The following is a 230,686-nucleotide window of genomic DNA, read 5'->3' as shown; positions in this document are numbered from 1 at the left end:
AGCTCAATTCCTTTCAAATGTGCTGGCCGAACTCGTAAGGTCGCTCTTGGTTCACCACATATTTCCGAACTCTCCAAAAGTTCAATGTCTGCTCCCATAGCTTTCAAGGCATCAATAATTCCGGTTCGAGTTGGGTTTATTCCGACTTCCGGAAGAAGGAGCTCACCCTTTTCAGCCAAACTTCCTAAAACAAGAAAAAAAGCTGCGGAGGATATATCTCCCGGAACGGAAACCTCCTGGCCCGTTAATCTTCCGCCGCCCTGAAGTTTCACCAGGTTACCGGCACTGTGAACTTCAACTCCAAAGCCCTTGAGCATTCGTTCGGTATGATCCCGTGATCGAGAGGGCTCTTGAACACTTGTCTCTCCCTTTGCTCTTAAGCCTGCTAAAAGCAGAGCAGATTTGACCTGGGCCGAAGCAACCTCCGTCTGAAATGACTTCCCCTGCAGTTGACCGCCTTGCATCGTTATTGGTGCCAAATTGCCGTCGCTTCGTCCCAAAATACGAGCGCCCATTTGCTTTAGAGGCTCTGTAACACGCCGCATAGGACGTGAGCGCAGAGAATCGTCACCAGTCAAGGTAATAGAAAAGGGACTCCCTGCCAACACGCCCAACATGAGCCTGAACGTCGTCCCAGAATTACCCGCATCTAAAATAGTTGTTGGTTCTCGCCACTCGTCCATACCCTGACCATGAAGCCAAACTTCAGTTCCCTGTCTTTCCCAAGCTACACCTAGTTCTCTTAAACATCTTAGGGTGCTTAAACAATCTTGACCCAGTAAGAAATTTGTAACATGAGTTTCCCCCAAGGCCATTCCGCCTAAAAGCGCTGCCCGATGAGAGATGGATTTATCTCCGGGGACTCGAATTTCTCCCTTAACACCGGTGATCGGCTTAACAAAAACGCCTCCCATTGGAATTCCCCTTTCCATGTATCTATATCATAGAAATAATATTTCATTGACGTTAAGAATTATAATTATACCTATTTATCCAATCATAAGACTCCTACTTCAAGGAGAGTGGTTCCCCTACCTTACTTCGGGGGGTAGTGTCCATCCCTTCAGCGGGATAGAATTTGTTATGGGCTAAGCGCTTTCAGCGAAGGTGTCCACAGGACACTTTCGTCACCGAATCCCCGAGGTTCAGCTTTAGCTGAACGAGTTCACTTGAATCAAAGAGCTGATCGAATCGTATGGGCAACCCGAAAGACGTCAGCTATTTTCTCCCCATCTCCTTGCTCCAGATATTCCCGGAATTCTTTAAGCCTCTTTTCCCAAAGGGTTAGACCCTCAAGAATCGTCTCGGAATTTCTAACCATGATTTCCTTCCACATCTCAGGGGAGCTGTCTGCTACACGTGTCATATCCCGAAAACTTCGTCCTGCTAAAGATAACAGCGATTCACCGTCAAGGGAAGCATCTTTAGCCGCTAAAGACAGTGTAACTGCTAAAATATGAGGAATATGACTCACCATAGCAACTTCACGGTCGTGATCCAAAGGTTGTCTGAATTCTACCCTAGCCCCAAATTCCTGAACAAGTTGAACCATTTTGTCCACAACGATTGCCGGGCAATCTGCTGAAGGAGTCAAAACGTAAGGATAGCCGCGGAAAAGATCTTGATTGGCCGCTTCAAACCCGGACTGTTCAGAGCCCGTCATAGGGTGACCACCGACATAATAAACGTCAGATCCCCTTAAACCTTCTTGATATTTTTGACAAACCTCAGACTTAATACTCCCCACATCTGTGACAATAGCTCCTTGAGGAAGTTTTAGGGCGAAGTGATTAAAGCCTCTAACTAATTCTTTAAGCGGAAGGGCTAAAACAACAAGATCAACATCCAGATGCTCCGGTACTTCTGCCCAGCCTTCTTGGATCCAGCCTCGTCGAATCGCTTCAATAATACTTGACGTTTCAGGATCAACGGCAACGACCTGCCAGCCGAGCTGGTGTAACGCACCGGCCCAGGAACCGCCGATTAGTCCTAAACCAAAGATGCAGGCCTTCGGAATCCGAAGGCCTGACCATCCTGGTGTCAACATGACTGCGGCAGGATTCAACACAAGCTCACATCCCCTAGGGAACGGCCAAGGGCTTTGCTTAATCCGATGAGATCATCCATCATCAGTTTAAACGTTTCCGGGGTTAACGACTGCTTCCCATCAGATACTGCCTTCTCCGGCTGAGGGTGAACTTCAACAATCAGTCCATCAGCTCCGGCGGCCAAGGCTGCTTTTGCCATCGGATGAACCAATTGCCAGCGCCCCGTTCCATGGCTGGGGTCAACGATAACCGGTAAGTGAGATAGAGAATGCAATGCCGGGACCATCGTCAAATCAAGAGTATTACGAGTATACGTTTCAAAGGTGCGAATTCCGCGCTCACAGAACATGACTTGGTAATTGCCGCCATCCATAATATACTCTGCCGCCATCATCCACTCTTCTAGGGTAGCTGAAGGGCCTCGTTTCAAAAGAACAGGTTTTCCGCATTTGGCAACTTCTTTAAGCAGGTTGAAATTTTGCATATTCCGGGCACCAATTTGCAGAATATCGGAGTAATGGGCGATCAGAGAAACGTCTCGGGCATCGATAACCTCCGTCACGACCAGAAGTCCTGTTTCTTCCCGGGCATCTGCTAAATAGCGCAGCCCTTCTTCTTCCAGCCCCTGGAAGGAGTAAGGAGATGTTCGCGGCTTGAACGCTCCACCGCGCAAAAAGGTCGCCCCAGCTGCGCGAACAGCATGAGCCGTTTCTATGATCTGCTCTCTGCTTTCAACAGCACAGGGTCCAGCCATCATATGAACTTGACGGCCACCAATTTCATGGTCACCAATGCGGATAATACTATCTGTGGGATGAAACTCGCGGCTGACCAATTTATAGGGCGCTAAAATAGGCACTACTTTCTCGACCCAAGGCAAAGCTTCTAAGTCAAGGGCCTTAAGTCGAGTGCGATCTCCAACCGCACCCATTATTGTCTTCTCGACTCCTTCAGAAAGATGGATTTTAAAGCCCTCTTCCGTCAATCTTGTGGATACTTCTTCGACCTGCTCAGGTGTGGCACCTTTTTTCAAAACAATAATCATTTCAGACCTACCCCTTTCAACCATACTACTCTTTTACTTGGTTTATTCACTTGCTACCATCCTGCTTAACCATTGTTTTCAACCTAAATGTTCGCAATCTCTCGGAAACGTTCTTATCCAACCTCCTCTAACACAGGCAGCTGCCAAGCTGCTGCACTTATGCTTAAAAAATATATCGCATAGCGGCATGGGAGGCTGATGATAGTTACAAAAAAACACCCCAAATAAAGAGGGTGCTTTTACTCCAATTATAACTGCGCCCATCCTACTATCCTACGATCCTTTATTTGTCCTCTAAGGATTCCCCATTAAAAAAATGCCATCCTACTTAAGCTTTGCCTAACAAAGCCAATTCATTCACCGCTAGGGTAATAAATTGAAATTATCTTACCACAAAAGGGGCTGTCCCTACAACCCCTTAAGAAAAATCAGATTATTCAATCGTTTCCAAAAGATCCTTGCGTAAACTTGCAGCTTCTCTGAGAAAAATATGCCGAATTTCCTTTTGCGTACAGGATGTATTGACATGAAGCAAGACCCGAATGCAGCGGGACAGAGAACCAGGCACTGGTATTTCGGTGGCACAAAGTAAAGGAACTAGCTGCCAGCCGATCTCCCTGGCGCTGGATGCGGGAAAATCTGCATTTAAGTCTGACGTCACGGTAAAAATTGCACTAACCAGATCTTCCGTGCTCAACTTATTTTCTTTAAGAATCATCTGCAAGAGTTCCTTTGTTGCCTCTCGAATCTCTCCTGCATCGTTGTTCATAACGGTGGTTGCACCACGTATTCCACGTACCATATCTGTTCCTCCTTTAATCCTTGGGAGCAACGCGATGCCCCAGCCCTACAGCTACTTCGTCTAAATGAAGAAGCCCGATGCCAAAGAAGACAGCAACACTCAAATGGTCGTCTTGACGTGCAATTCCGATTTTGCCACCAATATTTAAACCCATAGCTTTATTCATAATTTGGCTTAAGGCCTCACGTGTGGCACCTGCTACGGCACCTTCGTCTCCATGAGTTTCGTGAATAGCCCCTTCGCGTTTAGCCGCAACGATAGCTCGTTCTACAATCTTACGTACTGAATTAATATACTCGCCGCCATAATCAACAGCAGCAGTTTTAACACCCTGTCTCTGATAGTGTTCCTTGAGGTGAGTTTCCTCGTCTCTGCTCTCTGTCATGGCCATTTTTAAAGCGGCAAGGGCGATTTTCTTACTTTGTGCCATCATTCCGTCCTTCCTTTCCTAACATGTCCTCAATAACTCCTACCATTCTGCCCTCCTTCTCTTCAAGGCAAGTTCCATCGTCTAATGATTGCATTATAGTCCACCGGTTCAGGATTTGCAATATTATGGGCTAACCTGGAAGGTCTGAACAGAACCTGGTAAGACAATCACTTGCGTCTGGTGCGGCTCTTTTAATCCGCCATCGTTCTTGATAATCTGAACTCGTATTATCTGGGATAAGCCCGTGCCATCCAGCTGAATTTGGCCCCTTTGAGCAAGCACCTTCTGTTCTCCCTTCATCAGAGTTGCTATTTCTTTGCCATTTTGCAAGACGCGGATGGGTGCTGCTGGGATTGACGTTAAGGTTAATTGCCATAATTTTGTTGACTCATTGGCAGCAAGAGAAGGTAAATCCAAAGGAGGAGACTCTACTTTCGAGGCAACAGATATGTAGAATTGCAGGGGATCACGAGCAACACTTAACTGCATAACAACAAGCATTACGGAGGCTAAGACCATGACCCGGATGATTCGCCGTTCTCCATTTTGAACACTGCTCCAAAGCTGTTCCATCATTGAAACTTTTCTACGCACAAACACCACCTCAGAAAAAGTTTATGCGTCAAGTATCTTTATCAGACCAGAGAACAGACTTCCTCACCAGCGGCACGTCCGGCGCGAAAACCCATGGCGAAAGCAGCCTGCAAATTATAACCGCCGGTTATTCCATCAACATCCACCACTTCTCCTGCCCAGTACAGTCCCTCGATTCGTTTGGAGGCCATGGTTTTAGGATTAATTTCTTTAACATCGACCCCTCCGGCCGTGACAATTGCGGTCTCAAGAGAGAGCGTATCGGTTACGGTGAGAGTCAGCTCTTGCAGTAAAGCAAGCAACGTTTTTCGTTCTTCACGATTGATTTGATGGACAACTCGTTCAGGATTAATTCCGCTTAACTTAATTATCACCGGGATCAAGCTTTGGGGCAGAAGGTCTTCAAGTGCATTTTTAAATTGTTTATTGCTATACTTTTGAAAATCTCTTTGCAGGCGCAGATCAAGTTGTTCCCTGGTCAAAGCCGGTTTTAAATTAATCCGCAGCTGAACAGTCTCTCCCTTACGTCTTTCTTCGCCTGCTTGCCGGCTTAAGGTTAGGATAATGGGGCCGGATACTCCGAAATGAGTGAAGAGCATTTCCCCAAACTCTGTAACTTTTTTCTTTCCGCCGATCCACAAAGAAGCTTCAACATTCCTTAGAGACAGCCCTTGCAATTCCTTGACCCAGGTCTCAGCCGTTTTGAGTGGGACTAAAGCCGGTCGCGGGGTAATCACATGATGCCCCAGCTTACGGGCAAAGCGAAAGCCATCACCTGTTGATCCCGTTGCCGGATAGGAAGCTCCTCCTGTACAGACAAGCACAGCCTGGGCTAAAAACCGCTTTTGACCCGTTCCTTGGACACCGATAACACGGTTATTCTCAATCAGAATATCCTCGATGGTAATCCCGGTAAGAATTGTAACTCCCATTTCAGTCAAATACGCAGCAAAAGCCTTGTTGACACTTTCTGCATCATCAGAAACCGGAAAAACACGCCCTCCGCGTTCAACTTTAGTCTCAACTCCATAGTGAGCAAGAAAATGCCGTACGGCTACATTATCGAAGTCCCGGAGAATTCCATGCAAAAACCGCCCATTGCCCGGATAGTTACGAATAAAATCCGAGACATTTTCTTCATTGGTAATATTACAGCGCCCTTTACCCGAAATGGCAATTTTTCTGCCCAAGCGTTCTTTTTTCTCAAGCAAAAGAACCTTTGCGCCGCTTTTCGCGGCTTGCCCGGCTGCCATCATGCCGGCAGCGCCTCCGCCAATGACAATTACCTGATAGTCCTTCATCCTAATTTCCTTTCATCTCATCGTGTGACTCCCACTTCAAGTGGGAGCCTCACAATGTTCAGCTTTAGCTGAACAAGTTCACTTATCTTTAGATTATCTGTATCTCTTGATCCGTTTATTTAGTTTAACATATACTCTAATAAGTACGTTTTTCTTTCCTGACTTAATAAAAGGTCTGAGTTTTGCCCTTAAAACCTGACTGTGCTAAAATTATCCCTACTTAAACTATTTACATAAAAGGTCTTCTTTATAAACAATTCAGGAAAACCTTTTGCACTTCACTGAGCAGGCCCTAAAAATTGAACAAAACTAAATATTTTAGGAGGAATGTTTCATGAGTCTTGACAACCGCACCGCTATTTTAGCCCGAATTTCTGCTTCAGTTGCCTGTAATGCCCTTGCTTCTCTTCGTGTAGCGATTATGGAAGCTTTGGAAATGGGTATCAATAAGGCAGACATTACCGAGGCAATAAACTTAGCCTTAGAAATTCAGCAGCAACCCATTAACCATGTAACTCATCTTGCCGAACAGCTTTTGCGCGAACCCCTGAAAAAGTCCCACGAACACGATGCCCATTGCGATTGCGGATGCGGCGGTCATCATGTGTAAGCAGGAACACAAGGTATGGTAAGCTTTTATCAAGCGATTCAATCCATTCATACTCCGCTGATTGATTATTTCTTTATTCTGCTTAGCTTTTTAGGCAGTGAGCCAAGTTATATTTTTCTAATGACCGTCATTTATTGGAATATTGATAAGCGTTTTGGTTTTAGACTGGCTACCTTATTCTTGACGTCTATGGCTTTGAACGGATTTTTCAAGGATATATTTAATGCCCCTCGTCCCATTGGGCAACCCGGTATTCGCTCTCTCTATCTTTCTTCGGCAGCAGGCAGTTCTTTTCCAAGCGGTCACAGCCAAGGAGCGGCAACCTTTTACCCCTATGTTTGGAATCGTTGGCGATCCCGTAAGATCTGGCTGGGAATTAGTGTTTTTATGATCCTCGGTATTGGTTTTTCCCGCCTTTATCTCGGCGTGCACTGGCCTCAAGATGTCTTAGGGGGCTATTTGCTGGGGGGGATGGTCGTTTTCGGGTTTCAAAAGATCGATGAGCGCTTGTTAAAACTTCAAATGTCCCTTGGTTTAAAACTCTTCCTTTCCTTCTTAGTCCCCTTGTTATTTCTCTTGCTGTATCATACCCAGCAGGGACTGCAAATGATTGGTTTTGTTACCGGTTTCACCTGCGGACATTTTTTAGAGGATGTTTATCTCGACTACCGTGAACGTACCCTCCTGGTCCCCTCAATCTTCAAAACTCTCCTTGGCCTTTGTGTTTTAGGACTCTGGGTCTGGCTCTGGCATTGGCTTACCCGCATTTATCCTTGGATCTATCTTCCCGTCCTTTCCGTCGGCGGCTTATGGACGTCCTTTGGGGCTCCCTGTCTCTTTCGCTATTTTAAATGGGAAACCCCTTTAAAGGAAGAAAGAACTTCGTCCCTTGGGATCACTCGTTGAACAGACCAGACATAACTCCGTATTGTCAAAAATACGTTTTCCACACTGTTTGCAATACAAAGGACTGCCTTCATGAATCAGTACCTTACCCGTTAAAAACCGATAATTTAGCATTTTACTAGAATAAGACAAAGCCTCAATGCGGCAGACATCCAGACAACGATTACAATGGACGCATTTCTGAGGCTCAAGGATAAGCCGCTGGGATAATATTTTATCTTCCAGAGGCGACTCCTTGGCCGCTGGGTCAGGATCCCATTCCTCTGTTTTTTGGAGAGCACCCTGGGGACAAATCGAGGCGCAAACCCCGCAATTCGTGCACAACCTGGAAACTGACAAAACTCTAAAAGGTATCTTTTCATCTTCGTCTTTTTCCAGAGCTTGCAGCAAACCCTGTCGGCTCTTAGGAATTAGATAGGTCTGATCGGCCGTTAAGTTCGGCAACCAATGTTCAACCTGTTTCATGCTTTTTTGGCGCCAATTATCCAAGGAAAGGCTCCGTTTAAACGATTTAGGAGCTTCTATACCCTTAGAGTCTCTGCCATCGTCCGGTCGTACTTGGATATGAACCGGAGGATGATCCGGCCAGGACGAATGCACTTGCTTAAAGGCTTGAACGCTGACAGTACAGGCAGAACGATCCTCGCAAGCTGAACATACTCCTGTAACCAGAGTTACAGGTTTTTTCTTCGCCCAAAGAATTAAGGTCACCCAGCCATCTATATCAAACATACCTAAACAAGGAATCTCAAAACCTCCGGGAAGAGCCTTTGGACAATTCAAACGGATTTCATTGGTCTCTTCAAGATATTCGTAGAGCTTATCAATCTGAGTATCAACAAAACCATCACTTGGACAAACGGCCATACAGGCCCCACATTCGGAACATTTCTGGGCATCAAGCTGGCGGTATTCAGAAATAGCCTGGTAGGGGCATACCTCAATACATAATCGGCAGGTATTCGTATAAGCTTTTTTAGTATTAAGACAATTTCCGTTGTGATAAACTACTTGGCAAGTCATATTCAGGCCTCACTGTTCTATACTTTTTCATTCCAAGCAACGGTCTGTTCTAAAACGCTTTGAAGTAAAAGAGGCGGGAAACACATCGTCTAGTGTTTCCGCCTCTTTTATTTGTACTTACGAAGCAAATCCTTTGCCAATTCATTCTCCACACCAACTAAGTGATCCAGCATCAATTTTTGGGCTTGTTCAATATCGTGCAATCGTATCGCTTCGTAAATGGCAAAATGTTCGTCATACAATCTCTGGGGCTTATTTTTATCAGATGCAAGTATATCACGACTGGTTTTCAAAGTTATGCGCATGGTATCTGAAATCGTGTTCATAAGACGAATCAAGATCTTATTGTGGGTAGCTTTAGCGATGGAATAATGAAAATGGTGATCGGCTTCTTCTCCGGTTCGTTCTAATTGAAGATCAGTTCGCATAAGTTCCAGATATTTGTGCATCTCGGCGATCTCATCCTCTTCTGCTCTCTCCGCTGCTAATCCGGCAGCTTGCACCTCAAGAACCTTCCGAGCCTCATAGAGTTCTAAATCAGAATCTTTTTCAATGAACAGCATCCAGGCTAAAGGAGCTACTACCGAATCAACGTTAACCTGTCTGATATACATTCCTTCTCCGGAACGAACCTCGATAAGGCCCATTAGTTCCAGGGCACTTACAGCTTCACGGATGGAGGATCGACTAACTTTAAATCGTTCAACCAACTCACGTTCTGATGGTAAACGGTCTCCGGGTTTCAGATGGCCATCGATGACAAGTTGACTGATTTGATCTACAATCTGTTCATAAATTTTTTGGGTCTTTATGGGTTTTAAAATCACCCTATTCACTCCTTGTTAACACGTTCTCCTCCAATAGCTAGCAATTCACAATTCTACATGAATATTCTATCATACTTTTTAGTTTAGCATGAGTATAGGGGAAAATCCAATATTTTCTATAATAAAAGAGGAAACACTAGTTGATTAGTGTTTCCATTTAGTTTATCGTCCTCAAAATAACATCCTATAGATTTGGTTTGAGGTTAGAATTACTTCGATCCTTTTTTACCGGCACGATAGGATTCCGCCAGAATTTGAATCGTATGCATAACTTGTTCCTGAATACCCGCATTTTCGACACCGCTCTGCAGCTGTAAGCGACAAGCAGGGCAACCGGTAGCTACAGTATTCGTTTGAGTTTGAGAAATATCGGCAATTTTTCGATCCGAAATCTTAACGGAAAGATCCGGGTGAACCAAACTAAACGATCCAGCCATACCGCAGCAACGGCCAGGCTCTTTCATTTCAATCAATTCCACTCCAGGGATACTTTTGAGAATCTCTCGAGGTTCTTTATTAATACCTTGTCCACGATTTAAATGGCAAGGATCATGATAAGTCACCTTACGGTCAACGCGACCCAAGCCTTCTTTCTTAAAGGGTACTTTGTGGATCAGGAACTCCGAAATGTCATAGGATTTTTCCGACCACTTCTTGGCCAGACTGCTGAATTCCGGGTCATTCTCCAAAAGCTCCATAAAGACATGTTTCCAAGCTGTTCCTCCTGAAGAACAAGCAACAACTAAAGCATCTGCGCCCAATCGTTCAAACGCTCGTAAGTTTCGTCGTGCAAGTGCACGGGCTGACACAGTGTCTCCATTTACTGATGCTGGTATCCCACAACAACCTTGTCCTCTAGGAATAACAACTTCAATATCATTTTCTGCCAAAACTTCAACGACAGCTTTACCGATATCCGTGTAAAAATAGTTGATCATACATCCTGTAAAGAAGGCAACCCTCATTTTGGGATTTTTAACCTTGACAACTTCAGGCAGCTCAGATCGTAAAGGACGTTTAGCAAGCATCGGGAATACTTTTTCTGTTCCTATGCCAATGTCAAAACGCATCCGAGCAAGGCGATCACTTTTGTGAGGTAAATGCTTCAAAGCGACCCCTTGAAAAACGCTGCCTGTTTTCATGCCAAAATCAAAAAGGCGCTGCATCTTCAGGGCTGTAAAGGCGATCTTTTTAACAGGATGCAGACCCTTTTTACGAACCGCTTCTGCTCTAGCCGCTAAAATAATTTTATCAAAACGAACTCCACATGGACAATTTTGGTTACAAGCCATGCACGTGGTACAAAGAGAAAAACGCTCAGCCATGCCTTCAGTCATTTCTGCCTCGCCTGAGAGAATAAATTCTGCCAGGCTTATTTTCCCTCGTGCAACTCCAACTTCTTGGCGCGTTTCCTTATAAATTGGGCAAACGGCCTGACAGTTGCCACATTTCATACATTTATGGAGTTCCTCGTTAATCGAATCCAAAGAATCATATACGGACACGATTAATCCCTCCTTACAATTTTGCCAGGGTTCAACATATAGTTGGGATCCAAGGCTTCTTTGATCGCCTTCAAGGCTTCTACTCCCGCTTCACCAAATTCCAAACTTAAGAAGTCCATTTTGGCAACTCCGATTCCATGCTCTCCCGAAAGGGTACCACCCAGAGCAATAGCCCCATGGAAAATTTCGTCGACGGCGAGATGAACCCGCTTCATTTCGTCCTCATCACGTACATCCGTTAAAATCGTTGGGTGCAGGTTTCCATCTCCTGCGTGCCCAAAGGTTGCTATTTGAAGGTTATACTTTTCAGCAACTTTACGGACTATTTTAAGCATTTCAGGAATCTTACTCCGCGGAACAGTAGCGTCCTCAAGAACGGTCGTCGGGCGTTTCTGTGCCAAAGCAGGAAGGGCACTGCGGCGTGCAAGCCAGAGAAGATCACGTTCCTGATCGTTTTTAGCCACTTTAACTTCGACGGCGCCTTCTTCTTTTAATATACGCTCCACTAATACGGACTCACGTTCCACAACTTCTTTGTAACCATCCACCTCACATAAGAGTACTGCTTCAGCATTCAGAGGGAGTCCGGCATGAACGAAATGCTCTACAGTTTGAATGGTCACATTATCCATGATTTCCAGGGTCGCTGGAATGACCTTATTACGAATAATTGCCGCTATGGCATTGCCAGCCTTATCAAGGTTATCAAAAACACCTAAAACACTTTTTCTCGTCTCAGGAGCCGGGATCAATTTGACGATCATTTCTGTAATAATTCCCAAAGTTCCCTCAGCACCTGTGAAAAGAGCCACTAAATCATAGCCCGTAACATTCTTGACAGTTTTTCCGCCCCAGCGAATGACCTTGCCATTGGCCAGAACAATCGTTAACCCCATTATATAATGCTTAGTAACACCATATTTCAGACCTCGTAATCCTCCGGAACATTCAGACACTGACCCGCCCATAGTAGCTGTAGTGACGGTTCCTGGATCAGGGGGATAAATCAGGCCATGTTTGGCTGCTTCGTCATTTAAGGTCTGAATAATAACACCCGGTTGAACAGTAGCAGTTAAATTATCCTGATCAAATTCAAGAATCTTATTCAGGTTGAGCATTGAAAGAACAATGCCCCCCTGGATGGGAACAGTTCCCCCACTAAGATTGGTTCCTGACCCCCGGGGGTAAATCGGGACTTGATGACGCTGGGCAATTTTCACGACCTCTGCGACCTGTTCGGTAGATATGGGCGAAACTACAACATCCGGCTTTTGATGTTTCAAAGCCGCAGTTGCATCGTAGGCATAGGTCAGTAAATCTTCCTGTTCTGTAAGAACATTTTCACGACCGAGCACTTGTATAAGTTCTTCCACAACTTCACGAGCTAACATTATTTTGTTTCCCCCTTTTTAATGTCTGATTGTCAGACCACACAAAAGCAAAATAAAAAACAATCTTCATATCTTTGATATATATAATAATAATCTAACTGTATTGAAATTTCAATATGAGAATTTTAGATAAATGAATTGACAAATTTATATAATTAACAATTTACTTGCCAACTTACTTTACGCTGGCATGAAAAAGTGGGAAAGGGTTAAACTACCCCTTCCCACGTTCCATTTTAAATGATTAACCCTTAGTGTAAGATCGGCATCATACCAGGCACGAAGTAGGCCTGAATATAAGTCATACACATGATAAGAACCAACATAAACAAGGAATGCTTAATTGTGAAGCGGAAGAGATCTGACTCTCGGCCAACTAAGTCTGTAGCTGCAGCAGCAACAGCGATGGATTGAGGAGAGATCATTTTTCCTACGACACCACCAGAGCTGTTGGCAGCAACGGTGAGGATAGGGTTGATTCCCACTTGAGTAGCGGTAACACGCTGCAATTGTCCGAAGAGAGCATTTGCCGATGTATCGGATCCAGTTAAGAATACGCCGAGCCATCCTAAGATAGGAGCGAAGAATGGGAACGCGTGTCCAGTAAGGGAGAAGAATAAGCCAAGGGTGTAAGAAAGTCCGGAATAGTTAGCTATATAAGCGAATCCAAGTACTGAACCAATGGTGATAATCGGATAGATGAGACTCTTTACAGTAGATCCAGCAACCTTACCGGCTCGAGCAGGGCTGATTTTGAGAATAATCATAGTGATGATAGAAGCGAATAGAATGACTGTTCCAGTTGCTAGGAAGAAATCCCACTTATAATTAGCGGCATAAATGGTAGGCTTATTAACAATTGGTGCAGCTTTATAAACTAAGCCATCGAGACCAGGCCAATGAGGAATCATGATAAACCATTTAAGCTGTTTGGTAACATAATCTTTGAAAGGATTAGAACCCCAGATTCCTACCATAACTGTAAGAACGATGAATGGAGACCAAGCCTTTAAAACCTGACCACCGGTATATTTTTGATGTTGCTCGATCTTGACGTTCTTTTCGTTCGGGAAGCGCCAAATATTCTTGGGTTTCCAGAATTTCAGCAAGATAGCCGTACAAATCAGAGAGAAGATCGAGGCAATAATATCAGGAAGCAAAGCTCCGAGATAGTTTGAGGACCACCATTGCGCAACGGCAAAGGTAATACCGGAAACGGCAATTCCGGGGAGAACTTCTTTAGCGCCTTTCCAACCGGCCATTAAAATGATCAGATACAAGGGAACAAACACGGAGAGAAATGGTAATTGACGTCCGATTGCGGCTGCAATAATATCTTGATTAATTCCCGAAGAAGCAGCAGCAGCAACAATTGGAGAACCGATTCCTCCGAAAGCTACCGGTGCAGTATTAGCAACTAAGCAAATACCTGCAGCATAAAGTGGTTCAAAACCTAATCCCACCAAGATGGAAGCGGTAATAGCTACTGGAGTACCAAATCCTGCAGCCCCCTCGAGGAAGGCACCAAAGGAAAATGCAATCAGAAGGGCTTGAAGTCGACGGTCATCAGATAAAGAGGCAATTGAACTTTTAATAATATCAAACTGACCTGCTTCAACTGTCAAGTTATATAGAAAAACTGCGGCTACAATAATCCAGGCGATCGGGAACCATCCATTGATTACTCCGAGTATACTTGCTGAAATAGCAAGGCCAACTGGCATTTTGTAAACGAGAATAACATCAATAATCGTAAATAAGAGCGTAGTAGTACCTGCAATATGCCCTTTCATTCGTTTAATAGCAAGAGCCCAAAACAGATAAAAAATAGGCAGAGAAACAGCAAGCGCGGTTAATGGAATGCTATTTCCAAGGGCAGCGTAATTCTGTGTCCATGGCATTTGTTTAATTCCACCTTTCATTTAATTATGTCTAGAGCGTTTCCAATTTAGAATTAACTTATACTACGTTCACCCTCCTTCTCTTCTAAGATTATAGGAAATGGCTGATTGTTTGACTGTCAGACCATTAACCTGCTTAATATACTACCTCTAAAGAATGAAAATTTCAATATGCTATTAAATTCTTTGTTTCACTTATTATCAAACTTTAATAATTTTGGGGCCCAATTCCGAATTTTTAGAACAAAAAATAAAAGCAAAGAGTGATTCGAATCTTACTTTAGAAAAATATTCTATTTTTAGTAGATTTAATTATATTGTTTAATTTACAGAGCTGTATGTGAATATTAAACTAGATTTAGTTATATTTATTCAAAACTATTTCAATATTCAAAACTCTGTTTCACAAACAATATGTAGATTAGAAAAAATGTACTGTCTCTCACCTCCCCTTAAGAATAATATAATATTGAAAAAATTACAATATGTTAGGATCTTTGTGAATAAATTATTTAGTAAGTTATTTAATTATTTTTAATTTTTCATATTGTTGCAAAATTTTATAATTTAAATTAATACGTTAAATCTAATGATCTCTAGCGCAAGTACTTTTGTTCTATAGCCTTAAGTTCCTGTTGAAAAGATTGACTTAAACGGAATAACAATCGCTCCATGTCCAGGCGATGTAATGAAATACTTTCCGGACTCAGAAATTCAATCTTACGGAATTCCGGTTTAATTAATAGTGGCAATAAATCATCGAGATTTTCCACCCTAAGAGTAAGAATAATAGGCGCCAATGCCGACTCTTGGGTTCTTCGTCCCGAACCTTCTGTAACTGTGTAGACATCTAGACTCAAATCAACATCCTCTATCATAATTCCCTGAAGTGGGACATTTCGCAAAACAGCAACCTGCTGTTCCCTCGTTGCTTCAGCTACTTGTTCTTTACTTTTACTTCCGAAAAAGAAACGTCCGCTGTGTGCTTCTCCACGAAAATCCAAACGAATCCTCACCCGGACATGTTCCGTTAAAAGTTCCTCTCCGATCCGTATTTTCATCTCTGATCTCTCCGTTCTATATAAACCTACAATTTTTTTATTGTTTAAGCAAAATATTCTCCATAGGGATTATTTTCTCCTGCCTAATTTGCTATATGCTCACACTTTGTGGACATACTAACCTTATTATAAGGAAAAGGAAATGCTGTCAAAGGAGATTAGAATATGCGAAAAACTGTGGTTGCAATATTTAAAGGCCCACAACAGACAAAAGAAGCAATTGAAGAGATCCAAGGAGAATCCTTAGCCAATAGTAAAATTTCTGTTGTTGTTCTCAGCGATTATCTGCATCAAGGGGAATTCAAAGAAGAAATTGCTAATGAGCTGGCCTACTATCCGAGCGAAATTAATCTTGACAAATTTAACGCTTGGCTTGTTCAAGCTCCCCCTTTTAACGTTCCCAATCTTGGCGAGGTGGCAGCAGCCGGACCTATAGCCAACCTGTTGATGCATCAACCCCAGGGACGTGGATTGACAGAAGCCCTCTTAGTCTATGGTATTTCTGCGGAACGGGCTCGTCATTATGAGCACGAAGTCAGAACCGGACATTGGCTTGTCCTTATTACAACCAATCATGAAAAACAAAATTCAGTCGCCAATGCGTTAGGAGCTTTTGGAGGAAAAGACATCGAAAAATGGAATACTTCCATAGATCATCCTCTTTATCCTATTGGTTAAGACAGTCCAACTAATAAGCGAAGCTTTTTTACTTCCTCAATGGTTAAAGATCGATAGTTTCCTGCTGAAAAACGTTGTCCATCTAAGGTTAAAGGCCCATAAGCTATGCGCTCTAATTGAACAACGGGATAACCGACAAATTTAAACATTCTCCGCACCTGCCTGTTTTTCCCTTCATGAATCGTCACTTCCAGGACTTCAAGCAAATGTTGTTTATGACCGCTCCTGCTGATAACTTTAGCCGGAGCGGTTTTGCCATCTTCAAGTTCAACCCCTTTTCTTAGCTGTTCCAGAGCTTCCAGTTCTACCGGGCCTTTAACCCAAACCCTATAAGTTTTATTCACCCCGTAGGAAGGATGCATTAAGCGATGGGCTAGTTCTCCATCGTTTGTCATAATCAGCAAACCCGATGTATCATAATCTAACCGACCCACCGGATACACTCTAACTGGGACATTTTTCATTAAATCTACAACAGTTGGTCTTCCCCGAGGATCTTGAGCGCTCGAAATTACTCCTACCGGTTTATTCAGCAAATAATAATGCAGTTCCTCAGCCTTTTTAACGGGAACTCCATCCACAATAATCTCATCTTCGGCACGGACCTTAGTTCCTAATACAGATACCGTAGAACCATTGACTTTCACTCGTCCTTCTTGAATTAATTTTTCAACTTGGCGGCGGGAGGCGACTCCAGCTTGAGCCAACACTTTCTGCAGCCGTTCGCCGGATTCCGGGCTTTTTTCATGTTTGTATTTAACCTCCATGAAACTTCTCATTCCTTTTCGCTATTATCCTCTTTATGGTCTTTTATCCGGTTTTTAGGTCCCTTACTTCTATAAGTAGGGGTGGGTCCTTCGTTTCAGCTTTAGCTGAACGAGTTCACTTAGCCTTTCTAATTTTAGGTTGTTTGAGAGCAAAAACCCCCGGTCCGATTTCAGGGTAAGTTTCTTCAACCTTTTCCCAGAAAAGTTCGTGTTGTTGGGTTTTCGGAAGTCGAATAAAATAATCCCCCGGAAATTGCGAGAGCACTCTGTCCGGAGATTTCTCATATCCCATATCTAACACTTCAGAAAGCCGAAAGCCCACACGATGGGCATAATAAAATGTCATAGGTACCGGATCGCTTAAAACCAGAACACTAGAAGAAGGTGTATGATCCTTTATCCACTCTGCCTGGGTCAAGTATTCCGGATCCCATTGATATTTAGGTTTTAAATATGAATAAGATCCTCGGTTGAGTACTATTAGGAGCAGGAGAACAAGAACGAGTTGGAACCTTTTACATCCTTCTAAAGCGTAAGCACCTAATAAAGCAGCCAGAGGCATAATTGGAACCAGATAATAATCCAAGGGAATACGAACACAGACAATGCCTAGATAAAGCAAGGCAATGATTACCCATGTTAAAAGGGCTATTCGTCCATAAAATCGCTTAAAAAAGAGTCTTAATAAGCCCATTCCCGACAGAAAAATGGCGCTATTTGTTATACCATCATGTAAATTTTTCAGAAGTGGTTTCCAATTCAAATGTTTAGAGCCTGCAACTTGACTGGTTATAATTCCTGATACAAATTGGCTTGAGGAGCTGACATTCATATGTACCCATAAATAATATACCATTGGGAAACCCAGTGCAATCAAGCAATAGCTGATGAATTCCCTCCGATACGCTTGTCTCCAAGGGTAAAAGCCAAACAGCAGAGCAACAGGAAACAACATTAACTGCGGCAGCTTAGCTAATATTGCCCCTGCCATCATAACTCCAATCATCCAGACATCGTTTTTCTCAGGCGATTTTCTCCAGCGAATAATAAGAGCCAAAGCCCAAATACTTAAAGCTTGAGCCATTGGCTCAGGCATTACCACCCTTCCGTAATAAATCGACAGAGGCAATAAGGTATAAATCGCTGCCGCCAAATAACCTGCCCTCTCGGAAATCAAATGTTTCCCTAAATCATATAATCCGTAAATTGCCAGCAATGATAAAGCTATAGCCCAAAGCCGCCCCCAGATATCTGCCCAGCCCAATAATTTCCATGTCCATGCCAATAAATAGGGAAACAAGGGAAATTCCAATTCAACGTTTTGAGGTACTACACCGTCATAATTCAGCTGAGGTATCAGGACTTTGGGGAAATCTGTCAGATGGCTAAGCATATGAACCGCGATACTGGCCGTATCAGCCTGCCGCCATCCTTGATTATCCAGTAAGGGGTTTGTAATCCCCTTGAGGCGAAGGAGTAAAGCAATCCCTAGAATGAATCCCAACAAACACCATCTTACTCTTCGACCCATTCGACAAGACTCCACCTTTGTCGTTTTATCTGGTATATTAACTGGACATAGCCCCAAATCGTAGCCCAAATTTTCATTTTGCTTGCACCTTGTTTTAATTCGTAATGAAGTTTTAGCGGAACTTCTGTCACACGATCTGCAAAGGGAGCTATTTTCAAGAGCAATTCTACCATTCCGGAAAAATTGCGGCTCTGAATAATGTTCGGCCCGTATTGCCTTGTCCCTGCGGCCAATAAAGAAAGCCGATAAGCACGATAACCACAGGAATAATCATGGACACCTCTAATTGGCAGGAAAAAATTCATGACTTTTCCCGCTCCCCAAGAAAGTAATTTTCTCAGCCAAGAAAGACCATATTGTTCTCCGCCCTCAACAAATCTTGAAGCAATGGCCAAATCTGCACCTGAGCGAATCGCCTCCAATAGCAAGGGAATGCGATCAGCTGGTTGTGTGTTATCAGCATCCATAGTTACGACCATATCAGGAAATTCATCCGGAACACTTGTCATGGATGGCTTATGCGTTGCATTATAGTTTAAAACGTATTGAAATCCACTGTTTAAGGCTGCTCCTAGGCCTTGATTTTGAACATGGTTAACTTGGTGCACCGTTGAATAAATTTGAGTGTACCTCGTAATAATCTCAGGTGTCGTGTCAGTACTTCCATCATTAACTACGATAATTAAATGAGGAATATGAGCACAGGTCTGTTCAATATTGTCGAGCAGCACCGGAAGAGAACCGGCTTCGTTATAGGCTGGTAAAAGAATGTAAAGCATACTAACAAATTCCTCCTTTCGGATATTGTTAGTATGCGCAGAAATAATTCATTAAAACGTTTTTGTCACAATCCAGATCGAAGCAATTAAGCCTATAAAATCGGCCAATAATCCTAATTTAAGAGCATAGCGATACTTTCGAATACCTACCGATCCAAAATAGATTGTTAAAACAAAAAATGTTGTGTCTGTACTTCCTTGAAGGGTAGACGCTAAACGTCCTATATATGAATCAGGACCGTATTGGTTTATCAGTTGAGTCGCCACTCCAAGGGCCCCAGATCCGCTTAACGGACGCATTATCGCTAAAGGAATAATTGCCGCCACGTTTGAGTCCAATCCAAAATAAGCAAATATCGGCTGCAGCCAATGGGCTAGGATGTTCAAAGCTCCTGAATCAACAAAGATTCGAATTGATACTAACATGCCAATTAAAAACGGAAGTATTCGAACACCGGTATTGAACCCCTCCTCAGCTCCTGCCACAAAGGATTCATAAACAGGTACTTTACGCAAAAAGGCAATCACCGGGATAAACAAAAGAAGCAGCGGAATCGCCCAACGTGAAATTTCAGCAATTGCCTTCATTTTGTTGTCCTCCTACGGAGAAGATAATCCGCAATAATAGCCGAAGTCATAGCACATCCCGTTGCAATAATAGTTGTTCCGATAATTTCTGTTGGATTAGCCGAATTGGCTTTCAGCCTTACCCCAATAATTGTTGCTGGTATTAGAGTTATACACGAGGTGTTCAGGGCGAGAAATGTTATCATCGCAGGACTTGCCGTTTCCGGCGTAGGATTTTCCTTTTGCAGTTCTTGCATAGCTTTTAGTCCAAAAGGAGTCGCTGCATTTCCTAATCCCAAAATGTTGGCACTTAAATTCATAATTATGGCTCCAAGGGCCGGACTACCCGGTTTTAGGGTTGGGAATAAGAGACGAACGACGGGCCCAAAAAGACGGGCTATTCCCTTTACAATTCCCGCTTCCTCGGCTAAACGCATCAATCCCAACCATAAACTCATTACTCCGATAAGTTCAATGGCCACCTCGACCCCTAATTCGGCCGCTTTCATCGCCGAAACCGTGACAATTTCTATCTGCCCATTAATTGCTGAAATCAAAATGCCGATGACTAACATGATCAGCCAGATGAGGTTAACCATAGCCCACCCCCCTTAAAAAATCTATGAAAAAGGCGGACAAAAAAGAACGAGATCTTCTCGTTCTTTTATTGAATAGTACCTTATGTATTTTGGGCGGCTAGAACTTATTCTCTGGCCAGTATAATTTCATCAGAGGGTTTCCTTTTTTTGTGAAGCATTCCTGACAATTTGTCTAAAAGATCTGGCACTGTATCTAAGATACGATCAATAACGACATTACTATCGACTGGCAGCAGGCGAATGGTTCCATTGCCAACGACTAAGAAACCTACGGGTTGTACAGATACCCCGGCACCTGCACCGCCTCCAAAAGGAAGTTGGTTGGCTGAATCCCCTGTATTATTTCCGTTCTCTTTCTGCTGATCGGGCGGGGAAAATTCGCTGCCCCCTGCTGCAAAACCACAAGCTACCCGTGATATTGGAATAATAACGGATCCATCATGGGTTTCTACCGGGTCACCAATAATGGTATTAACGTCAACAATTTGCTGGATACTTTCCATGGCTGTTTTCATCAATAATTCTATAGGATGATTACCCATGCTACTACCCCCTTCTAGCCCGCTTGAAACTACGCACAGCATTAAATCCAACAAAAATAATATGACCGATTCTTAATTGGAATATGCATTGAATATCACATAAAAATCCTTCTTTTTTAAATTGTGGAACGACCACAAGTTCAGGATTCTTAACCTCTACGATAACTTGTTTGTAGAGACGGGCGAGGGCAAATCCAAACAGGCTCCAAAAAGCTCCTGCAGCCATCGCTGTTTGTACCGCATCCTTGTAACCAATCTCAATTCGCCATTTTATCGTTTTGCAATGGATTCCGCCATAAAACTTGTTCTTTAACCAAACTAATTGATGAACATAATTTCTCAGCTTAGGCCAAAGCCGATAGATCCAGCCTCCGCGGAAATATCGGAAACGTACGCTTGATTTTGCTTTTCGCCTGCCGCCCTTTCCTTCAGCCACTTGATCTATTTCTAATTCCGGACCTTTTTCCCATTCTAATTGGAGTGTTGGAATTTGATATTGAGTATGCCAAATTCCATGTAATGCTCGAAAATCAATTTCCAGATGATCTTTTTCCTCTACTCGCCGATAGCGAAAATCAACCTCTGCTTTTATCGCTAAACTTAAAAGAAAAAGAATCGTTAACGCGAGTAAAAAGGCTAAAACTCGCACAGTAACCCCTCCGAACCAAACACTATCGTCTAAATAATTCTCTAATTAACTAAGATGTCCGAAGGAAGGTTATATTATGCTAAAGATTCCTTCTTGTAACAATTATTTCCTACAAGAGCTCTAAAAATTCCAAAGGATGGCTAATTAAACGTTGAGCACCGTTTTGAATTAATTCCTCTCTCCCTCGATAGCCCCAAAGAGCTCCCACCCCGTACATCTTGGCAGCAGCTGCCGTTTGCATATCAACACCTGAATCTCCCAGATAAATAATCTCGGTCTGTGGAATAGCTAAATTCTTACTGATGTATAAAGCGCCTGTGGGGTCAGGTTTCCTAGGAATATCTTCTCTAGGTCCCAAAACAACTTCAAACTTCCAACCCGCAAGAAGAGCCGCTACAACTTTCCGAGTCAGTTCATCTACCTTATTAGACAAAACGCAAAGCTTAAGTTTACGTTTTGTCAGCTCATCAAGCAGCTCAGGGATACCCTCATAAGGTCTCGTTTTTTCAAGACATCGCTTACGATATTCCCTCATCATCAAATCAAAACATTCTGTAATGAAGGTTTCTTCTCTGGATTCTTCAGGTAAAGCTCGACTAACCAGGTTTCTGATACCATTTCCTATAAAATATTTATAGGCTTCCAGGTCATGCGCTTTCAAGTCTAAGGTTTTCAAAACCAGGTTCATTGAGTCAGCAATATCCTCAAGGGAGTTAACCAACGTCCCATCAAGATCAAAAATAACAGCTTTGTAAGTCATGATAGAATTATCCTCCTGCTTTAAAAATTCAAGTAGGTGTATGCTAAGGTTAAGTCAACGGAACGGAACAACAAAAAACTTGATTCTCCGGGTATAATCAGACTCTACAGGCATAGATAAAATCGTATATATAATCCGCCAGAACTGATTCTGAGGATTGGCATAATATCGTTATTCTCTTAGGGACTGAACACTAGGCATTGAACCGAGAACTAAAATGCGGGAAGTGTAATCAATTAACGGCCAAATGATTGTAGAGATGTTTTGGTCAAATGGTCCCCCATCTTTCTAACTGAAATTCATGAAATAAAGAAGAGAGTCCTTTCCAGGAGACTCTCCCTTATCATGAATCTTTCTAATTACTTAGCTAAGGTTCCAAACCGCTGCAAGGGCCAATATCTTAAAACTGCTTTTCCTTCGACCTCCTTGGCAGGCAAAGCTCCCCAATAATGGCTGTCGAGACTATGATTGCGATTATCGCCAAGTAAAAAATAAGCATCTTTGGGAACAACCACAGGACCGTAATTATAATTAGGAGCTTCCATTTCAAAGGGTTCTGTCAGAGGTTGATCATTAATATAGACCTTCCCGTTCGTAATTTGAACTTTGTCTCCAGGTAATCCAATAACTCTCTTGATCCAATAGTCCCCACTGGAATCCAAATTCTTTGGAGGGTTAAAAACAATGATATCATCCCTTTGTATTCCTGTAAATTTATAGAACAACTTGTCTACAATGACTCTATCCTGTTCATGAATAGTAGGCATCATTGACGGCGACGGTATCGTTGCCGCTTCCACCACATTACTTCGTAAACCCCACGATAATATAAAGGCAAAGATCAGAATTTCTGCAATTTCCATTATTACTTTAATTAAACTTTGCTTTTTCGCCAAAAAAGACCCTCCTTTAAGTTCTCCAAATTTAATTCGCTGCCTTTTAGAATTTCCCTCTTTTTAATGTTCTAGTTCTATTTTAATAGTCTTATTCTAAGCCATATCATTGTCTCCCTTCTCATATAGTCTCTTTCTTAAATTGCATTAACCCTTCAAGATATGGGAAAAAATAATAAGGGGGTGATTGTATGATATGTAATGTTGGAAAAACCGAGCAAATTGTTAGAATTATCATAGGAACAATTATTGTGCTTTTAGGTCTGGCCTTCAAAAGCTGGTGGGGGCTTATCGGACTCCTGGGGATAGCAACGGGATTACTGAGATATTGTCCGGTAAGTAATATTCTAGGAATTTCAACCTGCGAAGTTCGAGATGAGAAATAGTTTTATAATATAAGGCTACCCTTAAACAATAAATTCTGTTATACTTTCATTAACTGAATTTGATCCTTCGGGGCAGGGTGAGATTCCCTACCGGCGGTGACGATTGCCTGTGCAATTCAGCCCGCGACTCGATGCAGCCTTAACGATGCATCGACTGACTTGGTGAAATTCCAAGGCCGACGGTAAAGTCCGGACGAGAGAAGGTAAAGACTAGGTTTAGCCAAGCTGCTATCCTGGTCCCTCGTATATGCCTCGTGAAAGGAATTGTTTCTCGGGGTATTTTTCATGCACAATTTTCTTTTTGTGACATGTGAAGGTTCAATTCAAATACATGTTATAAGATATGGAGGGTTTGGATTTAATGCAAAAAAAGCAATCATCTCCTTGGGCAATTTGGTGGATCGCCCTTGGAGCGGCCATGTGGGGACTTGACGGTGTCTTTATTGTTACATTGCTCCACTATGTGACATCCTCTCAAATTGTCTGGATGGAACATATATTATTGTTTCTCTTTGCTGCTCCAGTGCTTATCTGGAAACGTCAGGAGCTGCGGCAATTAAAGCTCGCTGACTGGTTAGCCGTCATATTCATCGGCTGGGGCGGATCCGCCGTAGCTTCGATCCTGTTTACTGCCGGATTTACTTATGGCAATCCAAATGTTGTTCTCATCCTGCAAAAACTACAGCCGATTTTTGCCGTCCTCCTTGCCGCCTGGGTCCTTAAGGAACAACTGCGGAAAAACTATTGGAAATTATTTATCGCTGCACTCATTGGTGCCTACTTACTCACCTTTGGTCTGCACATTCCAACTACCGCCGCAAACACCTCACAGCTTATCGGGTCCTTATTTGCCATCGGCGCCGCTGCACTTTGGGGAGGATCTACGGTGATGGGCAAACATCTCGTTGGCAAATTGTCGTTTACCACGTTAACGGCACTTCGATTCGCTGTTGCTCTGCCTTTGTTGACAGTCATTATCTTAGTACAACATCCAAACTGGCTTATCATTGGCAAAGCCCTTAGTCTGGCACCTGTTTGGGCAAACCTCTTGTTTCAAACGCTCGTACCAAGCCTTGTAAGTTTGCTCCTTTACTACCGGGGGTTAGACGGCGTGAAGGCTTCTCATGCTACCATCGCAGAACTTGCCTTTCCTGCAACCGGCTTGCTTCTTAACTGGCTGATTTTACATCAGACTATTGATCTGGGGCAATGGGTTGGTTTTGCAATAGTCTGGATAGCCGTACTTCAGTTATCTCGGATGAACCACGAACCGGAAGCAATAGGGCTAAACCTTGAATCATCTGCTCAGCAAGCAGATCTAGCAAGCAAATAAGAGTTGGGATAATATAGGAACTAAGCCTTGACAATTACAGAGTCATTTCTATAATTACTAGAGTTTTTCAAAGTGAACTCGTTCAGCTAAAGCTGAACATCGGGGCTTCAGATACAAAAATGTCCAGTGAACATTTTTGCCGAGCCGCCTTTCCCAATAGGAATACTTAGAGGCGAAGGAGGACTCTACCCCACCTGAAGTTAACGAAGGACCCACCCCTACTTATAGAAGTGGGGGGCTTAAAAAATTGGATAAAATAAATGATTACTGAGGTAAGTGGTTAACACTTACCTCAGTTTTTGTCATACAGATCTATTACTTTGAAGAAATCCAACTACTAAATCTGATGTTTAAATTTCAGTTACATATGTTTGCCAATATTATGAAGATATTTTGAATTATCTTTAATATTTTAAGTAACTTTTCAAATTATCTCTTTTACTTCCTCTGTCATTCTTCCGTTTTCATTGACCATTAAATTTTTTACTTTTTATAACAACATTCCCGCTGAAAAGCTAAGTATTAGGAAGAATATGGTCTTTAAACCAACAACCTTTACTTTTCATATGAGTTTTTAGATGCTAAGATTTAAGCCATAACTTGTCCGTGAACATTGCGCACGTAAAACTTAACAAGTGATAAAATTCATTAGGAGGTAACAAATGCAGCAGAATTATACATTTAATAAATGGAGTCAAAAACTTAAACTTTTAGCAGCCAGTACATTTATTCTTACAAACCTGGTAACCTTCGCACCGACAGTCCAGGCTGCAACTCTCCTGAAATTAGGCTCTACTGGTGATAATGTCGTAACCTTGCAAAAAGAATTAGTTAATTTAGGATATACTGTCGGCCCAATCGACGGAATTTTTGGTTCCAAAACATTTTCAGCTGTGGAGAATTTTCAACAAGCTGATCATCTCCAAGTTGATGGAATCGTTGGTCCGCTGACTCAGAGCGCCTTAGATAAGGACCAATCTACCCAATCCATCCAAGCTTCCCAAGCTTCCCAAGCCTCTGCCACAAACTCTCCTACAATTGATGGGATCATTGCCAAAGCCAACAGTCTGCTTGGAATACCTTATTTATGGGGCGGCACTACTCCTAATGGTTTTGACTGTTCCGGTTTTACTCAATATGTTTTCGCTTCTCAAGGTATAGATCTGCCTCGTACCAGCCAGGATCAGGCAAAAGTCGGGACTTCAGAATCCTATGGAGACCTGAAACCTGGTGATTTAGTCTTTTTCTCCACAGCTGGAAACGGAACCATTGACCATGTAGGTATTTATCTCGGTAACTCACAATTCATTAGTGCTACAACTCACAAAGGTGTGGCCATTTACCCACTAACTTCATCCTATTGGCTAAACGCCTATAAAGGGGCTCAAAGGGTTTTATAATTTAACACAGAACAAAGTGAACTCGTTAAGCTAAAGCTGAACATCGGGGATTCGATGACGAAAGTGTCCTGTGGACACTTTCGCCGGAAGCGCCTAGCCCGTAACAAATTCTATCGCACTGAAGGGATAGACTCTCCCCCCAACGAAGCAAGAACGAGAACCACTCCCACTTGTAAAAGTGGGAGTCTTAAGAATGGATAATATTCAAAAATGACCGGGTATCCGGTCATTTCAATTTATAATGATAATCCAGATCGGATGCCGCCCTTTAAAGGATGATGATCGCTCAGTTTGGCCCTATGGGTTCTTGAAACTCCAGGAAGCCGGGCGAAGGAGCGAGTATGGCAACAGGGTGCTGTTATCACCTTTAGCGGCATTTATTTGTCCTTGAGTAAGAAAAATACTCCTACTTAGATTAGCTCCTCTAATGTCTGTGTCACGAAAATCAGCACCGATAAAATCTGTATCGCTGAGATCGGCTCCTCTCAGGTCAGCAGCAATAAGATATGCTCCCCTCAGATTGGCCCCTCTGAGATCAAACTTCCTTAAATCTTTACCAATAAGATCGGCTCCCCGTGAAAATGTCTTTCGCCGACCTGCATGAACTTTTTGCTCCAGGCAGGCATCAGCGCGTACAAGTTCGCTGACTTTTAAGAGCAGTACATTGACATCATTTCGAAGGGCAGCCACGTCAAGTTCCAGGACCAAATCTGGTCTTTGATCAGTCAAGGTTTCTATCCTCTCAAGCATGGCGCTGATTGCGCCGTGAATAGGAGAGGCCGCCTTCAAGATCAGCGCTCCAGTTAAATACCAGAGTAATTCATGAAGCTGCCGCATAATTAGAAACACCTCAAACATTTGCTCTGCCGATTCCGGATCTTTCTGCCAATCCTTGCGGACATAGCTGATCTGGGAAACCTTTTGACCTGCTCCAAAACAGTCAAAAGCAAGACATCCTTTTAAGCCAAGTTCCCGGAGATTTTTATGAACATGACAGAGAAAATCAGATTGCAGGTTAAGGCAGGGCTGACCTGCCTTTTTGTCTATTGGAAAACCTTCTGAAGCCGAAAAATAGAGTGCGACACAGCACAAACCAAAACAATTTTCACAGTCGGCCCGCAGTTGAGAAAGAATTCTATCTGACCATGAGGATGGATAGTCCCGATTGACAAATAACTCGTTCATTGTGTATACCTCGTGCTTACCTGAGATTTATGTCGATAACTTGCCCATAAAAACAGCCCTTCAAAACGGGCTGATTGGACGTTACCGCTGAGTGAACGTTACTTTTGACATTTTGGGCAATAGACCGTTGTGCGGCCGGCTAAACGCAAGCGTTGTAAAGTTTCACCACAAATACGGCAAGGGTCCCCCCCTCTGCCATAAACCTGGAGAGCCTGTTCAAACAGCCCCTTTTCTCCATTAGCATCTCTGTAATCTCTAAAAGAAGTCCCTCGGGCATCAATTCCTGCCTGTAAGACATCCCTAATGGCTTGATGCAGGTGCTTAATCTCCTCTTCTGAAAGAGTATCCGCTTGACGCTGAGGAGATATACCCGCTCGAAAAAGAGATTCATCCGCATAGATGTTCCCTAACCCGGCAAGGACATGCTGATCCAGCAAAGCGGCCTTAATGGCAACTCTTTTCCTGGCTAAACAATCTTTCAGAACATTGTGCGTAAACTCAGGTTCCAAGGGTTCCGGGCCAAGCTTACTTAGTGAAGACTCTTTGACACATAGTAAAGTAGGAATAGCTTGTATTCTGCCAAATTTCCGGACATCCGAAAAATGCACCTCACCATGCTCCAAAGTAAGGACTACATGGGTATGCTTTTCCGGCTCTCTATGTTCCGGATAATAATTAAGCCGCCCTGTCATGCGCATATGGGCGATTAAGGTCATCTCCTCATCCAAGCGGATGAGGAGATATTTTCCCCGCCGATCAAGACCTGTTATGCGGCGTCCCAGGACTAGTTCTTTAAAACTTTTATCCTTCCAGCCACAAACAGCGGAGGGCCAAATAAGGGATATGTCTTTTATTCTTAAATCCTTAATGTGTGCTGCTAAAGTTCGTCGAATGGTTTCGACTTCTGGTAATTCCGGCATAACTACTCCTTATTATCATTAGGCTGATATGGCTTCATATCGTACCAATTTGGTCCGACTTTGCAATCGACTGTCATGGGAACTGATAAAGGAAAAGCATTTTCCATGGTTTCTTTTAAAATCAGAGCTACCTTCTTTAAATCCTCCGGAGCAACTTGGAGCAGCAATTCGTCATGGACTTGCAGGAGAACAGCAGCTCGATAGGGTTTTATCCCTTCTGCGACTTGAATCATTGCCAACTTCATAATATCTGCCGCAGTTCCCTGAACCGGTGTATTCATTGCAATCCGTTCTCCTAGCTGCCTTTGAGCCCTGTTAGCATGATATAATTCAGGAATCCGGCGCAGACGATTAAATAAAGTACGGACTTGTCCATCTTGTTTAGCTTGAGCGACTACGCTTTCCAAATAGTATTTTACGCCGCTATACCGTTTAAAATATTGTTCAATATAAAACTTAGACTCTTTGCGGGGAATTCCCAAATCCCTGGACAAACCGAACTCGGTTAAGCCGTAGACAAGCCCAAAATTGACGGCCTTGGCACTTCTGCGCATATCAGAGGTAACTGCTTCCAAGGAAACCCCAAAAACTTCGGCAGCGGTTCTGGTATGAACATCTTGTCCTAAGGCAAAAGACTCGCAGAGGAGGGGATCTTGAGAATAGTGGGCTAAAATACGCAGTTCAATCTGAGAATAATCTGCGGAAAGAAGGAGATAACCCGGTTCAGTTGCGTGGAAGACTTTTCTTAACTGCCGCCCTTGTTCCAAGCGAATCGGGATGTTTTGCAAATTAGGCTCCGTACTGGACAGCCGTCCCGTTGCTGTAACGGTCTGCTGAAAGGTCGTATGAATTCTGCCTTCTTTCTCTTGGGCAAGTAAGCCATTAACATAGGTTGACATAAGTTTATTTAGCTGACGATAATCTAAAATTTTCCCGATAATCGGATGGGCTGAACGAAGCTCTTCCAACGTCTCAGCATCTGTAGAATATCCCGTTTTAGTCTTTTTAGCAGCAACTAATCCGAGTTTTTCAAACAATATCGTCCCCAACTGTTTGGGAGAATTAATGTTAAAGGACGTTTCTGCTAAATCATAGATGTCTTGTTCTAATTGTTTTAAGGTAATGCTGATTCCCTCACCGAAATGTTCCAATTGCTGAATATCAATGCCAATCCCCTGTCGCTCCATTTGAGCCAGGACCAGACTTAAAGGCTCTTCAATCGTATGCAGCAAATCTTCCAAGCCCAAAGTTTCAAGGTCTTTTTGATATTTCGGAGTAACTTGGGCCAGAGCTGCAGCCTCCTCAGCAATACTTTCAAAAGCGTCTATCATAGGAACATATTCTTTGACTAAATCCAGAGGAGCAAACTTCGTGCGGGACGACTGAATCAAGTAAGATGCTAAGCCAAGGTCAAAGGACACTCCCTTTAAGCACTTGTTCTCGTTCCCAAGCAATAAGTCCACCGTTTTCGAATCAGCCAAAATCTTTGGTACTTGTTCATTTGCCAACAACTCAAGCCATGCCTCAGAAACCTTTGAGGATACGTCTTCCCGAGACAGTTTAAAGGTCTCCTCTGAAACAGCAGCTCCCCACTCAAGCCAGTGTCCCCCTTGCAGCCCGGTCTTCTCATAACGGCAAGTCAACGTGAGGGCAGTTTTTGAGTTTTGCCATTCCTCTATCTGAGTTAACCAACCTTCTTCAGAAAGCTCACGGACCGGCCAGGTTGCTAGGGACATTTCTGCAGTATCCTGCCTTGCCTCTTCATCCTTGGAGTGACGCTCCTGCCATATGCGTGCGACATTTCTTAGATCATATTTATTTAAAGCGGGAAGAACTTTATTCGCTTGAGGCCAACGATAAATAAAGTCCTCCAAGGAAAATTCCAGAGGAATCTCCGTTAACATCGTTGCTAAAGTTTTACTTAATCTTGCTTGGTCTGCATATTCCTTTAAACTGCTTTGCAGTTTTTTCCCAGAGACCTTCTCAGCATTCGCTAAAACGCCCTCGACTGTTTCATATTCCCAAAGCAACTTTAGGGCAGTTTTCTCCCCAACGCCCGGAACACCGGGAATATTATCGGAAGTGTCTCCCATCAAGCCTTTTAAATCGATAATTTGGTGGGGACGCAGCTGATAACGCTCCCACAAAGCATGCTCATCGTAGCATTCTACCTCGCTGATTCCCTTCTTCGTTAAGTAAATATGGGTCTTAGGCGAGATCAATTGTAAAGCATCTCTATCACCGGTGTAGACCTGAATCTGCATCCCCTGCGCTTCAGCTTGCTTTGTCACGGCCGCGATGAGATCATCTGCTTCGTAGCCTGCAAGTTCCAGCATCGGCACGTCCAGCTCGGCAAGAATTTCTTTGAGATAGTCGAATTGCGGACGCAAACCTTCAGGAGTTGCTTTTCTCTGGGCTTTATATCCTGCATACTGCTCTATACGTACTGTTGCCTTAGTTTTATCGAAAGCCACCACCCAGTAGTCCGGATGTTGTTCTTGTTCTAAACGAAATAACATCGTCAAAAAACCCTGCAGCACATTGGTTGGGCGTCCATCGGATGTTGTTAGCAAAGGTAAAGCATAAAAAGCGCGATTCGCTAAGCTGTTTCCGTCTAATATCAGCATTTTCGGCATCGTGAAAACCCCTTTCTCTTCGCACTTTACTATATCATACCCACTTGTTTCTAACAAACACAACTGCTCTTCCAAAGGCTATTAGCTTTTTGTTGTTATTTTTTAATGTTGTTTTTTTTATTTGCTGTTGTTTTGCTCTGGGATCAGATGGAGTGCTACAATAAAAGTTAACATTAGTTAACCAATACTTCTTTCTCTCTTTCTTTGAGAAACCAATACCATCCGCTGCAATCTTTCAAAGCCAAGGCCAATCTAAAATTCAACAACGAAAGGGAACCTAGCGTGAAGTATAAGAATATATATCTTTTGTTCAGTGTGCTTATTACTTTTGTCCTCCTCCTCTTTAGTACCCTCAAAGGAATATTTATAGGTTTTCCCCTGATTCTATGTTTTCTCAACTTTGCCGGCATCGCTCATCAAAGAGGATATCCCCTGCGAGAGATTATGGGGATGTCTTACCGGGGCGGTAAAAAATCTCTCCTTGTTTTACGTATTCTTATTCTTGTAGGTGCTATTACCTCCCTCTGGATAGCCTCCGGAACGACTCCGGCCATTCTTTATTATGGAATGCTCTGGATGAATCCCCACTTATTCATTATGTACGCTTTTCTGATCAGTTCCGCAGTTTCCTTTTTGCTGGGAACCTCCTTCGGCACCGTCAGCACGGTTGGCTTAGCTTTGATGATCATGGCGAAAAGCGGTCAGATTAACAGTAATATCGCGGCAGGGGCTATTATTGCCGGAGCCTATTTTGGCGACCGCTGCTCCCCCATGTCCTCCAGCGCAAATTTAGTTGCTCATTTAACCCAATCTGACCTGTACGCAAATATCAAAGGCATGTTGCGAACAGGAACATTACCCTTTCTTCTCTCTATCCTGGCCTATCTTGGATTATCAATCTACCAACCGTTACGATTCACCGGGACCACGATGATTAACGAAATATCTCTTCTATTTACCCTTCACTGGATTGTTTTGCTGCCTGCCCTGGCAATCTTGGTACTTGCTGTTTTCCGGGTTGACGTTAAAATCTCTATGGTTGTCAGTATTTTGCTGGCCATCATTATTAGTTTGAAAGTACAACATTATCAGGTTCTTGAGATTCTTAAATTTGTTCTGTTTGGCTTCACTCTTCATACCAACAGCCCTCTTTCCTCAATTCTTCAGGGCGGTGGTATCCTATCGATGTGGAAAGTCTCTGTGGTTGTTTACATATCCTGCTGTTGGGCCGGTCTTTTTGCTGAAACCGACATTTTAAAGGATTTAAATGAATTCCTTAGGACGATAAATTCACCTTCCGCAAGATTTCTGATGACTACACTCATGAGTCTTCTCACCTCAATTCTCGGCTGCAGTCAAACGATCTCTATCGTTTTAACCCATTCCTTGATGAATGACGTTTATACCAACGGCCAATCATCAAGGGCTCAATTAGCTCTTGACTTAGAAAATACGTCAGTCCCCTTAGCAGCAGTCATACCCTGGAACACAGCAGCCTTTGTGCCCTCTTCTACTCTAAATGTTAGTTTGACGGGATTCATCCCCTATGCCTTTTATCTTTATCTGTTGCCTCTGACTCAAATAATCTTCTCTAGGCTAATTAAATCCCTATCATCACCAGTTCATCGTTTGAAGAAGCCAGGAACGCTCTAAGTGAATTCGCTCAGCTAAAGCTGAACATCGAGGGCTTCGGTGACAAAAGTGTCCTATGTACACTTTCGCCAAGAGCGCCTAGCCCATTAAAGTTTCAAGAAGGAATAGTTCCGAGTAAAACAATGACTCTGTACACATCACTGTGTTCAGAGTCATTTATAATGGCTATTATTCAGATGTCTCGGCAAGCGGGAGCCAAACGCAAAAGGCAGTTCCTTCGTCAACAACACTATCGACCCTAATTGTACCACCGTGAAGTTCCACAATAGATTTGGTAATTGCTAAACCAAGCCCTGCACCCCCATATTTTCGAGTTCGAGAAGAATCGCTGCGGTAAAAACGATCAAACAATTTGGGCAAATGTTTCTCAGAGATCCCTGAACCATTATCACGGATAGACAATTCAACGCCGCCCTTGACATTAATTAATGAAACTTTAATTTCACCTTTCTCAGAGTCGGTGTGTTGAACCGCATTATGAAAGAGATTCAAGATAACTTGTTTAAGACGGTCAACATCAAACCAACCCCTTATATCAGATGTCAGCTCTAAGATAACCTTCCGGTCTCCAGCCAATAATCTTAGCTGGGGAGCCATTTCTTTTATAACCTCGTCCAAAACAACTTCATTTCTCTGAATATTGGGTGAGCGGTCAAGTTTAGCCAATAAAAGAAGGTCTTCGACCAACTTCTTCATACGTTCTGATTCAGCGTACATACTCTTTAAGGAACGATCAAGCATATCCGGCTGATTTACGGCACCGCGCAACAGTACCTCTAAAAAACCATGAATAGCCGTCAAGGGAGTGCGCAATTCATGAGAAGCATCGGCAACAAAGCGTCGCATTTGCTCTTTGGACTCTATTTCCGCATCGAAGGATGACTCAAGCCGCTGCAGCATCCCATTAAAGGAATTAGCCAAATGATCGATCTCGACTTGGCCTTGATCGACAGGTATACGTTCAGCAAGATTACCGGCATCAATTTGTTCCACCTTATCAACCATGTTTGATAGAGGGACAAGGGTTTTTCTCAGCACAGGGATAAAGGTTAATATCCCAATGATAAGAGCGACTAGAGATACCCCAAGAAAAACAAGCAGTTGATGCAACATCATATTCTTTAGAGGTTTAGTACTGATGCTCACCTGAATTAGTTCCTGAGTATGATCTTTCGTTCGCATCGTTTGCAGAACGATGAGCTGCTCATTATCTCCTGTTGGATTAACAATTTTATAGGATAGATGATGTTCATCGCTTTGCAAAGCATTCTTATAGTCCTCCTCTGGTAAACGAGGAGATGTTCCCCCATCCCCGGAACCATTAGTAAGCTCTGTGAATGTCCCCTTCTGATTAATAAGTGCAATGTGAGCGTCTTGGATTAAGAAGAAAGGTCCATGGCGATGGGGCTCCGATGAACTTGAATCCGTCGGACCATTAGAATTATCCTTTGGAATGCCTATGGTATCTTGATCGCTATTAGCCATCATCATCCAAGCATCAGGCGGGAGAGATTGAATCTGGCTCTGAATGCTTTTGGCCTGATTCTGATAAATAAACCCCTGCATGAAAATATATTGCAAGAATCCAATAACGATTAATAATCCGGCCAAGAGCATAAGAGAACCGGACAAGAGCTGAAAACGCAGGGAATTAGGAACTATATAACGTCTCAGCCGAGTTTTTAAGCTCATGATATGTCAACTCTGTATCCCGCTCCGCGTAATGTTCGAATTAGGCGATGTTCTTTGTCATTAAGTTTATCTCGCAAAGACCGAATATAAACCTCGACGATATTTTCGTCTCCGCCGAAATCATAGCCCCATACTTTATCTAAAATTTTCGCTTTACTCAAGACGATACCTTGATTCAGCACCATAAATTTGAGCAGTTCATATTCTGTAGTTGAGAGCTCCAGTACGCGCTGTTGGTAGAGAATTTCTTTACGCAGGTCATCGATTCGAAAGTCTCCGATGGCTACCTCGCCCATAAGATTTGGAAATTGATTGCGTATTCGCGCTTGTATACGTGCTAAAAGTTCCTCAAAACTAAAAGGTTTGATCATATAATCATCCGCGCCCAAGGTCAGCCCTTTTACACGATCGTCAACTTCGTCTTTCGCAGTAAGCATAATGATCGCTACATTTTCCGTCTTTTTAAGCATCCGGCATACTTCAAAACCATCCATTCCCGGCATCATAACATCCAGGATAATAATGTGAGGGTGAAACTCTTTAGCAAGGGTAACCGCTGTCATTCCATCCTGGGCCGTTTGGACCTCTAAGCCCTCATTCAGGAGTCCCATTTCTAAAAACTGCAAAATATTTGGTTCATCATCTACAAGAAGTATTTTTATACCTTTTAAGCCCTGCATTCCTAAGTCCTCCAAATCATAGAACCTTTTATTTAGACATTATTCTCAAAGATCTTAATTTATTTTCCTATATGCAGCTGAATTAGTACTGAAGAGTTCCTGAAAGTTTGCTGAAGGAATAGCAAAATGCATATGTATATAATAAAATAGAGCCCCTAAAGGCTCTTAATAATTTCATTTTGGTGGGCGAGTCATATCAATGCTTTAAGCCGTTTTTTCCTGGTAAGATGTAATCGATTTGCCCTTTATTATAGCACATTTCTTATAGACAAACTACAGCTAAACCCACAGCTCAAAAGTGCATTGTAAACTCGAATCCCCGTCAAGTGTCTTTAAGATTATTTGGTACATACGAGCTGCCTACATAAGGTGTTCATAGTAGAGGACATGGAAAATGTTTCAATCACGTTTAGTCAAATTTCCGTGCTATAATTCAGGGGTAAAAAGGGTTTCAAATTGTGAGGAGCATATATATTACATGAAAAAGTTCAGCAAAGTAATAGCATCCTTAATTATCTCGGCTACGTCACTCACAATGGTTCCTTTCAATGCATTTGCAACCGGCACAATGCCAACCCGTTTATCTGGAACAACGGCTGAACAAACTGCAACAATTATTGCAGATCAGACAGGTTGGACAGGCACAGCAATCCTTGCACCCTCAACTTCCTATGGTTTGTGTGATGCACTAGCAGCTGGCCCCTTGGCTTATTCCTTGAAAGCTCCAATTCTTCTGCAAGGATCCCAAGTTACTCTCAATGTCGATACGAAAGCTGAACTCACGAAACTCAGTGTTAAAAAAGTTTATGTAACCAGTGGAACGGCAGTTATCAAGCAAGGGGTTATCGATGAGCTAAAAAGTATGGACATCACAATCGTTCCCCTTGGTGGATTCGATAAATATGAAACATCCGTCAACATTGCTAAACAAATGACTGGAGTAACTAAAGTTGCTATTACTAATAGCATCCAAGATGCACTCTCAATTGCCTCAATAGCTTCGGCAAACAATGAGCCAATTCTTTTGACTGAAAAAGATGTTGTGCCAACAAGTGTACAAGCATATTTAGCATCCACCACTGGATCAGCAATCACTTCTTCCGATATCATCGGAGGGACAGGTGTCATTAGTGCTACAGTAGAAGCAAAGCTCCCAAGCCCGACCAGACACTTCGGTCAAACAGCTTATGATACGAATGCACAAGTTATCTACGACTTCGGCTCAACCATCAATTTTGATCAAGTATTTATTGCTAACGGTGTAACTGGTATTGATGCTCTGGCTGGTGCTCCACTGGCAGCTCAGACTAATTCACCTATTGTACTCATAGATGGAGTTCATTCTGCCACTGCTTCTTATGCTGGCAAGATTTCAACAGTTAGTGCTCTTTATGGTGCTCTTGATGGCAATGGAGATGGTACTGCTGAAGATGCCCTTAATGATAAGATTACCGTAACTTTGTCATCATTTACCAACCAAGCCTCGGGTGTCACTACTGCTCTCGGTGGGACTGCTGTTGTACCCGAATCTTTACGATTTGGAGTTCCTATTGCTAAACCTAACCTATCCGACTTCACAGTGACAGCTTCAGGCACGGCAGTAACACCTTCAGCAATCTCAGTGTCTTATGCATCAGTAACTTTAACAGTCCCAAAAACTGATCAGCCTGTAGAATATAATGTATCCTACAAAGGTGGAGACCCAGTAGTTGCCAATACTCAAGCTTCAAGTACAGCACCAATCAACGTAAAAGTTGGTCAAAACTTTAATATAATTTCCAGTAGAGCAGGTAACCCAGTATATGATTGGGTCTATGTTCCAAATAATGATCCTATAACGTTAATTAAACAAACTGGTGTTCCAATTGGCCCTCCTGGGGTTGTTGGATTAGGAGGAGAAGTTGTATCGACTTTCCAAGCTACTCAAACTGGAAGCTTCACAGTGCAATATACTAATGTGGGAGAATCTAAAACAATTGATTATGTAATAAACGTCAGCTAAGGGATTGTACAATTTGCTAGGGGCAAACCGTTCCTAGCAAATTCTTTTTTAGTAAATGATTAGACCCCATAAATTGTGCCTTTTCAATGTATCGGTCACACCTACCTCTGAATACAACGGTCCAAAACACAAAAGGAGCTGGCAATTTCTTACCAACTCCGTTAAACCCTTAATATAACTGTGTTTCATTAAGTGTGGTGGGCGAGGTGGGACTTGAACCCACACATACTCACATATATCGGTTTTTGAGACCGACGCGTCTGCCATTCCGCCACTCGCCCAAATCATATTTGCAATGAATTAATACGACTTAGCTATAATAACATTATTTGAACACTTAAGTCAAGCTTTTTTTAGAGTATTAGACCGATTTATCTTGGAACGTTCCAATCGCCCGAAGCTTCTGGTACCGTTTCTCTTGCAGAGCTTCCGGAGACTCTGTCCGCAGACGGACGAGGTACTTGGCAATAACCTCTGACAATTCATCAGCTGTCTGCCTTAAGTTATAATGCGCTCCACCTTGAGGTTCTCTGACTACTTCGTCCGCAACTCCCAATTTTAACAAATCTTGGGCTGTGAACTTCAAAGCTGCCGCAGCTTCTTTAGCCTTTGAGGTATCTTTCCAAAGAATAGATGCGCAGCTTTCCGGAGCAATGACAGAGTAAAAGGAATTCTCCAGCATCAAAATAACGTTTCCTACCCCTAGCGCCAATGCACCGCCGCTTCCACCCTCTCCGATAACCGTACTGATCACCGGAACATGGTACCCGGACATAGCCAACAAACATCTTGCAATAGCTTCACCTTGTCCCCGTTCTTCGGCTGCTAAATCGCAGGCCGCACCAGGGGTATCAATAAAGGTCAAAATCGGTCGCCCGAACTTCTCTGCTTGATCCATTAAGCGCAAGGCTTTGCGATACCCTTCAGGATGGGGCATACCGAAATTGCGCTTAATGTTTTCCTTGGTGTCTTTTCCTTTAACTTGAGCAATCACCGTCACTGGTACACCTCGGAAAAAGGCCATCCCGCCGGCAATAGCCTGATCATCAGCATACAACCGGTCTCCCTTAAGTTCAATAAAATCATCAAATAAGAGCGGCGCATAATCGTAGAAGTTTGGTCGCTCTGGATGTCGGGCAATCTGGACTTTTTGCCACGGTTCAAGATTGCCGTAAATTTCTTTCTTAAGAAGAGAGACTTTTTTCTCTAAGGTCTCTACTTCACGGGAAAGATCAATATCTTTTTCAGCAGAAAACTTTTGCAGTTCCGCTATTTTCCGTTCAAGTTCTATAATAGGTTTTTCAAATTCAAACAGTTGCGCCATGCTGAACCCCTTCCTGATGGTACCGCAACAAACGTGCCAGTGTAGACCGCATTTGAGCACGTTCTACAATAAGATCGATCAAACCGTGCATTTGATTAAACTCAGCCGTTTGGGCTCCCGCCGGCAATTCTTGCCTCATTGTCTGCTTGATGACTCTCGGTCCGGTAAATCCTATTAAAGCATTCGGTTCAGCAATTAAAATATCACCAAGAGAAGCATAGCTGGCCGTGACCCCTCCAAAGGTCGGATCTGTAAGTACCGAAATATATAACAAATGATTTGCAGCTAACCGTCCCAAAGCTGCACTTGTCTTGGCCATTTGATAGAGAGAAAGAATTCCTTCTTGCATTCGGGCACCGCCGGAAGTAGAGAAAATGACAACGGGCAGGCGCAAATCAATCGCCCGTTCAACGGCACGAGCAATTTTTTCCCCGACTACAGACCCCATACTGCCCATCATGAAATTAGCTTCATTAAAAGCCAAAACAACAGGAATTCCCTCAATCATAGCCCGGCCTGTAAGAGCCCCTTCAATCATTCCCGCTTTTTCCTGAGCCTCAAGAAGTTTCTCGTCATAACCGGGAAACTCTAAGGGGTCAAGAGTAAGGATTTCCGAATCCCATTCTTCAAAGCTGTTTTCATCAGCAAGCAGCGCTAAACGAGCTCGAGCGGAAATTCGAAAATGATAGGTACAAGTTGTACAAACTCGCGCATTTTCCTCAAGATCTTTAATAAAAAGAACCTCACCGCATTTCGGACATTTTACCCACAACCCATCAGGCAGTTCTTTCTTAACAGCTTTAGGTTCTTGGCGTGCACCATCAGGCGTCGTACGCTTGGGAGCGGGAGTCGATTGAATCGTAACGTATTTCGTTTTTCGAAAGATATCTTTGAACATAGTTAGCTCCCTATTGCGCCGGTAATAATTTCATAGGCTTCATCTGCTTCAGATTCAGGTACAAGAATTTCCACTGAAGCATGATCCCCCAAATGCGCAGAACCAATGGGTCTTAATTGAACAAGCATTCCTTCGTCTGTGAGAATTGTTTTATATTTTTCCGCGATTAACTTGTTGGGTGCGATATAAATGACGGTCCACACAGTAATAGCCCCCTTATTAAATCCGTATTATGATACCATAGCCCAATTAATTGTGCAACAAAGGGCCCTATTATGAATCCTCATCACGAACTTCTGAGCGCAGATTGGAGAATTTGGACATTAGGGCTTTTTCCACATTAGGCGTTACAAATTCTGTTACTCCGGCATGTAAGCTGGAGGCCCATTTAATAGCACTTGAACTAATAAAAGAATATTTGCTCTGCGTCATTAAGAAGACCGTTTCGATATCAGGAGCAATTTTTTTATTCATAAGGGCCAATTGAAACTCATATTCAAAGTCGGATAACGCGCGCAGACCTCTCAAAATCGCCACAGCACCACATTTACGGGCAAATTCCACAGTTAAGCCCTCAAAAACACGAACATTTACATTGGGCATATCCTTTGTAGCTTCAAGAAGCAGCTCCATTCTCTCGCCAAGGGTAAACAGTGGTGCCTTTTTACTGTCGGCTGCTATGGCAATCGTTACCCCATCAAAAAGTTCTTTGCCACGAACTAAAATATCAAGATGCCCATTAGTGACCGGATCAAAGGTTCCCGGATAAATCGCTGTTCGCACATTCAATCTCCTTTATTTCAGGATATCAGGATATTTTCATGGGTTTCGCCTTAAAACTCAGAAATCCTGCTAGCAAAATTATTTAGGTAAAATTTTTCCCGGTTTCCAGACAACGTTACTTTTACCCAGAACCTCAAGTAAAGCATTTTGTAATTTTTCATCATCTGTTACCCAAAACTCACGATTACCCTCAATAACCTTCTGATTATCCGCAAAATAAAAATAAACAGGCTGATTCCCAGGATGACGTTTCAAAATTTCCAAAACGTCCGCCATGTAGTTACTTTCATTGCTGGAAAATCTCAAAAAAAGCCGTCGCCCTCCACTTTGAGCAGGTTCTTCAGCAGGTTTAAGTTCTTCCAGGCGGGTAATCTTCTCGGCAAAGACCTTCTTTTCATCCTCGCGAATATTGTACCTGCCGGTTATAACAACCACTTGGTCATTACCCAAGGACCGAGTGAAGGCAAAGACGCGCGGGAACACTAAGACTTCAATTTCGCTGGTCAAATCTTCCAAAACAAAGCTCGCCATCATTTCGCCTTTTTTAGTTACTGTTTGTCTTAAACCGGTCACTAAACCTCCAAGAACAACTTTTTTTTCGTCGTCGCTTTCCAGACAAGTCAAAATATCCGAAGAGACAAAAGGCTTTAACTGTGGCATAACTGACGAAAGGGGATGGCCGCTTAAATAAAGGCCTAAATATTCCTTTTCCATCTCCAGAATTTCCCGTTCATCAAACTCGGGCAGTTCAGGCAGGGTAATTCCTTGGTCCATATCTTCTGTTAGATCAAAAAGGGAGAATTGACCATTATTCCGATCTTTTTGCCGCCGCTGAGCAGTGTCCAGAACCTGGTCGAGAACAGCCAAGGCCTGAACCCGAGTAGCAAAGGAACGCATGGCTCCCGAGCGAATTAAGCTTTCAAGCACGCGTCGGTTTAAGACCTTTTGGTCCACGCGCATACAAAAATCGTAAAGAGATTGGAAGTGACCATCTTGTCTGGCTTCCAAGATTTTCTCAACCACATTGAATCCGACGTTGCGAATGGCCCCCAGTCCAAAGCGGATGGCCCTTCTTTCTGTGGAAAAGCCTGTTTGACTGTACTGCACATCCGGTGGGAGCACTTCAATTCCATTTTGTTTGGCATCCTGTATATAGAAGGATATTTTGTCGGGAGAGCCCATGACACTGCTTAGAAGAGCTGCCATAAATTCTAAGGGATAGTTTGCCTTTAAGTAAGCAGTCTGATACGAGATCACAGCGTAGGCGGTAGCATGTCCTTTATTAAAACCGTATTCCGCAAACTTGGCCATTAAATCAAAAATTTCTTCGGCCTTTTCACTAGTTAAACCGAGGCGAAGGGCCCCCGGAATAAGCCACTGTCCCTTTTCATCCTGTAGGCCATAGATAAAGTTCTGGCGTTCCTCAGCCATAATTTCCTTTTTCTTTTTCCCCATAGCCCGTCGTAACAAATCTGCTCGTCCTAAAGAATAACCCGCTAAATCTCTGGCAATCTGCATAACCTGTTCCTGATAAACGATAATTCCGTAGGTTGACTTAAGTATGGATTCCAACTTGGGGTGCAAGTAGGTGATTTGGCCTCCATGCTTGCGGCGGATAAACTCAGGAATCTGATCCATAGGACCCGGCCGATATAATGCTCCCACTGCAATAATATCTTCGAAACAGGTTGGTTTTACTTCTTTGAGAACAGCTCTCATCCCACCGGACTCAAACTGAAAGATCCCAGTGCTGTTTCCTGAGGCAAGCAGTTGATAGGTTTTAGGATCGTCTAAGGATAGTGACCGCAAATCAAGTTTGATCCCATGAGTTGCCTCAACCCGTTTCACTGCCTCTTGGATGATGGTTAAATTTCTCAAGCCGAGAAAGTCCATCTTTAACAACCCAATTTCTTCAACGATTTTCATAGGAAATTGAGTCATCACAAAATCCTCTGAAGTTCTCTGCAGAGGCAAATGATTCATCAGAGGATCTTTAGAAATCACGACCCCTGCGGCATGGGTGGAAGCGTGTCTCGTCATCCCTTCAAGGGATTGGGCCAGCTTATAAAGCCTCTTAATTTCTTCATCTTCTTCGACCATTTGAGCTAAATCCGGAGACACTTGCAGAGCCTTTTCCAAAGTTATGCCCGGATCTGAAGGAATGGCCTTGGCAACTTTATCTACACGAGCCAAAGGAACTGCCAACACCCTTCCCCCGTCTCGGATAGCTGCTTTGGCCCCCATGGTTCCAAAGGTAATAATTTGGCAAACCTTGTCTGAACCGTATTTTTCCGTCACATAACGAATGACTCGCTCACGGCCCTCCGGGTCAAAATCTATATCAATATCCGGCATAGAAATTCGTTCCGGATTTAAAAAACGTTCGAACAACAAATCATGACTAAGGGGTTCAACGGAGGTAATGCCAAGCAAGTACGCAACCATGCTGGCAGCGGCAGAGCCCCGTCCCGGACCGACAGCTACTCCGTTCTCTCTGGCAAATCGGCAAAAGTCAGCAACGATCAGGAAATATCCCGAAAAGCCGGTTTGAGAAATAACTCGAAGCTCATAGTCTAAACGCTCACGTTCATTTTTAGTCATTTGGGGATAGAAGCGCGGAAAAGCTTCTCGGCATTGAGCTTCCAGATATCCGTCTACGGTGTATCCAGAGGGAACGTCAAAAACCGGCAAGAAATTTTCTCCAAACTTGAAATCCACCTGACAACGCTCGGCAATTTTGGCAGTATTGTCTAAAACCTCAGGATGTTCTCCAAACAGCAGGGCCATTTCTTGTTCTGATTTAAGATAAAACTCCTGACTTGAAAACCTCATTCGCGAGGTATCCGTTAAGGTCTTGCCGGTTTGGATACTCAGCAGCGCATCTTGAACAAGAGCATCGTCACGATTTACATAATGCACGTCATTAGTAGCTGCGATAGGAATTCCCGTGAGTTCATGAATCTTCCATATTCCCTGCATGACCTTTAGCTGTTTATCAATTCCATGGTCCTGAATTTCAAGATAAAAATTACCTTTGCCAAAAATCCGTTCATAATCCAAAGCGCTTTGAACGGCCATTTCTAATTGATCATTAAGGAGATAATCTGCCACTTCTCCGGCCAAACAGGCACTAAGGGCAATAATTCCGCTGGAATAGTTGTGCAGAATTTCTTTATCTACTCTAGGCTTATAGTAAAAACCTTCAATATGAGCCATGGATACTAAGCGGATTAAGTTACGATATCCTTCTTCATTTTCCGCGAGAAGAACTAAATGGTAGTTTTTATCGTCTCTACCCGGAACTTTATCCGTCCGTTTATTAGGAGCAACATAAACTTCACATCCGATAATCGGCTTAATGCCCACTTTGTGGCACGCTTTGTAGAAGTCAATAACTCCATACATTACCCCATGATCGGTAATTGCCAGTGCCGGCATATTCAATTCAGCAGCACGCTTGAGTAAATTATTAATGCGGGCAGCCCCGTCAAGCAGACTGTACTCCGTATGGACATGAAGGTGAACAAACATCACATATCTCTCCTCAAGATATATAGCAAAGGCCTTGAAAAATTCAAGACCCGTCATTCAACAATTGTTGATTCATTTGTAACCTGTAACTTTTGCCAAGGAATAAAATCATCGTCAATTAAATTAAAGAACTGCTTTCATTCACCAGTTTTTTATCTCCAATACGTGCTGTCATCAGACCTTTAGCAACTATTTCATTTTCAACCGTAACTTCTACTTCAATATTACAATGTTTCTTAGCTACCAAAAGAAGTTTAGCAGTAACGGTAATTTCCGTCCCTACGGGTATGGGCTGAAGCTGATAGAGAGTAAAGTTTTCGGTAATTGCGTTGAGTCTGTATTTCTTGCGAAGCCCGATATATCCAGCCATATTCATGACTGTAACAATAACACCACAACTGGCTGATCCGTAGTCATCCACCATGGCGTTGGTAATTTCACCTTCAATGGAAAGATGTTCGGAATCATCAACAAACCTGAACCCACTTAACACCAGATTATCAACAGTCTCTCCGAACTGAGGCTGTTTCTGAACTTGCTGATAAGCTTCAATGACATCTTGTAAACTGATAATTCCTATTAACTTACCCTGATCCGCTACAACTGCAATTTCCCATCCTTCCCAAACCATAATGCGCGAAATATGGGTTACGGGATCATCGCGGCCAACCATAAAGGGATTGCCGTTCATAACGTCCTTGATCGGAGTTTTGAGATCCTCTCCAGCAACATCAACCGCCGTGACAATCCCCACAAGATTCATATCATTATCAACGACCGGAAAGCGGCTATGGTCTGTACTTTGGGAAAGATTCCGCCAATCTTCTACGGTAGCATCGACATTCAAATACTTAACATCTTTGACCATAATATCTTCGACTAAAATAAGCTCTTTTTGAATTAATCGATCATAAAGGGCGCGATTAATCATAGAAGTCACGGCAAATGTATCATAGGGTGATTGAATAATGACTAACTCACGCTGCCGAGCCAAAGCAACAACATCTTCGTCGGGTTCCAAGCCTCCAGTGATTAGTAAGGAAGCATTATGTTCTAAAGCCAAAATCTGAGCATTGTGACGATTACCAACAATGCACAAGGCATTTTCTTCTAAATATCGTCCCATTGCATCGAGTTCCATGGAAGCAATAACAAATTTATGAGGGGAGCGATCGAGATGCTCAAAGCCACAGATAACAACCCCTTCGGCGATCTGTGACACTTCGCGCAACGTTAAATCTTCGATCTGGCGTTCCTTAACCCCTTCAATTCGTATGGTACCAACTTTTGGAATTGAGCGAACTAACCCCTTAGCCTCAGCCTCTTTAATGGCACGATAAGCTGTCCCCTCACTGACGTCTAAGGCTTTAGCGATAAACCGGACAGAAACCTTACTGCCGATAGCTAAATCTTCAATGAATGTTAATATTTGTTGATGTTTTGTCAAGTGATAACGCTCCCCACTTATTACTATACAATCATTAATTATACCATATGATTGAAGATCGAACTAGCTTATTCGTTTCTATCTTTAAGATTTTCCCGTCTCCGCCGTTGGGTCATTAATCCGCCGATCTTGCCGGCATCTTTGGCGTTTAAGGAATGCCAGCCTTTGGTTTTAACTTGCTCTAAAAGCCCCAATTCTGCGGCTATTTCCATCTTCAACGGTTCTAAGGGGTCTGTTCGTCTTACTCTTGGTTTTGCTGATTTCATCTTATATCCTCCCCCTGCTCATGGTAAATAGATCTTCTTCATAATGTGGGCAATTTGGTCCTCTTTCTCCCAGCAAATGTTCTAAGCGACAACGTCCGTCAACTCCATAGAGACAACGAAGGGTACACATTTTTCTGGTCATGTTCTCATCTCCTTTTCTAAAAGTTTTGCCCTTTTTAATTAAAAATATCCCGCCTGATCGACAAGCGGGATATTTCAGCATAATTATTATTCAGTTTTCATTTTATTTTATATGTTATGTGGGCTAAACTAATTCGAAAGATTCCCCTGCATTAAGTACTATGCCCTTCGTCTCTGGAACTCTGCGCTGCAGCATGCGCAGGAACTCGTTAACATCCTGGTTGATTAGAGGAAAGGTATTGTAATGCATGGGGATAACTGCTTTTGAGCGCAGTAATTGGGATGCGTGGGCCGCTTCCTCGACGCCCATAACAAAGTTATCACCGATGGGCAGCATGGCGAGTTCCAATGGATGCCGCAAGCCAATCAGTTCCATATCTCCAAATAATCCGGTATCTCCGGCATGGTAAAGCCATTTTCCTTCTATTTGAAGCAGAAAGCCGCAGGGGGGGCCGCCATAGATCATAGGCCCTCCTGCTGTCTCTTCAATCCCTGAACCATGAAGTGCCAAAGTAAGCTTAACCCATCCGAAAGGGAAACGATGTTTTCCTCCAATATGCATGCCATGGGTCGCGGCGCCTTGACTTTGGCAATAGGCCGCTAGCTCATAGACTGCAATAATAGGAGCACCTGTTTGTTGCGACAATTCTACAGCATCGCCTAAATGATCGTGGTGACCGTGGGTAACTAAAATCGCATCAAGCTGTTTGAAGTCTTCAGGTTTCGCTGTAGTACTCGGGTTCCCTCTTAAAAAGGGATCAATAATGATTCTTCCTGCCTCGCTCTCAATTTCGAAGCACGAATGACCGTGGAAACGAATATTCATTCTTTAACCTCCATCTGATCGCTTTAACGCGCTGAATATACTTGAAGCACTTCCCACAATGCAGGATAACTTAAATTCATTTCCCAAAGGGCGACTCCTCGAATGCCCTTACTTAAAGCAAGGTCCAGCTTATCTTTCAAGCTGCGAGGGTCTTCGAAATATACGGTATGTTTAACACCCATAGTTTCATAGCGAAAATGCAAGCCGTGTTGTCTTGAATCCCAAAGGATTGGAGCGCCATAACGTTTAGCAAGGTCTACTGCCCTTTGGTAACTGATGCTCTGGGCCCCACCTCGTTCTGACCAATCATAGCCGTAAAGCGGAATACCCATATAGATTTTGCGGGCCGGAATATTTGCTAAAGCATAGTTTAAATTCTCATTGACCCAAGGCAAAGACGCTACTGATCCCGGAGGACTTGCCGGCCAATGCTCTTCATAAGTCATGATGATAACCTCATCAACAACCTGGCCGATAGCCTGATAATCAAAGACGCCTTTCCATGGATCAAGAGGTTCACTCGAGGACTTTGCCGGTACATCAATAGTAACAATATAGTTCGCTTGATGAAACAGAGTTGCCCACCTTTGGATAAGCTGAGTAAAAAGCTGCCGGTCTCCCGGACTCGCTTTTTCCAGATCTAGATTGACTCCATCAAACTGATACTGTGCCAGAAGATTCCTTATGTTCCCCCAAACATAATCTGCGAATTGTCGGTCCCGCACCAACCGAGTCATTAAATCTGTCGAAAAGAGTCCCCTTTGTGTCAAGTTACTGACGGTTAAAAAAACCTTAATCCCCTTGGCATGGGCTTCGGAGATTATTCTTTGACTGGGTCTGCCTTGAAGCGTTCCATCATTCTGAATAGGCATTTGAAAAATATCGAACTGATCAATGCTATTTCCGTATCGTACCAAATATGGGTAACCCTTTACTTGTTCCGTTAGTCCATTGTAAAAGGCAAAAATATTCAGTGGCATACTTATACCCCCTTTCCGATCATCATATGCATCGCTGAGGGTATAAGTGTGAAGAATACTGCTATATAGAAGCTTCAAAGAAATTTAGGCTTCTTTAAGTCCTCTATTATAATTAAGCTTCTATTTTGAGTGACGACGGCCGAAAACTGCCAACATTGCAGTTCTGCGCATTAAAATAATTACCAGGAGCGCAAAGACAAGGATGAGAATAGCTAAAGCCATAATCCATTGTCCTTTGGCTCCTAAAACTGCGGAAATGCCGAAACAAGCACTGATTCCATACATTGACAAAACCGCCTGACGCTGGGTAAGGCCCGCGTCCAGAAGCCGATGATGCAAATGTCCTCGATCAGCGGTGGCTACGGATTGTCCTCTAAGTTTACGGCGAATAATAGCAAAGGTTAAGTCCGTTACAGGCATGCCCATAACGAGAAGCGGAAAAACCACGCCTAAAATTGTCGCAGTCTTAAGTAATCCGTAAATGGAAAGGCCGCCAATAATATAGCCGATAAACATACTTCCGGAATCCCCCATAAAAACCTTCGCCGGGGGAAAATTAAACAATAAAAATCCCAGCAGTGATCCGGCTAAAGCCAAGGTCAGATGCGCTGCAGGACTAATGATTTGATTTGCTGACCAGAACAACAACAGCGCCGCCATAAAGCATATCCCAGCGGCGAGTCCATCTAAGCCATCCGAGATATTAACTGTATTGACCAGGCCAACTATCCAAAAGATCATTAAAGCAAAACCTATAATACCAAGCCAAAGACCCGTGAAGTAAATTGGCCGCCCGATCAGAGGAAGTTTAATGAAATCCAAGGAAAAATTAAAGCCAAAGAGCAATGCCGCTGAAACAATTTGCCAAAAGAGCTTTACTATTGGACGAATTTCCCATATGTCATCACAAACCCCAACCAACGTAATTAACGTACTGCCTAAAAATAGCCCCCAGAACGATAGATCCCATTTCTGGGTTAATGCCGCCGCCAGCCAAAAGCCGGCGTACAATGCCAATCCGCCTAAGCGGGGAATAGGCTTTTTATGAACGTGACGCCCTCCCGGATAAGCAATAGCCCCCCATTTTTGGGCCAGTTTCATCGTCAGCGGCGTACAGACAACTGCAATTACTAAGGCCAAGGCAAAGGTTAGTATATAGGCCATGATTATTCCTCCGCAGTCTTAGGCTCAAGCTTGTCACGCAGCATCGTCGGTTGGCGCAGTTCCAAACAAGAACAGGAAAAGGTTTGAGGAAGCATAGCCATAGCATTCAACAAAATCCTGCCGGCGAAATTGGACTGATTATAAAAAATATCAGCCAATTCCTCGTGTTCCCAATCCTTGATGATACCTTCAGCATAGTTAACAACAAGCTGGACCGTAGCGTAATGGGCTCCGATTTCTCGAGCCAAATATACTTCCGGACACATGGATTGTCCGATGACATCGCCACCCATCTGTTTAAACATCTGAACTTCGGAAGGACTTTCAAAATGACGCCCGTCCGTACAAACATAAACCCCTCGTTCAAAGACATAGCGCGGTGGCTGGTTTTGTAAAACGGTCTCATGTAAGACTTTAATCAAATCCGGGCAAACTGCATTGCGCATAGTTAACAAATAGGGAAGTCCGATGGACACATCTTTACGCATCGAAAAGTCCAAATAATCGTGGGGAATAATAATATCACGAGGTTTTAGCAGATGATTAATTCCACCGACCCCGCCCTCAGTTAAAACTACGTGGACACCTGCTTGATGAAAGACCCAAAAAATTTGCTGAGAAGCCTGAGCTCTGGTGACCCCCTGCCTCCAGCCATGCATCCGGCACGTTAAAGCCTCTTTGCCTGCATAAGAAAAATGGGTAAATTCCGGCGAAGGTCCATAAGGCGTATCAAAAATCAAGGCCTCACCCAGCACCTTCGTTCCAGGTATCTTTAAATCCTTAGGAAAGGAAAGCGAATTAGTGCTTGAACCACATATTAACCCTACGTCAACTTTGGGTATCATAGTTTCTCCTCCTTTTTAAACAAGATTCGGAAAGCCCCATTGACGCAATACTTCATAAACAACAACAGCTACTGAATTGGATAAGTTTAAGGAGCGCGCTTCCGCGCGCATCGGCAGTCTTATAGTTTTGTCCGGGTAACGGCCCAAAATTTCGGGTGATAATCCTTTCGTTTCCTTACCGAAAATTAAATATCCCCCCGGTTCATAAACCATATCAGTATAGGAACGGCCACCTTTTGTAGTTGCTAAGTAACGGAGTCCACTGGGGTTTTTTTCTTCAAAATCGTTAAAATTGTCATAATAGAAGATATCAAGAAGGTGCCAATAATCTAAGCCGGCACGCTTTAAATGCTTATCGTCAATGCTAAAACCCAATGGTTTAACCAGATGGAGTGCAGCTCCTGTTGCAGCGCAAAGCCGAGCCACATTTCCCGTATTGGGCGGGATTTCCGGCTCAACCATTACTATATTAAGTCGATTGTTCAAAACCTGGTTCCCCTTTCAATGACACCCGGAACAATTTCCATGACACCCGGGTGAACAAGTTCCGCCGCTGCTTCCTTTAGTCACTCCGGGACTAGAAAATTTGGATAATTGTTTGGAAAGACCTTTATGTCCGCAGCCGGGGCATGATACGGACTCTCCATTTTCACCTAATCTGCATAATTCTGTGGTTAGCAAGCCACAACTTGGACATTTGAATTCATACATGGGCAATTTAATGCAGCCTCCCACTACTTAAAGCTTATTTCAGCTCTTATAAAAGGTTTTGCTTATGATTACCTATTATAACCTGAAATTATTGCAAACCCAAACTTTTGTCTGCTTTTTTCCCCTTTATTTCCCCTGATTTAGAGAATTAAATATTGACCATATTAAACTTTACTTAATATATCGTCTATCTATCCGCTGAAGGACAGATATTACACCAGAACCACTAGATGTTCCCTTAGGTTTTTGCAAAAGTTAATATTACAAAACGAGCCTCTGTTATATAAAACATCCTTGTAATTTTTGTTGTTCTAAGTTATGATAATGTTTATTGACCTTATTAGATTGTTTAAAGAGGTGTAAAAGGATGCTCACTCCAGAAGATCGCAAATTGCTTAAAATTATAGCTAAAGACTGCCGCTTAACTCCGGAGGAACTTTCACTGCAAACCGGCTTATCCGCGGAATACATCAAAAGGCGGATCAAGGACTGGGAAAAGGAAAAAATCATTGCCGGTTATCAGCCTGTAATCAATTGGGAACGGACGGGTGAAGAAAAAGTTTCTGCTCTGATTGAAGTAAGAGTCCTCCCTCAGCGCGGTTATGGTTTTGACAAAATTGCGAAACGGCTGCAAAAGTTCCCAGAAATCAAATCGTTGATGCTTATGTCCGGTGGATATGATTTGGCCTTACTTATCGAAGGCAAGACGATGCAGGATGTTGCCCTTTTTGTTGCGGAAAAACTAGCTCCCCTTGAGCATATCCAGAGTACGGCCACTCATTTTGTACTGCGCCGATATAAACAGGACGGTGTGGAACTTTTGGGTGAGGAAGAGACACTCCAACGTCTCGTGATTTCACCGTGAATCGTTATCTTGCCAGCCATGTTGCTAATATGCCGCCTTCAGGAATCCGTAAGTTTTTCGATCTTGTCGCCACTATGAAAGACGTAATATCTCTGGGAGTCGGCGAACCTGACTTCGTAACTCCCTGGACTGTGAGAGAAAGCGGTATATTCTCTCTCGAACAGGGGCAGACGATGTATACCAGCAACGCGGGACTCTATGAACTGCGGGAAGAGCTTGCCCATCATTTAAACATTACCATGGGCCTCTCCTATGACCCACTTAAAGAGATTCTGATTACAACCGGTGCCAGTGAAGCTGTTGATCTGGTTATGCGCGCTGTCCTTGAACCAGGAAATATTGTTTTGGTACCCGATCCCTCCTACGTATCTTACGGACCCTGCGCAACCTTAGCCGGAGCCAGTGTGCGCTATGTTCCAACCCACGCTGATGAGAAGTTCCGTTTGCGGGTTAAGGATCTGGCTCAAGCCTACTCACCCGAAGTCAAGCTCCTAGTGTTATCTTACCCCAATAACCCTACAGGGGCTATTATGCAGCGCGAAGATCTCCTGCCCATTGCCGAATTTGTCAAAGAGCATGATTTGCTCGTCCTGGCCGATGATATTTATTCCGATCTTACCTACGAAGGCACTCATACTTCATTTGCCAGTTTACCGGAAATGCACGACCGTACCCTCTTCGTCAGCGGTTTCTCAAAATCCTACGCTATGACAGGCTGGCGAATCGGCTACGTTGCCGGGCATCCTGACCTTATCAGCGGAATGACCAAAATTCATCAATATACCATGCTCTGTGCCCCAATCACTGGCCAAATTGCCGCTCTTGAGGCTTTGCGCTCTGCTTCCGAAGCTAAAGACGAAATGGTCGCAGCCTATGATCGCCGACGCCGGCTTATGGTCCATGGTTTTCGATCCATGGGTCTGGATTGTTTTGAGCCCCTGGGTGCCTTTTATGTCTTTCCGGATATATCGAAAACGAAATTATCCTCGGAGGCCTTTGCCGAAGAACTCTTAAAAGAGGAAAAAGTCGCCGTCGTACCCGGGACCGCCTTCGGACCATCCGGTGAAGGATTCATTCGCTGTTCCTACGCTTATTCTCTGGAGCAGCTTGAAGAAGCATTACAGCGAATCGGTCGGTTTGTAGAACGCAGATTAACTTAGAGGGTCAAAGATTTCCTATTACTTCTTCTAGATATGGCGTCAATATTGGTGGAAGGGCTTTTTCTTTATTGGTCAGCCAGGATTTAAGTCTGGGGTCCTGCATGCTGCACAAAGCGAGAAAGGCATTTCGCTGCAGGATGCCTTTACCACGCCATCCAGCTGCCGTATGAAGAAAACGCTCTCGAAACTCCCCTTTGGTTAAATTCAATGTATCCAATAAATCGACACCGCGCTTTTTCCCTGCTGCCGATACCATCTGCATCTCTTCCTGAAGCCGTTGTTGATTATGAGGGCAAGCTTCCTGACAAGTGTCGCAGCCAAAAATTCGATTTCCTAAACCTATTCTCTCTTCTGGCGTAAGCACTTCTTTGCTCTGAGTGAGATAAGAATAGCAATGTTTAGCTGCAAAGATCTCCTTGCCAAGAATTTGGGCAGGGCAAGCTTGAATACATTTCCGACAAGAACCGCACTTGTTCAAAATCATTTCATCGCTGGGAAGTTCATGATTCAGCAACAACAACGCTAACCCCACAAAGGAACCGTAGCCGGGTATAATCAGTTGCTGATTTCGGCCGATCCAACCGAGCCCTGCCCGAACTGCAAAGGCTCTTTCAACTAAAGGTCCCGTGTCGACCTGCCAGCGAATAGCTCCGGGCCAATGGTTTTCTGCCATTATCTCAGTGAGCTCTTTTAATTTCTGATTGATTACCCGGTGATAGTCTTCACCGATGGCCGAGCGGGCCAAAATACCCTCTCCCTTCTCGGGAGCCATAGCGAGAGGAAGTTCATAGGCTAAGGCAACAACGCCCTGACAATCCTGCCATACAGCCTTTGGATCAAGCCTCTGCTGAATTATTTGACTCTCAAAAGGAGTAGACACACCTTGATCAAGGCGAGCCTGCAATAAAACATTAAGTCCCTTAATCGGTTGGGCAGTGGTAAATCCAACTGCTATAAACCCTAAATCTAAAGCCCATTTCCTAAGCTTTTTTTTCCAATCTTGCCATTCCTCCAAGCTCAACGAACAATCCTCCTTAAACAAAGGCTAAATCTCATCTTAGATAAGTAAATAAATAATCAATACTTATGTAATGAGTCTCTTCTAATTTACATCTTAACTCACTTTTCTCAAACTAAACATCCTTGACATTTCTAATGCAAAATAACTACTTAAAAGTAGTTCTGTCACAACAAATTGTTGAGCTTTAAAAGATTTTTGGCTGAGCATATAAAATGTTCTCGTTTAGTTTTTTTCTGAATTTCGCAATATGAGGAAATACGAACTATAAATATGTCACTTTAACTTTGCATTACAATTCGTACAATAATTGATATTCTTTACTGATTGCCGAATTGGTAAGGGCTTGTTACAAACTGGACATCTCCAAGCAATAATGTTAACTACTATTCCAACGATGAAAAGCGCAATTCCCATTAATTAGATCATTATATTTCCCGAAATAAACGCATGAACCGTGCCAAACATAATTAATACAATTCCAATTATGCTAATAAAGCGGGCATATTTAACTTGTTTTACTTTATGCCTAAAAGCACTCTGTACTTGATCATTACTCATCCTATTCTCCTTCCCACCCATTCCATTTAATCAATATTATCGCATAGTATTGATTATCCAATCAAAGAATGACTGGTCTGCTTGGATAAACTCCTGCACTTAATTATGATAGAGAAAACTTAGCTGGCGCTCGAAGACACTGTCTTCGCACGTATTAACACTTCTTGCAGTATACAATCGAAAGTTATACTTTCTGATAGCATAAAAAAAGGCGCAGCTTTGTGAACTAATAAGTTCGCAAAACTACGCCTTTTCTTACAAGGATTTGGGTTTATTTAAAATAGCGGTCTAATAAACCTTTGAAAGCGGAACCATGTCTTGCTTCATCCTTGCACATTTCATGAACCGTATCATGAATAGCGTCGTAGTTCAGTTGTTTTGCTTTAGTGGCGATATCCTTTTTGCCTTGGCAAGCTCCATATTCGGCTTCCACTCTAGCTTCTAAATTCTTTTTAGTGTCGGCAAACACCACTTCGCCAAGCAGCTCTGCAAATTTTGCAGCATGTTCTGCTTCTTCAAAGGCAATTCTCTTATAAGCTTCAGCAACTTCAGGATAGCCTTCTCGGTCTGCTTGACGGCTCATAGCTAGGTACATACCAACTTCTGTACATTCTCCGGTAAAATTAGCTCTTAAACCTTCAAGAATTTCTGGATCAACGCCCTGGGCAACTCCAATTTTATGCTCATCAGCCCATTGCAGAGGGCCGTCTTTTTTCTCGGAGAATTTGTCTTTAGAAGCTCCACATTGCGGGCATTTTTCCGGAGCCTCATTTCCTTCAAAAACATAACCACATACTGAACATACAAATTTCTTAATCATTTAAGTTAACCTCCTCAAAGTTATTATCAATTAATTTATGTTCTTATTTTACAATTACTTTAAATAAAAATCAAGGGGTTTTGAAAAATTTTTTTACTTTTTAACCTCTAAGACAGACTTTTACTTCTTCAAATAGGAGCGGGTCCCCTACCGAGTTCACTCGCCCCCTCGCACATCCACTTTAACATCATAAAGTGTGCTTGCCGAAGCTCGATCAGTCAAACGTTGAGAAGTAAGAGCGTTAACCGATGATGTTTTAGAATTCTCATTCCAAAACAGCCCTTCGGTAACAACAACTCCGCGAGGAACCTTAGTCGTTGTCTTAAGGATGAATTTAACTTCACCACGTTCATTAAAGGCAAGCACCTGCTGAAGATCATTCAAATTCTTGACCAGAGCATCCTCTACATTCATTAAAAGATAGGCAGTTTTCTTCTTCTTTAATAAATCTTCTCGCTCATTAAACGATGAATTTAAAGAATACAAATTAGGACTACTCATCAGGAAAAATGGAGCTTTATCTCCATGAGGTTCGATATAGCGAGGCAGGGGGTCTGGTTCCTGGGGATTATAAAGTTCGATTTTTCCCGAAAGAGTCCGAAATGTCATTTTATAATCGGCAGGCAGCTTAAGTTCAACGGGATGCCCTTCTGAAAGTTTCTCCCGCTCCTCTTGCGAAAGCCAAGATGACGAAGATTCAATCAGCTGGTCAATAAGATCTTCCGTAGATTGCTTAAAATAGGGCTCCTGAAAATCCATACTTTGAGCAAGCAATTTAAAGACATCCCAATTTGACTTGGCTGCCCCAAGGGGTGGGATAACTGCGGCTGCCTTCTGAATAACATAAGAACCGTAGGAACGATAAAGATCCGCATGTTCTAAGGAACTCGTGGCCGGTAAAATAATATCGGCATAGCGGGCGGTGTCCGTCATGAACCGTTCATGGACAACTGTAAAAAGATCTTCGCGCCGAAGTCCCTTAAGTATTTGATTCTGGTCCGGAGCAACAACTGCAGGATTAGAATGGTAGACATATAAACTTTTAATCGGCGGATTCGTTAATTCAGTCAAGGCAAAACCAAGTTGGTTCATGTTGACAACTCTCGTCGGAGATTGCAAGAAATCTTCCCGGACGACAGACGCTGATGAAATAACCTTAGAAGAAATACTTGTCAACAGCCCGCCCCCCGGCTTGCTCCAAGCCCCAACCAATGCAGGCAGACAAGTGATAATTCTAACGGTCATTGCTCCATTTCCATAACGCGAAAGCCCTGAACCCAAGGAGATGAAAGGAGCGCGTGCTCGAGCATATTGAAGAGCTAATTCTTCCAGTTGACTGATTTCAATGCCCGTGATTTGACTGACTTTTTGAGGAGAAAAATCATTGATACATTCCTTACGAAAGGCCTGGAAGCCCTGTACATAGTCATCGAGGAACTTCTGATCCTGAAGTCCTTCCCGAACTAAGATGTGCATCAACCCGAGAGCCAGAGCACCATCACTGCCCGGTCTGACACACAGGACTTTATCAGCTAGTTTAGCCGTGGGTGTCTCATAGGTGTCCACAAGCCATACAACAGCTCCATGTTTCTTGGCTTCCCGTACGTTGCGGACAAAATGAATGTTTGTCGCCAGGGCATTTGTCCCCCAAAGAATAATTAAATCACTTCTCTTAACTTCATCGGGATGAGGAGCTAAAGTCTCTCCCATTACTGAGGCCCAGCCATAACCTTTCGCTGCAGAGCATATTGTCCGCGCTAATCTCGATGCCCCCAAACGATTGAAAAAGCTTTCTCCGCAATTGCGCTGCACTATTCCCATGGTTCCAGCGTAGGAGTAAGGCAAAATTGTTTCTGCGCCAAAATGATCAATTAATTCTTTCCAGCGGTTAGAAATCCGGGCAATAGCCTCATCCCAAGTGACGGCTCGAAATTGTCCAGAACCCTTTTCTCCGGAACGAAGAAGTGGCTGAGTCAATCGCTGCGGAGAATAAACAGTTCTTTCATAATGAGCCATTTTAGGGCACAAGGTACCCCTTGTAAAAGGATGCTCGGGATCACCGCTTACTCTTACTGCCTTATCAGCTATCAGTTCGACCCTAAGCCCACAAGTGTCGGGACAATCATAAGGACAAACTGATCTCTTAACCTCTGAATGCATAATGATCCTCCTAACACCAAATTATTCACTCGCTGATCCGCTAACAAAACCTTCATGGATTTGTGCAAAGAATCAGGCTAATTCTGTTTTACACGAATTAGCCTGATTGCTTTTTTCTATACATTCCTGAAGCCTCTATTTACTGGCTCTGAAAAAGGCATAGGTCATCGGTTCCCCCTCTTGAAGGATCTCAGCCGCAACAACATCCGCCAAAAAGAGGGTATGAGTTCCCGCATCGAGTTGGCCTACCACTTTCGCTTCCATTGTAGCAAGTACATCATCGAGCAGCAAAACACCCGATTCTCCACGATGAACCGCTACTCCTTCAAACTTATCCGCATCACGCCCTGATCGATATCCAAACTTCCGAGCATAGTCCTGACCTGTCTGGCTTAAAACTGATACTCCAAATCTTCCCCCTTTTTGGATTAGTTCATGAGTAAAATTCGACTTATTTATGCCAATAGCCAATCTCGCCGGGTCTGACGTCACTTGAAAACATGTATTAGCACATTGTCCATTATCTCTTCCATCAGCTTCAGCCGTAATAATATACAGGCCATAAGAAACCTTATAAAGTGCATGGCGAATGACCTGAGGACCGTCTGATTGAGTCGTTTCAATCTTCGCTGCCGGTTTTACATTTGATGTTGCGTTCAGTCCAGGATCCCCCGTTACCAGCTCAAAATTACTAGCATCAACACTACAAATAGGACAAACTTCAGGCGGATTATCGCCGGTATGTATATAACCACATACGTTGCATCGCCAACGCTTCTCCATAATAGCACCTCTTTTTTAGTAATAATTATAAACTTATCATTTGTACCAGTCAAGACATATTTTTCCTTTAAGCTCAATCTTCGCTCTATTCAAATAAGATATTCAATTGCAATTGCTAAAATAACACCTAAGGAACGCCCCAAACCCTAAGCATCTCTCAGTAAAAAAGTTCGGTATTCTGCTTCCAGAAAGATGGTGTCATTCAAACAATACTCTGGGCATCGTATCAGGGCTCTGCTCACCTGTTCTTTAAATCGTCCATAGTTCTTGCCTCTCAAGTCCTTTTTCTGAGCAAATTGAGTTAATACCTTCCAATCCAGAGTTTTTATGCGCTCAGTTATCCATAACGAAGCAGCTCTTACCTCACTTTGAATTTTTGCATAACGTTCGAAATCATCCCTGTGCACTTGCCTTCCGCCTTGAAAATCCGCCTGCCACAGCCTCAGTAAATTTTCGACCGGAAGCGGATCATAAACCTGACCGTTCCATCCGATTCTCCAAGCAAAACAGCGCGCTTTAAAGGATACCTTCTGCCAATCAGCTTCTCCCCTCAATTCCTTTCTAAAGATACGATAACCCAGACTGTGATGCCTTACAAGATATTCAACCTCTTGTTCCCCATGAGTTCCCCCAGGAAGAACCATACTCCAACGAAAGCGGGTAAGAATTTCCCGCGAAAGCCGGGCGCTTTCTTTTTCGTGGAGAAAATAATGTCCTTTCTCTCTGCCGACAATTTGCCATTTTCCCAGATCATGAAATAAAGCTGCTAAACGCAAAGTTATCTGATCTGGGCTATACTTAACCACATTCAAGGTATGCTCCCATATATCTTTGGTATAAAAGCGACCTTGAGTCAATCCCTTAAGCCTGGATAGTTCGGGAATATATAGTTGAAAAAATCCAATCTGATCTAGTAATGAAAGGCTCCGAGCAACATTCTCCAACACCAGGATTTTTCCCAATTCTTCAGTCACTCGTTCTTTGGAAACCTCTAAAAGTTGAGGGACAAAGATGACTGCCGACTGCCAGGTCTCAGGTTCTATGCTTAAGTAGTATTTAACTGCGAATCGAATCATTCGCAAAACCCTTAAGGGATCTTCCTTAAATCGATCGGAAGGATTGCCGCAAGATCTTAAATACCGATTTCTTAAATCTCTCAGGCCCAGAAAAGGATCCTCTATTTTCCCTGTTTTAACATCTTGATAGATGGCGTTTATTGTAAAATCACGCCGCAAAGCATCTCTTTCTAGCTCACCGGGAAAGGAAACTAAGTCTAAGCGATCCGCTTCCTGAAACAGACTTACCGTTTGTAATTTTGTGCCTAACAAATGAGGTGTATAGCCCCAACGGCTTAAAAAATTAAAGATTTCTTCAGACGATAGGGCAACGACAGCATCCACATCTGTGTTGGGTATCCCCAATTCTGCATCCCGCACTGCACCGCCAACACAATAAACAGGACAGATTAAGCTTAGACGTTTTAAAACTTCCTGTTGAAAGGATGAGCCAAACATCAAGTCTCCCCCCGATTAACCCTTAGAATTACTGACAAGCTTCAAGGACAAGTTAACAAAACACAGAAATTTTGGGGCCAATACAAATATGCCAAGGGCTTTCCGGACCGTGCTCCCCGTCAAGATCCGAGGTTATGAGCCGATCAGTATGAACCGTTAGTTCTGAGATTTGAAATTCTTTCATTTTGGGGGTGCTTACTTGTTCTCCGCGTAAAACTCTTAGGAGAATTCGAAGAGTTTCCGGCCAACCAACGAGTGGAACCATTAAAATATCCAACTTTCCGTCAGACAAAGACGCTCTGGGCATTAGTTGTCTGATTCCTCCAACGGAAAGACCATTAACCGCCAGAAAAAGTATAACTTCTTCCGTGTAATGTTTTCCGTCAAGATCATACTCTACCCCAAAAGGCCGATATGAAGGAAGCGTCTCAATCCCTTTCAGAAAATAGGCTAACTGACCCAAAGAGTTTTTCACTCTCAGATCCACTTTTTGTGAAACATCTGTTAAAAGTCCTGCACTAGCAACATTCACAAAATAGCGATTATTGACCATACCCGTATCTATATTGTAAATATTTCCTCGTCCGATTACTTTACAGGCTTCAGGAACACTTTTCGGCAAATGGAGAGCATAAGCCAAATCATTAGCTGTACCTACAGGCAAAATTCCCAAGGCAGGACGTTGGGATGCCGGGATTTTCACCACACCATTAACTACTTGGTGAATGCTCCCGTCTCCCCCGGCAATTACCAGACAATCAACATCACTGCTTTGCGAAGCAGTCTCTTCAATGTCTTCAGGAGAACAGGCTCGATGAATACAAACTTCATGTCCGCTTTCCTGAAAAATTCGTATCACTGAATCTAATTGACCTGTTAACTTACACCGTCCAGCATAAGGATTATAGATCAAACGTAAGCGTTTATTCGACATTCTTATAAATCCGACTCCTCTTCCATAGTTAGACCACTTACTTTTTTATCCCCATACGCCAGCGGCGAATCTTCGTGTTCAATAAATGAGCATTAAAGAAAAACACCCCTGCTAAAATGACAGCAATCAGGCCGCTTTCAATCAACACAGCTCTCGTTTCCTCAAAGGGGAAACCTTTCATTACCAGATAAACCATCGCCAAATTGGCCAAGGGAAAAAGAAGCGATTCGACAGCTAAGCCTCTGAGAATAATAATCCATAAATCCATACTTGTCTTTTTTTCCGACAAAGCTTTGGTAACTAAAAACCCCAGAGCAAGAAGTACTCCTGCCAAAAAAGCCGGCAATCCGTACTTGCCAATGGCAACTGCAATATTAAGGTAAATACCTAGTCCCCATAAAACCGCACCTAGGATAATGGATAGCAACTTATTAACCATCGAACCGCCTCCATTTGAATTCATTCAACCCCTGCTCAATTCCCAAATGCGGGTTACGATCAGGGTTATAGAGAACGTTATTTCAGGTTTTCCGGATTCAACACTTCCAGTTCCGGCAACACAAAACGGCCGTCTTTGCGAATTAATTTTTCATCAAAATAGATCTCACCGCCGCCATAATCCGGTCTTTGAATACACACCAAGTCCCAGTGAACGGCTGATTTGTTGCCGTTATAACAGTCATCATAGCAGGAACCCGGGGTAAAATGAAAACTTCCATCGATCTTCTCATCAAAAAGGGTGTCCAGCATTGGGTTTAAGATGTATGGATTTACTCCGAGGGCAAATTCCCCTACATATCTAGCACCTTCATCGGTATTGAAGATATCATCAATCCTCTGCGTATCATTGGCGACGGCCTTAATGATTTTACCGTTTTTAAAATCCAAGACAATTTTTTCAAAGGTAAATCCTTGAAACAAAGAAGGGGTATTATAACTGATCCGCCCGTTTACCGATTCCTTAATAGGCGCAGTATAGATTTCCCCGTCAGGAATATTCATGCGTCCGTCACATTTAATCGCTGGCATTCCATTAATCGAGAATACTAGATTAGTACCCGGTCCAACAATTCGTACTTGATCGGTTTTCTCCATTAAGTTCTTGAGCGGATTCATAGCCGAGGACATTTTTTCATAATCCAGGTTACAGACGTCAAAGTAAAAATTTTCAAATCCTTCCAGACTCATTGATGCTAACTGAGCCATAGAAGAGTTAGGATACCGTAAAACACACCAACGAGTATGGGGAATGCGCTGTTCAATATGCACCTTCTTTTGATAAGAGGATGAATATGATTTCAGAGATTCACTGGGAATGTCTGCCCATTCGTTTGCGTTTTCCCCTGCCCGAATTCCTATGTAGGCCTGCATTTCTTTCATTCTTGCAAGGTCCCATCGAGCCATAGCCTCAGCTTGCTCAACCGTGAATTCTTTTAATAAGTCTCGCATTAGAGTATGATTAATGACAGATACAAAGGGCACTCCTCCAGCTTGATAAGCATGACGTACAAGAGCCTGGGCAAGTGGAATACCTGTTCCAATGACTTCAATAAGAATTTTCTCCCTCGGTTTCAGGGCTATCGAATAATTAATTAAAGAATCGGCTAGTTTTTCAAAACGAGGATCTTTCACGTTAGGGCCTCCTTAGACTAAAATCATAGTTAAAATGGTTTATAATGTCAATCGCTTTGTTCTATTGACATTATAACCTTAAATTGCTCATTTCTCTGCCAATTTATCTCAATAACAGAATCCCTTTAAAGGATTTACCAGTGGATAGTTTGTATGTATATTCTTCATACCTTAGCATTTTCCTTTTTATTAACGCTTTATGTCTATAACGAACCTTTAATAACACTTTAATTTTCGTTGATGAAGATGGAGGTCACTATGAACTCAGTCAATACCTTATGGGAATATCGTTTACAGCTGGAGGATGCCGGTCAAAAATATCTTTCCATCTTAAAGCATAAATTTCATTTTTCTCTTAAAGTTTTACAGCATTTAAAACAGGGAGAACGAGTTTGGGTGGACGGACGCTTCACTTACTTAACTGCACGAGGGAAAGAAGGTGAACTTCTCTCTATTCAGCTCTTTGCGGAGGAAGAATCGCCAATTCAAGGCGAAGATCTTCCCTTAAGTATCCTCTACGAGGATGATTATCTGTTAGCTGTTAACAAACCTGTCGGACAGGTCGTCCACCCTAATCGCCGCTACCCTGACAATACCTTGGGGAATGCTGTCATAGGTTACTGGGAGCGCAAAGGAGAGCAGAGACTTTATCGACCTATTCACAGAATTGACCGCAATACCTCCGGGGTTGTGATCATTGCCAAAAATCAATTTGCCCACCAGCAGCTTGCTTGGCAGCTAGTGCGTGGTCACATCCATAAACGTTACTATGGCTTTGTCCAAGGAAACCTGTACGAAAACAGAGGAACTATAGATTCTCCGATAGGTCTTGCTCCCAATAGTTTTATCAAGCGCCAAATTCAGAGGGATGGAGAAGCATCACGAACGGATTATCGAGTCATCCGCCGCTATTCTGAAGCCAGCTTGCTTGAATTCATCTTAGAGACGGGAAGAACGCACCAAATCAGAGTCCATTGTGAAAGCATAGGTCACCCCTTGCTGGGAGATGATCTTTATGGCGGAAATACATTACTCATAAACCGTCAGGCCTTACATTCTTCGGTTTATGCCTTTTTGCATCCTGTCACCGGCCTTCCTCTCGTAATTCGTGCCCCTTTCCCCGAAGATCTCAGACATTTGCTAAAGGCACTAAACAAGGCTTAAGGAATAGGTTTCTAAGAGACGCGAGCCGCACGAAGTTAAATTGCTTAGATTGTCCTTTAAAGCCTCATTCCAGTCATTGATTTGCCAGTTATCAGCTTAATGCCTGAATTTTACCAACTTATAACTTTAAAAACAAACATAAAGAAGCGTTCCATTATAATTTAGTTTGATAATCTATAGACACAATGATATAATGTCTATAGATTTGTTCTAAATATAAAGGATGTGTCTATTCTATGGCGATTTCGGAATTATTTTGGACTTCATCGATAGACGATTTAAAGCGCGGTTATCGTCAAGAGCCTGAACACTATGTCTGCTTACTATGCGGTAAAACAATTGAAAAAGGAATCATCTATCAGGAGGATGATGTTTTCTACGAGGCCTTTCGGTACATGAAACTCCACATAGAAAACGTCCATGGATCGGTTTTTGCATACCTTAACCAAATGGACAAAAAGGTTACAGGGCTTACCGACCATCAAAAAACACTCTTAGGATACTTTTATACTGGTAAAACGGATGCTGAAATTCAAAAAGAAATGGGTATTAAAAGCGCTTCAACCATTCGAAATCACCGATTCTCTCTGAAAGAAAAAGAGCGGCAGTCTAAAGTATTCCTTGTCATGATGGAGCTTCTTAAAGAAAAGAGTAATACAGAGGCCTTGTTTTTAGCCCCCCCTAAAACAGCAACGATGGTAGATGACCGTTATAAGGTTACGCAAGCCGAGAAGGACAAAATTCTACTCAAGCTTTTCCCCGAAGGGCTTGATGGTCCTCTTAAAACCTTCTCTATAAAGGAAAAATATAAGTTACTGGCAATCCAACAAATTGCCAAACGTTTCGACGAAAATAGAACCTACACAGAAAAAGACGTTAATCTAACTCTTAAATCTGTTTATCCTGATTTTGCAACTCTCAGACGGTATTTAATAGAATATGGGTTTATGCAGCGCACACCTGACGGCAGCCAATATTGGCTTAATCGAGGCATTGAAGAAAGAGGAGATCGTAACATGGACCGTAAACAAGAACTAAAACGCCTCTATAAAGAAACTAAAACCGAAGCAGGAGTTTATCAGATTCGAAACCTGGAAAATCAAAAGATTTATATTGAAAGTACTCTTAATCTTAAAACCATAAACGGTAAACGTTTTAATTTAGATATGGGAACCTTCCCAAACCAAGTACTCCAAAAAGAATGGAAAGAATTTGGAGCAGAAGCCTTTGCCATTGAGGTACTGGAAATTCTAGAAATCCCTGAAGAAGGATATTTTGACGTTAAAGATGCCTTAAAAAAGCTGAAGGAAAAATGGTTGGATAAGCTTCAGCCCTATGAAGATCGCGGTTATAATACATCCAAAGTGATTCCGCAAGAACTTTAAACCACCTGCCGAAGGCGAATGCAAACTAAAAAAATGATCTGAATGTATTAAAAAGAGTGGATAACTTCTCCCATAGAAGCATATCCACTCTTTTATAAAATCATATTGTTTTTTGTATAATGTTTTAAGTTTAACTATCTAAATTATATGGTTAATGCTTTAACCAATCTCTTTTCTATATTGAAACAAGCATAACTTAAAACTAAACTATGCTCGGACTCTTTAAGCTTAAGGAAAGTTCTTTAATACACTCTGGCCCCAATTCCGGACAACCTAACTCAACCGGTTTTTCACTATAAAAGCCGTGGAAATCCGAACCGCCTGTAATCACCAAGTTATGCTTTTGTGCATAATGCAGGGATTGGCGTCGGTCAGTGTCATTATGGCTGGGATGGAAAACTTCGATCCCGCCAAGTCCTTCTTCTGTCCACTCATCAATGGCATCAAAATTACCAAGTTGTCCGGGATGGGCGAGAATAGGAATTCCTCCTGCTTCTCTGACAGCTTGAATCGCCTCGCGAGCATCAATATATTCTAATGGAACAAAGGCGGCACCCCGGGGGTGAGTACTGCTTCCACGGTGAAAAAGCTTCTTATAAAGATCATCATAAATGGCCTCACAATACCCCTTATCCAATAAGGCATGCATTAAATGCTGTTTATAAACGCCAGTCCCTCCAGCATACTTGAGAACATCCTCCCAGGTTATTTCATATCCCGCTGCAAGAATCTTAAGGAACATATCATAAGATGCTTGTTTCCTGCTTTCAATTAGAGGCGTACAAAGACGATCCAGAGAAGAATGCCCCGGTTCGATATATAAACCCAGAATATGAGCTCTCTTGTTCCTTTCATAATCGTAAGCCGATATTTCTATGCCCGGAACGATGGTGACACCTAAATCTGCTCCCAGGCACAGAGCATCATTTAACCCCTTTGTGGTATCATGATCTGTAATGGCAAGATGAGTAATTCCCTTTTCTTTTGCCTGTTTGATGACCTCACCAATACTTAAGGAATTATCAGAAATATCCGTATGAACATGTAAGTCAATCATAGTTTCTAATCATCCTTTATAATTATTTTTTTCTCAATAATTGCTAGCTTTTTAATTTCTTGCTCAAAGCATTAAAAGAATTGCAGCAGAAAAAAATAATGAAATGCCAATGCAGCAAGAATTAATACCACGGTCTGAACAAGCGTACTAGCCCTTTTTAAGAACATATTTTGATTGCTCCTAAAGTCCTCCTTTAACAAGACAACGTCTTCGGCAAAAATCAGAGCCTCATTCTCTGTCATATAAGACTTTAAAACTCGACAAATGCTCTTTGACTCTTCCCTTATTATTTCTTCATATTGAGGCACAAAATCACCCTTTTATTCACTGTTTGTGTGGCTGTATCTTCTGCAAATTAAGCGCCAAACTCATCTCTCAGGCAGAGGGGAAGATATTCGCGAGCCTCTGTCCATATCAACGGCGAGCGAAAAGCAGCTACTAATAATTTACCAAAAGGTGACCTATTCTCATTGGTTCTGCGAATAAGAACTTCTCCCCCACGTTGTTCCAGAAAAATCCTGGCGGCAGCAATGTCCCATTGATGGACATTAGACGAAATAAACAAGTCATATTCTCCGTTGGCAACCTTACATATTTCCAGAGAGGCACAGCCCAAATATCTGTAGGCCTGGGCCTGGGACAACATCCCCATGACGTCCATACCCAAACCTGTAAATTCTCTCATAGTTCTCAAGCTAATACCAACAACTGCTTTGCTCAGCTTATCATGGGAATCCGGCAAAGTGTCTAAAGGGTGTCCATTGATGATTGCTCCTTCACCACGACCTGCACTGAACATCTCGCTGTTGGCAACATCATAAACTAAACCAAACATCGGATTTTCATTTTTATATAGGGCAAGGGATATGGCATAATCCTTGCCAAACCGATAATAATTGACCGTACCGTCAATAGGGTCGATAACCCACGTATAATCATTATGCTCCGGACATACCTGTTCCCTGCTTTCCTCAGCAAGGATATTATGATCCGGATAGTTATTTAGAATAGCATCAATGAGGAATTTCTCAATAAGTAAATCATGTTCCGTGACAAGGTCCATCTGAGACGTCTTTTCCTTAACCTTAATGACGGATTGCCTGCGCTCCTGTTTCAGCTTTGCCCCTGCAGAATACATTAAACGTTTAGCAAAGTCATACATTTCTAGTTCTGCGACATTCATAAACGCTTAATTCCTTTCACCATGGCGATTAAATTCAACCACAAAACTTATTCCATGTTGTTGAAAGCCCAGTTTCTGATAAAACTCATGGGCTTGCACCCTTTTGTTATTGCTGGAAAGCATAAGCTTGTAACAATTTTCCTCTTTAGCTTCATCCATAATAAAGTGCATCAGCATACTGCCAATACCGGAGCCTCTGTAATTCTCAGAGACAATCACACTTTCGGCAAGGGCAAGTTTGGCGCCTCTATGGCCCAAATTTTCCAAGATGATCAAACTGCAGGCAGCGATGATCCGGTTGCTGTCTTCAACTACAAATACTTTGTAATAGGGATACTCCTTCATTTTCCGCCATATGGTCAGGGCTTCGCCGTCATCGATCCTCTCCTCACCGTCCATGGCTTGTAAAAGATCTGTTATACTTGACAGATCTAGCTCCGTAGCTTGTCGGATTAACATACATTATCAACTCTTTCACTATAGGCCTTATAATCTGATTGAAATACTGTGTTCCCACCCACTAAGGTTTTCCGAAGGATCGGATAATCCTGATGCATTTCCACAACGATTAAATCTGCACATTTACCGACTTCGATGGTACCGACCTCACCGTCTATTTTTAAAGCCTTAGCAGGATTTAAGGTTACCATCTTAACTGCCTCATTCAGTGCGATTCCCTCCCGTGTTAAAGAAAAAACTGCCGGAAGCATGGCACTTGGCAGGTAATCGGAACAAATGATATCTGCCGCATGATTAAGAATGGCATCAATCGCTCTCATATTGTTGCTGTGGGACTTTCCGCGAATAATATTGGGAGCTCCGACGCAGACGTGAATCCCTTTAGAAGCTGCGTAAACCGCAGTAGTCAAATTAATGGGGAATTCGCTGACAATCCCTTCGCATTCCAGGAGGGTATCGATCTTCTCTTGGGTATCATCGTCATGAAAAGCTAAAGGAATTCCCTTATGTTTAGCAATCTTGGATAATTCCGTAAGTTTGGTCCAATTGATTCGGGCCTGGTTTTCGATAGTTTTATCGAGAAAATTATCAAATTCCTGCTCTTTTTTACCATAAGATTGGAGAGTAAAGGTTTTAAGTGCTTCCGCATCTCTAAACTGTCCCTGCCCCGGTGTATGATCCATATAGGACATTAAATCAATGCTTTTATTTTTAATGAGACCTTCCAGGGCTTTAAGCCCAGCAAGAAACGTCAATTCGTAGCGAAGATGAATCTTATGATTAATCATAGAACGAGCATTTTTAAGAGTATTGATGCTATTTATAACTCCCACAACCATATCTTGATTTCTTACTCCCCATTCGTCACTTAAGCTTAGAGAGTGAAACATGGTTGTGATACCGCTGACCGTAAGTTTCTTTTCCAACTCATAAAAGGCCATATGAATGGGGAATAGGGTATTGGGTCTTGGTTGAATTTCTTTTTCAATGGCATCGCTGTGAAGATCAATCATCCCCGGCATCACAAAACAATCCTCGGCATCAATCATCGTCAGGTCTGAATAACACTTCATTCTGGGAAAATCACTTTCCGCTACCTCAATGATTTTATTGCCTTCAATAACAATATGGCCTTTGCTGACCTTCTCAGGCAGAATCATTTTGGCATTGTAAACGCAAATCTTCTTTGTTCTCACGTCAAATTTGCTCCCTTTTAATCCTTATTTCCAAACCTTTAATTCACAACATTTGGAAAACCTCAAGACCTAGCCTGTGATCTACGATCTATGTTCTATGATTTGTAATTTGTAATTTGTGATTTGCTTTCTGTGCTCGTTACAGGCTAAGCCTTTTTCAATAATATCTTGCTTTTTAAATTAGTGGAAATCGTTTCAAGCACTATAGCAAAAGCTATAATAAGATAGGTTACCAGTCCTATTTCCCGGAGATCAAAATAAAAGCCGCTGTCCATAAACAAATCGAAGCCGATTCCGGCCGCCCCGGCAGCAGCGCCCATGGCAACAGCATTGGCGAAGTTGATTTCAAATCTCATAAACGTCCAGGACAGCAAGGAAGAAACAGAGGAGGGTATAACCGCTTGAAAAATAATCTGCCACCAATTCGCCCCGCTGGCCATCAAAGCTTCAATAACGCTTCTGTCTAATTCCTCAAAAGACTCGGAATAGGCCTTCGTTAAATAGCTGACAGAGTGAAAGGTTAAACCGATAACCGCGGCCACGCTGCCCAGGCCCGCCGCTACGGCAAAGATCAAAACCCATAATATGCTGGGAACTGCACGAATAAAAGCGACAAAACCTTTGATAATATTGGTAACTTGTTTTGGCGCCAAATTCTGGGCGGCCAACAATCCCAGGAGCATAGCAATGATACCGCCAAACAAGGTCGTTAAAAATGCCAACCCCATGGTTATTAAAACTTCGTAAAATGCGTCCCACAAGCTAAGCCGGTGAGCTGCAGGATGGAAAAATATAGTTTTGAAATTATTGAGAGTATCAGCCATGGCCTTTCCCATATCCACACTCGTGTAATCAATAGTGGCCAGGGCATAGATAGTCAATAGGGATAAAACAAGCAATAATATCCACATGGTAAGAGACTCCCTAGTCAAGGGTTTCGAGGGTAAAATTGCTTCCTCAATCTTCTTCACATAATCACCCTTCTGATAGTATTGGAAACCATTTCAATAAGAATTACAGTAATGACAATTAAAATCACCACAAGGCTTGCGGCATGAAAATTAAAACTCTTATAGTACAAATCAAAGGAAAACCCGATTCCTGTGCCTGTAAGAAGACCAACTAAGGTGGCATCACGAATATTCGTGTCAATCATAAATAATATCCAACTGATCATCTGGGGAAGACTGGACGGCAAAACTGATTGAAAAATTATATGGAAATAGCTGGCCCCGGTAGCTGACAAGGCTTCAACGGAGTCGTTGGACACTTCGTCAATGGTTTCAATAAAGGCTCTTGTCAGAAACCCAAACGATCCTAAAAAAAGAGCCAAATAGCCTGTAATTGAGCTTTGACTAAAAGCTAACATTAAGACCATGGCCCAAGCGACGAGAGGAATGTTGCGAAAGAGTGAGGCTATGCCCCGGGCAACCAGACTAAACAGTCTGTTCATCCTTGTGGTTCGGGAACCAACCAAGGCCAAAAGCGTTGCGAAAACCGTGGCAACTGTCGTTGCCGCAATAGACATCAGGATCGTATCCCATAATTTTCGCAGTACATCAGGCAATATGGTCAGGGACTTACCATCGGGATAAAAATTGGAACCTCCCCAGATAAAAGCCTTAAGAAGACTGGTAAACCCTTTCGACACGTCATACTGGGTAATGACGACCGAGCCAACGGTAAGCAATATTAATAAGGAAAAAAATATCAGACTGTCCTTTTTGCGTTTAGCAAAAATATCAGATTGCATAGCGTTCTCCTAATTCAACCATGAGATCATTGGACTCCGACCCATAAATTTCTGCGATTTTTTCGGTAGTTAAAGCACTCGGGGAGCCGTCGAAAACGATTTTTCCCTGATTGACACCGATAATGCGATCCGAATACTTGAGAGCTGCACTGACTTGATGTAAATTAACAATAACTGTTATGCCCATCTGAGCAGAAACATCTCTTAGGTGATCCATAATAATTTTGGCTGAATTGGGATCTAAGGATGCAATGGGCTCATCACATAAAATCAGCTTGGGATCTTGAATTAAAGCCCTGGCGATACCAACCCGCTGCTTCTGACCGCCGCTTAGTTGGTCACAGCGTTTATAGACCTGGTCATGCAAACCTAATAAGTCAATAATCCTCATCGCTTGTTGTTTTTCTTCTGGGCTATACCGTCCCATTACCCCGGCAAGGGTTGATTTGTAACCTAACCTGCCATGAAGAACATTCTCAATCACTGATAACTTATCGACTAAATTATAATGCTGAAATATCATGCCGATCCTTGTTCTCAGCTTTCTCAGGTCTCGTTTCTTCAGTTTCGAAATAAGGACTCCATCAAAGGAAATCTCGCCGCTGGTCGCTTCAATCATCCGGTTAATACAACGGAGAAGGGTGGATTTCCCGGCACCGGATGGGCCTATAACAGAGATAAACTCTCCCTCCGCAACCGAAAAATTGATGTCTTCCAGGGCCGGTGCCGCACCGTGATAATACTTGGTGACATGTTTTAGTTCCAACAAAGGTTCACTAAATTCTCGGTTCACACCTAGTTCCAGTTTCATTCATAGTCCCCCTTTCTTATTGGGAGAGAGGCGTCAAGGCAACGCCCCTCACCCCCAAACCCTAACTATTTAATTGAAGATACAATAAGTATTGGTTTTCACTTAAACTATTGGCTTCTATTTAGAATAGCCCAGAACCTTTCTCATGGGATCGTACCAGGAATCATCAACTTTCAAGAAACGGTGGGGCTGGACAAAGACAGATCCTTGAGAACCTTTCGGAGCAAATATCTTGGTATCCTTTGTTGTCTCATCAGAGGTAAGTGCCTGAGTTATTTGGTCCAGAGTTTTTTGACTTAGCACTGCGCTGTTGGCCTCAAGTGGTGTGTTTAAGACCGGTATGGATTTAATGATCTCAAATTGAGCGCCGGCAAGTGTATTAAATGGAGCATCGGCACCCTGTTTAACCGTATAGACAGCCCCAGCCTCATTGTCTTTTCCTGAGCTGAGAGTTACATATTGAGCGACATCAAGATCATCAACTGCTGAAACATCAGATTTGCCCGTAAGTACATTTACTAACGATAATTGGTGTGAGCCAGCAAAGAGAACCTGGCTGAAAAATTTCCCGCTGCCGCCTTGGGCCAAGTCATCTTTGGTAAGACTTTTCCACTTGTCCTGACTGTTGAATTTCCCCAGTATTGCTGCGGTCGGCATATTAAACCCAGATGTTGAGCTAGTGGAAACGAAGGACATTTTTTTCCCTGCTATGTTATCAATGTCATAACTGTCACCCGCTTTGTACTGATCTTCATTGCCTTTTTTAACGAGAAAACGGCTGTGGTAAAGGGCATCGTTCAAAGTCCCTGAATCTCCGCTTTCCACCACCAAAGGTATGACCTTAGGATCTTTAGCATGTGAGACAATGTATTCATTCGGTCCGAAGTACCCTATTTGAGCGTCTCCGCTTTCCAGGGCTGAAATGGCTATAGCATAATCAGTCGTCAATTTGTTTTCAACTTTTTTTCCTGTTGCTTTTTCGATGATCTGGTCAAATTCGTCACGGAAAGCCTTTTCATTATCTCCTGAATTATTAGGCAGCCAGGCGATAGTGATTGTTGCTGGCTCTTTAACATCTGAACCCGAACCGGAATTTGCCGATGAGGTTAAAGAAGCGGCAGTGCCGCATCCTGCTAGCAGGGAAGACATCAGAATAACTGCCATGAACGATAAAGTGGCTTTTTTCACGTTTTTATTCTCCTCTCGATGTTTAAAATATGATTGCGATGTTCCATAAGTCCTAGTTGTATTTTACCTAACCATAATTATGTTCCCATTAAACCATTGTAATATTTAGGTTAAATTTGAAAATCCTGCAATCTGCCATCATGCATTGTATACACCCGAGTACAGAGGTTTTCCATAAATTCCAGGTCATGAAAAATTCCCATCATCGTTGTTCCTTCTCGTTTCAATTGCTCAATTAGTTCCCGCACTTTTAATTTTGAAGCATGATCCAAACTGGCAGTAGGTTCATCCAGAAGCAGTAACCTAGGACGCTTGACCATAGCCCTGGCAATATTTAAGCGCAGCTTTTCACCGCCGGAAAAGGTTCCAGGATAACAATCCCATAATTCTTTGTCCAGTTCAAAATGTTCCAGCATTCGCTGAGCTTCCATATTGGCATAATCTTCACCAGATCCCATTTCTAAAACGGCTTGTTTTACCAGTTCCCGTGCGGTTGTCCGCGGCATTATATTCAGAAACTGTGATACGTAGCCAATCTCATGTTTCCGAAGATAGATCATTTGTCGTTCTGAGAGTTCTGCTAAATTTACAAAGCCGTATTTTTGAGAGTTATACCAGATTTGTCCATTCTGAGGTACATAAGTACGATATATGCACTTAAAGACCGTTGATTTTCCGCTGCCGCTTTTCCCTGTAATCCCGACGAATTCACCTCCTTTTAGGTTAAGGGAAATATCATGAAGCGCTTCAATGTGCTTAGCTAAATTGTGAATGATAAAGGATTTTGTTAAATCCTCGACAACTAATATTTCTTCCATTTACACACCTGCTTTTTTATACTTCTCCAGAAATTCTTGGATAGGAAGATAAAAATCATTAAGCCTTTCTTTAATCATTTCATAGGACCAGTCCCACCACTTAATCTCCTCAAGTATTTGAACAGACTCTTCAGAAAATCGTTTCTTGATTGGTTTAGCCTCCACTCCGACTACAACGGTATAGGGATCCACATCCTTCGTAACCACTGCACCGCTGCCTACCACCGCTCCATTGCCGATTTTTACCCCGGGCATGATGATGGCACCGTGTCCAATCCAAGTGTCATAACCAATCTTGACTCTCTGCTCCTTCCGCCATTGGAAAAATTGTTCATCATCGGATTCTGCCAAACCATACTTCCTGCGGCGGTAGGTAAAATGATGCAGGGTAGGCCTATCCATAGGATGATCGGTAGGCCCGATTCTTACCATCGCCGCAATGTTAGAAAACTTGCCGATTTCAGTGTTTTGAACAATGCAAAAGGGTCCTGTATAAGAAAAATCGCCTAATTTAACATTTTCTAAGACGTTATAAGTCCCTACCTCTGTATACTGACCCAATTCAACATTGTCCAGCTGACAGTTCTCATGAATACAAGGTTCCTGACTAAGCCTTACAATCATTATTAGTTCATCCGACCTTTCCCAATTTACTCAACCTTCAAGCCGAATAGGATGTTGTTTGCTTTAATTTCCCATCAATGATTACAGCAGTAATAACTGGATAATTCTCCTCAATCGTTTCAATTATCAGGAGGTCCGCTTTCTTCCCTTCTCTGATAGAGCCGATTTCCTGATCCAGAGAGACAGCTTTGGCAGGATTTAGGGTTACTAATTTGAAAGCGTCGACAAGATCTAATTTATACATTTCATGAAGCATGAACACAGCATGCAGCATACCAGGCGGATAATAATCACTGCAGAGGATGTCAATAGTGTTCGCTAGGATTGCTTCAGCTGCAGATAAATTTCCGCTGTGGGAACCTCCCAAGAGAATGTTGGGGGCACCGGCCATGGTGAACAATCCTTTCTTTTTGGCGTTTTGAGCTATTGCCAAAGAGATGGGAAATTCACTGATTGTCACTCCCCAGCTTTGTACCAACTCTAATTTTTCGGCAGTGTCATCATCATGGGACGCAATAGCGATACCATTTTCCCGAGCCAGTTCTGCGATTTGCCTAATCCCGTCAATCGTTACTTTTTCCTTTCTTTGATGGCGGTCAATGATTTGATCAATCACCTGATCCTCTAAATCGTTATAGCTTTTGACCATATTCCTGTAGACCTCTAGATCCCGGTATTGTCCCTGGCCCGGTGAATGGTCCATGAAGGAAACAAGCTGAACCTTTTTCTCCTTGATATACCCCTTTAATTCCTCCACGTCGTTAACATTGTCTATTTCAAACCGGGCATGAAATTTGTGTCGTATCAAGTGATGGTTAGTTCCAGTTCCGGCAACCAAATCGATGAATTTCCGGACATTTTCCGGATTTCGGATGGGTTTACGCTTATACTCAGTGTCTTTAAAAAGGGATAGGGAATGGAACATGGTGGTGATTCCATGGGAAACTAATTGTCTCTCTGTTTCGCGAAGACTCATCTGAAAATCCATTAGGCAGGTCGGTCTTGGTGCTGCCATTGTCTCAATATAATCCGAGTGAATATCAATAAATCCCGGTGCGACATAGCCGCCTGCCCCGTCAATAACTTGAATATCTTCTTGAAGCTCCTCGGTTATAGCTTCTTCACCTTGAGGCACTATCTTAAAAATCCGGTCGTCTTTGACTAGAAGGTTATACCCTGTTAAGACTGACTCTTCCGTAATGATCTGAGCATTAGTGATTAAAAACATATGCTATCTCCTTCATCCGCCGGCAGTTACAACAAGGATTGGACAAGCCTCTGAGTATAACCATGCTGGGGATCTTCTAAAATTTGATCCGTTAAGCCTTGTTCAATTACCTGTCCGTCAAGCATAACAAGAGTTCGATCAGCCAACATTCTGATAACGCCTAAATCATGAGACACGATAATCATAGAAATCTTTAACTGTCTTTGAATGCTCTTGATTAAATCCAGGACACTGGCTTGAACAGATAAGTCCAATCCTGTCGTGACCTCATCGAGGAGCAGCAGCGGCGGATTGTTCGATAAGGCTTTAGCAATTTGAACCCTCTGCTGCATTCCCCCCGAGAAGTTCTTAGGAGCTTCTTTCATACGATAGACAGGGATATTGACGTGCTCCAATAGTTCTTCCCCGCGGACCTTCATCTGCCCCACATTCCTGTTTCCGGCTGAAATCAACTTCTCGGCAATATTTCCAATGGAGGAGAAATTCATTTTGAGACTCATGAGGGGATTTTGATACACCTTTCCCATGAGATGATTCCTTATATATCGTTTCTGCTGTGAAGATTCCTTGAAGACATTTGTTTTACCGCCTTTATAGGCGGCAATATAAGCCTCGCCGCTGCTTACTTCCTGGTCAAAATAAAGGCACTCCATCATCGTTGACTTGCCGCTGCCGCTTTCACCCACAATTCCTAAAATCTCTCCCTCATAGACTTCAAAGGAGATATCCCTGCAGGCATATACCGTACCACAAACGGGACAATAATTTTTCAACAAGCCCTCCCCTTTTGATCCACGACAATTGACACATCCTTGACCGTATTGTTTATTAATATTTCGCACCGCTAAAACAGGCCGTTCAAAATCATCCATTTGCAATCCCTCATCCTTTTGAAATTCCATTCATTCTTTGCAGGCAATAGCTGGTGTCATTGCATTGATATGAGGCTTCACCCGTAATATCATTCAATAGTTCATCCAGAAATACGTCCTTAGCTCCACATAATCTGCAGCACTTATCCTGAAAAGTTTCAACCCTAAAGGGATAGTCCTCAAAATCCAGAGACGCAACCTTTGTGTAGGGAGGTACTGCATAAACCTTCTTTTCACGTCCGGCGCCCAAAAGAATCAAGGCTTTATTCTGATTTAGCTTGGGGTTATCGAATCTCGGAATAGGGCTGGGAGCCATCACATATCTGCTGTGAACCATCACAGGATGATCTGCTCCTGTGGACATGGCCCCATAGTTCACGATCTGCTCAAAAAGCATAAGCCAAGCACCACTATATTCATGTTCTGCATGAAGTTTTTTTGTTTCATATTCACTCGGTTCATAATACCTAAGAGGTTCTGGTATCGGTACTTGGAGAACCAGGATCTGATCTTCTTGCAGCGGAGTTTCAGGGATCCGGTGTCTCGATTGGATGATGGTCGCTTCGGCTGTTTCGTCTGTAACACCAATTCCGGTCGTCAGGGCAATAAGTTTCTTAATATTGACGGCATTTACCGATTCATCAGAGCCTTGGTCAATAACTTTCAGACTATCTTCTTTCCCCACCAGGGAAAGGGTTAACTGAAGTCCTCCTGTTCCCCATCCTCTGGCAATGGGCATTTCTCTGGAGGCAAAAGGCACCTGATAACCCGGGATGGCAATAGCTTTTAAGGTTGCCCTTCTAATTTCCCGTTTAGACCCTTCATCAAAAAAGGCGAAATTATACTCAATGTTCATGACTGCAGCTCCTCATTGTTTCCCTTAGTTTGGGGCAGATCTTTTTTCGATTGTCGCACGCTGTCCAACTTGGACTGAAACGTTACATAGTGGGGCAATTTCAGATGCGATATAAAACCCGAAGACTCGACGGAATCGATATGCAGCAGGACAAACTCCTCGTCATTAATGGCATGCTCTGATTCACCCGCCTCTAAACAGCGGTCGAGAATACTCATGGCAATTGCTTTTGTCTCATTCTGACCATAACAAAGTCCATAGCCGAGCTTGAATTCAATCTCTTTTTCCCCATTGATGTTCTGGATATCTTCCGGAAACAACGTCTCGACTTCCGTGACTTTAATTTCGCCAATGTAGTAACCATCGTCTTTTTCATTTTGTTCATCGAAGGGATTATCCACATAGAGAGGCAGATTTCCCATGCGCAGTTCCCCCACCGTAGGATGAAGGGCCCCGAAACTGCGCAAGGCTACATACCCCAGAGACGTAACAGCTCCTGTCTGCCCTCGGGTTAAAATCTGCAGACGTTCACTTCGGCTCGCCGGAAACTGGAGACTCTCTTTTGTAACATCATCCGGTTCACGGTTATCATTATCACAAACTGACATCAAGCCATTTTCCCGCAGATAATCCAGCACCTTAGGTAAATTAGCCAAATCTGTTCTATCGTTAACTTCTCCGCCTTCCAGGACATAATCACCTACCCAATTGATCGCCTCTTCATCGCTTTCCTCACTCAAGTTAAAGTCAAGCAAACGATGAGTATAATCATTGGCCGCACCTAAAATCTGTCCGCCGGGTATATCTTTAAAACTTGCGGATATTCTGCGTTCGACCATCATGTCCTCAGGCTCAACAACGCGGGAATAATGATTGCGCGGCAGAGTTGAACGGTAGGCTCTCATTAAAAAGACAGCTTCTTCAGGACTTCCTTCCGCTTGCTTTATGGCCAGCGCGGCCAACGTTTCATTATATAGGCTGCTTTCTGACATAACTTGGTCAATTAAGCAGCGCATTCCGCTTTCAATTCTCTGACAATCAACAACGGCTCCCTTTTTTAACCGCTCATATTTTAGTCGTTTCAGCGATTCCTCAATGGCAAGAGTCCCGCCTTTAACAGCAACATACCCCATCTATCCAACCACCTGTTTTATAATTTGAGTTGTCCGCGGGAGGCACAATATGTTATCCTCCCGATCTGTAAAGATTAAATCAATTCCCAGAGGATATTCAGAGTTTTTTTCTTCCCGCCAATCGACCCACTGATCGTTCAGCGTCACATCCATATAGTTTTCTTTTTCGATTCCGGGCCCTTTCAGAGTGAGGTTCCGATCATTACTTACGACGTCTGTTTCAATGATCAAGGTTGCACCTTTGTGAGGGTCCAGCAAATCTCCGCTGCGGGCCATTTGGAAAGCCTTCTCCAAATCCCCCGGTTTCGAGTCATGTAAGATCAGAATATAATCGGCACTCTCCAGTTCCGTTGCTTTGGCATAAGTCAACTGATTAATAAGCTTGGCCATCTCAACTTCGTGTTCAGAACATATTTTGAAGGTTACTTCCGTATCGAAGAGCATCAGAGCCAATACCAGGGTTGAGTTAAAACAGTCAATCTCCATAGCCACCTTATCTGCCTGATCACGGAGATTTTTGATTAAGCCTGGCCGAGACATGGAAGCAAGCGTTTTGCGATAAGCTGCTTGGATATCATGAACGAGATCAAGTTTCATCTGCATACCCCCCCTCTTATTGAACATCCATGGTGTCAAAGTTAACTTTTGTTTTTAAGACTTGCCTCTTTAGTGCCTCATAGTTTTCGTTAATGTGAAGTTCCTCCAGCAATAAGGCCTTAGTCCATGCTTTGGTCTCTGGCAAATCCCCATTATAGGCCGCATCAATAATTGCCAGGTTATAGGCTAAGGTTAGTTCATGTCCTTTGACCATGCCAATTCCCAAAAACCCGTTGATCATCACCTTACATTCGGTAATAAGTACCTCACCTAAGTAAAATAAGCCTCGCTGAGCGCTCTCCCGAACTTTTACCATGACTAAACTATTCTTGCTTTCTTCAATGATCTTGACGTCATAGGCCTGAAGTATTTCCTGGGCCAATTTTGCGGAAACTTCCGCAGAGCCTTTGATTAAGATCTCGGTTCTCTTTTTTCTAATCATGCTTAAGCCTTCCTTTGTAAGCGTTATCGTTTACATATTGAGCATAACTTGTTGCCAAGTCGACCGTGTTAAAGCTCTGTATAGACTCCGTTAAATCTTCGTAAATAAACTCACTGGAGCAAGGTATGGGAACCACTCCCACTTGTAGAGGTGGAAGTCTTACTATTGGATAAACTCCCCCCCGGTAGAAGAAAGTTAAATTACAAAACGGCATTTCCAAGGCTATTTGCTGTAAGTTCAGCAAATAACCCATGGAAATGCCGTTACAATCCCTTATTAAACTTATCGAGTTAGGATTCCGGGCTAGAGCGTAAAAGTTGGTCTTGTTCCTTAACATAGAGTCGGTATTCTATTGGTGTCTTTTTATTTTCTTCGGCGGTCATTTCTCCAATTTTAACGATATCCTTTAATTTATCGTTAATAAAGGATTGAAAACAGGCTGGAACATGATCTTGATGATATCTATGTAAAGCAACACATTCCCGGCAGCGTCCATGCCATTCACAAAGAACTTCCCTACATGTGCACTTAAGGTTCATTGGGTCACTAGCGATTTTTCTATTGTTTAAAACCAACTCGTAATACTCTTCTTTCGTTCTCAATTAGGCTACTCCCCTTTATTTTATGATCCTCGTCATGAATTTCATCTAATTATAGATCATTGATGTAAAAAATGTATTAACCACATATTAATTTAGGGTTATTTAACCACATCAGCAATTCATCCCCTTCCTCAAATCGTCGCAACGATTAGGGAGGGAGGAATTGCGTTATCTCAACAAATTATTTACGGTATAACATAAGAAAAGCAATCGCTTCTATAATAAATTTTGAGGTATTCCAATACCTTACCCGTTTTCTTATCCATACAACCCGATTCCAAAACTAAGAGAGGAATCAAATGAGGACAATTAAACAACGTTCTCTGAGACGCCGTGGGAAAAGAAACACTTAAGACGCTGGGTTTAGAGTCAAATCGTGTATACCCTTTACTGTGATAATACTGAAACATTGAGGTTATATCCCTGCCGGCGTCATCAATATCCTCAAAGACCGATTTTGCAAGATAAGAAACATGAAGCGCTATTGGTTGACGATCAATATACCTTAACCTGCCGACTTTGAAGATCTTATCCTCTTTAGTAGTTTCTAAGTAATTATAAATTTTCTTGTTGTACTTAATTTCTTGGCAAAAGATTGTTTTCGATTGGAAGTCATATCCTTTCTCGATCATTTTTTGACTGAAACTTACATCTCCTGTCAGAACAAGTTCAATTTGCTGATATCTGTCTTTGACGTAGCTCCCTTTTCCCTGTTTTTTATAAATATATCCCATTTCTTCAAGTCTTTCATAGGCTTTCCGCGCTGTAATTCGAGGAACCTCGTAAGTATCGGCAATTTCATTTTCAGAGGGCAGTCTATCATGGGCGTTGTATTTTCCTGAGGACATTAAAGAAATTAACTTATCGACTATATCTAAATCATTAGACATTTTTGGCACCCACTTTCAAGCTTATTATACTAAAAGACCCACCCTTGAACGTTAAGGTTTTGTAAACCTTTGTATAATAACCCGAGGTGAACCTTAGGCCATGGATCGCTGAATCTCACAAACCATAGACGACCAGAGGGGAGAGAGTCTACTATTATTGGCAAAGCTCCCTCCCTTGAAGCTATAGCTTTTCCAGAAAGTTTAAAGGAAACAGTAAAGGAGTATCCTTGTGAATGGATACTCCTGCTGAACTATAATGGTAAACGTAAACATCCTATTCAGTAAATCGATCCTAGTGAACTCGTTCAGCTAAAACCGAACACTAGGGCTTTAGTGATGAAAGTGTCCTGTGAACACTTTCGTCAAAAGCGCCTAGCCCATAACAAATTCTTTCAGGATAGAAACAAAAACTATAAGTTATTAATCTTAACGAACTTTTGCCCAGCTCTCATAATAAGTTTTAATAATTCGCTGAAAACAACAATACTAAAGGTAAATCCAAGCATTCTTAACCATAGATAAGGTTCAAGAGGGACTGTTTTAAATACCTGCCCACCAAATTGGGTAACCATAATTTGAATTAAAAAGGTTAGAAATACCACGCCGAGCATCGTTTTATTTTTATGAATATAAGGGAAGATGCTCTTTACTCCAAATTCTCTGCAGTTAAAGGCATTCCATAACTGGAAGAGTACAAACGACGTAAAGACAATGGTTGATTGCTGTGCTTCACTTCCTCCAAGTATTTGAGTTTTCAGAAGGAAAATTAAGGCTGCCACGATAAATAAACCATTGGAAATGATTTTAAATAACATATCTTTAGTAACAATAGAAGCATTTCGTTTAATCGGCCGTTTTTCAAGCAAATGTTCTCTGGGTGGTTCTAAACCTAAAGTTAAGGCCGGCGGTCCGTCCATTATAATATTTACCCACAACAATTGCAGGGTTGTAAACGGCATTTTATAACCTATGATTTCTGCCAAAATAACTGTAATGAAAGCTACAATATTAACAGTCAACTGAAACTGAATGAAGCGCTGAAAGTTTTCATAAATGCCTCGCCCCCACTTTATAGCTTTGACGATGCTGGAAAATGAATCATCCAATAAGACAATATCCGAAGCCTCCTTGGAAACTTCAGTTCCGGTGATTCCCATAGCAACTCCAACATCAGCCGCTTTCAAAGCAGGAGCATCGTTGATGCCATCACCGGTAACAACGACGGAAGCATTGTTTTCACGCAGCAATTTAACAACTCTCATTTTAGCCGTAGGATTTGAACGCGCTATGACAACAATGTTACTGAGTTTACTTTTCAGCTCCTCATCACTCATGGCATCAATATCCGTAACCTCGAGAACCAAAGAATCCTTGCGGATAATTCCCAGTTGATCGGCGATAGCTTTAGCAGTGTTAATGTTATCCCCGGTTAAAATTTTGACCGCAATACCTGCCCGACGGCACTGATCGATAGCCTCCTTGACGTCCTTGCGCAATGGATCTTCAATTCCAACAAAGCCTGTAAAAATAAGATTATTTTCCACATTGTAGATATCTTCCCATTGAGGCTCTGCTCTAAAATCGGTGTAAGCAAAGGCTAATACTCTCCGAGCATGATCCTGAAGGCCTTTAATTCCAGCTTCAATTCTATCTTTGTGTTCCTGGGTCAAGGGAACAATCTCATTATTTACCAAGACTCTATCACTAATCTTAAGGACTTTTTCCGGGGAGCCCTTGGTATAAATACGGTAACCATCTGCCGTTTCATAAGCCGTGGACATCATTTTTCTTGCTGACGTAAAATTGTATTCGGCAACAGGCTCGCCAAACTTTTTGCGATAGTCGCGATAGTTAATTTGATTCATATCAGCATAGACAAGAAGAGCACATTCCGTTGGATTTCCCAGAAACGTATACTGACTATCCTTTTTCGTGATATCTGCTGTCGTATTGAGACAGAAATTCTCCAATAATGCAGTACAATTCAGGCTCGCCGCGGATACCTCTTGACCGTTACACCAAGCCTCTACCACCGTCATCTTGTTTTCAGTTAAGGTTCCTGTTTTATCGGAACATATGACATTTACGGAACCAATCGTTTCGCAGGCGATTAACTTACGGACTAAAGCGTTATTTTTAGCCATTTTCTGCATGTTAAAAGCAAGGGTAATTGCCACCATAGTGGGTAAGCCTTCCGGAACTGCCGCCACGATAAGGGCTACGGAAGTGATAAAAGCGTCTTTAACTCCCGGCAGGGCTGAAGTAATATTACCCGGAACAAGCAACCCTTGTCGATACATAATTAACAACTCGAAAAGAAAAATCGCAGCAGCTACTATCGATCCAATAATTGAGATTTTCTTGCCAAGATCCGCTAATTTCTCTTGCAGGGGAGTTTGAGCCGTCGTCTCTCCCTTTAATTCCTCAGCAATTTTGCCCATTTCAGTTTGATCGCCAACAGCAGTTACTAACGCAATAGCTCTCCCTTCGATGACCATAGTGCCTGAGAACAACATATTGGTTTGTTCAGCCAGGGGACAGTTTTCACGCTCAATAGGCTTGGATTTTTTGGTAACAGATTCTGCTTCACCGGTAAGCAAGGATTCATCAATTCCGAGATTTGAACAATGGATAACTCTGGCATCTGCCGGGACTTTTTCCCCTGTTTCTAAATGGATAATATCACCGATGGTAAGCTCACTTTGCGGTATATGGATTATCTGGCGGTCTCTCACTGCTTTCACTAGAACATCCTCACTCAGCTTAGCCAAGGCTTCGAAGGCTTTATCCGATTTACCTTCCTGAATCACGGAAATAGTCGTGGCTATAAGAACGGCAGCGAAGATTCCCAGCCCATCCGGAAGGTGACCCATTAGTAATGATATTACCCCTGATATCAATAGGATTATAATTAAAGGCTCCTTCAGGCTTTCCATAATTTTGACAAAAAGGCTCTCTTTGGGCTTAGGTGTGAAAACGTTTTTCCCGTATCGCTGAATTCTTGCTCTAACTTCAGAAGAAGATAATCCATGTTCTTCGTCGCTCTTTAATTCGGCAATAACCGCTTGGGCTTTTTTTTGATAATAATTCAAACTTAGATCCTCCTTTTGCTTTCCTATTATCCCCTGCCCCCTATAAAATTTCGATGTACTTAATGAATATAACCACTCCTCACTTCAAATATAAACCTTGAGGTAAATAAAAAAGACTTTTGACATAGTCAATTAAGACCATGTCAAAAGTCTTGTTACCTCTTTGGGCTTACAAAGCCAGGCAAGAATTCTTGCCGGGTATGTTGACTTTGTAATTTAAAACTACTCCCTTTTAACGCTTTCAGTATAATTGAAAACTACCTGCTTGTCAAATAAAACTTCTAGTTTGCAATGAATTATGCTGAGTTATTTCCGACGTCATGAAGAAAAATCTCAACTAATTGAGGATCAAACTGAATCCCGGCGTTAATTTTCAATTCCCGCAAGGCAATGGTTTCAGGCAAAGCCTTACGATAACTTCGTTCACTGGTCATTGCATCATAGGTATCAGCAATAGCAATAATTCTTGACTGCAGCGGGATCGCAATACCCCTTAGACCTTTAGGATATCCCTTCCCATCCCAACGTTCATGGTGAGATAATACATAACCCGCCATTTCAGACATATCATTGACCGTGCTGAGGATTCGATAACCTATTTCCGGATGCTTTTTAATTTCCTCCCATTCATCGTCGGTCAATTTGCCGGGCTTGTTTAAGATTGTTTCTTCAACTGCAATTTTACCGATATCATGAAGCAAGCCAACAGTTTTCAGTTCTTCGATTTGTCCTTCGGGAAGGTCCAAGGCCTTGCCAATTCGTTCGCAAAGCGCTGATACTCGATGAGAATGCTGCTCTTCACGTTTGTTTTTCTCATGCAGAGTGCTAATAATTGCCTTAATGGTTTTTCCTCTCATGCTCGGGCTTTCAAAAAGCTTTTTCTTATACATATAATCTTCGGCCTTTTTTAAAATCTCATAAATATTTTCACCTTTATGAGTCTTTGTCTCATATCCAAAGGAGACCGATAAGGCAATAGAACCCACTTTCTCTTCTAAGGCCCGAGTTTTAATGCGTTTAAGAATTTGATCTGTTTCAATGGCACTAGTCTTAGGCAGGAGAAGAACAAATTCATCCCCGCCTAGACGGGCAATGATGTCGTCGGATCGGCAGGAACCTTTTATTACCTCGGCGACAGTTTTAAGGAGTTGATCCCCCATACTGTGACCAAAAGAATCGTTAATAAGCTTTAGACCGTTAACATCGACAAAAACAACCGTTAAAGGATAGTTTCTCTGCACATCTAACCGTTTAAGCTCTTCTTCAAAAAACCGGCGGTTATATAATCCTGTAAGAAAATCATGATAACTTAAAAACTCAAACCGTTGTTCCATTTTTTTGCGTTCACTTATATCTCGCCATAAGACATGAAACACTCTTTTTTCATTAATTAGGATGGACGTCAGCATGACTTCTCCAGGAACAATTGTCCCGTCCTTCGTTTTCAAAAGCCACTCAAACTTTTTACTTCTATGAGTCGTTTTAATGATCTCCATCGCCTTCTCTTGAGAAGAAACTCCTTTGACTTGGAATGGCGGTGAAAGCTCCCAAAAACTCTTGCCAATAATACTTTCTTTAGAATCATAACCTAACAGTTCTATAGTCGCAGGATTACAATCTATAAACTTATTATCATCAAGAATTAATATAACATCAGATGAGCCCTCAAAGAGAGTTCTAAAAGTATGTTCACTAGCTTTTAGAGCCTCTTCAGCCCTTTTTTGCTCCGTAATATCCTTGTAAATTCCGAACAAGCCAATCCGTTGATCTTCAAAAATTAAAGGGTAGCCAAGGATATGAACATGAACAATACTCCCATCTTTACGAGATCGGAGAGTATCATATTCAACGATATTCCCCTTGATAACTTTTTCGGAAAGCTCAGTGGCCTTATCACTCTGCTCCATGGTAACAATTTTATCATTAATAGTGAAGCCGAGCAGCTCCTCTTTTGAGTAACCAAAGACTTTTTCAAAAGCACAGTTAACGTCTATAAATCTATCTTCTGTATCTAAGATGCAAATAGCCTCCGGAGAATTTTCGAAAAGCTTGCGGAAATATACTTTTTGTAATTCCAAATCTTTTAGAGAACTCTCTGTATGAGCAAGGTCATTAAAAATTACACAAAACTCCATTTCATCCTGTTTAATTATTAAAGGAAGTGCCAATATTCGAACTTGAATGGGTAAGCCATCGTTACGGAAACATGAAATATTTGAAATTACTCCTTCTGGAATTTTATTGCAAAAAAAATCGATTTCCTTTTTATCGGAGCCAAGCATAACATCACTAATATCCGAACCCAAGATTTCGGAGGTATTAACTCCAAACATTCTTCCAAAGGATTTATTAATGTTAAGTATTTTTCCTTTTTGATTCATGATTAGAATACCATCTTGAGTATTCTCAAAAACTTCAGTAAAAAAATTATTTCTTAATTTTAAGTGATCGGTCAAAACGTTTAGTTCTTTATTTTTCTTCTGTATTATGTAAATGAGGATTAAAAAAAACGCTGTAATTAAAACTATGAGAGCTATGCGTAAACATAAATTCAGCATATAAACCCTTCTTTCGATTAACCAGACCTATTATATGACAATACTAAAATTTTTTCTATATCGTAATTTTCGGAGATGCTGAATAAATGGCCATTTCGAAAATTGCTTCTCTAAGCTATAATATCTTTAAAACAATATTGAGAGGGAAAAAATAATGATCCGTACAATTATTTGGTTTATCTACTTTTGGCTCTACCTTATTGCTATCGAGCCCGTCCTAATGAAAATTAACCGCTTGTCTAAGCTGGGACAAATTTCCGAACGAGACAAGATCACTGCCGAAATGGCTACAAACTGGGCTCGGTCTTTAATAAAGTGTGCAGGCGTAACAGTTTCAATCTCTGGGGAGGAGAAAATCCCTTCCGGACCCGTCCTTTTTGTGAGCAACCATCAAGGAAACTTTGACATCCCTTTACTCTTGGGATACATAAAAAAGCCTAAGGCCTTTATAGCCAAAATTGAGCTGCTTAAAATACCCTTTATCCGTACTTGGATGACACATATGCAATGTGTTTTTATGGATCGTTCTGATATCCGCCAATCACTCAAAGTTATTAATCAGGCCGCAGATCATCTAAAAAAAGGCTATTCCATGGTTATCTTCCCAGAAGGGACGAGAAGCAAGAGTGAAACGTTAGGTGAATTTAAGTCCGGAAGCTTAAAATTGGGATTAAAAGCCGGAGTTCCTATTGTTCCTATTGCAATTCGCGGTTCTTATAAGATTATGGAGCAAAATGGCTTTCTGATAAAGCCAGCCCATGTGGAAATTATTATTTCAGATCCCATCCCCACCAACAGTCTTACAAAAGATCAGGCCAATGAATTGTCGGACAGAGTATATAACGTAATTAAAGATTGTTTGGCCGAGACAGATTCTATCGTAGCCTAGACAATCATAGACGATCACCGTCATTAGGAGACTGCCCGTTTCATGCAAAAAAACTGCTTTTTTGAGCGGTTTTTTTTATATCTAATCTATTATATCTAATGAAATTCAACCTCAATCTTGTGCAGCGGGATATTGATCCTTCGCAATGATTCAATTTCTATAAAAGCAAATAATATGACATGATTTTGGAATATTTTATCCATGGACTTGTCCCAAGGCTTTAAAATATAATGAAATTATGCACATGCTCCTTGGCTATCGTAATAATGAGCATCGTAATCAAGAAAGGGGATGTTTTATGCAAAAGAAACTGACAAGTCTGATTTTACTGGTGATTCTTTTAGTCTTCGGCTTAGCTCAATCGGCACAGGCCTCATTAGGCGACACCTTACTTAAATTTGGTTCAACAGGTCCTGATGTTGTACAGTTACAAACTGAACTTAATTACCTCGGCTATAATATTGGGACAACAGACGGTATTTTCGGCTCCAAAACAAAGAATGGGGTTGTTGCTTTTCAAACGGCCCAATCCTTAAGTGTTGATGGAATCGTTGGGCCAATCACCGCAAAGTCTCTCAATGCTGCTTACACAGAAAAACTCCATGCTGATAAAGCAGCTGCCCTTATTAATACTGCCGAAAAATATCTTGGTGTCCCCTATCAATGGGGAGGAGACTCACCTAGCACCGGCTTTGACTGTTCCGGCTTCGTTCAGTATGTTTTTGCTCAAAACGGAATCACCCTACCACGGGTTTCACGTGATCAATACACAGTGGGAACGCCTGTCAACTATAGCAATTTACAACCGGGGGACCTAATCTTTTTCTCAATCGAAAAAAACGGGATAGTAGACCATGATGGTATTTATATCGGAAATGATCAATTCATAAACGCTTCCAGCTCCAAAGGAGTGACAATTTATAGCTTCGGTCCTTATTGGCAATCTGTATATCTGGGCGCCAGAAGGGTTTTCTAAGTGAACTCTACCCCCACCAAAGCAAGGTATGGGAATCACTCCCACTTGTAGAAGTGAGAGTCTTACGATTGGATAAACTATAAAAGCGCCTTCCGGAATAACCAAATTCCGGAAGGCGCTTTTTTGCTGTCAGACACGTCAATCAATCCAAATATTAAGTTCATGCTCATGTTCAATAATTCTATCAGCAATCTTTGTTCCAACATCCTTAAAGTAGTTTTCACAGACTTCCCAAGAAGAATCGTAGTCTTCCATAAACTTCCTCCTCGTCATAACCCGGCGAGGCAGAGGAATCCTATTCGTGCTGTTGATATCAAAGTTTGCAATGGATTTCTCGAATTCGCATTCTAAATTTGCACTGTTCCAATACTTGGTTCCTTTTTCCGATCCCGATTCACAGATACGATTTACTAATTCATAAGTTAGCGTTCCAAAGGTAATTAATAGTTTGGGTCGATATTCGAGAATACTTTCCTTTAGCGATATAATATCATCTGTAATTTCGGATGATGACCAAAATTGCGAAGCATTAGAAACCAAACCGATATCGCTGACCATACTTTTGAAATAAATAGTTCTAGTCTCAATTCTTTTTTTAAGTTTACGGTATACTTGATCCTGAATCACTTCAAGAATCGGCACCCAAATATCATTACGAACTGCAGGATAGTTAGGATTAACTAATAGCCAAAGATGGGAAGATCGATCTCCGGACTCAGTTTTTATTTTATCAACTAAAGGTGAATACGTATTGAGTACTAAGCTAGACAAGGATAATTCCACCTTTCGTATTAGGGTTAATACTAAATAGGAACAATATCAGCGCTTTACTTTGATATTGTGGTATAATTTTATATAACTAGTTACATAGCAAAAAGCGTGCCAGACCCCAAAAAGGCCTCAATTCAAGATTTTCGGCAATCAATCAATTAAAAAGTGTAGCAAATGCTACACTTGAATGAAGGACTTCTAACTCATTTGAGCTGCTTATTGATTGCATGCTTACCTTCACGGTATTATTGGGCATTAATAGAGTGTAGGTTTTATTTAATAATAACTGTAGCATATACTACAGTTATAACAACGGAAGTGATTTTGTGCTGAGAAGAAATAAATTATTCTCTACCTTTAAAAGCAGCAGTTTGCGAAATCAGATCGTAATTATCATTGCCGTTATCATGCTTGTACCATCTGTTGCTCTAATGTACGACATTTTTTTTGCTTCCAAGACAGATGAAGTTGTTTTCCTAGACAAAGAACAACGACTCGAAGCCCTGGTCAACAGTATCAATAAGGATTTTTCGAAAAATCTTCAATCATTGTCCTTAGGAACTGAAATCTCTTCATCTCTGCTTCAAGACGAATTCACCCAAGTTGTGAACCCACAGATTCAAGCTAATTTAGGAATTCGCTTTGGCTTGTATATACCCAAAACAGAAAAAATCACCGTACTTGGTTTCCTGCATAACTATCGTAACCTCTCTCAGGAAGAAGAAGCTCAAAGGGAAAAGGACATCTTTGACAATACAAAACCAGGTTTAGTTGCAACCGAAATGAGTAATACCCCGCTCTTTCGCATATCTGGTTTATGGAATGATCAGGTCGTTGAGTATATATCCCCTGTAGTTTTAAATAAGAACGTCGTCGCCGTAATGTGGGTCGAAGAGCGGCTTAACCCCTTTTTTTATCAAAGCAGCTTCTTCCTGAAACTTGAAAGGTATTTTACTCTTGCTGTCTTGGCTATTGTTATGATTGGTGCCCTTATTGTTATCCGAAACTTAATGACCGGAGTTAACCGTTTGAAGCAGGGGTTAAACCGCATGGAAAATGATATCCATCATTTGCTGCCTGAAATGCCGGGAGAACTTGGTCAGGTGGCTCAAGCAGTTAATCGCTTAGCTGTTGGCCTCAGCGAAAAGGAACGATTAGAAGATCAGCTGAGACAATCGGAGCACCTGATCGCTCTTGGCCGTCTGGCAACCGGTGTGGCTCATGAGTTACGCAATCCAATTGCTATCATTAAAACCTTGGTTGAATTGATGAAACAAGAATATTCTCAAGTGACCGGCATTGAAGAATTTACGCGGGCAATAGAAGAACAAATCGACCGCCAAGATTTTGAGATTCAGGAACTTTTAGATTTCGGACGTCCTACTAAAGTTGCCACCAAGGAATGTTCCATTAATGATCTTATTAAAGGAGTCCTCTCCTTCTCCGCCGCTATGCTGCGCAAGCAAAACGTCCACGTAAAAATACATCTGGCAAATAACCTGTCTAAAATCTTAGCTGATACCGAAAAGCTTAAACAAGTTTTTGTAAACATCATTGTCAATGCGGCAGAAGCTATGCCTGAAGGCGGAGAACTGGCAATAACCACTGAAGAAAGGGAAAGCAGCATTGCCATAAGCTTTGCAGATACTGGAGAGGGTATCCCCCTAAACGATAAATCAAGAATATTTGATCCCTTTTATACAACCAAAAAGACCGGCACCGGTCTTGGTTTGTCAATTTCCTATCAAAGTGTAAAACTGCATGGCGGAACCATTGACGTTGACAGCGAACTAGGAAAAGGGACTATCTTCCGGATTAATCTTCCTGTACTGCCCAAAATCTTTAGACAGGAGTGATCTTCTTGACACCAAAAATTCTGGTCATTGACGATGAGGAAAGAATGTGCTGGGCCCTCGAGAGGGCACTCAACCATGAAGGATATCAGGTGATGACCGCCACAAGAGGGTTAGAGGGCATCCAATTGGCCCAAGAAAGCGAACCCTCGCTGGTAATTTTGGACTTAAAAATGCCTGATCTCGATGGCATCGAAGTATTAAAAGAGCTAAAATCTTTGCACCCTAATGTACCTGTCATCATGATCACCGCCCATGGGACTATTGATACGGCCATAGAGGCGATGAAAATTGGCGCTCTGGACTATATTACAAAGCCCTTCAAGCTCGAAAAAATCAAAGTCCAGGTTCAACAAGCGCTCCATCTTTCAAATCTGGAGAATCAAGTTGATTTTTTACGTCAGGAATTGGGCAGACAATATGGCAAACTCATTGGCCAAAGTGAACCGATGAAAGAGGTATCTCTCTTAATCCGCCAGGTTGCAAAAACCGGAACAACAGTACTGATTACCGGTGAAAGCGGAACAGGAAAAGAAGTAGCCGCTTTAGAAATTCATAAAGCCAGCAATCGTTTCGATAAACCCTTTGTGGCAGTAAACTGTGCTGCTCTTCCGGAACATCTCTTAGAAAGTGAACTATTCGGCCACGAGAAAGGGGCCTTTACCGGGGCAGCCAGCAGAAAAAAAGGACGCTTTGAGATCGCCGATAAAGGAACAATCCTTCTTGATGAAATTGGAGAAATGCCTATCAACATGCAAGTAACGTTGTTACGGGTATTACAAGAACGATGTTTTCAAAGAGTTGGCGGAACCGAGACAATCCACGTCGATGTTCGAGTCATCGCTACAACGAATCGAGATCTTGCCGCGGCTATCACCACCGGAACCTTTCGAGAAGATCTTTACTATCGCTTAAATGTCATGGGTATTGTCATGCCTCCCCTTCGATCCCGAAAAGAGGATATCCCGCTTCTTGTTAATCACTTTCTGGAAAAATTTGATCCTACCAAGAGTAAAAAAATTTCTTCTGAAGCGATGAAGACCTTAACCCAATACAACTGGCCAGGAAACGTCAGAGAGCTGCAAAATGTTATTGAAAGAGCACTTATTGTATGCCAGGGTTCAGAAATCCAATCGGTGCATTTTCCTAAGGAATTGCTCAAACATCTTGAAGAATCGCCAACACCGGAGATCCAGCTTTCTGAAAGTGGTTTTTCTTTAGGGGAGTTAGAGAAACATCTTATCATTAAGGCTCTGGAAAAACACAACTATAATCAGACCAAGGTAGCAAAATATTTAGGAATTACCCGCCCAACATTGCTTTATCGCCTGCAAAAATATGGTATCAAGATATGACCACAATTAAGGGGCTGCAAAAGGCATAAACGTCCTTTATAAAATAAAGCCCTGCATAAATAGTAGTTCAAATCCACTTATATGCAGGGTTTCATTTATGAAAACGGATAGATATTCATGATGCAACGGCCCGTCCCCTATCCGCGACTTGTTTTAGATATGATCACTTCCGTAATCAACCATTTTCCGATTCAATTCCGCAAATTCCCGGCTAATTTCCGGTGCTTCAAGCCACTGACTTTGAGGAGAACAGCGATCAAAGTAATTTAAAAACTCCTTAAAGCGATCACCGCTATAAGCATCTCGAAACCCCTCCAGATTAAAATGCGACGAGAAATTGCAGTTTAAGTTTAAATGATTATATAAATCCTCACTGATTAGCTCTGGATTTCGCGTCTCCACAACCTTATGAAAAGAATCAAAAACTTTTTTCTGTTGCCTAGAATTAAGTCTATACACAACACGTCCCCCTTATTAAATTAAGATCTCCTAAAATAGAGAGTTATTATGCTGTTAGTATGCCCTTTAACTTCTAGAGTTTGCATCCATTCAAACGAGAAATGACAAGTTTCTAAGAGTAAGTTTAAAACTTCACAAGTATTTCATAAATAAATTTAGAGGACATTTGCATATAGTGTCGAATAAATAATGATATGCTTTAATGAAAGGAGAAGGAATGCCGAATCTAGGTCGTCTAGAACGGGGGATTTTATTTATGGGGTTAATCGCGTATAATGCGCGAAGGGCTTACACCTTCCTGCCCGAACCCGTCAACTAACCTCGTAGGCAATTGTGAAAGGTGAATAATATGCAATGGTCTCGTAAACTGTCTCAGATTCAAGGCGAAGTACTTAGCCAACTCAAGCATTTCGATTGGACTCAGAAAAAACTGGTTATCCAACAGTTTTCGCGCGATACGTTACGAAAGATTTCTTGGAAATCGCCAAAAGTTATCGGTACCTTATCAATTTCTCTCATTTTAATAGGTGGGGTTACCTACAATCTTACAACAACGACTTCTGCGGCTGCAGTTCTTGTTAACGGTCATCAAATTGGCCTGGCAAGAAATTCAGCGACGGCCGAAAACCTTGTTAAAACAATTTTGCAACAGGAAGGCAAACCATATGGCCTAGCTGCCAAAACTCATGACGTTATAACTTATGAGAACGTCAGGGTTAGTCCGGCGACCTATCTGGAATCTTCTTTAAATGAAGAAAAACTAGAAAACGACATAACTTGTTATGTTGATGGTTACACCTTAAAAGCAGATGGTTCCGTTGTGGCTGTTTTGCCAAATAAGGAAGACGTGGACAAGGTTCTTAAAAAATACCAAGATTATTATGCAAAACCCAGCTCTGAAAATAAGATTGAATCAATAAGTTTTGCCGAAAATGTTAGTGCCGAAAAAGCTGAAGTCTCCCCGGATCAAGTGAAAACACCTGATCAAGCCTTTAAGGTATTGATGGATGGCAAGATAACGACCAAAAATTATACCGTTCAGCCTAATGATTCCTGGTGGCTTATTGCCCGCAAAAACGATATGTTAACCGATGAGGTATTAGCCGGAAATCCGGGATCAACTAAAAATACCATGCTGAAACCTGGAGAAACTATAAAGCTTGTTGATTCCACACCCTATCTTACGGTTGTTAGTCAAGGAACTTATTCAGGGTCGGAAACAATACCCTATGATGTTGTATCGAAAATAGATCCGAGTTTGGCCTTTGGCAATTCTAAAGTTGTAACCCAAGGAAGTAATGGCGCAAAATTAGTTACTTATTCCTATGTGCGTAAAAATGGTATCGACGTAACCAAAAAGGTATTAGCTGAAAAAGTCACTCAAAATCCTGTGAATCAAGTCATTGCCAAAGGACCTGGCAATGTGACAGTTGCTTATGGGATTTCCCGTGGAAGCAGTAATAATTCATCTCTTGTAGGTCGAGCGCTCAGTTTAGAAGGTACGCCCTATGTCTTCGGCGGAACTACTCGCAGTGGTTTTGACTGCTCGGGTTTTACAAAATATGTTTATGCTAATTCCGGAATATCCCTGCCGCGAACTTCTTATGCACAGTTTGCTTCAGGAAGTCCTGTCAGCAAAAATGACCTTCAGCCCGGTGATTTAGTGTTTTTCACTACATATACTAGTGGCGCATCTCACGTAGGCATTTATATGGGGGGGGGGCGATTTATTCATGCCAGTAACCCCAACAGTGGTATTGAAGTCTCCAGTCTCGGTGACAGCTTTTACGCTTCACGTTATCTAGGAGCGCGCAGGTATAATTAGTAAGGAAAATTACGCTTGAAAAGGGACCGTGAAAACACGGCCCCTTTTCATTTTTTAGGGAAGGAATTATTTACCTCTGAAGCAATGAAATTTTTGACAATCAAAATGAAGACAGCAATACTCAAATAATAAATGGTCATGGTATAAAAGAAATTCCACCCTTCACAGAGAACGAGAATTTTTAGATTCAGAAGTATACGTTGTCCAATAATCGCAATACCAAAGGGAACTATCTTCCAGTACCATTTCTCAAGAACACATACAAAAAAAACTAAAAGTACAGTTTCAGCGAGCTGATATGTAAAAATAAATAAAGTACTTGCTAAATATAAATCAGATGCCCAATGCACGTGATAGTACTCTTTCCCCAACAATAACAATACGGGTACAGGATAGTGCAGCAGAACAAAACCAACGAGGTAAAACGTCATAAATCTTAAAAAACCTGACTTCAGGTCATTCATTTTTTCAAACCAACTTTTAGTAACCAGTTGATAGATAAAAATGCAAATAACTGTCATATAGCTTTTCCACCAATGATGTTCGTAGATGCCTAATTTCAAAAACAAATACTCCATAAGCAAATAGAAAATAGTAATTAAAGAAATCCAGCCTATCCCTAAGGGATAAACTGCAACTAATATTGCAGTACCTGGATAAAAGGTGGAATTAAGTATAAGATGGCCTAAGAGGTTCTGTGCCCAAGGACTTGCAAAAATTCCTGTGATATAGGCATAACTATTAAATAACCCAAGTACGACAAATTCGCCAATCCAAGTAATACTTGTTGACACGAGAAAGAAAACAAGAAATATAACTCCCCTATGTCTATCTCTTTTTTTATAGATGGTTAATCCAGTAACAATTAGCCCAATTAGTCCCAATACACAATACCAAAATATGTTTGGCATAATCCCTCCCAAAGCTGCCTTTAAATTAACACCTTTATCTTCTCTAAAGTATTCAATAATATTCATGATACTATTCGAAATAACAACTGGAATAGTGATAGTGACATAGGATCGGTTTGCTCCAATGCCACTATCACCGCATTAGGAATTATGCTGAGTATGATTAACGATGTTTGCTATCTCTCGCTTAATAAGCTCATTGGGTATAATGGTATAACGTAGATTGATAGTATCAAATAACTTGCTTGAAAATACCCAAAACCCTTTGTACATGTTAATCATTCGACTAGAATTCGATTCTTCAAAGGTTACTGCCAATACAGAGCTCAAAGAATTCCTAAGAAAAAAGTTTGTAATTTGACAACTAATAACCTCTTGCGACACTGTATCGAGGCTTAAGATAGGCAATACTAAATGCTCGCCTGTTTTGGAAACCAAATCGCATAAGGCAGGTTTCAATGACAAGATAATCTCGGCTAAATCCCTTGTTTCCCAAATGACTCGCATTTTGCCACTCCCCTTATAGAATAAATATTATATTATTTTTATTATAAATAACATATTAAATGAATGACTTAAACGTTCTTATCATGAAAATAAAAACTAGCCTGGATTGTAAAATCCGAAGCTAGTTTATTAATTCACTTATTCATCGAAGGGTTGGGAAAACGTACGAAAAAAGTAGTTCCGTCTTGACCTGTATCAATGTCAATATGAGCATGATGTCTGTTGGCAATTCTAAAGCACATGGGCAGACCCAAACCAGTTCCATTTTCCTTGGTAGTAAAGAACGGATTGCCCAGCTTTTTCAGATTCTCTTCATCAATTCCTTTTCCTTCATCCTTTACACTAAGGACAATCTTATCTTCTTCCATAAAGGTTTCAATCGTAAGACAACCATTTGGCTCCATTGCTTCAAGACCATTTCGGGCCAGATTTAAGACTAGTTGGGTAATTTCATTGGAATCGATATCAATTTCCTTAATCTTACCCGGTTGAAAAATACACTTCTTATCTTGACTATAAGCGTCAGCGATTAACAACGGAAATAGGTTTTCCAGCAACTTGTTGAGATCCAAACGTTTAATTTCAGTCGGTTTATTTTTGGCAAGCGATAAGAAATTTGTAATTATGAGGTTTGCCCTATCCAGTTCCTCGATCATTAATTCAAAATAATTTTGATAAACAAGTAAATCCGTTTTACTCTGTAACATTTGAAGAAATCCTCGTATAGTCGTCATAGGATTTCGAATTTCGTGTCCAAGACCTGCTGCCAGCTGCCCTATAATATTTAAACGTCCTAGTTTTGCTATTTCACCTTCTAGGTATTCTCTATTCTTAATTTCCTTTTTCAGGGATTTTTTTAACAAAAAAACCTCTGTTTGAAGATTAACTCGTTCTTCCCTGAGCCTAATTATCTCCTTTTTTAAATCAACAAATTCTTCCCAATCTTTAATAGTACGAAACGTTGCAGTCATAGATATCAAAATCCTCCGATAATTAATAATCATCTGATATTTATATCTATCTAATTTAACATCCGCCTCGGGTCTTAGGAGCGGGTATGTGAATAAAAAGACACTATGTAAGTAATCGTTATATTATTTCGAGAATAAAAAGGGAAATCCTTCAAGAATTGTTTTTTTATTATGAGATTAATTATTTTCGCAAGAAACTGAACTCGTTCAGCTAAAGATGAACATCGGAGCCTTCAGGATAAAAGCGGCAGCAATTTCTATTGCCAGAACGTTCTATCCGCTCTGGCAACCTTTTGTTAGACTGCTAATCTACTTGTTTCCTCTTTCTGCTAATACTTTGCTAAGTAACGTTCCCCCTGTACCCCAATTATCCATCTCGTTCTCTTTAATTAAGACCATAAATGCTTCTTCCGGAATACCAAGAGTTTCACTGGCGACTCTAGTAAACTCGCTGATTAGTTTTTCCTTTTTCTCTTTATCAATTTTCCCAGCTTCAATTTTGATAAATGGCATTTAGGCGGCCTCCTTTAATAATTTATTTATGCCTGAAACCTTGGTATCTGAATCCCTTAATTATCCTAGAATATCTCAGAGGATCGTTATTTATTCTGATTTTTACTTGGTTAAAAGAACACTTTAGGATTTAGACAAGCCTTGAATTATGAAGCGAAACTCACCTAGTGAGAATTCGCTTCATACAATTGGCTATCCTTGTTTAACGGTTCATTTTGGGAATTTTGATCGCTTGCTCCTGAACATAATGTTTCCAGACCAACATCTGCTAAAATAGTTTCAATAATAAACCTTTCTTGTTCTGTCATGCTTCCACCTCGTGTGCACGTTTTCCTATGATGCCAAACTAATAGTTTTTCACGAATTAACTTACATTTTATTGTACCCTTAGGCAAGCTAACAGATAAAGCAAAAGTATTGTCATAATATGTAGTATTGTTTCGATTTGCTAAGTGAATAAATGTATTTAAAAAATATTGAAATTAGCCGTCTGATTCTAAAAACAGGCGGCTATCATTTTGGCCATTTAGATTGTACCTATAAGCATATTTACTTCATTTTAACACATTCACAATACATCTTTTACGTTCATGGTTTAAACTAAAGTTGAGCTAAAGATGGTTCGAACCTGAAGATAGTTAACTCAACTTGGACTTTTCTGGCAAGAATAAAACGATGAGGTGATAAATTCATGAACGTCAGTGTATATACATACACTCTGGGGAAAATGACCAAAATGATCTTAGCCCCCGTAGGGCCTTTGCAGTATTTGCTTAATTCCCCGGGCCTTCCTCACATCTATAGCTTGGAACAAGCTTACCGCCTCTTAGAACAAGACAACAAGTCCAGAGCAGCCAACTTTTTCGAGGACTATCATACATATCTAAAAAAAGGCCTGTTATGGGCAGACCGTGGCTGGAAAAATGTGTGTCATTATTATAATTGGAACAACGATCAAAGCCGCGTCCAATGGCCGGATGCAGCAGCAGAGTGTCAATATTATTTCAATAAAGCCCTGTCCCTCTTTTCTAAAGAGATGGTCAAAGGAATGTTTTATCTTGGAGCGGCTTTGCACTTAGTACAAGATATGTGTGTACCCCATCATTCAACGGGAGTCATTTTTGATGGGCATTTAGAATTCGAGAAATGGGCAGCGAGTAACTGGTATAACTTCCCAGCCAAAACCGGTTTATACTCCTCCTTTACTCATCCTGTACAGTGGATTGACCAAAACGCTAAGCTATCGGCTCCACTTTATCCCCTAGTATCAATTGAAAATGGCTGTTCAAGTAAAACTTATTCAAAAGCCGCAGAAACCCTAATTCCTCTGTCGATTGCTACAACTGCCGGCTTTTTGGATTTTACGCACCAAATATTGACAGATATTCTTCTTCGGCGGAATTCAGTCAAGATCATGTCATGGCCTATTCGCTAAATTTCCTTGTAGAGTCAAACGGTGAACACTCTCGTATTTTCATCTTTTAAATAATCTGACAGCACTTCTTGCGTATATTTAACAGTTATGCCTAACCTTTCATATAAATTTAGTAAAGGAAACAGAACAGTTATAAGAAAAATAATCTGGGAGGAGGTCCAAAATACCTCCTCTCAGATTATTTTTTGTACATACTTGCTTTCTATAGCCGTTTTGCAAGAGACAGCTCTTTTTTCCTTAGAAGTGAATAAATATCCCTTCATTATTCCATTTATAAATTATTCATACATATACTTTCTAGTTAAAGGCTGATTATTGTTTACTCCTTTGGTAAAAAGGAACTGATGAACGTCTATATTGCCGCAGTGAAATGAAGCGGCACAAGAATTCAAATATAAACGCCACATACGAATAAAGGTATCATCTTTCATTTTACGAATTTCCGGAAGCGCTTGTTCAAAATTTTGAGCCCAATGTTCTAAAGTCCTTGTGTAGTGCTCGCGCAAGCTCTCGAGGTCAATGAGATGAAATTTATTTTCAACAATTAACGATACGAGTTCGTTAACTGCCGGAATATATCCTCCAGGAAAAATATATTTTTCAATCCAGCTGTTTGTTCCTGAAGCTTCATCATAGCCTGTTATACAATGAAGCAGAGATATTCCCCCTTCATTAAGAAAGGATTTTACAGCGGAGAAATACCCATCAAGATTTTCTCTGCCGACGTGCTCAATCATCCCTACACTTACGACTCGATCAAAGGTTCTATCTTTAAATTCCCGAAAATCAAGTTGCTGAACTTCAACGAGATCTTCTAAGTCTTCTTCTTTAATTCTTTCCGAAACTCGTGAGTATTGTTCTGAACTAAGCGTTATCCCCACAGCTTTAACTTGATAGTTTTTCGCAGCAGTAAGGATTAATTCTCCCCAACCACAGCCTATATCTAATAAGGTTTGTCCGGGCCGCAAATTAAGTTTACGCAGAATATAATTTACTTTGTTTTTTTGTGCCTGAAAAAGACTATCTTCCGGAGATTCAAAATAAGCACAAGAGTAGGTCATGCTCTCATCCAACCAAAGGCGATAAAAATCATTGCCGATATCGTAATGAAATTGAACATCATCTTTACTTTTACGTAAAGTATTGGAAAGCATCTTAGCAAATCTAACATAATTTTTTTTCTCATAAAGAAAGCTGCTTTGATTATTATAAATCGACTCGATAACTTTTTGTACAGCTCCATCAATGTCAATTTTTTTATGCATATAACCTTCGCCGAAGGCAAGGGAGGGATCACTGATAATTTCCGATTTAGGTATGGGCTCAGTGAAATTAATTCGGAATTGAATCTCTCCTTCGCCATATTTTTTAACGTCCCCATCCCAATATGTAACCTCACAGGGATCAGCGAACATATTTTTAAGGACATTGTTGTAGAACGTTTTATCAATACCCATTCTATTTACCTCCTTCGGAACTGATAAAACCTTAGAGGTAATACTTCATTAAACTTCCTCTAAGTTAAATTTCTCGATTACCGATTGAGCTCGTTTTTTAAGATTGGTTAAGTCCTCTTTAACCCGTTCAATTTTTAAGATTTTCTGTTCGATTAAAGTAAGTTCTTCATCTAAGGTGTCTATAATACTCAACAGCTTTTCTCTTTGCTCTCGACGTTCAGCAGTTTGTTTAAAGCTAACTTTTTGAGACTCAATGAGATTACTAAGCGCAATAAAATGCTGCAGTTCTTCCAGCGATAAGCCTAAGGCGTCTTTGGTATACTTAATTCTTTTAAGCAATTCTATATGCTCTTCATTATAGTACCTAGTCCCCCCTTCACTGCGTTTAGGCGGCGGTAACATACCTATTTCTTCATAATATCGGATGGTTCTTTTGGTCAAGCCGCTCTGAAGAGCAACTTGCTCAATTTTATAGTTATCCACAATACCCTCCTTACTGTTGCTAAGATTATATTAGCACTAATGTAACATTAACGTCAACGTTCACACCTACTACAATCTTATTTTTTTACAGATAAATACATTTTTTTACATCTCATATACTATCCATTGAACCTAACTTTTAATCCCAAGTAAAAATGAAGTAAGCTTGTTCAGCTAGAGGCTAAAACCATAACTTCTTCACAAAAAAAGCGAGGACCTCAATTAGGTGCTCGCTTTTATCATGCATTTGACAGAATATGGATTATTTTTTTGGTTCTTACCTGTCCTTTGCTTCTGTATATTAACGATAGAATAGATATGGTCTTAAGGAAAGGAGGTTGAAACAGTGAAACGTCTGTGGTTAATCAGAGCGGCTGCTAAAAAGCAGAGAAAACTCCCCACCCTAGGGGTAGCAATTATTGTGATCATAATTGCCATTGCTGCTCTCAAATTAGCGTTCAACCAAAGAGTATCTGCCTGGCAGGATTTTTCAGATACTATACCGACAATTGCAAATCCTTCTATGACCCCCGCTGAAATTGAAAGTTCTCTGGAAGATATCTTAAAACAATATCAAGAGATAGCAGCTTCAAAAGAAATCAATAAGAAACAAATAACAGCCACATTAGATAAATTATATCAGTTTTCCTCCACTGACTACCTGAATGCTAATGCTCTAAAACAATCATCCCAGAACAGCCAAATGATCATTGATTTAACCGAAGCAGCCAGATTGCTCACAGCATCGCTATTTGAACTAAACGATAGTTTGAGCAGTACCGGTGATCTGAGTAAGTCTCAATTAAAAAATAGCAAAGAAGATCTTGTCTCAGCGTCTAATAAAATTGAACAGGTCCGCCAGGAAATAAAGCATTAGCTAAAAAAGAAAACAACTATAAAGTTTTGGCGAGATTGCTTAATTCCATTGACATGGAAGTGATTTCTTCGATGCTTGCAGAAATCTCTTCCGAGGCAGCCGCTTGTCCTTGACTGGCATCTAAGGAGATATTACTTTTTCGGCTCGCTTCTTCAACTTTCTGCTTTATTGTATCAGTTAATTGTTTAATTCTGGGAACCGTGCTCTTTGATTGAGCAGAGAGTTTTCTTATTTCCTCAGCAACTACGCCAAAACCGCGGCCTGCATCTCCGGCTCTGGCTGCTTCGATAGCTGCATTCAATCCTAACATTTTCGTTTCATCAGCAATTTCTTTAATAAAAGCCGATACCTCATTAATCTCTTCTGAAACATTTATTATCCCTTTAATATCAGTATTAAGTTCCCCTTCATTGGTGTGTATTTCCGTCGCTGAGGCTGAAAGCTCCTCTATGGCGGCGGCTATACCTTCAAGACTGCTTTCTAAGTTGATTGACATTTCACGCAGGGTAACTGCCGTTTTTTTCGGTGTCACAATCCCCAGAGTTGCAACGAGATTTTTACGTTCATCATCATACAAGGGAAAATTGGCAATAGTTAGTGGCTGCCCGTATTTTGAAGCGTCAATTTCTTCAATAATTGGTTTTTTAGTTTGCAGCGCCCGATACGCGATATCTGTTTCCCTTAGTTCATAGCCTACTGCTATTGACGGCATGTCAAATTTCTCCGAGGCCTGTGCATAAGCGATCTTCGTTAAATCTGACATATATATATAAGCCCCTTCAGGGAACATCTCAGCTAAAATTGGAGCAAAATCTCTAAAAGCGGCAGCTACGGGGTGTAATTTAGGGAATGCTATGGTGAATGCACCCCAGACATCTCCTTTATCATCGATGATAGGAATTGAGACGATAACTACTCTCATGCCATAAACCGTACGGGGAATATTTTGCGTTAGAACCTTCTTTTTCTGCATTGCCTGCACCGTCGTTGTATCTTCCTTTAACCTCTTGCCAACCTGAAAAATGTCTAACGTAAACGACTCAGAGGTCTTCACCCAAACAAAGGTGTCATGTTCCACAACTCCGAACAGTACTCCGCCTGGTATTAAATCGGCCATAAATCCAGCCATGATCTTACACGCCTCAACACCCGCTAAAGCTATCATCTTTAAATCACTCCCGTCCCTATCTGCTCGTTAAAACTTCAGCCTTAAAATTCAGCCCGTTCAACAAAAGAATCAAACGCTCGTCAATCCGAACAACACCTTGCACTTTGCTGCTTCCAAGACTCGATAGTTCTGCATTAAGTCTTTCAATCGATTGTTCTTCGACCTTTATAACTTCTGAGACATCATCCACAATTATCCCAATTCCTACATTCTCTATGTTCAAAATAAGCAAACGGCTGTCAACACCTCGCTCAGATTGTTCAACACCAAATCGCTTTTTTAAGTCAATAATTGGAATTGCCTTACCTCTCAGGTCAATCATTCCTTCTATGTAGGAAGGCAAATAAGGCATTTTAGTTATTCTTTCCGGAATTCGAATGATCTCCTGAGCAAAAGTAATTTCCAAGGCATATTCTTCATCACCCAATCTAAAAACAACTAGCTGCAGAGAACTCATACAATTCACTCCCTTCAGGATTTTTAAATTCTTATTATCACTCCTTTACCAAGAAAGAAAAAATCGCCAAGATAGGATATTCTCGACGACAAAGACGTTTCTTACCATTTTCTGCAACCCGGCTATCTTCCTCATGAAGAAAGACCCGTGGCTTTGCGTCCTTGGTTTTCACCAAGTTTGCCTTTGTCTTTTGGTGTATATTATAGCATAATAATGTAATTAAAAGTTGAAACTAATAAAAATATAGTGAATATTTTGCCTTAAGTTATTTTCAAGTCTATGAACAATTTTAAAATCATCATTATACAAGTTTAATTTAACAGTTCAGAGGAAAATTGGCCTGTAAAGGCGAATTTTCTTTTTACGGAGGTGAATTGGCATGTTTTCAGCACCACTGTTTGAAAATGATGTTCCCGCAGCCCTTCTATCCTGACGGATCGAAGTGGATTATGCATCTTCCGTCTGGAATAAGGACTTAATTTCATTGAAGACGGAGGGAACTTAAATGTCCAAAAATAAACTAGGCTCTATATATTTAGCTTTAGCTGCGACAATTTGGGGAGGTATGTATGTCATTAGCAAAGTGGTTCTTAGCGTCATACCACCCTTAGAGTTAGTGTGGCTGCGCTATATAATCGCGCTCCTCGTGCTCTCAGCTATGGCAGTCCTAACTCATCAATCTTGGCGCATAAGTAAGCGTGACATCCCCTTAATTCTGATGATTGGGATAACAGGCTATGCCCTATCGATCTGGACTCAATTTCTGGGAACAAAACTAGCTACGGCTCAGATGGGGGCTATTATTACCTCAGCAACTCCGGCCTTCATGGTTATATTCGCTCGTCTCTTGCTAAAGGAAACAATGACCTTGCGCAAAGGACTCTCGGTGCTTTTGGCAACCATTGGCGTCTTGTGCATTGTTGGAATCGGAGATATTAGTAAAACGTATCAGCTTGGAGGACTAATCTTAGGCGTTGCAGCAGTAACTTGGGCCTTAATGTCTGTACTCATAAAACGAGTTCCCGGCACTTACTCTCAACTTGTTGTTACGACCTATGCGATTTTTATAGCAACAATAATTATTACCCCTTTTGCGGCTTCTCAGGCAAGCCAAATTCCGGTCGCTGTCATGGCCCGTCCCGCGATCTGGGGTGGAATCTTGTATCTTGGCATTGTTTCTACTGCTCTTGCTTTCTTTTTGTGGAACAAAGGCCTGCAGATGGTCGAGGCCGCTAGCGGAAGTCTCTTTTTCTTCTTCCAGCCCCTATCAGGGACTTTGTTGGGCTGGCTTTTTCTCGGCGAACACGTGGGGCTCCCATTTGTGATAGGTTCAGTTTTAATACTTTCCGGAGTTTTATTGGTTATTAGAGAACCATAACTGTATTTAAAAATGCCGTTCAGCCGGGAAAGTCTAAGGAGGCTCTTGAGCAATCAAGAGCCTCTTACCATTAGCCAGCTTCAGCAGCCTCAAACTGGCTATTGTAAAGGTTAGCGTAAAAGCCGCCTTTTGCCAGAAGCTCCTTGTGGTGCCCCTGTTCTATGATATCACCATGGTTCATGACGAGAATCAAATCCGCGTCGCGGATTGTTGATAAACGATGGGCAATAATAAAACTCGTTCTGTTTTCCATAAGGTGATCCATAGCCTTTTGAATTTCGACTTCCGTCCGGGTATCGACAGAACTGGTGGCCTCATCGAGAATAAGTATTTTGGGATCAGCCAAGATGGCTCGGGCAATAGTCAAGAGTTGTTTTTGCCCTTGCGAGACATTAGAAGCCTCCTCGTTGAGTACCATATTATAACCCTTCGGCAGTGTATGAACGAAACTATCGACGCGTGCGGCCTTCGCCGCTTCCATTACCTCCTGATCACTTGCCTCGAGTCGGCCATAACGGATATTTTCCATAATAGTTCCATTATAAAGCCAGGTATCCTGAAGAACCATCCCAAATAAAGAACGCAGATCATGCCTGCTGAAGTCGCGGATGTCATGTCCATCGACCAAAATTGTGCCATCGTTAACATCATAAAAACGCATCAAAAGTTTAACGATCGTAGTCTTACCCGCTCCCGTCGGCCCAACAATAGCTACCTTTTGTCCAGATTTTATATAAGCGGAAAATTTGTTGATAATGATCTTATCTGGTTCATAGCCGAAATGTACATCTCTGAACTCCACACTCCCCTGCACTCTCTCCAGTTTAACTGGATCAGTGCTTTCCGGAACTTCATTTTCCTCGGCTAAAAACTCAAAAACACGTTCGGCTGAGGCTGCCGTTTGCTGGAGTATATTCGAGATATTAGCCAATTGAGTAATCGGCTGAGTAAATGATCGTACATATTGAATAAATGCCTGAATGTCCCCTACCTGCATAGACTTTTTGATGACAAGCCAGCCGCCTAAAACGCTAACGAGAACGAAGCTTAAGTTTCCGACAAAACTCATAATGGGCATAATCAGACCTGACAAAAACTGTGATTTCCAGGCCACCCTATATAATTTTCTATTAAAGCCTTCAAACTTCTCAACACTCTTCTCCTCGCCATTAAAGGCTTTCATAATCACATGACCGCTATACATTTCTTCCACATGACCATTTACATTTCCTAAATAATCTTGCTGCAGCTTGAAGTATTTCTGTGAATATTTAATGATAATCATAATAATGATCATGGACAAAGGGATTACCAGGAAAGCTACTAAGGTTAAGAGCCAGCTTATACTTAGCATCATGACCAACACACCAAGGACCGTTGTTACAGAAGTGATAATCTGCGTTAAGCTCTGATTTAGTGTTTGGCTGAGGGTATCCACATCGTTAGTAACTCGAGACAACACTTCGCCATGATTTGTTCGTTCAAAATAACCCAAGGGCATACGGTTAATTTTCTCTGAAATGTCCTTGCGAAACTGGTAACTGACTTTCATAGCCACACCTGACATAACCCAGCCCTGGACATAACTGAAAAGAGCACTTAAACAATATAAGCCTGCCAAAAGGAGAATGGTATTACCAATATAATTAAAATCAATTCCGCTGCCACTGCCGGAAAGCTTGCTTAGAGCACCTTCAAAAAGGTTTGTGGTGACATTTCCTAGTATTTTGGGGCCGACAATAGAGAAGACTGAGCTAGCTGCGGCAAAAATAATGACGAAGATCATAGCTGTCTGATAGGGACGTAAGTAATTTAATAGTTTCCTCATGGTACCTCTGAAGTCTCGAGCCTTTTCGCCCCCCTGCATCATACCGCCGGGGCCGCCGCCCATACCGCCCATGGGACCCCGCTGAGATGACTTCTTCCTGGTCTCCACGCTCATGCTAATTCCTCCTTCGAGAACTGAGACAAGGCTATTTCTTGATAAGCCTCGCAAGTTTTCATTAATTCATCATGGGTCCCGATTCCAGCCACTTTTCCTTCCTCAAGGACTATAATTTGCTCGGCGTTCATAATTGTAGAAATGCGCTGGGCAACGATAAGGACCGTACTTCCTCCGGTTTCAGCCTTCAGGGCTTTACGGAGGGCTGCATCTGTTTTAAAATCCAAGGCAGAAAAACTATCATCAAAAATAAAAAGTTCCGGTTTCTTAACCAAAGCACGGGCAATCGATAATCGTTGTTTCTGTCCACCTGAAACGTTTGTTCCGCCTTGGGCAATCCCTGTCAATAATCCTTCCTGCTTTTCGTTAATAAATTCCGTGGCTTGGGCAATATCTGCAGCTTTCATGAGATCCTCCCTGAGGGCAGATTCATCAGCATACTGCAAGTTAGATTCAATAGTTCCGCTGAACAAAATACCCTTTTGGGGCACATATCCGATCTTGTCATGAAGATCATGCAAAGTTACCTCACGGATATCTATTCCATCTAAGAAGATAGAACCGCCTGTAACATCATAATAACGGGGAATCAGGTTAATAAGGGTTGTTTTGCCTGCACCCGTCGAGCCAATAATCGCTGTGGTTTGATTTGGCCGGGCTTTAAAACTTATGTCTTGCAAAGCATCTTCCTCAGCACCGGGATACCTGAAGGAAACATTCCGAAATTCTAATTCGCCCTTAATTTTAGGATTAAAGTCTTTAGGGGTCTGCGGATCAACAATCACAAGCTTAACATCCAAAACATCGGCAATCCTCTGAGCTGATACAGATGCTCTTGGGATCATAATAAACATCACCGACAACATTAAAAAGGCCATAATGATTTGTATGGCATACTGCATAAAAGCCATCATATCCCCAACCTGCATTCCTGAATTGGCTATTTGAGAAGCGCCAACCCAAACAATGAGCAGTGTAACTCCATTCATAATTACGGTCATTGCCGGCATCATGACTACCATAACCCTATTGACAAATAGGTTGGTTTTTGTCAGATCAGAATTAGCCCGATCAAAACGACTTTCTTCGAATTTTTGGGTGTTAAAGGCCCTAATGACCATCATCCCGGAGAGATTTTCACGAGTTACTAAATTAAGTCGATCGATAAGTTTCTGAATTAATTTGAACTTGGGCATAGCCACCGAAAAGACGATGGAGATCAAACCTAAAAGCACAATTACGGCAACAGCAATAATCCAAGACATAGAAGTGCTCTTACCCAGAGCTCTGATCACTCCACCAACACCCATCATCGGAGCATAAAAAAACATTCTGATCATAATCACAATCAGAGTCTGTATTTGGGTGATGTCATTTGTGGTTCGCGTGATCAGTGATGCGGTGGAAAATTGATCAAACTCTGCATTCGAAAAACTCTCTACCTTTGAAAATATACTTTTACGCAAATCCCGTGCCAGTCCTGCGGCTATGACTGCTGAGGTAAGCCCTACCATGATAGTACAGGCTGCACTGACTAATGCAATTAAAAGCATCACCATACCCGTATTGTTTATATAACTATTTTGAATTCTGTTTGTGTTCATGCCTAATGCAGCATATTCTGCTTTAACGGAACTGACAGCTGTTTGAATAATCATACTGTCGCTTAAGGCAGAGAATTGCTGATTGATTTTTCCGTTTAGTTGAGCTAGTTGAGCCGGAGGAAGTCTGGAAATAAGGGCATATAAGTCTGTATTCGCTGGAACTTTCATTCCGTTAAAAGAAATTACGCCCCCATTAGCGGTAGATTTCATTTTTTCAATACCTGAAACTGCTAGAAATGCCCTGCCAAACACTGGGTTCAGCTTATTTATTTCCGATTGATCAATAGATTTTAGAACCTCAATTGATTCTCTCTGTAAAATTGGATACGTCTGGACATATCTTTCATAGTCCTGACTTGATTTGTCGATTAAGGTATAATCTTTTAAAACCTCCGCCTTATCCCTAGGAGTCATAAAAAGAGTAAGCTTGCTCATCTGACTTTGTCTCACGGCCACAGGAACATCATTAAGGATCCCCCCTTGTTGAATGCCCTGATTGACGATATTTGCCATATAATCCGGCAGGGAAAGGTCTGCCATAGCCTGACAAAAAATCAAAACTACAGCTGTAATAATTAACAACGTATAGGGTTTTAAATATCTCCATAGTCTCAGCATCAGCCAATACAGCTCCTTAAATCTCAAATATTAAATCTTAAATCTTAAACCCATTAACCTTAAGTCTTAAACCTTAAGTCTTAACATTAATCCTAACTCTTATGTCAGTTACACCAATAAACTCTCTAAATGTTCCCAGTGCAGGTATTAGTATGTATTTGATTGCATTTCTATATGCTTAATTTTTAATTCTATTTTTTAGTGAAAAGAGATACTTATCTGACGCGCGAAGAACACTTGGATTTGTTAGCCTCCAGCAAAGGGGCAGGTTAGTTGCACTTTCATAGTGATGCCGTTTTGTGGCATGAAGATCTAATAGCATAAATTCAAAAACATAAAAAGAGGTGCCCGCATATTACGTACAAAGTCGTATGCGCTGCTCCCCTTGCATGAAAATTCCTTACTCATTTATATTTATCCAATTTTAAGCCCCCCACTTCTATAAGTGGGGGGCGAGTTCACTTTTCCAGCCTGGTTTCAATAGACTCCAAAATTTGCCTGATTTGTGAGAACTCAGCTTTAACTTGCTCCATATTTTTCTTACCGTCAGTTTCAATACGATGCAAATGACTTTGCATATCATCAATTTCCAGCTCAGCCTTATAGTTAATAGCAAAATCAATTACCGATTCATGTTTGTCACGGGCGGCTTGTCGGTTTTGACTCATCATGATAACTGGGGCTTGAAACGCTGCAAGAAATGATAAACATAAGTTTAGGAGAATAAATGGTGGTTCATCAAAATGAAATGACTTTGTCCAAAGAAGTCCATTCCAGACTATCCAAGCTGCTAAAAACAGTCCGAAATAAATAATAAACTTCCAGCTTCCGCCAAATTGGGCAATACGATCGGCCAGACGGTCAGGATATGTAGTTCTGCTGGTATAGTCTTCTTCCAGCCGATTTAAAATGCTCTTTTCGTAATCATCAACTAATCTGTCAATTCGCTGAATGTCTCTTTTTTGAATTGCAATATCAAACCCTTCAAATAGAGATGCCTCCTCAGGGTTGTCCAAAGCACCTTCAATATTATTAACTTCTTTCATATACTAACTCCATATCTAATACTAACTTCATTTCTGACTATCTATTTTTAAAATTATTCCCGTTTGTTTTTAGTTAATACATGGCCAGCCTTCCGATCATTCCTTCGATTGTTTTTGGTGGAGTCCTTTTAGATAAGATTAGTATGAAATCTCCCTGGAAAAACTTACATACTTTACGTCAAAGGTTTATGATTTGACGAAAATAAAACCGGAAGTAATCCCGGTTTGAGCTATCGTAGTACTTACTTTATTTAGATAATCGATCAGCAACGCTGGACGCCATGTAGGAATCCGGTTTGATAACACATTGAAAGCCACAAGATCTGACCCAACCCATTATTTCAGCAATATACTTTGCCGTCGGGCCATTATATCCGGCATCTACATGAATTGCTATCTTATTAGGAATTTCATCATTAAGAAATTTTCCCTTTAATCTTTCGGCGAGTTCCAAACTTAGATTTGTCTCATAATAAATCTTTTGGCGTATATTGCTTATTTTATTAACTCTTCTAATTTCCGAGAAGAAAATTCCGCCTTTGCCGACTTTATTTTCAATTTTATGAATGCCAACGGTTATCGGTATTTTGGTATCATTAAAATTTTGGCTGTCTGATCCAATTGAGACGTTGTACTCTCCTTTCTTATCTTGCGATAAATAAGCTTTGATTATTGAGTACATTTCTTCGAAAGAGACTTCGCCATACATCATACTGTACACAGTACCATCTCCGTTCCACTTATCGCTTCTTTTAAAGGATGATAATAAGTAATACTCAATAATAGTAAAACTATACCTTACTCCACTAAAACTCGGTTCTTGTAGAGTAAGGTAACCATTGAAAGGAATTAGCTAACTCTAAATTCTTGGATTGAGGTGAGAAGTTTTTGGGCGGTTGCAGCTAATTCTTGACTTGCCCTAGTCAAACGACTGATGGTTACCACCTGTTCTTGAATATTATCTGTCACAGATTGAACACGTTGTGCTGTAACCTCACTAAAACCTTGAATATTAAAAATTGAATCCACAATCTGTTGATTACCGACAGCAACTTGCTGGATCGAAGTGGATATTTCCCTGACCTGGGTCGATACCTCTTCTATATGACCATTGTTCACGGCAAATGCTTCTCCTGCTACCTCAACGACTTGAATTCCCTCTTCTACATCATTTAAAGCGTCCGTCATGACTGAAACCACCGAGGTAATATTGTCATGATTATTATTAATCAAGGAGCTAATCTGCTTCGAGGCCTCCTGAGCCTGTTCTGCCAACTTCCGCACTTCTTCAGCAACCACAGCAAACCCACGTCCATGTTCGCCAGCCCTAGCTGCTTCAATAGCAGCATTAAGAGCTAGCAGATTGGTTTGAGCAGCAATATCACTGATAAATTTCGTGAAATCCTTAATTTGACGATTACTTGCGGTAAGGTTATTAATGTTATTTTGTATTTGTTTAGTTCTGTTCCCTATGACAGACATTTGTCGAACAACTCTGTCAATTGCTTCCTGGCCCGATTTTGTCGTTTTTGAGGTCTTCTCGGTAAGATCCGCAACAAAAATACTGGTGGCTGCAATTTGCTGGGCACTTGCAGATACCTGCTGGATAGCAACGGAAGCCTCATTGACTGTAACTGCTTGCTTTTCAGTGTCAGAGGCAGCTGATGTCATAGTACCGGCAATTTGTTCTGAAACAATGGAATTTTCTTCAGTGATCACTTGAATTACCTGAGCACATTCTGAAACAAGTTGACTGGATCGCGAAACTTCACCTACTAAATTACGCAGGGTAGTTCGCATTGCATCAAAAGCAAGACCTAATTGACCTGTTTCATCCCTTGAGAGAATAAGCCCTTCATTACCCACTAAGTTCCCATGTTTAACTTCCTGCACACTTTTTAACATTTGCTTTATAGGGTCTGCTAAAAGTCTCGCTACAAATAAGCCTAAAAGCAAGCTTAGAAGAACCGCAGCAATTGGAAAAATAAGCAAAACCTTGCCGGCGAGAAGAAAGTCTTGATTATTTTGGGCAAGAGTTCTATCCATGGACTTTTGATTATACGAAATCAGGTTCGACAGCAGAATATGTATAGTATCAATATAGGTTAAAGCATTATTGGAGTAAGCAAAATAGGCTTCTTGTTTTGTTCCCTGATCACTAAGCTCAAAAGCCTTTTGCCTTTCATTTCTGTAATCCGTAAGGGCCTTTTTTAAGCTAGTTAACTTTGCGGTTTCCTCCGAGCTTTTGCGGATTGAAGCATAGTCCTTAAGAGAGGCGTCTATAGTATTATCAGCGTTATTTAGATCCTTAAGAATTTCTTGTCTGCGGATTTCGTCAATAGGTGCCAAAATCATCTCCATGGACAATGCCTCTGCCACTCCAGTATTAGCCCTAACTTCATTTAAGACCTTAACGGCTGATAAAGAGCTGGCATACATTTTATTAAATTCGCTATTTTGTCTTTGATAGTAAGCATAACCTATATAGCCGATAAATCCCATCAAGACGGCCATAATCAGAACTAAACTATTAATTTTATAGGCTATTTTGAGGTTGCGAAAACTTCTGAAGAATTTCATTATAGTCTTATTTTTTGTAACATGTTTCTTTCTTAACGTTAAGTTCCTTAATTTGCCGGAAATAGCTTTATAAATCTCTTTTATTGTTACATTTGTATTTGATAAGCTTCTGATTTTATTAGTTATCTTCAACAATAATTCCTCCATTATCGTCGATTTAGTGAATCGTATGTATTAAATTCGCTTCGATTTTAGTTTTATACCATTAATTATTTAGCGTAATATGAACGAGTTGCCTCCTAAAGCCTTTACTTCTTTTTTAATTCGAGCAGCCCGCTCGGAGACTAATAAAGGAGTCCAATTTTGCTCAGCAGTGTTAATGACGAGCCCGGCCAAAGCAACACTTAAGTTCTCTTGACCGGGTAACTGTTTACAAGATTGCTCGAATTGCTCAATAATATTAGCCGCTAAAGTTTCTAGATTTGCAGGGGATGCGATAGCAATAAAATCATCACCGCCTATGTGTCCAACAAAGGTCTCGTCACTCAAAGAATCTCTCACATTCAGCAAGACCTCGCTTAACATCTTGATTACCAGGTCGCCTTGTTGAAAGCCATGTAAATCATTGTAGTATTTGAATTTATTAAGATCTATGTAAAGAAGGCCAAAGGTAAGATCCCGTTCTATATGCTGCCGTATTTCCTGATCAATACGCAGGTTACCGGGCAACCCTGTCAGGGGGTTGGCACCTTGGGCCAACTGAATCTGTCTTTCCGACATAGCTTTCATGAGATTTGCTACAGATACCATGCCAATGGGCTTTCGTTGATTAGCAACAATAATTCCGTCATAAAGTTGGGAATCTGAACGCTGCATTGCTAGACTAGAGACAACTTCCAAAGGCGTCGTATCTTCAACCATCAGCGGATTAGTATCCATCAAAATAGGAACCGTACGTTCCAAGTAAAGAGGAACTCCGTAACGGGTCCCCAAAGCTGCAAAAAGTCTATCCCGCTGCATAACTCCAACGATTCGCGAATCCTCAGTAATCCCAACAAGCCATTGATGAGGATGGTCACGAAAATATGTTTCTACTACACTGACAAGGACATTGGTTTCAAAAAGCGGCAAGGGTTCTACCATAGAAATGATAGGTTTATTTTCCGTATATTTTAAGCGGCGTTCGGGATTGAGAATTTCCATAATCGCAGGGTTAATACTCCCTCGGAAGAAATCGGGTTTAGCAACAAAAAAGCCTTGGACATAATCAACACCCAGCTGGACTACGGTACGCATTTCTTCATCTGTTTCAACCCCTTCGGCGATAATACTGCAGCCGATGCGCTTAGAAAAGGTAACAAAAGTCTCCAGCAAAGCCCATTTTGTAGGATCAGTGTGAACTCCCGAAATTAAAGACCGGTCAACTTTGAGAAAGTCCGGATGAAGTTCGGCGACGGATTGCAAAGAAGAATAGCCGGCCCCTAAATCATCTAAGGCAATTAAGTAACCTTGACCGCGATAATGATCTAAGGCATCTCGAAAGGTGGAGTAGTTTTCGATGGCACTTCCCTCAGTAATTTCAAGCACAACATTGGCAGGTGTAATTCCCATCTCAGTGAGTAACTTTCTCGTTTGGCCGGAGGCAAATTCGGGGTCGAGCAAGATTTGAGGGTTAATGTTAAGGAAAAGAAATTCTTTGTCGTTTAGAACATTGGGATAAGCTTTGATTGCTTGCCGGCGACAAAGGGTTTCTATGGGATAAAGTTGACCTATTTTTTCAGCAAAGGGAAAGAGATCTGAAATATTGCTGAAGCAGGTTGAACCCGGTATTCGGGTTAGTGCTTCAAAACCAAAAATATCACCATTTCGCGTTTCAATGATTGGTTGAAAAGCTGTTCTCAGGTACTTCTCCGGTTCTTCAATTAAATGAGTAATCTCCTCGCGCCGGGCAAAAAATTGGGGATCTGGTTCAGATTTGTTGAGAAGAAAAGCCTCTTTCACCGCCGCATAAAGTAAATAATCGGCACTTCTGCTGTCTACATTTACACACCGGGCAATTCCGGTTCGCAAACGGATCTTTTCTTTTACAAGTTTACTTAATCTACGATTAAACCGTTCTTCCATGGGAAGAACCCATTGTTCAAGGAGATCGGACATTTCCCAATGGGTGTTTTCCCCAGGAACAAAATAAACAACGAAATCATCCCCCCCTCTGCTTTCTGAATGCGAGAACAGAAAAAGACTACGTTGTTTTTTAAGAGTGAAATATATCTCATTTTCAATCTCCGTCAAAATTTCCTGACAAATTTTATAACCATAACGAAACTCAACTTCATGAAAATTAACAATATCAAGGTATACTACCCAAATTTTTTTATTGTCCTTCAGTAGTCGATATAGTTTTTGTAAGCCTTTAACTTTAGACGTAAACATCTAAAAACCCCTTCTTCAGGCATTTACTATGATGTCGAATTTATCAAGAAATTAATTCTTATTTACATCTTAATAGCTTTTTGTAAAAACCTAATGAACTAAATGTTAATTCGATGTTAAAACTAGGTGAATTAGTTCTAAAAAATGTGCAAAACAGATATCTGTATTTTTGTTAATTTAAGTAAATAACAATATAATATTTTGAGGTTTAACGGCAACTTAGAAGAATATAAGAAATTAATTTCCTATCTGCTAAGACTGCAACGATCAGTATGAATACCTAATAAAAAAAATCCTTGCACTTGCAAGGACCAAATTTTGATTATTATTAAATAACTCGTTTAGGCATAAATTCCTCGTTTAGTTTTAGAATAGTTTCGATAACTGTTTGTAAATCGCCTCTTCTTGAGGCTAGTTCGACTTTAAAGGCTATAATCTTTAACTCCTCTACGTCATGCTTATTGGCCAGTTTTTTCAATTGGTGAGCCGTTCTCTCAATAGCTTGTAAATCGTTATCTGATATTAAATCTAAGAGCTGAGTGATTAAAGCCACGAATTGGCTGGAACTTCGTATTTCCTGCCTATCACCTGCAAATTCAGCTGTTTTATAGGCGGTAACTTTTTGAACAGCATCCAATAAATCTTCCATAAGGACTGGCTTTGACAGATATTCATCCATACCCTGAGCAAGAAAACGTTCTCTGTCCCCTTGCAAGGCGTATGCCGTCAGCGCAATTATCGGTGTATATTTTAGGTTATATTTCTTTTCTCTTTCGCGTATTAGCATTGTCGTATCAATTCCATTCATTTCCGGCATATAGATATCCATGAGTATAACATCAAATTCCTGTTGTTCAAGAACATCTAAAGCTTCCAAGCCATTACAGGCTTTATGAACGTTGTGTTTTCCCATCTGAAGCATCTTCGTGAGTACGTCCTGGTTAACTAAATTGTCTTCCACCAGAAGGATATTTAAAGGGTTTTGCTCCTTTGTAATTTCCTTCGCCGCCAATGGTTTATCAGAGCTTTGACCCAAGGTAAAATTAAGGGTAAAGAAGAACGTGCTTCCTTCTCCTTTTCGACTTTTAGCCCACATTCTTCCTCCCATTAACTCCGTTAATTGCTTGGAGATAATTAGCCCCAGTCCGGTACCGCCATATTTTCGGGTATGGGAACCGTCTACTTGGCTAAAACTCTTAAACAACCTTTCCATTTCGTCTTCTGCTATCCCTATTCCGCTGTCGGAAACAGAAAATTCCAACGCGTATATCGATTCCAATGTATCTGCAGCTTTGGTGTCACGAGCTTGGATAGTCACACGTCCCTGAGATGTAAACTTTATTGCATTGCTGATTAAATTATTAAGGATTTGCCTAAGCCGATTGGGATCTCCTTTTAAATAGGTTGGTATAGAGGGAGATATTGTACTGGTTAACTCCAACCCTTTGCCTACGGCACTGGGGGAATGTGCTTTAACTAGTTCTTCCAAAAGTGTTTTGAGGTTAAAGTCAATGCTTTCAGTCTGCATTTTACCTGCTTCCATTTTAGAAAAATCCAGAATATCATTGATGATATTTAAAAGAGAGTAAGCACAGCTCTTAGCAACTTCCAAACAGTCATACTGCTCTGAAGTCAGAGGTGATTGAAGAACTAAATCAATCATGCCTACCGTACCATTAAGGGGTGTCCTGATTTCGTGACTCATATTTGCTAAAAACTCGCTTTTAGCTACACTGGCCTTTTCGGCCTCCTCCTTGGCCTCCCTGAGTTCTATTTCATAATTTTTTGGTTTGGTGATGTCCGTAATAATTGCCGCAAAACATTCGTTGCCTATGCAATAAAGGGACCTGTAATACCAATGTTTTGATTTTTTATTGAAGAATTCACCTTCGTACCTTCTCTCGCCGGATTTTAGAAAATCATTAATTTGTTTCAGCAAAAGTTTTTGATCATGATGATTCATGTTGTTAACTTCCGAAAATCTTGTTCCAATGAGTTCGGTTCTATCTCTGCCCATTAACCGAGCATAGTGATCATTAACTTCTCTAAATTGGTAATCATCAAGATCGCCATTCTTATCCCAAATTGCTTCACAATAGGCAAAAGAACTTGTCATATTCATAAATAAAGACCTATATTTATGTTCACTCTCACGCAGGGCAAGTTCGGACAATTTCTGTTGGGTTATGTCGGTAATAATTAGAGCAAGATGACCCGGCAAGGGAAGAAAAGCTGAAATGGACAGCCATAGGCCATAATATTCCGAATAAAAGTCAACAGCATCAAAGTGAATCTCTTGCTCATTTGATTCGTCATTAACGATCTTCAAATGGTCCAAGACAAATTGAGTGATCTGAGGAAATACATCAAAAATGCTTTTTCCTATTACGTTTACAGGCTTCAGATGAAACATACTTTCAAACCGACTATTGACTTCAGTAAACACCAAATCCTTAAGATCGTTATTTTCGCTTAGAACTATTTTCATGAGTATGAAGCTTTCCCGCATATTCATGAATAAGCTGCGATATTTGACCTGGCTTTCTTCTATGGACTTGCGGTCTGTAATATCCAAACTGCCTGTACAGCCCAAGCCGTCAGCACAACACTTCTGGAGTATTCTTTCATCATCAGTTCTTACCATGTTTTTTCACTTCCGTGTTTGTCAATCAATTTTATATCCTGATCAAGTCCAATATGTTCCTTAGCCAACCTACCTTCCAAGCCATGATTCTGTAAGACTGTCCTATAAAGAATCATAGTTCTTTATAAGATTTGCATTAATGTCATTCATATATGAAATCCTCGCTAATATTTAGCGATATCTCCAATATAGTTTGCAATAATTGAAGTTATTATTATTTTAATTTACTTTACAATTCTCTATAATTCTACATTATCATCCTTATTCCTTTAATAATTTATAAAAAATAACGGATTTTCCTAAAATCCGTTTAATCAAATCTCATTTGGCTATATTCAACCCATTCCGTTCTTCTTGACAGTTCGTGACAAAATCAAATTTAAAACTTGCTTGTCCCCTCATTTTGTATCACAAAACCATAACAGGAATATTATGGTATATACTGGTAATAAGGGGGGGCAACTAATGATACTTTGTGGGGTCGGTGTGGCAATTGTTGTAATTGCTATTCTTACACTAATTGCAATGGGCATAGTCTTTTAGAAAAACTTCTTTTGATAACAGTTGTGATGGTTTTTACGGCCAGGCAAGAATTGCCTGGCCGTTTACTGTAATAGTATAAAAATTATAGCTAAATTCAAATAATACTCTTAACGAGAAAATAACAAAATAAAACCAACTATTTAACTTAAACTATATTGGAGGCATGAGAACTTGGAAAATAATGTTACGTTAAGTGAAATCTGTACACCTGAATTTATGAAACTCTATACTCAGTTTGAATCCATCGAAGAATTTTTCTCTGCTGGTGGATTTAATGTAACAACAGAGGAAGATTATGATGCGATTCCGGACAAAACAATTGATGCCTATGTTGCAAATACCACCAATTTTCCTACATGGAAGGAAATGTTGACGGAAGCCGCAGACAATTACATCAAGAGGCCTTAAATGCCTCCTGAGTTGACTTAGCACCAATAGTGAATAATCTAACACAAGCAGTTCCAAATACCAACATAAGGCTCACCAAGTGCTTTTCTTGCTTTATTGAATTGTATAGTTATAATGATATTGAAAATAATTAATTTTTTGGGAGTGACAGATATGAATGAGACTATCGAAATAATCATGAAAAGAAAAGGGACAAAAAGTTATACTAACCAACAAGTTAGTGAAACTGACTTAGACGCCATAATATCATCAGGTATTGTTGGTCCAACGGGTAGAAATCTTCAAAACCGCCATTTTACAGTTGTTCAAAACGCGGATCTTCTTAAGCAAATCAACGATGGCGTCCGTACATTAATAAGTGCTCCAGCAGATTATAACCCCTTATATGGTGCACCCACTCTAATTATCACTTCAGCGCCTGTTGAGGATGCCCCTTTTGCAGAGCAAGACTGTGCAATTGCCGTCGAAAACATGACTTTAGCTGCAACAGCTTTAAACCTAGGATCCCGCTACCTTGTCTCTCCCACAAGATTTATAGAGAGTGAACCTGGGAAAACTGTAAAGCAAGTATTAGGAATTCCAGCCGGTTACCGTTCCGTTGCCTGCCTCATAGTGGGCTATGATGCCGATCCTTCTCAAACCCCAGTTCCCAAAAACATGAATGTTGTAAACTATGTTAAATAACTATACAGGACCTTTTCAGATGAGTTTATATCTTATATAAAAACCATTTACACGTATTTAATTCATATTTAAGCTCGTATCGCTTTAATTGGCCGTTGATATCACTTTGACACTCATAAATCTTCATACGATTTCCGGCAAGTTTTTCTTCGGACAGCCTAATAATCTGTTCAACTTTGACCACCTCTCCATCATGCCGAAAACGAATGGGGCGCGGTATACCCGGCACATCGAACCAGGCAATCATTTCAATCGGCTTCATTACGACTTTCACGTTAACCACACTTCGCCCAATCTCCCGTAATACACTCGGTGCATCCTCCCCTATGTATCAATTTGTTACGGCAGACAGGGCACTGATTATTAGCAATTAACCATGCTTCGCAGGGTTCTATACATTTCTTCTTCTCAATACACTCAGCGCAAATATCTTTCATTATCGAATCCGCCCTTCAGTACATGTATTTGGTTCATGCAGAACTTATGTTCTATTATACCCAGGCTCTAAAAGAATATCAATAGAAAAATCAGCCTTACTTAAAGTATATCAATCCTCAATGACAAAAAACTGTTAAGACTATCGCTCCCGCTTCAAAAAATGGGAGGGTCCTAATGCTTTAAATAATGATCCTGCATCTGGTTTTAACCTCAGGTGCAGGATATTTCCTCTATTAGGAGTTGATGCATTTGATTAAGTATTATAATCGAAACAAAAAATCTTATGAGATAGAAAAGGTAGCTGGAGAAAATGTTTTGAATTGGACCTACTCGTCTCCCATCGGTATGAGTCTTTTAGAACTAATTATAAAAAGAAGACTATGTTCAAGCCTCTATGGTTGGTATTTGAACAGGAGAATAAGCAGGAAGAAAATTAATACTTTTGTTACCAATTTCAATATAGATTTGACTCAGGCTAAAAAAAAGCTTAACGATTTTTCGTCGTTTAATGACTTTTTCTATCGTAAATTAAATTCTCAAGCTCGTCCAATTGATAAAGACAACCTATCGCTGATTTCCTTTGGAGACGGGAGGCTTTTCGCTTATGAAAACATAGACTTAAATAGATTGATTCAAGTAAAAGGTTTTACCTATAGTCTTAAAGAATTGATTAGAGATGATCACATTGCTGAGAAGTTCAATAATGGCACTTGTTTAATTTTAAGGCTTTGCCCTACTGATTATCACCGATTTCATTTTATAGACAATGGTATCTGTGAAAAATCCATAAAAATTAAAGGATCTTATTACTCTGTTAATCCAATTGCTCTTCAAAGAGTCAAGAAACTTTTTTGTGAAAATAAAAGAGAATGGAGTATCTTCCATTCAAACAATTTTGGTGATGTTTTATATGTAGAAGTTGGAGCGACCTGCGTCGGTTCAATTGTCCAAACCTATACCCCTGAGAAATCCATAAACCGGGGTGATGAAAAGGGCTATTTCAAATTTGGCGGTTCCACCGTAATTTTATTTTTGGAAGCTAATAAAGTTAAAATCGACGAGGATATCCTTAGGCAAACTAGTCTGGGGTATGAATGTTACGTTTTAGTTGGAGAGAAAATAGGAAAGAAATTATAAGGAAAGACAGTAAAAAATCCCCCTCGAAATAAAGGGGGATTTTACAAAAAGGACCGTTCCTTAAGTGGTAAGATGGTCTTAAGAAATAACCAATTTTATAGCTTTAAAAAGCACATCAACAGGGTCTTTTTCCATAAATATTTTTTGATCATTTTTGATTTGTATTTCCAGATGCCACAAACCATTGCCTTCAAAGTTAAGCTTAGGATTATATGGCGCTAATAAACTTAAACACTGTCCCACTGATAGTAACGGAAGACTGAATGGTTTAATTTTTGCATTAAAAAAATTTATGTTGATCTCATCTTCAGTATCAAATAAATTCTCATCACAATAGTCTTCAAAAACAAATAAATCCCCAAATGATGGCATCCACCATTCTTTTAGTTTGTCTCGCTGTTGCGCAGTCAGTTGTTGGATTTGATCAGTACTAATTCGTTGTTTCATTTTACACCTTCCCCATAAGTGCTATTGTGCGTTAGCCACTGAGAATCGTTTTTTGTACTATTAAGCCAACCACTTTCCACCATATAATAAATAATTCATATAAGTCAAGATTATCACAATATTTAAATATAGTACAGAGGAAATAATGTTCTTATTTTGTCATGAACCCCTTTATTTCAAAACTCTAGTAACTGCTACTTTGAATCTCGCGGAGTTTCTCCCAAGAACCGCACCAGCAGGCGTCTAGATATTAAAGGTCAGCAGTTTCATCAATGTTATAAGGAAGGGGTAACTGAATCCCTTTCTATAGGAGGAAAATTATACCTGACAAAACTTAAGAATCTTGTACCTTGAAAACTGAGTTTTCCAAGGTCATTATCTGCGATTAATCCGTATTCACGACCATCAACTCTAAATTCCATCCGGTCTCCGCTTTCGACTTCAAAGGTTATATAATATGACGTTGATTCAACATGATGAGTTCCCGTATCACCGGCATCATGGTGAATACTGCTTGACGTATGAGTTCTCTTCGAGGTAACTTTTGCAGAGACAGTTAATTTCGGTTGTGAATTATTATATCTCCATTGCCCGATACTTTTTATAATACCAAAAATAATGGTGCCTAAGACCAGGAAAAAAACCACAAAGAATATAATTGGGATTAATGAAAACATAATGTCTGGGGGGCTATGAAACATAAACACGTTAATACCTCCTCGTATAATTGATTTAGTTCCTTCCTTCCCTCTATCCTAGAATATCGTTATATAGTTATATAGTTCACTCTCAAAACGTCAATTCCTTTATTTGGCTAATTTTCTATATAATCTCCCTCTATATTGTAACAATTGCCTTTCTTAATAGATAAGTCAACTTGAAACGATAATGGAAGAAATAAAAGAACCTATAGAAATAGACTCTTATTTGGAGTTCTACTACTATAGGTTCTTTTTATTCCCTATTCCTTTATTTCTTATAGCAATGTGCCATTCTTCGTCTACGTCTCTAACGAGCCTAATTGAAATACTTTGTTTATATGGGAACCGGACATAATATGTGAAGATGATAATGAATTCTAATGATAATCGACCCCGTGAATCTTTTTAAATCCGAGACCGGGGACATCTTCTATGGTTATTTTATGGTTGTTAAACACTGCGCCTCCTTCTATAGGGTCTTCTTTACATAAAACAGGACCATCAAGATCAACTTTAGTAATAATACGTTTTGCCAATGCTAAATGTACTGCAGCCGTAACACTTATTTTGCTTTCTAACATACAGCCAATCATACATTCCACTCCGTATATTTCAGCTAATGAACAAATCTTTAAGGCATTATGAATACCTCCTGTTTTCATTAGTTTAATATTTACGAGATCTGCCGCTCGCATTTGAATTATTTTTAAAGCATCCATAGGTGAAAATACGCTTTCATCTGCAAGTACAGGAATGGATACATGATCTGTAACAAGTTTAAGCCCTTCAAAATCATGAGCAGGCACAGGCTGTTCCACCAACTCAATATTCAAGCCTGCATCTTCCATTTTTCTTAATGTATATATCGCCTCTTTTGCACCCCACCCTTGATTGGCATCAATTCTAAGGTTTACAGCAAATCCTGCTGCATCACGGATTGCCTTCATCCGTTGGATATCCAAATTTGGGTCTTTTCCCACCTTTATTTTTAAGGTCTTATAGCCCTCTTCAATAGCTGCCCTGCTATCCTCTGCCATTTCTTCCGGAGTATTGACACTGATTGTAATATCGGTAGTAATTTCTTTTCGATAGCCTCCTAAAAGCCTGTAAAGAGGAGCATTATACAATTGTCCATAAAGATCATAGAGCGCAATATCTACTGCCGCCTTAGCACTAGTATTCTTTACTATTGCTTTATCCAAATTAAGCATAATTTCTTCAAAATTATTAATATCCAAACCAATTAAATGTTTTTTTATATGATCTTCTATAGCTCCAATGATCGCCCCCGTAGTATCCCCTGTTATTACTCCCGTTGGCGGTGCTTCTCCATAACCTATATGTCCTGTATCGGTTATTACTTTTACAACAACATCTTCTACACTATTCACTTCTCTTAGAGCTGTTTTAAAAGGTCTTTTCAAAGGAATGGAGATGTGTCCAATCTTAATATCGGTAATTTTCATCATTGGTACCTCCGTCTAGTAATTTTGGTTCTAAGAGACTCTATCGGCTCCAATTATAAGATTTCGATTATTTATTGATTTATCCTCCTTGAAGTTCTTACCCTTTTGCATCCCTAGTGCATGACCGCTCAATATAATTTCACTCCGACTACAATCTTAAGCTTAGATCACAGCCCTTTTTCTCCCCTGCCACCGGTTCTGATTCCCACAGCATTTTCAACTGTGGCTATTAATATTTTGCCATCACCGATCATACCTGTTCTGCTCATTTCAGTAATTATTTTCACAACCTTTTCAACGTCTTCGTCTTTAACGACAACCTCAACTTTCATTTTAGGAATAAAATATGCATCAAACTCTACATTCCTGTAAACTTTAATATAACCTTGTTGCTTACCGCTTCCAAAAACATGACTATTCGTGAGGCGATCAATCCAATTCTTGCTGAGTGCTTCTTTTACATCATCGAGTTTCTCGGGACGAATAATTGCTTCTATTTTTTTCATCGTGATCACCTCAACTTTTCTTAATTTTACTCAAGTTGCTGCCGGATCCCTTTATTAATTGTGTTTACTATAGAAGTGGGGGGCTTAAAAACCGAATAAAAAAGGTGCTTGGAGAGAAATTTCCCTCAAAGCACCTTTGCTTTGACAATATTCATTAAACCTTTTCTATTTAGCATCTTACCCAATTGTATACATTAAGTAAATGTTTCTTATACATGCATACAATATTCTTGATTCTTGCTCTTGCTCTTATCCCAACTCTTACTCTTTCTATGAGATACTCATTCTTCAGGTCCGTTATCATCAAATTCTTTTTCATATTTATAAGCTCTGCTTTGATGATATTTTGTTGCCAGAAAAAAACCGCCGATAAACAGAACTGAAAATATCAATAAGAAAACTATTGAGCTTTGTGAAAGATTCACGGTTAACTGTTTCGTCGAAGAAAAGACAGAAACTGCAGCAACTACAAAAAATGCCATGACTAACATAATCAAGGTCTTTAATTGTTTATGCCTATACTTAGGGTAAACACTATAGATACTAACCTTCATCATATTCATGCGTATGAGTTCATAGACCGGGAAAAATATCAAAATTAAATATTCTGTAAGGCATTCCTGCAGGTTCATCTTAAAGAGCAACGTTTTGACTGCAAACGATATAGCAATACCTACATATATAATAACAGCTAGTTCACTTCTTATTTTATTTTTTGCTTGTTCAATTCTCTCATCTCTCATGATTCTTCCTCCCAAAAAATATCATTTAATGTTTTACCTAGTACTTTGCAAATAGCAATACACAACTGTAATGATGGATTAAACTTCCCAGCCTCGATCATGCCGATTGTCTGCCTCGTAACACCAACAGCTTCGGCTAATTGCTCTTGAGACATATCCAGTCTTGCCCTAGCAGACTTCAATTTAAGATTCTTCAATCCTCCATCGCCTCCACATTGCATATTATATAATATACCACCCCATATGTAAACTATATTTTGCATTTTGTTAAAAGTAAAATCCAGACTTTGAGCTGTCTGGATAAATTCTGGATAACGATGGATAAAACCAACTACGCTAACCTTGACATTTTGAAACTAAATTATTAAGGCCATTCATTGTAAACAACATCTCGTTTATGATAGTCAATATGTTTAATAATCACGTCTGCTTTTTGTTGGTTAATAAGATCGGAGGCTTTGAGAATAAATTCCTCCGGATTGATATGAAACTGCTCGAACGTTTCAATGGTTATACCTTGTAAAATGCAGCACACATCATTTCGCGTTAAACCGGTTGCCTCAACGATCTTCCCGATTAAATCGTACTTAATGGTCATGCTAACAGCAGAATGGACCTTTTCTGTTCTGCCTGCAATCTTTTCAATGGCCTGCCCCCTATGCAGAGTTCCTTTTGATTTAATGGTATCCATGTCACCATACTCTATCTTAAAGAAAATCCGAGATACACTGAGGTACCTATCTAAAGACTGAATTGACTTTTGGATCAATTCACCATTATCAAATTTAACCCCATTAGACAACTTGGCACTTATTTTTTCCCAAAGAGTATTTAAAGTCCTCATTTCAGCAGTTTGTTTATGAAGTTTCATGCTGGTACTGTTACTTCGCGCATTCTCAGGTGCCATTACTTGAGGATCGTAAATTGTACCGTCTGCAATAGACTCTGCAAGCTCTAACTGAAGATGTTTAGCAAAGCTGTCATAGCTCTCATTGGCAATTATCGTTAAGACATTGACGTTATGGACACCACTGCCGAGGACATTAGCGTCCATTCTCTCGCCATAGTTGTTGACACAGAGGCGAAGACCCCGGCCTACCTCTTGGCGTTTCCGTATATCTGAGGAACTCCGCTTGAGTGTACATATCTGAAAAACGTTAGGATTATCCCATCCTTCTCGCAGGGCCGAGTGGGAAAAAATAAAGCGCACCGGCTCTTTGAAATCTAAGAGTCTTTCTTTATCCCTCATGATTAAATTGTAGGCGCCTTCATCGTCGGTAATTTGCGATTTCTTATCGCCAATTTTACTGTTAGTCATTCGTTTATTTCGTTTATCAATGGAGAAATAACCAGCATGTGTTTTTTTAGGATTTATTTCCTTGAGGAATTGAAGGTAATCATAGTCTCTACAAATTAATTCCCATTCTTTAAGAGTTTCCTGATATTCCTCTTCAAAAATATCTGCATAGTTACCGTTAAATGCTTTTCCGGTTTCATCATATCGTTTATAGTTTGCGACCTCATCGATAAAGAAAAGCGATAAAACTTTTATACCACTGCGATATAATTGATGTTCTCGTTCTAAATGTGATTTAATCGTTTCTCTGATTTGAATCCGACGTATCTGTTCTTCATTAACTGAACCAAAAATATCCCCGGCCGCTATGACAACACCATTCGTAAATTCTACGATATTATTTAAACCGTCGATTTTAGAAACAATATACCCCCTATATTCCTCCAACCCACCAGAATGAGTATAAAAATCATACCTTTCTTCAATCATTCTTCTCACCGTTCGTACACTATTCCTGCTCTTCACTTCAAACTCAAAAGCTGCCGTTGGAGGACGATCATCATACAAATTAATTTTCTCAAAATATAAATAGCCCTCTGTGGCTGTAGTTCCAGTAATTGATATTCCCTTGACAGCAATTTTTTTAACTAGTTGCCTATTATAGGCTTCCAAAGCATCGAGTCGGTACACCAGGTTGTAGAGAGAATTTTTTTTATGTGTCGCTGAATAACGCAGGGTCAATAAGGGATTAAATTCTTTAAGTCGTTCTTTCGTGGCTATTCCTTCCACCGACTGAGGTTCATCGATAATGAGTATTGGATTGGTCGCTGCCAGAACCTCAATGGGCCTGCGTGAGCAAAAACTATCCAGATTCATATAAATACGTCTGGCATCTTTTCCGCGGGAATTAAAGGCTTGCGAGTTTATAATCATAACATTGATCTCACTGTCATAGGCAAACTGAGCTATTTTACTCAAGTCCTTGGAATTATACACAAAGTAGCGAATCCTTTTTCCATAGTCTTCGGCAAAATGGTCTTTCGTAATATCAAGAGTCTTATAAACACCCTCACGGATAGCCACAGAGGGAACAATAATGATGAACTTGCTCCAGCCGTAATGCTTATTCAGTTCAAACAGAGTCTTGATATAGGTGTAGGTTTTGCCTACACCTGTCTCCATCTCAATGGTTAGATTATATCTTCCATCTAATTTTGATGATGGTTCTAATCGATTTCTTCTTTGTAGTCTCTGAAGATTAGATTTTATCAGGTCATCCGAAATCAAAAGCTTTTGGTTGGCATATCCCGAAGAATTCAACCCCGTGGCTATTGGAATTAAAGCAAAATTAGGTTGGCCGGCAAAAACTCCGCAAACTGCCGCTGCCGCATCTGCCTGAAATTTTTGATACTTAAACTTAAGCTTCAAAGTCTCCCCCCCTATATAACTTTAAGGCTTGTATCAGGGGCCATTAGCTTAAAGATTGCTTCGGCGTTAATTTTAGCTGCACTGCCGGCAAAGCAGCTATCTCTAAACACTGCTCTCTGAGGGTTCTGCTTTGCTATTTCTTGTATAACCGTTTCAGAGATATGGTCTTCGAAACAAGCTATCAGAAAACCGTTATCTATAAAATGCACAGTAACCCCTTCTATCGTTTCACTTCTATGACTAAGGGATAAAGGTAAGCCACAATCAAGAATAATGCCATAAAGCAAATCCAAATCCGTTCTGGCTTTTTTAATATTCGGCTTTAATTCTGAAAGCATTGATTGATGATAATCACTAGCAGCATAATATACGTCGTTCATATTTGTGCTGTCTACCTTTAAGACCCTAAACCCTATGTCTAGTCTGTTGACCCCTTCATTATCACTCTTATCAGCTACTAGTTTTTCCCCGACCCGGCGTAGTCGTTCTTTACCAATTTCACAGATATTTTTAAACCCAGCCTGAAAAGCTTCACTATTTTTATCACAAGGCTCCTGCAATTGAACCATAATAAACTTACGGTTTCCCTTATCTTCGCTATTTAGTTCCATAACGGCATGGGCGGTTGTAGCCGAACCTGAAAAAAAGTCCAGAATAGTAGAGTTTTCATCTGGATGAGTTGCTAATTGCAGAAATCGTTTTATTAATTCTACGGGCTTGGGATTATCAAAGACATTTAAGCCATCAAATAGTTTCATAATTAGCTGGGTTCCGTTCGTTGTCGTCTCAATATCATCCCAGATAGTCTTCGCAACCTTTCCCCTTGGTTCTGCTTCCCAAATATAACGCTTTCTTTGCGGACCACCTTCACCGGTTTTGCCAAATATTATTCTCTGATCCTTAAGTAATTCCTGAAACTTCTGATAGTCATTTTTCCAACTGCAATTAGCATTGGGTTTATAAACAAAACCGGTATTGGGATTAACAATTTCGTATTGTTGATTAGGTCTCCAGCCTCCGACCTGAAAAGGGTCTGCCTTCCACTTGCCTCGAGGGTCATTGTCGGGATTATCAAAGCCCTCCCCGTCTTCGGGAAATCTGAAACGTTCTCGATGTTTGACAAAATAGTCCAGGGATTTAAAGTAAACCAGATTATGGGTATGAGAAACTGAAATTATCGCTGTGTTGGTCACAGATTTAGTAGAGTTCCAGATAATATCAGCTAAAAAATTCTCTTCACCAAATACTTCATTACATATTTTTTTCAAATTATCTATCTCTTGGTCACTGATGCTTATAAACATTACTCCATCGTCCTTTAGCAAACTACGCGCTAACCGAAGACGCGGATAGATCATGCTGCACCAATCGCTATGAAATCTTCCATTGGTTTCAGTGTTCCGGAATAATCTCTTACCTTCATTATCATACACAGAGATTCTCTCTTTATAATGGTTTCTGTTGATTTTAAAGTCATCATTATAGATGAAATCTTTTCCCGTATTATAAGGCGGATCAATATAAATCACCTTAATGCAATTTAGATAACTTTCCTGCAGCAGCTTTAAAACGTCAAGATTGTCCCCTTCAATATACAGGTTACCGGTAGTTTCCCATTCTTTGCTCTCCTCTACACAGGGACGAAGAGTCTTCCTAATCGGCTTATTGGCTTCGACAATGGCTGCTCTTTTTCCAACCCAAGTAAACTCATAGGCTTCTTCTCCGGCAATAATATCTGCTGAAAGCTCCTGCTTAAGTAATTCAAAGTTAATTCTTTTTTTAAAATTTCCCGTTGCATCTCTTGCTTCGGTTATAACATTTGGAAACAATTCACCGATTATCTCAATATTTTTCTGAACAATATCAGCGCTTTCCAACTTCAGTTTTTCCAATTCGCAGCCTCCAACTATCTGAAACATTTCAAAGGATTAAGGCCATAAGTATTATTTTTCGTTGTCTTCTTCAAGCCATTCCTTACATCGATGTTCTTTGCAAATTATAGGACGTTTTTCCCATGCAATAATACAACCGCTTCGCTTCGTCCAATAAGCACAGTACCCCATACTAATTCCGCGTTCTTTCAGTTCACTAAGAAATCTCAGGGCTTCAATTTTTCTAGCCGAAAAATCATCATAGATGTAAGAATCAATCCAAGCACTAAAAGCCTTAAGTACATCATAGAGTGGTTCTTCTTCAAACTTATCTTTTTCTAAGTACCAAACACTGTGCTGGAAATAATACTCAAAGTTTTGAGTTAGATCTACAATATTATCATTAGCATAATGAATTTCATCAGGCATTTGTCCACCTTCACACCTTTGTATATAAAGCTTACAACACTTCCCTCCACATGATGCACATCGATCTACATCTCTATATTCCAATCCGGTACACCCCACCACTTCCAATTTTATAGACAAGTTCCATCTATTAACTTTCCACAATTTTCATACATTTCCTTCTCTTTGGATAAATAATTAATCTGTTGAGTTAGTTCTTATGTTCTGGCGCATTAGGACTGAAACAGGAGATATTCGAGAAGAAATTTAGAGTTATAAACTCCAGCCCTAAAATAGAAAGAGCCGTGGAGAAACTTTATTCTCTCACGGCCCTGCAATCTTTAAATCTTTAATAATTTTGGCTGTTTAATAATGGATATTAGAACATTTCCTTGGTCATTTTGTCAATGACTTCATTTACCGTATCATAAACTCCCGGGAAAGAACTCCAATTGCCCCCTTGAGTCAGACAAGGTATAAAATACAACTTCCCACAAGTTTTACATGCCCGTTCTACTTCTTTGCCAACTATTTCAGGAGTCCAAGCCGGGAAATCGACGACACCGCTGTCGATATCTCCCATAAAACTAATCTTTCCGCCATAGTTTTTGATTAATTCCGGCGTATTGTTTGTTGTCATAACCCCCTGCCAAATATCTACTCCCATATCAACCATAAAGGGCACCAAATTAGCGGCATAGGAATCGCTGTGATGTATAATCAGCTCTACCCCATTAGCTTTATAGAAACCATATATTTTCTTGTAAGCCGGAAGATAGAACTCTTCAAACATTTGCGGAGAAATAAAGGACGATTTTTGGCTTCCCCAATCATCATGATGAAAAATACAATCAGGATGAAGACGATCAATCAAAACTTTAGCATAAGCTAACTCCTGTTCAGTAAGACGATCAATGAGTTCATGCATAGCTTCCGGCTCTTCGTATAAAGCCATTAAGGCATCTTCCATACTCATAAGATGATGAGTCATTTCAAACACCCCAGGTGCGACAAATACTGTTACAAATTCCTCGTTACGATTAACAGTTTTCGCATGGGCAATAGCAGGCGCCCAATCTTCATCAGCTGTAGGGATTGGGGGTACTTTAACATAGTTCTTCCATTCGGTGATATCCTTTAGAACCTTATGCTCCTCGTCATGAACCGGAAAGCCGCCGAGTTGACCTTCCGGCCACCGGAAGGTAATACCCCAGTTATTTTTATTGTTTGCCCAGGTTCAGGGAAGTTCCCACCAGGATTAGGAGCTTCCATGATAAAATGCATAAATTCATATTGCTTTACAAACCGATCAGGATTTCCGCCCTTGATCGTTTCGTTTAAATTTTGCCGTTTCGTTAACATAATTACCTCTCCTCATTTTGTTGAGATGGTTTATCAACCCTTAACTAATTCCACAGCTTTTACGGCTGCGCTGCCTGCATCGGGAGCAAAGCCGTCTGCACCAATTGATACTGCAAATTCCGCAGTTACCGGCGCACCGCCGATAATCACCTTAAAACCTGTCAATCCGCTGGATTTAAGGGCTTGTACAGTTTCCTTCATAGCCGTCATTGTTGTTGTAAGAAGACCTGAACATGCCACTAACGTTACATTTTTGTTTTCTTTGACAGCCTCGACAAATTTAGCTGCCGATACATCAACCCCAAGGTTAACAATCTCGAATCCAGCGCTTTCTATCATCATTGACACAAGGTTTTTGCCAATATCATGAAGATCACCCGCAACGGTACCTATAACACATGTCCCATAAGAAGCTGTACTTTGACCAGCAAAAAGCGGCTTAAGTATATCGACACCTTTAGACATAGCCTTAGCCGCCATCAGCATTTCCGGAACAAATATTTCCCCAGCTGAGAATTTGTCTCCAACAATGCTCATTGAGTCGACCATGGCTTGGAGAATATTTTGGGCTTCATTTCCTTCATCCAAGGCTTCCTGTACCAACCCAGGAATGAGTTTAGCCTTTCCCGACTGCACCATTGCCTTAACTTCTTCAATCTTAGACATTTTTCAAGTCCTCCTCGTTAATTATTACCAATTATCTGTTATCAGTTATTGCTTTACCCAATATTTTAGCGTATAGTAACAGCACTTTAAAGAAGCATGTATTATATAATTTTGGTTCGGCCCGAAATATTTATAGATTTCCGCTTCCGCCCTATCTAATTATCTCATATGCAGAAATTATTGAACTTTTGCTGCAGCCGTATAAGCTATTAGTCCAATTAACAATGGTAAACGACGGCCACGAATATCACTCTGGGCTCCCATAAGCAATTGGCCTACAGAAATTCCAAGCAAACAGGCAGTAATACTCAACTGAGCCAAAGATGCATTAGTATGTAATTCTGTCATTAAAGAAGGCAGAGATGGCAAATACATATCAATCGACAACGGTGCAAAGGCAGCTAATGCTCCTAACACGAATGCAACCCAATATCGAAGTCCTTTTGACCCTGAAATCGTTGCTTTCGTTAAATAGCTAATCTGACCCATCTCAATCATTCCCTCTTTTCTCACAGTTCCAACACAATGAGCTATTCCATATATCTACTTGTTAATTCATTATATTGTATATACAACTATATACTATCTTAATAGTTCAAATATTACAATAGCTCTTATAAACTAAATTTTTTCACATCGCCTTACCCTTTACTCAATAATTTCATTGGATATGTCATTATCCATAAATATGTATTGCCTGCCGGTTAAAGGCAGGCAATACATAATAATAATATTTAGTGAATAAATAGCTACTGGTAATACCAATAATTTCTCGATTAAGACTACTTTTCTAATCATTCAATATCTGATCGCCTGACAAAACGGCTTAGTTTCTCGTCCCACATCCATGAAACTTTATCTTTCGGATTGCTTAACAAATTTGTCAGCACATCAAATTCTGAGGCTTTTAGGGCAGATTCAAACCATTCTTCAAAGGATACATTCAATGATTTGCATACTGCATCAAGCCTTTCTTTAAGTTTTTCATCCGCCGGAAAAACTATGTACATTTTAAAACACCTCTGCTTACCCTAATTTCCCTTCTTTTTGATTTCTTTTAAATCGAAATCTCTCTATACTAACATAGAAGTAGTTTTTATCTCTCCATCTTTTGAATCTATAAATGGTTTGTTCTAAAGCCTCATCTCTTCTCACTGTAATATAAATACTCTTACCTATCTTTTTATTATTCTACTTTATGTAGTAAATTTCAATATTTGTTAATATTTTTGCAATATTAAACTTTAATTACAATTCGAGAATTATTTCTTTCCTTGATCTATTAATATCTGTAGTCGTAATTAAATACTTATAAAAACATAACGGAAAACTCCATTCCAACTCATTGAGGACTACATTGGAATGGAGTAGTAATTTAATGAAGTAAAGAACTAAGCACTTTAAAAAGCTATAAAGCAACAAAATACAACTATTAGCTTTCTTGTTCTACAAAGTAATTATAGGCCATTCTGACAAATTGTACAACAAATCCTTCAAGCCCAAAACTGAAACTCTTAATCGCAACAGAAATTAGGTAAAAAAGTTGCACTATGTAATGTATTTATTCCATTGCTCTTGGGCTAGCTTCTTTAACTCATCTGCTAGGTACACTCCAAGATCAATACTTATTCCAGTATCTAATAGTTGTTGTATGGAAGAATCGTAGAGTATAGTGGCGTTAGCCTTAACCTCCTCATCCCCTTCCCAGATTACGACACACAAGGGTATTTCGGGAAATGCTCTCAAAACTACCGAAGCATCTCCGAAAGGACCCGGCTGACCACCTAAAACTTGAGAAACTTTCATTAACCGGCTGGACTGATGTCCAAAAGATTTAATTAACACAGATATAACTGTTTTGTGAAATGCAGAATAAAATATCGTACCACCAGGCAGTTCTTTAATGCTTACCCAATTTAAGTCAGATCCCAGGAAAGGCTTGGCATTGGCTAAATAATTGAGGATAATAATCGTTGCCAACACTTCAGGAACATATCCATCTCTTCTTCGTCGGATGATCTCTTGATCACTATCCACAACATACTCTTCATTAAAAAAAAGCACTATGAATTGACGGGTATCACTATTGTAGGATACAGTTCGTGCCGCTGTTATTTCTTTAGGATTACTTTTTTTAATATCCCGCCAGAATTTTAGACATGTATTACGGTAATTTGACTCTATTTCCACTCTTTTAGAACTTATTTTCGTTCACATCCTTTCTTCTTAAAATGAAGTCATTTTAAAAGCGAGTCTGAACATTCCCAATTACAAAATATCTATTAAATCTATTCCTGTCAACTCGCTTGGCGAATAAATACTCCCCTTTTGGCAGTCATTAGAACTAATCTGCCTTAAGGGGAGATTTTTATCAAAAACATCTTCTTGGCATTAAATGCCGCGCGGCTTGGCTTTTTGATGGCTTCATATCTGAGGTTTAGGTCTCAACCTGATTCGGCTTTGACCAATCTGTTTCTTACGTCTGGTCTGAATTTATCGGCTCAAATAGAGGGAACGACGAAGTTTTGAGATGTCCCAAAAGCATAACCATTATAATTGGCCGTTAACGTATAGGTTTGACTAGCATTCAAAACTGCACTAATGGTATAAGTTGTTCCGCCGTCAGAGGTTGCAACGCTGGAAACCGCGATGCGGTTTCCGGAACTATCCAGGAGAGTGAAGTTACTTGAAGTTAAACCATTCAGTGCTGTACTCAATCTTAGATTAAATCCAGTTGTCGATATGTTATTAACTGTATACGTCACATTACTCGTGTTATAAGGAACTGTAAAGCTTTGAGCTGTACCCATGGTATAGCCGGCATAGTTAGCCGTTAAGGTATAGGTTTGCCCTACAGTTAAGGCTGCACTAACGGTATAAGTGGCTCCTCCGTTTAGAGTTGTCACACCTGTAATAGGTATCGAATATCCGGAACTGTTAAGAAGTGTAAAGTTGTTAATGGTTAAACCGTTCAGGGCCGAACTCAGACCCACTGTGAATCCTGTAGTAGAAGGGTTACTTACAGTGAGTGTTTCGTTGCTGACATTAGTATAGGGCACCGTAAAACTCTGAGCTGTTCCCAGGTTATAACCAGCATAGTTAGCTGTTAAGGTATAAGTTTGCCCTTCAGATAAGGCTGCACTAACGGTATAAGTGGCTCCTCCGTTTAGAGTTGTCACACCTGTAATAGGAACAGTATAGCCGTAACTATTTTTAAGTGTAAAATTGCTAGTAGTCAAACCGTTAAGTGACGAACTGAGACCCACGGTAAATCCTGACGTTATCGGATTGCTGACAGTAACAGTCTGATTGCTTGTAACGTAAGGAACAGTGAAGGTCTGGGCTGTTCCCAGGGTATAACCGGCATAGTTAGCCGTTAAGGTATAGGTTTGTCCTGCACTTAAGGCTGCACTAACGGTATAAGTGGCTCCCCCGTTAAGAGTTGTCACACCTGTAATAGGAACAGTATAGCCGTAACTATTTTTAAGTGTAAAATTGCTGGCGGTCAAACCGTTAAGTGACGAACTGAGCCCCACGGTAAATCCTGACGTTGTCGGATTGCTGACGTTAACAGTCTGATTGCTTGTAACGTAAGGAACAGTGAAGGTCTGGGCTGTTCCAACACTATTACCATTATAGTTTAACCTTAACGTATACGTTTGCCCGGCACTTAAAGGTGCATTAACGGTGTAAGTGGCTCCTCCGTTATACGTTGTCGCACCTGTCAGAGCGATAGAATTCCCCGAACTATTCAAAAGAGTAAAGTTACTGACAGTTAACCCATTAATGGCCGGATTTAATCCAACAGTAATTCCTGTCGTCGACGGGTTGCTCACCGTTACAGGAATAACTCCTGAAGAGGTGGTTGAATCCCCAAAAATCTCGCTGACCAGATTAACAGCCCAGTCAGGGACACCAACCGATCCGCCAAGTACGTTTATTTGAGGATTACTGCCCGTATTCCGAATAGTAATGAGATAGTCTTTAATCGATGGAGGTAACTGCCTCGATTTGGGATCAATTAATAAAATTGGTGCATTGTTTTGAGCTGCTAATGTGCTTCCAGAAAGTGCGTCGGCATAATCATATCCATTAGCGAGATAAATCTGGGTCGGGTTTGGATAAAACTTGGTTAAGATTTGCGATAAGGTTTCAAAACGATCCTGACCGCCAAACCGCTGTATCTGGGCGCTAGGAGCCAAACTTTGCAGTGTTGTTTGCAGTGAATCGTTGATAACAGCTTTACCGCCAACAATATAGATATTGGAAGGTTGATCTTTAGTTATAAAGTCTGTAACATTATCAGGCAATTTCGTGGGGCTGCTGAGGAGAATCGGCCATCCTTTGCTAGCCGCCAGCGAAGCAACGCCTAAAGCATCCGGAAATTCATTGCCGCTAACAACAATAACCGGTGTTCCAGGACTCACGTTAAGATTGTTGACAATGATTGAATTCGTGTCAAAACGATCAGAGCCACCCATTCGTGTGACGTGATAGCCCGCTTTATGTAGCCACTTCTCAACTTTTTCATTGATTATGCCAACACCACCGATAATCGTGATGTTTCCCCCGGCCTTTAAATTCTTTTTCACAAAGTTCAAACTGGCTTCTGAGTCATTGACATCAGTACCTACAAGAATAATGGATGCATTAAGTTTTGTGGCCAGGGTGCTTGCCGACAGCGCATCAGGGAAACTATAAGCTGAGGCCAGAACCACATTTCGCATTTGTTGTCCCTGAATTTCCTCCTGAGCAATAGCCGTAGACGTTTGAAAACGGTCTTGCCCTGAGTAACGGTTAAAATGAGGCTTAAAATTCGGCTTAGCTTGGGCACTCCCAACCAAAGTAACTATGAGTAAAGTACTTGTCACGGCCACAGATGTCAATTTTGCTTTTTTGTTCATAGCTTTTCCCTCCTAAACTACTTTACTGTCAAAATAATCCTCTAAATGCATATACGTTTTTTGACTAAGGTTTTAGGGGGGACTCAAAACTATTTGCAAAAAATTCTATGTTAATTTTCTTTCCTTAGTTTGTTGCTAATACTACTTTATCTAATTGCAACCAACACATAACTGTCGTCAGACATATTTCCCCTGCTAATTTGCATATTATCAGATAGAAAAATTTATTATGAGTACTAATCTTTGTCCTATGACAATACATTGAGGTTATGGAAGCTTATCTCTGAATTTTTGAAAGGAGAAGACCTATGCCTTACCAAAGGTGGCGTCAACCACACGGCGACTTCAGGCAAGATTTAGGGACATTAGCTGTAGGTATATTAGTAATTGTTGTCATTGGTTACTTTCTCTTTCACGGCTATTTGGAAAATATCAATAACCAGAGTGTCGCAGCTTCAAACGCAAATGATGTTAACCTACCAAATACAAATGACTCTAATACCTCTAATGATCCTAATTCAGCCAATTACTCCTCTCAAATTTCACCGAACGGAAATATTACGATGAACATCGGAAGTGAAAATAAGGCTTTAACGTCAGGGTATTGGGTATTATATGTCTCTGATGGAACTTCTCAGCAGCTTTCTGTTACTGCTCAAGATTATGCTTTTTTGCAAACGTTGATTCAAAATGATAGTAAAGGGAGTTCTTCTGTTACCATATTTTTAATTGATAACGGACTAATTCATCAGTACAATATCAGCAAGGAAATTTATTCAATCATAACTAATATGGCCGCTATCAAGTCCCGAACCTCAAATGCATCGTCAGATAATTCGTCCCTTTCTCCGGATTCCTCCAATTCCTCTTCCGCCTCCTCTTCAGAAACACCTGCTGATTCCTCTTCCTCAACCTCTAATACCGCTCCAACTAAGACATCAGTCAGTGAAACCATGAAAATCAGTAACCCGTCGACATCGGGATTTACTGTCACATTGAACCCAGCGCTGAATGGTTTGGCGCCTGATAACTTTACGCTTCAAAATAGTTCGGGAAATTCTGTCTCAATTTCTAATGCGACAACATCAGACAATGGAACAACTTACACAATCAGCGCTGTCTTAAGCACCGGTCAAACTTATACTCTTACAGCAGCCTATCCGGGTTACACATTTGGGACACCCCAAAACATCGAAATAAAATAGAAGTGGGGGTTTTAAAATTGGATAAAGCAAAAGGAGCACCCAGTATCTAAGGTGCCCCTTTTGCTTTATATAACTATGATCTAGCATAATTGTGACTTTAGTTTATCCTTATCCAAAACACAGGTAAGGCGTTTGATCTCTTTTCCTTTTTCCAAAACAATAACTGCTGGTGCAGTCTTTATATCATACTTGTGAGCAAGGTTTTTCTTCGTTGCCATATCAACTTTAACAATTTTGTAATCGGCGGATTCGCTGTTAACCTCTTCTAATAAGGTCCCAAACTCCAAGCTTTCATTAATCAGGGCATTTTCAAATAATAATAAGACCTTTTTCTCGCTCTGAAGAACATTGCTGTTAAACACATTAAGTTCTTCGATATAACGTTCGGCGGCAACAGCAGCTGTTGCGCCATCACCTGCTGCCGAAACGACTTGTCTAAGATATTTTATACGATTATCCCCTACAGCATAAACACCTTCCAGATTAGTTTCCATAAGGTCGTTTACGGGAATATAGCCTCTTCTATCTATTTCAATTCCGCTGTCTACTAGGTATTTCGTTGAAGGAACCATCCCCACGAAGAAAAAGACGCCTTGACAGGTTAGTTCTGAGGAACCGCCCGTTTTTAGATTCTTAAGTTTTACACCTTCAACGTTTTCTTCTCCAAGTACTTCCTCAATGGTAGCGTTCCAAACAAACTCTATTTTAGGATTGTTAAAGGCTTTTTCAGCGCTTACTTTATTGCAATCGAGAATTCCTTCGTCATGTAACACAATGACAGTTACTTTGCGGGCGAATTTAGTAATGAACATACCCTCTTCAATCGCCTGGTCGCCGCTGCCTACGACAACAACATCTTCACCTTCGAAGAACTCAGCGTCGCAGGTCGCGCAATAGGCCACTCCGCTTCCCCGAAGCCTTTTTTCCCCAGGAATATTTAACAGCCGAGGCTCGCTGCCACAGGCAATAATAACTGCTTTAGCAGTAAATTCTTTTCCTTTTTTTGTTTTAATCGTTTTCTCTTCTTGAGAAAGATCTACACTTACAACCTCTTCTCTTAAGAATTCAACGCCAAAACTTTGAGCATGTTTATGAAAATCTTTCATAAGGTCCGGTCCGCTAGTCTGAGTATATCCAGGATAATTTACGATTTCACGAGTTGTATTAACTAAACCTCCGATAGCCCCTTTGTTGATAACCAAAGTCTTAAGCTTTGCCCGGCCGCCATAAATTGCAGCCGATAATCCGGCAGGTCCGCCGCCTATAATTATCAAGTCATACGTATTAGCCATGACTTCTACTCCTTTCCTTTACTTTCCTGAAGCGTATTCAAAGTGATTATGCATTGAGTACTTCTGCAATTTTGTCTTCTACAGCTTCTTCTTCAACCTTGCCGGCAAGTTTCCCTTGATATTCGCCGTTCGCGAAAAAGAGAATCTGCGGAACACCTTTTAAAGAAAAACGCTGAAATAAATTCTTGTCTTCTTCTACATCAACATAAAAGAACCCAAATTTACCTTCATACTGTGGCTTTAATTCATCAAGCATCGGAACAACTTCTTTACACACATGACAATCTTTTCTGGAGAAGATAACCAGACAGGATTCACAATCATCATAGATGATTTCTTCGAAACTGTTTGAGTTCAATTGTTGTAATGACATATTAACACTCCTTTAGCAACATTAGTTTAATATTTATAATCCATTTGTCAACTTATATTTAATCTTTAAGATAATTAGTTTTAGTTTTTTAATTCCTCGATATTTCAGTTAAAAAGCAGCTATCAGTGTGCTACTTTCTGATAGCTGCATAAATATTTTTCTAAATTAACTAAACCAAACTAAACTTCTTCAGAGAAGATCTGATAAATCGGTGCTCCTTCGCATTGTGCGGGGAAACGTAAACCAAGCAATACGGCGACCGAAGGTGCAACATCAACTTGACGGATTGTACGCTCAGTTGTAAATCCGGACTTAATACCGGAACCAGCTGCTACGAAAACCGGGGAAACTGAGGTATCAAAATATCCTTCTGAAGTTGAAATACTGTCACCATGCAACCTGTTATAGCCTTCTTCTACAGAGAAGAAGATATCACCGCATTCTGGTCCGTTTGTACCAATTAACACAGCATCTTTATTTCTGAGACAAATACCGATAACACGTTTGCCTGTTCTCTCATCTCTATAATTATACAAGTCAGAGATGATTTGTTCTTCTAAATCATATTTATCTTTCGGGTCAACAATACCATATTTGTCCCGGCCTTTGAGGTTAATGTAGATATAGTTACTGCGGATTTGAACGGCTCTCGTCTTTTCCCAATCTACTTCCCTAATGGAATTACCGTTCTCGTCTTTCTTCATCACGGTATATCCCAATTTTTCCATAACCTTAGTATTGAGACCGCCATATTCTCCGATAATTGGCGGTACATTTTCGCCAACGATGAGTCCATGGTCGCTGAGAATAAATACTGTCCAACCTTCATCCAGTAAATGGAGGAATTCGCCAAAATACTTATCAGTCTGGATATAGAATTTTTCAATGAACCCTTGATACGTTTTTTCATCGGTATAATTCCAGGGCTCTAACGTCTTGCCAAGATGCCACAATTGATGGCCAGCACAGTCAATGTTGTGAAGATGTGAAAATACAACTTCATATCCTTTTTCTTTGATGGCATAATTCAGGCAGTCAGCTTGCCATTTGTTATAAAGATCCCAAGAGGGTTCGAAGATTTCCCGGACTAATTCAGCATCTTCTCCACCAATTAAGCTAACAGGTGGAACCTCTCCTACGTTGCTCTTAATTTCTTGATAAAGAGATTTGGGATGCCATAATTGGTCATTGGAAATATCAAGTGCATTACTGATCCATAGTCTCACTCGATTTCCTACCGGGTCAAGTTCGAGAATCTTCATTGAACGGCAGGCCGGTTTAGTAACTTCCTTTTTGGTTACGTCATCAATAATACCGGTTACCATTTTATCACGTTCCAGGACAACAATTGGGGTTTCAGCTTTCTTATTCTTGTAAATAGCCACACGATCATATTCACCGGCTGCATTTTTCAGAATAAGCGCAGGTCGTCTCATCACACCGCCAGAAGTTAAGACAGTAAATTCTTTGGCACCTTCAGGAGCATTAGCCCAACCAGTAGCCTCTTTAAGGGGAGAATTTACAATGTCGTAGGCAACCTTACTACCAATGACAACTTCGGTATCTTCATCATCCATGACGTAAGTGCGAATTTCTCCACCTTGACGAGCAGTGTCACCCCACCAAAGTTCCATCATTTCGTCATCAACATCATTGTCCAGTGTATCTTCCAAATCAGTAATGATACAGCCTACCCCTGCCGGCTTGTCAACTCTTGGGGCGTAACGCACTTCTTTAATTTCTGGTGTAGCAACGATAACCTTTTCCCAGTCAAGCTGGGCAACGCCCATATTCACAGAACCAGGCTGCGTACCGTCGACTACACTAAGATTTTCGCTGTGAGAGGTTGGCGGCCATGAACTCCCCGGCCAGTGCCATACTAATGTTTTCATTCCTGCTTCAGCACTAACATTCCAGACTTGTTCTGCAAGACAGTTGCGTGAATCCATATTATAGACAACAGCATCGAGACTTTCAGGAGATTGTCTCCAATAACATGTGATACCATGAGTTCCTGGATAGGCGCCTGTGGCAAGGGTTGTCCAACATGGCGGAGTAATTGTAGGAATTGCACCAAGCAGACGGATATCTTCTCTTGCAGCTCCACGGTCAATGAATTTTTGTAAGTTAGGCATTTTCCCTTCTGCCAAGAACTTTTTACTGATTCTTGGGTCCATTCCATCAACGCCCAATACCAATAACTTATTGGTAAGTGCTGTTCTTTTCATAACCCCAACTCCTTAAAATTCTTATTATTATCATCCATAACTATAGATGAAAAATTATCTAGGCCTCAATCTCATCCAAGGAGCGACCAGCGGTCTTTTCACCCCAGAGTCCAGTGGTAACAGCGACTAAGAGGAACATAACACCGATTATGCCGAACAATACTGCATATCCAAAACCTTTGTAGATCATTGGTACAACGACCATAGCTACAGCAGTCAAAAGTCTGCCTGTACTGTAAATAAAGCCTGTACCGCTGTTTCTGATATGAGTTGGATAAGCTTCAGCTAAATAAGACCACATGACTACGAAAACGCCATCCATCAGTACTCTGATAAAGAAACCTATACCGACAATAACCATGGGGATCTTAAGAGTACCAAAGACAATTGTCAGTACTCCGACTAAAAGACTGTAGATAACGATAGGAATCTTTCTTCCGCCTTTGTCCGTAAAGGCAGCAGCCAGATAGTTACCGATAGGACTTCCAAACGATACAAGAGCAGACATCCACAAAGCGTCATCCAAGGAAAAACCATAATCATTTAATAATGTAGGCATCCATCCAAAGAACATAAAGTAACCAACTGTAATACAGCAGACCATGATGACTAGAACACTGGTTTTCCTGGCATATTTCTTGCTGAAGATTTCTTTAAGTGCCTCCATCGTTCCAGCCTCTTTGGGAGCAGTATTTTCCGGGTTAATACTGGCTTCATTGTTAATGTCAACTTTTTCATTGGGAATAAATCTTTGAATTACTTTTTCAGCTTCAGAATAACGACCCTTTGTGATAAGCCAACGCGGGGATTCCTTGAGCCAGGTTAGAGCTAAGATAAAGATGATAAAACCTGTTCCGCCGATAAAGAAAATATATCTCCAACCATTAGGACTGCTTGGTACAATTTTTTCAGCAACTTGTCCAATTAAAGGTACGCTCAGCAAACCCGTTGCCAGCGATATGGCCTGCCATTTTCCCCTTGAAACAGCCGGTAATATTTCAGTAATATACACCATAGCTACAACAACCATTGACAAGATACCAAAACCGGTTAAGGTTCTAAAAACTAAGAAGATTGCTGGAGTGGGTGCCACTCCATTTAAGATGGAAAAGGTCGAGAAAAAGAACACGGAAAACAAAAATGCTTTTCTGCGGCCAATTACGTCAGACAGCCAGCCGCCGAACCAACAGCCGAACAACATACCTACAAAGGTACACGAGTTAACTATTCCGATCCACTCCATGGAAGCACCCCAATGCTTTGTTAAGGCAGGGGCTACGAAAGAAAACGTAAATAAATCCATTTGATCAAACGCATAGGCTAGAGCAAGAATTATCAAAAATTTATAATGTTCCATACACATACGTGCTTCATCAAGATAATGTCTTTTACCACCCGTTTTAACTGTTGCATCCAAATTTGATTCGGTCACTACGGCCATATACCCACTCTCCCATATTTTGATTTTGTTGATTGGTTGAAATACCTGGTTTATATGGAATCAATACCTCTATACCTTTTACCTCTACTTTTATATCTTTATATATCTAACACTTCATCCCTCTTCTTATTAATTCACCTTCCTTTCTCTCTTCTTTCTCTTGTTTTTTGGGGCACTGTTTTTGTGATAATAAGCACTTGCGCTTATTATAGGCGATTCGACTTTTTCTGTGAAATACTTAGTAGTTATATCCCATATAACTAAATCTGTTGTTCGAATAGGATACTTAGTAGTTATATCCTATATAACTAAAATCATTCTTGTTTATACAAGATATTTCTTTATTTTATATTGTAATTTAAATTACAAATAGTATAATAAAAGCCAGGATTCGACATACGTTATTAAGGAAGGTTATGAACTATGCGTCTTGAACAATTAGCCTTTTTAGTTGCAGTACAGGAATCCAAGTCCATCTCGCTGGCGGCTGAACGAGCTCATATTTCCCAGCCGGCTCTTAGTTCAGCCATCAGTAAGCTAGAGGATGAACTCGGTGTCGTACTTTTAACTCGGACAAGGTCTGGTGCTCAACTAACCGAAATAGCGGAATTGATTATAGTCAAAGCTAAAGAAGTACTCGATATCATCGATGATATCCGATCTATAGGTAAAGCTAATTCCATCGAGCTTAATGGAAATATCTCGGTTGCATCAGATCCCAGTGTAAATATCACTATCATGCCTGATATTTTAACGACTTTTAAACATAATCATCCCAAAGTTAATACCTTGTTAAAAGTCGGAGAATCAAATAATATTTTGCAAGACGTTAAAACCGGTAAAGCAAACTTTGGTATTATTTTTAATACCGAAGCATTTTGCCAAGCCAAAGACATTAGTTGTAAAGAATTATTTACGGATGAATTTGTAATTATTACTGGGTCAAATTCTACGATTAGTCAAAATTCAATACCTCTTAATCAAGCACTTACCTTGCCTATACTTTTATACAACACTGAGTATATTACCAATTGTGGCGTATCTAGTTTGCTGCGTAAATATGGTGATATCAATGTCTCTTACCGCGTTGATAATTTAGAGATGATGGAGAAAATTTTATCTCAAGGTGAAAGTATTGCATTTGTTCCTAAATTTATGGCTGATGAATTCGCAAAATCCAATAAAATCAAGAAAATCTTAATTGACGATGCTCATTTAGAAGTATCAATTCTCTTAATTTGGTCGAATCGCCACCATCTTTCCTTGGTGGAAAAAGAATTTATCAGAGTGATTAAAGATACTTGCACCAAAAAACGGCAGGCAGCGCAGGCAGCTCACGCTGCCCAAGTTGTCCAGGCTGTGTAAATTGGATCAGCTGCGTCAGATGCGGTTTGGAATTTATCAACTTAAGGAGTTATTAGGCTAATGGAACAGAGAGCACAATTGCTTTTGCAGAAGAGAGACTTAGCCTTTGCTAAAAAGGGTGTTGGAAGTGGGTTATTGTCAGGTGCAGCTTGGGGGCTAGACGGAGTACTCATGGGAATGGTGCTTGGTTTAGCCCCCTTCACAAATAATATGAGTATTTTCGCTGCTCCTTTAGTCGGTGCTTGTATTCATGATGGTTTCGCTGCGCTTTGGCTATTTTTTTATAATGTCCTAAATGGAAAATGGCGCGATTATGCTCGTACCTTAAAAACACGGCCGGCTAGAATAATTATGTTAGCTGCTATCCTTGGCGGACCAATCGGAATGTCTGGTAATCTGCTTGGAATTTATTTTGCAGGAGCCTCCTATACCGCTGCAATTACGGCAGGATATCCTGCAATTGGCGCTGTCCTCGGTGCCGTTTTTCTTAAAGAAAAGATATCACCTCGTGTATGGGCAGGTATTCTACTAGCAATTACTGGCTCATTTATCGTGGGATTTGTCCCGCCTGATGGTTCGAATTATCCTCATTTTTATCTTGGCATTACCTTTGCCGTTATTTCTGCCATTGGCTGGGCTATAGAAGGTGTGCTATCAACTTATGGGATGGATTTAGTTGATTCAGATATCGCTATCGGTATAAGAGAAGCTACTTCCTTTTTTGTTTATCTTTTTGCCATCCTCCCATTGGCAGGAGGTGTTTCGTACCAAATTCTTACAAAGAGCTTCTCGGCACCAACTGGCTGGTACATTGCTGTCATCGGCCTTATCGGCGGTATTTCTTTTTTATCCTGGTATCGAGCAATGAATATGACCGGAGTAGGCAGAACCATGGGCTTGAGTGTGACCTTTGCAATCTGGTCAGTTTTCTTTGGGTGGTTGTTGAATAACCTGCCGCTTACCCCAAACTTAATTATCGGTGTTGTTGTCTTGTTTCTGGGGACGATCCTTACCGTCGGTAATCCCAAAGATCTGCTTAATTTGAAAATTCGCTAAGGAGGTTTCTTTATGAGTCAGATACCTGTCAAGTTTAGACTATTACAAGTAATCTCCGAGAATGAAAACCTCTCAAATCAAGAACTATTAGTAATCCTGAGAAATGAGTATCCTCTTGATAGAAGTGTTAATGAGCGAGGTATTGAAGATTATCTTCTCACGCTAACAGCTACGGGTCTTATTGACTTAAAGAATGCTGCTCTCGATGATAACGGGAATCTTCAACTAAGTTATAAAATTACGGATTATGGTAAACGCCTCATGAAATATGTAGGTTAAAGTTTAAGCAAAGGCAAACAATTTAGCATCCGCTAATATGCCCGAAGGCCAAAACCTCAAGTTAAGAAGTTTTGGCCTTCATTTGTTCACAGTTGGGAATAAATTTCAAATGATTATGCTTCCTTTTTCACTGCAGGGAGGATCAATTCTACGTCACCATGTGGGCGTGGGATAACATGGACGGAGATCAGTTCTCCTACTCGTTGAGCAGCAGCAGCACCGGCATCAGTAGCAGCTTTGACTGCACCAACATCTCCTCTGACCATAACCGTAACCAAACCACCACCAACAAGCTCGCGGCCAATCAAATAGACATTAGCTGCTTTGACCATGGCATCAGCCGCCTCGATTGCTCCAACCAGACCTTTAGTTTCAATTAATCCTAATGCTTCAGTTTTGTTCATTGTGAATTGCCTCCTCTAAATTACTTTCATTTTACGATTTTAATTTTTGACGTCGATTTTAGACACATAGCATTGGCCTCTTCAGTGTCGAGATGACATTCCAGACTTGAGTTATCGTTGGCCCTCACAACAACATTAGTGTAAGTACCCCCACGAAGTCCAGTTGTCTGGATAGTAACCTCTTCCCCATCCTTAACACAGAAATGTTTTGCATCTGCCAGGGACATATGAATATGTCTTTGAGCAATGATCAATCCCTTTGTCAGAAAGATACTTCCTTTAGGGCCAACCAGAGTTATACCTGGAGAACCTTCCAAGTCTCCTGACAATCTTACCGGTGCAGTAACCCCCAGTTTGAAACAATCTGCCAATAATATTTCGATCTGCGATTCGCGTCTCACCGGCCCCAGAATGCGGACCTTTTCGATAGCCCCTTTAGGCCCGCAGATGGTTAATGTCTCCTGACAGGCATATTGCCCCGGTTGAGACAGATCTTTAGTTTTTGTCAGTTTGTATCCCGTTCCGAACAAAACATCTGCGTCAGATTGGGATAAATGAATATGCCTATTAGAGATTCCCACAGGTATGGAGTTGTCCTTCTCCTTTATATCTCCCCCCTCTTTGACCACTTCGAGTAAAAGCTCTACTAAAGTGTCGTACTTTCCCACTTTAGTAGTCACCTCTTTTTTTTAGGAGCGAAAGCACTTCTTCCACGAGGTTTTGAATCTGATCTTCACTGATACTGCCTGAAACACCGGTTTTCTGTGCCTCGCAGGAGAAAGAAGCGGAGCTATTGGCGTTTTCAGTGAAGTCTTTGATTCCATAGGCTATACGTTTGATATTGATTAAGTGCAACGGTGTTACATTATCGGAGGTTGCACTGCCGCCCCAAGTGCCGCATCCTAAGGTAAAGGCCGGTGCAAGCCCAGTACTTGCTCCCACTCCGCCTTGACTTGAGGAAGTATTGACTAAAATCCTAAAAACAGGTTTTTCGGAGAACTTCTTAGCTATTTCAGGATTTTCAGTATGGATAGAGATGCTATGGCCTACTCCGCCATTATTCAATAATCTGATGCTTAAATCACAAGCCTCTTGCCAATCTTTAACGGTATAAAAAGCTAATACTGTTGTTAACTTTTCATAAGACAGCGGGTATCCTTCACCCACTCCCTGTTGTTCACCCAACAGCACTTTTGTTCCCGGGGGAATTGATATACCAGCAGTATTGGCGATGACTTCCGAAGATCTGCCTACCATTTTGGCATTCATCGCATGTCCTTTAACAAATAACTTCTTGCTTACCTGCTCGGTTTCCGCAGGTGTCATGAAATAACCGCCTTGGCGTTTGAACTCCTCTACAACTTGATCACGAATACATTCTTCCACAATAACGGATTGTTCAGATGCACATATGGTTCCGTTGTCAAAGGTTTTACTGGCTATAATATTTTTAACAGCTTTCGTTACATTAGCAGTTCTTTCGATAAAGGCCGGAACGTTTCCCGGTCCGACACCCAAAGCAGGTTTACCTGCACTATACGCTGCCTTTACCATGGCAGAACCGCCAGTTGCAATGATCATTGCAACCTCGTCACACTTCATAAGTTCATTGGTTGCATCCATCGATGGTTTAGAGATACAGCCAATAATATTTACAGGAGCACCGGCTGCAACCGCCGCATCATGCATCAATTTTGCCGCCTGATTTGTACATTTTAGTGCCGAAGGATGCGGGGAAAATACAATCCCATTACGAGCTTTAATGGCAATAATGGACTTATAGATCGTCGTTGATGTAGGATTCGTTGAGGGAACGATTCCCATGAGCAATCCTACCGGTTCGGCGATTTCTGTAACTTTATTGACTGTATCTTCGCGAATGACCCCTATAGTCGGCATAGTTTTAATGAATTCATAAAGTTCTGTAGAAGCAAAGTGATTCTTAAAGGTTTTATCCTCAACCTTACCAAAACCTGTTTCCTCTACGGCCATTTTGGCCAATGCTACGGCATTTTCCTCTGCAGCTTTAACCATATTTCGTATGATTTTATCAATCTGTTCACAATTGAATTTTGCAAGTTCAGCTTGTGCTAATTTAGCCTGACGGGCAAGATTCCTAGTTTCCTGTACAGACTGCAAATCATAATCAAAGCTTTCCAATTCAACGATTCCTCCTTCCGCAGATATGCACCTTTTTCAGGTTATACCTGCCCTGTTGCACAATTCGATAACCTTGCGCAGAAGCTAGTCTTATTTCATTCTTTCGTAATAACCTTTAAACTTTTGCAAAAGTAAATCTTTATTTGCCTTTGCTATTATACGGTCTGCGATATCAAGTTCTTTATATTCTTTGGCTAATTTGCGAAGTTTGGATACTGAAAGAGTCTTTAAAGCATCCAAGCTATTTTTAAGCCCAAATTTATGGACAAAAGTATCGACGTCCTCTTTGCTGGAAAAGGTCGTTTGCAGCTGCGAAGAGTCAGCAGGTTCTTTTGCGGTTTCATCGGGTTCAAAACGTTGTTTGGAGGTTCCCTGTTTTGGAAGCGATTCCTTTAAGGGGCTTTTTAAATCTGAACTTGGTGGGATGTTTGAAGCAACCAAATGCTCTATTTGGCCATCCGGTCTGGGAATAACATGTTGTGAAACCAGTGAAGTGTTTCTTATCTGCTTAGCCGCAATTGCACCAGCTTCTACTGAAGCTTGAACGGCTCCCACATCACCGGTTACTGCAATCGTTACAAGACCGCCGCCAACAAAGGTTCTCCCTACAAGTTCCACTTGCGCCGCTTTGAGCATGACGTCTGCGCATTCAATCGCAGCAAGAAATCCCCGTGTCTCAATTAAGCCAAGTGCTTGCATAACATTCCCTCCTATTCTGCCATAAGGTCAGGCCAGTTTGCCGGATAGGTTACATAGAAGAGTTTGACATACCCGGTAGAACTCCAAGTTACCTTCGAGCCTTTCGGTATGAAAAGAACATCACCCTGGCAAGCCTCATAGGTTTTATTATTTATAGTGAGGGACAGACTTCCTTCGAGAATAATATCAATCTCTTCATAGCATAATTCCCAATCAAAACTAGACTTTTCAATCGTTAAAAAACCTGCACTCATTTGAGAATCATGTTGACTGATAACTTCCCTGTATGCAACGTTGGTACTTGAATTTCCTGTATCAAACTTTTCAAAATTAACGGTTCTGCCCCGCACAATTTTCAGTCCGCTTTTTGGTTCACTCTCTGTCAAAAACGGTGTTACAGGAACAGACAACGAGCCATTTTGCAGAACCTTATTCATCAAAACAGCCTTGACAACCTGATAGATCAGATCTCTGTCTATTTCTGTACCTTGGCTTAGGTTTTTCTGCATTTCACTTGCCTTGCAACTATGGTTCTCTGCCGGGACTGAACCTTCAGTGAATTCTATCCCCAAATCTTTAGCCATATCCCTGGCTGAAGGTGTAATAATCGCATTGCCGTCAACACAGAATATTTTTTGTCCCTTTGCTGCTGCTGCTTTAACCTCATCGGCGCAAACAAGTTTTTTCAAGATCACACCTCCTTTCGCTGAATGTTTAAAATGTATATATTAAATAGGAAGGAAAAATTTTAACGTTACAATAAAGAACTCCATAGTCGCTCAGAGGGCGAGGGTATTACTTCCGTATCAACGAGCAAACCTCTTTCAAGAGCAATAGCCTTCCCGGCTTCAATACCGGCTTCTACAGCAGCAACATCCCCGGTGAAGGTGAAGTACGCTTTGCCGCCAAGCCCCCTGCCCAGACGAAGTTCCAAAGCCTGAATATCGGCAGCTTTTAGGGCTGCATCTGCAGCGATAATCATGGTTGCCATGGAAAATGATTCTATAATTCCAAGGGCCCCAGTCCCTTCCGGTACTGTTGTTGCCGTAATAGCCGGAAAAACCCCTTGATGAACATTGGGGAGAATAAAGCTGTCTGCCAAATATTCTCCGGCTACAGCAACACCTGCACTAACTGAGCTTTCAACCGCTGCTACATCTCCGTGAACGATCGTGATATATTTGCCAGGGCAGACAGAAGTAGCACTGGCCACGTCAACATAAGCAGTTTTGAGCATCTGGTCAGCTGCGTAAATTCCTCTTGCAATACTAGTAACCTCAATCATTCCAATTGCTCTAAACATACTAACCCACCTTTATTACAATAGAGTTATCTGTAATATCCATAACAGTACCTGCCAGACTGGCATGAACTGATGCCCCAAGGCTGTTGTCGGGAATTTTCCCGATCATCTGACCGGCTTGAACTTGTTCACCCACAGCAACTACTGGAATTGCCGGGGCTCCAATGTGCTGACGCAAAGCAATCGTCAGATACTGAGGCTGAAAGTTGACGTTAGTCATCGGAGCCGGTTTGTCAAACTCTGTTAAGCCAATTCTGGCAATGAGTCGTTTGCTTGGAATCAGGCGATAGTCTCGAGCCTCTCTCGGCTGAAATTCCATGGTTGTCGGTTGATATTTAATTCCCTGTTCTGCCAGCTTACCTTTGAAATAACGATTAATAGACCTAGGATGGAGATTTGCCGGACAGGAGAATAATTCGCAGGCATTGCATTCACAACACAATAAAGCGATTTGTTGTTCTTTAACATCTTCGAGATTGTAGTTCAAAGCCCGCATAACTTTATGAGGCTGAAGGTTATGCCCTAAGAGATAACGCGGACACAAGTCGGTACACATTCTACATTGTTCACAAGCCGTTTTGCTGATGACCCGTGCTTGATCGAGATTGACTGACTTCTTGCGCATAAGAAAATGGTCTTTTTTCAGCAAAACATAGCCTTTACTTTTTTTGGTGACATGACCATCCAAGGTCTTAAGAATTGAACCCATCATAGGACCGCCATCAATAACAGCATAGTCTTCTAAATTGTCTATGCCGCATTGGCTGAAGAGCTCACGGATCGGCAAACCGACAGGTACTTTGACAGTTAAACGCTGAGGTATATCACCTGCCACAGTGATATAGGTTTCCGTCACAGGTTTTCCGGACATGGCATTAAATACGTTGAGTGCGGTTTCGGCATTGATTACAACACACCCTACTTTCAAAGGGATAGACGTTTCCGGAACAATTCGCTGGGTTAACTCATGAACTAAAACCTGTTCATCGCCGGCGGGATAAATATCCCGAAGTTCCATGACTTCCAGGTAACTTTCAAGACCCTGAGCAGCGATTCTTTTACGCATGTGAGCAATAACTTCTTCATGTTTGCCTTTAATCCCGATAATGGCCTTTCTGGCCTCAATATATCTTCCAGCAGCTGCTAATCCCATGATGATTTCATCGGCCGACTGAACCATCAGTTGTTGATCCACGCGCAAAAGAGGTTCACATTCAGCACCATTGAGTAAGATATACTCTGCTTTCGAAGTTAGTTTGGCATGAGTTGGAAATCCAGCTCCTCCTGCCCCTATAACTCCTGCATCCCTAATCATGTCCAGAAGATCCAACGTTCTCCACCTCCGAATTTTTTCTTAAAATGTACAATCTTCATCTATAATTCCAGTAATAACGGCATCAATAGGTGTATCGTCGCGGTCCAGCATTTTGCGCGCAGAACTGCCGGTACAAACCAGTACACGTTCACCAATGCCGGCACCGATGGTATCGGCGGCGATCAGGAGACGACCGGCATCAATTCCTCCCAGAACTTCAACCAGCATAAATTTCAATCCACGAAGCGAATCGGCTTTACGAGTCGCCCAAATGTTATCAATTACTTTTGCTGCTATCACTGCATTTCACCTGTTTTATTTTAGTTTGTTTTGTATTTCCTGAATGGCTGCTTCCACTGCCGCCGTATCCCCGAAGATGGCAATCATAATCAGATGCTGCGGACAATGACCCTTGATATCTTCCACGACAACTCCGGCAGCTTTTTCAGCAATATCGGCAGCATACACCATATCAATGAGTCGTCCCTGAACTAAACCTACAGCATCGTAATTCTCAATCGTAACAGATGAGGCAGAGCCTTTACGTCGAAAAAGCAGCTCCAGAGTTCCTTGAGAAGGAGATTTTATGATCCGAAAGTCCATAGAGAAACCGCTCCTGTCTATTGAATTTCCTGTGTGCAATTCAGAGCAATTCCCAAGGGGGTGACAAACATCGGATTTTGCGGTTTGTAGGTTGGGAGCTTAGTTTGTTGGGCAATAATCGTTTCGATTCCTGCCAAACAGCAAGTTCCGCCAACCAGATAGATTTCTTTGACCGAATATTCCTGGACATGACGATTAATAATGGAAGAGACTTTCTCAATAACGGGTCGTAAGACCGGAATCAATTCCCGGTGATTTTGCGGATTCCGTTTATACTGTTCCGCATCGTCAAAGCTTAGTTTATAAGCCCCCGCAATGACCAAGGAAAAATGGGTGCCGCCCGTAGGCTCATCGGCGACATAGATCACTTCACCGTCTTTTAAAATGGCAATCCCTGTCGTTCCGCCGCCAATATCAACAATTGCTCCATTTTTAATCTTTAATACTGCATTGGCTGCAGTCGGTTCATCTAATAATTTGGTAATCTCAAAACCAGCACCTTGAACAACATGCTTAATGGCCCCAGAATCTAAAGTAAAGGTTCCCGGAGGAAGAGCAGCCGAGGCAAAAATCAGTTCGGTTCCCAGCTTTTCTTCGAGTTCCTGCTTTAATTCTTTAACAATACGAATCGCACCAATATAATCGACAACCATCCCGTCTTTAACCACATTAGCAAAGCGGTACGCCCCGGCAACAGGCCGATAATTCTCATCTAAAACTGCTAAGACGATATAGGCGGTTCCCAAATCAATCCCTGTATAATAGATGGTAGTTTTCTTAATTAAAGGCTTGGCAATGACTTTCTCAAAATCACGAACAAGTTGATCGCATTCTTGAAACGCAGAATTTATGGTTTGCATTTCTGTCCTCCCAGACATTTCCACATCATAATGCAGAGTATGTTAATAATCACACCGACATTATCAATCAGATCTTGACGTGAGCAAGCTTCTTGCTCTTCAACCCAATATGCTTCTAAAATAGCTGGTTCAAGCTCACTGAGTGAAGCGCGCAAATAATTTAACACCGTAACCGTTTTGCCATTGGCCAACCGTGCGTGAAATTCATTAATCTCCAATAATTTCACCAAATTGTCGGCACAATTTTTAATTTCCTCTTCCGACCATTCCCAGAACTTTATCGGATCTGGGGGAATGCCTTGAAGTTCAGCATGTTTTACATTGCGGAAACACTTTCCTAAATCTATGACTTCCTCGGCCAACATGGCGTCACCGGACATTACAAGCTCGGCCGTCATCAGGAGAAAAAGAGATTCCAGGCTTTCCATCTTATGTCTCAGCCTCTGTAAACACCAGCTTTTCAGGGCATGGTCTTCCTTCCCTCGAGTTTGGCATGTACTTACCCCATCATTGCTTTGAGCCTGTACCAGTTTGATACCTCTGTCCACCAAAAATTGGCGAGCACCTGGAGTGATTTTTACAGACGATTCCAAAGCGTAGGTGGTAAAAGGCCCTTTCTGATATAAATCGCGCAACTCCATCTCGGTAATAAACTTCATAGCCTCACCCCACTTTCTGAAATCTCAATTCAACACCCAATGCGTCGAAAGGAGCAACCTAGCAACATTAATGGCCCAAATTTTATTCCTTCTGCTCCAAAAGATGTAAGTGTCTTTTTAAGGCCCCTACCCCTTGATTGTCTTTAAGGGAGACCAAGAAATACGGTTGGGAAACTCCAATGTTTAATAGCTTCTGTGTGCACAAATTAACATTTTCCTGGCCTAAATCGTTCTTGGTAATCACGCCGATAACAGGACAAGTAAAGGTCTTGGCGAATCCAGGCGGATAAACATCAACAAGTCTGGATGAATCGAGCAGAATAAGCACATGGGATGCAGTTTGGGCAGTGGCAATCAAGTATTTATACATCGACGCGTTTTCAATATAGGAACCGGGTGTATCGATGGTGTTTTTCCCATAAATAACATCTTGGGTTTTTCTTAAAGGTCTGTTAGTGTCATTTAATAGGTTAGCCAGAGTAGATTTACCTGCTTGAGTCGGTCCAACGACCATAATGCGTTTCTTCATGTGCGTGTAATCTTCGCAGGAGTAAAGCCCAACAACTTATCCAGCGTCTCATTAATGGCGGTCATAGCTTCTTCAACACTGGCCACATCGCCGGATATAACCAAGGAGCCGGTAAAGCGGTCCAAAAACCCGATCTCCACATCAGATGTCTTGGTCGCAATATCTCCGGCAATAATTGCTGTCTCACTGGGAGTGAGAGTTGCAATTCCGATGGCTCCCCGCTCTTCGATTCCCAAACGTTCGTATAAATCCTGAACAGGCGAAGCTATAATATGGGCCAGCGTAACTTGCTTGCCAGGCACATATTCCTGAATAATACGTTTTCGATCAAACTCATCTGCACTCATAACATCCCTCTGTCCTGCTGGCCTATATACTCTAAGCCCTATTAATGCTTTACAATTTTAGCCTCTAGGTCATAATCTTTAATCGCAGCAGCTATAGTCTCTAATTCTTCTTCTTTGAAAGTCAAGTCTTCAGTAATAGGATAATTCATCGCCAATTGCTTGTATTTGTTAATGCCCAATTTATGATAGGGAAGCAAATCAATACCTCGAAAGTTTTTACGTTTGTTAAAGGGCTGTAAGAATTCCATCGTTCGATGAATTGTATCTAAACTGTCGTTCATTCCGCGAATCAGAGGCATTCTGATTTTTACATTAAAGCCGCGGCGCAGGAGCTCACCTAAGTTTTCCAGAATGCGTTCATTACGCACTCCTGTTAGCTCATAATGTTTCTCAGAGTCTATATGCTTAATGTCAAAGAGAAACAAATCTGTAAACTGGGCCACTTTAAGCAGCGAATCCAGTTTGGCATAACCGCAAGTTTCAATCGCAGTATGAATTCCCATGCTTTGACATTCCATGAGGAGATTGGCGGCAAATTCAGGCTGCATTGTAACCTCGCCTCCCCCAAGAGTGACACCTCCTCCGGAGCTCAGGTAGAAGGGGGTATCTTGCTGAATAACTTCTAAAACTTCGGAGATTGATTTATCTGCGCCAGCGATAGACAACGCTTTTTGGGGACATATGGCCTCACACTTGCGGCAACCTCTGCAGGCAAGGTTTCTCCTGACATTATGTCTCGGCCTCTCACTATGGTACTGCGGCTCGTCCTCTGCATTAATGAAATAATGGATATTCTCTGGGCAAACCGAGACACAACTTCCGCAATGCACGCACAAATCTTCCATGTACATGACTTGAAATTTTCGTTCGAGTCCTTCCGGGTTTGAGCACCATTGACATCTTAAGGGACAGCCTTTGAAAAAAATCAAGGTTCGTATACCTGGCCCGTCATAGATAGAATACTTCTGAACATTGAAGATCCTCGCTTTGCGCTCTAAGATGCTGGTTGATTCTGTAATCATCATGTTTTTTTCCTTTAAAACTATTCTTAGAAATGATCCAAAACAGTCCTGCTAATAATCTCGTCCTGTACTTCTTTGCACAGTTCGACAAAGTAGGCACTGTACCCGGCAACACGAATGATTAAGTCTCTGTATTTCTCAGGTTCCACTTGGGCTTTCTTCAATACTTCATTGTCAACATAGCTGAATTGCATCTCCCCGTTGCCGAGAATCGATGCTGTCCTGAGCAGCGTAATCAGTCCATTTTCTCCTTCCGGAGTTTCCAAAATGCCTCGTAAAAGTTTAAAGTTATGGACCATTCCAATGTTCATTGCATCATTATTCAACTTACTAACGGATTTAATAATGGCTGTGGGGCCTAATTTATCCGCCCCTTGGGTCGGGCTGATTCCATCGGACAATGGGGTCCAAGCTAATCGGCCGTTAGGAGTTGCACCTGTAATTTCCCCGATGGGCGTATTGTTAGAAATTGAAAGAGTACCATGACTTAGGTAGGAATATAACATTTTGAAGGAATTATGAACCCGCTCTGTCCAAGAGATAATATCAGAAGCAATATTGTCTGCGTAGTCGTCGTCATTCCCATATTTCGGTGCATTCAAACAGTCCGTACGCAAGGCTTCATAACCATTAAAGTTGGAATTTAAGCCATCACGAATCTGTTTTAGCGTGTATTTTTTCTCGTCATAGACAAGTTTCTTAATGGCTGCCATCGAATCTGCGTAGGTTCCTAACCCAGAGAAGATTAAACCCGGGCCATAGTTAACCATCGCTCCCCCGTTGGTCACATCAGTGCCTTTTTCCATGCAGCCTTCCACAAGCAAGGACATCAGCGGTTTAGGAACAAGTTCTCTATGAACTCGTTGACTGATAACAGTACCGATAGCCGACAAACGGATGATATGTTCAATTTGCTTTTTACAGGCAGCATCGAAGTCTTCATAAGTTCTAAAATTATCGAGGTCCCCTGTGTCAAGCCCTTCCATTGTTCCATGCCATTTCATCATGCCGCGGTTCAAGACAAATTCGATGGCGATCGGCCATTGTGTATACCCGGTGGACGTCCATTGATAGATTCGCCCGGACTTTTGCGGCTCGACACACCCCATCAAACAGTAGTCACGAGCATCTTCAATATTGAAACCCTTAGATAACATCATCTTGATATGGGTATCATCAAAGTGACAGGCGGGAAAGCCTAGACCTGCTTTAACAACGTCGACAATTTTCTTTAAATATTCATGGGGTGATTTATTGTGAATCCGACAGGCGAGAGCCGGTTGATACATCCTGGTAATACGAACAGCATCCATGATCAGATAGGTCAAATCATTTGTGGCATCACCGCCGGTTCTTTTCTGACCGCCCACGGTACAGTTAATAAATGGTTGATAGCCTGCGAAGTATTTCGCCCCCATTTCACTGGACAGCCACATAACTTCAGCACATTTAATAATGAAACAACTTACTAATTCAAAAGCTTGTAATTTGTTCAGACGGCCTTCTTCCATGTCGGCCTTGTACATGGGGTAAATATATTGATCCAAACGTCCGAGAGAAATTCCTGTTTGGTTTTCTTCCACCATAAAGAGGGATTCCAGCGTCCAGACTGACTGAAGCGCTTCATGGAACGTTCGCGGGGGATTAGCAGGCACCTTTGTCAAAATCTCAGAGATCTTATAAAGTTCCTTCTTCCGTTCCAGATCTTCTTCCCTGTCAGCCACTTCCCGTGCATAGTCTGAAAGACGTTTGGCGTAGGCTAATATTCCGTCACAAGTTTCAATTTCTGCTTTGTAGAAGTAGATTTTATCAATGTCATCAGGGTTTTCCATAGACAATTGATTCAATTTATCAACAGCCTCTTGCCTTACACCATTAATTCCCTTTTTGACAAGAATAATATCATAGCCGGGGCAGGTATCTCCCCCGCCGTTGAGTTGATGATAGGATAGATCACTAACAAAGGCTTCGCCGGAAAACGACCAGACACCGGCTTCTTCATATTGCGTCTGACAAATTTCATCAACACTTTTACCTTCCCAGAAAGGAAAAATCTCCTCCCGTAAAACACGCTTATCCTCTTCACTGATTTGAAAAGGGTCCTGCGGTCTTGTCGCCATGGTATCCAGTTCATCCCGAACCCATCTCCAAGCAATATCCGGAGATACTGCACCTGTCCGCGGTTTTCCACAGGGATGCCCGACAATCAGCTCATCCTTTTGAATTAATAAAGGCGCTGTCTCACAAGCTCTTCTAAAGCATTTAGCCCGCAGCAAAATTTTAGGCATCCCTGGATTTTCTTTTGCTACTTGAGTAAACGCTCTGGCACGATAAATGCTCACACTGGGTTTTGCTTCTAGATAAGCATCGCGCAGCCGTTTCAAACGCGGCGTTAAGCTGGTAATTTCTCCTGCAAATACAGGGGATTTCGGTTCATTTGCCCATGAAGGATTAGGTTTATGGACAGTTAATTCCTTAGAAATTCCCTCAAACAGTTTCATAATGGCCGCCTTTTCATCCGAAGACAAGCTTTTGGTGGCATCGGCAAATTTTGTTGAAAAGTCTTTTGGATTCAAACTATGGTCCTCCCTTACACTTACTTAAATCTTCAACGAGCAGCAAGCTGCTCCAGCAGTTTTTCCAGCAGAGCTTTCAAATCCGGTGAAGCTTCTCTGACGTCCTGTGTGATATCTTCTAAAGCCCGCACACCGTAACCGACTTTGCGGATATTAATCAAGTTCATTGGCGAAACATTATCAGAAGTGAAACCACCGCCGGCTGTACCGCAACCCAATGTCATAGCCGGAAAAAGATTGGTTGTCGCTCCAATCCCCCCCAATGTGGCAGGCGTATTGACCAAGAGTCTTGAAACTGGTTTTTTCAGAGCAAACTCTCGAATCACAGTCTCATTGCGAGAATGGATAACAAGTGTATGCCCCCTTCCTTCATTAAGTAACAATTCAATACATTTTTCACAGGCATTAAGCCAATCCTTTTCAACGTAAAAAGCCAGCACAGGGCAAAGTTTTTCTTTCGAGTAGGGATTGGTATCGGACACATATTTCTGTTCGGAAATTAAGACTTTTGTTTCTTCAGGAACACGCATCCCGATTTTCTCTGCTATCTCTACAGCCGATTTGCCGACAATTTCCGGATTAATATTGCCATCCGGGCACAGGAAAAACTTGCTGAGCTCTTCTGACTCCCCCTCGGACAGGAAACAAGCCCCATTATTTCTCAGCTCTTGTCTAACTTCCCCTGCAATACATTCCTCGACCACAATAGATTGTTCTGAAGCAGAGATGATGCCATTGTCAAAGGTTCTGCTGGCAATAATATCCGTCACTGCTTGCTTAATATCAGCAGTACGCTCAATAAATGCCGGTCCATTGCCCGGCCCTCCGTAAATAACGGGTTTTCCCGAAGAATGGGCAGCAGCGACCATTTTAGGCACACCCGTAACCAGAATCAATGCAGTATCTTTATGATTCATCATTTCAACTGTACCCGGTACTGTAACTGTCCTTAAATATCCGATTGCTCCCGAGGGCAAACCGTTAGCTTCGGCCGTCCGTATCAGTATTTCAAGAGTTTTGTTTATGGTCTTTTTGGCCCTGGGATGAGGCGAAAAAACAATCGCATTACCCGATTTAACTGCAATCAAGGCCTTATAGACCGTTGTTGATACCGGATTTGTCGAAGGAGGCAAGGCAACAATAACACCCATGGGAACGCCAATATCCATGGTCTTGTTGACTTCGTCTTCTGCAATGATACCGACAACGTTCATATCTCTGATTTTTTTGAACAGATAGTCGCTGGCAAAGACATTTTTAAGATACTTATCCTGCCATTTCCCAAATCCCGTTTCCTCGTAAGACATCACCGCAAGGTCTCGGGCATATTCTAAAACTTCAGCAGCCATAGCTCCCACGATTTTATCCAGTTTTTCCTGTGGGAATGCTGCCAAAGACGTTTGTGCTTCCCGCGCATTTTCCACCAGTATCCGGGCTTCTTGGATGGAAAGTAAATCCTGGTCAATCCGATCCATATCCTCGCCTCCTTTCTCTATCCAAATTAAAATCAACAGTCATCCGTTCACCAATCAATAACGTGCTTAGCGACAATTTTTTCAACGTCCGGATGCGGATTGGCAATAACATTAGTACTATAAATCTTACCTACTTTTTCAGCTGCTTTAACGCCGGCCTCAACCGCTGTTCTTACAGCCCCAACATCACCACGAACTACCACAGAAATTAATCCGGAAGCCACATTCTCATATCCAACCAGTTCTACGTCCGCTGCCTTGCACATCGCATCTGCAGCCTCAAGTATCGATACAAGTCCATAGGTCTCTATAAATCCCAAGGCATCATTTCTCTCCATGCAATTCCCCTTTTTCAAAGTAATTCATGTCAGTTATCAACATCATGCCGGGAAACAATTTTCCCTACTCGGCTTACGGGGCGCGGGATAACGTGAGCAGCAACCATTTCGCCAATGGCAGCTGCCGCAGCTGCCCCTTTTTCCACAGCAGACCTTACTGCGGCAACATCACCTTTCACCATGACTGTGACAAGACCTGAACCCATATTTTCATAAGAAACAAGAACAACATCGGCAGTTTTACACATGACATCCACAGCTTGAATGGCCGGAACCATCCCTCTTGTTTCGACCAGACCCAAGGCTTCTTCTCCGAAATATTCCATGGAACTACTCCTCTTTAACTATGCAGAAACCTTCCAAAGGTTTTATCCGCTCTTACTAATGCACTGTTCAAATTACAAATTAAGTCTCAATTCCTGAGTTTTCATGTTTCACGAGTCTAAAAAAGACGCTTACTCTTATTTTCAATAACCTTGAATTCGACAGCATTCTTTGCAGATAATTATATTACCTCTTCATAAAACTGTAATATACCAAACAGCTATAGGGGATATAAAGAAGACGTAATATGCTAATTCACTTAAAGATTTACCGTATAATAGCTAGCATAATATATAAGCGCTCATCTTTGCCGGAATAAGCTTATTCAGCAGCTTAGTGACTGGCGAACTAACGTTTTTTATAAGCTTTATTTAAAGTTTTATCAAGTTTTATATAAGATTTTCCGATGATATCAGTGATCAAATATAAGGGGCCGTTAATTTCGAAATAACATAGATTTAGGAAATTTATATTGAATTTTGCTGAAAATTAAGGTATTGTGTTTCATAACACAAGCATAGGATCTTTGGAAATAATGTGGAAAGAGGGTTCATGGATGAAATTTAAAAGTATCCAATCTAGGTTTCTAGTGATCTCTTTATCAATTATTATTGTTGCACTTGCAACAGTCGGCACTTTAGCCAGTTACGAAGTGACAACCCAGGCAAAAAGTGATTATTTTAATAATTCCAATGAACAAATGAAGATCGCCGCAAATTCAATTCAAATCTTCTATGACCGGATTGATAAAGACATCAATATGATGGCCTCTAATCCCTTAGTCATGAAAGCAAATGACGGAACTATCACCTCATATGCCAATAACAATCAACAGGTTAACATGACCCCTTCAAAAAACGGGGGGTTGGAGCAACAAATTTATGAAGTTTTTGATCAGTATGCCAAAAGTCATCCTGGTACAATGTATGTGTATTTCGGCACAAAAAACGGTGCCTATCTTCAATGGCCTGAAACAAGCATCTCGGCTAAATTTAATCCTCCCGAAAAAGGCTGGTATAAAACCGGTTTAAGCGGCAATGGGGCTATCGTGAGAACGGCACCCTATGTGGATGGCATTTCCCATCAAATGATTACCAGCAACGTCAGGTCCTTTACTGATGCTAATGGAAATCTCATTGGCACAATAGGAATTGATGTTCAGCAATCCGTTATCAGCAGCATGTTAAGTTCCATGAAACCTGGCAAAACAGGATATTACATGATCGTTCATAACACTGGAGTTATTTTAGCTGATGGAAATAATGCCAAAAATAATTTCAAAACATTAGCTGACGTTAAGATACCGGGCTTGCAAAATCTCCTTGCAAAGGACTTAAAACCCTTTGATGTCAATATTAATGGTATGATGTACATAGTTAATCCCTATAAAGTTGCCGGAACCGACTGGATATTAGCGTCATTTATGGCAGAAAGCGAATTAAATCAAGGTGCCAAAAAAATATCGTTTATGGTTTTAAGTATTTCTGTCATTATGCTCCTGATAACAATATTGTTAATCACTATAACTACAAGACGAATAACTACACCTATCATAAAGTCCGCGGAGTATTTGGAAATTGTTTCGAGCGGAGACTTTACTCGAGATATTAATCCTAAATATCTGGCTCGATCCGATGAAATTGGCTCAATCACAAATGCTATAAAAGATATGAAAAATTCCATCAAACATTTGATCAATAGTATTCAGGATGAATCTTCTGTAATTGAACAAGAAGTACAAGATGTCATGAATAATGTGATTGACTTAGCTGAAAACTTCGAAGAAATATCGTCTACAACTGAAGAATTAGCGGCAAGTATGGAAGAAACATCAGCATCTTCAGAAGAGATGGCGGCAACTTCACAAGAAATACAAAAATCCGTACAGTTAATTGCTCAAAAATCGCAAGAAGGTGCTCTTTCTGCAGGAAAAATCGCCGAACGAGCAGAAGATACAAAGCAAAATGTTGATACCGCCCAACAGAAAGCCTATAATGTTTTTGCAGAAACCAAGGAAACATTGGAACAGGCTATCGTCGAATCGAAGGTTGTTGATCAAATTAACCTGTTAACCCAATCGATTATGCAAATAACTGAACAAACCAACTTGCTTGCCTTAAATGCTGCAATTGAAGCTGCCAGGGCCGGTGAAGCGGGCAGAGGTTTCTCGGTGGTATCTGACGAGATAAGAAAACTTGCCGAGCAATCAAAAGGCGCTGTCATGGAAATACAAGAGGTCACTACGAAAGTCACAAACTCTGTGAACAATCTCTCGAGTAATTCTGATAACTTACTTGCCTACGTTTCTGACGACGTAGCTAACGATTATAAGGTTATGCTCAATGTAGCTGGAAAATATAAAGAAGATGCAATCTTTGTAGATGAGCTTGTTACTGAATTCAGCGCAACATCTAAGGAGCTTATGAATTCGATACAAAATATCTTAGCTGCAATAGATGGAATTGCTAATGCTGCCAATGAAGGGGCTATCGGAATCACCAATATCGCAAATCGAGCCGCTGAAGTAAAAAGCAAGTCTGATGAAGTCAAACAACAAGTATTTAGGACTAAGGAAAGCACAAATAAATTAAAAGAAGAAATTAAGAAATTCCAATTTTAAAGACATTTGAATTAATTCCATTTCCCGAAACGTTAAAACCGCCGGAAATCTCAAACGATTTCTGGCGGTTTCTCTTACTGTTTTACACAGTCCCTACTTTTTAATAACTAATATACTGAAGATTGATGATTGGAATTCTGACTACAGATTGAATTCCATCAATAGGATTTCCAACATTGGAAAATAGTTGAGCATTCGTTAGAAATAATACTCCGTCAATGACTCCGCCATAATTTCCGACCCACTCACTTGATCCAAGTCCAACTACGACTCTTGCTCCAATAGGAAGAGTGTCAAATAATATACATACATTAGGATATGGCGGAATTTCTACTGGCGGATAAGGAACATAAGGCCAGCGAACTTTTGGCGGAAACGGGGTATGAGGAACATAAGGCGGGTAAGGCGGCAGTTTTAACATCTAGATTCCCTCCTCTAAAGATAGGCCTGAGTGGCCTGCATAAGAGGAAAACCTAATTACCTAATCATTAGTAACTAACGTATTGGAGATTGATTTTCAACCCATTCGCTTGAATCAGTTCCGAAAATGGCTCTTGCACCTATGCTAAGGACTTTTTCTATTATTTCCTTTCTTTTAATATATAGTATGAATCTTGTCCCAAATGGTGACAAACCTTATAACAATAATCTTGAAATAATCAAAATCACCCGTTGAAAAACATATCCTCAACCTCTTCAATTCGGAGAACACGAACCTTAGTTTGCATACATCCATCGGTTAATTCTAAAGAAACATCGAGAATCCGCTAAAAAGCGTATCCCGCCGCCGCTAAAATCCAGCATAGTTCCTTTTAAGTGATCACTAAGCCCTTCAAGAGTTACTCTTTGAAAGATGAAAGGGTAAATAGCTGTAACTCGGGCATAATTACGCCTCTGAACCTTTACAATAGTTTCCGGATTTTCCGGTATACTCACCTTCAGGGACGACAAGTTCAACTCGAGGTACTGGTAAAAGTTCCCTCTAAAATTGACTAATATTCAATCGCCAACTTTTTTGATGTCCCCTCTCGAGACCCTTTTTAAGCATTCCACATATTTACTGCACTTCCTCTATAAGGTTTGAATAATCGTTATAAAAAGCCAGAGCTTTTAACTCTGGCACTTTATATTCTTGCTAATAATAGGAGAGCTTTCAATAAGTCCTATTTGCGCGGCGAGCTGATAAACTCATTTGAAGGTTATTTCTTAAAATAACTTCAAATTTCATTATCGTTTTCTCACTCCTATTTTCCCTAATCTTCTCCCATCGACATTCATCGATCATAACATAACTACAGGTGTTTCTTTCATAGCAAAATTTACACTGACATTCTCTTCCTTGACACTCACGACATTGACAATTCATTAGTTTCATCTCCAAAAATTTGATTAGCAATAAATACTAGTGATTTCATTCACAAAAAGGCTCTGCACTTTTCTCAAAATTTTTATTATTAAGTAAATAATAGCCCCAAAAATTTTTACTGTCTAGAGAATGGCACTATCTTATCAATTAAATATACGGATAACTGGATATCCGTATATTCTCCTAATCTATTTGTTTGAAGCTCAAAAATAATAAGCCGCTCAAATTATGCGGCTTATATCTCTGCGAACCCTATAGAAGTCTTACGATTTGATCAAGTCTATTTTTAACTTAGGGGCTTGTTCATGCTGTTATTCTGAGTTACATAAGCTAAACGCCCTCTAAGTTGGGTAACATGACGCTGCATGTCACTCGACATCTCCTTAAACATCTGTTTAGCTGATTCATCCAAAGTTGAAGTAGAGAAGGTTTCGTAGGTTCCTAGTGCCGATTGTGCTGCAGCTACGGCCTTTTCTAAATCTGCTTGAACAGTCATAGATTAATCCCTCCTAATCATTTGAAATTATTATGTGCAGTTGTTCTTTTATTTACTCAAAAAACATATGGACGAAATTGTATTTCTCAGAAGTTTCTTTCACTTGTGTTAGATTTAAGCTGCATTATAATGCAAAATTGTACAACTTGTTTTAAATTTAGTAAATATTTAATAGGTTTATTATTTAATACCAAAACAACTAACATCTTATTTGTGAATATTTTTTCTTATTGATATCGAAAAATTGCAAACACTAATCCATTAATGCATTGATGGTTAAATATGACTTAAATTTAATTGTATAATTTTGTTTTTTTGCAATAATTAATGTGTTGATTGGGTTTTTATTTTGTGATAGTATAGTCAAGTTGAATTTTAAGTTATTAAGTAAGGAGGGCCTTCATAAAATGAACTCATACGTTGATGCTGTTAAAAATGAAATGCGTAATTGGAAAAAAGCTATTTTTGTTATTATCTTCACAGTTGCTCGGCTTATTTATGGTTTTGCTTGGGTTCAAGCTGGTTGGGAAAAAGCGACTTCAGGCTGGCTTAACTTTGCCGGAGGGCACGCAAAAGGGCTTATAGCAGGAATGGCTGCCAACATGCTGCCACCTAAGGCTCATGGTTTTGATCCTCTTTATATCAATAAATTATGGGCATGGATTGCAGTTCACATCTTTAATGGTATGCCTGGTGTAACAGATTTCTTAGTCCCTATCTGCGAAATAGCCGTTGGTATTGGTATGATCATCGGCTTCAGACTCTTATGGGTTGCACTTCTTGGACTCTTCCTCAATGTACAGTTTATTACTGCTGGTTCCGGTAACAACTTTGGCTATATTTGGACAAATATTATTATCATGAATTTTGCCAAATACTTTGAGTTAATTGGTTTAAGCGGATATCTCAAGTTTAAAAAAGGACAAAGATCCTAAAACAAGCAATGGCAAAAGGGATCATCAAAAACTTTAAAGAAGTTTTTGATGATCCCTACTTTTTCAGTCTTCAAAATACAATGTTCTTGATCTCTTTTTATTAAAGGGATATCAAGGAGTTTCAAACCAACTGATCCAGCCACTGAAAATATTCGTTCTCTAATTGACCAAGCGTATACTCATTTCTCGCATCTCTGAGTTGCTTATTAAGGCTGCATTTATCCGCATCACGAAGCAAAACGATTCTCATAGGTGCATCCACAAGTACTCCCCCTTATTACATTTTTAGGATTAACATATCAACTGTAATCCAAAGGAAAACACTAGTAGTACCCGTACCGCTGTAAAATCTTCTTAATTTACAGGCTGTTGTAAATATTAAGTAATGAATCGAGCCTCTGGCTAACTTGAATAACTTCTGGGTCAACAAGCGGCTTTTTCAGTCCAAGAACATTTAAGTGCTCTCGCAAAGTTTCAATCATCTGAAGTATTTCAACACGGCTCATTACTATCTCACTCCAAAAACCAGTTTACAACATTACCTTAACACAAATGCTATTATATTCCAAATGTGGATCGGAATCAATTAAATCCGTTAAAAATTTACTCGTTCTCAGTTTTTCCTAGCGTTTTATTTTATAAAAACCACTTCAAGTTCCTCTAGCTCATATACTATAACTAATTATCACTTGCATTTTCAAGATTGTTAAAAAGAGTATAAATTTCTTCAAAACTTTTCGTGATGTGATTTATTCTTTGATTTTGTTCGTTTAAATTCGTTAACACCCCTTCGACTGAAGCCGTGTTTTCTTGGGATATAGCAGAGATTGATAATACTACGCTAAAGTCCATAAACTTACAGTCTAAATGAACAGAATATTCATTGACAAGAGGGCTTATCCCGGTTACGATACTAAAGGATCAACTTATAATTCCAGAGAACCATAATTTCAGGGTAGAGGCGCGGTCCTCAAGAGTAAAGTCATTTTTGATTAGGGAAATATTATGACTTGAAAGGGAGTATCGCCGAAGTGTGTGAGATAATACCCAAAAACTCACATGCTGGTTATGTATTCGAAAGGAGCATAACTGTCACAAGCGTCTTGTGGAGCGCTACCTGCTTCGGCGATATACCTTCTAAAATAGGTAAGCCCTTAAGCAGCACAGAGATAGCTTCAGGGGGCTTACTTTTATTTTGCCTTAAGAAAATCTACGGAGGATTAATATGAGTGACAAAAAACTAGGGTTTTGGTTATTAACTGCACTTGTTACCGGAAACATGGTTGGATCGGCAATTTTTATGCTTCCACAATCTCTTTCCAACGTCGGCTCCCCTGCAGGTGTATTGCTTGCCTGGCTGTTCACCGGCCTCGGAGTTTTAATGCTGGCCCATGTATATGGCCAACTGTCAGACTTCAAACCAGAATTAATCGGTGGCCCGCCCAGTTACACGCGCGAATTATTTGGCAGTAAAAGCAAGCTGGGACAAATCATGGGATTCGAAATTTCATGGGGCTATTGGACCTCAAATTCACCTGGAAATGCTGCAATTCTTATTACACTTGTTGGTTATTTAACGTATTTCCTGCCTATTTTACAATCTAAAACAATTCTCTTTTCCCTGGGCAGTTTTAATGTTCAGATAGGTAATTTTCTCTCTTTTGCTATTGCTTCAGCGGTACTTTGGTTTGTTCATTATCTGATGTTTAAAGGAACCTATACTGCCAGCAAAATTAACTTCTTTGCAACTGTGACTAAAATCCTAGGCTTTATCTTTTTTATAATAATTGCTCTTTCCATCTTTGATGTAACCTATCTCCATCCGTTTATAGCGGAAAAGACGCTTAAATCGGGCGAAACAATCGGACTTTTTCAGCAAATGAATCAAGGAGCTATTCTTACGCTCTGGGCCTTCGTAGGTGTAGAATCTGCGGTCTGGCTATCAGGGCGTGCCAAGAGGCTACAAGATGTTAAATGGGCAACACTTACAGGCTTGATCATCGCCTTAGCTATTTACCTTCTTATTACCTTCTTAGCAATGGGGGCATTGCCAGCCAAAGAGTTGATGGTTGCCGATAAGCCTTTAGTTGACGTCTTGACGAAAATTATTGGCGCAAAGGGTTCCTTTATCATGGCCACTCTCGGAGTTCTCTCTATGCTCGGGGCAACGGTTGGTTGGATATTACTAAGTGTTGAGGTCCCATATCAATCCGCTCGCCTTAATCTCTTTCCTCACTGGTTCGTTAAAGAAAATAAAAATGGGGCACCCTACCGAGCTGCCTGGATAACAAACGCCCTTACCCAATTATTCCTGCTCTCAATGATTTCTGATACTATTGCCAATGCATTTAACGAAATGATTATTATTGCCACACTTGCAAATTTAGTTCCTTACCTTTTCTCCGGCATTTATTCTTTGGTAGTAGTTTTAAAAGGAGAAAACTACGAAAAAATTAATTTATGGAAACGTTTACTGGACGGAACAATGGCTCTGGGAGCCTCTCTTTATTCTTTCTGGGTTTTGAAATCCGGCTTAAGCGATTTAAAAACTTTAGTCCTTGGCATGTTGCTCATCGTATCCGGGTTAATTCTTGTCCCTTTGCTGCCGAAGCATGTAAAAGCTTAAAAAGCGGAAGTGAACTCGTTCAGCTCAAGCTGAACATTAATAAATACCCTAAAACAAAAGCAGGGTTTATCGTTTGAAAGCGATAAACCCTGCTTCTTAATCGGCGGTTGCTTGTTTTAAATAGGGCCTGCTGGAGAGATATAGCCAAACTGCCCCGCAGATCAATCCCAAAATAATGTTCAAATCTCCAATGACAGCAATTTGATTATGCAAACTCAGAGAGACAATACCCATGCCAACGCTTCCCATAACTGTAGCAAAGGAACCCATGAGTGATGAGACGGAACCTGTGTCTCCCTGTTGCTGTTCCAACATCAGAAATGCACTCGGCGGACGCATAGCACTCCCAGAAACAGTGGAGAGTACCAAGGTAATAGCAAAGAGCAGCGGTGAATAGCTGCCAATAAGACTGATAAGCAAACCACTTGCAATGATTAAAGCAAAACAAGCGTTAATAATTGTGATGCGGCTGAAATGGTTTGATAAACGGATATAAATGAGAGGACCAAACAACATTCCTAAAGCATTAAAAGCAAAGTAGTAACTATAAACCTGACTGCTTAGATGAAAACTTTCCTGATAGATGTAGGATGACGCAGTAATAAAGGCTAGGGCAGGGATGCTCATGGTTGAAAAGATCAGAAGAAGTGACGTGAATCTCCTGTTGCGAAGAACGACACCCAGTCGGCCAATGGTCCTCATCATGGTAGCAGTACTTTTCTCAACAATTGTTTCCTGTAAAGCTAAAGAACCAGCCAGAGCAGAAATACCAATTAGGGCTTGAGCCACAAAAACTCCCCGCCAAGACGTTACGTTCAACAAGAATGATCCGAGAACAGGAGCCACAGCCGGAGAAATTACAACCATCGACTGAACCACTGCTAAAACAGATTCTCGTTTTCTGCCGTTATAAACATCTTTGACTAATGCCGTGGCAACACTGGAAGCAGCGCCTCCGCCAAAGGCCTGTAAAGCCCTAAAAGCGATTAGTAAATAGACGCTTGATGATAAAGAACAGAGAAGACTGGCAACCGTGTAAATGGCGAGACCAACTAATACTATGGGTTTTCGGCCATGCTTATCGCTTAATGGTCCCCAGAACAGGGTACCAAAACCAAAAAAGATGAAAAACATAATTAAGGTGAGATTAATGATTGACTGAGACACGCGGAAATATTCTGTCATAGTAGGCAAAGCAGGAAGATAAACATCCATTGAAAGGGGGATGAAAGCACTAAGAACTGCAATTAGGACAATCATTCCCTTATCACCAAGGTATTTCTGCTTTTTCAGTTCGTTAATTTCCATCGTTCGTTCTACGCTCCTTTTTAAATTGAGCTGGAGGGTGAGCTCCTATAGATTCAAGATTATTAATCATACGACAGTAAAATTGTTTCAATTGTTCCCGTTCAGTTTCTGTAAACCCCTCAAGCATGGCACGATCAACTTTATTGAAGGCGTTTTCACATTCTTCAATGAAAGCCAATCCCTTTTCTGAAAGCTTGATCAGATTGCGCCTTGTATCTTTTTCATCGGGATACTGATAGATTAGCCCGGATTTTTTCATACGCTTGATAGATATTGCAATAGTAGGTGGACTGATTCCAATGATTTCGGCCAGTTCCTTCTGCGATGCTGACATGTTATTCATTTCATTCTTAAGTACAAACAATATTTGTGGATTACTTACTTCACCAATCCCCCTTTTTACAATTTCCTCCTTTAAACAATTATGGTGCATGCGGTCAAATACAGGGAATAACCATTCCAGTGAATTAAATTCAAATCCCAAAAAAGTTCTCTCCCAGCACATATAGTTTTACAGCTAATAGTTAGTCGACTAATGATAATAGTAATTACTTTTCTTTCTTCTGTCAATATACTTTTGATCTGCCGTAGTGTGTATTTAATCATCAAAAGATAAAATCCCGGGCCTTAAAAGCCCGGGATTAAAATTGCAGACGTTCAACAGTTCCTTTGGAATCGACTGAGTGATTGTTAGATTCTATTATACCAGAATATCTTACCGAATACTACAGAATTTGGTGAATGTACGAATAGCTGTTCATCCCCTCCCTAAAGAGGACGGGGACTTCTCGCAAGAAAGATTAAATTTCACCTCTCGATACCTTGTTTTTCACCTATAAACTCTAATAGCTGCTCAAAATATGGGTACCCTTCCGAGTCTCCTGGAACCAAAGTGGCCATAGCCCCTACCCCGTTGGCATATTTGCCGCATCTTTCCAAATTTTCATTTCTCAGAATTCCCGCTAAAAGGCCTGCTGCGAACCCATCCCCTGCTCCCACCGTATCGATAACGTTTGCAACGCTGTATCCGGGAACAAACAGTTCTTCAGATTGATGACGTAAATAGCAGCCTTTCGGGCCCAATTTTATGGCAACAATTGTACTTCCTTGAGAGGAGAAATAATCCGCAGCCTTATTAATATCCTTTATCCCCAGGAGAAGCTCTGCTTCATCAATACCCGGCATAATAATATCTGCATAGCAAGCAAGTTCTAAGATTTGCTTTCGGGCTTCCTCGATGCTCCATAGTTTTAACCTTAAATTAGGGTCAAAGGAGACTAATACTCCATTAGCTTTGGCGATCTTCACCGCAGCAAAGACTGCTTCAGAAGCTTTAGGAGAAAGAGCAGGGGTTATTCCTGTAATATGCAGAACTTTGGCTTGCTTTATATACTCTTCATCAATATCTTCAGCCCCAAAGGTACTGGCTGCTGAGTTTTTGCGATAATAATAAACATTGGGATTTGCATGTTGATAGTTTTCCTTAAACAATAGCCCGGTACTAAGACCTTTTTCAAAGGTAACGCGTGAAACATCAACGCCTTCCGCCCGAATTGAATTTACAATATAGCGTCCAAATTCATCGTCACCTACTTTAGAAAACCAACCGACGGAATGCCCCAGTCTGGCAAGGGCTATAATTAAATTTGACTCGGCCCCGCCCAGAGATTTACTGAAACGATTTACATATCGTAAAGGTCCGGAGCTTTCCGGACTAAAGACAACCATGGATTCACCGAAGCTGACAACATCCATTGTTATTTTGCCACCTCTATATCCGGCATTTTACATCTAAACTGTCTAAGCTATACAGACCATTAGATTATTCAAACCAAGTATTTCTCTAACGTTGCTCTGACATAATTAACACCTGACACCATCTCTCTAAAATAGCCTTCGATTTTCTCTCCCAATCCTGCTTCATATAAATTTAAGCCAAATAAATCTATATTAGAAAGAATTGGCCTCAATTTATCACCTACCGAACCCGGAACTCCCAGTTTTATACCAGCAAGATAACTACCCAAGGTTTCCAGCAAAGGATCCGAACTTAACTTCATTTCCTTTCCCGCATCATCCAAACCCAACAAGTAGCGGCACCATCCGGCGATAACTAAAGGAATATAGGTTAGATCAGCAGGATCCAGTTCCTGACGTTTTTGATAAGCTTTAATCGTTTCTCCGAACCTTATGCTCACTTTCTGTGAGGTATCAGTTGCTATCCTTTGAGGAGCATCGGGGATATAAGGGTTTGTTAACCGTTGTTCCAAAACCTCACGGAGAAAATCCTCCGGATTTATGATACCCGGATTAACAACGACAGGCAGCCCTTCATGATAGCCAATCTTCTCCACCAGCCGCCTTAGACTCTTGTCCTCCATTTCATCGGCAATAAGAGTATACCCCAGAAGGCAGCCAAATACTGCCAGAGCCGTATGCAGAGGATTTAAGCAGGTGCAGACCTTCATTTTTTCAACCTTATCTACCGTCTCCCTGTCCGTAAAGAACACCCCTGCGTCTTCCAGCATCATGCGACCGTTGGGAAAATCATCTTCAACCACCAGATACTGCGGCCCTTCAGCATTCACAAAGGGAGCAATAAAGGTATTCTTCTTAGTGCAGAGAATTTTTGTGCCTGTAAAACCCAAAGCCGTCAGAGCAGTCTGCACGGTTTCCGATGGCCTTGGAGTAATCTTATCAATCATTGTCCAGGGAAAAGTAACTTTTGCCGGATCATTCAAATATGCCAGGAAGTCCTTCTCTACTAATTTATTCTCTGCCCATTTTTGAGCAATGGTTATGATGGCGCTTTTAAGTTTCTCACCATTGTGAGAACAATTGTCCATACTCACAAAGGCAACAGGAAGCTCGCCGGTAATAAAGCGTGTATAGGCCAGAGAGGCAACCTTAGCCATAAGGTGGCGGGGCTGGGATGGTCCCTGCTGCATATCCAGCTCAACATCTGAAAAATATTTCCCCGATATCCCTTTTAAGCTATAACCCTTTTCTGTAATCGTAAAGCTCGCCATTTGGAGGGAAGGCCGAGTAAAAGTTTCCTTCAGCCTTGCCCAGTCCTCAGGACGAGCAGGATCCCCGACCAACCCTTCGCTGATGCTGCCAACTACTTTTTTAGCTAAAGTCCCATCAACATTCATAGTGGCTAATAAACTCAGATTGTCATAAGGTTTATAAATTTGATCAATAATTTCCCAATCGAAGGCCTCAACAGCTACAATTCCTGTATTAGCCACTCCTTTATTGAGAAGTGTTTGCTGTAGTACCGCGATAAATCCTCGAAAAATATTACCTGCCCCGAAATGGACCCAGGCCGGATTATCTCGTGTAACCCTAATCATTTCATCGGCTTGAAAACCTGGCAATTCAATACCGGATTCTGTCCAGGGCTTACCGTCTTTAATGCCTTCTCTGCTTAAGTCGAGCATTGATTTTGTCCTCCCTAATTGCTGCTATGCCTCTTTTAATGAGCTCGTGCTGCTTTGATTTGTTCGGTGAACTGTTTGGCGATGGTTGTTATGGACTCATAATCACCGTTTTTAGCACCTGATGTCAAATTTCCTCCGATGCCAACAGCTATCGCTCCAGCGTTAATCCATTCGCTCACATTCTCCAAACTGACTCCGCCAGTAGGCATCAGGGATGCATGGGGCAAAGGGCCTTTTATGGCTTTGATAATGGCCGGGCCGAACAATTCCCCCGGAAATATTTTTACCACATCCGCTCCGGCTTCCATACATTCGACAGCTTCTTTAATCGTCATAGCCCCAGGCATGCAAGGAACCCGGTATCTGTTACAAAGCTTCACCGTTTCCGTATTGAGACACGGGCTGACGATATATTGCGCCCCGGCTAAGATCGCTGTCCTTGCCGTTTCAGGATCAAGTACTGTTCCTGCACCAATTACTATGGATTTGGATTTATACGTTTGGGCTAAATCCTTAATAAGTTCCTCCGCTCCGGGTACTGTAAAGGTAATTTCAATCGCCGCAACTCCGCCGGCAAGACAAGCTTCAGTAATCTTAAAAGCCTGTTCTTTATGATCTGCTCTGATAACTGCAACCAAACCGCCCTCTTTAATTCGTGAAACAATTTGCTCCTTATTTGACATGCACAACATCCTATTCTTATCATAATCATAATCGTATTCGAATTCTAACTACTTCCGTAATCTCTTCTAATCTATTTCAACGTCTAAAAAATCCCTAATATTGTTGAAACATATACCTTTAATAATCTGTCCCAGAAAATCAAAATCAGGATAAAAATCGCCGCGCTCTACCCAATGTCCTACGAGATTGCACATGATCCTTCTAAAGTATTCGTGCCTGGGATAGGAAAGAAAACTTCTGGAATCCGTCAGCATTCCGACAAAGCGCGAAAACAGTCCAACATTAGCCAAAGTCTTCATTTGTGCTAACATACCGTCTTCATGATCATTAAACCACCAGGCAGCTCCAAATTGAATCTTTCCTGGAAAATGGCTCTGAAAATTTCCTGCCATAGCTGCCAATAAATAATTATCCGTAGGGTTTAAACAATAGAGGATTGTTTTGGGAAGTAACCCGATACTCTCAAGATCATCAAGAACGTTGGCTAAGTCATTGATAAAATTAAAATTGGCAATCGTATCGAAACCGGTATTAATCCCAATGGAGTTAAACATTTTCGAATTGACATTGCGCAAAGCACCTACATGCAGCTGCATAGCCCAGCCATGCTTGGCATATTCTTGGGCCAAATGGAACAGTATGGCTGCTCGGAATTTAACTTCTTCCTCAGGTAAGATAATCTGTTGATTTAAACGTTTCTTGAAGATTTTGCTTATCTCTTCTTCACTTGCTTTACTGTAAAAGGCAACAGATAAACTATGGTCTGACAATCGACAGCCCAGAGCATGAAAATCCTCAATTCTGTTGTTTAGAGCAAGATAAAAATCTTCCAGTGAATTGATGAAAATATTTTCGATATCACCTAATTTATTGATCCATTCGAGAAACGATTTATGCCCGATTTCCAGGGCCATATCCGGTCTAAAGGTGGGAAGAACTTTGATCTTAAAGGTTTCATCATTCTTTAATTTTTCATGATACACTAAGGAATCTATGGGATCATCTGTAGTGCAGAGAGCTTTAACATTTGACTTCGTAATAAAACTTCTCGCTGAATAGTTACCGCTTTCCAGCATCCTGTTGCAGGTCGCCCAGATAGAGTCTGCAGTATCAGGTTTTAACGGGGTATCAATACCGAAATACCGATTGAGTTCTAAATGTGTCCATTGAAAGAGTGGATTTCCCATGGTAAAGGGAACAGTCTCAGCCCATTTCTGGAATTTTTCCCGGTCGCTCTTATGGCCCGTGATATAGTTTTCAAGTATGCCATTCGCTCTTAGAGCTCTCCATTTGTAGTGATCCCCGTTTAACCAGAGCTGCGTTAGATTATCAAATTTTTTATCATCTGCTATCTCCTGTGCCGGGAGATGACAATGGTAATCAAAAATAGGCATGTCCTTGGCATAATCAAAAAATAATTGCCGAGCTGTTTGGGATTCTAACAGGTAATTTTCATCCATGAATTTGTTCACCCTTTACACCTACCTTTTCTTTATGAAAGCGTCTAAATCGGCCAGTGACAAAGACTTCGTTGAGAAAGAATTTGTCCCTGGCCCAACTTTAAATTATTAAATCATATCTAATAACGGCAGTGTCTGAACATTCTTCTTGAAATCTTTAAGCGATCTGTTCCTGAGCAACGGCACCTGCGTTTTTAGCTGCTTTGACAAAGAAAGCAACCGCTAAAGCACCAATAATTGCCAGACCTCCGGCCAGAACAAAGGCAGGAGCGAAATGACCGGTACTTTGAACGATCCATCCTGTTAAAGCAGGTCCAAAGATACCGGAAATGTTAGCCATGGAATGCACGAATCCGCTTGTTCCTCCAACCTTTTCACTGGGTACAAGGTCTTGAATAATCGCCCAGTATGTCGTTGCTTGCAAGTAGATGAAGCAGACACCGAGGGTCATAAAGAACACTGCGCTGACGGCGGAATTAGCAAATCCAGTTAAAACAACACATACGGCGGCAAGCAAAAGACACGTCACCAAGACAACTTTGCGCGAAAAGAGAACCTTGCCTGTTTTGCGATAAATAAAATCGATAATCATACTCCCGGCTACTTGACCCAAGGCACCCGCTATCCAGGGAATCATAGCAGCAATTCCCATTTGGGAGATACTAAGGTGCCGTCCTTCTACGAGATAGCTGGGAAACCAAGTGATAAAAAAGAACAGCGTATAATTATAGCCAAACATCCCCACAATCAAAGCCAGGATACTGCGTTGTTTAAGAATTGAAAAAAGGCTGACCTTAGCAGGTGCTGAACCAACTTGAGCAGCGGCTATGTCTCTGCCTGCCGTAATTTCTTTTAATTCTTCCTGGGATACCCGCGGGTGATTGTTGGGCTTATCGGTACTGATCTTGAACCAAGAGAAGGTCCAAATCAGCCCTAGAACTCCAAGGACAAGGAAAGCTGCCTGCCATCCCCACTTCAGGGAAATGAAAGCAACTAAAGGCGCTGACAGCGCTCCTCCAATCGGCGCTCCTCCATTGCATATCCCGACTGCTGTAGCCCTTTCCTTAAGCGGAATCCAGTTATTCATTGTTTTGTTCGTGGTAGAGGTTAGAGGCCCTTCACCAAAACCAAAAATAACACGGATAAAGAAGAGCGAAATAAAATTAAAAGCCCCTGCTGTTAAAGCACAAAAGATTGACCAAACAGCCATAGCATAACCCATAACTCTTCTCGGACCAACTACGTCTGATAAGAATCCGCCAATAAAATTGAAAAGTGCATAGCCGACAAAAAAACTGCTTAAGATTAGGCCTGAAGCAAACGGCGTTAATGAAAATTTCTTCGATAAAATCGGCAGGGCAACGGACATTGCTGATCTATCCACATAATTGATAGCATTGGACAAAAATAACATCGTTACAATCGTCCAGCGATACTTCTTAAACATCTATCATATCCCTCCATAGTTTTTATTAGCCTCGGCAGGTTAAAGTCTTAAGACCATTTCTCAACAGAGATAGATATCTTAGAATTAACACCTGCTTTTAGATATTGCATCCCAAAGACCTAACAAGTAATTTGCTCCAATGGCCCTGTCATATAATCCATAACCTGGTCTTCCCTTTTCCTCCCAAATCATACGGCCGTGATCGGGGCGAATAGGTCCCGTAAAACCAATGTCATAAAAGGCTTTCATAATTTCATAGATATCCAAAGACGAGTTTACATCCTTATGGGCTACTTCATTAAAAACACCGGGTTCGTGAATTTGGATATTTCTCACATGGCCAAAATGAATTCTTCCCAGTTTGCCAAAATAGCGGATGATCTCCGGTATATTATTCTCGGGATTAGCCCCTAATGATCCAGTACAAAGAGTTATACCGTTATAAGGACTATCAACCAAATGAATAAGACGCTCTAAATTTGATTTTGAAGTAATGATTCGGGGAAGGCCAAAGACAGACCAGGGTGGATCATCGGGATGAATTGCCATTTTTATATCACACTCTTCGGCGACGGGAATAACACCCTCCAGAAAATATTGCAGGTTCTTAAAGAGCTTGTCTTCATCAAAATCGCGGTACATTTCAAATAAGCTTTTTAATTCTGTTAAGCGTTCTTTTTCCCATCCGGGCAGAACAAAACCATTTGAACCTTTCTCCATCTCTGCGACAAGAACCCGAGGATCTAAATTTCGCAGCTTCCTGTCATCATAGGCTAAGGCCGTTGACCCATCCATAAGTTCTTTAGCTAATTCCGTTCGAGTCCAGTCAAAGACCGGCATAAAATTATAACAAACGACCTTTACGCCTGCTCGTGCAAGATTCCGCAATGTTTTGTTGTAATTCTCAATATAGAGATCACGACTAGGCAGCCCTAATTTAATATCCTCGTGTATATTGACACTTTCGATGGTTTCAAAAAGCAAGCCATAACTTTCGATATCATACTTTACGTTCATGATATCGTCTAACGGCCACACTTCTCCTACGGGGATATCAAATAAGGCAGTCACGACTCCTTCCATGCCGGGAATTTGTTTAATGTACGGTAAAGAAACACTGTCATGTTTTTTACCATACCAGCGAAAACTCATTTTCACGCGCCCTATCCTCCTCGTCTAATTATTTTATCTCCAGACCAGAACCCAGACCCCTTTCTTAATTTATACTAATTATACTACCATACTAGTTATATTAGTCAATGTTATTTAGACGATTGAGAGATAAAAAATCACCCCATTTATGGGAGTATAAAGTTAATTTCCCATAAAGAGGTGATTCGTATTTTTGGTTTTAGTTAAGTTTGTTTAATTTAGATAAAATAGTGCCTGAATTCAATGAGTAAATCTTCAATATCGATACGAATTTTATTTAGGTGTTTTTGAATCGTTTTAGCTGCTAAGGATAGATTTTTTTCTCGGATGGCTCGAACCAAATCTTCATGCTGACTTAGAAGCTCAGGCCAATCATGTTTGCCGGCAACATTCAACATCCTTACTCTGTTATAATGGGTACTCATTTGTTGGATTAGTGACCAAATACGACCCTTTCTGCACCCTTCGAAGATACACCTATGTAAAGCTTCATCAAGCTCAAAAAACTTCAGATAATTTTCTTCTTCTACACATAATTCCTGAAGGGTTATGTTAGACTGCAGTTCGAATAACTTATCTGCAGGAAATTCTTTAACCGCGAGATTTATGACTTCCTTCTCTATAGTTTCACGTAAGAAGAAGGATTCTTCTACATTCTCAACATCTAATAAAGAAACTCTTGTTCCTTTTTGAGGCAATATATCCAGCAGATATTCGCTTTCCAGCTGAATAAAAGCCTCTCGGACAGGAGTCCTGCTTACATTCAGCAATATGGAAATATCCTTTTCTGACAAGGCACTTCCTGGGGGAAGCCTTAAATTCATAATATTTTCTTTCAAACAACGATAGACATATTCACGTGTTGACTCGTGAGACAATCGTTCCGAGACGGCAATGTCCATACAGTACTCCAATCTTTTTGTACTAGTATACCAGTTTTTTGGTCCTACAGCCAACAGTGAATTACATCGGAAAGTTCCTAGCAAATTTAACCTCGTCTCCTACCCATTTAGGTTGGGGGATGAATTGCCGTATATCCGCAATAGTTGGTCGGCATGAATCCAGATATTTCGGCTTAAAAATTATAAAACCTATAAAAGCGATAAAGCCCAAGAAATATTCCAAATTTAGGAAATTCTTGGGCAGAAGACTTTATTTAACGTGCGAATTCCTGATTCTTCTTAACCTGTTTTCGTTTCAGACATGTAACCTAACGTCTTTTTCCTTGTCATATAATCCTCCATGTCAATTTCTCCGCGGGCATAGCGCTCATTCAGCAATTCAAGAGCTTTATCACTCTGTTTATTAACTGAAAGGAGAAATTCACCTAAGTGTTTAACAGTATAGAATATTAGCAGGAGAACAGCGATTGCGATAATAAAATGTAGCCCCATGTTAATTAAGGCGTAAACGTTTAAACCGCTACTTATTACATTGCTGCCGCCACTGTTGGGAACAGAGAAATTAGAACCAGGAGCATTGGGAATAGGCGTAATATGCCCCTGACTACTTCCAAAACTAAAGCCTCCACTGTAGGGATTCATGGTTCGACTCACCTCCTTTTTGTCCTAACGTTACTCTAAACCAGACATTTGGTATTTTCGTGACTAAAGTGTGATTGTTCTATAAAGGTTTTGCGTCTAAGAATATAAACGATGGACTTTTAACACCATTTTGAATGATGGTTCTGGTGTATGGACCTATCACTGCTGTTACATCACGGCAACATAAAGTACAGTCCCTGGTTAGTGGGCTGTACTTTATCTTTATTTTAATGGGCTTACTGTTTAATAAATTTTGATAAAGTCATTAAGATACTGTCAACATCAACATTCGAGAAATTAAAGGTAGTATTATAACTATACGAAAGAGTTCTGTACAAAAAAATTATGGGATGGACGATAAAGGCAAACTTGGCGAAAGCCAAGGACGCAAAGCTATGGGTCTTCCAGTTAAGCTGATGACTGCCAAGCTTCCGAAACGCTCATATCGCCATACCGCAAAGGTGTGGCGATTTTTATTTCCACCCTAAAATCCTAATAAAAGGAGGGCTCAAATCCTCAGCAACAGATGCTGCGCTTAAAGCGAATGATGAAAGAAAACGTATTAAGTAAACAACTAAAATGTGTTAGACGAGATAAGTCAACTAATTTTGCCAAATACCAATAATTTGGAGGCGCTATGTATGAGTTGGTTTAGAAATTGGGAAATTCGGAAAAAGATTTTAGCCTTGGTCGTAATCATGGTATTGTTCATCTGTGCAGTGGGTTTTGTTGGTTACCACTTTAGTTCCGTCGACAATTCTCAAATGGATGATATCTATGCAAATTACCTTCTGTCTGTTAAATACATAAATGATGCGCGAGCTTTGTCCAGGGCTGATGAATCAGATACCTTTCATTATTTTTTAGTCAAAGATAAAACCACTCAACAAAAGTTGCAAGACGAGATCATTTCTCTCTCTGATGACTTTGATAAAAGTTATGCTTCCTACTTGAAATTAGCTAATAACTCCTATGAAAAAGAAAAAGTATCGAAAATTAATCAGGAGTTAACCGCCTTTAGAACTGAACAGCAAAAAGCAATAGCGCTGGTCAAACAGGGAAATCCAACGGCTTATGAATATTTCGCTAATAACGCTCAAGCACATCTCGATACGATAAATACGACCCTGCAAGAACTTGCTGATTTCTGTGCCCAAAAAGCAGATACTATCTATACTCAAAATGACTCGACAAATATTGATGCCCAAAGAGTCATCATTGTTTTAACCCTCATCGCGGCTCTTTTGGGTCTTCTGATCAGTTATCTAATTTCTAATTTAATTACCATTAACCTTAAGAAAGTCTTAGCCGGGGTAGAACGAGTTTCAAATGGTGATTTGACAGTTGAAGATGTTATTGTCAAGGGAAACGATGAGTCAGGTAAGTTAGCCCAGAGTTTTAACCTTATGAAAAAACACCTCCTTGAACTAGTTAACCAGGTTAGTCATACCTCACAACAAGTAACTGCATCATCTGAAGAACTTAGTGCCATTATTGAAGAAAACACACAAGCTGCCAATCAGATCGCCTCATCCATGGAGCTTGTTGCCAACGAGACCGAAAAAGAGGCTATGGCTGTTGATGACGTAACTTCTTCTATTGAACAAATTTCTGCCAGCACCCAGGAAGTTGCGGCCAGCAGCAGTGAAATTGCCGACTCGATGACAAAAACATTGATGACAACTCAAGCCGGCCAAAAGGCTTTGGATGAAGTAACCTTCCAGATGACTAACATCAGTGACGGGACAAATATCATTCAAGAACGTATTGAAGGTCTTTCAATCAGCTCTAAAAAAATCAGCACCATCATTCAGTTTATAACTCAAATTTCGGAACAAACCAATTTACTAGCTTTAAACGCCGCAATTGAGGCAGCAAGAGCAGGAGAAAATGGCCGTGGATTTGCGGTGGTGGCTGAAGAAGTACGAAAACTTGCTGAGCAGTCACGAAAATCGACAACAGAAATCACTGCTCTTATTGAGCAAAATAATGAAAACATCGATTTAGCAGTTACTGCAATGGACCATGAAGTTAAAAATGTAAAAGAAGGCCTTGATGTCGTAAATGTCGCTGAACAATCATTTAAGGAGATCAGCAAACTTGTTGAGTCTGTTACAACTCAAATCGAAGAAATAACAGCAACGGTTCAACAAGTGTCAATTGGTGCTCAGCAGCTGGCAACTTCAGCCGAAAAAATAGATACCTATAGTAAGGAGACTGCTTCTCAAGCCCAAACAGTATCTGCAGGCATCGAGGAACAAGCAGCATCAATGGAACAAATAGCCTCATCTGCCAATATACTGGCTTCCTTAGCCACAGAAATTCAAAGTGTCATTGGCAAATTTATTGTTTAGAACCAAAAATCCGTAAAGAGGCTTTTGCAAAATGCATAAACGCCCCTCATAAACAAAACCCTGCATAAATAGTGGTTTAAATTCTCCACTTATATGCAGAGTTTTATTTATAAAAACGGATAGATATTCATTATGCAACAGTTCCTGCCCACCCTATTCCTTCTTCTAATCAGCCATAAACCACCAAGAGTGAGCAGCAGCACTGCTCCTACAACCACCGCGTATCCGAGAACGGGTCTACAAACCATCAGCACAAATGTAGGCAGGTTAGCCCCTAACCACAGAAGAAAAATCTCTGCAAAAAAAGTAATCTTTTTGAATTGCTTTATTTTTATAACATTTTATTGCTTCCTAGTCTTCCCTTCTTGATTCAATGTTAACAATGCTTCCATTTGATCAAAAGCAAACGCTGATGTAGCTGTCTCGTAGCCAAAGGCGCCCTGCAATTCAGGTTGATCCGAAATGCGGTAGGCGAGCATTCGTTCATAACACCATTGCTCATCCTTATTATCCCCAGCTTGATGAAAAATCCGTGCCGCTAACGCATAAACCGCTGCGGAATCGTTAACACCGTCTGGACTGCCATCCGCATGATAGGTACTGAAAATCTTACCGTTTGCCTGAATACTTTTATGCAGAAAATCCAAGAACTTATTAACATTCATCCCGGCTTTCTGAGCGTAATCAATCGTGTATAATTGTTCAACAGTGGTGAACTTTTCCGGCCAGACATAACTTCCCGTCTGCAAATTATAATTGGACGGGAAAAAGCCCTGATTATTAAGAGGGGCATTTTTAAGAATATCTAAAGTACTGCGAACTGATTGCTTGGCTGGAGGAAAATCGGCTGATAAGGTTTCCAATCCCACCGGATCGATATAGAATAAAGAAATTTTCTGCTCTGCTTTTCCTATTCTGCCATCGTAGCTGTCGCAAAATACATTTTCGTCCCGGTTATATTTATAAAGATTAAATGCCAAGAAAAAAGCTTTGATTTTATAAGTTAGCTCACCAAAGTCAGAACTTGCCACGTCCAAACTTCTTAATAATCTTAGTTGATCAACCAAGGCCGTTGCATCGTCCGGTTGTTTCTCCTGCAAATTTAGCCGCCAGTAATAATATCCTTTGGGGGCTGTAAAATACGTTTGCAGGTTATTAAGAACAGATTCAAACAGTTTTTTATCTTTGACAAGCAGAGCATACTCCATAAGTTGACCTTGGGACTCTAAAAGAACATACCTATCGTTTTCGGTTCCCACACCCTGACAGCTTGTCAGCAGACCCTCACTCGTAATAAAGTGCTGAGATAGTAACTGATCAATTTTCTTTTCAGTGCTGTTCTGGGTGTCAACATTAAGTAAATATTTACTAGCCAAGTTGCCCGGTTCCAAGTGGTTTATTTTATAGTTGAAGTATAAGAACGATCCAATAAACAATCCAGCAAAAGGAATTAGGAAGATGGCAAACAATTTTATTTTCTTTTTAATTTTAAGATCCACTCCTCTCCAGTAGCGTAAAACAAACGGCAGATTATGCCTTAACTTCAATGTTAATTCAACATTAACTCTTCTACATCAACTTAATTCTATATCTTTCATCAATTTCCTTCGTATTTATGGTCAAACATTAAAATTCAAACAAAATCTAACATTGAACGAACTAGTTCAGCATTATGCATGCAATTATCTCCCGTTAAACCATTATTTATGATCCTTTGACATATTCAGTAACTGAGTCTACAAAAAGAATACCATCTAAATGATCTATTTCATGGCAAAAACATTTTGCTAAATCTCCTGTCCCTGTTAATATTATTTCCTTCCCATTTTCGTTTAAAGCCTTAACCCTTACTTTAGCAGGCCTCTTAAGTTTACCCCATATATTAGGAATACTTAAACATCCCTCGATAACCTCTTGATTCCCCTCGCGTTCAATAATTTCGGGATTTACCAGCTTCAGAAGCCCTTGTCCCATATCAATGACAACCAATCTTTTTAGCAATCCAATCTGAGGAGCAGCCAATCCGCCGCCATTTTCTTTATACATTGTTTCTGCCATATCATTGAGTATTTGTCTTATTTTGTCGTCGATTATTTCAACAGGTTTACTCTTTTTTCGTAATAGTTCATCATCCAAAAACCTAAGCTTCCTCAAAGCCATTTAAATCACACCTCTTCTAATCTCTGCCTTAATTTTAAGGTAACTTTAGTTAACACCCTTCATTAGCTCCATTTTAACTCTAATTTCTTTTTCTAACACGATAACTTTTTTAAAGATCTTTTCCAGAACCTAAGACCCTTTTCATAACCATACAAAACAACTTTTTTCTCGGCAGCCAATGGAAGAACTAAATCCCTTTCGGATTTTTTCAAGGCCTCCGCAAACCATTCTTGTTGAGTCATTCCCGCTAAATCACAGATACGTTCGATGCGTTGTTTTTCATTCTCTGTAACAGGAAACCAAATTATATCATCCATGGAAAGCACCTCTCTTTTGGAAAACGTTAATTTTTACCAAAAACAAAAATATCTCTTCTAACATGAAGAGATATTTATAGCTCTCATCTGTTAGGAATACTCCTACAGGATTTAGCACCATGCTTACGCTGGTTGCTGGGCTTCATCGGGCCAGTCCCTCCACCACTCTTGATAAGAGATTTATTCAATTGATTGTGTTAATGATTAATATACTAGTTGCAAACTTCGTTTTTGTCAATTCTAATTTAAAAAGCCTAATGCTTCGTATTAATTTTACAGGCAACAGCTTGATCAACCATATCCTTTGATAAGATATCCGCATACACTTCTTCGTGTCTTTTCAGCCAGCTATTAGCATAGGTACACGTAGCCGAAGCCTTAAGACCTTTTTCTCTTAAATAATCAGCTACAACCTGCATCATCTTGCCGGCCATACCTTGCCCTCTCAAGCTTGGATTCACATAAGTATGGTCTATATCTAGCTCGCCATTTTCCTTAGAAACAAATGTTGCTTCACACATTAGTTCGCCTTTTTCATCGGTTGCATATATACGTCGATCTTCATACTGCCAATTCATAACTAATTCCTCCTCGATAGTTTCGTTTGGCCTCTATCGGGCCTAGGACTCACTTTAATTACTCTTGAACTCTCCTGATTTACCAGTAGTATTCTTTACGGAAGGTTAGTTGATACAAGTTTACCAGGAAACTAAGGATTTTTCACTATTAATTGTTAGATGATCCCCATTAACCACCTATTATTACCAATAGCTATTCCGGTTTATCATGATATAATACATTCAAGGGGAAAGTCCCTTAGTCTTTTTCATGGTACTTATATTGCCCTCCGGGGACAGCAATTCGGAGGGACTTTTTTCTAAGAGCTCGTCTGGCATAAAGTTAGACATGTCTCTTTGCGGAAGATTGAGGGGGTGGCTGCCAATCAATTCGTTTGGCAGCACCCCCTTTCGGATGTTGCATTATATAATTTCATTAGTCACATTTTTCAGCAGTCTTCGAGGCTGCTTTTTATTTGCAGATAATTCCTTCAATCATCTTCAACTCGCAGTAATGATTGATTTATAAATAGGTAATACAAAATTACCCATAGACCCACTACCACTTAAGGAGTTTTCAGCCAACATTCAGTAAGCTTTAAGTTTCACTTCAGTCCAAATTCAGCTAGCGGCCTTAGAATAACCTTGTCGTTAAAAAACATTTATCAAATCTAAAGGAGATGTTTAACGAGACTTGATAACTATGAAACAAATCATTGGGTCTACTTATTTACGGATCACTACCAAATGATAAGGTTATTGTCAATCTTGAATAAAGGATAGTAAAATAGAACGACCAGGTACATGTTTGTTTCATGTTCCTGGTCATTTAATTCATTTTAGGGGCAAATTTCGTTAACTCACAATTATCCTTAGAACTCCATTTGTAGGCATAAAAAGACAAAGGAAGAAAAAACAGGCTTTGTGAAGATACAAGTTTTCTTGTCCGAAAAACAGCTAAATGATATACTAATTTTCCCAACTTAGAATTAGGAGGATGAGAGAAATGGAGCTTTTTAATCAGCTTCAATTAGAAACTGAACGACTTACACTAATGGTATTGGATGAGACCTTTGCCGATTTAGTTTTGGATTATTATAAGCGTAATAGCAGGTTTCTCCAGGAATGGGAAGCTAAAAAGGAACCTGAATTTTATACGATTCGTTATCATCAAGAAGCGCTGCGCAAAGAATTGTCCAAAATCAATGATGGGGATGCATTCAGGGTCTGGCTTTTTAAAAAAGATGAGGCGTTGTCCAAAACAATTGGATCAATCGGCTTAAACAATATCGTTCATGGGGCCTTCCTCTCGTGCCACCTAGGCTATAAATTGGACCATACTGAAATCAACCAAGGCTACATGACGGAGGCCTTAAAAAGAGTTATTGAATTCGCCTTTACAAAATTAGGGCTTCATCGTATTGAGGCCAATATTTTGCCGCGAAATGCACGATCGATGCGAGTAGTAGAAAAACTCGGTTTTTATAACGAAGGCCTTGCCAAGAAATATTTGCGAATTAACGGCAAATGGCAAGATCATCTTCATATGGTTCTTCTAAATGAAGCTATGGAGTAAACTTTAATTCATTCCAACTCTTCAATAAACCATTCCTTTTCACCGTATTTAATAAAGTACTGACCATCACGCTCGATCAAGTTTTTACACAACTCACTATAGGAAGAACGGGACAGTTTCGTATCACCCGGCCAAAACAATGAGATATAAGGGATATGGTTCTTTATTAAAATATTGCCTAAAGGCAAGGGGAATTTTCGCCCATCATAAAGTTGCAATATTATCCGATCAGCCTGCACAGTTACTGATTGAACAAAAAAGGGGACATCTTCTACCTTTACGGGGTACAGTTGATTCTGCCATTCTATATTAAAGTTATTATGATCATCTTTTTGGAGATTAGAAGCAAATAAGCAGACAATTTCTTTCCTGATCATTACCAAGCCATCAGCGTACCATAGACCATTCTTGTCAATAAAGAGTTCTGGGGCGCGTAAATTACTCACGATATTGCCTCCTCGCCATAAAAATAGATATTAACTATTGCCGATAAGATATCTTCTTAAATCATTCCACGATTATCCTTTATTTCCTCCTTATCATAATGTTTTGCTCCAGGAATCGCTATCATAGTTATAATTATTTATAATTATTCTTCTCCTTATCTCGCACCATTAGATTGCAGACTTTCGTTTTTTTTCATCGCGGAGTACAATTAAAAAAGATCACAGAAAAGACTCAAGTTAAGGAGGAAAAAGCCATGATCCAGGGTAAAGGCTTGTCCCATTCGGAGCTTAGCGAAGTTGCCCGGCGAATGCGCCGCCATATTCTGAAAATGACCCACAAAGCCAAGGGAGGACACCCAGGAGGCTGCTTGTCAGCAACAGATCTCCTTGACGTTTTATATATGAACGTTCTCCGAGTCAATCCGCAAAACCCTCACTGGGATAAACGGGATTTTTTCTTTTTGTCTAAGGGACATGCGGCACCGGCACTATATGCAGCCTTATGCGAACGGGGGTTTTTCCCGGAAGAAGAGCTTCTCACTTTTCGTGAAGCCGAGAGTCGGCTTCCTGCTTATCCTAGCTGCGAATCGACCCCCGGTGTTGATATGGCATCAGGTTCGCTGGGCCAAGGTCTATCTATTGCCAATGGAGCGGCATTAGCGGCGAAACTTAAAGGTTCTGATCAACGTGCCTATGTGATGCTGGGTGACGGAGAATTGCATGAGGGACAAGTCTGGGAGGCTATGTTAACAGCCGCTCATTACCATTTAGATAATGTTTGTGCTATCGTCGACTACAACAAATTGCAGCTTGACGGTCGTCTCGACGAGGTAAAATCGTTAGGAGATCTGCCGGGAAAGTGGAAAGCTTTTGGCTGGAATGTCCTCGAAATCGATGGACATAACTTTCCACAGATTGAGAAAGCCTTTGCGCAAGCTCATGCAGTCAAGACACAGCCAAGTGTGATTATCGCCCATACGATTAAGGGAAAAGGTGTATCTTTCATGGAAGATCAAGTGGACTGGCATGCGGCTGCTCCCAGTGATGCAGAATTAAAAATTGCACTAGAGGAGTTGAAGTAAATGACAAAGATTGCACCACGTCAAGCTTACGGGGAAGAACTTGTTCGCTTGGGGCAAGAGAATCCTGATATCGTTGTCCTCGATGCAGACGTCGCCAAATCCTCGATGACATATTTGTTTAAAGAGAAATTTCCTGAGCGATTTTTTGACTTAGGAATTTCGGAGTCCGATATCGTGGGAACAGGTGCCGGCTTCGCCGTTGCTGGAAAAATTCCATTTATAAATGCCTATGCAAATTTTCTGCTTGGAAACGGCTGGGAGCAAATCCACATTTCGATTGCTTATGCAAACCAAAATGTAAAAATTGTTGGGCACAATATTGGCGCTTCTTCCGGCAAAGATGGCCCAACCCATTTGCCCTTTGAAGATATTGCTCTAATGCGTGTTTTGCCTGGCATCATGATTGTGGAGCCGGCTGATGCCATAGAAATGCGCAAAGCGGTGCGAGCGGCAGCCCAGTACCAAGGGCCGGTTTATCTGCGAGTCGGTCGCTTACCGACTCCCCTTGTCACCTGTGAAGAGGATCCATTTGAGCTGGGAAAAGCCCGTATCTTAAAGGAGGGACAAGATGTAACCATCATCGCCACTGGGGCAATGGTCGCCAAAGGACTGGAGGCAGCCGAGAACCTTGCCTCACTTGGAATTTCTGCTGAAGTCGTTAATCTTCATACCATAAAGCCTTTAGACAAGACGACACTACTGCGCTCAGTTCGAAAAACCGGTGCCGTGGTCACTGCAGAAGAACATACGATCCTCGGCGGAATGGGAAGTGCCGTAGCTGAACTTTTGGTTGAGGAATATCCCGTTCCATTACAAAGAGTTGGCGTAAAAGATCGTTTTGCCGTTTGTGCTCCCTATGATGAATTGCATGATGTCCTAAGCTTAACGTCAGAAACAATAACAAAATCCGTCCAAGATGTTATTCGGAAAAAGCGTCAGTAATTATTAATTCCCTTTGGAATTTGATCCGTAATAACCTATTAGGATTATCCCTTGGATAGATACTCTTCTCTTGATCCCTACTTTAGTATGAGCTTGATGATTATTCTAGAATTGAGAAGTAATGCCCTATCTCTTAAACCCAAAAAATGCCCCCACCATCCTGATGGGGGCTAATCGAGATAAGACTAGTAATTTTTGAGGATGAATCGGCCTATTAAGGTATTTTAAGGCCAAACATAACACTATGGTTACATAGAACCAAACTTAGTAAAAGGCAGATGGAGAACTAACAGTATGACTAGGATCTGCTTCACTATAAAATAAATGATTATCAGTTATTAACCCGGCAGCCTCATAGGAACACCGTTCAAGAACACTGGAATAGGTATTTGCCTTTTCAACAAAGAATTCAGCCATTTTGGCGGCATCTTCTAACGTATCAAAAATTAAAAGAGTGTAGCTATAGAGTACCTTGTTTTTAACGCGGAATATTGTATGTGGCAGATTACTCTTCTGAGCCAGTGACATTAACACTGGCTTTCTGCCTATTCTCATTAAAATGCTCAATGCCTCTAATGACACACAATTATTGGTCATCGATATTGATATAGCTTTCTGCATATTACATTTATTGTTAACTTTAAGATCGATATTATATTCTTTAGCCCACTCCTTGGTCATTTTGTTGTATAAATCGCGAACGCCTAAAACCGCGAGGGTATACTTGCCAATTAATGAATCAGGCATATTATCGAATTCTACTGGTGTAACTCCAATAACGATATTCCTTTTTCCCATTTAACGTCACTCCTATCATAATTTTTCTTTATAGATGAATCTTTAAACTTATTGAATATAATTATTAAACTTTAAATATTTGCGGTATTAGATAACTATTTGCGCCTGAAATCAAATTTTTAATTTATTTATTTTTCACAATAATTTAATTTATTTAAGTATAACACTTTATTTTGCTGGAATAAAATCGCTATTTCGAATTCTGTGATAATATAATTTAATTCTGAAATTTTCTCCTAGTCAAGTACCGAGATTAAACGAATACTAATATCTCACCGGTACCGATAATTTGGTATTAAATGAGCGTTGAAAAAGAGGCCACTCTTAGGTTAGAGTGGCCTCTTTCGAAAAATCCATTTCTAGTTAATGTTACGTATCATTGCCTACCGCAAATGCCTGAGCAATTTGTTTACCGACAACATAGTAACCTCTGCTTTCTGGCGTAAATATTAAAGGTTTTATTTGTTCGATAAGCGGGTGATCTCCTTTTTCCTGAAGGGTATCATCAATTTTCGCATCCAAAACCTCACCAATAAACTGCGTATGCAGGCCAATTTCAAGAACGTTTATAATTTTACATTCTAAATTAACCGGAAACTCCTTGATATAAGGTGCATCAACCAGATCACTTTTTACCGGTGTTAGCCCGGTATGAGCAAATTTATTTTCCTTTTTGCCAGATACTAAGCCAAAATAATCAGCTTCTTTAATATAGTTTTCTGACGGAATATTTAGCGTAAAGGCTTTTTTAGCTAGAAGGCTGCTGTAAGTATAAGTAGCTTTGCGTAGTGAAACCGCGACACAGGGCGGAGATGAACAACATATACCTCCCCAGGCAGCAGTCATAGCATTGGGATTACCTTCATCATCATAGGTACATATCACAAATACCGGTGTAGGATAAACCAAAGTTTTAGCTCCCATACTTTTTTTCATCTATTTCACCTCTTATGTTATTAACCAAACCATTTGGCAAGGTTCCTATTCTACATAATAAACAGTCAACCTGTTTAATTGAAGACGTATAGCCGCATATTTAATTTTGAAAGATAAGAAATTAATTTTGAAAATAAATAATGTTTCTTAAACGCTAAATTTCGACAACTTTTTCATATATTTTATGACATAATTTGATTTATACCCACCCTGTAAATGAGGGAAACTGATATTTCCACCTTTCCCCCTCTTAGGAGGGGCTTTTTTTTGCCAATATCCCTGCTCTATTAGTTTAAGCTATGCTCTAATTTGAATGACATTAGCCCAATCAGGGGCTGTTCCATCTCCGAACAATAATACAATAACTTTCATCCTTTGTGGGGGACGATCGGGCCATGGAGTTTGTCCGTCAGTAATGACAATTCCTAGTTGAGGTAAAGGCTTTAATCTTGCCGCGGCTTCTAAGCCAACTCTCATATCTGTTCCGCCGCCTCCCGTAAGTTGAATCTGTTCTGGACGAAACACTCGGCGACAAAACTCAACCGTATGATCTACAGCCAACACGAAGATTTTTTCCTTTTGTGCCAAGAACCTTAAAATACCGGCTATTTCAGCTAAAGCCTGGGAAAGCATTTTCTCAGACATGCTTCCACTGGTATCCGCCACCACTGCCACTGAAGGCAGGGGACAGCGCAGGGACGGAAATATAACATTTCCCCGTCCAATCTGCCTATGCCGACGCGAGGGACGGCAGTATGAATAATCAGTTGCCCCAATTGTATCTGTAACAGCAAATCGTATAGCCGCAGCAAGCTGTTTTCGCCAGTCTACCTTAGGTTGAAGCTTGTCTTCTGCCCAGCGAGACCAATATCCAGGTACACTGCCCTGACTTCTGGCATGTTCTCTGACTTGTTGAGCAACATTGCGGCGAATTAATTCTCCTTCAGTTAGACTGACTCCAGACGCAGACCCTTTGCTGGGTGGTTGATCCTCCCAAGACGCCATTTGACCGGTGGCACAAGAACCGGACAGACCGGAACCAGGCCTGGGAGGGGAATTCAGACCATTGACCTCAACCGTTTTGCCCGTTTGCTCTTGAACCGGTGAACCTGACGTTTGATTCTTCTTTTGATAAGCTGACGGCAACTGTTCCTGTTTCTCCAAAGCAACATAGTATTCCTCTGCCAAAAGACTTTCCGGTTGTCCGATATAATCGGGAGTTACAGGTTGAGCCGGAAATTTTACACCTTCACGAATAAGATCATCATTGATTTCCGCATCTGTTGCAATATTGCTTAAACGTGGATTAAAATCCTTCATCCTTTCAGAGTGGTTGCGGAGAAGATGACAAATTTCATGGTACAAAGCACCTTCGATAACTTCCACCGGCCATTGGGATAATCCCGAAGGGTCATAGTAGAGCCGCCAATACATATCAACCGCCATTGTTTTTAAACCACGTTTAGGCACCGGGCGGAGAGCCCAGGCGGCTGAAGCTAAATAGGGGCGTTCTTTCACCAGGCGGATACGGGCTGCCTGCAGCTCCAGGGGGAAAATCACGCCTGCAACACCTCCATACATTTTATAGCTTCAATTGTTTCCATAATGCCAGACTTTTCACCGGCTTCAAAGGTTCCGGATTCAAAAATATCCTGTGCGGCGACAATACTTTTGGTTCGCTCTCTCTGATCCATTATGGCCTCAGGATGCTTTAGAAACTTCATTGTCTGATCATGTAAATAATAAAAAGCCGGAGTATTTGGAGAGTTTTTCCGATAGCGCGGCAGAAAAACAGGAGGATAATCCTCAAATAATAGTTTTAATAGAGGGGCAGTATCTTTTAAGCGGATAGAAAACGTATGGATTTGCTTGTCTGATACGCAAATTGTCGATGAACAAATCGATTTACTCTTTTCCATTGTGTAAAGCCGGTACTCTTTTTCACCTGAAGGACTTACAAGAATTTCCGTCTTCCATCTGGTTCTCCGATTTTGATGCAGCCTCTCCAGATTTTCGATCCATCCTTGAGGAAGTGCGATATTAAAAACAGCAAAGAGATAACGGGCCCAGAGTTTGGAGCCTTCATAGTTATAGACGTCCAGCCAGGATTCCTTTATCTTATCTAGTCTCACTAAAACTCTGCCTGACGGCCCCGTAAAACTTTCTTTCCAGGGAATATTGCAATACTCATGAATAGGATTCACATTAGGCCACCTTTTTGCAGCAATGGTGCAAATTCCTTTAATTCATTCTGTGGTAACGATAATTCCGGTTTCCTCGCTGCCGCTAATTTTTTGGCTGCAACTGCTGCTATATCCTTTTTTCCAGAGTCTAAGGCACGGGCAAGTACACACCATGCGGCGGACCAGCGTTCCTCAGTCAGGCTGCCTACCGCTGCGTTAATAACTGATGACAATATGGCAAAAGCCAGGTCCCCGCGATCCGGCAGCACCAAATACGCTGGATTTGCTAATACCTCTTCAGGATCAGGCAAATCAAGTTCCCTGCGCCAGGATAGAAATTCCAGACAGGCTCCTTCCCCAATGCATCCGCCTATGAGAGAAGCAACTACATCCTCTTCGGCCCGCACTGTTTCCGCCGCTGCTAATAACCTAGCTGTCATAGACCAAGACCTGGGAGACGGCCAGGCTTTACCGACTTGAGCCTCATCCTTCGGTACCTGTAATAATAAGTGGGGCCGATGACGGATAAAGGAGGCTACAAGCACCTCTTTTTCAGATACCGAATCCTCCCAGGACGAAGCGAGATGTGGCAAATCAGACATAGACCAGCCGCTAAGCATACCATTAACCCAGCTGAAAGTGTCCAGAGCCCAAAAAAGATGGCAGAACCTATTGGCCAAAGGAGCGGAAAGATCCCACCCACCTACGGCCTGTTCCGGCGGGTTTGCCGATGCAACAACAGATACCCCGGCCGGTAAAGCTAAATCTCCAACTACTCTTTCTAAGACAACCCTTAATAAAGCTGACTGAACCGCGGGCGGAGCCGTGGATATTTCGTCCAAAAAAAGCAGACCTTTTCCGGCCCGTGCCAAGCGATAAGCCCAGGCCGGCGGCTCCATACGAACGCCTTCCTCCCCAATTACCGGTAGACCTGAAAAATCTGAAGGTTCACGAATAGAGGCCAGGACAACTTCGAGCGGAATTTCCAAAACATCCGCGAGCTTAGTAATTGATGCCGTTTTTCCCACACCCGGAGGCCCCCAAGTCAGAACCGGAATTCCAGCCTGAACTGCGATGGCTAGAGCACAAACTGTACTAGACATAACGTTTCGCACCTCTATATAGGCCCAAGCTGTGCTGTTATCGTTACAGCAGTACCCCAGCCCGACCATTATTATTTAACTAAATCCTTTCCAATTCACCTTGATAATATAACTAAATTTTCTATATCATCTTTTACCCCACAAGAATGGGAATAAATTAAAAAGACTGCCATTTTGGCAGTCTTTTCCCTTTCGCCTAAAATTTTCCCTTAAGCTGTTATCGCTGGAAAACTATTTTGTCCCATGGATATAGGCAACAATTTCATCAATTTTCGTTTTACATGTAAAATCTGTAGACTTGTCGTAAATTGAAAGCATACCTTTCTCATCCGAAGTTAGAGGCTTATTTCTTTTTTCTTTCCATTTTATAGATGCCTTGAGTAGATTCATCAATGCTTTATCTACAACGTTTAATTTCTTATAATCAAACCCACCCCGCAAATAAAAAAACTTTATTAATTTTTGTTGCTCAGGAGTGAAGTTCTTTTTGAACACATCATTTATTACTTCGTCTTTTGCTAAAGACAGCCCTGTAGCAAAAACTATAATCTTTTTGTCTTTGAGCTTATCAAGGTTATTTGTGATAAATTTCAATCCATTGATACCTACTGCATATAAGCCGCCACCATAAATAATAGTATCATAAGCTTCTAACATATTAACAGTTACACTTGAAACGTCGAATCTATCAGCTGTCAACTCCTCAGAAAGCCATTCAGCATATTTTTGAGTAAAACCTGTTTTCGACCTATATATCACCACAGTTTTTATTAGAATCACCTCAACAGTTGGTATTTTATTATGCACTCGTAAGACTCCCACTTCGACAAGCGCGAGTGGTTCACATACCTTGCATCCTTGGAGATAGGGTCCATCCAGCGCGATAGCATTAGTTATGGGCTAGGCTCTTTCGGCGAAAGTCCACAGGACACTTTCGCCACCAAAGCCCCGATATTTAGCTTTAGCTGAACAAGATCACTTATTTCTTTATTTATCTAGCTAGCTTGAAAACCTTATTGCAGATCCCAACGGGTTAATGTATATCTAAATGTATATGTAATATAGTAACATACTCACAACTGCAAGTCTTCATTTCTTCAATTATCCATTTATCCTTTTACACCAATCATAAGATTAAAGAAGCGGAAAAAATCGGATTATTGAATAGTTCCTAGGCCAAACATGCATGACTTCAGTGTTCAGTCAATAGGAAAAACGGTTAGCAAGTTGGCTGTGGACACAGTCACTTGCTAACCGTTAGGCTGCAAATTATATACTTTTCGTTTCGTCATACAAATAATCTACTACCGGTTCAAGAGGATCGACGATATTGTCATCTTTTACTTTAAAATTCAATTTTTTCCCAACAAGGCTTGAGAGAACCAGGATTATTTTTTGGTTTTTATCGTTAAAGAGCGGCGGAATATCGTGTTCAACAACTTGAATAATACCTTCGGAATTAATCCTTAACTTACAAAGTAAGTCTGCTACGTCCCATTTATCTTCATTAAAGTAGTCCTTAAGGACTATGGTTGTAGTTCCATTCTCTTCGAATATTTCCGAATCCACATAGCCCTCCACGGGCATGACTTCTTTCAGCATCATTTTTAGATCTTCCAGCTCAATTGTTACTTCTTCAAAATAGCTATCTTTAACCTTTTGAATATAATTATTTTCTGTCATATTAAACTCCTTTTTTCTCACCACATCTAAGGACCTATTTACTCCTTATAGCTTCGAAATTTCTCTATGAATCTTACAGAAGCCTCTAGTCAAATTTCTCATATTTCCTTGTTAAGTATAAATTCTATTACTTTTCCATTAGTATTTTTCCATCTTTGTTAAAAGTATATCCAGCCCAAGTTTAAATATTTTTGACACTATTCAACGAACAGAACCTCAAGACTCAATTACAAATTGATGTTATTAATGCGGCAAAAAATGACAGGGCTATTTCTAAGTCTAAATTAGGTATAGCCCTGTCATTCTTCTCAATACATCAATTTACAGCCCGTCTGTAATGTATTTCTTTCTGGCCAGGAATCCTTCTATATAATACGTTAAAATTACGAAGACACTCATTATTCCAAAGTATTCTATAATTATTGCAAGTACATTAAGTGCGTTAGGGCTTTGGAATTGTCCTTTGGCTTCTCTCGAGAACGAATGATCAAAATCGCCGTGAGAACCTCTTCCTCTATCTCGTTGTTGTCGATCATTTGCTTGATTTCCTAATACACCTTGGGTTTGCTGTTGAAGCCCATCATGCGTGGTTTGAGAATTAGTCATCGAAAAAACGTCGCTGATATTTGCAATTTGGCCAACAAAATTTGTTGAGACTATCTGATAACCACCGAACAATAGGAAGATAATCATGAAAGCCTTGGCTACAACCTCTGTTGTCTTAGTTGATTTAATTTTAAATAAGTTTTTGAAGAAACCCATAATCCACTTCCAATGAAGCCCGATATGAATACCAATCAGAAGGAGAGTTGAATAAGAAGCACTGACGTGAAATGTTCTAAACAATCCTTCATTACCAACGCGAAGATTGGGAAAGAGAACTTTAGAAATAAGTATTCCGCTTACGATGATTAAAGTAAAGGCAATTAATAGAAGGAGATTGAGAACATATCCCAAACGAGTTTTTATGGGAAGTTTCGGATCAAATAGCCTCAGGCTAACCTTCTTTACCCATTGAAAATTCAACACGATATGAACTAGAATACCGAAGCCGATGCCAATTCCGCATACTTCATGGAAGGGCAAGGCAATGACATGTGTATTAAAAAGCAATACGAAAATAACCGATAGAAGAGCATCAATTAACAGTTTTACAAAGTTTCTTTTCACAAATCTGTCCTCCAAATCCAAAGTTATTATTACTTTGTTATTATGGAGAATAAAACTTAAAAGAAGATGAGTAATACCTGAAAGGTTACTGAAAGTTTAGGGTTAAAAAGCCTGCTGCCAAGGCAGCAGGCGAGTTGCATATTATTTCCTATTAGGTAAATACTTAGACACTTTGGAACGTCTTATTATCTAAAGTTCCTTCTGTATAACCGATATGCCAAACTTTTTTCTTTGAGCAGGCCGAATACCAGATACGTAATTTCGTTGTATCTCCGTGCTCTATAACAAAACTGCTCCGATAAATGTATCCATTATCCCACCTCTGCCCTGAGCTGGATGCAATTAAGGCCCTCTCAAAAGGGATACTAAGTTCTTTAGGTTGTGCCATTGGTGCAGTTGCATAAAACAATTGACAATTATTAATAGTTTCTCGTTTAGGCCATCCTGCTATTAAGAACTCAATCCTTTGCTCGGGATAATTAGGCTTGGCCGCTATATGCCAAGGAATATATCCCCCATTCCATGTATCCCAGGGAGCACGGCAAGGCTGACCTTCACTCCATATCATGCCGTTTTTCGAAGTATACAGATACATTGTAAATCGCGAATCAGTAGTCCACATATACCATTCATGAGCACTTTTACGCCAAACGGTAGGAGATAAGACTAAACCTGTTCTTGTAAAGTCCCAAGCTTTTTCAAAACAAAGGACTTTATTACTTAACTCATGTGTTGAACTTATTTTTCTTGCCCATATTTTCTCAAAAGCGTTATTACTATATTCACGCCAGTATAAAATCAGTGTGTTATCCCCTGGATCATAGACCAATTCAGGGTCGGAATTATAATTTTTGTCCAAAATCCCGAAGGGCTTCGGAGCTAAAGGGTTCTTTATACCAGGGAGATTAACCCAGTTTATCCCGTCCATACTTGCCAAAATGCTTGGATTTTCGAGAGCACTATTAAAATTCGGATACGGAGTAAGTGCCATCCAATAGCGAAACTTACCCCAGGTCTCCATTTCATATTCAGTTTTAAAATCAATGATACTTGGATGAACAGCTTGGCCAGAATGATCGTACGTTGGGGTATCCAAGTAATTAGATGCATTAATTAGTGAATTGTTCAGTACTCTTTGGGGTAAATAATGTGGTTTGGATTCTGAAGCAATTACTGAAACAGATTTCTGAGTAGCAGATTTCTGAGTGAGAACTTCAACTGGGCCATTCTTGAATGAAAACAATCCAAAAGAGTATAAGCCTGCGGCTGTCCCGGCGATCATTTTAATGAAAGTTCTTCTTGACGTCATAATTCAACCCCATTATTTATCCAGTTTTTAATGCCCCCACTTCTATAAGTGGGGGTGGGTCCTTCGTAAACTTCAGGTGAGGTAGAGTCCCCAAGTGAAGCCCCGATGTTCAGTTTTATCTGAACGAGTTCACTATTATGAACTTATTTGAGCGGCCAAGAAATTTACATGTATCGTCATATCAACAGTATATAGTCAAATAAAAACCCAATCCATACTCCAAATTCTGGCTTAATGTCAAGAAAACATTTTGTAAATAATCTTTTACTTTTACAACCAAAATGCGTTGGCGAGAAACATTACTTCTTACCAACGCATAAACTATTTGCCAATATATGATTTTCCTTTATAAATCTTCTTTTTTCTATTCTAATGAATCAATGGGCTAGTTTATCAAATTCTATGATGTTACTGAACATGGCCGGATGTGAACCAGTTGGGTATAAAACTGTTCGGTTAGCAGGGCGAAAGTTTACTATTCTACTAATACAGCTTTTTTAAATTCCTCAATTCCAATGCGCTGCATAAATCGAGCAGTTCTCTCATTAGGTTTCGCATTTTCCCGATAATATTCTAAGCACTTTTCAGTCAATTCGACTACCTGATCATCGCTTAAATTTTCAGCGATGACATCACCAATACGAGGAATTCTGCCTGAATTCCCCCCAAACACAAAGGTCCAACCCGTTCGCTTTCCAAAAATGCCAAAATCACGTACAAAACTCTCAGCGCAACATAAGGGGCAACCGGATACACCTATTTTCCCTTTTGCGGGGAGTTCTTCTCCCACTAAAAGTTCCTCCAACCGCATTCCCAGACCAAGAGAATCAAGAATCCCAAATTTGCAAACAGTAGTACCTGGGCAGGCCTGAACATAATGAACACATTTCTCAACTGCTGGTCCAATACCGGTCCCTAACTCTTCCCACACTGATTCGACAATCTCAGGTTTCATTCCTACTAAAGCAATCCTCTGAGCGGAAGTAATCTTAATGATTGGAATTTCGTATTTTTTGGCAACACTCGCGATCTTTTCTAATACTTCAGGAGTAACCACCCCGACCGGGATTCGTGGAACAATAGCATACGTTTCTTTATCCCTTTGAATAAAAGCTCCTTTTGGTGCATTCTGCTCTGACATAGTAAACCCTCCAAATATGGTTGTATCAAATACTTCTAATTCGGTAAAGATACGTCCAATCCTTCTAAAACCAAAAATAATGTAAAACTACTAGAATCATATTAATAGCAGTAACGTTTCATTAATAAGAGGTTATACTTCTCAGAAAATGAAAAGCATAACCTCTGATATTTTTCTATATGTGAATTTATATTAACACCCTTAAAATATCAACATTGCCACAACACCGCTAATTATACCAATAAACATTACAGCACCTGTTACAAAAAGAAGAACTTTCGTTGGGAAGACCCGCTTGACCATAATTAGAGATGGCAAACTAACTGCTGGCAACGTCATGAGTAAAGCGGCCCCGGGACCAATACCTAAACCAAAGGCCATCAGTGATTGTACAATAGGCACTTCTCCTGCAGTTGGTATGATAAACAAAGTTCCGGCTATGGCAAGTCCAATTACTGCTAAGACACTGTCAGCCCACTCTGTGCCTATTGCCGGAAATAACCAGGCACGAATAGCCCCTAGAATAACGACAACGATGAAGTAAGCAGGAAGCGTATCTCGAATTAAAGGTAACAGAGCCTTAATCCATTGTCTAAAAAGATTCCCTTGCGCTTCGTCTGTTAGATCATCTGTTACGAAATGCTCCATGGTCTCATTATCTCTTACCCAGTTATTAGCGAAGTATCCGATCCCAAAAACCATAATAATTCCAACCACAATTCTAAAAAGAGCCAATTTCCAAGAAAGTACAAAGCCCATAAAGATAATAGTTGCCGGGTTAAGCACAGGATTCCCAAGCCAGTAAGCCAGAGCCGCTCCAATGGAAGCCTTCCTTTGCCGCAGACCGACGACGACCGGAGCCGAGCAGCATGTACACATCATGGATGGAATTCCTGCAACCCCTGCAAGCACTGTACTCTTAACATTAGTTCCCCCAAAGATTTTATAAATCCAATCCCTTGGTAATAATACCTGTACTAAAGACCCTAACAAGAGTCCTAAAATAATGGCTTGCCACACTGCCTTAAAATAGGTAATAGTATAATTCCAGGCTGCTGTCCAGGAGGGGGCTGGAGGAGCCGCGGCTTTACCCGAAACAATAGAATCCCCAATGGAATGTTTAGCAGCCGCCAAAAAAGCCTTGTGATAATAAGGATTCCATTTTACATACCATACACCAACTAAAAATATAATTGCTAATAACAAAACATAAGGTAAATAATTTCTGGTTTTTTGATTCATCTGTACTTCAATGTCTCCTCCCATTTATAGTTCTCTGATGATGCTTTTTCTCTCCAATAATATTTTAATCATATATAAGCATCACTGAAGCATTATATAATATTACTCATTAATTTCCTAGCTCATAATTTTTAACAGTCAAAGACAAAGCAGCAGTTCATTCACTGCTGCTTTGTTTTTATAAATATTAGTTCCAATAGGGTTATTCAAGCAAAAACCGCCCATATAAATAAAGAAAGTTGTGCAAAATACCCTTAGTACAGAAATCTACGATTGTTAGGAAGGTGTTTTGGCAATGCCTAATCAAAATGTAAACCTCCCCATATTTGATTTCCGTGGACCCAGCCCTCTATCTATGTTATTAGGATTTATTTTCCTTTTAGCCGGCGGCTTGATTTGGTTTATAACTGGATGGCTGGGCTGGATAATAATTGGGGTTATCTTAGCCCTTTTGGTTGGGTATGGTGTAAAAGTCGCTAATCAATGGGAGAAAGCTGTCATCCTTCGTCTTGGTAAGTTTAGTCACTTAGCTGGACCAGGTATGTTCTTTGTGATTCCAATAATCGACTCTGTAAGTAACTGGATTGACCACCGTACGATTACCACAACTTTTAAGGCCGAACAAACTCTAACAAAAGATACGGTGCCCGTTGACGTTGATGCTGTGTTGTTTTGGACCGTGGTAGATGCTAAGAAAGCTTCGTTAGAAGTTGCTCAGTATAGAGATGCTATTTTTTGGGCAGCGCAAACAGCTTTAAGAGATGTTATTGGTCGAACAAATTTAGCTGAAATGCTCTCTGACAGGGAAAGAATTGATCGTGAACTAAAAGAGGTAATTGATAAGAGGACTGAGCCCTGGGGTATTGTTGTCAACGCTGTTGAAATACGGGATGTCGTATTGCCATCAGGGCTACAGGATGCCATGAGCCGGGAAGCTCAGGCCGAACGGGAACGTCGAGCCAGAATCATTTTGGGGACTGCTGAGACAGAAATTGCAGCTAAATTCTCTGAAGCCGCCAAATCTTATGAGAATAATCCCGTTGCTTTACATCTGCGGGCAATGAATATCTTATATGAGGGTATCAAGGAAAAAGGAGCTATGGTCATAGTACCCTCTTCCATTGTAGAAACGATGGGGCTTGGCGCAGTCTCCGGTTTAACAAGCCTTGCTTCAACGGTTAAAGATTCTAACGAATAAAAAGGCTCTCCTTCTACTAAAAAGAGAGCCTTTCATTGGTCACATCGGCCATAGATGAAAACCAACCATTTTTAATTACTTATTGGGTGAATACAACAATCAAGATCATTTTAAATTTCTTGACCGCCAGCAGCGCGTGTGGGACGCCGGCTGGCATGACTATTGTCTCTCCTTTTTTTAAAGAAAATTTTTCTTCCCCAATCGTAATTTCTGCCTCTCCGTCAAGAAGATAGACCAAGGCGTCTCCACTTGAGGAATGTGCACTAATTTCTTCCCCTTCAGCAAAAGCAAATAGCGTAATACTTAGGGATTTCCCTTGGGTCAGAGTTCTGCTTACAACCTGGCCCTCAGTGTATTGAACCAATGTTTCCATTGCCAGAGCCTTAGAAAAATCAATATTCTTAATAAAATGTTCTGTCATAGCTGTAACCCTCCGCTTAAAATTCTACTTAGGTAATAGTATGAATCATAAAATATGTTCTAAACGAAGCAAATAATAGATTAGTAACCAAAAATTATTGAAGATATTGAGCACTCTACTTGAGAAGCTGAAAAAGGCATCATTTTAATAAAAACATTTCTTCGTTTTCTGGCAGCAGGCTTAGTCCACCCAAAAATGCAAGATTAGAAAATAGCAAGGGGCCTAGTAATGGATTTCGATACATGATTCTTGCCCAGACAATACTCTGAGTTCCTGCTAAATCACCCATGACGTGGAACCCGAACCCCAATAAACCTACGAATAGGTTAAGTGTTACGATGGTTAAATAAAGATAAGTTTCTGTAGTGTTTATTTGATAATATGCCACATAGAAACAGGCAATTGTGGCAAGTGAGCCAGAAATGATCGGGATTAGAGTATAGACCGGTATAAAAGCAAGGCGTGCATGATCTAAAAATGCCGCGACAACCGCACCTAAAAAGCCAAGAGCAACCAGCATCAATAATCTTGATCGTCTCGCCGTTCCTCGATAACGTTCACTCACCAAGGCATAGCTGGAAATCCCCGCAAAAGCGATTGGAGCAGCGACCGGAGAGCCCTCGACTAATAGTCGAAACAAACTCTCGCGGCTGAAAGTGGCGTTTCCCGAGATGTGAAAAAAAGTCCCTAAAACACCAACAACAACACCTAACCACATAACTCCCTGAAAGACTCTCTTTACTCCTCTATTAGAGGCAAAAATGAGTTGGGCAAGAATGGCTAGAACTGCAAGCGGGGTATAAATTAGGGGAATTAGTTCCCAACGAAAAAAATTGTTTTGGGAGTGGGCAATGAGGACATCAACGCCCGTTAGCAGAAAATTTATAGCCATCATACCAAGCAATAGAGAGGTTTTATAGCGAATAGCTATTTGATAGAACCGACGGATCATATCTCCAATCCTCCCCTAATGCTTCGCTTTCAAAGCATCGGCCTGTGATTGCATTTCAACTAATGCTTTTTCTTGCTCATAAATTCCATTCCAATTTACATAGTCTGCTCCTCCCATAACGGCTCCGAACCTTGCTCTACGGCCTTCATGATGCCATAGTTCGAAATATTCAAAGTCGATCGGAGTTCCAAAGGGCTTGGTGCCTAGCAAACCAGAATTGCGCAGATCTTGGACAATCGATTTACCCTTCTGGACATTTTGATTGGAAAGGGCAATGGTTTTGTCCGCTTTGCTCATGACGTCATTGATAAACGACTGGACATGACAATTAAGGCAAATTGAATTCATCGTTTGTTGGTGAACATCCCCATCCTTGCGCAGTGAAGCAATTTCAGGAGTTAGGTTATCTTTTAGGCGCTGGCCTACATCGTGAGTTCCTTGAACGCTGCCAAAGGCCGACATATGACAGGTGGCGCAAGTTGGAGCCGGAAAATCATTGACAGTCAATGTTCCAGGAGGTGCGTCCATATTATATTTTGATTGATTTGCTTGATAATAAGTTCCGTGAGCCGATTCGTTATATATTTCTGCCTGCGGATGATCGGGGCCTAGATGGCATTGGGCACATGTTTCCGGTTTGCGGGCTTGTGCCACATCAAAAGTATGCCTTAAATGGCACTTTGTGCAATCCCCAAAACTACCGTCACTATTCTTTTGACCAACAGCATGGCAAACCTCGCAAGATTGAGCACTAGCATCTTTGCCGATGAGATTATAAACGGCATTAGCATTGCCCCCATTGAGAGGCTTGCCATTAGCATCGAGTAAATGATATTTAGCCAGTTCTTCCGAAGTGAAATTTTTTGCTCCTTGGACCGCATACCATGATTTTGCAGAATGATTGCTTGCCTCAAACTGTTTCACTTCGGTTGCATGGCATTGGGCGCAATTGTTAGGTGTTGGTTTAGAGATAATTGCAACATTGTAATGCTGTTTCGTTAATGTATCTTGCCCTTTCACTGCTTTGTGGCAATCGAGACATTGAACTCCACGACTGGAATGTTCGCTGTCATGATATTGTTTGATAACTCCCGGATTTTCTTTCTGGTGACATTCTACACAAGCCTTATTGTCTCCGGTTGCAACCGCACTCAAAGACGGCACACTCGTACTTAGTCCTTTAGGGCCAACGATGTAATGGTAGGTTAAGAATAATAGAGCACATACAAGAACAGTTCCCATCCCTAACAGAGTAATCATACGTTTTGAAGTCGGCTTCATTGTTAGGCCAATCCCCTCCTCATAAGTAATTTTCCATTAATAGTGGGTGCTTTTTGGTAATGACTATGTGTTTTAAATAAGAATAAGTACGATTATATTTTGAATTCTCTAAGTAATTTTCAATTCCTGCCTATTTTTAATCATAATTTTTCGTCAATTTTCGACAGTTGATTCTAAGTGACTGATCGCGGCATGATTTCATAACTCCCCCTCCTTTTTTCCTATAACTTTTGATTTTCTTACTAGTTGCTGACCTCCCTCCCAAACATAAGACTCTCTCAACTGTCCTGATTTTCCTATCAATTAATCATAAACTAAATTCTATCATTGATATGTGATTTAGATCACTAAATAAATTTCTTTCCGAAATATCCCAAAAGGTTACTTATCTATGGAACACCCCGACAACAAAAGGGTTGAATGAAAACCTTATCATCCAGCCCTTTTACAGATGAGTTGTCTTTTTACGAATCCAAAACGTACTTAAACAGTATGGAATACTTTCGTTATAATTGTAAAATATGCAAGTGCAGCCGACACCATGATAACTGTCAAAGGAAGCCCTATTTTCAAATAGGTCATAAAATTAATCTCCACATTTTCCTTTTTAGCAAGCTCTGCGACAATCAAATTGGCGATTGAACCAGTCAGTGTCAGATTCCCTGCAAATGTGCTGAAAATAGCCAATGAAGCCCACCAAATATGTCCCATATGCAGCGGAACTAGATATTTCAGCAGCATTACAGCTGGCACATTACTAATAATATTGGAAAGTATCACAGTCAACATTGAAAATACCCATAAACTTTGGATACTTTTCATCCATGGCATATGAATAAGTAACATGAGCAAGCCACTATGCTCGATACCACCAATGATTACAAATAATCCTATGAATATGACTAAAAGATTAAAGTCTATACCGATGTATATTTTATTCGGTTTAATTCGACGAGTTATGAGCAAATATGCTGCTCCTAGACTGGCAACAACCGCTGGATCAAATCCCATTAAAAACCCTAGCAAAACTAGAAATACAACAACTAAACCCTTCTTGACTAAATATCCATGCACTCCCCCCATCATCGGCTGAACCTCTGGAAGGTGACCGCTCAGTTCCCCTTTGTACATCCAACGAAGCATAACGTAAATAAGTCCAAGTCCTAAGAGTGTGAGTGGAATTGCCAGTGCCATATACCAACCGAAATTGATGTGTGAAAGGCTGCCAATTAGGATATTTTGAGGATTACCAATTAAGGTGGCTGCGCTGCCTATATTCGAAGCGGTTGCTACTCCTAGTAAGTAAGGTGTGGGATTTAACTTTGCCTGCTTGGTAATCATGATTACAATCGGGGTTAAGATTAAACAGATAATATCGTTAATAAAGAAGGCAGACAATATACCTGTTATAAGAATGATCATAAACATTAATTGATTTTTGCTATGCAAACGATTTAGGAACTGATTTCCGGCTAGTTGAAAGAATCCCGACATATTTAAGTAGGACGTAATAATCATCATTGAGAATAAAAGGACTATCGTCCGGTAATCTACGGCCTGGACCGCCTGATCGAAACTCATTACTCCTGTTCCAACTGTTAGAGCAGCACCAATAATTGCAATTCCGGCACGATCTACTCTAAACAACGGGCTTTTTCCTAAAGCAAAAACCAGCATAGAAATCGTTAGAATCAATCCAGAAATAATCAAAATTCGGCACTTTCTTTCTATAATGGCTAACAAGCAAAAAAACCGAAACTGGTTTTTTCGCCAAAAAAGGTTGTCCAAGGAAATTAAAGGTTAGATGTTCCAAAGATCTGGAACTTATTGATCATTTGGTTTAGCTCTTCAGCTAAATCACTTTGTTCCTCAGCTATCTTGGAAATATTTCCAATGGCTTTTGCTGTATCATTCATGCTTATTGAGATTTGTCCTGAATTCGAAGCGCTTTGCTCTGTCGATGCAGCAACTGACTCAATAGTCCTTAAAACTTGCTCAATTGAAGTAGAAATTTCCTCAGCATTTGATTCGAATTTCTGGATTAACTCATATACAAAGTCCATATCTACATCATACTGCAAACTTGTCTCAACCATCTGTACATAGTCATTAGTTACTGGCCCATTAATATAATCCAACAGATCCTGTGCATATTCGGAGAGATTTCCGAATACTGTTTGGACCTCTTTAGTAATTGTTTGAATGCTTGAAACCGTTTTAGCCGATTGTTCCGCAAGTTTACGAACTTCTTCTGCTACAACAGCAAAACCCTTGCCGCTCTCACCTGCCCTAGCAGCCTCAATCGCGGCATTCAGAGCTAATAAATTAGTTTGGCTCGCAATATTAGAAATAATATCTGTCATATTGGTAATTTCGTTAACGATTTGGCCACTTTCAATGGCCCTTAAGATATGCTCTTGTTTCTGGGTATAAATTTCTTTACTAAGATTAGCTGAATTTACAGTATCGGTTTTTAGATTTTGAACTCGTTCCTTGATTTCACGTGTGTGTTCTAAACCTTTATCGGCTACATCAAAGAGTTGCTTGGTAGAATCTAATATAACCTGGCTTGACGCACTCACTTCTTCCGTCGCTGCAGTGTTTTCTTCCATGCCTGCAGCAATTTCTTGAGTCGATGCATTTACCATCTGAGTTTGGGTAGAAATTTCTCTAATAGACGATGAAATGGTTTTACTCTCTGTATTTAATTGATTCGAGTCCTGCAGTATTTTTTTAAGCAAGCCTCTGATACTTTCAATGAATTGATTAAAACTTTCGGTTAGCTGACCTAATTCATCCTTTTTATAGATCTCGCCCCTTATAGTAAGGTCCCCGCCCCCAGCTTTATCCATAAGCGTATTTAGTTGTCCTATAGATTTTACAATTCCCCTGTAAGTGGAAAATAGGAGAACCGATAGTACAATAGCTAAGAATATGCCGAGCCCACCTATTACTGCTAAATCCTTTCTAAAACTATTGGCATTAATATCCGTCTGTTTTACCATGGCTTCATTTTGTGAATTCGTTTTTGCGACAATTTGATTCACCAATGAATCCATATCGTCCGTTGGTTTTCGGTCAATACCTTTCACAAGCCCATCAACAATATGTAAACTTTCCCTGTTACTCCTATCGTAGTTTTTGATGGCTGAAGTATATTTTCCAAAAAGTTCTTTGTGATTCGCTAATAAGGCATCAGCAGAAGTGGTACTCATCCCTTGTTTAGCCATATCTACTTTAAGCTCTGCCAAAAGAGTTTGAACAATATTATTCTCTTGCTGAAACTGGGTGTAGTAATTTTGGAAAGATTCTGGGTCATTACCTCTTATTAACGTATCCTTCCAATCTTGTACTTGTTTTTTAAATTCAACTTGAGCCTGTCTTGATTCGTTAACCATATTAGTAAATGCCATTGTTTTTTGTGCATTATCTAGGTTTAGCTTATTAAGGCTTTCAAAATTGGCAAAAGAAAAAAAGCTAGAGCCTAGGATATAAATTAAAACAAATCCTAGCAATAAAGATAATCTGACACCAATCCCTTTACTATTCTTGCTGCGGCTATTCTTCAAATTTTTTCCTCCTGTTATCTAACATTATGTTATTTTCAAGCTTATTGTAGCTTATATCTATCATGAACTTAAGACATAGCTGCGTTTGAAGAAAACCTAACTTACCTTTTGTAGATCTGCCATAAAAAAACAGACCCTATGGTTTTCAGGTCAATATTCGACATATTTCATAATATTCCTCCACAATATACAATTAATTAAAATTGGCCTCATATGCTCTTTAGCCGGCACCAAAAGTTCTCTCCAATTTAAGGAGAGAGCTTTTTTATACTATAACAATTCCCAATAAGTTTATCATACTGCAATGAAGAGACAATAATTTGTTGAGATGACGCAATTCATCCCCTCCCTAATCGTTGCGACGATTTGAGGGAGGGGATGAATTGCTAACGTAGTTAAAATAGCATTTTTGACCAACCTATAAATAAATATTTCTAGTTAAAATGGTGCAAAATAATACGGTTTAATTACTTGCCGGAACTTCTTATATAGGGAGGTCAACATATGTGTCTAAATAAAATTACTTTTTGGGGTCTAATAAATATTTTCATTCTGGCGTTAAGCTCAGGGGTTATTATGACTACCCAGGTAACCTCTCAGATTCCTTATTATCAAATCTGCACAGTTCATCAACATGGAGCGGAAGGCAAGTTTTTGGCATTTGCCCATGCTTTAGGCATTGATGCTAACACACTAAGTCAAGAATTGAATTCCGGGAAAACCTTGGCTCAGATTGCTTATGCTAAAGGAATTGATACAAAAACTTTATCGCAAAGACTTCAAACCGATTTTGATAATCACATCAATAAGGCAATAATAAGCGGCAAAATTACTACCGATAAAGCGTCTCAAATCAAGGCCCAAAAAGCAATTGAAATAGTACAGGAAATCGAACGGCCACGGACAAGTAAAGTGGATAAGATTCTGCTTAAGGGAAAACTTAATTAAAGAGGTGAGCTTATGAAAACCCTGATTCTTGGTGGCGGAATTGGTGGAATAGTTGCTGCTAATGCTTTAAAAAATTCTATGGGGTCTTCAATGAAGGTAACTTTAGTTGACCGGGAACCAAACCACTATTTCACTCCTTCTTTTCCTCGCTTAATGATCGGAGAAAAGAAGCCCTCAAAAATAACCCGGCAATTAAGTATTTTAGAAAAAAAGAGAATCGAAGTTCTACATAGGGAAATTGAAAATATCGATCTTATCGGACATTTGGTAACTACTAATCGGGAACGACTAGAATATGACTATCTCATTATATCTCTCGGTGTAGAGTACCATCCGGAAACTGTACCAGGATTTAGTGAGTTCGCTTATAATGCTTACGATTTTAATGACGTGGTGAAAATAAACCAAAGATTAAAGAATTTCACTTCCGGCCAGATCGTATTTTTTATTTCCAGCTTACCTTACAAATGCCCCCCAGCTCCTTATGAAATGATGTTTCTTCTTGATCAGCTCTTCCGTCAACGTGGGCTTCGCCATAAAATCAAACTCACTATAGTTACCCCAGACTTTTCACCAGAACCTATAGCTCCACCAAAAGTTGGTCAAAGTGTAAGAAAAATGTTGAAAGATAAGGATATTGAATTGATTACTGAGGCCAAAGTTATAAAAGTTGAAAGGAACTTATTAATATTAGATCACGATACAAAGATTCCCTCAGATCTTTTGCTTGGTATAGCTTCACATTGGACCCCTAAAGTAATACGTAATACAGACTTGGTAGACAAAAGCGGATACATTGAAGTAGATCAATTAACTCTGGAAACAGGTTATCCTGGTGTTTATGCAATTGGAGATGCAACAGCGATCAGGTTACCAGTATTAGGTGCCTATGCTCCGAAAGCAGGATCTTTTGCACATGCCCAAGCAGTTGTAGTAGCAAAAAACATTCGTCAAATTTCACGAGGATTAAAACCCAAATTTCGTTATGATGGGAAAGGCTTGTGCATTATGAATACTGGGTTCAGTCGAGCCCGGTATTCAACAGTTCATTATTATAAGAAACCTCAACCTTATGTTACTTTATTACGTCCTTCAAAATTATCTTATTATGCAAAATTAGCTTTTGAAAAATATTGGTTTAAACGATGGTTTTAGCGTCTCAGCGTGGGTTAATGTCTCTTTATTCTCTAGTCAAATTTTCTTATTTTGGAGTTGAATATCATCAGAAATCCAAAAGCCATCATAAATAATGACTCAATAAGCATTGTTTGAGAAATTCCTATTTTTTGGGAAGTGTACCCAACTAAAATATAGCCAACAGGTAATAAAGTAAACGAGCCGAAGTTATCTAAGCTGGAAACTTTTCCAAAATTCTTTTCTGAAATGAGTTCTTGCATAGAGCTATACCAAATTAACATCATTAATGTAACTGTTACTCCCATTAACATTAAACACAAAATAAGCGCGAAAACATTCTTGAACAGCAATAATCCGGCGATGAAAGAGCCTATTAAGCCAAAACACATATAAGTCATTATGCCTCTTTTATTAATTTGATTGCGAGAACCCAAAAAAGTTGCCATACAAATAGACCCAATACTAAAAAATGACATCGCAATTCCATAATAAAAATCAGGAAGATTTAAAATATTTTTCATAAAGTATGGAAGACTGATATTAACAAAACTAGAGATTATTATATTTACAAATGCGCCCACAAAAATTGTTATTTTGATAAAGTCGTGTTTATTAATCTCATAATATCCTTCTTTTAATTCTGCTCCAAAAACGTGTAATGAGAACTTAGGCTCTTTCTCTTTCTCAGCTTCCCGATAAACTTTAATACAAAGAAGACTTAATACAGAACCTAAAAACGTTAAAGCATCGATTCCAAATCCTAACGAATAGATATGAAGGCTTGCAAATATTCCTCCAATTACTGGTCCCAAAAGTGTAACAAACTGATTAGAAATTTCCGAAAGAGCATTGGCGGAATTTCGAATGTCTTCCTTGAATATTTGAGCTTTCAGAGCGGAGTATGCTGGTTCAAACAGACTGTTAACTATACCTGAAACAAAGGCATAAAAATAAATGGCATAAATGTTTAAAAGTCCGCAAAGGCTCAAAATTGTTAAAATTGAGAGAAGAAGAAAACGAATGACATCAGAAAGAATCATAAGATTTTTACGCGAATACCTGTCTACAATAATCCCTGTCACGGGAAGAAGGAAAACTTCAGGAACTATCATTATAGACATAATTAATCCCATTGATAACAAGGAACCAGTAATTGAATAAACAATAAGGGGCAACATTAATTTCATTATTGAGTCACCAAATTTTGAAGTTAATTGTCCAATTAATAAAGCACTAATTTGTTTATACTTAAATGGTTCTAATAAATTTTTGAACATGAATAACCCCTCTATGTTCTGAATTTGCTCCTAATTAGATTCTCCTTACTTGTTTAGGGGAGTTCCACGTCAGGTCAATAGGACATGGATTCAACTCCCGACTCTCTCCCCACGGAGCAAAGCATGTAGGTCAGCCAGTCCTACTTTACACCCATCAGCAAGTTGTAAGGCTCCCCTCTTGATCATCACATAACCCTGAACTACCTTCCACATTAAGGCCACAGCCGGGTCATCAAACGTGTAATCACGTATCCACGGCTTGGGCTTGGTAAGCCGTCTTTCCTTCTCGAACAGGCGTTCCAAAGGAGTACCGACCACAACCTCGATCTTGTTATAGTTGAAAGCTTCGGGGTAACCAACCGAGCGAAGGAACTCTCCGTTTTGCAAGAGTTCCGTAAAAGATATAGTCGGGTCAAACGGGATAAACCCGATTTTGACCGGCAATCCCCACTCTTTGAGCTTGAGCAAAACCTCACGGTTTTGCTCGACTGTTGTCCCTTTGCCATAACGGTCCAAGATACGTTGCACTCCTGACTCGATGCCCAAGCGAACCTCCACACACCCAACGTCACGCAAAGCCTTGAAGAGATCTTCCTCTACGTTATCAACCCGGCACTCTACCGAAAACTTGAACCGCAGGCCACGCCGCCGCAATTCTTCGATAAAATCCCAAGCCCTCTGAATCCCTACCTCACCGCCGCCGAAGAAATTATCATCCAGAAAATCCAGATGGTTCACGTTGTAGCGCCGCTGCAGATCCTCCATCTCATCGACGACGTTGCCCGCGCCGCGCGGACGCCACTTTGAACCGGGCGACTTGGCATTCATTGCAGCCGGACAGCAAAAGACACAGTGACCGTCGCATCCCCTAGAGGAGATGATCATTGGCAGACGGCCCCATCTGAGGATATGCGGGAGCGTATCCCGCGTCGGGAAAGGTAGCGCGTCGAGATTCTCTATGTGAGGGCGAGGTCCGTTGGTCCGAATCACATCACCTTCACGATAACACAGCCCGAGTATCCTTGAGAAAGAATCTCCGGAGGTTTTCGGGGAGCCGGATGAGTTGAGGGCCGCCAGTAGCTCGGGCAGCGTCTCCTCACCCTCCCCCACCATGAGGCTGTCTAGGCCTTGGACAAAATTAAGAACCTCCGACCCCATCATCGTGGCAGCCGGCCCACCCGCCGTAATATGCCCCAAGTAGCCCTGGCGACGCAGACGCGACACCAGGTCGATCGCGTATGGCATGGTAACATCGAGCAGGCGAAAACCAATTACATCCGGCTGTTGGTCCTGGATACGTTTAAGAGTTGCGGACACATCGAGCCGGAAAAGTGACGCATCAAGGATAATCACCTGGTATCCCAATTGCCTGAGAACGGCAGCTAAGTAACCGAGACCAAGGTTTTCGCTGTGCGGCTCCCAGAGACGGAGCGCCGCAGGTGGGTTTATGAGCATGATTTTCCGGAATGCAACGTGCATGTCAAAGCCCTCCATTCAATTTATACATACAAATAAACTAATCGATCATTTAACCCATTCCGCCCTCTTGCCCCACCGCTCCGGTTAGAAGTGCCACCTCAGGCAGACCCCACCAAGCAGAAACTTGACACTCGCCTGCTGGGAAAAGAAAATGTCTCTAGCCTAAATTATGACATTTCTGAGCTAACAATTTACAAATTCCACATGTTTCCTATTTTTCCTCCCAAGACCGCGAAAATAATCTGCGAAAATCGAAATCGCCAGACTTCCGTAAAACACGGAACATCCTGACGATTTTTAGTCCCTGCTGTTGGCTAGATCGTGGGTTGGTGTTTCTTTATTGTTAATTCATCAGGGGTATTAGTTCCCTCGTCTCGACTGTCTAATGACTCGGTAATTGATACAAATTAACGATGCACCTCCGCTTTTTGTCGTATTAATATTTCTAGTTGTCACTAATAGTAAAAAAATCAGCCAAGAACATTAAGCTCTGGCTGACTTTATTGAATTATATCGTTACAAATAAGCTGTTTCGCCGTGCAGAGTGACATCCAATCCCTTTATTTCCACTTCCTTAGGCACACGCACAGATTCGAAAACATTTATGATTTTTAAGATAAGATAAGTTACACCAAAAGCATAAAGAGCCGTGAAGGCAACCCCTAATAATTGAATTAAAAATTGGTGCAGATTTCCTTGAAGAAGACCGCTCGTACGATTTACGCTAGATATAGCAAATACGCCAACCAGAATAGATCCAAGAATACCGCCGACTCCATGCACTCCCCATACGTCCAGAGCATCATCCCAATCAAGTTTTATGCGTATTTGAACAGCTGCATAACAAACGCCTGCAGCCAGTAAACCGATGATAGCAGCTCCCCAAGGCCGGACATAGCCTGCAGCAGGCGTGATAGTTGCTAAGCCGGCAACTGCACCAGTAAGAACACCTAACATGGTTGGTTTTTTCTCATGAATCCAAGATATGATAAGCCAGGCGATCATTGCCAGGGAACCTGCAATATCAGTATTGACGCAAGCTGTTGCTGCAATACCATTAGCAGCTAACGCACTGCCGCCATTAAACCCAAACCAACCGAACCATAAAAGTCCTGTCCCCAAAGCAACAAAGGCAATGTTATGCGGCGCAGTACTCTCTCCTGGTTGCAAAACTCGTTTCCCGACAAAAAACACTGAGGCCAAAGCAGCAATTCCAGCAGTAACATGAACAACAATACCGCCTGCAAAATCAACAAGCCCCATTTGGGCCAGAAAGCCCCCACCCCAGACCCAATGGGCCACAGGTATATAGACAAAAATACTCCATAATACTAAAAACTTGAGATAACTTTTAAAACTTATTCTATCGGCAAAGGCTCCAGTAATCAGAGCTGGCGTAATTACGGCAAACATCTCTTGATAAAAGAAAAATACCAGGAAAGGTATGGTTGGCCCATAAGCCGGGTTTGGGGTCATGCCCACTCCGCTTAAACCAAAATATTGTAAATTACCAATAATACCATGAAAATCTTTACCAAAGGCTAGACTAAATCCTCCCAGGACCCAAATGGCTGTCACGATTCCCATAGAAACGAAGTTCTGAATCATGATTGTCAATACGTTCTTCTTTCGTACCAGGCCACCGTAAAAAAATGCTAAACCCGGGGTCATAAGACATACCAAAGCGGCACTTATTAAAACAAAAGCTGTATCCCCTGTATTAATCATTATAATCCTCCCATTTATTAATTATTAAAGTCAAATAAATCTTAAACTAAAACGAAGGATTAATTAATACGGGATTTACTGTATTAGGCGGCAATTTTCACTGTATTTAATTTTCACTCAATTAAATTATACCTCAATTATATGATTTCGAACTGCGTATAAAACTAAATCCGCAAGGCTTTTAAATTCCATTTTATGCATTATATTAGACCTATGAGTTTCCACAGTTTTTAAACTCAAATTTAACATGGTGGCTATTTGTTTGTTACTATTTCCTTCAGCAAGAAGTTGGATTATTTCTCTTTCTCTTGAAGAAATAAGTTCATCTGGCTCTCTTTTCTTAAGATTAAAATTCTTTACAAAGCCGGCTACGACAGTAGAAGTAATATCTGTCGAAAGATATATTCCATCTGCTTGTACTATTCTAATTGCCTTTAATAATTCTTCGAGAGCATTATCCTTTAAAACATAGCCACTAACATGAGACTGATAGGCCCGAGCTACAAATTCTTCATTTTTATGCATTGTTAAGATTATTACTTTTATTTCTGGGCAATCTCTTTTAATCCGTTCAGCCACTTCCAGACCATTAAGCCGGGGTAGGGAAATATCAAGTATAGCTATATCCGGTTTTAAACGCAGAATCTCATGCAGTGCCGTCTGCCCATCAGGGGCCTCGCCAATTATTTCTATATCATTTTCTTGTTGGAGTAAAATAAGTAATGATTCTCGGAGTATTTTATGATCATCTGCTAAAAATACTTTAATCTTCAAAAGGCACCTCCATCATCAATGAAGTTCCTTGGCCTTCTGCCGTTATAATCTGAAGTCTCCCTCCCAGCATTTGTAATCTTTCCTGAATCGAATTCAATCCCAATCCAGTATGCACTCCATCAGCTTCAAAACCTACTCCATTATCGCTGACTTGAAACAAATACAAATTCCTTTTAAGCCCTACAAAATTAACGTTTACCATGGTTGCCTGAGCATGTTTTAAGATATTTGTTAAACATTCCTGAATTACTCGATAAATATTCAAGATCGCAGCATCCTCCCAAGACGGCATTTCCGTTAATAAATTGAATTCTGACTTGATCCCTGTAGTTTTTTCAAAATTCTTTATTAAAACTTCAATTGCAGTACTAAGACCCTTTTCACTTAAAAAAGCTGGTTTCAAATTAAATAGCACAGCCCTAATATCCTCAATAGTCTGGGTTGCAAGGTTAACAGTTCCTTCGACCTGACTACTTAATCTATTATCTTTGTACTCAGTTTTAACCTTATTGGCAACCATACCCAATTGTAATTTTAAAGCTGCCAAGGATTGCCCAACCCCATCATGAATATCTCTAGCCAACTTAAGCCGTTCATGCTCCTGCGTTTCCACCAAAAGTTTAGCCTGTTTCTGCAATAATTGATTTTGAGCATGAATTTTAAGGTTGAGATCTTGTGTTAAATTTTCAAAATGTGTCATCTTCAAATAGTCTTGCCATGAATAAATATCAGCAAATTCAACAATGTTTAACCCTTTGTCCTCTTCTTCTTCAGTTACCCGTAAGCCAATTGTTTTTTTGATTGTATAAAACAATAACAGTCCTAAACCAAAAGCCCAAACAAAATTAAGTATTACCCCTGCTAATTGAACTAGAATCTTAACTATACGTGTTTGGCCTCCAAGAAATTCTGCTGGAGTGAATAAAGCTAATAATATGGTTCCTGCAGCACCTCCAAAACCGTGTATAGGTGCTGCACCCACAGCATCATCTAGTCCCAGTTTTTCAATCAATAAGCTAGCTAATATAACGACCGACCCTGAGATAAAACCTACCATAACCGCATGAGATGGATAAAGATAATTAGAACCAGCCGTTATCGCCACTAATCCACCCAAGGCACCCGAAAAAACAGCTTCCATATAACTATGATCTTTAATGAAGATACTGGTTGTCAGTATAGCGCCGGCAACACCTGCTGCTGCCGAAAAATTAGTATTTAAGAGGATTAGCCCAACTCTGTCATTAAATTCCAAAAGGCTTCCCCCATTAAACCCGAACCAACTAAACCATAAAATAAATGTTCCGAGCACAGCAAAAGGTATATTCGATCTCCCTAATTTCTTAATCTTACCATTAGCATCCCATTTGTCCTTGCGCGGCCCCACAATGATGATTCCTGCTAAAGAAACCCAGCCCGCAGTGCAATGTACGACTGTGGCTCCTGCAAAATCCATAAATCCCAACTGCTTTAGCCAAGCTGACTGATTGGTAAACATATCTGCCCACACCCAATGCCCATATAAAGGATAAATAAATCCTGCCAGAAAAACGTCGGCAATTAATAGAGGTAAAAGTCTAGTTCTCTCCGTCATACTCCCAGATACAATAGTTACCGCTGTTCCAGCAAACATTAATTCAAAAAATACAAAAACAAAGCCTAGAGAATTATGCGCATGAGATAGGTTATTGAGAAACCAGAAATCACCGCCAAAAAGCCCCCAATGACTGTTTCCAAACATAAGTGCAAATCCTATAAAACAATAAACTAAAGTTGTAATGACAAATGTAATGATATTTTCAATAGCTACACTAATTACATTTTTTGATTGAATGAAGCCAACTTCATAACATACAAACCCAGCTTGCATAAAGAAAACAAAACATGCACTGACAATAATCCATAAATGATTAATACTCATGTCTTATATTTCACTCCAGCATAACCATTAAAAATTCACAAAAAGATTATCTATGTAATGGAATGGATTAGTAAGATTACATTTCGCTTTATATTTCGCTTATCAGGAAGCATTTCACTAAACATCCGAAATCATTATAGTCCATTATTATCTCCAGCAATTTAATAAATATCCGTGACGAACATTCCGAACCAGCAGACAAACAAGTTCCTCTTCCACATTGGCATAGAAAAAAACCTCTGATTCAATATCGAAAATATGTGAGAAAAATACAGGAGCATTCCTGTAAGGGGTAGAACAGGGATGCTCCTATTTAAAGGGATATTCCTATTTAAGTTTAATCATCTAACCCACACTTTTGATCATCATGAGTAGTAAACGCAAGCCCTATAGGTAGATGACCTGACCAGCCGAGCTAACGACGACAAGGTCCTGGAACAACACCTAGATGTCGATGACAATCTTGCCGTGCACGTGCCGGCCGGCTTGAAGCTCGACCGCCGCGCGGATCTGCTCCATCGGAAAACTTGCTGCGATGGGCACACGGAGCTGACCCGCCGCGACTAGGCGAGCAATCTCATCTATGGCGCCAGGGGCAGCATTAGCACCGTTTGCCGGCGTGATCCCGTTGACCTGTGCAGCGATGGTGGTGATACGCTCGTCCGGAACGCCAAGTTCTCGTGCCGCCTGCATAGTGTCTGTCCCATATAGGTCGATCGCCGCAGTGACGCCGGCGGGAGCCAGGGCGCGGAGTCGGTCGACCATGCCGTCGCCATATGTGACCGGCTCTGCCCCGAGGGCACGCAGGGCATCGGCCGAGGTCGCCGATCCCGTTCCGATCACTCGCGCGCCCGCGAGCCGAGCGAGCTGAACGGCGAACACACCGACCCCGCCTCCCGCGCCGCCAATGAGCACCGTGTCGTCCGGGCCGGGGTTGATCACGGCGAGGGCGGCGGAGGCCGTGCAGCCCGCGATAGCAAGGGTGGCGGCAGTGCGATCGTCGACACCGTCGGGGGTGTGGTGCGCGTCGCCACCCACCGCGATGGTCCCTGCCACGTCTACTACAACGTAGGAGGCTACCGCTCGGGATAGAGCTCCGCCGAACACTCGGTCGCCGACCGCGAACTCGGTCACACCGTCACCAACCTGGTCCACTATCCCAGCATAGTCGGTTCCAAACCCGGAAGGCAGGCTCAAGCCGAATCGAGTGGCGGTGTCTGGGTCGGAGGTCATGAACCAGTCCATCGGGTTCAGTCCGGCCGCGGTGACGCGCACCCGAATCTGCCCAGATCCAGCCTGCGGCACGGGTACTTCTCGGATGTTGAGGACCTCAGGACCGCCGAATGACTCGAGCTGAACCGCTCTGCTTACAAAATTACACATAAAAAATTCTCCTTTAACTTTGATACTGCAAGTTACATTATTAAGATATTGTAATTTGCAAAATTCATATTACCATATTGCGTTATAAATTACAATATATTGTTTTCGTAACTTGTCACTAAAATATAAAAGGTATTGCTTCCGTTCTCAATTTGACCCCGTTTTTTTAAAGTATGGTCAAATTCTTGAAATACCAATAACTAACGCCCTCAACAATCCTATTAGGATTTAACTTATCTTTTTATGAGCTTTGTCAATCTTCGAGAAAAACCCAGTCCCATCTCACTAGCCACCCTCTCCTGCTCGATTCATTTATTTGGATTTGCCTTATCGTCCCCGTTTCACTTTCAGCGTATGTATCATTTGATAACCGGTGTTACGATAGCTGAATATGTGCGCAGAAGAAGGCTTACACTCGCTGTACAGGATATTTTATCCGGCAAAAAGATTATCGATGTAGCCTATAGGTATGGCTATGAAACGCCAGAAGCCTTCACAAAAGGGTATATTCAGAGTGGTTCCAGCTACTGGATATCAGCATGATTGTAACACACCAGGGCTTGAGGTTTATCCAGAAGGTGATATGCGCTCTCCAGAATACAGATGTGAGTATTGAGTTCCGATTAAGAAATAATTCTTTTCAAATTGTCATCCCCTTCACCCTCAATCCGCTCTTTAACTCATAATAAAAATGCGTTGGCGAGAAAGACTTCTCAACCAACGCATTGAATATATTTGTACATTTTACTTCTGAAAAAATACTCACTATGAAGTAACATCAACATGCTTAGAGTTGTCAATATGTCGGGTTTGAAATCACATTAACAGTCTATGCGCCATAAAAGCCTAAAAGCACAGGCAGAATAACTAGGCCTGTGCAATAAAGTGGACTAAATACTGTCAAGGAACCTATGATTATAAAAATAACAGCTACAGCCGCTACTAAAAATTTTGAAGATTTTCCGCAAATTTCATTCTCTTTATCAACTAAACTTTTAAATATAAGACGCACGAATCCTTAACTACAAAATATCGATATGCTCTCCTGCAAGTGCTTTGTTCATACTTCTTATCGCACAAAACTTTCCACACATGGAACAGGTATCTTCATGCTCAGGCTTCCTATCCGCTCGGATTTTTTTTGCCGTTTCCGGGTCAATCGCGCATTCCCATTGTGCTTCCCAATCAAAAACTCTTCTTGCATCTGCCATCCTGTCATCAATCTCCCTTGCCCCTCTTACACCCTTGGCAATGTCTGCTGCGTGGGCAGCAATCTTGGAGGCAATAATGCCCTGCTTTACATCCTCTAAATTCGGCAGTGCCAGGTGCTCTGCAGGTGTCACATAACATAAAAAAGCTGCACCAGCTGAAGCTGCAATGGCACCCCCGATTGCTGATGTAATATGGTCATGGCCAGGTGCTATATCCGTTACCAGTGGCCCTAATACATAAAATGGTGCCCCATTGCAAATAGTCTGCTGGATTTTCATATTGGCAGCAATCTGATCAATCGGCATATGGCCCGGTCCTTCCACCATTACCTGGACATCCTTTTCCCAGGCTCTTTTGGTTAGTTCACCAAGCCGCACAAGTTCCTCAATCTGACACACATCGGAAGCGTCTGCAAGGCATCCCGGCCTGCAGGCATCGCCTAATGATATTGTCACATCATATTCACGGCATATATCAAGAATTTCGTCGTAGTACTCGTAAAAAGGATTCTCTTCACCAGTCATGCACATCCATGCAAATACCAGAGAGCCTCCTCTGGATACTATATTCATTTTTCTTTTATGCTTTTTAATCTGTTCTATAGTTTTCTTGGTAATACCGCAATGCAAGGTTACAAAATCAACCCCGTCCTCGGCGTGAAACCTTACTACATCAATGAAATCTTTTGCTTTAAGGGTGCTTAAATCTCTCTGATAGTGGATTACAGAATCATATACCGGCACCGTTCCTATCATAGCCGGACATTCCGCTGTAAGCTTTCTTCTGAAAGGAATTGTATTTCCGTGTGATGATAAATCCATAATTGCATGGGCCCCCATATTAACTGCTTCCATCACTTTTCCCATTTCCATATCATAATCCTTGCAGTCTTTTGAGACGCCGAGGTTTACATTGATCTTTGTTTTCAGCATGGAGCCCACTCCCTGCGGATCGATACATTTATGATTTTTATTTGCACATATTACCACTTTTCCTGCTGCAACCAACAGCTTCAGTTCCTCAACCGTCATCAGCTCTTTTTGGGCTACTTTTTTCAGTTCTTCAGTAATAATTCCTTTTCTTGCAGCTTCCATCTGCGTTGCATATTCCCTCATTGTCATTTCTTCCCCTCATTAGTATTCCATGCGTGGTTAAGCGGTTCGCTTCCTTTTTCCAGATCTATGCTTTTAGCAAGAGCCGAAGCAATGGCACTGATAAAGTACATCCTGATCAAAGATGTACTCGTAATCATGCCGTCACCATCTTTTCGGTTAATCCTTTGAGCTCAGATGTGGCCTTTTCAATGTCTATCTGCGCAAAGATTGCACTGATTATGGCTATTCCGCATATTCCGGAACCTGATAATTCCATTACGTTATCTTTGCTGATACCGCCAATCGCCACGACAGGAATACTGACAGCTTTACAGATTTCCTTTAAGGTTTCAGAGCTCACATCCTCAGCGTCAGCCTTGGAGCCGGTAGGAAATACAGCCCCGACTCCTAAATAATCCGCGCCTCTTTTTTCTGCCAATACTGCCTGTTCCACCGTCTGTGCCGATACTCCAAGAATTTTATTCTTGCCTATCAGTTCACGTACATTGCCTGCCTCCATATCATTTTGCCCTACATGGACTCCATCTGCATCCACAGCAACAGCTATATCAACATTATCATTGATGATCAAGGGGATATGGTAGTTTTTACACAAGCTTTTTATCTCTTTTGCTACCTCAAGGAATTTTCCATACTCCAGTTCTTTTTCCCTAAGCTGTATAAAGGTTGCACCGCCTTTCAGCGCCTTCTCCACCACACTTCCGAGAGTCCCATCACCCAGCCAGGACCTGTCCGTAACAGCATACAATAACAAATCCTTTTTATCGCACTTCATACCTTGCTCCCTTTTCCAGTGTTTCTCCGTCCATATTATAGATGGCATCAATAATTCTGTTCCGATATGTAGCATTTCCATCAGAAGGCTGCATATTGCTCCATCCAATTTCTCCTGCAAGACCCATGGTACACACCGCTGCTGCAACTGCTTCAAGCTCATTTTCAGGATTGGCTGCAAGAAAGGCCGTCATCATTCCGGAGAGCTGACAGCCTGTGCCTGTGATTTTGCCCATTTCCGATCTTCCATTTCTGATGACATAACACTTATCTCCATCCGTAACAAGGTCAGTAGCTCCCGTCACTGCTATGATGCCGCCTGCCTTTTTCGCAAAGACTTTCACAAACGCAACAGTGTTATCTAGAGAGGCTTCCGTTATGGCATCTGCAACATCAGCGTCAACGCCCTTCGTACTTCCGCTTCCAAGTGCTAAGGTCTTGATTTCTGAAATATTTCCTCTGATTGCATTAAACTTGATCTCTTTCATCAGCTTTACTGCCGTATCTGTACGAAGCTTGCTTGCTCCTGCGCCAACCGGGTCAAGCAAAACCTTATGTCCTAGTTCATTTGCTTTCTTTCCCGCAAGAAACATGGACGGTATTGTATTTCTGTTCAGCGTTCCGATATTAATGTTCAGGCCGCCGCAAATGGAAGTAATTTCTTCTACATCCTCCAAATCATCCGACATGATCGGACTTCCCCCACACGCAAGAAGCACATTTGCAACATCGTTCACGGTTACATAGTTTGTAATATTGTGAACAAGAGGTGCATTTTTTCGGACATTTTCAATACATTCTTTTATCATAATATCTCCTTTCGTAAATACAAACTGAAAGGCATGTCAACATAAAAAACTGCATACATACCAATGAAAGTATATATGCAGTAATCTCTGCTAAGTATATCCCTACGTTGGCATTACCCAAATCAGGTTACGGGTCTAAGCATTCAGCTTACTCTCAGCCTGCTTATCGCAAGCTCCCCTTTGTATTTTCTTGTAATTATACTACAGCATAACGAAAAATCAACCTTGAATAATCACATACGCATTTTAAGTTTCGCATTTCAAACCCCATTAAATATAACTTTTATGGTGGTACCTTTTCCAAGATCACTTTCGATTTCTATTGAAGCGTCATGAATTTTCGCAATTTCCGCACATAAAGAGAGTCCAAGTCCTACTCCATTATTCGCTCTTGATCTGGATTTATCAACCATAAAAAACGGCTCAAACACTTTTGGTATCTCCTCTTTTGGTATCCCTATTCCGCTATCCTTAACTTCAAGAAATATCTTTGACTCGTCATTTTTGAATACCCTGACAGATATTCTGTCGCCACTCTTTGACGCCTTAAGGGCATTATCAACAAGGTTTAGCAATAAAATCTTGATTAAATCAAGGGGCTTTTATCTCCTTTATAATAAATAACCAGTCGATGGAGTGCTCGTGTACAGGTAATGTAGAGTAATTGTCTATCAAAATCATTCGCATAGTTTTCTTTACTAACATCATAAGCGATCACAACATCAAATTCTAATCCTTTTGCCATATAAGTTGGAATAACCAATGTACCTTTTGTAACTTCCCCTCCTTGAGGTTTAATAAGTGTTAGTAGCACCGATTTTTTCAACCGACTAAACACCTTTTCGGCATCTTCTTGAGTTTTACATATGACGGCTACGGATTCATACCCTTGCTCAGTAAACTTCGCTAGATCTTCAATAATCGACTGATCCATCGCCTCTAATGTTTCTTGAGGTATGACCTTGGGTTCCTCACCATGACGTTCAATAGAAGCATAACCGTGTTGGGTACCTTCACCTAGTAGAGTCTGTGCAAAGGTGTTGATTTCACAGGTCGACCTATACCCTTTATTTAATGACAGCTTAATTGTCTTACCTTTATTGAGTATCTCAGAAATATTGTCATATAGTGAACCGTCTGTTGTTTTTTCAATCGTCTGATGGATGTCTCCTAAGACAGTATAGGTTGCATTATTGTACAACATCTTAAAAACCTCGTATTGCAGAGGAGTATAATCCTGGGCTTCATCAATGACCACATGTTTGATCCCGGAAACCACATCATTCCCTTCGATTTTTAACTTCAAATAAAGAAGCGGGGCATAATCTTCATAGTACACTTGCCCCTCTTCTAGATTTTGCAAAGTTGTTGAAATAATTTCTTCAATAGTTTCCGGAAGTGTTAGACCTTGCGCCAGCTTGAGCAAAAGCCCACGGTTCTTGAACAGCAGCATATACAAGTCTCTATAATCAACGTTCGTGAATTTTTGAATTCGTTTCCGGAAAGCCACGGCTTGTTTGATGGCTAACAATCGGCTAAAGGACTTTATTTCAAACTCATGCCCTTCACTTTTTTCCACAATCTTTTCCAAGCGTTGGAGTCTCTTTTTCTGTAATGGGTGGACTTTTTTCAAGAGGGACGTTTCGATGATTTTGAGCTGTTTTGCCATCGGTATACCAATTTCATTGTGTAGAAAACGGTTCTTTAGCTGTTGCCTCGTCGCTAGGATTGTTCCATCATAATAGACATCCTCAAAGGGAATAAGCCGATGGGCGTAATGCCATAATAGTCTATCAAGAATTTGCTTGAATGCCCTCGAACCCTTGAAATCGATGCTTTGCCGCCGAACGTCATCACTCGCCTTCCCTCGGGAATGTATCAATGTTTCAATCTGCATGTCCCTTGTTTCTTCCCCAAACCTGCCTTGAAAAGCCTCAGAGATTAAATCGTCAAATACGCTTTGCTTCACGTTTTCTTCCCCCAGCTCAGGAAGAACACTCGAAATATAGTGACTAAAAACGGTGTTGGGAGATATTATGACGACTTCATTCGATCGCAGATTGGAATTAAGACCCTCGTAAAGGAGAAAGGCAATCCTATGCAGTGCAATCGATGTTTTGCCACTACCCGCTGCACCTTGTACAATTAAGAGCTCGTGATCCCTATCCCTTATAATGACGTCTTGTTCCTTTTGAATTGTTTCGATAATATTTTTCATTTTGGCTGAAGTATTATGGCTTAGTACTTCCTGCAGTATTTCGTCAGTAATCCTGACACTGCAATCGAAAAAGTATTTTAGCTTTGAATCTCGAATCTTATATTGCCTTTTCAGAGAAACATCTCCCCGGCTAACCCCTGACGGTGTGTCATACATTACTTCACCTAGTTCATACCTATAAAATATACTTGAAATGGGTGCGCGCCAGTCATAAACGTAGACTTGACCCGTGTTCCTATCCATTAAATTGTAAAGTCCAACGTATATTCTTTCTTTTTCACTAAACCCTTTTTCTATAAAATCAAACCGCCCAAAGTAAGGTGAATTTATCATTTTTTTGAGGTTCTGGATACGCCGTGGATTGTAACTAGCGATATAATTATTTATTTGCATAGAATGCAGGTTTATATCTACAAGACTTTCAAAGTCACTCGAAGCGTGAAGGGAGTTTTCGTACATATCCTTTCTAGCGGCAATCAAATCACTCTTTTTCTCTTCTAAATTCTTCGCTTCTTTTTCCACTTCTTCCTCGATAAAAGCCAATGCCTTCCTGAGATACTCAATCTCCGCGTGATAATTTTCTTGGTAACTGTCCATCGGATCACTCTCCTAAACTAAGAATCTTGAAGAAACAACTTGACATCACTGTATAATTTGTGTTATAATATATTTGGATATTGTATAATTTTTGTTCCACCGCGTCTATTTCTTATTATATAATAAATAAATCTTCAAGTATAGCAAAAAAAAATTTTGAGCGCTGTCAAACAGACAGTGATAAAATCATCATACTAAGAACTAAGAAGTTCGACTCCGATAATCTATAGGAGTCGAACTTCTTAGTATTTTTTTACTCAAAACAAAATGCGTTGACGTGAGAACCTCTATATTCTCACATCAACGCATTAGATATATCAACCGTATTATTGGCCCATAACAAACTTATAATGAAGTAACAATAACACACGCAGTAGATTATTTATTGAAATAGTGACCTTGATCCAAATCCGCAATTAAGCCCGGCTGCACCGGGTTCCATCCCAATATCTCTTTTGTTCGTGCGGAGTTTCCCGGCATTAGATTTGGAATATCAAGTGCAGCCAATGCACCAAGAAATCCGAAGTGAGCATTTGCTTCTTCACGGGAAATGCTTACCACCGGAACGTTTAAGTGTTTTCCGATAGTACTGGCAATTTCACGAAAAGGAATTCCTTCTTCGCCTCTTCCCGTAAAATATGAACCAGCCGGTGCTTTTTCTATTGCCAGACGAAAAAGCTTAGCAGCATCAAGCCTATGAACAGCCGGCCATCGATTAGCTCCTTCTTCAACATAGGCAGATACTCCTTTTGAACGTGCAATACCGATAAGTTGCGGAATAAATCCATGGCTATCCGCATCACTATGCACGGAGGGTGCAAGACTAATGACAGCGGAGCGAACCCCTCTCTCAGCTAGAGCTAATGTAGCCTTATCCGAGGCATCCCCATTGGCATGTGCAGTGGTCATAAATGGTTTTCCAGTATCTATAAGGGTTTCTCCTATTGCGTTAATTACATTTAAATCAATAGCAAGGGATCCTGCAAAATCTGAAAAATCATGTCGAAAAGCCATATGAATAACACCTTCAGCCATGGAAGCACCTTTACAAAGACATTCCGTATCTTCCAGCGTCCCCATCAGTGCTTCCGCTCCTACATTTTCTAATTTTTTGGCACCCTCTTCCGAACGTGTTAATCCAATCACTTTATATCCAGCATCAATGAGTTCTTGGACAACAGCAGAACCGATATAACCTGTTGCTCCAGTGACAAAAATACGCATCGTAAAATCCTCCTTAAAAGTTGATCAGTATACTCTGGATAACCAACCATCAGTTCACCAATAACCTGCATATTTTCAGGCAAATTCAGAATATCAAGCAATGGCTTATATACAGAAGCAGCACAAATATCAAAGAATCCAATAATGCAGGTTCCACACCTATGGATGGCGCAAATAATTCTAATTACAGGTTAAATCTTTTAATATTTGTAACTGCAAAATGAATTATATCATCTTAATTCACAAATTACAATACGTCAAATATGTAACTTGTAACAAATTTCATATTATTTTTTGCGTCTATAGGAATATTATATTTGATAACTGTTGCAATGAAAGAACGTGTTATAAATGTTCCCCCTTTCGGCTTGATTATGCTTTTGCAAAGCATGTGAAAAGTCCCGACATACAAATAATGCCCACAACATTTCCTATTTGGAACGTCAGGGGCTTAAAAGTTTACTTCATTGTATTTGGAGCTTTGTCAACCTTCTGGAAATACCTAGTTTGGACCCTCGTGTAATCGTTATGAGAGGAGAAGGCTAACCGTCCTCGCCTGCGCGATTCACTTTTTAGGATTTTTAAGTCCTCTTATTAGAAGATTGACCACAGATTCTATGTTTTGTTTTCGATCAGGATCTTCGAATGAGTTTGGGTGGATAAAAGCGCTGGTTGCAAGATATACAGATCTTGCCGCCTGATAAGGAAATTCTGTAAAAAATATACCTTCTGTAATCCCTTGTACTATAATCTCCTTAATTTGATTAATTCCGTCTTCTATACCCTTTTCTATTACTTCCATTGAGTTTTGAGCCAGTTTAATGTAATTTGCAAACATTTCCGGATCATTAATGGCACTGCGACGTTTAGCTTCCGCAAAGTCTTCGAGTAAATGAAAAAGCTTAATATCAGCAGGACTATCTTCTTTTAAAATATTTTTTGAAGGAGCATGCAAATTTGCAAGCCAGCGTTCTGTAACTGCATTCCAAAGGGCAGTTTTCCCATTATAATATCTATAAATGGCAGCATGGCTAACTTTTAATGATTTTGCTACGTCAGTGATATTCGCTTTATCTGGTCCAAAACGGCGAATGACCTCTTCTGTTGCATTGAGGATTATTTCTTTATCTAACGAGATCTTATCCAATTTCATCACCGATTTCTCTTTTAATAGCACAATCATATCATGATTAGTTTTGTGTTTCAAGTTACAATAATCGTAACGCTGCCAATTGTATACATTTGTTAGTTTCAACTGAAGTAATTATTGGCCACTATACTTGATTAGCGTAGTTAATTCTAAAAAAAAATTACACGATCAATTATATTGTATTAGCAATTTCTTTTATATGGTTTTTATCGGCATACAGCAATAAATAATAGCATTTATACCCATCAATTTGTATAGGTAAAGGGGAATTTAATTATTAACTTAACATCTCCTTTTTCTTCCTTTGGCTGATCATTTGATGGAGTAATCAGACGAGCCTCTTGTCCTTGAATTTTTAGTTTTGTAATAGACGGTGCTGTTCCATATGGCATCAATTTATGATTGGCATCATTTTCAGCTACTTGATCTATAGTCCACTTCTCCCCATCAAGTGCAGAGATCTGAAAAAAGCCATCGTTTCCTTCATACCTCGGCGGCTGCGAAGAGGTTTTATTTGGTATCCAGGTTGCAGGATACTGCAAAGAAATATGATATTCCTGATCTGAAAAGATTTCTGCTTTGTAATGGCATCCCGAAATAAGCCTATAACTAACAAAATCTTTGTAGAGATATACCTACCAATGTATTATTTATTTCAAGAAACAACAGACGGATGACAACCAAAGCTATTCAAAATGTTGTTAAAAAATATATTATTGCATCCTGTCTTGACCCTAAATCCATGCGAGCCTATTTTACCTTTGATGGGGCGCAAATACATTCCAGGGCAGGCGCACGGCATAATTACCCGCAGGCATCGATACCGTGTTGCTTACCCCCTCATGCTGTGACCCACTGTGCCGGCGTGCGGTGAGGGTGAGCATGGGTACCATCTTCCAAGTGCCATGGGCCCGTATTGGCAGCGAGCCCTCGCTGCGGCCGCAGCAGGGCATGAAGAGTCTGCGCAAGCTGGGCTTTAAGACTTTTGGCAACTTAGGGTCCGGTAAGCTTTTATATTCACATAATACGTCGTAAAGAATTATGCGAACGAAAACACCAAACTATCACATCCTGTATATCCATTCAACAAATTCTTTGATTGTATTTTGCGGATTTGCTTTCTTATTCTGTTCAGCGATTTCATCGTAATACTCCAGCTCATGGATTATCACTGGGATTTCTTTTCTAAACTTGTTCTTAATTACACCTTCCGCGTGTAGCCGCCCTACTACATCGATACACAATTCAACAAACGCACGAGTTATTTTCTCGCCTTGTTTAATCACTTTCTCAAAATCATCTCTTTCTTGCTCATCAGTATAATAAAGCCCCAAGTCTTTAATCCAATTGGTAACTTGAATTCCACCTTCCAAATTATTATCGTAATTATCACCAATGACAAGTTCCTCATTTTGTAACCAAAAAGCATAATTCCATTTTGCCTCGTCTTCCCCAGATGCCTTTTGTATCGCTTGCCTGAAATTATTATAAGTATTAAATCCCAGTGTGACCATTGGTCTTCTTGGGTCATCGAGTACATTTGAAATATAAAGAGAAATAGCATAAATATCAGATGTTAAATTATCATTCCAAGACAGAATATTATCTTTGATACTTTCGTAAACAAAACTTTTAAATGATTCCATCCAAACACCCCATATACTTTAATAAAGTTTAGTATATCCCAAAATATTAGACCACCCACCAGAATTAATCGGCTTGTAATTAAGAATCCCGTCCCACACTAAGGTGAGGCGGGATCATTTGTACTTAAGGGTTTAATAATAAGGGTAATATATGTAATTAAATACTTTAAAATCACTATATAATTCTTATATCAATTTATAACAGGACGAATTTGAACGACTTTTAAAATCTTGCTTTTGCTCTGATGTCCAATAGTGCATGACTCATGATATAATATTCGTTAACCTGTACTAGGTTCTGGAAAGGATCAATGAAAGAAATGCTTAACTTGTCAAACTATATCATAATTGCTCTGGCCTCTCTGTCAGCCGGCGCAGTAAATTCTATTGCCGGCGGTGGCACCCTGATTACATTTCCGGTGCTCACGGCCCTGGGGATACCGGCCGTCGCGGCCAATATCACCAACACCGTGGCTTTATGTCCCGGTTATCTGGGAGGAAGTCTTTCGCAGGGTAAGGATCTGCTGAACCAAAAGAAACGTCTATGGATGTACATCCCGGCGGCAATAGTTGGCGGTTTACTGGGCGGCATTCTCCTGCAAGTCACCCCGGAAGTCCTTTTCCGTGAGTTGGTGCCCTATTTGATTCTACTCGCCACAGCGTTGCTAGTCTTTCAGCCTTTAATCCGGTCCTACTTGACAAGAAGAACCAAGAACGCCGGAGCTCAACCGGGATCAGATATATGGGGAGTTGTCCCGGTGGGAATAGCAGCTATTTACGGCGGCTACTTCGGCGCCGGGTTAAGTATTATTGTACTTGCTGTATTAGGCATTACCGTTGATGACTCGCTGACCCAACTTAATGCATTGAAGCAGACCATTGCTTTAAGTACTAATTTAACCGCGGGGCTCTTTTTTCTGTTTTCTGGAAGGGTAGTGTGGCCGGTGGCGCTGGTGATGGCTGTTGGATCACTACTTGGGGGCGCGCTCGGAGGGAAATTGGCCGGCCATGTGCAGCCAAATGTTTTGCGCTGGATCGTAGTGGTTATAGGCTTGATAGTGGCAACTCTATATTTTATCCGCTAGCCAGAGGATGGTAATTGTTGACGTTGAAAACCTGACTTTGCGTCATATAACTAGGATTATGAAAAAAGCTGCCAACACTTGGCAGCTTCTTATTTATGGTATTTTAAAAATCCTGCATAAATGATCAATTATTTCGCGAAGGTTGAAAGGTCAACTCTTCGTAAGTACAACTTTAGCTTATTATGTATTCGTTTATTAATAACTTTAATTCATTTTGGATACGTTCAGCAAGCAAATCTTGGCCTCCCGCAAGCATATAATACCGTGCGTAAAAAGAATTTGCAGAAGTCAATGATATCGATAGTTTGGCAATGTGCAGCTATCCGAGTTATCCACCCTAAAAGATTTTGCGCCAAATAATAAGAACAACAACAGCCAGTATAACTACCCAAGAAATTGGGTTTGCCCAGTTTGGAATGCATCTTTTAAGTTGGCATGGTTAAAAGTTTTTTAACTTCCTCAACTGATATGACTTCTGTGAAACGTTTATTCCAAATCTTATAGTTATAAAACTCATAAAGTTTCTCTCCGGATAGATAATCATTATCAAATGTTGTATTTGTTTCTTTAGGTATAATTATTTTATAATCATGATCAAAAGCACTTTTACAAGTAGCATCTATACAATATTCTGTTTGGAGCCCTACCAATATAATGGTATCTATTTCGTTTCGGTCCAAATACTCCTTTAATCCAGTTTTATGAAAGGCGCTGTTATACTTTTTTTCAAAAATTAATTCATTCTCATTAGGTGCTATTTTAGAATAAATCTGCCATCCATCTGTGCCTTTTTCAAGTTCAGTGCCTTTTCCGTCATCATGACGTACATACAGAACTTCTTTCTTATTATCTCTTGCTGTTGAAATTAATTGTCTTATATTTTCGATTACTTTTTCTTCATTATAAGGATGTTCATTTATCAATGCGTTTTGAACATCCACAACCAGCAATACAATATTCCTCATAATACGTACTTCCTTCACTTAAAGGTTCCCCATCGCTCCAAGCATGATGGTTATTGTTTTTTTAAACAAAAAAACTATTGGCTATAATTATTACATTACTCATACAATTACTCTAACATTAATTTTTCAAAGGATTCAAAACCTTTTTGTGCAACTCTTCCATCTTCATCTGAGGCTAAACCGCTTACCCCTATTGCACCTAGGACTTTATCTTCATAAATTAATTGTATGCCGCCTTCAATAGGCATACAGTTAGGAAGACTTAGTATACCTAAGTTCTCATTTCCTTTTGACAATAATTTCTCATGAAAAACCGTATTTCTCCTATAATTTGCTGCATGGAAGGCTTTCTTTTGTGCTATACCTACTGCTGCATTTGTGGTATTATCCTTCTTTATAAAATGCACTAATTCTCCACGATC

The 230,686-nt window shown here is 40.9% G+C and carries 215 protein-coding genes, 1 tRNA gene, 4 pseudogenes and 7 riboswitches (2 of these 227 only partly in view); of the genes and pseudogenes, 40 read left to right on the top strand and 180 right to left on the bottom strand.

Translation table 11 applies throughout. The annotated features are described in order from the left end of the window. The 7 genes from aroA to ACPUYX_RS04725 form a co-directional block, all read right to left on the bottom strand. Positions 1–914 carry the 5' portion of a 3-phosphoshikimate 1-carboxyvinyltransferase gene (aroA, locus tag ACPUYX_RS04755; RefSeq protein ID WP_426378566.1) on the bottom strand. Its footprint begins 373 nt before the window's first position, so only the first 914 of its 1,287 coding nucleotides appear in the window; its start codon is at positions 912–914; its stop codon lies off the left edge, out of view. A gap of 260 nt (positions 915–1,174) precedes the next feature. Next, entirely contained in the window at positions 1,175–2,047 is an 873-nt protein-coding gene (locus ACPUYX_RS04750) for a prephenate dehydrogenase (protein ID WP_426378900.1), read from the bottom strand. A 14-nt stretch (positions 2,048–2,061) separates the two neighbouring features. After that, positions 2,062–3,093 carry a 3-deoxy-7-phosphoheptulonate synthase gene (gene aroF, locus ACPUYX_RS04745; RefSeq protein WP_088226592.1) on the bottom strand — a complete coding sequence of 344 codons (1,032 nt, stop codon included), beginning with the start codon at positions 3,091–3,093 and terminating at the stop codon, positions 2,062–2,064. A 433-nt stretch (positions 3,094–3,526) separates the two neighbouring features. Next, complete coding sequence (gene aroH / locus ACPUYX_RS04740; RefSeq protein WP_426378565.1) at positions 3,527–3,895, bottom strand: chorismate mutase; 369 nt, start codon at positions 3,893–3,895, stop codon at positions 3,527–3,529. Between the two features lie 13 nt (positions 3,896–3,908). Further along, the gene (locus tag ACPUYX_RS04735) at positions 3,909–4,328 is read right to left on the bottom strand and encodes a HutP family protein (protein WP_170932673.1); all 420 of its coding nucleotides are present in this window, start codon (positions 4,326–4,328) and stop codon (positions 3,909–3,911) included. Positions 4,329–4,448: 120 nt separating this feature from the next. After that, complete coding sequence (locus ACPUYX_RS04730) at positions 4,449–4,919, bottom strand: hypothetical protein (RefSeq protein ID WP_426378564.1); 471 nt, start codon at positions 4,917–4,919, stop codon at positions 4,449–4,451. A 41-nt stretch (positions 4,920–4,960) separates the two neighbouring features. Further along, entirely contained in the window at positions 4,961–6,220 is a 1,260-nt protein-coding gene (locus tag ACPUYX_RS04725; protein WP_426378563.1) for an NAD(P)/FAD-dependent oxidoreductase, read from the bottom strand. A gap of 334 nt (positions 6,221–6,554) precedes the next feature. On the opposite strand from ACPUYX_RS04725, the gene ACPUYX_RS04720 reads away from it, so the two are divergent. Together ACPUYX_RS04720 and ACPUYX_RS04715 are read left to right on the top strand one after the other, a co-directional pair. Next, positions 6,555–6,830 (top strand): hypothetical protein, encoded by a 276-nt coding sequence (locus ACPUYX_RS04720; protein WP_426378562.1) that lies wholly within the window; start codon positions 6,555–6,557, stop codon positions 6,828–6,830. Positions 6,831–6,845: 15 nt separating this feature from the next. Beyond that, positions 6,846–7,736 (top strand): phosphatase PAP2 family protein, encoded by an 891-nt coding sequence (locus ACPUYX_RS04715; protein ID WP_426378561.1) that lies wholly within the window; start codon positions 6,846–6,848, stop codon positions 7,734–7,736. Here the strand turns inward: ACPUYX_RS04715 and ACPUYX_RS04710 are convergent. The 6 genes from ACPUYX_RS04710 to ACPUYX_RS04685 all read right to left on the bottom strand — a co-directional run bounded on the left by ACPUYX_RS04710 (position 7,695) and on the right by ACPUYX_RS04685 (position 15,444). Beyond that, complete coding sequence (locus tag ACPUYX_RS04710) at positions 7,695–8,759, bottom strand: 4Fe-4S binding protein (protein WP_426378560.1); 1,065 nt, start codon at positions 8,757–8,759, stop codon at positions 7,695–7,697. The genes ACPUYX_RS04715 and ACPUYX_RS04710 overlap by 42 nt on opposite strands. A 107-nt stretch (positions 8,760–8,866) precedes the next feature. Beyond that, the gene (locus ACPUYX_RS04705; RefSeq protein WP_426378559.1) at positions 8,867–9,586 is read right to left on the bottom strand and encodes a FadR/GntR family transcriptional regulator; all 720 of its coding nucleotides are present in this window, start codon (positions 9,584–9,586) and stop codon (positions 8,867–8,869) included. Positions 9,587–9,795: 209 nt separating this feature from the next. After that, positions 9,796–11,091, bottom strand: coding sequence for a (Fe-S)-binding protein (locus tag ACPUYX_RS04700; RefSeq protein ID WP_426378558.1), 1,296 nt, complete (start codon positions 11,089–11,091; stop codon positions 9,796–9,798). A gap of 2 nt (positions 11,092–11,093) precedes the next feature. Beyond that, positions 11,094–12,482, bottom strand: a complete 1,389-nt coding sequence (locus ACPUYX_RS04695; RefSeq protein WP_426378557.1) for an FAD-binding oxidoreductase — start codon at positions 12,480–12,482, stop codon at positions 11,094–11,096. Positions 12,483–12,733: 251 nt separating this feature from the next. Beyond that, positions 12,734–14,383, bottom strand: coding sequence for an L-lactate permease (locus ACPUYX_RS04690; RefSeq protein ID WP_426378556.1), 1,650 nt, complete (start codon positions 14,381–14,383; stop codon positions 12,734–12,736). 596 nt (positions 14,384–14,979) lie between these two features. Further along, positions 14,980–15,444 (bottom strand): hypothetical protein, encoded by a 465-nt coding sequence (locus ACPUYX_RS04685; protein WP_426378555.1) that lies wholly within the window; start codon positions 15,442–15,444, stop codon positions 14,980–14,982. Positions 15,445–15,609: 165 nt separating this feature from the next. Here ACPUYX_RS04685 and ACPUYX_RS04680 point away from each other — a divergent pair, with 165 nt between their 5' ends. Next, complete coding sequence (locus ACPUYX_RS04680) at positions 15,610–16,122, top strand: hypothetical protein (RefSeq protein ID WP_088189530.1); 513 nt, start codon at positions 15,610–15,612, stop codon at positions 16,120–16,122. Here the strand turns inward: ACPUYX_RS04680 and ACPUYX_RS04675 are convergent. The 9 genes from ACPUYX_RS04675 to lepB all read right to left on the bottom strand — a co-directional run bounded on the left by ACPUYX_RS04675 (position 16,119) and on the right by lepB (position 23,212). Next, positions 16,119–16,889 carry a pseudouridine synthase gene (locus ACPUYX_RS04675; RefSeq protein WP_426378554.1) on the bottom strand — a complete coding sequence of 257 codons (771 nt, stop codon included), beginning with the start codon at positions 16,887–16,889 and terminating at the stop codon, positions 16,119–16,121. The genes ACPUYX_RS04680 and ACPUYX_RS04675 overlap by 4 nt on opposite strands. A gap of 115 nt (positions 16,890–17,004) precedes the next feature. Next, positions 17,005–18,420, bottom strand: coding sequence for an ArnT family glycosyltransferase (locus tag ACPUYX_RS04670; RefSeq protein ID WP_426378553.1), 1,416 nt, complete (start codon positions 18,418–18,420; stop codon positions 17,005–17,007). Continuing rightward, on the bottom strand, positions 18,405–19,199 hold the full coding sequence (locus ACPUYX_RS04665; protein WP_426378552.1) for a glycosyltransferase: 795 nt from the start codon (positions 19,197–19,199) through the stop codon (positions 18,405–18,407). Before ACPUYX_RS04665 ends, ACPUYX_RS04670 begins: the two co-directional genes overlap by 16 nt. Before the next feature lie 51 nt (positions 19,200–19,250). Beyond that, positions 19,251–19,787, bottom strand: coding sequence for a spore maturation protein (locus ACPUYX_RS04660; RefSeq protein ID WP_047809223.1), 537 nt, complete (start codon positions 19,785–19,787; stop codon positions 19,251–19,253). Further along, positions 19,784–20,365 (bottom strand): nucleoside recognition domain-containing protein, encoded by a 582-nt coding sequence (locus ACPUYX_RS04655; protein WP_426378551.1) that lies wholly within the window; start codon positions 20,363–20,365, stop codon positions 19,784–19,786. Before ACPUYX_RS04655 ends, ACPUYX_RS04660 begins: the two co-directional genes overlap by 4 nt. 104 nt (positions 20,366–20,469) lie before the next feature. Further along, positions 20,470–20,907: a GerW family sporulation protein gene (gene ytfJ / locus ACPUYX_RS04650; protein WP_426378550.1), complete on the bottom strand. Its 438-nt coding sequence runs from the start codon at positions 20,905–20,907 to the stop codon at positions 20,470–20,472. Between the two features lie 4 nt (positions 20,908–20,911). Further along, entirely contained in the window at positions 20,912–21,556 is a 645-nt protein-coding gene (locus tag ACPUYX_RS04645) for a DUF2953 domain-containing protein (RefSeq protein WP_426378549.1), read from the bottom strand. A 109-nt stretch (positions 21,557–21,665) separates the two neighbouring features. Beyond that, positions 21,666–22,316 (bottom strand): HAD family hydrolase, encoded by a 651-nt coding sequence (locus ACPUYX_RS04640; RefSeq protein ID WP_426378548.1) that lies wholly within the window; start codon positions 22,314–22,316, stop codon positions 21,666–21,668. A gap of 359 nt (positions 22,317–22,675) precedes the next feature. Further along, a complete protein-coding gene (lepB, locus tag ACPUYX_RS04635) occupies positions 22,676–23,212 on the bottom strand; it encodes a signal peptidase I (protein WP_426378547.1) in 537 nt (178 codons plus the stop codon). Positions 23,213–23,400: 188 nt separating this feature from the next. Here lepB and ACPUYX_RS04630 point away from each other — a divergent pair, with 188 nt between their 5' ends. The 3 genes from ACPUYX_RS04630 to ACPUYX_RS04620 all read left to right on the top strand — a co-directional run bounded on the left by ACPUYX_RS04630 (position 23,401) and on the right by ACPUYX_RS04620 (position 26,328). Beyond that, the gene (locus tag ACPUYX_RS04630) at positions 23,401–23,595 is read left to right on the top strand and encodes a YgaP family membrane protein (protein WP_426378546.1); all 195 of its coding nucleotides are present in this window, start codon (positions 23,401–23,403) and stop codon (positions 23,593–23,595) included. A 59-nt stretch (positions 23,596–23,654) separates the two neighbouring features. Continuing rightward, positions 23,655–23,804: riboswitch (FMN riboswitch) on the top strand. 152 nt (positions 23,805–23,956) lie between these two features. Next, positions 23,957–24,928, top strand: coding sequence for a DMT family transporter (locus tag ACPUYX_RS04625; RefSeq protein ID WP_426378545.1), 972 nt, complete (start codon positions 23,957–23,959; stop codon positions 24,926–24,928). Positions 24,929–25,590: 662 nt separating this feature from the next. Next, entirely contained in the window at positions 25,591–26,328 is a 738-nt protein-coding gene (locus tag ACPUYX_RS04620; RefSeq protein ID WP_426378544.1) for a C40 family peptidase, read from the top strand. Positions 26,329–26,625: 297 nt separating this feature from the next. On the opposite strand, the gene ACPUYX_RS04615 is transcribed toward ACPUYX_RS04620, so the two are convergent. The 3 genes from ACPUYX_RS04615 to polA form a co-directional block, all read right to left on the bottom strand. Next, entirely contained in the window at positions 26,626–27,513 is an 888-nt protein-coding gene (locus tag ACPUYX_RS04615; protein WP_426378543.1) for a pentapeptide repeat-containing protein, read from the bottom strand. 98 nt (positions 27,514–27,611) lie between these two features. Further along, positions 27,612–28,433 carry a bifunctional DNA-formamidopyrimidine glycosylase/DNA-(apurinic or apyrimidinic site) lyase gene (mutM, locus tag ACPUYX_RS04610; protein ID WP_426378542.1) on the bottom strand — a complete coding sequence of 274 codons (822 nt, stop codon included), beginning with the start codon at positions 28,431–28,433 and terminating at the stop codon, positions 27,612–27,614. A gap of 2 nt (positions 28,434–28,435) precedes the next feature. Further along, positions 28,436–31,069 carry a DNA polymerase I gene (polA, locus tag ACPUYX_RS04605; RefSeq protein ID WP_426378541.1) on the bottom strand — a complete coding sequence of 878 codons (2,634 nt, stop codon included), beginning with the start codon at positions 31,067–31,069 and terminating at the stop codon, positions 28,436–28,438. A gap of 282 nt (positions 31,070–31,351) precedes the next feature. Here polA and ACPUYX_RS04600 point away from each other — a divergent pair, with 282 nt between their 5' ends. Continuing rightward, entirely contained in the window at positions 31,352–32,722 is a 1,371-nt protein-coding gene (locus tag ACPUYX_RS04600; RefSeq protein ID WP_426378540.1) for a Na+/H+ antiporter NhaC family protein, read from the top strand. A gap of 168 nt (positions 32,723–32,890) precedes the next feature. Here the strand turns inward: ACPUYX_RS04600 and ACPUYX_RS04595 are convergent, their stop codons facing one another. Further along, positions 32,891–34,414: a sensor histidine kinase gene (locus ACPUYX_RS04595; RefSeq protein ID WP_426378539.1), complete on the bottom strand. Its 1,524-nt coding sequence runs from the start codon at positions 34,412–34,414 to the stop codon at positions 32,891–32,893. Continuing rightward, a complete protein-coding gene (locus ACPUYX_RS04590; RefSeq protein WP_426378538.1) occupies positions 34,411–35,094 on the bottom strand; it encodes a response regulator transcription factor in 684 nt (227 codons plus the stop codon). Before ACPUYX_RS04590 ends, ACPUYX_RS04595 begins: the two co-directional genes overlap by 4 nt. Positions 35,095–35,572: 478 nt before the next feature. On the opposite strand from ACPUYX_RS04590, the pseudogene ACPUYX_RS04585 reads away from it, so the two are divergent. Beyond that, a pseudogene (locus ACPUYX_RS04585) lies at positions 35,573–36,640 on the top strand (cell wall-binding repeat-containing protein); the annotation flags it as partial. Positions 36,641–37,291: 651 nt separating this feature from the next. On the opposite strand, the gene ACPUYX_RS04580 reads toward ACPUYX_RS04585, so the two are convergent. From ACPUYX_RS04580 to ACPUYX_RS04510, 15 genes are all read right to left on the bottom strand, one after another. Further along, positions 37,292–37,377: transfer RNA gene (locus tag ACPUYX_RS04580), tRNA-Leu, on the bottom strand. An 80-nt stretch (positions 37,378–37,457) separates the two neighbouring features. Continuing rightward, positions 37,458–38,420 (bottom strand): acetyl-CoA carboxylase carboxyltransferase subunit alpha, encoded by a 963-nt coding sequence (locus tag ACPUYX_RS04575; RefSeq protein ID WP_426378536.1) that lies wholly within the window; start codon positions 38,418–38,420, stop codon positions 37,458–37,460. Further along, the gene (accD, locus tag ACPUYX_RS04570; RefSeq protein ID WP_426378535.1) at positions 38,404–39,318 is read right to left on the bottom strand and encodes an acetyl-CoA carboxylase, carboxyltransferase subunit beta; all 915 of its coding nucleotides are present in this window, start codon (positions 39,316–39,318) and stop codon (positions 38,404–38,406) included. Before accD ends, ACPUYX_RS04575 begins: the two co-directional genes overlap by 17 nt. Before the next feature lie 2 nt (positions 39,319–39,320). Then, the gene (locus tag ACPUYX_RS04565; RefSeq protein ID WP_047809209.1) at positions 39,321–39,521 is read right to left on the bottom strand and encodes a glutamate decarboxylase; all 201 of its coding nucleotides are present in this window, start codon (positions 39,519–39,521) and stop codon (positions 39,321–39,323) included. Positions 39,522–39,591: 70 nt separating this feature from the next. Next, positions 39,592–40,101 (bottom strand): pantetheine-phosphate adenylyltransferase, encoded by a 510-nt coding sequence (gene coaD / locus ACPUYX_RS04560; RefSeq protein ID WP_426378534.1) that lies wholly within the window; start codon positions 40,099–40,101, stop codon positions 39,592–39,594. A gap of 78 nt (positions 40,102–40,179) precedes the next feature. Then, complete coding sequence (locus ACPUYX_RS04555; protein WP_426378533.1) at positions 40,180–43,632, bottom strand: DNA polymerase III subunit alpha; 3,453 nt, start codon at positions 43,630–43,632, stop codon at positions 40,180–40,182. Positions 43,633–43,750: 118 nt separating this feature from the next. Beyond that, on the bottom strand, positions 43,751–45,079 hold the full coding sequence (locus ACPUYX_RS04550) for a DRTGG domain-containing protein (RefSeq protein ID WP_426378532.1): 1,329 nt from the start codon (positions 45,077–45,079) through the stop codon (positions 43,751–43,753). 68 nt (positions 45,080–45,147) lie between these two features. Then, entirely contained in the window at positions 45,148–45,345 is a 198-nt protein-coding gene (locus ACPUYX_RS04545; RefSeq protein ID WP_047809206.1) for a small, acid-soluble spore protein, alpha/beta type, read from the bottom strand. Between the two features lies 1 nt (position 45,346). Then, complete coding sequence (locus ACPUYX_RS04540) at positions 45,347–45,487, bottom strand: cleavage protein (RefSeq protein ID WP_426378531.1); 141 nt, start codon at positions 45,485–45,487, stop codon at positions 45,347–45,349. 123 nt (positions 45,488–45,610) lie between these two features. Then, complete coding sequence (locus tag ACPUYX_RS04535) at positions 45,611–46,312, bottom strand: metal-dependent hydrolase (RefSeq protein ID WP_426378530.1); 702 nt, start codon at positions 46,310–46,312, stop codon at positions 45,611–45,613. Positions 46,313–46,335: 23 nt separating this feature from the next. Beyond that, the gene (locus ACPUYX_RS04530) at positions 46,336–47,292 is read right to left on the bottom strand and encodes a glycosyl hydrolase family 18 protein (protein WP_426378529.1); all 957 of its coding nucleotides are present in this window, start codon (positions 47,290–47,292) and stop codon (positions 46,336–46,338) included. Between the two features lie 120 nt (positions 47,293–47,412). Continuing rightward, positions 47,413–48,456: a glycosyltransferase family 4 protein gene (locus ACPUYX_RS04525; RefSeq protein WP_426378528.1), complete on the bottom strand. Its 1,044-nt coding sequence runs from the start codon at positions 48,454–48,456 to the stop codon at positions 47,413–47,415. 2 nt (positions 48,457–48,458) lie between these two features. After that, positions 48,459–49,301, bottom strand: a complete 843-nt coding sequence (locus tag ACPUYX_RS04520) for an MTAP family purine nucleoside phosphorylase (protein WP_426378527.1) — start codon at positions 49,299–49,301, stop codon at positions 48,459–48,461. Between the two features lie 15 nt (positions 49,302–49,316). Continuing rightward, entirely contained in the window at positions 49,317–49,763 is a 447-nt protein-coding gene (locus ACPUYX_RS04515; protein ID WP_426378899.1) for a tRNA (cytidine(34)-2'-O)-methyltransferase, read from the bottom strand. A 39-nt stretch (positions 49,764–49,802) separates the two neighbouring features. Beyond that, positions 49,803–50,012 (bottom strand): FmdB family zinc ribbon protein, encoded by a 210-nt coding sequence (locus ACPUYX_RS04510; RefSeq protein WP_426378898.1) that lies wholly within the window; start codon positions 50,010–50,012, stop codon positions 49,803–49,805. 367 nt (positions 50,013–50,379) lie between these two features. On the opposite strand from ACPUYX_RS04510, the gene ACPUYX_RS04505 reads away from it, so the two are divergent. Both ACPUYX_RS04505 and ACPUYX_RS04500 read left to right on the top strand, forming a co-directional pair. After that, the gene (locus tag ACPUYX_RS04505; protein WP_426378526.1) at positions 50,380–50,877 is read left to right on the top strand and encodes an Lrp/AsnC family transcriptional regulator; all 498 of its coding nucleotides are present in this window, start codon (positions 50,380–50,382) and stop codon (positions 50,875–50,877) included. Continuing rightward, positions 50,874–52,037 carry an aminotransferase class I/II-fold pyridoxal phosphate-dependent enzyme gene (locus ACPUYX_RS04500; RefSeq protein WP_426378525.1) on the top strand — a complete coding sequence of 388 codons (1,164 nt, stop codon included), beginning with the start codon at positions 50,874–50,876 and terminating at the stop codon, positions 52,035–52,037. Before ACPUYX_RS04505 ends, ACPUYX_RS04500 begins: the two co-directional genes overlap by 4 nt. A gap of 4 nt (positions 52,038–52,041) precedes the next feature. Here ACPUYX_RS04500 and queG read toward each other — a convergent pair whose 3' ends face one another. From queG to ACPUYX_RS04460, 8 genes are all read right to left on the bottom strand, one after another. Continuing rightward, entirely contained in the window at positions 52,042–53,058 is a 1,017-nt protein-coding gene (gene queG, locus ACPUYX_RS04495; protein ID WP_426378524.1) for a tRNA epoxyqueuosine(34) reductase QueG, read from the bottom strand. Positions 53,059–53,887: 829 nt separating this feature from the next. Next, positions 53,888–54,433, bottom strand: coding sequence for an NADH peroxidase (locus tag ACPUYX_RS04490; protein WP_426378897.1), 546 nt, complete (start codon positions 54,431–54,433; stop codon positions 53,888–53,890). A 159-nt stretch (positions 54,434–54,592) separates the two neighbouring features. After that, on the bottom strand, positions 54,593–56,596 hold the full coding sequence (locus ACPUYX_RS04485; protein ID WP_426378523.1) for a molybdopterin-dependent oxidoreductase: 2,004 nt from the start codon (positions 56,594–56,596) through the stop codon (positions 54,593–54,595). A 135-nt stretch (positions 56,597–56,731) separates the two neighbouring features. Then, positions 56,732–57,379 (bottom strand): flavin reductase, encoded by a 648-nt coding sequence (locus ACPUYX_RS04480; protein WP_426378522.1) that lies wholly within the window; start codon positions 57,377–57,379, stop codon positions 56,732–56,734. 146 nt (positions 57,380–57,525) lie between these two features. Then, positions 57,526–58,893, bottom strand: coding sequence for an HD domain-containing protein (locus ACPUYX_RS04475; RefSeq protein ID WP_426378521.1), 1,368 nt, complete (start codon positions 58,891–58,893; stop codon positions 57,526–57,528). Positions 58,894–58,945: 52 nt separating this feature from the next. Next, positions 58,946–59,827, bottom strand: coding sequence for a diacylglycerol/lipid kinase family protein (locus tag ACPUYX_RS04470; RefSeq protein WP_426378520.1), 882 nt, complete (start codon positions 59,825–59,827; stop codon positions 58,946–58,948). 37 nt (positions 59,828–59,864) lie between these two features. Beyond that, positions 59,865–60,266 (bottom strand): hypothetical protein, encoded by a 402-nt coding sequence (locus ACPUYX_RS04465; protein ID WP_426378519.1) that lies wholly within the window; start codon positions 60,264–60,266, stop codon positions 59,865–59,867. A 77-nt stretch (positions 60,267–60,343) separates the two neighbouring features. Next, positions 60,344–61,459 carry an aminopeptidase gene (locus ACPUYX_RS04460; RefSeq protein ID WP_426378518.1) on the bottom strand — a complete coding sequence of 372 codons (1,116 nt, stop codon included), beginning with the start codon at positions 61,457–61,459 and terminating at the stop codon, positions 60,344–60,346. Between the two features lie 258 nt (positions 61,460–61,717). On the opposite strand from ACPUYX_RS04460, the gene ACPUYX_RS04455 reads away from it, so the two are divergent. Both ACPUYX_RS04455 and ACPUYX_RS04450 read left to right on the top strand, forming a co-directional pair. Beyond that, positions 61,718–62,623, top strand: a complete 906-nt coding sequence (locus ACPUYX_RS04455) for an RluA family pseudouridine synthase (RefSeq protein WP_426378517.1) — start codon at positions 61,718–61,720, stop codon at positions 62,621–62,623. A gap of 236 nt (positions 62,624–62,859) precedes the next feature. Next, positions 62,860–64,008 (top strand): DUF2087 domain-containing protein, encoded by a 1,149-nt coding sequence (locus ACPUYX_RS04450; protein ID WP_426378516.1) that lies wholly within the window; start codon positions 62,860–62,862, stop codon positions 64,006–64,008. A gap of 202 nt (positions 64,009–64,210) precedes the next feature. On the opposite strand, the gene ACPUYX_RS04445 is transcribed toward ACPUYX_RS04450, so the two are convergent. From ACPUYX_RS04445 to ACPUYX_RS04350, 20 genes are all read right to left on the bottom strand, one after another. Then, complete coding sequence (locus tag ACPUYX_RS04445; protein ID WP_426378515.1) at positions 64,211–65,065, bottom strand: PHP domain-containing protein; 855 nt, start codon at positions 65,063–65,065, stop codon at positions 64,211–64,213. A 355-nt stretch (positions 65,066–65,420) separates the two neighbouring features. Next, positions 65,421–66,248, bottom strand: coding sequence for an inositol monophosphatase family protein (locus tag ACPUYX_RS04440; RefSeq protein WP_426378514.1), 828 nt, complete (start codon positions 66,246–66,248; stop codon positions 65,421–65,423). Positions 66,249–66,254: 6 nt separating this feature from the next. Further along, the gene (locus ACPUYX_RS04435) at positions 66,255–66,707 is read right to left on the bottom strand and encodes a GNAT family N-acetyltransferase (RefSeq protein WP_426378513.1); all 453 of its coding nucleotides are present in this window, start codon (positions 66,705–66,707) and stop codon (positions 66,255–66,257) included. Beyond that, positions 66,701–67,903 (bottom strand): alpha-D-ribose 1-methylphosphonate 5-triphosphate diphosphatase, encoded by a 1,203-nt coding sequence (locus ACPUYX_RS04430; RefSeq protein WP_426378512.1) that lies wholly within the window; start codon positions 67,901–67,903, stop codon positions 66,701–66,703. The genes ACPUYX_RS04435 and ACPUYX_RS04430 overlap by 7 nt, the downstream gene beginning before the upstream one ends. A gap of 146 nt (positions 67,904–68,049) precedes the next feature. Then, positions 68,050–68,874: a PhnE/PtxC family ABC transporter permease gene (locus tag ACPUYX_RS04425; protein ID WP_426378511.1), complete on the bottom strand. Its 825-nt coding sequence runs from the start codon at positions 68,872–68,874 to the stop codon at positions 68,050–68,052. Next, the gene (locus ACPUYX_RS04420; protein ID WP_426378510.1) at positions 68,871–69,656 is read right to left on the bottom strand and encodes a PhnE/PtxC family ABC transporter permease; all 786 of its coding nucleotides are present in this window, start codon (positions 69,654–69,656) and stop codon (positions 68,871–68,873) included. The genes ACPUYX_RS04425 and ACPUYX_RS04420 overlap by 4 nt, the downstream gene beginning before the upstream one ends. Continuing rightward, positions 69,646–70,467 carry a phosphonate ABC transporter ATP-binding protein gene (gene phnC / locus ACPUYX_RS04415; protein ID WP_426378509.1) on the bottom strand — a complete coding sequence of 274 codons (822 nt, stop codon included), beginning with the start codon at positions 70,465–70,467 and terminating at the stop codon, positions 69,646–69,648. Before phnC ends, ACPUYX_RS04420 begins: the two co-directional genes overlap by 11 nt. Before the next feature lie 117 nt (positions 70,468–70,584). Beyond that, positions 70,585–71,655: a PhnD/SsuA/transferrin family substrate-binding protein gene (locus tag ACPUYX_RS04410; protein WP_426378507.1), complete on the bottom strand. Its 1,071-nt coding sequence runs from the start codon at positions 71,653–71,655 to the stop codon at positions 70,585–70,587. A gap of 110 nt (positions 71,656–71,765) precedes the next feature. Beyond that, positions 71,766–72,473: a phosphonate C-P lyase system protein PhnL gene (gene phnL, locus ACPUYX_RS04405; RefSeq protein WP_426378506.1), complete on the bottom strand. Its 708-nt coding sequence runs from the start codon at positions 72,471–72,473 to the stop codon at positions 71,766–71,768. Beyond that, positions 72,474–73,097: a DapH/DapD/GlmU-related protein gene (locus tag ACPUYX_RS04400; protein WP_426378505.1), complete on the bottom strand. Its 624-nt coding sequence runs from the start codon at positions 73,095–73,097 to the stop codon at positions 72,474–72,476. It lies immediately after the preceding gene. Between the two features lie 37 nt (positions 73,098–73,134). After that, positions 73,135–74,325 carry a phosphonate metabolism protein PhnM gene (phnM, locus tag ACPUYX_RS04395; protein ID WP_426378504.1) on the bottom strand — a complete coding sequence of 397 codons (1,191 nt, stop codon included), beginning with the start codon at positions 74,323–74,325 and terminating at the stop codon, positions 73,135–73,137. A gap of 26 nt (positions 74,326–74,351) precedes the next feature. Further along, complete coding sequence (locus tag ACPUYX_RS04390) at positions 74,352–75,197, bottom strand: ATP-binding cassette domain-containing protein (protein ID WP_426378503.1); 846 nt, start codon at positions 75,195–75,197, stop codon at positions 74,352–74,354. A 10-nt stretch (positions 75,198–75,207) separates the two neighbouring features. After that, entirely contained in the window at positions 75,208–76,053 is an 846-nt protein-coding gene (locus ACPUYX_RS04385) for an alpha-D-ribose 1-methylphosphonate 5-phosphate C-P-lyase PhnJ (protein WP_426378502.1), read from the bottom strand. Beyond that, on the bottom strand, positions 76,050–77,186 hold the full coding sequence (locus tag ACPUYX_RS04380; RefSeq protein WP_426378501.1) for a carbon-phosphorus lyase complex subunit PhnI: 1,137 nt from the start codon (positions 77,184–77,186) through the stop codon (positions 76,050–76,052). Before ACPUYX_RS04380 ends, ACPUYX_RS04385 begins: the two co-directional genes overlap by 4 nt. Then, on the bottom strand, positions 77,187–77,783 hold the full coding sequence (gene phnH, locus ACPUYX_RS04375) for a phosphonate C-P lyase system protein PhnH (RefSeq protein WP_426378500.1): 597 nt from the start codon (positions 77,781–77,783) through the stop codon (positions 77,187–77,189). Between the two features lie 16 nt (positions 77,784–77,799). Next, on the bottom strand, positions 77,800–78,225 hold the full coding sequence (gene phnG / locus ACPUYX_RS04370; protein WP_426378499.1) for a phosphonate C-P lyase system protein PhnG: 426 nt from the start codon (positions 78,223–78,225) through the stop codon (positions 77,800–77,802). A 290-nt stretch (positions 78,226–78,515) separates the two neighbouring features. Further along, positions 78,516–78,827 carry a hypothetical protein gene (locus ACPUYX_RS04365; RefSeq protein WP_426378498.1) on the bottom strand — a complete coding sequence of 104 codons (312 nt, stop codon included), beginning with the start codon at positions 78,825–78,827 and terminating at the stop codon, positions 78,516–78,518. 185 nt (positions 78,828–79,012) lie between these two features. Beyond that, entirely contained in the window at positions 79,013–79,717 is a 705-nt protein-coding gene (locus tag ACPUYX_RS04360; protein WP_426378497.1) for a GntR family transcriptional regulator, read from the bottom strand. 410 nt (positions 79,718–80,127) lie between these two features. Then, the gene (locus tag ACPUYX_RS04355) at positions 80,128–82,809 is read right to left on the bottom strand and encodes a calcium-translocating P-type ATPase, PMCA-type (protein WP_426378496.1); all 2,682 of its coding nucleotides are present in this window, start codon (positions 82,807–82,809) and stop codon (positions 80,128–80,130) included. A 296-nt stretch (positions 82,810–83,105) separates the two neighbouring features. Further along, positions 83,106–85,367 carry a PAS domain S-box protein gene (locus ACPUYX_RS04350; RefSeq protein WP_426378495.1) on the bottom strand — a complete coding sequence of 754 codons (2,262 nt, stop codon included), beginning with the start codon at positions 85,365–85,367 and terminating at the stop codon, positions 83,106–83,108. Positions 85,368–85,521: 154 nt separating this feature from the next. Here ACPUYX_RS04350 and ACPUYX_RS04345 point away from each other — a divergent pair, with 154 nt between their 5' ends. Both ACPUYX_RS04345 and ACPUYX_RS04340 read left to right on the top strand, forming a co-directional pair. Further along, complete coding sequence (locus tag ACPUYX_RS04345) at positions 85,522–86,256, top strand: lysophospholipid acyltransferase family protein (protein ID WP_426378494.1); 735 nt, start codon at positions 85,522–85,524, stop codon at positions 86,254–86,256. A gap of 298 nt (positions 86,257–86,554) precedes the next feature. Then, a complete protein-coding gene (locus tag ACPUYX_RS04340) occupies positions 86,555–87,232 on the top strand; it encodes an NlpC/P60 family protein (protein WP_426378493.1) in 678 nt (225 codons plus the stop codon). A gap of 138 nt (positions 87,233–87,370) precedes the next feature. Here ACPUYX_RS04340 and ACPUYX_RS04335 read toward each other — a convergent pair whose 3' ends face one another. Continuing rightward, positions 87,371–88,003 carry a hypothetical protein gene (locus tag ACPUYX_RS04335; RefSeq protein ID WP_426378492.1) on the bottom strand — a complete coding sequence of 211 codons (633 nt, stop codon included), beginning with the start codon at positions 88,001–88,003 and terminating at the stop codon, positions 87,371–87,373. Positions 88,004–88,329: 326 nt separating this feature from the next. Here ACPUYX_RS04335 and ACPUYX_RS04330 point away from each other — a divergent pair, with 326 nt between their 5' ends. Further along, positions 88,330–89,859 carry an ATP-binding protein gene (locus tag ACPUYX_RS04330; RefSeq protein WP_426378491.1) on the top strand — a complete coding sequence of 510 codons (1,530 nt, stop codon included), beginning with the start codon at positions 88,330–88,332 and terminating at the stop codon, positions 89,857–89,859. Positions 89,860–89,864: 5 nt separating this feature from the next. After that, positions 89,865–91,211, top strand: a complete 1,347-nt coding sequence (locus ACPUYX_RS04325) for a sigma-54-dependent transcriptional regulator (protein ID WP_426378490.1) — start codon at positions 89,865–89,867, stop codon at positions 91,209–91,211. Positions 91,212–91,364: 153 nt separating this feature from the next. Here ACPUYX_RS04325 and ACPUYX_RS04320 read toward each other — a convergent pair whose 3' ends face one another. Next, the gene (locus tag ACPUYX_RS04320; RefSeq protein ID WP_426378489.1) at positions 91,365–91,670 is read right to left on the bottom strand and encodes a hypothetical protein; all 306 of its coding nucleotides are present in this window, start codon (positions 91,668–91,670) and stop codon (positions 91,365–91,367) included. Positions 91,671–91,878: 208 nt separating this feature from the next. Beyond that, a riboswitch (cyclic di-AMP (ydaO/yuaA leader) is annotated at positions 91,879–92,015 on the top strand. A 4-nt stretch (positions 92,016–92,019) separates the two neighbouring features. Between ACPUYX_RS04320 and ACPUYX_RS04315 the strand changes: the two genes are divergently transcribed. After that, positions 92,020–93,495 (top strand): C40 family peptidase, encoded by a 1,476-nt coding sequence (locus ACPUYX_RS04315; RefSeq protein ID WP_426378488.1) that lies wholly within the window; start codon positions 92,020–92,022, stop codon positions 93,493–93,495. A gap of 47 nt (positions 93,496–93,542) precedes the next feature. Here ACPUYX_RS04315 and ACPUYX_RS04310 read toward each other — a convergent pair whose 3' ends face one another. From ACPUYX_RS04310 to ACPUYX_RS04290, 5 genes are all read right to left on the bottom strand, one after another. After that, positions 93,543–94,406, bottom strand: a complete 864-nt coding sequence (locus ACPUYX_RS04310; RefSeq protein WP_426378487.1) for a hypothetical protein — start codon at positions 94,404–94,406, stop codon at positions 93,543–93,545. Positions 94,407–94,547: 141 nt separating this feature from the next. Then, entirely contained in the window at positions 94,548–94,913 is a 366-nt protein-coding gene (locus ACPUYX_RS04305; protein ID WP_426378486.1) for a hypothetical protein, read from the bottom strand. Positions 94,914–95,047: 134 nt separating this feature from the next. Continuing rightward, positions 95,048–95,884, bottom strand: coding sequence for an ATP-binding protein (locus ACPUYX_RS04300; RefSeq protein ID WP_426378485.1), 837 nt, complete (start codon positions 95,882–95,884; stop codon positions 95,048–95,050). Positions 95,885–96,193: 309 nt separating this feature from the next. Next, positions 96,194–96,397 carry a 4-oxalocrotonate tautomerase DmpI gene (dmpI, locus tag ACPUYX_RS04295; RefSeq protein WP_426378484.1) on the bottom strand — a complete coding sequence of 68 codons (204 nt, stop codon included), beginning with the start codon at positions 96,395–96,397 and terminating at the stop codon, positions 96,194–96,196. 164 nt (positions 96,398–96,561) lie between these two features. Then, on the bottom strand, positions 96,562–96,705 hold the full coding sequence (locus ACPUYX_RS04290; RefSeq protein WP_426378483.1) for a hypothetical protein: 144 nt from the start codon (positions 96,703–96,705) through the stop codon (positions 96,562–96,564). 383 nt (positions 96,706–97,088) lie between these two features. On the opposite strand from ACPUYX_RS04290, the gene ACPUYX_RS04285 reads away from it, so the two are divergent. Further along, the gene (locus ACPUYX_RS04285; RefSeq protein ID WP_426378482.1) at positions 97,089–97,832 is read left to right on the top strand and encodes a zinc dependent phospholipase C family protein; all 744 of its coding nucleotides are present in this window, start codon (positions 97,089–97,091) and stop codon (positions 97,830–97,832) included. A gap of 278 nt (positions 97,833–98,110) precedes the next feature. On the opposite strand, the gene ACPUYX_RS04280 is transcribed toward ACPUYX_RS04285, so the two are convergent. Both ACPUYX_RS04280 and ACPUYX_RS04275 read right to left on the bottom strand, forming a co-directional pair. After that, positions 98,111–99,289, bottom strand: a complete 1,179-nt coding sequence (locus ACPUYX_RS04280) for a class I SAM-dependent methyltransferase (protein WP_426378481.1) — start codon at positions 99,287–99,289, stop codon at positions 98,111–98,113. Between the two features lie 48 nt (positions 99,290–99,337). Next, positions 99,338–99,772, bottom strand: coding sequence for a MerR family transcriptional regulator (locus tag ACPUYX_RS04275; protein ID WP_426378480.1), 435 nt, complete (start codon positions 99,770–99,772; stop codon positions 99,338–99,340). A 346-nt stretch (positions 99,773–100,118) separates the two neighbouring features. On the opposite strand from ACPUYX_RS04275, the gene ACPUYX_RS04270 reads away from it, so the two are divergent. Continuing rightward, positions 100,119–100,649 carry a hypothetical protein gene (locus ACPUYX_RS04270; RefSeq protein WP_426378479.1) on the top strand — a complete coding sequence of 177 codons (531 nt, stop codon included), beginning with the start codon at positions 100,119–100,121 and terminating at the stop codon, positions 100,647–100,649. A gap of 16 nt (positions 100,650–100,665) precedes the next feature. Here ACPUYX_RS04270 and ACPUYX_RS04265 read toward each other — a convergent pair whose 3' ends face one another. Further along, positions 100,666–101,814 (bottom strand): methyl-accepting chemotaxis protein, encoded by a 1,149-nt coding sequence (locus tag ACPUYX_RS04265; RefSeq protein WP_426378478.1) that lies wholly within the window; start codon positions 101,812–101,814, stop codon positions 100,666–100,668. A gap of 19 nt (positions 101,815–101,833) precedes the next feature. Next, a complete protein-coding gene (locus tag ACPUYX_RS04260; RefSeq protein ID WP_426378477.1) occupies positions 101,834–102,274 on the bottom strand; it encodes a chemotaxis protein CheW in 441 nt (146 codons plus the stop codon). 109 nt (positions 102,275–102,383) lie between these two features. Then, a riboswitch (cyclic di-GMP riboswitch) is annotated at positions 102,384–102,466 on the bottom strand. A gap of 313 nt (positions 102,467–102,779) precedes the next feature. On the opposite strand from ACPUYX_RS04260, the gene ACPUYX_RS04255 reads away from it, so the two are divergent. Beyond that, positions 102,780–103,652, top strand: coding sequence for a DMT family transporter (locus tag ACPUYX_RS04255; protein ID WP_426378476.1), 873 nt, complete (start codon positions 102,780–102,782; stop codon positions 103,650–103,652). Between the two features lie 70 nt (positions 103,653–103,722). On the opposite strand, the gene ACPUYX_RS04250 is transcribed toward ACPUYX_RS04255, so the two are convergent. The 7 genes from ACPUYX_RS04250 to ACPUYX_RS04220 all read right to left on the bottom strand — a co-directional run bounded on the left by ACPUYX_RS04250 (position 103,723) and on the right by ACPUYX_RS04220 (position 116,459). Continuing rightward, a complete protein-coding gene (locus tag ACPUYX_RS04250) occupies positions 103,723–105,594 on the bottom strand; it encodes an ABC transporter ATP-binding protein (protein WP_426378475.1) in 1,872 nt (623 codons plus the stop codon). Then, entirely contained in the window at positions 105,591–107,816 is a 2,226-nt protein-coding gene (locus ACPUYX_RS04245) for an ABC transporter ATP-binding protein (RefSeq protein ID WP_426378473.1), read from the bottom strand. Before ACPUYX_RS04245 ends, ACPUYX_RS04250 begins: the two co-directional genes overlap by 4 nt. Before the next feature lie 458 nt (positions 107,817–108,274). Then, positions 108,275–108,862, bottom strand: coding sequence for a DUF1003 domain-containing protein (locus ACPUYX_RS04240; protein WP_426378472.1), 588 nt, complete (start codon positions 108,860–108,862; stop codon positions 108,275–108,277). Positions 108,863–109,109: 247 nt separating this feature from the next. After that, the gene (locus ACPUYX_RS04235) at positions 109,110–109,583 is read right to left on the bottom strand and encodes a ribonuclease H-like YkuK family protein (protein WP_426378471.1); all 474 of its coding nucleotides are present in this window, start codon (positions 109,581–109,583) and stop codon (positions 109,110–109,112) included. Between the two features lie 128 nt (positions 109,584–109,711). After that, positions 109,712–111,574, bottom strand: a complete 1,863-nt coding sequence (locus ACPUYX_RS04230; protein WP_426378470.1) for a methyl-accepting chemotaxis protein — start codon at positions 111,572–111,574, stop codon at positions 109,712–109,714. Between the two features lie 81 nt (positions 111,575–111,655). Then, positions 111,656–113,815, bottom strand: a complete 2,160-nt coding sequence (locus ACPUYX_RS04225; RefSeq protein ID WP_426378469.1) for a GGDEF domain-containing protein — start codon at positions 113,813–113,815, stop codon at positions 111,656–111,658. Positions 113,816–114,143: 328 nt separating this feature from the next. Then, positions 114,144–116,459 carry an ATP-binding protein gene (locus tag ACPUYX_RS04220; protein ID WP_426378468.1) on the bottom strand — a complete coding sequence of 772 codons (2,316 nt, stop codon included), beginning with the start codon at positions 116,457–116,459 and terminating at the stop codon, positions 114,144–114,146. 714 nt (positions 116,460–117,173) lie between these two features. Here ACPUYX_RS04220 and ACPUYX_RS04215 point away from each other — a divergent pair. Next, positions 117,174–117,410 (top strand): hypothetical protein, encoded by a 237-nt coding sequence (locus ACPUYX_RS04215; RefSeq protein WP_426378467.1) that lies wholly within the window; start codon positions 117,174–117,176, stop codon positions 117,408–117,410. Positions 117,411–117,563: 153 nt separating this feature from the next. Further along, positions 117,564–118,094, top strand: coding sequence for a nitroreductase family protein (locus ACPUYX_RS04210; RefSeq protein ID WP_426378466.1), 531 nt, complete (start codon positions 117,564–117,566; stop codon positions 118,092–118,094). Between the two features lie 25 nt (positions 118,095–118,119). Here the strand turns inward: ACPUYX_RS04210 and ACPUYX_RS04205 are convergent, their stop codons facing one another. After that, a complete protein-coding gene (locus tag ACPUYX_RS04205) occupies positions 118,120–118,368 on the bottom strand; it encodes a hypothetical protein (RefSeq protein ID WP_426378896.1) in 249 nt (82 codons plus the stop codon). A 413-nt stretch (positions 118,369–118,781) separates the two neighbouring features. Between ACPUYX_RS04205 and ACPUYX_RS04200 the strand changes: the two genes are divergently transcribed. Then, a complete protein-coding gene (locus ACPUYX_RS04200; RefSeq protein ID WP_426378465.1) occupies positions 118,782–119,669 on the top strand; it encodes a phosphatidylserine decarboxylase in 888 nt (295 codons plus the stop codon). Between the two features lie 78 nt (positions 119,670–119,747). On the opposite strand, the gene ACPUYX_RS04195 is transcribed toward ACPUYX_RS04200, so the two are convergent. From ACPUYX_RS04195 to ACPUYX_RS04125, 15 genes and pseudogenes are all read right to left on the bottom strand, one after another. Then, on the bottom strand, positions 119,748–120,116 hold the full coding sequence (locus ACPUYX_RS04195) for a hypothetical protein (protein ID WP_426378464.1): 369 nt from the start codon (positions 120,114–120,116) through the stop codon (positions 119,748–119,750). A 275-nt stretch (positions 120,117–120,391) separates the two neighbouring features. Beyond that, a complete protein-coding gene (locus tag ACPUYX_RS04190) occupies positions 120,392–120,817 on the bottom strand; it encodes a DUF2500 domain-containing protein (protein WP_426378895.1) in 426 nt (141 codons plus the stop codon). A 377-nt stretch (positions 120,818–121,194) separates the two neighbouring features. Then, positions 121,195–122,283, bottom strand: coding sequence for a dipeptide epimerase (locus ACPUYX_RS04185; RefSeq protein WP_426378894.1), 1,089 nt, complete (start codon positions 122,281–122,283; stop codon positions 121,195–121,197). Between the two features lie 167 nt (positions 122,284–122,450). After that, entirely contained in the window at positions 122,451–122,789 is a 339-nt protein-coding gene (locus ACPUYX_RS04180; RefSeq protein WP_426378463.1) for a P-II family nitrogen regulator, read from the bottom strand. Between the two features lie 281 nt (positions 122,790–123,070). Next, complete coding sequence (locus ACPUYX_RS04175) at positions 123,071–123,532, bottom strand: DUF6773 family protein (RefSeq protein WP_426378462.1); 462 nt, start codon at positions 123,530–123,532, stop codon at positions 123,071–123,073. Then, on the bottom strand, positions 123,529–123,729 hold the full coding sequence (locus ACPUYX_RS04170; RefSeq protein ID WP_088226052.1) for a helix-turn-helix transcriptional regulator: 201 nt from the start codon (positions 123,727–123,729) through the stop codon (positions 123,529–123,531). Before ACPUYX_RS04170 ends, ACPUYX_RS04175 begins: the two co-directional genes overlap by 4 nt. A 167-nt stretch (positions 123,730–123,896) precedes the next feature. Next, positions 123,897–126,257 carry a DEAD/DEAH box helicase family protein gene (locus tag ACPUYX_RS04165; RefSeq protein ID WP_426378461.1) on the bottom strand — a complete coding sequence of 787 codons (2,361 nt, stop codon included), beginning with the start codon at positions 126,255–126,257 and terminating at the stop codon, positions 123,897–123,899. 11 nt (positions 126,258–126,268) lie between these two features. Next, entirely contained in the window at positions 126,269–128,149 is a 1,881-nt protein-coding gene (locus ACPUYX_RS04160; protein WP_426378460.1) for a site-specific DNA-methyltransferase, read from the bottom strand. Positions 128,150–128,200: 51 nt separating this feature from the next. After that, on the bottom strand, positions 128,201–128,557 hold the full coding sequence (locus ACPUYX_RS04155) for a hypothetical protein (protein WP_426378459.1): 357 nt from the start codon (positions 128,555–128,557) through the stop codon (positions 128,201–128,203). A 358-nt stretch (positions 128,558–128,915) separates the two neighbouring features. Continuing rightward, positions 128,916–129,898: pseudogene (locus ACPUYX_RS04150) on the bottom strand (uroporphyrinogen decarboxylase family protein). Positions 129,899–129,931: 33 nt separating this feature from the next. After that, positions 129,932–130,564, bottom strand: a complete 633-nt coding sequence (locus tag ACPUYX_RS04145) for a corrinoid protein (RefSeq protein ID WP_426378458.1) — start codon at positions 130,562–130,564, stop codon at positions 129,932–129,934. Between the two features lie 177 nt (positions 130,565–130,741). Beyond that, entirely contained in the window at positions 130,742–131,053 is a 312-nt protein-coding gene (locus tag ACPUYX_RS04140) for an MFS transporter (RefSeq protein ID WP_426378457.1), read from the bottom strand. A 305-nt stretch (positions 131,054–131,358) separates the two neighbouring features. Continuing rightward, a complete protein-coding gene (locus ACPUYX_RS04135) occupies positions 131,359–131,574 on the bottom strand; it encodes a hypothetical protein (RefSeq protein WP_426378456.1) in 216 nt (71 codons plus the stop codon). A 538-nt stretch (positions 131,575–132,112) separates the two neighbouring features. Then, positions 132,113–132,748: a DUF3786 domain-containing protein gene (locus tag ACPUYX_RS04130; RefSeq protein WP_426378893.1), complete on the bottom strand. Its 636-nt coding sequence runs from the start codon at positions 132,746–132,748 to the stop codon at positions 132,113–132,115. Between the two features lie 317 nt (positions 132,749–133,065). Further along, the gene (locus tag ACPUYX_RS04125; RefSeq protein ID WP_426378455.1) at positions 133,066–135,468 is read right to left on the bottom strand and encodes a cell wall-binding repeat-containing protein; all 2,403 of its coding nucleotides are present in this window, start codon (positions 135,466–135,468) and stop codon (positions 133,066–133,068) included. A gap of 308 nt (positions 135,469–135,776) precedes the next feature. On the opposite strand from ACPUYX_RS04125, the gene ACPUYX_RS04120 reads away from it, so the two are divergent. Beyond that, positions 135,777–136,673: a hypothetical protein gene (locus tag ACPUYX_RS04120; protein WP_426378454.1), complete on the top strand. Its 897-nt coding sequence runs from the start codon at positions 135,777–135,779 to the stop codon at positions 136,671–136,673. A gap of 80 nt (positions 136,674–136,753) precedes the next feature. Here ACPUYX_RS04120 and trxB read toward each other — a convergent pair whose 3' ends face one another. The 4 genes from trxB to ACPUYX_RS04100 form a co-directional block, all read right to left on the bottom strand. Further along, a complete protein-coding gene (trxB, locus tag ACPUYX_RS04115) occupies positions 136,754–137,965 on the bottom strand; it encodes a thioredoxin-disulfide reductase (RefSeq protein WP_426378453.1) in 1,212 nt (403 codons plus the stop codon). A gap of 46 nt (positions 137,966–138,011) precedes the next feature. After that, complete coding sequence (locus ACPUYX_RS04110) at positions 138,012–138,338, bottom strand: thioredoxin family protein (RefSeq protein WP_426378452.1); 327 nt, start codon at positions 138,336–138,338, stop codon at positions 138,012–138,014. Positions 138,339–138,517: 179 nt separating this feature from the next. Beyond that, complete coding sequence (locus tag ACPUYX_RS04105; protein ID WP_426378451.1) at positions 138,518–140,566, bottom strand: alkaline phosphatase family protein; 2,049 nt, start codon at positions 140,564–140,566, stop codon at positions 138,518–138,520. 58 nt (positions 140,567–140,624) lie between these two features. Continuing rightward, a complete protein-coding gene (locus ACPUYX_RS04100; protein WP_426378450.1) occupies positions 140,625–142,007 on the bottom strand; it encodes an MFS transporter in 1,383 nt (460 codons plus the stop codon). A gap of 423 nt (positions 142,008–142,430) precedes the next feature. Here ACPUYX_RS04100 and ACPUYX_RS04095 point away from each other — a divergent pair, with 423 nt between their 5' ends. The 3 genes from ACPUYX_RS04095 to ACPUYX_RS04085 are packed head-to-tail and all read left to right on the top strand — an operon-like array spanning position 142,431 to position 144,707. After that, positions 142,431–143,372, top strand: coding sequence for a LysR family transcriptional regulator (locus tag ACPUYX_RS04095; RefSeq protein ID WP_426378449.1), 942 nt, complete (start codon positions 142,431–142,433; stop codon positions 143,370–143,372). 60 nt (positions 143,373–143,432) lie between these two features. Then, the gene (locus tag ACPUYX_RS04090) at positions 143,433–144,428 is read left to right on the top strand and encodes a DMT family transporter (RefSeq protein WP_426378448.1); all 996 of its coding nucleotides are present in this window, start codon (positions 143,433–143,435) and stop codon (positions 144,426–144,428) included. 12 nt (positions 144,429–144,440) lie between these two features. Next, positions 144,441–144,707 carry a hypothetical protein gene (locus tag ACPUYX_RS04085; RefSeq protein WP_426378447.1) on the top strand — a complete coding sequence of 89 codons (267 nt, stop codon included), beginning with the start codon at positions 144,441–144,443 and terminating at the stop codon, positions 144,705–144,707. Positions 144,708–144,820: 113 nt separating this feature from the next. On the opposite strand, the gene eutM is transcribed toward ACPUYX_RS04085, so the two are convergent. From eutM to ACPUYX_RS03995, 18 genes are all read right to left on the bottom strand, one after another. Next, the gene (eutM, locus tag ACPUYX_RS04080) at positions 144,821–145,111 is read right to left on the bottom strand and encodes an ethanolamine utilization microcompartment protein EutM (protein ID WP_088226071.1); all 291 of its coding nucleotides are present in this window, start codon (positions 145,109–145,111) and stop codon (positions 144,821–144,823) included. 26 nt (positions 145,112–145,137) lie between these two features. Beyond that, a complete protein-coding gene (locus ACPUYX_RS04075; protein WP_426378446.1) occupies positions 145,138–145,779 on the bottom strand; it encodes a phosphate propanoyltransferase in 642 nt (213 codons plus the stop codon). A gap of 1 nt (position 145,780) precedes the next feature. Next, positions 145,781–147,271 (bottom strand): acetaldehyde dehydrogenase (acetylating), encoded by a 1,491-nt coding sequence (locus ACPUYX_RS04070; RefSeq protein ID WP_426378445.1) that lies wholly within the window; start codon positions 147,269–147,271, stop codon positions 145,781–145,783. A 90-nt stretch (positions 147,272–147,361) separates the two neighbouring features. After that, complete coding sequence (locus ACPUYX_RS04065) at positions 147,362–147,970, bottom strand: BMC domain-containing protein (RefSeq protein ID WP_426378444.1); 609 nt, start codon at positions 147,968–147,970, stop codon at positions 147,362–147,364. Between the two features lie 11 nt (positions 147,971–147,981). Then, on the bottom strand, positions 147,982–148,659 hold the full coding sequence (locus ACPUYX_RS04060; protein ID WP_426378443.1) for a cupin domain-containing protein: 678 nt from the start codon (positions 148,657–148,659) through the stop codon (positions 147,982–147,984). 65 nt (positions 148,660–148,724) lie between these two features. Further along, positions 148,725–149,273: a BMC domain-containing protein gene (locus ACPUYX_RS04055; RefSeq protein WP_426378442.1), complete on the bottom strand. Its 549-nt coding sequence runs from the start codon at positions 149,271–149,273 to the stop codon at positions 148,725–148,727. A 1-nt stretch (position 149,274) separates the two neighbouring features. After that, positions 149,275–150,603, bottom strand: coding sequence for a 4Fe-4S dicluster domain-containing protein (locus tag ACPUYX_RS04050; RefSeq protein WP_426378441.1), 1,329 nt, complete (start codon positions 150,601–150,603; stop codon positions 149,275–149,277). A 24-nt stretch (positions 150,604–150,627) separates the two neighbouring features. Continuing rightward, the gene (locus tag ACPUYX_RS04045) at positions 150,628–150,888 is read right to left on the bottom strand and encodes a EutN/CcmL family microcompartment protein (RefSeq protein WP_047809123.1); all 261 of its coding nucleotides are present in this window, start codon (positions 150,886–150,888) and stop codon (positions 150,628–150,630) included. 15 nt (positions 150,889–150,903) lie between these two features. Further along, positions 150,904–151,191: a BMC domain-containing protein gene (locus tag ACPUYX_RS04040; protein ID WP_088226078.1), complete on the bottom strand. Its 288-nt coding sequence runs from the start codon at positions 151,189–151,191 to the stop codon at positions 150,904–150,906. A gap of 17 nt (positions 151,192–151,208) precedes the next feature. Then, positions 151,209–152,051 carry an ethanolamine utilization protein EutJ gene (gene eutJ / locus ACPUYX_RS04035; protein ID WP_426378440.1) on the bottom strand — a complete coding sequence of 281 codons (843 nt, stop codon included), beginning with the start codon at positions 152,049–152,051 and terminating at the stop codon, positions 151,209–151,211. After that, entirely contained in the window at positions 152,039–152,710 is a 672-nt protein-coding gene (locus ACPUYX_RS04030) for a cobalamin adenosyltransferase (RefSeq protein ID WP_426378439.1), read from the bottom strand. The genes eutJ and ACPUYX_RS04030 overlap by 13 nt, the downstream gene beginning before the upstream one ends. A gap of 82 nt (positions 152,711–152,792) precedes the next feature. Further along, the gene (locus ACPUYX_RS04025) at positions 152,793–153,239 is read right to left on the bottom strand and encodes a EutP/PduV family microcompartment system protein (protein ID WP_426378438.1); all 447 of its coding nucleotides are present in this window, start codon (positions 153,237–153,239) and stop codon (positions 152,793–152,795) included. After that, a complete protein-coding gene (gene eutS, locus ACPUYX_RS04020) occupies positions 153,236–153,586 on the bottom strand; it encodes an ethanolamine utilization microcompartment protein EutS (protein WP_426378437.1) in 351 nt (116 codons plus the stop codon). Before eutS ends, ACPUYX_RS04025 begins: the two co-directional genes overlap by 4 nt. A 41-nt stretch (positions 153,587–153,627) precedes the next feature. Beyond that, positions 153,628–154,608 carry a choline TMA-lyase-activating enzyme gene (gene cutD, locus ACPUYX_RS04015; RefSeq protein ID WP_426378892.1) on the bottom strand — a complete coding sequence of 327 codons (981 nt, stop codon included), beginning with the start codon at positions 154,606–154,608 and terminating at the stop codon, positions 153,628–153,630. 26 nt (positions 154,609–154,634) lie between these two features. After that, a complete protein-coding gene (cutC, locus tag ACPUYX_RS04010; protein ID WP_426378436.1) occupies positions 154,635–157,184 on the bottom strand; it encodes a choline trimethylamine-lyase in 2,550 nt (849 codons plus the stop codon). 32 nt (positions 157,185–157,216) lie between these two features. After that, complete coding sequence (locus ACPUYX_RS04005) at positions 157,217–158,659, bottom strand: acetaldehyde dehydrogenase (acetylating) (protein ID WP_426378435.1); 1,443 nt, start codon at positions 158,657–158,659, stop codon at positions 157,217–157,219. Positions 158,660–158,706: 47 nt separating this feature from the next. After that, on the bottom strand, positions 158,707–158,997 hold the full coding sequence (locus tag ACPUYX_RS04000; protein ID WP_047809115.1) for a BMC domain-containing protein: 291 nt from the start codon (positions 158,995–158,997) through the stop codon (positions 158,707–158,709). 29 nt (positions 158,998–159,026) lie between these two features. Beyond that, positions 159,027–159,323 (bottom strand): BMC domain-containing protein, encoded by a 297-nt coding sequence (locus ACPUYX_RS03995; RefSeq protein ID WP_426378434.1) that lies wholly within the window; start codon positions 159,321–159,323, stop codon positions 159,027–159,029. 554 nt (positions 159,324–159,877) lie between these two features. Between ACPUYX_RS03995 and ACPUYX_RS03990 the strand changes: the two genes are divergently transcribed. Beyond that, complete coding sequence (locus tag ACPUYX_RS03990) at positions 159,878–161,941, top strand: methyl-accepting chemotaxis protein (RefSeq protein ID WP_426378433.1); 2,064 nt, start codon at positions 159,878–159,880, stop codon at positions 161,939–161,941. A gap of 100 nt (positions 161,942–162,041) precedes the next feature. Here the strand turns inward: ACPUYX_RS03990 and ACPUYX_RS03985 are convergent, their stop codons facing one another. The 3 genes from ACPUYX_RS03985 to ACPUYX_RS03975 form a co-directional block, all read right to left on the bottom strand. Beyond that, complete coding sequence (locus tag ACPUYX_RS03985) at positions 162,042–162,362, bottom strand: hypothetical protein (protein ID WP_426378432.1); 321 nt, start codon at positions 162,360–162,362, stop codon at positions 162,042–162,044. Positions 162,363–162,658: 296 nt separating this feature from the next. Next, positions 162,659–162,877, bottom strand: coding sequence for a hypothetical protein (locus tag ACPUYX_RS03980; RefSeq protein ID WP_426378431.1), 219 nt, complete (start codon positions 162,875–162,877; stop codon positions 162,659–162,661). 716 nt (positions 162,878–163,593) lie between these two features. Then, positions 163,594–163,803 (bottom strand): DUF1657 domain-containing protein, encoded by a 210-nt coding sequence (locus ACPUYX_RS03975; protein WP_047809112.1) that lies wholly within the window; start codon positions 163,801–163,803, stop codon positions 163,594–163,596. Between the two features lie 407 nt (positions 163,804–164,210). On the opposite strand from ACPUYX_RS03975, the gene ACPUYX_RS03970 reads away from it, so the two are divergent. After that, complete coding sequence (locus ACPUYX_RS03970) at positions 164,211–164,738, top strand: DoxX family protein (protein ID WP_426378430.1); 528 nt, start codon at positions 164,211–164,213, stop codon at positions 164,736–164,738. A 121-nt stretch (positions 164,739–164,859) separates the two neighbouring features. Here the strand turns inward: ACPUYX_RS03970 and ACPUYX_RS03965 are convergent, their stop codons facing one another. After that, positions 164,860–165,000, bottom strand: a complete 141-nt coding sequence (locus ACPUYX_RS03965; RefSeq protein WP_172408352.1) for a hypothetical protein — start codon at positions 164,998–165,000, stop codon at positions 164,860–164,862. 97 nt (positions 165,001–165,097) lie between these two features. Next, on the bottom strand, positions 165,098–165,244 hold the full coding sequence (locus ACPUYX_RS03960) for an aspartyl-phosphate phosphatase Spo0E family protein (RefSeq protein ID WP_088226091.1): 147 nt from the start codon (positions 165,242–165,244) through the stop codon (positions 165,098–165,100). A 442-nt stretch (positions 165,245–165,686) separates the two neighbouring features. Beyond that, a riboswitch (Lysine riboswitch) is annotated at positions 165,687–165,862 on the top strand. 101 nt (positions 165,863–165,963) lie between these two features. Here ACPUYX_RS03960 and ACPUYX_RS03955 point away from each other — a divergent pair. Further along, a complete protein-coding gene (locus ACPUYX_RS03955) occupies positions 165,964–167,364 on the top strand; it encodes an amino acid permease (RefSeq protein WP_426378429.1) in 1,401 nt (466 codons plus the stop codon). A 96-nt stretch (positions 167,365–167,460) separates the two neighbouring features. Here ACPUYX_RS03955 and ACPUYX_RS03950 read toward each other — a convergent pair whose 3' ends face one another. The 10 genes from ACPUYX_RS03950 to ACPUYX_RS03905 form a co-directional block, all read right to left on the bottom strand. Next, positions 167,461–168,672: a Bcr/CflA family efflux MFS transporter gene (locus ACPUYX_RS03950; protein WP_426378428.1), complete on the bottom strand. Its 1,212-nt coding sequence runs from the start codon at positions 168,670–168,672 to the stop codon at positions 167,461–167,463. Then, positions 168,662–169,156: a MarR family winged helix-turn-helix transcriptional regulator gene (locus ACPUYX_RS03945; RefSeq protein ID WP_426378427.1), complete on the bottom strand. Its 495-nt coding sequence runs from the start codon at positions 169,154–169,156 to the stop codon at positions 168,662–168,664. The genes ACPUYX_RS03950 and ACPUYX_RS03945 overlap by 11 nt, the downstream gene beginning before the upstream one ends. Before the next feature lie 323 nt (positions 169,157–169,479). Further along, a complete protein-coding gene (locus tag ACPUYX_RS03940; protein WP_426378426.1) occupies positions 169,480–170,427 on the bottom strand; it encodes a sugar kinase in 948 nt (315 codons plus the stop codon). Between the two features lie 71 nt (positions 170,428–170,498). Further along, entirely contained in the window at positions 170,499–172,115 is a 1,617-nt protein-coding gene (locus ACPUYX_RS03935) for a mannitol dehydrogenase family protein (RefSeq protein ID WP_426378425.1), read from the bottom strand. A 35-nt stretch (positions 172,116–172,150) separates the two neighbouring features. Then, entirely contained in the window at positions 172,151–172,798 is a 648-nt protein-coding gene (locus ACPUYX_RS03930; protein WP_426378424.1) for a bifunctional 2-keto-4-hydroxyglutarate aldolase/2-keto-3-deoxy-6-phosphogluconate aldolase, read from the bottom strand. A 66-nt stretch (positions 172,799–172,864) separates the two neighbouring features. After that, positions 172,865–174,259 (bottom strand): glucuronate isomerase, encoded by a 1,395-nt coding sequence (gene uxaC / locus ACPUYX_RS03925; protein ID WP_426378423.1) that lies wholly within the window; start codon positions 174,257–174,259, stop codon positions 172,865–172,867. Positions 174,260–174,416: 157 nt separating this feature from the next. Further along, positions 174,417–175,706 carry an MFS transporter gene (locus ACPUYX_RS03920; RefSeq protein ID WP_426378422.1) on the bottom strand — a complete coding sequence of 430 codons (1,290 nt, stop codon included), beginning with the start codon at positions 175,704–175,706 and terminating at the stop codon, positions 174,417–174,419. A gap of 84 nt (positions 175,707–175,790) precedes the next feature. Continuing rightward, on the bottom strand, positions 175,791–176,864 hold the full coding sequence (uxuA, locus tag ACPUYX_RS03915; protein ID WP_426378421.1) for a mannonate dehydratase: 1,074 nt from the start codon (positions 176,862–176,864) through the stop codon (positions 175,791–175,793). Positions 176,865–177,076: 212 nt separating this feature from the next. After that, a complete protein-coding gene (locus ACPUYX_RS03910; protein ID WP_426378420.1) occupies positions 177,077–177,760 on the bottom strand; it encodes a GntR family transcriptional regulator in 684 nt (227 codons plus the stop codon). A 279-nt stretch (positions 177,761–178,039) separates the two neighbouring features. After that, entirely contained in the window at positions 178,040–178,402 is a 363-nt protein-coding gene (locus ACPUYX_RS03905) for an SHOCT domain-containing protein (protein WP_426378419.1), read from the bottom strand. A gap of 352 nt (positions 178,403–178,754) precedes the next feature. After that, a riboswitch (cyclic di-GMP riboswitch) is annotated at positions 178,755–178,838 on the top strand. Between the two features lie 205 nt (positions 178,839–179,043). Here ACPUYX_RS03905 and ACPUYX_RS03900 point away from each other — a divergent pair. Beyond that, entirely contained in the window at positions 179,044–180,756 is a 1,713-nt protein-coding gene (locus ACPUYX_RS03900) for a methyl-accepting chemotaxis protein (RefSeq protein ID WP_426378418.1), read from the top strand. 341 nt (positions 180,757–181,097) lie between these two features. Here ACPUYX_RS03900 and ACPUYX_RS03895 read toward each other — a convergent pair whose 3' ends face one another. From ACPUYX_RS03895 to ACPUYX_RS03880, 4 genes are all read right to left on the bottom strand, one after another. Continuing rightward, the gene (locus ACPUYX_RS03895) at positions 181,098–182,132 is read right to left on the bottom strand and encodes a hypothetical protein (RefSeq protein ID WP_426378417.1); all 1,035 of its coding nucleotides are present in this window, start codon (positions 182,130–182,132) and stop codon (positions 181,098–181,100) included. Between the two features lie 328 nt (positions 182,133–182,460). Beyond that, positions 182,461–182,916: a peptide deformylase gene (def, locus tag ACPUYX_RS03890; RefSeq protein ID WP_426378416.1), complete on the bottom strand. Its 456-nt coding sequence runs from the start codon at positions 182,914–182,916 to the stop codon at positions 182,461–182,463. A 92-nt stretch (positions 182,917–183,008) separates the two neighbouring features. Beyond that, on the bottom strand, positions 183,009–183,233 hold the full coding sequence (locus tag ACPUYX_RS03885; RefSeq protein ID WP_426378415.1) for a hypothetical protein: 225 nt from the start codon (positions 183,231–183,233) through the stop codon (positions 183,009–183,011). Positions 183,234–183,313: 80 nt separating this feature from the next. Further along, a riboswitch (SAM riboswitch) is annotated at positions 183,314–183,411 on the bottom strand. A gap of 76 nt (positions 183,412–183,487) precedes the next feature. Next, positions 183,488–183,811: a GNAT family N-acetyltransferase gene (locus tag ACPUYX_RS03880; RefSeq protein ID WP_426378414.1), complete on the bottom strand. Its 324-nt coding sequence runs from the start codon at positions 183,809–183,811 to the stop codon at positions 183,488–183,490. Between the two features lie 985 nt (positions 183,812–184,796). On the opposite strand from ACPUYX_RS03880, the gene ACPUYX_RS03875 reads away from it, so the two are divergent. Then, positions 184,797–185,366: a GNAT family N-acetyltransferase gene (locus ACPUYX_RS03875; RefSeq protein ID WP_426378413.1), complete on the top strand. Its 570-nt coding sequence runs from the start codon at positions 184,797–184,799 to the stop codon at positions 185,364–185,366. 8 nt (positions 185,367–185,374) lie between these two features. On the opposite strand, the gene ACPUYX_RS03870 is transcribed toward ACPUYX_RS03875, so the two are convergent. Further along, positions 185,375–185,812, bottom strand: a complete 438-nt coding sequence (locus tag ACPUYX_RS03870) for a DUF1285 domain-containing protein (RefSeq protein ID WP_426378412.1) — start codon at positions 185,810–185,812, stop codon at positions 185,375–185,377. 254 nt (positions 185,813–186,066) lie between these two features. Here ACPUYX_RS03870 and ACPUYX_RS03865 point away from each other — a divergent pair, with 254 nt between their 5' ends. After that, positions 186,067–186,894 (top strand): transketolase, encoded by an 828-nt coding sequence (locus tag ACPUYX_RS03865; protein WP_426378411.1) that lies wholly within the window; start codon positions 186,067–186,069, stop codon positions 186,892–186,894. Beyond that, positions 186,895–187,836: a transketolase family protein gene (locus tag ACPUYX_RS03860; protein WP_426378410.1), complete on the top strand. Its 942-nt coding sequence runs from the start codon at positions 186,895–186,897 to the stop codon at positions 187,834–187,836. It abuts the gene before it with no gap. A 264-nt stretch (positions 187,837–188,100) separates the two neighbouring features. Here the strand turns inward: ACPUYX_RS03860 and ACPUYX_RS03855 are convergent, their stop codons facing one another. The 11 genes from ACPUYX_RS03855 to ACPUYX_RS03805 form a co-directional block, all read right to left on the bottom strand. Continuing rightward, entirely contained in the window at positions 188,101–188,634 is a 534-nt protein-coding gene (locus ACPUYX_RS03855) for a hypothetical protein (RefSeq protein WP_426378409.1), read from the bottom strand. Positions 188,635–189,003: 369 nt separating this feature from the next. After that, a complete protein-coding gene (locus ACPUYX_RS03850; protein ID WP_426378408.1) occupies positions 189,004–189,570 on the bottom strand; it encodes a flavin reductase family protein in 567 nt (188 codons plus the stop codon). Between the two features lie 297 nt (positions 189,571–189,867). Then, complete coding sequence (locus ACPUYX_RS03845) at positions 189,868–191,151, bottom strand: DUF2201 family putative metallopeptidase (protein ID WP_426378407.1); 1,284 nt, start codon at positions 191,149–191,151, stop codon at positions 189,868–189,870. Next, positions 191,127–191,774: a hypothetical protein gene (locus tag ACPUYX_RS03840; RefSeq protein ID WP_426378406.1), complete on the bottom strand. Its 648-nt coding sequence runs from the start codon at positions 191,772–191,774 to the stop codon at positions 191,127–191,129. Before ACPUYX_RS03840 ends, ACPUYX_RS03845 begins: the two co-directional genes overlap by 25 nt. After that, positions 191,771–192,856 carry an AAA family ATPase gene (locus tag ACPUYX_RS03835; RefSeq protein WP_426378404.1) on the bottom strand — a complete coding sequence of 362 codons (1,086 nt, stop codon included), beginning with the start codon at positions 192,854–192,856 and terminating at the stop codon, positions 191,771–191,773. The genes ACPUYX_RS03840 and ACPUYX_RS03835 overlap by 4 nt, the downstream gene beginning before the upstream one ends. Before the next feature lie 231 nt (positions 192,857–193,087). Continuing rightward, entirely contained in the window at positions 193,088–193,627 is a 540-nt protein-coding gene (locus ACPUYX_RS03830) for a flavodoxin domain-containing protein (RefSeq protein WP_426378891.1), read from the bottom strand. 498 nt (positions 193,628–194,125) lie between these two features. Beyond that, positions 194,126–194,539 carry a hypothetical protein gene (locus tag ACPUYX_RS03825; RefSeq protein WP_426378403.1) on the bottom strand — a complete coding sequence of 138 codons (414 nt, stop codon included), beginning with the start codon at positions 194,537–194,539 and terminating at the stop codon, positions 194,126–194,128. A gap of 321 nt (positions 194,540–194,860) precedes the next feature. Further along, positions 194,861–195,709, bottom strand: coding sequence for a DUF4405 domain-containing protein (locus tag ACPUYX_RS03820; RefSeq protein ID WP_426378402.1), 849 nt, complete (start codon positions 195,707–195,709; stop codon positions 194,861–194,863). A 163-nt stretch (positions 195,710–195,872) separates the two neighbouring features. After that, positions 195,873–197,018 carry a hypothetical protein gene (locus ACPUYX_RS03815; RefSeq protein ID WP_426378401.1) on the bottom strand — a complete coding sequence of 382 codons (1,146 nt, stop codon included), beginning with the start codon at positions 197,016–197,018 and terminating at the stop codon, positions 195,873–195,875. A 475-nt stretch (positions 197,019–197,493) separates the two neighbouring features. Further along, the gene (locus ACPUYX_RS03810) at positions 197,494–198,159 is read right to left on the bottom strand and encodes an NAD(P)/FAD-dependent oxidoreductase (RefSeq protein ID WP_426378400.1); all 666 of its coding nucleotides are present in this window, start codon (positions 198,157–198,159) and stop codon (positions 197,494–197,496) included. A gap of 201 nt (positions 198,160–198,360) precedes the next feature. Further along, positions 198,361–199,401 (bottom strand): permease, encoded by a 1,041-nt coding sequence (locus tag ACPUYX_RS03805; RefSeq protein ID WP_426378399.1) that lies wholly within the window; start codon positions 199,399–199,401, stop codon positions 198,361–198,363. Between the two features lie 295 nt (positions 199,402–199,696). Here ACPUYX_RS03805 and ACPUYX_RS03800 point away from each other — a divergent pair, with 295 nt between their 5' ends. Next, positions 199,697–200,599, top strand: coding sequence for a slipin family protein (locus ACPUYX_RS03800; protein WP_426378398.1), 903 nt, complete (start codon positions 199,697–199,699; stop codon positions 200,597–200,599). A gap of 79 nt (positions 200,600–200,678) precedes the next feature. On the opposite strand, the gene ACPUYX_RS03795 is transcribed toward ACPUYX_RS03800, so the two are convergent. The 5 genes from ACPUYX_RS03795 to ACPUYX_RS03775 all read right to left on the bottom strand — a co-directional run bounded on the left by ACPUYX_RS03795 (position 200,679) and on the right by ACPUYX_RS03775 (position 206,822). Next, entirely contained in the window at positions 200,679–201,020 is a 342-nt protein-coding gene (locus tag ACPUYX_RS03795; RefSeq protein WP_426378397.1) for a cupin domain-containing protein, read from the bottom strand. A 139-nt stretch (positions 201,021–201,159) separates the two neighbouring features. After that, positions 201,160–201,972: a hypothetical protein gene (locus tag ACPUYX_RS03790; protein WP_426378396.1), complete on the bottom strand. Its 813-nt coding sequence runs from the start codon at positions 201,970–201,972 to the stop codon at positions 201,160–201,162. A 15-nt stretch (positions 201,973–201,987) separates the two neighbouring features. Next, positions 201,988–203,253 carry a multiheme c-type cytochrome gene (locus ACPUYX_RS03785; RefSeq protein ID WP_426378395.1) on the bottom strand — a complete coding sequence of 422 codons (1,266 nt, stop codon included), beginning with the start codon at positions 203,251–203,253 and terminating at the stop codon, positions 201,988–201,990. A gap of 483 nt (positions 203,254–203,736) precedes the next feature. Further along, a complete protein-coding gene (locus ACPUYX_RS03780; RefSeq protein WP_426378394.1) occupies positions 203,737–204,963 on the bottom strand; it encodes an anion transporter in 1,227 nt (408 codons plus the stop codon). A gap of 83 nt (positions 204,964–205,046) precedes the next feature. Beyond that, complete coding sequence (locus ACPUYX_RS03775) at positions 205,047–206,822, bottom strand: methyl-accepting chemotaxis protein (RefSeq protein ID WP_426378393.1); 1,776 nt, start codon at positions 206,820–206,822, stop codon at positions 205,047–205,049. Positions 206,823–207,326: 504 nt separating this feature from the next. Between ACPUYX_RS03775 and ACPUYX_RS03770 the strand changes: the two genes are divergently transcribed. Further along, positions 207,327–207,770, top strand: coding sequence for a hypothetical protein (locus ACPUYX_RS03770; RefSeq protein ID WP_426378392.1), 444 nt, complete (start codon positions 207,327–207,329; stop codon positions 207,768–207,770). Positions 207,771–207,782: 12 nt separating this feature from the next. Then, positions 207,783–208,925: an NAD(P)/FAD-dependent oxidoreductase gene (locus ACPUYX_RS03765; protein WP_426378391.1), complete on the top strand. Its 1,143-nt coding sequence runs from the start codon at positions 207,783–207,785 to the stop codon at positions 208,923–208,925. A 32-nt stretch (positions 208,926–208,957) separates the two neighbouring features. On the opposite strand, the gene ACPUYX_RS03760 is transcribed toward ACPUYX_RS03765, so the two are convergent. The 6 genes from ACPUYX_RS03760 to ACPUYX_RS03735 form a co-directional block, all read right to left on the bottom strand. Beyond that, positions 208,958–210,184 (bottom strand): MFS transporter, encoded by a 1,227-nt coding sequence (locus tag ACPUYX_RS03760; protein ID WP_426378390.1) that lies wholly within the window; start codon positions 210,182–210,184, stop codon positions 208,958–208,960. A gap of 90 nt (positions 210,185–210,274) precedes the next feature. Then, entirely contained in the window at positions 210,275–211,663 is a 1,389-nt protein-coding gene (locus ACPUYX_RS03755; protein WP_426378389.1) for a B12-binding domain-containing radical SAM protein, read from the bottom strand. A gap of 516 nt (positions 211,664–212,179) precedes the next feature. Continuing rightward, positions 212,180–213,391 (bottom strand): ammonium transporter, encoded by a 1,212-nt coding sequence (locus tag ACPUYX_RS03750; RefSeq protein ID WP_426378388.1) that lies wholly within the window; start codon positions 213,389–213,391, stop codon positions 212,180–212,182. Between the two features lie 126 nt (positions 213,392–213,517). Beyond that, complete coding sequence (locus ACPUYX_RS03745) at positions 213,518–214,165, bottom strand: response regulator transcription factor (RefSeq protein ID WP_426378387.1); 648 nt, start codon at positions 214,163–214,165, stop codon at positions 213,518–213,520. Further along, complete coding sequence (gene amt / locus ACPUYX_RS03740) at positions 214,155–216,086, bottom strand: ammonium transporter (RefSeq protein WP_426378386.1); 1,932 nt, start codon at positions 216,084–216,086, stop codon at positions 214,155–214,157. The genes ACPUYX_RS03745 and amt overlap by 11 nt, the downstream gene beginning before the upstream one ends. A 444-nt stretch (positions 216,087–216,530) precedes the next feature. Beyond that, positions 216,531–217,469 carry an NADP-dependent oxidoreductase gene (locus tag ACPUYX_RS03735; protein ID WP_426378385.1) on the bottom strand — a complete coding sequence of 313 codons (939 nt, stop codon included), beginning with the start codon at positions 217,467–217,469 and terminating at the stop codon, positions 216,531–216,533. Between the two features lie 324 nt (positions 217,470–217,793). Between ACPUYX_RS03735 and ACPUYX_RS03730 the strand changes: the two are divergent. Beyond that, positions 217,794–217,976 (top strand): annotated as a pseudogene (locus ACPUYX_RS03730) (helix-turn-helix domain-containing protein); the annotation flags it as partial. A gap of 515 nt (positions 217,977–218,491) precedes the next feature. On the opposite strand, the gene thiC reads toward ACPUYX_RS03730, so the two are convergent. From thiC to ACPUYX_RS03685, 9 genes are all read right to left on the bottom strand, one after another. After that, a complete protein-coding gene (gene thiC / locus ACPUYX_RS03725) occupies positions 218,492–219,796 on the bottom strand; it encodes a phosphomethylpyrimidine synthase ThiC (protein ID WP_426378889.1) in 1,305 nt (434 codons plus the stop codon). Between the two features lie 2 nt (positions 219,797–219,798). Further along, on the bottom strand, positions 219,799–219,933 hold the full coding sequence (locus ACPUYX_RS03720; RefSeq protein WP_426378384.1) for a hypothetical protein: 135 nt from the start codon (positions 219,931–219,933) through the stop codon (positions 219,799–219,801). Beyond that, a complete protein-coding gene (gene thiE, locus ACPUYX_RS03715) occupies positions 219,930–220,571 on the bottom strand; it encodes a thiamine phosphate synthase (protein WP_426378383.1) in 642 nt (213 codons plus the stop codon). Before thiE ends, ACPUYX_RS03720 begins: the two co-directional genes overlap by 4 nt. Next, positions 220,558–221,379, bottom strand: coding sequence for a hydroxyethylthiazole kinase (gene thiM, locus ACPUYX_RS03710; protein ID WP_426378382.1), 822 nt, complete (start codon positions 221,377–221,379; stop codon positions 220,558–220,560). Before thiM ends, thiE begins: the two co-directional genes overlap by 14 nt. An 83-nt stretch (positions 221,380–221,462) precedes the next feature. After that, positions 221,463–221,569: riboswitch (TPP riboswitch) on the bottom strand. Positions 221,570–221,639: 70 nt separating this feature from the next. Continuing rightward, on the bottom strand, positions 221,640–221,954 hold the full coding sequence (locus ACPUYX_RS03705; RefSeq protein WP_426378381.1) for a sensor histidine kinase: 315 nt from the start codon (positions 221,952–221,954) through the stop codon (positions 221,640–221,642). Between the two features lie 11 nt (positions 221,955–221,965). After that, positions 221,966–224,194: a HelD family protein gene (locus ACPUYX_RS03700; protein WP_426378380.1), complete on the bottom strand. Its 2,229-nt coding sequence runs from the start codon at positions 224,192–224,194 to the stop codon at positions 221,966–221,968. A 378-nt stretch (positions 224,195–224,572) separates the two neighbouring features. Then, positions 224,573–225,418: an SDR family oxidoreductase gene (locus ACPUYX_RS03695; RefSeq protein ID WP_426378379.1), complete on the bottom strand. Its 846-nt coding sequence runs from the start codon at positions 225,416–225,418 to the stop codon at positions 224,573–224,575. A 565-nt stretch (positions 225,419–225,983) separates the two neighbouring features. Beyond that, positions 225,984–226,571: a TetR family transcriptional regulator gene (locus ACPUYX_RS03690; protein WP_426378378.1), complete on the bottom strand. Its 588-nt coding sequence runs from the start codon at positions 226,569–226,571 to the stop codon at positions 225,984–225,986. A gap of 242 nt (positions 226,572–226,813) precedes the next feature. Next, complete coding sequence (locus ACPUYX_RS03685) at positions 226,814–227,110, bottom strand: hypothetical protein (RefSeq protein WP_426378377.1); 297 nt, start codon at positions 227,108–227,110, stop codon at positions 226,814–226,816. 271 nt (positions 227,111–227,381) lie between these two features. Here ACPUYX_RS03685 and ACPUYX_RS03680 point away from each other — a divergent pair. After that, positions 227,382–227,552 (top strand): annotated as a pseudogene (locus tag ACPUYX_RS03680) (TrmH family RNA methyltransferase); the annotation flags it as partial. Between the two features lie 80 nt (positions 227,553–227,632). Here ACPUYX_RS03680 and ACPUYX_RS03675 read toward each other — a convergent pair. Then, complete coding sequence (locus ACPUYX_RS03675) at positions 227,633–228,214, bottom strand: hypothetical protein (RefSeq protein ID WP_426378376.1); 582 nt, start codon at positions 228,212–228,214, stop codon at positions 227,633–227,635. Between the two features lie 311 nt (positions 228,215–228,525). On the opposite strand from ACPUYX_RS03675, the gene ACPUYX_RS03670 reads away from it, so the two are divergent. After that, positions 228,526–229,299: a sulfite exporter TauE/SafE family protein gene (locus ACPUYX_RS03670; RefSeq protein WP_426378375.1), complete on the top strand. Its 774-nt coding sequence runs from the start codon at positions 228,526–228,528 to the stop codon at positions 229,297–229,299. Positions 229,300–229,724: 425 nt separating this feature from the next. On the opposite strand, the gene ACPUYX_RS03665 is transcribed toward ACPUYX_RS03670, so the two are convergent. Next, positions 229,725–230,264 (bottom strand): cysteine hydrolase family protein, encoded by a 540-nt coding sequence (locus tag ACPUYX_RS03665; protein ID WP_426378888.1) that lies wholly within the window; start codon positions 230,262–230,264, stop codon positions 229,725–229,727. 107 nt (positions 230,265–230,371) lie between these two features. Next, positions 230,372–230,686, bottom strand: the 3' portion of a protein-coding gene (locus ACPUYX_RS03660; protein ID WP_426378374.1) for a GlcG/HbpS family heme-binding protein. 159 nt of this gene lie beyond the right edge of the window; only the last 315 of its 474 coding nucleotides appear in the window; the start codon falls outside the window, past its right edge; the stop codon is at positions 230,372–230,374.

The organism is Desulfosporosinus sp. SYSU MS00001, assembly GCF_049943955.1.
In the GTDB taxonomy this organism is placed as follows: domain Bacteria; phylum Bacillota; class Desulfitobacteriia; order Desulfitobacteriales; family Desulfitobacteriaceae; genus Desulfosporosinus.
Note: the sequence above shows the minus strand (reverse complement) of the source record. Positions and strands in the feature narration are given on the sequence as shown.

What these genes read in the sequence shown, in the direction of transcription:
- uxaC (WP_426378423.1), bottom strand. Translation starts at nt 174,259, where the DNA reads ATGGATGAAAATTACCTGTTAGAATCCCAAACAGCTCGGCAATTATTT.
- ACPUYX_RS03770 (WP_426378392.1), top strand. Translation starts at nt 207,327, where the DNA reads ATGTGTCTAAATAAAATTACTTTTTGGGGTCTAATAAATATTTTCATT.
- ACPUYX_RS03995 (WP_426378434.1), bottom strand. Translation starts at nt 159,323, where the DNA reads ATGGAATATTTCGGAGAAGAAGCCTTGGGTCTGGTCGAAACAAGAGGG.
- cutD (WP_426378892.1), bottom strand. Translation starts at nt 154,608, where the DNA reads ATGATTACAGAATCAACCAGCATCTTAGAGCGCAAAGCGAGGATCTTC.
- trxB (WP_426378453.1), bottom strand. Translation starts at nt 137,965, where the DNA reads ATGGCTAATACGTATGACTTGATAATTATAGGCGGCGGACCTGCCGGA.
- ACPUYX_RS04175 (WP_426378462.1), bottom strand. Translation starts at nt 123,532, where the DNA reads ATGAGAGATGAGAGAATTGAACAAGCAAAAAATAAAATAAGAAGTGAA.
- ACPUYX_RS03700 (WP_426378380.1), bottom strand. Translation starts at nt 224,194, where the DNA reads ATGGACAGTTACCAAGAAAATTATCACGCGGAGATTGAGTATCTCAGG.
- phnC (WP_426378509.1), bottom strand. Translation starts at nt 70,467, where the DNA reads ATGAAACTGGAACTAGGTGTGAACCGAGAATTTAGTGAACCTTTGTTG.
- ACPUYX_RS04655 (WP_426378551.1), bottom strand. Translation starts at nt 20,365, where the DNA reads ATGGTTAACCTCATCTGGCTGATCATGTTAGTCATCGGCATTTTGATT.
- ACPUYX_RS04660 (WP_047809223.1), bottom strand. Translation starts at nt 19,787, where the DNA reads ATGAAGGCAATTGCTGAAATTTCACGTTGGGCGATTCCGCTGCTTCTT.
- ACPUYX_RS04555 (WP_426378533.1), bottom strand. Translation starts at nt 43,632, where the DNA reads ATGTTTGTTCACCTTCATGTCCATACGGAGTACAGTCTGCTTGACGGG.
- ACPUYX_RS04720 (WP_426378562.1), top strand. Translation starts at nt 6,555, where the DNA reads ATGAGTCTTGACAACCGCACCGCTATTTTAGCCCGAATTTCTGCTTCA.
- ACPUYX_RS03910 (WP_426378420.1), bottom strand. Translation starts at nt 177,760, where the DNA reads ATGGACATTGCCGTCTCGGAACGATTGTCTCACGAGTCAACACGTGAA.
- ACPUYX_RS04590 (WP_426378538.1), bottom strand. Translation starts at nt 35,094, where the DNA reads ATGCAGGGCTTAAAAGGTATAAAAATACTTCTTGTAGATGATGAACCA.
- ACPUYX_RS03975 (WP_047809112.1), bottom strand. Translation starts at nt 163,803, where the DNA reads ATGACTGTTCAAGCAGATTTAGAAAAGGCCGTAGCTGCAGCACAATCG.
- ACPUYX_RS04030 (WP_426378439.1), bottom strand. Translation starts at nt 152,710, where the DNA reads ATGAAGTTTATTACCGAGATGGAGTTGCGCGATTTATATCAGAAAGGG.
- ACPUYX_RS04465 (WP_426378519.1), bottom strand. Translation starts at nt 60,266, where the DNA reads ATGGTTAATAAGTTGCTATCCATTATCCTAGGTGCGGTTTTATGGGGA.
- ACPUYX_RS04305 (WP_426378486.1), bottom strand. Translation starts at nt 94,913, where the DNA reads ATGCGAGTCATTTGGGAAACAAGGGATTTAGCCGAGATTATCTTGTCA.
- ytfJ (WP_426378550.1), bottom strand. Translation starts at nt 20,907, where the DNA reads ATGGGTAATCATCCTATAGAATTATTGATGAAAACAGCCATGGAAAGT.
- amt (WP_426378386.1), bottom strand. Translation starts at nt 216,086, where the DNA reads ATGAGTATTAATCATTTATGGATTATTGTCAGTGCATGTTTTGTTTTC.
- ACPUYX_RS03795 (WP_426378397.1), bottom strand. Translation starts at nt 201,020, where the DNA reads ATGACAGAACATTTTATTAAGAATATTGATTTTTCTAAGGCTCTGGCA.
- ACPUYX_RS03735 (WP_426378385.1), bottom strand. Translation starts at nt 217,469, where the DNA reads ATGTGTAATTTTGTAAGCAGAGCGGTTCAGCTCGAGTCATTCGGCGGT.
- ACPUYX_RS04360 (WP_426378497.1), bottom strand. Translation starts at nt 79,717, where the DNA reads ATGTCTAATGATTTAGATATAGTCGATAAGTTAATTTCTTTAATGTCC.
- ACPUYX_RS04475 (WP_426378521.1), bottom strand. Translation starts at nt 58,893, where the DNA reads ATGTTTGGCTCATCCTTTCAACAGGAAGTTTTAAAACGTCTAAGCTTA.
- ACPUYX_RS03940 (WP_426378426.1), bottom strand. Translation starts at nt 170,427, where the DNA reads ATGGATGTTGTCAGCTTCGGTGAATCCATGGTTGTCTTTAGTCCGGAA.
- ACPUYX_RS04145 (WP_426378458.1), bottom strand. Translation starts at nt 130,564, where the DNA reads ATGTCTAAGATTGAAGAAGTTAAGGCAATGGTGCAGTCGGGAAAGGCT.
- ACPUYX_RS04225 (WP_426378469.1), bottom strand. Translation starts at nt 113,815, where the DNA reads ATGTTTACGTCTAAAGTTAAAGGCTTACAAAAACTATATCGACTACTG.
- phnM (WP_426378504.1), bottom strand. Translation starts at nt 74,325, where the DNA reads ATGTTTTTAATCACTAATGCTCAGATCATTACGGAAGAGTCAGTCTTA.
- ACPUYX_RS04630 (WP_426378546.1), top strand. Translation starts at nt 23,401, where the DNA reads ATGATATGTAATGTTGGAAAAACCGAGCAAATTGTTAGAATTATCATA.
- ACPUYX_RS03790 (WP_426378396.1), bottom strand. Translation starts at nt 201,972, where the DNA reads ATGATCCGTCGGTTCTATCAAATAGCTATTCGCTATAAAACCTCTCTA.
- ACPUYX_RS03690 (WP_426378378.1), bottom strand. Translation starts at nt 226,571, where the DNA reads ATGAAATTGGATAAGATCTCGTTAGATAAAGAAATAATCCTCAATGCA.
- ACPUYX_RS04440 (WP_426378514.1), bottom strand. Translation starts at nt 66,248, where the DNA reads ATGAATGTCGCAGAACTAGAAATGTATGACTTTGCTAAACGTTTAATG.
- ACPUYX_RS04735 (WP_170932673.1), bottom strand. Translation starts at nt 4,328, where the DNA reads ATGATGGCACAAAGTAAGAAAATCGCCCTTGCCGCTTTAAAAATGGCC.
- ACPUYX_RS04620 (WP_426378544.1), top strand. Translation starts at nt 25,591, where the DNA reads ATGCAGCAGAATTATACATTTAATAAATGGAGTCAAAAACTTAAACTT.
- ACPUYX_RS03815 (WP_426378401.1), bottom strand. Translation starts at nt 197,018, where the DNA reads ATGACGTCAAGAAGAACTTTCATTAAAATGATCGCCGGGACAGCCGCA.
- ACPUYX_RS04280 (WP_426378481.1), bottom strand. Translation starts at nt 99,289, where the DNA reads ATGGGTATTGATAAAACGTTCTACAACAATGTCCTTAAAAATATGTTC.
- ACPUYX_RS04140 (WP_426378457.1), bottom strand. Translation starts at nt 131,053, where the DNA reads ATGGGTCAGATTAGCTATTTAACGAAAGCAACGATTTCAGGGTCAAAA.
- ACPUYX_RS04055 (WP_426378442.1), bottom strand. Translation starts at nt 149,273, where the DNA reads ATGTTTAGAGCAATTGGAATGATTGAGGTTACTAGTATTGCAAGAGGA.
- ACPUYX_RS04345 (WP_426378494.1), top strand. Translation starts at nt 85,522, where the DNA reads ATGATCCGTACAATTATTTGGTTTATCTACTTTTGGCTCTACCTTATT.
- aroH (WP_426378565.1), bottom strand. Translation starts at nt 3,895, where the DNA reads ATGGTACGTGGAATACGTGGTGCAACCACCGTTATGAACAACGATGCA.
- ACPUYX_RS04290 (WP_426378483.1), bottom strand. Translation starts at nt 96,705, where the DNA reads ATGACAGAACAAGAAAGGTTTATTATTGAAACTATTTTAGCAGATGTT.
- ACPUYX_RS04400 (WP_426378505.1), bottom strand. Translation starts at nt 73,097, where the DNA reads ATGATTGTAAGGCTTAGTCAGGAACCTTGTATTCATGAGAACTGTCAG.
- ACPUYX_RS04710 (WP_426378560.1), bottom strand. Translation starts at nt 8,759, where the DNA reads ATGACTTGCCAAGTAGTTTATCACAACGGAAATTGTCTTAATACTAAA.
- ACPUYX_RS04540 (WP_426378531.1), bottom strand. Translation starts at nt 45,487, where the DNA reads ATGACCAGAAAAATGTGTACCCTTCGTTGTCTCTATGGAGTTGACGGA.
- ACPUYX_RS04510 (WP_426378898.1), bottom strand. Translation starts at nt 50,012, where the DNA reads ATGTATGAATTCAAATGTCCAAGTTGTGGCTTGCTAACCACAGAATTA.
- ACPUYX_RS04340 (WP_426378493.1), top strand. Translation starts at nt 86,555, where the DNA reads ATGCAAAAGAAACTGACAAGTCTGATTTTACTGGTGATTCTTTTAGTC.
- ACPUYX_RS04190 (WP_426378895.1), bottom strand. Translation starts at nt 120,817, where the DNA reads ATGTTTCATAGCCCCCCAGACATTATGTTTTCATTAATCCCAATTATA.
- ACPUYX_RS03950 (WP_426378428.1), bottom strand. Translation starts at nt 168,672, where the DNA reads ATGGAAATTAACGAACTGAAAAAGCAGAAATACCTTGGTGATAAGGGA.
- def (WP_426378416.1), bottom strand. Translation starts at nt 182,916, where the DNA reads ATGGCTTTGAGGAAGCTTAGGTTTTTGGATGATGAACTATTACGAAAA.
- ACPUYX_RS03850 (WP_426378408.1), bottom strand. Translation starts at nt 189,570, where the DNA reads ATGAAAAAAAGTATGGGAGCTAAAACTTTGGTTTATCCTACACCGGTA.
- ACPUYX_RS04390 (WP_426378503.1), bottom strand. Translation starts at nt 75,197, where the DNA reads ATGGATGATTTTGAACGGCCTGTTTTAGCGGTGCGAAATATTAATAAA.
- ACPUYX_RS04640 (WP_426378548.1), bottom strand. Translation starts at nt 22,316, where the DNA reads ATGACTTACAAAGCTGTTATTTTTGATCTTGATGGGACGTTGGTTAAC.
- ACPUYX_RS04715 (WP_426378561.1), top strand. Translation starts at nt 6,846, where the DNA reads ATGGTAAGCTTTTATCAAGCGATTCAATCCATTCATACTCCGCTGATT.
- ACPUYX_RS03990 (WP_426378433.1), top strand. Translation starts at nt 159,878, where the DNA reads ATGAAATTTAAAAGTATCCAATCTAGGTTTCTAGTGATCTCTTTATCA.
- ACPUYX_RS03665 (WP_426378888.1), bottom strand. Translation starts at nt 230,264, where the DNA reads ATGAGGAATATTGTATTGCTGGTTGTGGATGTTCAAAACGCATTGATA.
- ACPUYX_RS04385 (WP_426378502.1), bottom strand. Translation starts at nt 76,053, where the DNA reads ATGAACATTGAGTATAATTTCGCCTTTTTTGATGAAGGGTCTAAACGG.
- ACPUYX_RS03985 (WP_426378432.1), bottom strand. Translation starts at nt 162,362, where the DNA reads ATGTTAAAACTGCCGCCTTACCCGCCTTATGTTCCTCATACCCCGTTT.
- ACPUYX_RS04240 (WP_426378472.1), bottom strand. Translation starts at nt 108,862, where the DNA reads ATGAAAGAAGTTAATAATATTGAAGGTGCTTTGGACAACCCTGAGGAG.
- ACPUYX_RS04065 (WP_426378444.1), bottom strand. Translation starts at nt 147,970, where the DNA reads ATGCAAGCACTTGGCTTAATTGAGACACGGGGATTTCTTGCTGCGATT.
- aroF (WP_088226592.1), bottom strand. Translation starts at nt 3,093, where the DNA reads ATGATTATTGTTTTGAAAAAAGGTGCCACACCTGAGCAGGTCGAAGAA.
- eutM (WP_088226071.1), bottom strand. Translation starts at nt 145,111, where the DNA reads ATGAACAAAACTGAAGCATTAGGATTAATTGAAACTAAAGGTCTGGTT.
- ACPUYX_RS04155 (WP_426378459.1), bottom strand. Translation starts at nt 128,557, where the DNA reads ATGCCTGATGAAATTCATTATGCTAATGATAATATTGTAGATCTAACT.
- ACPUYX_RS03860 (WP_426378410.1), top strand. Translation starts at nt 186,895, where the DNA reads ATGACAAAGATTGCACCACGTCAAGCTTACGGGGAAGAACTTGTTCGC.
- ACPUYX_RS04485 (WP_426378523.1), bottom strand. Translation starts at nt 56,596, where the DNA reads ATGCATTCAGAGGTTAAGAGATCAGTTTGTCCTTATGATTGTCCCGAC.
- ACPUYX_RS04040 (WP_088226078.1), bottom strand. Translation starts at nt 151,191, where the DNA reads ATGGACTTTCGGATCATAAAATCTCCTTCTCAAGGAACTCTGGAGCTG.
- ACPUYX_RS04005 (WP_426378435.1), bottom strand. Translation starts at nt 158,659, where the DNA reads ATGGATCGGATTGACCAGGATTTACTTTCCATCCAAGAAGCCCGGATA.
- ACPUYX_RS04265 (WP_426378478.1), bottom strand. Translation starts at nt 101,814, where the DNA reads ATGATAGCTTTAGCGGGTGTTGAGGCGTGTAAGATCATGGCTGGATTT.
- ACPUYX_RS03675 (WP_426378376.1), bottom strand. Translation starts at nt 228,214, where the DNA reads ATGGAATCATTTAAAAGTTTTGTTTACGAAAGTATCAAAGATAATATT.
- ACPUYX_RS04480 (WP_426378522.1), bottom strand. Translation starts at nt 57,379, where the DNA reads ATGGAGAAGCGTTGGCGATGCAACGTATGTGGTTATATACATACCGGC.
- phnG (WP_426378499.1), bottom strand. Translation starts at nt 78,225, where the DNA reads ATGATTAGAAAAAAGAGAACCGAGATCTTAATCAAAGGCTCTGCGGAA.
- ACPUYX_RS03805 (WP_426378399.1), bottom strand. Translation starts at nt 199,401, where the DNA reads ATGAATCAAAAAACCAGAAATTATTTACCTTATGTTTTGTTATTAGCA.
- ACPUYX_RS04085 (WP_426378447.1), top strand. Translation starts at nt 144,441, where the DNA reads ATGAGTCAGATACCTGTCAAGTTTAGACTATTACAAGTAATCTCCGAG.
- ACPUYX_RS04285 (WP_426378482.1), top strand. Translation starts at nt 97,089, where the DNA reads ATGAACGTCAGTGTATATACATACACTCTGGGGAAAATGACCAAAATG.
- ACPUYX_RS03905 (WP_426378419.1), bottom strand. Translation starts at nt 178,402, where the DNA reads ATGAATCCCTACAGTGGAGGCTTTAGTTTTGGAAGTAGTCAGGGGCAT.
- ACPUYX_RS04180 (WP_426378463.1), bottom strand. Translation starts at nt 122,789, where the DNA reads ATGAAAAAAATAGAAGCAATTATTCGTCCCGAGAAACTCGATGATGTA.
- ACPUYX_RS03960 (WP_088226091.1), bottom strand. Translation starts at nt 165,244, where the DNA reads ATGAGCCGTGTTGAAATACTTCAGATGATTGAAACTTTGCGAGAGCAC.
- ACPUYX_RS04300 (WP_426378485.1), bottom strand. Translation starts at nt 95,884, where the DNA reads ATGACTGCAACGTTTCGTACTATTAAAGATTGGGAAGAATTTGTTGAT.
- ACPUYX_RS03765 (WP_426378391.1), top strand. Translation starts at nt 207,783, where the DNA reads ATGAAAACCCTGATTCTTGGTGGCGGAATTGGTGGAATAGTTGCTGCT.
- ACPUYX_RS03845 (WP_426378407.1), bottom strand. Translation starts at nt 191,151, where the DNA reads ATGTATGGAGGTGTTGCAGGCGTGATTTTCCCCCTGGAGCTGCAGGCA.
- ACPUYX_RS03865 (WP_426378411.1), top strand. Translation starts at nt 186,067, where the DNA reads ATGATCCAGGGTAAAGGCTTGTCCCATTCGGAGCTTAGCGAAGTTGCC.
- dmpI (WP_426378484.1), bottom strand. Translation starts at nt 96,397, where the DNA reads ATGCCATTTATCAAAATTGAAGCTGGGAAAATTGATAAAGAGAAAAAG.
- ACPUYX_RS04675 (WP_426378554.1), bottom strand. Translation starts at nt 16,889, where the DNA reads ATGGAGGTTAAATACAAACATGAAAAAAGCCCGGAATCCGGCGAACGG.
- ACPUYX_RS04100 (WP_426378450.1), bottom strand. Translation starts at nt 142,007, where the DNA reads ATGGCCGTAGTGACCGAATCAAATTTGGATGCAACAGTTAAAACGGGT.
- ACPUYX_RS03935 (WP_426378425.1), bottom strand. Translation starts at nt 172,115, where the DNA reads ATGCTCGACTTAAGCAGAGAAGGCATTAAAGACGGTAAGCCCTGGACA.
- ACPUYX_RS03955 (WP_426378429.1), top strand. Translation starts at nt 165,964, where the DNA reads ATGAGTGACAAAAAACTAGGGTTTTGGTTATTAACTGCACTTGTTACC.
- ACPUYX_RS04120 (WP_426378454.1), top strand. Translation starts at nt 135,777, where the DNA reads ATGCCTTACCAAAGGTGGCGTCAACCACACGGCGACTTCAGGCAAGAT.
- ACPUYX_RS04315 (WP_426378488.1), top strand. Translation starts at nt 92,020, where the DNA reads ATGCAATGGTCTCGTAAACTGTCTCAGATTCAAGGCGAAGTACTTAGC.
- ACPUYX_RS04665 (WP_426378552.1), bottom strand. Translation starts at nt 19,199, where the DNA reads ATGCTTTACATTCTTTTACCAGCCTATAACGAAGCCGGTTCTCTTCCG.
- eutJ (WP_426378440.1), bottom strand. Translation starts at nt 152,051, where the DNA reads ATGCAAACCATAAATTCTGCGTTTCAAGAATGCGATCAACTTGTTCGT.
- ACPUYX_RS03930 (WP_426378424.1), bottom strand. Translation starts at nt 172,798, where the DNA reads ATGTCAAATAAGGAGCAAATTGTTTCACGAATTAAAGAGGGCGGTTTG.
- ACPUYX_RS03885 (WP_426378415.1), bottom strand. Translation starts at nt 183,233, where the DNA reads ATGGATGATATAATTTGGTTTCCTGTTACAGAGAATGAAAAACAACGC.
- ACPUYX_RS03720 (WP_426378384.1), bottom strand. Translation starts at nt 219,933, where the DNA reads ATGATTACGAGTACATCTTTGATCAGGATGTACTTTATCAGTGCCATT.
- ACPUYX_RS03825 (WP_426378403.1), bottom strand. Translation starts at nt 194,539, where the DNA reads ATGACAGAAAATAATTATATTCAAAAGGTTAAAGATAGCTATTTTGAA.
- ACPUYX_RS03855 (WP_426378409.1), bottom strand. Translation starts at nt 188,634, where the DNA reads ATGGGAAAAAGGAATATCGTTATTGGAGTTACACCAGTAGAATTCGAT.
- ACPUYX_RS04110 (WP_426378452.1), bottom strand. Translation starts at nt 138,338, where the DNA reads ATGTCATTACAACAATTGAACTCAAACAGTTTCGAAGAAATCATCTAT.
- ACPUYX_RS04090 (WP_426378448.1), top strand. Translation starts at nt 143,433, where the DNA reads ATGGAACAGAGAGCACAATTGCTTTTGCAGAAGAGAGACTTAGCCTTT.
- ACPUYX_RS04000 (WP_047809115.1), bottom strand. Translation starts at nt 158,997, where the DNA reads ATGGAGAGAAATGATGCCTTGGGATTTATAGAGACCTATGGACTTGTA.
- ACPUYX_RS04725 (WP_426378563.1), bottom strand. Translation starts at nt 6,220, where the DNA reads ATGAAGGACTATCAGGTAATTGTCATTGGCGGAGGCGCTGCCGGCATG.
- ACPUYX_RS04445 (WP_426378515.1), bottom strand. Translation starts at nt 65,065, where the DNA reads ATGATTGACTTACATGTTCATACGGATATTTCTGATAATTCCTTAAGT.
- ACPUYX_RS04690 (WP_426378556.1), bottom strand. Translation starts at nt 14,383, where the DNA reads ATGCCATGGACACAGAATTACGCTGCCCTTGGAAATAGCATTCCATTA.
- ACPUYX_RS04680 (WP_088189530.1), top strand. Translation starts at nt 15,610, where the DNA reads ATGCGAAAAACTGTGGTTGCAATATTTAAAGGCCCACAACAGACAAAA.
- ACPUYX_RS04250 (WP_426378475.1), bottom strand. Translation starts at nt 105,594, where the DNA reads ATGAGCGTGGAGACCAGGAAGAAGTCATCTCAGCGGGGTCCCATGGGC.
- ACPUYX_RS04025 (WP_426378438.1), bottom strand. Translation starts at nt 153,239, where the DNA reads ATGAAGAAACGCATTATGGTCGTTGGACCGACTCAAGCAGGTAAATCT.
- eutS (WP_426378437.1), bottom strand. Translation starts at nt 153,586, where the DNA reads ATGAGTGCAGATGAGTTTGATCGAAAACGTATTATTCAGGAATATGTG.
- ACPUYX_RS04695 (WP_426378557.1), bottom strand. Translation starts at nt 12,482, where the DNA reads ATGTTAGCTCGTGAAGTTGTGGAAGAACTTATACAAGTGCTCGGTCGT.
- ACPUYX_RS04220 (WP_426378468.1), bottom strand. Translation starts at nt 116,459, where the DNA reads ATGGTAAGAACTGATGATGAAAGAATACTCCAGAAGTGTTGTGCTGAC.
- ACPUYX_RS04310 (WP_426378487.1), bottom strand. Translation starts at nt 94,406, where the DNA reads ATGCCAAACATATTTTGGTATTGTGTATTGGGACTAATTGGGCTAATT.
- thiC (WP_426378889.1), bottom strand. Translation starts at nt 219,796, where the DNA reads ATGAGGGAATATGCAACGCAGATGGAAGCTGCAAGAAAAGGAATTATT.
- ACPUYX_RS03800 (WP_426378398.1), top strand. Translation starts at nt 199,697, where the DNA reads ATGCCTAATCAAAATGTAAACCTCCCCATATTTGATTTCCGTGGACCC.
- accD (WP_426378535.1), bottom strand. Translation starts at nt 39,318, where the DNA reads ATGTTCAAAGATATCTTTCGAAAAACGAAATACGTTACGATTCAATCG.
- ACPUYX_RS04455 (WP_426378517.1), top strand. Translation starts at nt 61,718, where the DNA reads ATGAACTCAGTCAATACCTTATGGGAATATCGTTTACAGCTGGAGGAT.
- ACPUYX_RS03970 (WP_426378430.1), top strand. Translation starts at nt 164,211, where the DNA reads ATGAACTCATACGTTGATGCTGTTAAAAATGAAATGCGTAATTGGAAA.
- ACPUYX_RS04750 (WP_426378900.1), bottom strand. Translation starts at nt 2,047, where the DNA reads ATGTTGACACCAGGATGGTCAGGCCTTCGGATTCCGAAGGCCTGCATC.
- ACPUYX_RS04245 (WP_426378473.1), bottom strand. Translation starts at nt 107,816, where the DNA reads ATGCTGAGACTATGGAGATATTTAAAACCCTATACGTTGTTAATTATT.
- ACPUYX_RS03760 (WP_426378390.1), bottom strand. Translation starts at nt 210,184, where the DNA reads ATGTTCAAAAATTTATTAGAACCATTTAAGTATAAACAAATTAGTGCT.
- ACPUYX_RS04470 (WP_426378520.1), bottom strand. Translation starts at nt 59,827, where the DNA reads ATGTCGAATAAACGCTTACGTTTGATCTATAATCCTTATGCTGGACGG.
- ACPUYX_RS04595 (WP_426378539.1), bottom strand. Translation starts at nt 34,414, where the DNA reads ATGAGCTTAAAAACTCGGCTGAGACGTTATATAGTTCCTAATTCCCTG.
- ACPUYX_RS03810 (WP_426378400.1), bottom strand. Translation starts at nt 198,159, where the DNA reads ATGTCAGAGCAGAATGCACCAAAAGGAGCTTTTATTCAAAGGGATAAA.
- ACPUYX_RS04105 (WP_426378451.1), bottom strand. Translation starts at nt 140,566, where the DNA reads ATGAAAAGAACAGCACTTACCAATAAGTTATTGGTATTGGGCGTTGAT.
- ACPUYX_RS04535 (WP_426378530.1), bottom strand. Translation starts at nt 46,312, where the DNA reads ATGAATATTCGTTTCCACGGTCATTCGTGCTTCGAAATTGAGAGCGAG.
- ACPUYX_RS03920 (WP_426378422.1), bottom strand. Translation starts at nt 175,706, where the DNA reads ATGTTTAAGAAGTATCGCTGGACGATTGTAACGATGTTATTTTTGTCC.
- ACPUYX_RS03695 (WP_426378379.1), bottom strand. Translation starts at nt 225,418, where the DNA reads ATGCGTATTTTTGTCACTGGAGCAACAGGTTATATCGGTTCTGCTGTT.
- ACPUYX_RS04210 (WP_426378466.1), top strand. Translation starts at nt 117,564, where the DNA reads ATGAATGAGACTATCGAAATAATCATGAAAAGAAAAGGGACAAAAAGT.
- ACPUYX_RS04615 (WP_426378543.1), bottom strand. Translation starts at nt 27,513, where the DNA reads ATGAACGAGTTATTTGTCAATCGGGACTATCCATCCTCATGGTCAGAT.
- ACPUYX_RS04545 (WP_047809206.1), bottom strand. Translation starts at nt 45,345, where the DNA reads ATGAAATCAGCAAAACCAAGAGTAAGACGAACAGACCCCTTAGAACCG.
- phnH (WP_426378500.1), bottom strand. Translation starts at nt 77,783, where the DNA reads ATGAAACTTGATCTCGTTCATGATATCCAAGCAGCTTATCGCAAAACG.
- ACPUYX_RS04185 (WP_426378894.1), bottom strand. Translation starts at nt 122,283, where the DNA reads ATGAAAATTACCGATATTAAGATTGGACACATCTCCATTCCTTTGAAA.
- ACPUYX_RS03670 (WP_426378375.1), top strand. Translation starts at nt 228,526, where the DNA reads ATGAAAGAAATGCTTAACTTGTCAAACTATATCATAATTGCTCTGGCC.
- ACPUYX_RS04350 (WP_426378495.1), bottom strand. Translation starts at nt 85,367, where the DNA reads ATGCTGAATTTATGTTTACGCATAGCTCTCATAGTTTTAATTACAGCG.
- ACPUYX_RS04515 (WP_426378899.1), bottom strand. Translation starts at nt 49,763, where the DNA reads ATGGTTGAGCCGGAAATCCCGCCCAATACGGGAAATGTGGCTCGGCTT.
- ACPUYX_RS04670 (WP_426378553.1), bottom strand. Translation starts at nt 18,420, where the DNA reads ATGGGTCGAAGAGTAAGATGGTGTTTGTTGGGATTCATTCTAGGGATT.
- ACPUYX_RS04195 (WP_426378464.1), bottom strand. Translation starts at nt 120,116, where the DNA reads ATGAAACAACGAATTAGTACTGATCAAATCCAACAACTGACTGCGCAA.
- ACPUYX_RS04685 (WP_426378555.1), bottom strand. Translation starts at nt 15,444, where the DNA reads ATGAAAATACGGATCGGAGAGGAACTTTTAACGGAACATGTCCGGGTG.
- ACPUYX_RS03750 (WP_426378388.1), bottom strand. Translation starts at nt 213,391, where the DNA reads ATGATTAATACAGGGGATACAGCTTTTGTTTTAATAAGTGCCGCTTTG.
- ACPUYX_RS04575 (WP_426378536.1), bottom strand. Translation starts at nt 38,420, where the DNA reads ATGGCGCAACTGTTTGAATTTGAAAAACCTATTATAGAACTTGAACGG.
- ACPUYX_RS04255 (WP_426378476.1), top strand. Translation starts at nt 102,780, where the DNA reads ATGTCCAAAAATAAACTAGGCTCTATATATTTAGCTTTAGCTGCGACA.
- ACPUYX_RS03880 (WP_426378414.1), bottom strand. Translation starts at nt 183,811, where the DNA reads ATGAATTGGCAGTATGAAGATCGACGTATATATGCAACCGATGAAAAA.
- ACPUYX_RS04520 (WP_426378527.1), bottom strand. Translation starts at nt 49,301, where the DNA reads ATGATACCCAAAGTTGACGTAGGGTTAATATGTGGTTCAAGCACTAAT.
- ACPUYX_RS04435 (WP_426378513.1), bottom strand. Translation starts at nt 66,707, where the DNA reads ATGTTAATCCGACAAGCTACGGAGCTAGATCTGTCAAGTATAACAGAT.
- ACPUYX_RS03835 (WP_426378404.1), bottom strand. Translation starts at nt 192,856, where the DNA reads ATGTCTAGTACAGTTTGTGCTCTAGCCATCGCAGTTCAGGCTGGAATT.
- ACPUYX_RS03900 (WP_426378418.1), top strand. Translation starts at nt 179,044, where the DNA reads ATGAGTTGGTTTAGAAATTGGGAAATTCGGAAAAAGATTTTAGCCTTG.
- ACPUYX_RS04420 (WP_426378510.1), bottom strand. Translation starts at nt 69,656, where the DNA reads ATGCAATCTGATATTTTTGCTAAACGCAAAAAGGACAGTCTGATATTT.
- ACPUYX_RS04525 (WP_426378528.1), bottom strand. Translation starts at nt 48,456, where the DNA reads ATGGCCTATATACTAACCTTTGCCTTGGCCTTAGTAATTGCAGTTGTC.
- ACPUYX_RS04625 (WP_426378545.1), top strand. Translation starts at nt 23,957, where the DNA reads ATGCAAAAAAAGCAATCATCTCCTTGGGCAATTTGGTGGATCGCCCTT.
- mutM (WP_426378542.1), bottom strand. Translation starts at nt 28,433, where the DNA reads ATGCCGGAATTACCAGAAGTCGAAACCATTCGACGAACTTTAGCAGCA.
- ACPUYX_RS03755 (WP_426378389.1), bottom strand. Translation starts at nt 211,663, where the DNA reads ATGCACGTTGCATTCCGGAAAATCATGCTCATAAACCCACCTGCGGCG.
- thiE (WP_426378383.1), bottom strand. Translation starts at nt 220,571, where the DNA reads ATGAAGTGCGATAAAAAGGATTTGTTATTGTATGCTGTTACGGACAGG.
- ACPUYX_RS04095 (WP_426378449.1), top strand. Translation starts at nt 142,431, where the DNA reads ATGCGTCTTGAACAATTAGCCTTTTTAGTTGCAGTACAGGAATCCAAG.
- ACPUYX_RS04530 (WP_426378529.1), bottom strand. Translation starts at nt 47,292, where the DNA reads ATGCCACTGAATATTTTTGCCTTTTACAATGGACTAACGGAACAAGTA.
- ACPUYX_RS04125 (WP_426378455.1), bottom strand. Translation starts at nt 135,468, where the DNA reads ATGAACAAAAAAGCAAAATTGACATCTGTGGCCGTGACAAGTACTTTA.
- thiM (WP_426378382.1), bottom strand. Translation starts at nt 221,379, where the DNA reads ATGATAAAAGAATGTATTGAAAATGTCCGAAAAAATGCACCTCTTGTT.
- ACPUYX_RS04260 (WP_426378477.1), bottom strand. Translation starts at nt 102,274, where the DNA reads ATGAGTTCTCTGCAGCTAGTTGTTTTTAGATTGGGTGATGAAGAATAT.
- polA (WP_426378541.1), bottom strand. Translation starts at nt 31,069, where the DNA reads ATGCCGAAAATGCTGATATTAGACGGAAACAGCTTAGCGAATCGCGCT.
- ACPUYX_RS04450 (WP_426378516.1), top strand. Translation starts at nt 62,860, where the DNA reads ATGGCGATTTCGGAATTATTTTGGACTTCATCGATAGACGATTTAAAG.
- ACPUYX_RS04135 (WP_426378456.1), bottom strand. Translation starts at nt 131,574, where the DNA reads ATGTACATAGTTTTTCCGGCGGATGAAAAACTTAAAGAAAGGCTTGAT.
- ACPUYX_RS03785 (WP_426378395.1), bottom strand. Translation starts at nt 203,253, where the DNA reads ATGAAGCCGACTTCAAAACGTATGATTACTCTGTTAGGGATGGGAACT.
- phnL (WP_426378506.1), bottom strand. Translation starts at nt 72,473, where the DNA reads ATGGAAGAAATATTAGTTGTCGAGGATTTAACAAAATCCTTTATCATT.
- ACPUYX_RS03875 (WP_426378413.1), top strand. Translation starts at nt 184,797, where the DNA reads ATGGAGCTTTTTAATCAGCTTCAATTAGAAACTGAACGACTTACACTA.
- ACPUYX_RS04380 (WP_426378501.1), bottom strand. Translation starts at nt 77,186, where the DNA reads ATGGGGTATGTTGCTGTTAAAGGCGGGACTCTTGCCATTGAGGAATCG.
- ACPUYX_RS04505 (WP_426378526.1), top strand. Translation starts at nt 50,380, where the DNA reads ATGCTCACTCCAGAAGATCGCAAATTGCTTAAAATTATAGCTAAAGAC.